At 66.9% G+C, this 229604-nt stretch carries 203 protein-coding genes, 5 tRNA genes, 2 pseudogenes and 3 riboswitches (2 of these 213 cut by a window edge); of the genes and pseudogenes, 138 read left to right on the forward strand and 72 right to left on the reverse strand.

Annotation, left to right across the window (positions count from 1 at the left end; translation table 11 throughout):
- Positions 1 to 158 carry the 3' portion of a tRNA pseudouridine(55) synthase TruB gene (gene truB, locus AB3K92_RS30175; protein ID WP_021162401.1) on the forward strand. Its footprint begins 775 nt before the window's first position, so only the last 158 of its 933 coding nucleotides appear in the window; its start codon lies beyond the left edge, outside the window; it ends in the stop codon at positions 156 to 158.
- An 85-nt stretch (positions 159 to 243) separates the two neighbouring features.
- Here the strand turns inward: truB and AB3K92_RS30180 are convergent, their stop codons facing one another.
- The 4 genes from AB3K92_RS30180 to AB3K92_RS30195 all read right to left on the reverse strand — a co-directional run bounded on the left by AB3K92_RS30180 (position 244) and on the right by AB3K92_RS30195 (position 5174).
- Positions 244 to 1803 carry a DHA2 family efflux MFS transporter permease subunit gene (locus AB3K92_RS30180; protein ID WP_021162400.1) on the reverse strand — a complete coding sequence of 520 codons (1560 nt, stop codon included), beginning with the start codon at positions 1801 to 1803 and terminating at the stop codon, positions 244 to 246.
- Between the two features lie 28 nt (positions 1804 to 1831).
- Complete coding sequence (locus AB3K92_RS30185; RefSeq protein ID WP_021162399.1) at positions 1832 to 3046, reverse strand: HlyD family efflux transporter periplasmic adaptor subunit; 1215 nt, start codon at positions 3044 to 3046, stop codon at positions 1832 to 1834.
- A 52-nt stretch (positions 3047 to 3098) separates the two neighbouring features.
- On the reverse strand, positions 3099 to 4595 hold the full coding sequence (locus tag AB3K92_RS30190; protein WP_048020751.1) for an efflux transporter outer membrane subunit: 1497 nt from the start codon (positions 4593 to 4595) through the stop codon (positions 3099 to 3101).
- Positions 4596 to 4682: 87 nt separating this feature from the next.
- On the reverse strand, positions 4683 to 5174 hold the full coding sequence (locus tag AB3K92_RS30195) for a MarR family winged helix-turn-helix transcriptional regulator (protein WP_042977011.1): 492 nt from the start codon (positions 5172 to 5174) through the stop codon (positions 4683 to 4685).
- 325 nt (positions 5175 to 5499) lie between these two features.
- On the opposite strand from AB3K92_RS30195, the gene typA reads away from it, so the two are divergent.
- The 6 genes from typA to AB3K92_RS30225 all read left to right on the forward strand — a co-directional run bounded on the left by typA (position 5500) and on the right by AB3K92_RS30225 (position 15181).
- Entirely contained in the window at positions 5500 to 7326 is a 1827-nt protein-coding gene (typA, locus tag AB3K92_RS30200) for a translational GTPase TypA (RefSeq protein WP_021162397.1), read from the forward strand.
- A gap of 317 nt (positions 7327 to 7643) precedes the next feature.
- On the forward strand, positions 7644 to 10508 hold the full coding sequence (locus AB3K92_RS30205; RefSeq protein WP_021162396.1) for a 2-oxoglutarate dehydrogenase E1 component: 2865 nt from the start codon (positions 7644 to 7646) through the stop codon (positions 10506 to 10508).
- 135 nt (positions 10509 to 10643) lie between these two features.
- Positions 10644 to 11918, forward strand: coding sequence for a 2-oxoglutarate dehydrogenase complex dihydrolipoyllysine-residue succinyltransferase (odhB, locus tag AB3K92_RS30210; RefSeq protein WP_042977010.1), 1275 nt, complete (start codon positions 10644 to 10646; stop codon positions 11916 to 11918).
- 81 nt (positions 11919 to 11999) lie between these two features.
- On the forward strand, positions 12000 to 13430 hold the full coding sequence (gene lpdA / locus AB3K92_RS30215; protein WP_021162394.1) for a dihydrolipoyl dehydrogenase: 1431 nt from the start codon (positions 12000 to 12002) through the stop codon (positions 13428 to 13430).
- Between the two features lie 98 nt (positions 13431 to 13528).
- Positions 13529 to 14626 (forward strand): cell division protein ZapE, encoded by a 1098-nt coding sequence (zapE, locus tag AB3K92_RS30220; RefSeq protein ID WP_027787679.1) that lies wholly within the window; start codon positions 13529 to 13531, stop codon positions 14624 to 14626.
- Between the two features lie 144 nt (positions 14627 to 14770).
- Positions 14771 to 15181 carry a transposase gene (locus tag AB3K92_RS30225; RefSeq protein WP_059484293.1) on the forward strand — a complete coding sequence of 137 codons (411 nt, stop codon included), beginning with the start codon at positions 14771 to 14773 and terminating at the stop codon, positions 15179 to 15181.
- 118 nt (positions 15182 to 15299) lie between these two features.
- On the opposite strand, the gene AB3K92_RS30230 is transcribed toward AB3K92_RS30225, so the two are convergent.
- From AB3K92_RS30230 to AB3K92_RS30245, 4 genes are all read right to left on the reverse strand, one after another.
- On the reverse strand, positions 15300 to 15761 hold the full coding sequence (locus tag AB3K92_RS30230) for a DUF2147 domain-containing protein (protein WP_021162390.1): 462 nt from the start codon (positions 15759 to 15761) through the stop codon (positions 15300 to 15302).
- Positions 15762 to 15927: 166 nt separating this feature from the next.
- Positions 15928 to 17616 (reverse strand): ShlB/FhaC/HecB family hemolysin secretion/activation protein, encoded by a 1689-nt coding sequence (locus AB3K92_RS30235; protein ID WP_060074191.1) that lies wholly within the window; start codon positions 17614 to 17616, stop codon positions 15928 to 15930.
- 144 nt (positions 17617 to 17760) lie between these two features.
- Positions 17761 to 19182: a collagen-like triple helix repeat-containing protein gene (locus AB3K92_RS30240; protein WP_104766645.1), complete on the reverse strand. Its 1422-nt coding sequence runs from the start codon at positions 19180 to 19182 to the stop codon at positions 17761 to 17763.
- Positions 19183 to 19222: 40 nt separating this feature from the next.
- On the reverse strand, positions 19223 to 20944 hold the full coding sequence (locus AB3K92_RS30245) for a collagen-like triple helix repeat-containing protein (RefSeq protein WP_369466475.1): 1722 nt from the start codon (positions 20942 to 20944) through the stop codon (positions 19223 to 19225).
- Between the two features lie 678 nt (positions 20945 to 21622).
- Between AB3K92_RS30245 and AB3K92_RS30250 the strand changes: the two genes are divergently transcribed.
- The 14 genes from AB3K92_RS30250 (at position 21623) to AB3K92_RS30315 (ending at position 35258) form a co-directional block, all read left to right on the forward strand.
- Positions 21623 to 21793, forward strand: coding sequence for a Flp family type IVb pilin (locus tag AB3K92_RS30250; protein WP_027787673.1), 171 nt, complete (start codon positions 21623 to 21625; stop codon positions 21791 to 21793).
- 82 nt (positions 21794 to 21875) lie between these two features.
- The gene (locus tag AB3K92_RS30255; RefSeq protein WP_048020736.1) at positions 21876 to 22376 is read left to right on the forward strand and encodes a prepilin peptidase; all 501 of its coding nucleotides are present in this window, start codon (positions 21876 to 21878) and stop codon (positions 22374 to 22376) included.
- Entirely contained in the window at positions 22373 to 22843 is a 471-nt protein-coding gene (locus AB3K92_RS30260) for a TadE/TadG family type IV pilus assembly protein (protein ID WP_369466476.1), read from the forward strand. Before AB3K92_RS30255 ends, AB3K92_RS30260 begins: the two co-directional genes overlap by 4 nt.
- An 85-nt stretch (positions 22844 to 22928) precedes the next feature.
- Positions 22929 to 23840, forward strand: a complete 912-nt coding sequence (gene cpaB / locus AB3K92_RS30265; protein ID WP_369466477.1) for a Flp pilus assembly protein CpaB — start codon at positions 22929 to 22931, stop codon at positions 23838 to 23840.
- 66 nt (positions 23841 to 23906) lie between these two features.
- The gene (locus AB3K92_RS30270) at positions 23907 to 25241 is read left to right on the forward strand and encodes a type II and III secretion system protein family protein (RefSeq protein ID WP_059484288.1); all 1335 of its coding nucleotides are present in this window, start codon (positions 23907 to 23909) and stop codon (positions 25239 to 25241) included.
- 45 nt (positions 25242 to 25286) lie between these two features.
- On the forward strand, positions 25287 to 26567 hold the full coding sequence (locus AB3K92_RS30275) for a fimbrial protein (protein ID WP_048020726.1): 1281 nt from the start codon (positions 25287 to 25289) through the stop codon (positions 26565 to 26567).
- 3 nt (positions 26568 to 26570) lie between these two features.
- Positions 26571 to 27935 (forward strand): CpaF family protein, encoded by a 1365-nt coding sequence (locus AB3K92_RS30280; RefSeq protein ID WP_027787667.1) that lies wholly within the window; start codon positions 26571 to 26573, stop codon positions 27933 to 27935.
- On the forward strand, positions 27928 to 28923 hold the full coding sequence (locus tag AB3K92_RS30285; protein WP_059484286.1) for a type II secretion system F family protein: 996 nt from the start codon (positions 27928 to 27930) through the stop codon (positions 28921 to 28923). Before AB3K92_RS30280 ends, AB3K92_RS30285 begins: the two co-directional genes overlap by 8 nt.
- Positions 28924 to 28927: 4 nt before the next feature.
- Complete coding sequence (locus AB3K92_RS30290) at positions 28928 to 29938, forward strand: type II secretion system F family protein (RefSeq protein WP_059855365.1); 1011 nt, start codon at positions 28928 to 28930, stop codon at positions 29936 to 29938.
- Positions 29939 to 29961: 23 nt separating this feature from the next.
- Positions 29962 to 30849 carry a tetratricopeptide repeat protein gene (locus AB3K92_RS30295; protein WP_048020721.1) on the forward strand — a complete coding sequence of 296 codons (888 nt, stop codon included), beginning with the start codon at positions 29962 to 29964 and terminating at the stop codon, positions 30847 to 30849.
- A gap of 22 nt (positions 30850 to 30871) precedes the next feature.
- Positions 30872 to 31201, forward strand: a complete 330-nt coding sequence (locus tag AB3K92_RS30300; RefSeq protein ID WP_059484284.1) for a DUF3613 domain-containing protein — start codon at positions 30872 to 30874, stop codon at positions 31199 to 31201.
- 11 nt (positions 31202 to 31212) lie between these two features.
- A complete protein-coding gene (locus tag AB3K92_RS30305; RefSeq protein ID WP_048020716.1) occupies positions 31213 to 33087 on the forward strand; it encodes a TadG family pilus assembly protein in 1875 nt (624 codons plus the stop codon).
- Between the two features lie 17 nt (positions 33088 to 33104).
- Positions 33105 to 34496, forward strand: coding sequence for a sigma 54-interacting transcriptional regulator (locus AB3K92_RS30310; RefSeq protein ID WP_369466478.1), 1392 nt, complete (start codon positions 33105 to 33107; stop codon positions 34494 to 34496).
- Between the two features lie 54 nt (positions 34497 to 34550).
- Positions 34551 to 35258 (forward strand): DUF2968 domain-containing protein, encoded by a 708-nt coding sequence (locus AB3K92_RS30315; RefSeq protein ID WP_042977054.1) that lies wholly within the window; start codon positions 34551 to 34553, stop codon positions 35256 to 35258.
- Positions 35259 to 35335: 77 nt separating this feature from the next.
- On the opposite strand, the gene hfq is transcribed toward AB3K92_RS30315, so the two are convergent.
- Positions 35336 to 35917 carry an RNA chaperone Hfq gene (gene hfq / locus AB3K92_RS30320; RefSeq protein WP_048020710.1) on the reverse strand — a complete coding sequence of 194 codons (582 nt, stop codon included), beginning with the start codon at positions 35915 to 35917 and terminating at the stop codon, positions 35336 to 35338.
- 295 nt (positions 35918 to 36212) lie between these two features.
- On the opposite strand from hfq, the gene AB3K92_RS30325 reads away from it, so the two are divergent.
- Complete coding sequence (locus AB3K92_RS30325) at positions 36213 to 36497, forward strand: PXPV repeat protein (protein ID WP_059653367.1); 285 nt, start codon at positions 36213 to 36215, stop codon at positions 36495 to 36497.
- Between the two features lie 27 nt (positions 36498 to 36524).
- Here the strand turns inward: AB3K92_RS30325 and AB3K92_RS30330 are convergent, their stop codons facing one another.
- The 4 genes from AB3K92_RS30330 to AB3K92_RS30345 form a co-directional block, all read right to left on the reverse strand.
- Complete coding sequence (locus tag AB3K92_RS30330) at positions 36525 to 37442, reverse strand: DUF1571 domain-containing protein (protein ID WP_059496216.1); 918 nt, start codon at positions 37440 to 37442, stop codon at positions 36525 to 36527.
- 29 nt (positions 37443 to 37471) lie between these two features.
- Positions 37472 to 39226: an AMP-binding protein gene (locus tag AB3K92_RS30335; RefSeq protein ID WP_369466479.1), complete on the reverse strand. Its 1755-nt coding sequence runs from the start codon at positions 39224 to 39226 to the stop codon at positions 37472 to 37474.
- Positions 39227 to 39382: 156 nt separating this feature from the next.
- The gene (locus AB3K92_RS30340; RefSeq protein ID WP_021161544.1) at positions 39383 to 40204 is read right to left on the reverse strand and encodes a TetR/AcrR family transcriptional regulator; all 822 of its coding nucleotides are present in this window, start codon (positions 40202 to 40204) and stop codon (positions 39383 to 39385) included.
- Positions 40205 to 40419: 215 nt separating this feature from the next.
- The gene (locus AB3K92_RS30345; protein ID WP_042976429.1) at positions 40420 to 41640 is read right to left on the reverse strand and encodes an MFS transporter; all 1221 of its coding nucleotides are present in this window, start codon (positions 41638 to 41640) and stop codon (positions 40420 to 40422) included.
- Positions 41641 to 41920: 280 nt separating this feature from the next.
- Between AB3K92_RS30345 and AB3K92_RS30350 the strand changes: the two genes are divergently transcribed.
- The 3 genes from AB3K92_RS30350 to AB3K92_RS30360 all read left to right on the forward strand — a co-directional run bounded on the left by AB3K92_RS30350 (position 41921) and on the right by AB3K92_RS30360 (position 44958).
- The gene (locus tag AB3K92_RS30350; RefSeq protein WP_369466480.1) at positions 41921 to 42463 is read left to right on the forward strand and encodes a GNAT family N-acetyltransferase; all 543 of its coding nucleotides are present in this window, start codon (positions 41921 to 41923) and stop codon (positions 42461 to 42463) included.
- 130 nt (positions 42464 to 42593) lie between these two features.
- On the forward strand, positions 42594 to 43220 hold the full coding sequence (locus AB3K92_RS30355; protein WP_048020704.1) for a ParB-like protein: 627 nt from the start codon (positions 42594 to 42596) through the stop codon (positions 43218 to 43220).
- 7 nt (positions 43221 to 43227) lie between these two features.
- Complete coding sequence (locus AB3K92_RS30360; RefSeq protein WP_124589693.1) at positions 43228 to 44958, forward strand: SulP family inorganic anion transporter; 1731 nt, start codon at positions 43228 to 43230, stop codon at positions 44956 to 44958.
- 22 nt (positions 44959 to 44980) lie between these two features.
- Here AB3K92_RS30360 and AB3K92_RS30365 read toward each other — a convergent pair whose 3' ends face one another.
- The 9 genes from AB3K92_RS30365 to AB3K92_RS30405 form a co-directional block, all read right to left on the reverse strand.
- Positions 44981 to 45916 (reverse strand): carbohydrate kinase, encoded by a 936-nt coding sequence (locus AB3K92_RS30365; RefSeq protein ID WP_301853522.1) that lies wholly within the window; start codon positions 45914 to 45916, stop codon positions 44981 to 44983.
- A gap of 132 nt (positions 45917 to 46048) precedes the next feature.
- Complete coding sequence (locus AB3K92_RS30370; RefSeq protein WP_369466481.1) at positions 46049 to 46993, reverse strand: ABC transporter substrate-binding protein; 945 nt, start codon at positions 46991 to 46993, stop codon at positions 46049 to 46051.
- 78 nt (positions 46994 to 47071) lie between these two features.
- Entirely contained in the window at positions 47072 to 48109 is a 1038-nt protein-coding gene (locus AB3K92_RS30375; protein ID WP_021161550.1) for a hypothetical protein, read from the reverse strand.
- A 40-nt stretch (positions 48110 to 48149) separates the two neighbouring features.
- Complete coding sequence (locus tag AB3K92_RS30380; RefSeq protein WP_369466482.1) at positions 48150 to 49703, reverse strand: sugar ABC transporter ATP-binding protein; 1554 nt, start codon at positions 49701 to 49703, stop codon at positions 48150 to 48152.
- Complete coding sequence (locus tag AB3K92_RS30385; RefSeq protein WP_369466483.1) at positions 49690 to 50937, reverse strand: ROK family protein; 1248 nt, start codon at positions 50935 to 50937, stop codon at positions 49690 to 49692. Before AB3K92_RS30385 ends, AB3K92_RS30380 begins: the two co-directional genes overlap by 14 nt.
- 511 nt (positions 50938 to 51448) lie before the next feature.
- Positions 51449 to 51535 (reverse strand) — tRNA-Leu (locus AB3K92_RS30390).
- Between the two features lie 411 nt (positions 51536 to 51946).
- Positions 51947 to 52033 (reverse strand) — tRNA-Leu (locus AB3K92_RS30395).
- 109 nt (positions 52034 to 52142) lie between these two features.
- Complete coding sequence (locus AB3K92_RS30400) at positions 52143 to 53132, reverse strand: aliphatic sulfonate ABC transporter substrate-binding protein (RefSeq protein ID WP_369466484.1); 990 nt, start codon at positions 53130 to 53132, stop codon at positions 52143 to 52145.
- A 336-nt stretch (positions 53133 to 53468) separates the two neighbouring features.
- Positions 53469 to 53555 (reverse strand) — tRNA-Leu (locus AB3K92_RS30405).
- 250 nt (positions 53556 to 53805) lie between these two features.
- Between AB3K92_RS30405 and rnr the strand changes: the two genes are divergently transcribed.
- The 6 genes from rnr (at position 53806) to AB3K92_RS30435 (ending at position 61017) form a co-directional block, all read left to right on the forward strand.
- The gene (gene rnr / locus AB3K92_RS30410; protein WP_021161554.1) at positions 53806 to 56298 is read left to right on the forward strand and encodes a ribonuclease R; all 2493 of its coding nucleotides are present in this window, start codon (positions 53806 to 53808) and stop codon (positions 56296 to 56298) included.
- A gap of 149 nt (positions 56299 to 56447) precedes the next feature.
- Positions 56448 to 57191, forward strand: coding sequence for a 23S rRNA (guanosine(2251)-2'-O)-methyltransferase RlmB (gene rlmB / locus AB3K92_RS30415; protein ID WP_021161555.1), 744 nt, complete (start codon positions 56448 to 56450; stop codon positions 57189 to 57191).
- Positions 57192 to 57288: 97 nt separating this feature from the next.
- On the forward strand, positions 57289 to 58146 hold the full coding sequence (locus tag AB3K92_RS30420) for an N-acetylmuramoyl-L-alanine amidase (RefSeq protein ID WP_369466485.1): 858 nt from the start codon (positions 57289 to 57291) through the stop codon (positions 58144 to 58146).
- A gap of 91 nt (positions 58147 to 58237) precedes the next feature.
- Entirely contained in the window at positions 58238 to 58933 is a 696-nt protein-coding gene (rpiA, locus tag AB3K92_RS30425; protein ID WP_027787641.1) for a ribose-5-phosphate isomerase RpiA, read from the forward strand.
- 279 nt (positions 58934 to 59212) lie between these two features.
- Entirely contained in the window at positions 59213 to 59929 is a 717-nt protein-coding gene (locus AB3K92_RS30430) for a FadR/GntR family transcriptional regulator (protein WP_021161556.1), read from the forward strand.
- Between the two features lie 101 nt (positions 59930 to 60030).
- On the forward strand, positions 60031 to 61017 hold the full coding sequence (locus AB3K92_RS30435) for a Gfo/Idh/MocA family protein (protein ID WP_369466486.1): 987 nt from the start codon (positions 60031 to 60033) through the stop codon (positions 61015 to 61017).
- 52 nt (positions 61018 to 61069) lie between these two features.
- On the opposite strand, the gene AB3K92_RS30440 is transcribed toward AB3K92_RS30435, so the two are convergent.
- The 7 genes from AB3K92_RS30440 to AB3K92_RS30470 all read right to left on the reverse strand — a co-directional run bounded on the left by AB3K92_RS30440 (position 61070) and on the right by AB3K92_RS30470 (position 66362).
- Positions 61070 to 61762 carry an amino acid ABC transporter permease gene (locus AB3K92_RS30440; protein ID WP_369466487.1) on the reverse strand — a complete coding sequence of 231 codons (693 nt, stop codon included), beginning with the start codon at positions 61760 to 61762 and terminating at the stop codon, positions 61070 to 61072.
- Positions 61763 to 61884: 122 nt separating this feature from the next.
- Entirely contained in the window at positions 61885 to 62679 is a 795-nt protein-coding gene (locus AB3K92_RS30445; RefSeq protein ID WP_369466488.1) for a cystine ABC transporter substrate-binding protein, read from the reverse strand.
- A 101-nt stretch (positions 62680 to 62780) separates the two neighbouring features.
- Positions 62781 to 63818 carry a quinone-dependent dihydroorotate dehydrogenase gene (locus tag AB3K92_RS30450; RefSeq protein ID WP_021161559.1) on the reverse strand — a complete coding sequence of 346 codons (1038 nt, stop codon included), beginning with the start codon at positions 63816 to 63818 and terminating at the stop codon, positions 62781 to 62783.
- Between the two features lie 98 nt (positions 63819 to 63916).
- Entirely contained in the window at positions 63917 to 64747 is an 831-nt protein-coding gene (locus tag AB3K92_RS30455; protein WP_048020690.1) for an arginyltransferase, read from the reverse strand.
- A gap of 33 nt (positions 64748 to 64780) precedes the next feature.
- Positions 64781 to 65545, reverse strand: coding sequence for a leucyl/phenylalanyl-tRNA--protein transferase (aat, locus tag AB3K92_RS30460; protein WP_369466489.1), 765 nt, complete (start codon positions 65543 to 65545; stop codon positions 64781 to 64783).
- A gap of 11 nt (positions 65546 to 65556) precedes the next feature.
- Positions 65557 to 66102: an NUDIX hydrolase gene (locus AB3K92_RS30465; RefSeq protein ID WP_021161562.1), complete on the reverse strand. Its 546-nt coding sequence runs from the start codon at positions 66100 to 66102 to the stop codon at positions 65557 to 65559.
- 183 nt (positions 66103 to 66285) lie between these two features.
- A tRNA-Met gene (locus tag AB3K92_RS30470) sits at positions 66286 to 66362 on the reverse strand.
- 197 nt (positions 66363 to 66559) lie between these two features.
- Here AB3K92_RS30470 and AB3K92_RS30475 point away from each other — a divergent pair.
- The 3 genes from AB3K92_RS30475 to AB3K92_RS30485 are packed head-to-tail and all read left to right on the forward strand — an operon-like array spanning position 66560 to position 68591.
- On the forward strand, positions 66560 to 67057 hold the full coding sequence (locus AB3K92_RS30475) for a heme-degrading domain-containing protein (RefSeq protein ID WP_048020686.1): 498 nt from the start codon (positions 66560 to 66562) through the stop codon (positions 67055 to 67057).
- 3 nt (positions 67058 to 67060) lie between these two features.
- Positions 67061 to 67399, forward strand: a complete 339-nt coding sequence (locus AB3K92_RS30480; RefSeq protein WP_021161565.1) for a multidrug efflux SMR transporter — start codon at positions 67061 to 67063, stop codon at positions 67397 to 67399.
- A 31-nt stretch (positions 67400 to 67430) separates the two neighbouring features.
- Positions 67431 to 68591 carry an enoyl-CoA hydratase/isomerase family protein gene (locus tag AB3K92_RS30485; RefSeq protein ID WP_369466490.1) on the forward strand — a complete coding sequence of 387 codons (1161 nt, stop codon included), beginning with the start codon at positions 67431 to 67433 and terminating at the stop codon, positions 68589 to 68591.
- Between the two features lie 109 nt (positions 68592 to 68700).
- On the opposite strand, the gene AB3K92_RS30490 is transcribed toward AB3K92_RS30485, so the two are convergent.
- Entirely contained in the window at positions 68701 to 69129 is a 429-nt protein-coding gene (locus AB3K92_RS30490; protein ID WP_006484223.1) for a hypothetical protein, read from the reverse strand.
- A gap of 340 nt (positions 69130 to 69469) precedes the next feature.
- Between AB3K92_RS30490 and ssuD the strand changes: the two genes are divergently transcribed.
- The 9 genes from ssuD (at position 69470) to AB3K92_RS30535 (ending at position 75211) form a co-directional block, all read left to right on the forward strand.
- On the forward strand, positions 69470 to 70627 hold the full coding sequence (ssuD, locus tag AB3K92_RS30495) for an FMNH2-dependent alkanesulfonate monooxygenase (RefSeq protein WP_369466491.1): 1158 nt from the start codon (positions 69470 to 69472) through the stop codon (positions 70625 to 70627).
- A 17-nt stretch (positions 70628 to 70644) separates the two neighbouring features.
- Positions 70645 to 71457 carry an aliphatic sulfonate ABC transporter permease SsuC gene (ssuC, locus tag AB3K92_RS30500; protein WP_021161567.1) on the forward strand — a complete coding sequence of 271 codons (813 nt, stop codon included), beginning with the start codon at positions 70645 to 70647 and terminating at the stop codon, positions 71455 to 71457.
- Positions 71454 to 72413 carry an ATP-binding cassette domain-containing protein gene (locus AB3K92_RS30505; RefSeq protein WP_059484522.1) on the forward strand — a complete coding sequence of 320 codons (960 nt, stop codon included), beginning with the start codon at positions 71454 to 71456 and terminating at the stop codon, positions 72411 to 72413. The genes ssuC and AB3K92_RS30505 overlap by 4 nt, the downstream gene beginning before the upstream one ends.
- A 57-nt stretch (positions 72414 to 72470) precedes the next feature.
- Entirely contained in the window at positions 72471 to 72686 is a 216-nt protein-coding gene (locus tag AB3K92_RS30510) for a molybdopterin-binding protein (protein ID WP_006476104.1), read from the forward strand.
- Positions 72687 to 72825: 139 nt separating this feature from the next.
- Entirely contained in the window at positions 72826 to 73023 is a 198-nt protein-coding gene (locus AB3K92_RS30515) for a hypothetical protein (protein WP_027787628.1), read from the forward strand.
- 55 nt (positions 73024 to 73078) lie between these two features.
- Complete coding sequence (locus AB3K92_RS30520) at positions 73079 to 73324, forward strand: hypothetical protein (protein ID WP_011351864.1); 246 nt, start codon at positions 73079 to 73081, stop codon at positions 73322 to 73324.
- A gap of 130 nt (positions 73325 to 73454) precedes the next feature.
- On the forward strand, positions 73455 to 74441 hold the full coding sequence (gene dusA, locus AB3K92_RS30525; RefSeq protein ID WP_244113278.1) for a tRNA dihydrouridine(20/20a) synthase DusA: 987 nt from the start codon (positions 73455 to 73457) through the stop codon (positions 74439 to 74441).
- 59 nt (positions 74442 to 74500) lie between these two features.
- Positions 74501 to 74576: transfer RNA gene (locus AB3K92_RS30530), tRNA-His, on the forward strand.
- A 131-nt stretch (positions 74577 to 74707) separates the two neighbouring features.
- On the forward strand, positions 74708 to 75211 hold the full coding sequence (locus tag AB3K92_RS30535) for a hypothetical protein (RefSeq protein WP_146774197.1): 504 nt from the start codon (positions 74708 to 74710) through the stop codon (positions 75209 to 75211).
- Here AB3K92_RS30535 and AB3K92_RS30540 read toward each other — a convergent pair.
- The 5 genes from AB3K92_RS30540 to AB3K92_RS30560 form a co-directional block, all read right to left on the reverse strand.
- Positions 75208 to 76329, reverse strand: a complete 1122-nt coding sequence (locus AB3K92_RS30540; RefSeq protein WP_111997538.1) for a hypothetical protein — start codon at positions 76327 to 76329, stop codon at positions 75208 to 75210. The genes AB3K92_RS30535 and AB3K92_RS30540 overlap by 4 nt on opposite strands.
- A gap of 2 nt (positions 76330 to 76331) precedes the next feature.
- Positions 76332 to 76487, reverse strand: a complete 156-nt coding sequence (locus tag AB3K92_RS30545; RefSeq protein ID WP_175904043.1) for a hypothetical protein — start codon at positions 76485 to 76487, stop codon at positions 76332 to 76334.
- Between the two features lie 429 nt (positions 76488 to 76916).
- On the reverse strand, positions 76917 to 77714 hold the full coding sequence (istB, locus tag AB3K92_RS30550; RefSeq protein WP_175223704.1) for an IS21-like element helper ATPase IstB: 798 nt from the start codon (positions 77712 to 77714) through the stop codon (positions 76917 to 76919).
- The gene (istA, locus tag AB3K92_RS30555; protein ID WP_213309336.1) at positions 77707 to 79212 is read right to left on the reverse strand and encodes an IS21 family transposase; all 1506 of its coding nucleotides are present in this window, start codon (positions 79210 to 79212) and stop codon (positions 77707 to 77709) included. Before istA ends, istB begins: the two co-directional genes overlap by 8 nt.
- Positions 79213 to 79347: 135 nt before the next feature.
- Positions 79348 to 80151 carry an SGNH/GDSL hydrolase family protein gene (locus tag AB3K92_RS30560; RefSeq protein WP_175904045.1) on the reverse strand — a complete coding sequence of 268 codons (804 nt, stop codon included), beginning with the start codon at positions 80149 to 80151 and terminating at the stop codon, positions 79348 to 79350.
- Between the two features lie 99 nt (positions 80152 to 80250).
- Here AB3K92_RS30560 and AB3K92_RS30565 point away from each other — a divergent pair, with 99 nt between their 5' ends.
- The gene (locus AB3K92_RS30565; RefSeq protein WP_111999192.1) at positions 80251 to 80433 is read left to right on the forward strand and encodes a hypothetical protein; all 183 of its coding nucleotides are present in this window, start codon (positions 80251 to 80253) and stop codon (positions 80431 to 80433) included.
- Positions 80426 to 80925: pseudogene (locus AB3K92_RS30570) on the forward strand (lysozyme). Before AB3K92_RS30565 ends, AB3K92_RS30570 begins: the two are co-directional and overlap by 8 nt.
- Before the next feature lie 28 nt (positions 80926 to 80953).
- On the opposite strand, the gene AB3K92_RS30575 reads toward AB3K92_RS30570, so the two are convergent.
- On the reverse strand, positions 80954 to 81487 hold the full coding sequence (locus AB3K92_RS30575; protein ID WP_208450921.1) for an Arc family DNA-binding protein: 534 nt from the start codon (positions 81485 to 81487) through the stop codon (positions 80954 to 80956).
- Positions 81488 to 81536: 49 nt separating this feature from the next.
- On the opposite strand from AB3K92_RS30575, the gene AB3K92_RS30580 reads away from it, so the two are divergent.
- The 4 genes from AB3K92_RS30580 to AB3K92_RS30595 all read left to right on the forward strand — a co-directional run bounded on the left by AB3K92_RS30580 (position 81537) and on the right by AB3K92_RS30595 (position 83575).
- A complete protein-coding gene (locus tag AB3K92_RS30580; protein WP_111999194.1) occupies positions 81537 to 81707 on the forward strand; it encodes an Arc family DNA-binding protein in 171 nt (56 codons plus the stop codon).
- A 24-nt stretch (positions 81708 to 81731) separates the two neighbouring features.
- Positions 81732 to 81998, forward strand: coding sequence for a hypothetical protein (locus tag AB3K92_RS30585; protein ID WP_146774288.1), 267 nt, complete (start codon positions 81732 to 81734; stop codon positions 81996 to 81998).
- On the forward strand, positions 81998 to 82912 hold the full coding sequence (locus AB3K92_RS30590) for a phage antirepressor KilAC domain-containing protein (protein WP_208450922.1): 915 nt from the start codon (positions 81998 to 82000) through the stop codon (positions 82910 to 82912). The genes AB3K92_RS30585 and AB3K92_RS30590 overlap by 1 nt, the downstream gene beginning before the upstream one ends.
- Positions 82913 to 83188: 276 nt before the next feature.
- The gene (locus tag AB3K92_RS30595; RefSeq protein ID WP_146774289.1) at positions 83189 to 83575 is read left to right on the forward strand and encodes a hypothetical protein; all 387 of its coding nucleotides are present in this window, start codon (positions 83189 to 83191) and stop codon (positions 83573 to 83575) included.
- A 250-nt stretch (positions 83576 to 83825) separates the two neighbouring features.
- On the opposite strand, the gene AB3K92_RS30600 is transcribed toward AB3K92_RS30595, so the two are convergent.
- Entirely contained in the window at positions 83826 to 84578 is a 753-nt protein-coding gene (locus AB3K92_RS30600; protein ID WP_230959738.1) for a VUT family protein, read from the reverse strand.
- A 451-nt stretch (positions 84579 to 85029) separates the two neighbouring features.
- Here AB3K92_RS30600 and AB3K92_RS30605 point away from each other — a divergent pair, with 451 nt between their 5' ends.
- Complete coding sequence (locus AB3K92_RS30605) at positions 85030 to 85545, forward strand: N-acetyltransferase family protein (RefSeq protein ID WP_369466492.1); 516 nt, start codon at positions 85030 to 85032, stop codon at positions 85543 to 85545.
- A 69-nt stretch (positions 85546 to 85614) separates the two neighbouring features.
- Here the strand turns inward: AB3K92_RS30605 and AB3K92_RS30610 are convergent, their stop codons facing one another.
- On the reverse strand, positions 85615 to 86085 hold the full coding sequence (locus tag AB3K92_RS30610; RefSeq protein WP_048020676.1) for a hypothetical protein: 471 nt from the start codon (positions 86083 to 86085) through the stop codon (positions 85615 to 85617).
- A gap of 325 nt (positions 86086 to 86410) precedes the next feature.
- Between AB3K92_RS30610 and AB3K92_RS30615 the strand changes: the two genes are divergently transcribed.
- Together AB3K92_RS30615 and AB3K92_RS30620 are read left to right on the forward strand one after the other, a co-directional pair.
- Positions 86411 to 86833, forward strand: coding sequence for a hypothetical protein (locus AB3K92_RS30615; protein WP_059588166.1), 423 nt, complete (start codon positions 86411 to 86413; stop codon positions 86831 to 86833).
- Positions 86834 to 87044: 211 nt separating this feature from the next.
- Positions 87045 to 87671, forward strand: a complete 627-nt coding sequence (locus tag AB3K92_RS30620; protein ID WP_059588168.1) for a hypothetical protein — start codon at positions 87045 to 87047, stop codon at positions 87669 to 87671.
- A gap of 420 nt (positions 87672 to 88091) precedes the next feature.
- Here AB3K92_RS30620 and AB3K92_RS30625 read toward each other — a convergent pair whose 3' ends face one another.
- Positions 88092 to 88844, reverse strand: a complete 753-nt coding sequence (locus AB3K92_RS30625; protein WP_059588170.1) for a DUF695 domain-containing protein — start codon at positions 88842 to 88844, stop codon at positions 88092 to 88094.
- Between the two features lie 26 nt (positions 88845 to 88870).
- Here AB3K92_RS30625 and AB3K92_RS30630 point away from each other — a divergent pair, with 26 nt between their 5' ends.
- The 5 genes from AB3K92_RS30630 to AB3K92_RS30650 all read left to right on the forward strand — a co-directional run bounded on the left by AB3K92_RS30630 (position 88871) and on the right by AB3K92_RS30650 (position 91474).
- A complete protein-coding gene (locus AB3K92_RS30630) occupies positions 88871 to 89314 on the forward strand; it encodes a VOC family protein (RefSeq protein WP_155637675.1) in 444 nt (147 codons plus the stop codon).
- 47 nt (positions 89315 to 89361) lie between these two features.
- Positions 89362 to 89670, forward strand: a complete 309-nt coding sequence (locus AB3K92_RS30635) for a phosphatidylserine/phosphatidylglycerophosphate/cardiolipin synthase (RefSeq protein WP_048020799.1) — start codon at positions 89362 to 89364, stop codon at positions 89668 to 89670.
- Positions 89671 to 89874: 204 nt separating this feature from the next.
- Positions 89875 to 90117, forward strand: coding sequence for a hypothetical protein (locus tag AB3K92_RS30640; RefSeq protein ID WP_081052453.1), 243 nt, complete (start codon positions 89875 to 89877; stop codon positions 90115 to 90117).
- A gap of 178 nt (positions 90118 to 90295) precedes the next feature.
- On the forward strand, positions 90296 to 90838 hold the full coding sequence (locus AB3K92_RS30645) for an aspartyl-tRNA synthetase (protein ID WP_369466861.1): 543 nt from the start codon (positions 90296 to 90298) through the stop codon (positions 90836 to 90838).
- Between the two features lie 162 nt (positions 90839 to 91000).
- Complete coding sequence (locus AB3K92_RS30650) at positions 91001 to 91474, forward strand: VOC family protein (RefSeq protein ID WP_021156992.1); 474 nt, start codon at positions 91001 to 91003, stop codon at positions 91472 to 91474.
- A gap of 51 nt (positions 91475 to 91525) precedes the next feature.
- Here AB3K92_RS30650 and AB3K92_RS30655 read toward each other — a convergent pair whose 3' ends face one another.
- A complete protein-coding gene (locus AB3K92_RS30655) occupies positions 91526 to 92497 on the reverse strand; it encodes a sensor domain-containing diguanylate cyclase (RefSeq protein ID WP_124922871.1) in 972 nt (323 codons plus the stop codon).
- 264 nt (positions 92498 to 92761) lie between these two features.
- Between AB3K92_RS30655 and AB3K92_RS30660 the strand changes: the two genes are divergently transcribed.
- Positions 92762 to 92989, forward strand: coding sequence for a hypothetical protein (locus AB3K92_RS30660; protein ID WP_021156995.1), 228 nt, complete (start codon positions 92762 to 92764; stop codon positions 92987 to 92989).
- 100 nt (positions 92990 to 93089) lie between these two features.
- On the opposite strand, the gene AB3K92_RS30665 is transcribed toward AB3K92_RS30660, so the two are convergent.
- On the reverse strand, positions 93090 to 93713 hold the full coding sequence (locus AB3K92_RS30665; protein WP_027787490.1) for a phospholipase D family protein: 624 nt from the start codon (positions 93711 to 93713) through the stop codon (positions 93090 to 93092).
- A gap of 343 nt (positions 93714 to 94056) precedes the next feature.
- Positions 94057 to 94545 carry a helix-turn-helix domain-containing protein gene (locus tag AB3K92_RS30670; protein WP_059484535.1) on the reverse strand — a complete coding sequence of 163 codons (489 nt, stop codon included), beginning with the start codon at positions 94543 to 94545 and terminating at the stop codon, positions 94057 to 94059.
- 169 nt (positions 94546 to 94714) lie between these two features.
- Between AB3K92_RS30670 and AB3K92_RS30675 the strand changes: the two genes are divergently transcribed.
- Positions 94715 to 95152, forward strand: coding sequence for a PaaI family thioesterase (locus AB3K92_RS30675; protein ID WP_021156998.1), 438 nt, complete (start codon positions 94715 to 94717; stop codon positions 95150 to 95152).
- A gap of 147 nt (positions 95153 to 95299) precedes the next feature.
- The gene (locus AB3K92_RS30680) at positions 95300 to 96352 is read left to right on the forward strand and encodes an NADP(H)-dependent aldo-keto reductase (RefSeq protein WP_021157000.1); all 1053 of its coding nucleotides are present in this window, start codon (positions 95300 to 95302) and stop codon (positions 96350 to 96352) included.
- Positions 96353 to 96416: 64 nt separating this feature from the next.
- On the opposite strand, the gene AB3K92_RS30685 is transcribed toward AB3K92_RS30680, so the two are convergent.
- Positions 96417 to 97703 (reverse strand): MFS transporter, encoded by a 1287-nt coding sequence (locus AB3K92_RS30685; protein ID WP_021157001.1) that lies wholly within the window; start codon positions 97701 to 97703, stop codon positions 96417 to 96419.
- 35 nt (positions 97704 to 97738) lie between these two features.
- A complete protein-coding gene (locus tag AB3K92_RS30690; protein ID WP_369466493.1) occupies positions 97739 to 99160 on the reverse strand; it encodes a M20 family metallopeptidase in 1422 nt (473 codons plus the stop codon).
- Positions 99161 to 99326: 166 nt separating this feature from the next.
- Here AB3K92_RS30690 and AB3K92_RS30695 point away from each other — a divergent pair, with 166 nt between their 5' ends.
- The 4 genes from AB3K92_RS30695 to AB3K92_RS30710 all read left to right on the forward strand — a co-directional run bounded on the left by AB3K92_RS30695 (position 99327) and on the right by AB3K92_RS30710 (position 103051).
- A complete protein-coding gene (locus AB3K92_RS30695) occupies positions 99327 to 100280 on the forward strand; it encodes a LysR family transcriptional regulator (protein WP_369466494.1) in 954 nt (317 codons plus the stop codon).
- Between the two features lie 64 nt (positions 100281 to 100344).
- Positions 100345 to 101472 carry a tRNA 2-selenouridine(34) synthase MnmH gene (gene mnmH / locus AB3K92_RS30700; RefSeq protein ID WP_060306788.1) on the forward strand — a complete coding sequence of 376 codons (1128 nt, stop codon included), beginning with the start codon at positions 100345 to 100347 and terminating at the stop codon, positions 101470 to 101472.
- The gene (locus AB3K92_RS30705) at positions 101469 to 102527 is read left to right on the forward strand and encodes a permease (RefSeq protein ID WP_059496079.1); all 1059 of its coding nucleotides are present in this window, start codon (positions 101469 to 101471) and stop codon (positions 102525 to 102527) included. The genes mnmH and AB3K92_RS30705 overlap by 4 nt, the downstream gene beginning before the upstream one ends.
- 101 nt (positions 102528 to 102628) lie before the next feature.
- Positions 102629 to 103051 (forward strand): hypothetical protein, encoded by a 423-nt coding sequence (locus AB3K92_RS30710; RefSeq protein WP_021157006.1) that lies wholly within the window; start codon positions 102629 to 102631, stop codon positions 103049 to 103051.
- Positions 103052 to 103088: 37 nt separating this feature from the next.
- Here the strand turns inward: AB3K92_RS30710 and AB3K92_RS30715 are convergent, their stop codons facing one another.
- Both AB3K92_RS30715 and nodI read right to left on the reverse strand, forming a co-directional pair.
- Positions 103089 to 103922: an ABC transporter permease gene (locus tag AB3K92_RS30715; RefSeq protein ID WP_021157007.1), complete on the reverse strand. Its 834-nt coding sequence runs from the start codon at positions 103920 to 103922 to the stop codon at positions 103089 to 103091.
- A gap of 6 nt (positions 103923 to 103928) precedes the next feature.
- On the reverse strand, positions 103929 to 104843 hold the full coding sequence (gene nodI, locus AB3K92_RS30720) for a nodulation factor ABC transporter ATP-binding protein NodI (protein WP_021157008.1): 915 nt from the start codon (positions 104841 to 104843) through the stop codon (positions 103929 to 103931).
- A 337-nt stretch (positions 104844 to 105180) separates the two neighbouring features.
- Here nodI and AB3K92_RS30725 point away from each other — a divergent pair, with 337 nt between their 5' ends.
- On the forward strand, positions 105181 to 105678 hold the full coding sequence (locus AB3K92_RS30725; RefSeq protein ID WP_021157010.1) for a universal stress protein: 498 nt from the start codon (positions 105181 to 105183) through the stop codon (positions 105676 to 105678).
- A gap of 109 nt (positions 105679 to 105787) precedes the next feature.
- On the opposite strand, the gene AB3K92_RS30730 is transcribed toward AB3K92_RS30725, so the two are convergent.
- From AB3K92_RS30730 to lexA, 3 genes are read right to left on the reverse strand one after another with little or no spacing between them, the layout of a single operon-like run.
- The gene (locus AB3K92_RS30730) at positions 105788 to 106501 is read right to left on the reverse strand and encodes a DUF2939 domain-containing protein (RefSeq protein ID WP_059653319.1); all 714 of its coding nucleotides are present in this window, start codon (positions 106499 to 106501) and stop codon (positions 105788 to 105790) included.
- A 29-nt stretch (positions 106502 to 106530) separates the two neighbouring features.
- Complete coding sequence (locus tag AB3K92_RS30735) at positions 106531 to 106866, reverse strand: hypothetical protein (RefSeq protein ID WP_006476078.1); 336 nt, start codon at positions 106864 to 106866, stop codon at positions 106531 to 106533.
- A gap of 26 nt (positions 106867 to 106892) precedes the next feature.
- Complete coding sequence (gene lexA, locus AB3K92_RS30740) at positions 106893 to 107540, reverse strand: transcriptional repressor LexA (RefSeq protein WP_006754655.1); 648 nt, start codon at positions 107538 to 107540, stop codon at positions 106893 to 106895.
- Here lexA and AB3K92_RS30745 point away from each other — a divergent pair.
- The 6 genes and pseudogenes from AB3K92_RS30745 to AB3K92_RS30770 all read left to right on the forward strand — a co-directional run.
- Positions 107511 to 107621 (forward strand): annotated as a pseudogene (locus AB3K92_RS30745) (sodium:proton symporter); the annotation flags it as partial. The gene lexA and the pseudogene AB3K92_RS30745 overlap by 30 nt on opposite strands.
- Positions 107622 to 107804: 183 nt before the next feature.
- On the forward strand, positions 107805 to 108842 hold the full coding sequence (locus AB3K92_RS30750) for a sulfate ABC transporter substrate-binding protein (protein WP_021157012.1): 1038 nt from the start codon (positions 107805 to 107807) through the stop codon (positions 108840 to 108842).
- A gap of 122 nt (positions 108843 to 108964) precedes the next feature.
- Positions 108965 to 109858 carry a sulfate ABC transporter permease subunit CysT gene (gene cysT, locus AB3K92_RS30755; protein WP_021157013.1) on the forward strand — a complete coding sequence of 298 codons (894 nt, stop codon included), beginning with the start codon at positions 108965 to 108967 and terminating at the stop codon, positions 109856 to 109858.
- Complete coding sequence (gene cysW, locus AB3K92_RS30760; protein ID WP_060216950.1) at positions 109855 to 110802, forward strand: sulfate ABC transporter permease subunit CysW; 948 nt, start codon at positions 109855 to 109857, stop codon at positions 110800 to 110802. Before cysT ends, cysW begins: the two co-directional genes overlap by 4 nt.
- Positions 110803 to 110815: 13 nt before the next feature.
- A complete protein-coding gene (locus AB3K92_RS30765; RefSeq protein ID WP_021157015.1) occupies positions 110816 to 111874 on the forward strand; it encodes a sulfate/molybdate ABC transporter ATP-binding protein in 1059 nt (352 codons plus the stop codon).
- Positions 111875 to 111949: 75 nt separating this feature from the next.
- On the forward strand, positions 111950 to 112876 hold the full coding sequence (locus tag AB3K92_RS30770) for a CysB family HTH-type transcriptional regulator (protein ID WP_006484201.1): 927 nt from the start codon (positions 111950 to 111952) through the stop codon (positions 112874 to 112876).
- Positions 112877 to 112905: 29 nt separating this feature from the next.
- Here the strand turns inward: AB3K92_RS30770 and AB3K92_RS30775 are convergent, their stop codons facing one another.
- A complete protein-coding gene (locus AB3K92_RS30775) occupies positions 112906 to 113337 on the reverse strand; it encodes a hypothetical protein (protein ID WP_369466495.1) in 432 nt (143 codons plus the stop codon).
- Positions 113338 to 113376: 39 nt separating this feature from the next.
- On the opposite strand from AB3K92_RS30775, the gene AB3K92_RS30780 reads away from it, so the two are divergent.
- The 11 genes from AB3K92_RS30780 to AB3K92_RS30830 all read left to right on the forward strand — a co-directional run bounded on the left by AB3K92_RS30780 (position 113377) and on the right by AB3K92_RS30830 (position 128913).
- Entirely contained in the window at positions 113377 to 113763 is a 387-nt protein-coding gene (locus AB3K92_RS30780) for a DUF805 domain-containing protein (RefSeq protein WP_021157017.1), read from the forward strand.
- Positions 113764 to 114039: 276 nt separating this feature from the next.
- Complete coding sequence (locus AB3K92_RS30785; RefSeq protein ID WP_021157018.1) at positions 114040 to 114990, forward strand: sugar ABC transporter substrate-binding protein; 951 nt, start codon at positions 114040 to 114042, stop codon at positions 114988 to 114990.
- A gap of 145 nt (positions 114991 to 115135) precedes the next feature.
- Entirely contained in the window at positions 115136 to 116749 is a 1614-nt protein-coding gene (locus tag AB3K92_RS30790; RefSeq protein ID WP_048020649.1) for a sugar ABC transporter ATP-binding protein, read from the forward strand.
- On the forward strand, positions 116746 to 117765 hold the full coding sequence (locus AB3K92_RS30795; protein WP_369466496.1) for an ABC transporter permease: 1020 nt from the start codon (positions 116746 to 116748) through the stop codon (positions 117763 to 117765). The genes AB3K92_RS30790 and AB3K92_RS30795 overlap by 4 nt, the downstream gene beginning before the upstream one ends.
- A gap of 35 nt (positions 117766 to 117800) precedes the next feature.
- Entirely contained in the window at positions 117801 to 118832 is a 1032-nt protein-coding gene (locus AB3K92_RS30800; RefSeq protein ID WP_027787474.1) for a LacI family DNA-binding transcriptional regulator, read from the forward strand.
- Positions 118829 to 119758: a ribokinase gene (rbsK, locus tag AB3K92_RS30805; RefSeq protein WP_021157020.1), complete on the forward strand. Its 930-nt coding sequence runs from the start codon at positions 118829 to 118831 to the stop codon at positions 119756 to 119758. The genes AB3K92_RS30800 and rbsK overlap by 4 nt, the downstream gene beginning before the upstream one ends.
- 288 nt (positions 119759 to 120046) lie before the next feature.
- Positions 120047 to 121822, forward strand: a complete 1776-nt coding sequence (locus tag AB3K92_RS30810; RefSeq protein WP_059710310.1) for a methyl-accepting chemotaxis protein — start codon at positions 120047 to 120049, stop codon at positions 121820 to 121822.
- A 562-nt stretch (positions 121823 to 122384) separates the two neighbouring features.
- Complete coding sequence (locus AB3K92_RS30815; RefSeq protein ID WP_021163181.1) at positions 122385 to 124307, forward strand: PrkA family serine protein kinase; 1923 nt, start codon at positions 122385 to 122387, stop codon at positions 124305 to 124307.
- A gap of 125 nt (positions 124308 to 124432) precedes the next feature.
- Entirely contained in the window at positions 124433 to 125701 is a 1269-nt protein-coding gene (locus AB3K92_RS30820) for a YeaH/YhbH family protein (RefSeq protein WP_021163180.1), read from the forward strand.
- Entirely contained in the window at positions 125698 to 127377 is a 1680-nt protein-coding gene (locus tag AB3K92_RS30825; RefSeq protein WP_021163179.1) for a SpoVR family protein, read from the forward strand. The genes AB3K92_RS30820 and AB3K92_RS30825 overlap by 4 nt, the downstream gene beginning before the upstream one ends.
- A 231-nt stretch (positions 127378 to 127608) precedes the next feature.
- Positions 127609 to 128913: an MFS family transporter gene (locus tag AB3K92_RS30830; protein ID WP_021163178.1), complete on the forward strand. Its 1305-nt coding sequence runs from the start codon at positions 127609 to 127611 to the stop codon at positions 128911 to 128913.
- 76 nt (positions 128914 to 128989) lie between these two features.
- Here AB3K92_RS30830 and AB3K92_RS30835 read toward each other — a convergent pair whose 3' ends face one another.
- Complete coding sequence (locus AB3K92_RS30835) at positions 128990 to 129919, reverse strand: LysR family transcriptional regulator (RefSeq protein WP_369466497.1); 930 nt, start codon at positions 129917 to 129919, stop codon at positions 128990 to 128992.
- Between the two features lie 101 nt (positions 129920 to 130020).
- Between AB3K92_RS30835 and AB3K92_RS30840 the strand changes: the two genes are divergently transcribed.
- The 8 genes from AB3K92_RS30840 to AB3K92_RS30875 all read left to right on the forward strand — a co-directional run bounded on the left by AB3K92_RS30840 (position 130021) and on the right by AB3K92_RS30875 (position 138655).
- Positions 130021 to 131058 carry an agmatine/peptidylarginine deiminase gene (locus AB3K92_RS30840; protein WP_059817137.1) on the forward strand — a complete coding sequence of 346 codons (1038 nt, stop codon included), beginning with the start codon at positions 130021 to 130023 and terminating at the stop codon, positions 131056 to 131058.
- A 46-nt stretch (positions 131059 to 131104) separates the two neighbouring features.
- Positions 131105 to 132019, forward strand: a complete 915-nt coding sequence (aguB, locus tag AB3K92_RS30845; protein WP_021163174.1) for an N-carbamoylputrescine amidase — start codon at positions 131105 to 131107, stop codon at positions 132017 to 132019.
- A gap of 10 nt (positions 132020 to 132029) precedes the next feature.
- Positions 132030 to 133142 carry a polyamine ABC transporter substrate-binding protein gene (locus tag AB3K92_RS30850; protein ID WP_059484549.1) on the forward strand — a complete coding sequence of 371 codons (1113 nt, stop codon included), beginning with the start codon at positions 132030 to 132032 and terminating at the stop codon, positions 133140 to 133142.
- Between the two features lie 50 nt (positions 133143 to 133192).
- Positions 133193 to 134305, forward strand: coding sequence for an agmatine/peptidylarginine deiminase (locus AB3K92_RS30855; RefSeq protein WP_369466498.1), 1113 nt, complete (start codon positions 133193 to 133195; stop codon positions 134303 to 134305).
- A gap of 151 nt (positions 134306 to 134456) precedes the next feature.
- Positions 134457 to 135968, forward strand: coding sequence for an agmatine/peptidylarginine deiminase (locus AB3K92_RS30860; RefSeq protein WP_369466499.1), 1512 nt, complete (start codon positions 134457 to 134459; stop codon positions 135966 to 135968).
- Positions 135969 to 136295: 327 nt separating this feature from the next.
- Entirely contained in the window at positions 136296 to 137111 is an 816-nt protein-coding gene (locus AB3K92_RS30865; protein WP_042977678.1) for an ABC transporter substrate-binding protein, read from the forward strand.
- A 93-nt stretch (positions 137112 to 137204) separates the two neighbouring features.
- Positions 137205 to 137927 (forward strand): amino acid ABC transporter permease, encoded by a 723-nt coding sequence (locus tag AB3K92_RS30870; RefSeq protein WP_060377380.1) that lies wholly within the window; start codon positions 137205 to 137207, stop codon positions 137925 to 137927.
- Between the two features lie 2 nt (positions 137928 to 137929).
- Positions 137930 to 138655 (forward strand): amino acid ABC transporter permease, encoded by a 726-nt coding sequence (locus tag AB3K92_RS30875; RefSeq protein ID WP_059623490.1) that lies wholly within the window; start codon positions 137930 to 137932, stop codon positions 138653 to 138655.
- 147 nt (positions 138656 to 138802) lie between these two features.
- On the opposite strand, the gene AB3K92_RS30880 is transcribed toward AB3K92_RS30875, so the two are convergent.
- Positions 138803 to 140074: a M23 family metallopeptidase gene (locus AB3K92_RS30880; protein WP_369466500.1), complete on the reverse strand. Its 1272-nt coding sequence runs from the start codon at positions 140072 to 140074 to the stop codon at positions 138803 to 138805.
- A gap of 341 nt (positions 140075 to 140415) precedes the next feature.
- The gene (locus AB3K92_RS30885) at positions 140416 to 141063 is read right to left on the reverse strand and encodes a TetR family transcriptional regulator (protein ID WP_021163589.1); all 648 of its coding nucleotides are present in this window, start codon (positions 141061 to 141063) and stop codon (positions 140416 to 140418) included.
- A gap of 150 nt (positions 141064 to 141213) precedes the next feature.
- Here AB3K92_RS30885 and AB3K92_RS30890 point away from each other — a divergent pair, with 150 nt between their 5' ends.
- The 8 genes from AB3K92_RS30890 (at position 141214) to AB3K92_RS30925 (ending at position 154099) form a co-directional block, all read left to right on the forward strand.
- On the forward strand, positions 141214 to 142413 hold the full coding sequence (locus AB3K92_RS30890; protein ID WP_021163590.1) for a MexX/AxyX family multidrug efflux RND transporter periplasmic adaptor subunit: 1200 nt from the start codon (positions 141214 to 141216) through the stop codon (positions 142411 to 142413).
- A gap of 20 nt (positions 142414 to 142433) precedes the next feature.
- Complete coding sequence (locus tag AB3K92_RS30895; RefSeq protein ID WP_369466501.1) at positions 142434 to 145571, forward strand: multidrug efflux RND transporter permease subunit; 3138 nt, start codon at positions 142434 to 142436, stop codon at positions 145569 to 145571.
- The gene (locus AB3K92_RS30900; RefSeq protein WP_059677821.1) at positions 145571 to 147031 is read left to right on the forward strand and encodes an efflux transporter outer membrane subunit; all 1461 of its coding nucleotides are present in this window, start codon (positions 145571 to 145573) and stop codon (positions 147029 to 147031) included. Before AB3K92_RS30895 ends, AB3K92_RS30900 begins: the two co-directional genes overlap by 1 nt.
- Before the next feature lie 794 nt (positions 147032 to 147825).
- Complete coding sequence (locus AB3K92_RS30905) at positions 147826 to 148338, forward strand: fimbrial protein (protein ID WP_021163594.1); 513 nt, start codon at positions 147826 to 147828, stop codon at positions 148336 to 148338.
- Between the two features lie 118 nt (positions 148339 to 148456).
- Positions 148457 to 150910 carry a fimbria/pilus outer membrane usher protein gene (locus AB3K92_RS30910; RefSeq protein ID WP_048020616.1) on the forward strand — a complete coding sequence of 818 codons (2454 nt, stop codon included), beginning with the start codon at positions 148457 to 148459 and terminating at the stop codon, positions 150908 to 150910.
- A gap of 16 nt (positions 150911 to 150926) precedes the next feature.
- A complete protein-coding gene (locus AB3K92_RS30915) occupies positions 150927 to 151673 on the forward strand; it encodes a molecular chaperone (RefSeq protein ID WP_059623587.1) in 747 nt (248 codons plus the stop codon).
- 26 nt (positions 151674 to 151699) lie between these two features.
- Positions 151700 to 152701 carry a fimbrial protein gene (locus tag AB3K92_RS30920; RefSeq protein WP_088611353.1) on the forward strand — a complete coding sequence of 334 codons (1002 nt, stop codon included), beginning with the start codon at positions 151700 to 151702 and terminating at the stop codon, positions 152699 to 152701.
- A gap of 72 nt (positions 152702 to 152773) precedes the next feature.
- The gene (locus tag AB3K92_RS30925; RefSeq protein ID WP_226205858.1) at positions 152774 to 154099 is read left to right on the forward strand and encodes a calcium-binding protein; all 1326 of its coding nucleotides are present in this window, start codon (positions 152774 to 152776) and stop codon (positions 154097 to 154099) included.
- A gap of 65 nt (positions 154100 to 154164) precedes the next feature.
- On the opposite strand, the gene AB3K92_RS30930 is transcribed toward AB3K92_RS30925, so the two are convergent.
- Both AB3K92_RS30930 and AB3K92_RS30935 read right to left on the reverse strand, forming a co-directional pair.
- The gene (locus tag AB3K92_RS30930) at positions 154165 to 154302 is read right to left on the reverse strand and encodes an HHHH-motif protein (RefSeq protein WP_021163599.1); all 138 of its coding nucleotides are present in this window, start codon (positions 154300 to 154302) and stop codon (positions 154165 to 154167) included.
- A 48-nt stretch (positions 154303 to 154350) separates the two neighbouring features.
- Complete coding sequence (locus tag AB3K92_RS30935) at positions 154351 to 154581, reverse strand: hypothetical protein (RefSeq protein WP_060051464.1); 231 nt, start codon at positions 154579 to 154581, stop codon at positions 154351 to 154353.
- A gap of 325 nt (positions 154582 to 154906) precedes the next feature.
- On the opposite strand from AB3K92_RS30935, the gene AB3K92_RS30940 reads away from it, so the two are divergent.
- From AB3K92_RS30940 to AB3K92_RS30970, 7 genes are all read left to right on the forward strand, one after another.
- Positions 154907 to 155563 carry an RNA polymerase factor sigma-70 gene (locus AB3K92_RS30940; protein ID WP_027787449.1) on the forward strand — a complete coding sequence of 219 codons (657 nt, stop codon included), beginning with the start codon at positions 154907 to 154909 and terminating at the stop codon, positions 155561 to 155563.
- A gap of 108 nt (positions 155564 to 155671) precedes the next feature.
- A complete protein-coding gene (locus tag AB3K92_RS30945; protein WP_021163602.1) occupies positions 155672 to 155914 on the forward strand; it encodes an MbtH family NRPS accessory protein in 243 nt (80 codons plus the stop codon).
- Positions 155915 to 155959: 45 nt separating this feature from the next.
- Positions 155960 to 156967, forward strand: a complete 1008-nt coding sequence (locus AB3K92_RS30950) for a TauD/TfdA family dioxygenase (RefSeq protein WP_021163603.1) — start codon at positions 155960 to 155962, stop codon at positions 156965 to 156967.
- Positions 156967 to 157815, forward strand: a complete 849-nt coding sequence (locus AB3K92_RS30955) for an ABC transporter ATP-binding protein (protein WP_175889576.1) — start codon at positions 156967 to 156969, stop codon at positions 157813 to 157815. The genes AB3K92_RS30950 and AB3K92_RS30955 overlap by 1 nt, the downstream gene beginning before the upstream one ends.
- A complete protein-coding gene (gene fhuB / locus AB3K92_RS30960) occupies positions 157812 to 159902 on the forward strand; it encodes a Fe(3+)-hydroxamate ABC transporter permease FhuB (RefSeq protein ID WP_060230639.1) in 2091 nt (696 codons plus the stop codon). Before AB3K92_RS30955 ends, fhuB begins: the two co-directional genes overlap by 4 nt.
- Positions 159899 to 160699: a siderophore-iron reductase FhuF gene (gene fhuF / locus AB3K92_RS30965; protein WP_060128755.1), complete on the forward strand. Its 801-nt coding sequence runs from the start codon at positions 159899 to 159901 to the stop codon at positions 160697 to 160699. Before fhuB ends, fhuF begins: the two co-directional genes overlap by 4 nt.
- Positions 160696 to 161742: an ABC transporter substrate-binding protein gene (locus AB3K92_RS30970; RefSeq protein ID WP_369466502.1), complete on the forward strand. Its 1047-nt coding sequence runs from the start codon at positions 160696 to 160698 to the stop codon at positions 161740 to 161742. The genes fhuF and AB3K92_RS30970 overlap by 4 nt, the downstream gene beginning before the upstream one ends.
- Positions 161743 to 161910: 168 nt before the next feature.
- Here the strand turns inward: AB3K92_RS30970 and AB3K92_RS30975 are convergent, their stop codons facing one another.
- A complete protein-coding gene (locus AB3K92_RS30975) occupies positions 161911 to 163656 on the reverse strand; it encodes a cyclic peptide export ABC transporter (protein WP_369466503.1) in 1746 nt (581 codons plus the stop codon).
- 272 nt (positions 163657 to 163928) lie between these two features.
- Here AB3K92_RS30975 and AB3K92_RS30980 point away from each other — a divergent pair, with 272 nt between their 5' ends.
- The 9 genes from AB3K92_RS30980 (at position 163929) to AB3K92_RS31020 (ending at position 186172) form a co-directional block, all read left to right on the forward strand.
- Complete coding sequence (locus tag AB3K92_RS30980) at positions 163929 to 173618, forward strand: amino acid adenylation domain-containing protein (RefSeq protein ID WP_369466504.1); 9690 nt, start codon at positions 163929 to 163931, stop codon at positions 173616 to 173618.
- 9 nt (positions 173619 to 173627) lie between these two features.
- The gene (locus tag AB3K92_RS30985; protein ID WP_369466505.1) at positions 173628 to 178622 is read left to right on the forward strand and encodes an amino acid adenylation domain-containing protein; all 4995 of its coding nucleotides are present in this window, start codon (positions 173628 to 173630) and stop codon (positions 178620 to 178622) included.
- Positions 178612 to 179646, forward strand: coding sequence for a GNAT family N-acetyltransferase (locus AB3K92_RS30990; protein ID WP_369466506.1), 1035 nt, complete (start codon positions 178612 to 178614; stop codon positions 179644 to 179646). The genes AB3K92_RS30985 and AB3K92_RS30990 overlap by 11 nt, the downstream gene beginning before the upstream one ends.
- A 32-nt stretch (positions 179647 to 179678) precedes the next feature.
- The gene (locus AB3K92_RS30995; protein WP_369466507.1) at positions 179679 to 181034 is read left to right on the forward strand and encodes a lysine N(6)-hydroxylase/L-ornithine N(5)-oxygenase family protein; all 1356 of its coding nucleotides are present in this window, start codon (positions 179679 to 179681) and stop codon (positions 181032 to 181034) included.
- Positions 181035 to 181056: 22 nt separating this feature from the next.
- A complete protein-coding gene (locus AB3K92_RS31000) occupies positions 181057 to 183306 on the forward strand; it encodes a TonB-dependent siderophore receptor (RefSeq protein WP_369466508.1) in 2250 nt (749 codons plus the stop codon).
- Positions 183307 to 183392: 86 nt separating this feature from the next.
- Positions 183393 to 184232, forward strand: a complete 840-nt coding sequence (locus AB3K92_RS31005) for a formyltransferase family protein (protein ID WP_042975471.1) — start codon at positions 183393 to 183395, stop codon at positions 184230 to 184232.
- Positions 184232 to 185248: a GNAT family N-acetyltransferase gene (locus AB3K92_RS31010; protein ID WP_059552013.1), complete on the forward strand. Its 1017-nt coding sequence runs from the start codon at positions 184232 to 184234 to the stop codon at positions 185246 to 185248. The genes AB3K92_RS31005 and AB3K92_RS31010 overlap by 1 nt, the downstream gene beginning before the upstream one ends.
- Before the next feature lie 250 nt (positions 185249 to 185498).
- A complete protein-coding gene (gene vapB, locus AB3K92_RS31015) occupies positions 185499 to 185759 on the forward strand; it encodes a type II toxin-antitoxin system VapB family antitoxin (RefSeq protein WP_021160097.1) in 261 nt (86 codons plus the stop codon).
- On the forward strand, positions 185756 to 186172 hold the full coding sequence (locus AB3K92_RS31020) for a PIN domain-containing protein (protein ID WP_021160096.1): 417 nt from the start codon (positions 185756 to 185758) through the stop codon (positions 186170 to 186172). The genes vapB and AB3K92_RS31020 overlap by 4 nt, the downstream gene beginning before the upstream one ends.
- A gap of 48 nt (positions 186173 to 186220) precedes the next feature.
- On the opposite strand, the gene AB3K92_RS31025 is transcribed toward AB3K92_RS31020, so the two are convergent.
- Positions 186221 to 187126, reverse strand: a complete 906-nt coding sequence (locus AB3K92_RS31025) for a nucleotidyl transferase AbiEii/AbiGii toxin family protein (RefSeq protein WP_369466509.1) — start codon at positions 187124 to 187126, stop codon at positions 186221 to 186223.
- A complete protein-coding gene (locus AB3K92_RS31030; RefSeq protein ID WP_369466510.1) occupies positions 187095 to 188168 on the reverse strand; it encodes a type IV toxin-antitoxin system AbiEi family antitoxin in 1074 nt (357 codons plus the stop codon). The genes AB3K92_RS31025 and AB3K92_RS31030 overlap by 32 nt, the downstream gene beginning before the upstream one ends.
- Positions 188169 to 188509: 341 nt before the next feature.
- On the opposite strand from AB3K92_RS31030, the gene AB3K92_RS31035 reads away from it, so the two are divergent.
- Positions 188510 to 189673, forward strand: coding sequence for a M20 aminoacylase family protein (locus AB3K92_RS31035; protein ID WP_369466511.1), 1164 nt, complete (start codon positions 188510 to 188512; stop codon positions 189671 to 189673).
- Between the two features lie 242 nt (positions 189674 to 189915).
- Positions 189916 to 190455, forward strand: a complete 540-nt coding sequence (bamE, locus tag AB3K92_RS31040; protein ID WP_048020589.1) for an outer membrane protein assembly factor BamE — start codon at positions 189916 to 189918, stop codon at positions 190453 to 190455.
- 27 nt (positions 190456 to 190482) lie between these two features.
- Here the strand turns inward: bamE and AB3K92_RS31045 are convergent, their stop codons facing one another.
- From AB3K92_RS31045 to cobA, 4 genes are read right to left on the reverse strand one after another with little or no spacing between them, the layout of a single operon-like run.
- Positions 190483 to 191787 carry a cobyrinate a,c-diamide synthase gene (locus AB3K92_RS31045; protein WP_369466512.1) on the reverse strand — a complete coding sequence of 435 codons (1305 nt, stop codon included), beginning with the start codon at positions 191785 to 191787 and terminating at the stop codon, positions 190483 to 190485.
- Between the two features lie 2 nt (positions 191788 to 191789).
- Positions 191790 to 192392, reverse strand: a complete 603-nt coding sequence (gene cobO / locus AB3K92_RS31050) for a cob(I)yrinic acid a,c-diamide adenosyltransferase (RefSeq protein WP_089425397.1) — start codon at positions 192390 to 192392, stop codon at positions 191790 to 191792.
- A gap of 37 nt (positions 192393 to 192429) precedes the next feature.
- Entirely contained in the window at positions 192430 to 192807 is a 378-nt protein-coding gene (locus tag AB3K92_RS31055) for a cobalamin biosynthesis protein (protein WP_048020586.1), read from the reverse strand.
- Positions 192804 to 193613, reverse strand: coding sequence for a uroporphyrinogen-III C-methyltransferase (gene cobA, locus AB3K92_RS31060; protein WP_369466513.1), 810 nt, complete (start codon positions 193611 to 193613; stop codon positions 192804 to 192806). Before cobA ends, AB3K92_RS31055 begins: the two co-directional genes overlap by 4 nt.
- Before the next feature lie 109 nt (positions 193614 to 193722).
- Positions 193723 to 193960: riboswitch (cobalamin riboswitch) on the reverse strand.
- An 857-nt stretch (positions 193961 to 194817) separates the two neighbouring features.
- Positions 194818 to 195083, forward strand: a riboswitch (cobalamin riboswitch).
- Between the two features lie 187 nt (positions 195084 to 195270).
- On the opposite strand from cobA, the gene AB3K92_RS31065 reads away from it, so the two are divergent.
- The 8 genes from AB3K92_RS31065 to AB3K92_RS31100 all read left to right on the forward strand — a co-directional run bounded on the left by AB3K92_RS31065 (position 195271) and on the right by AB3K92_RS31100 (position 204621).
- Positions 195271 to 196329: a HoxN/HupN/NixA family nickel/cobalt transporter gene (locus tag AB3K92_RS31065; RefSeq protein WP_042975467.1), complete on the forward strand. Its 1059-nt coding sequence runs from the start codon at positions 195271 to 195273 to the stop codon at positions 196327 to 196329.
- 26 nt (positions 196330 to 196355) lie between these two features.
- Positions 196356 to 197444 (forward strand): cobalamin biosynthesis protein CobW, encoded by a 1089-nt coding sequence (gene cobW, locus AB3K92_RS31070; RefSeq protein ID WP_059484574.1) that lies wholly within the window; start codon positions 196356 to 196358, stop codon positions 197442 to 197444.
- A gap of 6 nt (positions 197445 to 197450) precedes the next feature.
- Positions 197451 to 201263, forward strand: coding sequence for a cobaltochelatase subunit CobN (cobN, locus tag AB3K92_RS31075; protein ID WP_369466514.1), 3813 nt, complete (start codon positions 197451 to 197453; stop codon positions 201261 to 201263).
- The gene (locus AB3K92_RS31080) at positions 201260 to 202336 is read left to right on the forward strand and encodes an ATP-binding protein (protein WP_369466515.1); all 1077 of its coding nucleotides are present in this window, start codon (positions 201260 to 201262) and stop codon (positions 202334 to 202336) included. The genes cobN and AB3K92_RS31080 overlap by 4 nt, the downstream gene beginning before the upstream one ends.
- A gap of 68 nt (positions 202337 to 202404) precedes the next feature.
- Positions 202405 to 203013: a VWA domain-containing protein gene (locus AB3K92_RS31085; protein ID WP_048020575.1), complete on the forward strand. Its 609-nt coding sequence runs from the start codon at positions 202405 to 202407 to the stop codon at positions 203011 to 203013.
- A gap of 60 nt (positions 203014 to 203073) precedes the next feature.
- Positions 203074 to 203526 (forward strand): YaiI/YqxD family protein, encoded by a 453-nt coding sequence (locus tag AB3K92_RS31090; protein ID WP_369466516.1) that lies wholly within the window; start codon positions 203074 to 203076, stop codon positions 203524 to 203526.
- A gap of 182 nt (positions 203527 to 203708) precedes the next feature.
- A complete protein-coding gene (locus tag AB3K92_RS31095) occupies positions 203709 to 204281 on the forward strand; it encodes a DUF1993 family protein (RefSeq protein ID WP_122982944.1) in 573 nt (190 codons plus the stop codon).
- Positions 204282 to 204294: 13 nt separating this feature from the next.
- Complete coding sequence (locus AB3K92_RS31100) at positions 204295 to 204621, forward strand: low molecular weight protein tyrosine phosphatase family protein (RefSeq protein ID WP_059551994.1); 327 nt, start codon at positions 204295 to 204297, stop codon at positions 204619 to 204621.
- Between the two features lie 21 nt (positions 204622 to 204642).
- On the opposite strand, the gene AB3K92_RS31105 is transcribed toward AB3K92_RS31100, so the two are convergent.
- Together AB3K92_RS31105 and AB3K92_RS31110 are read right to left on the reverse strand one after the other, a co-directional pair.
- On the reverse strand, positions 204643 to 205065 hold the full coding sequence (locus tag AB3K92_RS31105) for an NUDIX hydrolase (RefSeq protein WP_369466517.1): 423 nt from the start codon (positions 205063 to 205065) through the stop codon (positions 204643 to 204645).
- A 150-nt stretch (positions 205066 to 205215) separates the two neighbouring features.
- Positions 205216 to 205455 (reverse strand): hypothetical protein, encoded by a 240-nt coding sequence (locus AB3K92_RS31110; RefSeq protein ID WP_021160078.1) that lies wholly within the window; start codon positions 205453 to 205455, stop codon positions 205216 to 205218.
- 277 nt (positions 205456 to 205732) lie between these two features.
- Here AB3K92_RS31110 and AB3K92_RS31115 point away from each other — a divergent pair, with 277 nt between their 5' ends.
- From AB3K92_RS31115 to AB3K92_RS31130, 4 genes are all read left to right on the forward strand, one after another.
- Positions 205733 to 206929 (forward strand): CaiB/BaiF CoA transferase family protein, encoded by a 1197-nt coding sequence (locus AB3K92_RS31115; protein WP_369466518.1) that lies wholly within the window; start codon positions 205733 to 205735, stop codon positions 206927 to 206929.
- Between the two features lie 113 nt (positions 206930 to 207042).
- On the forward strand, positions 207043 to 208344 hold the full coding sequence (locus AB3K92_RS31120; protein WP_059496004.1) for a CitMHS family transporter: 1302 nt from the start codon (positions 207043 to 207045) through the stop codon (positions 208342 to 208344).
- Between the two features lie 142 nt (positions 208345 to 208486).
- Entirely contained in the window at positions 208487 to 209653 is a 1167-nt protein-coding gene (locus AB3K92_RS31125) for an acyl-CoA dehydrogenase family protein (protein ID WP_369466519.1), read from the forward strand.
- Between the two features lie 60 nt (positions 209654 to 209713).
- Positions 209714 to 210457 carry an IclR family transcriptional regulator gene (locus AB3K92_RS31130; protein ID WP_021160072.1) on the forward strand — a complete coding sequence of 248 codons (744 nt, stop codon included), beginning with the start codon at positions 209714 to 209716 and terminating at the stop codon, positions 210455 to 210457.
- Positions 210458 to 210582: 125 nt separating this feature from the next.
- On the opposite strand, the gene AB3K92_RS31135 is transcribed toward AB3K92_RS31130, so the two are convergent.
- Entirely contained in the window at positions 210583 to 211938 is a 1356-nt protein-coding gene (locus AB3K92_RS31135) for a chitinase (RefSeq protein WP_060230667.1), read from the reverse strand.
- Between the two features lie 390 nt (positions 211939 to 212328).
- Here AB3K92_RS31135 and AB3K92_RS31140 point away from each other — a divergent pair, with 390 nt between their 5' ends.
- Entirely contained in the window at positions 212329 to 212652 is a 324-nt protein-coding gene (locus AB3K92_RS31140) for an H-type lectin domain-containing protein (protein WP_059496002.1), read from the forward strand.
- Positions 212653 to 212668: 16 nt separating this feature from the next.
- Positions 212669 to 215086 carry an Ig domain-containing protein gene (locus AB3K92_RS31145; protein ID WP_369466520.1) on the forward strand — a complete coding sequence of 806 codons (2418 nt, stop codon included), beginning with the start codon at positions 212669 to 212671 and terminating at the stop codon, positions 215084 to 215086.
- A gap of 225 nt (positions 215087 to 215311) precedes the next feature.
- On the opposite strand, the gene AB3K92_RS31150 is transcribed toward AB3K92_RS31145, so the two are convergent.
- Entirely contained in the window at positions 215312 to 216214 is a 903-nt protein-coding gene (locus AB3K92_RS31150) for a LysR substrate-binding domain-containing protein (RefSeq protein ID WP_059710213.1), read from the reverse strand.
- Positions 216215 to 216308: 94 nt separating this feature from the next.
- Between AB3K92_RS31150 and AB3K92_RS31155 the strand changes: the two genes are divergently transcribed.
- Positions 216309 to 217508, forward strand: coding sequence for an MFS transporter (locus AB3K92_RS31155; RefSeq protein ID WP_048020557.1), 1200 nt, complete (start codon positions 216309 to 216311; stop codon positions 217506 to 217508).
- 6 nt (positions 217509 to 217514) lie between these two features.
- Here the strand turns inward: AB3K92_RS31155 and cobJ are convergent, their stop codons facing one another.
- The 4 genes from cobJ to cobG are packed head-to-tail and all read right to left on the reverse strand — an operon-like array spanning position 217515 to position 221962.
- Positions 217515 to 219251, reverse strand: coding sequence for a precorrin-3B C(17)-methyltransferase (cobJ, locus tag AB3K92_RS31160; RefSeq protein ID WP_369466521.1), 1737 nt, complete (start codon positions 219249 to 219251; stop codon positions 217515 to 217517).
- Positions 219248 to 219982 carry a precorrin-2 C(20)-methyltransferase gene (locus AB3K92_RS31165; RefSeq protein WP_021163557.1) on the reverse strand — a complete coding sequence of 245 codons (735 nt, stop codon included), beginning with the start codon at positions 219980 to 219982 and terminating at the stop codon, positions 219248 to 219250. The genes cobJ and AB3K92_RS31165 overlap by 4 nt, the downstream gene beginning before the upstream one ends.
- Complete coding sequence (locus tag AB3K92_RS31170; protein ID WP_027787410.1) at positions 219979 to 220605, reverse strand: precorrin-8X methylmutase; 627 nt, start codon at positions 220603 to 220605, stop codon at positions 219979 to 219981. The genes AB3K92_RS31165 and AB3K92_RS31170 overlap by 4 nt, the downstream gene beginning before the upstream one ends.
- Entirely contained in the window at positions 220598 to 221962 is a 1365-nt protein-coding gene (gene cobG, locus AB3K92_RS31175) for a precorrin-3B synthase (RefSeq protein WP_369466862.1), read from the reverse strand. The genes AB3K92_RS31170 and cobG overlap by 8 nt, the downstream gene beginning before the upstream one ends.
- A gap of 105 nt (positions 221963 to 222067) precedes the next feature.
- Positions 222068 to 222259, reverse strand: a riboswitch (cobalamin riboswitch).
- Between the two features lie 142 nt (positions 222260 to 222401).
- Between cobG and AB3K92_RS31180 the strand changes: the two genes are divergently transcribed.
- The 5 genes from AB3K92_RS31180 to cobM all read left to right on the forward strand — a co-directional run bounded on the left by AB3K92_RS31180 (position 222402) and on the right by cobM (position 226673).
- On the forward strand, positions 222402 to 222698 hold the full coding sequence (locus AB3K92_RS31180) for a hypothetical protein (RefSeq protein WP_021163554.1): 297 nt from the start codon (positions 222402 to 222404) through the stop codon (positions 222696 to 222698).
- Positions 222699 to 222822: 124 nt separating this feature from the next.
- On the forward strand, positions 222823 to 224085 hold the full coding sequence (gene cbiE, locus AB3K92_RS31185) for a precorrin-6y C5,15-methyltransferase (decarboxylating) subunit CbiE (RefSeq protein ID WP_369466522.1): 1263 nt from the start codon (positions 222823 to 222825) through the stop codon (positions 224083 to 224085).
- The gene (locus AB3K92_RS31190) at positions 224085 to 225173 is read left to right on the forward strand and encodes a cobalt-precorrin-5B (C(1))-methyltransferase (protein WP_021163552.1); all 1089 of its coding nucleotides are present in this window, start codon (positions 224085 to 224087) and stop codon (positions 225171 to 225173) included. The genes cbiE and AB3K92_RS31190 overlap by 1 nt, the downstream gene beginning before the upstream one ends.
- Positions 225170 to 225901, forward strand: a complete 732-nt coding sequence (locus tag AB3K92_RS31195; protein WP_111999229.1) for a cobalt-precorrin-6A reductase — start codon at positions 225170 to 225172, stop codon at positions 225899 to 225901. Before AB3K92_RS31190 ends, AB3K92_RS31195 begins: the two co-directional genes overlap by 4 nt.
- Before the next feature lie 43 nt (positions 225902 to 225944).
- Positions 225945 to 226673 (forward strand): precorrin-4 C(11)-methyltransferase, encoded by a 729-nt coding sequence (gene cobM / locus AB3K92_RS31200; RefSeq protein WP_111999230.1) that lies wholly within the window; start codon positions 225945 to 225947, stop codon positions 226671 to 226673.
- On the opposite strand, the gene AB3K92_RS31205 is transcribed toward cobM, so the two are convergent.
- Positions 226674 to 226820 (reverse strand): hypothetical protein, encoded by a 147-nt coding sequence (locus tag AB3K92_RS31205; protein ID WP_175904054.1) that lies wholly within the window; start codon positions 226818 to 226820, stop codon positions 226674 to 226676. It abuts the gene before it with no gap.
- A gap of 125 nt (positions 226821 to 226945) precedes the next feature.
- Between AB3K92_RS31205 and AB3K92_RS31210 the strand changes: the two genes are divergently transcribed.
- Entirely contained in the window at positions 226946 to 227815 is an 870-nt protein-coding gene (locus AB3K92_RS31210) for a hypothetical protein (RefSeq protein ID WP_369466523.1), read from the forward strand.
- Positions 227816 to 227861: 46 nt separating this feature from the next.
- Here AB3K92_RS31210 and AB3K92_RS31215 read toward each other — a convergent pair whose 3' ends face one another.
- Entirely contained in the window at positions 227862 to 229040 is a 1179-nt protein-coding gene (locus AB3K92_RS31215) for an MFS transporter (protein WP_175889547.1), read from the reverse strand.
- A 138-nt stretch (positions 229041 to 229178) separates the two neighbouring features.
- Between AB3K92_RS31215 and AB3K92_RS31220 the strand changes: the two genes are divergently transcribed.
- On the forward strand, positions 229179 to 229604 hold the 5' portion of the coding sequence (locus AB3K92_RS31220) for a MarR family winged helix-turn-helix transcriptional regulator (protein WP_042978338.1). Its footprint extends 90 nt past the window's final position; only the first 426 of its 516 coding nucleotides appear in the window; its start codon is at positions 229179 to 229181; its stop codon lies beyond the right edge, outside the window.

A 229604-nucleotide genomic window follows, 5' to 3' on the forward strand; every position in this document is an offset into this window, starting at 1 on the left:
TCCTGCACGGCCAGCGTTTGCCGCTGTCGTCGCTCGACCCGATCGATGCGGCCGAAGGCGGGCGCGTGCGCGTCTACGACGCGACTCGCCTGCTCGGCGTGGCCCGCAAGGCAAACGGCGTACTGGCGCCGGAGCGGCTCGTCGTCACGGCAGCCTGACGCAGCCGCGCGAACGCGCACCCGTCGGAATGAAAAAGCCCCGCTTCACGAAGCGGGGCTTTTTGTTTGCGTCCAGGCAGCGTGTTCAGTGTGCAGCCGATGCGGCGGCACCTGCATCGCCACCGCCCGAGCGCTCGGGCTTCGTGATCCAGATCAGCCCGATCAGCAACACGAAGATCGCCGCCGAGATGTAGAACAGGTCGTTCACGCCGAGCTGCGCGGCCTGCTGCGTGGCCAGGTTGTTGATCAGCCCGTGTGCCTGGTCCCGCGTCAGCCCGAGGTTGCCCATCTGCGTGACGGCCTGGTTGAACGTCGGGTTGTAGACGTTCGCCTGCTCGACCAGTTGCGCGTGATGGAAGTTGTTGCGATGGTCCCAGGCCGTCTGGAAGATCGACGTGCCGATGCCGCCGCACATGATCCGCACGAAGTTCGACAGGCCCGATGCCGCGGGAATGCGGTGGCCGGGCAGGCCCGACAGCGTGATCGATACCAGCGGGATGAAGAAGCCGGCCATCGCGATGCCCTGTACGAGCGTCGGCAGCGTCAGCGACCATTCGTCGACACCCGTCGTGTAGCGCGACCGCATCCAGAAGCACAGCGCAAACGTCAGGAACGACGCCGTCGAGATAAAGCGCGGATCGGTGCGCGGCAGGTACTTCCCGGTGAGGGGCGACAGCAGGATCGCGAACAGCCCGACCGGCGCCATCACGAGACCGGCGTCGGTCGCCGTGTAGCCGATCTGCGTCTGCAGCCACAGCGGCAACAGCACGAGGTTGCCGAAGTACAGGCCGTACCCGATCGACAGCGCGACGGTGCCGCCGGTGAAGTTCCGCATGCGGAACAGCGACAGGTCGACGACCGGGTGCTCGGCGGTCAGTTCCCAGATGACGAAGAACGCGAACGCGATGACCGCGGTCAGCGCGAGCACGATGATGGTCGTCGACGCGAACCAGTCGAGATCCTTGCCCTTATCGAGCATGATCTGCAGCGAGCCGACCCAGACGACCAACAGTGCGAGGCCCACGCCGTCGATCGGGGCGCGGCGCACGGCCGATTCCCGATTGCGGTAGATCGCCCACGTCGCGGCGGCGGCGGCGATGCCGACCGGGATGTTGACGTAGAAGATCCACGGCCACGAGTAGTTGTCCGAGATCCAGCCGCCGAGGATCGGGCCGGCAACGGGCGCGATCAGCGTCGTCATCGCCCATAGCGCGAGCGCCATCGGCGCCTTGGCGCGCGGATAACTCGACAGCAGGAGCGCTTGCGACAGCGGAATCATCGGGCCTGCCACCGCGCCTTGCAGCACGCGCGATGCAAGCAGGAACGGCAGGTTGGGTGAAAGCCCGCACATCCACGACGAAATCACGAACAGGATGATCGACGCGAGGAACAGGCGAACCTGCCCGAAGCGGTCGGTCAGCCAGCCGGTGAGCGGCACGGAGATCGCGTTCGCGACTGCGAACGACGTGATGACCCACGTGCCCTGGTCGGACGACACGCCGAGGTCGCCCGAGATGGTCGGGATCGCGACGTTCGCGATGGACGTGTCGAGCACGTTCATGAACACCGCGAGCGATACCGCGATCGTCCCGATCACGAGCTGCCCGCCCTGCAAGGGCGGGTGAGAGACAGGTGCCTGTGCCATGTCGGTTGTCTTTCCGGAGTCGGAACGGTTACATCATCTTCGCGACGGCGTTCGACTTCGCCGCAGCCGGCGCCGGTGCGTTGCCGCCGGCATTCTCGGCGACGATGCGGGCGATCTCGGCGTCGGCTTCGTCGCCGTACTTCGCGAACACGTTGGTCTCGTAGACGGTGTTCGGTGCGTTCACGAGCTGGTCGCCGCGTTCGTCCTTGATGTCCACGTCGACCTGCATCGACAGGCCGATGCGCAGCGGGTGCTTGTCGAGATCCTTCGGATCGAGTTCGATCCGCACCGGCAGGCGCTGCACGACCTTGATCCAGTTACCCGTCGCGTTCTGCGCCGGCAACAGCGAGAACGCCGAGCCCGTACCTGCCGAGAAGCCGACCACCTTGCCGTGGTAGACCGCCGACGAGCCATAGATGTCGGCCGTCAGTTCGACCGGCTGGCCGATGCGCATGTGCTTGAGCTGGACTTCCTTGAAGTTCGCATCGACCCACACCGCGTTCAGCGGCACCACCGACATCAGCGGCGTGCCCGGCGACACGCGCTGGCCGACCTGCACCGAGCGCTTCGCGACATAGCCGGTGACCGGTGCGGGCAGCACGTTACGCGCGTTCGCCAGGTACGCGTCGCGAACCTTCGCGGCTGCGGCCATCACGTTCGGATGCGATGCGATCGTCGTGTTTGCGGTCAGCGCGCGGTTCGACGCGAGTTGCTGCTGCGAGGCGTCGAGCGATGCCTGGGCGGCGCGCACGGCGTCGCGTGCGTGCGAGATTTCTTCCTGCGACACGGCGCCCGTCTGCGCGACGGCCATGCGGCGACGGAGGTCGTCCTCGGCCTTCGACAGGTCGGACTGGCGCAGCGCGACTTGCGCGCGATACTGGTCGTCGTTGACGAACAGGCCGCGCACCTGGCGCACCGTCTGCGCGAGGTTGGCTTCGGCCTGCTGCAGCGCGACCTGCGAGTCGGCCGGGTCGAGCACGACGAGCGGATCGCCGGCCTTCACCGTCTGCGTGTCGTCGGCCTTCACCGCGATCACGGTGCCGGTGACCTGCGGCGTGATCTGCACGACGTTGCCGTTCACGTACGCGTCGTCGGTCCCTTCATGGAAGCGGGCGACGAGGAAGTAGTACAGGCCATACGCGATGGCCGCGATCACGATGACCGCGACGAGCAGCGTCATCATCCGTTTGCGCTTGCCGTTGTTCTGCGGCTGCGCGCTGGCGGCGTTTTGTTGGTCGCTCATGGCGATTTTCTCCGTCCGTTATTTCGAGTGTCTGCGTAGTGGTGGCGCCGGATCAGTTGGCGGCCTGTTTTGTCGGCTTGTCGGCGTCGGGCGCGGCAAGCGGCGTGCCGGTCGCGTCGAACCCGCCGCCCAGCGCCTTGATCAGGGCAAGCTGCATGTCGCGCCGGCGCATCTTCAGGTTGGTCACCGTCTGCTCCGATGCGAGGCGGTTGCTGTCCGCGGTCAGCACCTGCAGCTGCGGCGACAGGCCGGCCTTGTAGCGGATGACCGCGAGGTCGTATGCGCGCGTCGATGCGTCGAGGGCGCGTTGCGCATCGCCCATCTGGCGATCGACTGCGCGGATCGATGCGACCTGCGTCGCGACGTCGTTCAGCGCGCTGATCAGCGTCTGGTTATAGTTCGCCACCGACAGGTCGAAGTCCGCGTAGCGGCCCTTGAGCTGCGCGCGCAGCGCGCCGGCGTCGAAAATCGGCAGGTGGATCGCCGGGCCGAATTGCGCCTGGCGGCTCGCGAAGTTCAGGAATTTGCCCCAGCCGAACGCATCGAAGCCGAAACCGGCCGCAAGGTTTACGTCGGGGTAGAACTCGGCCTTCGCTTCCTTCACGTCGTGCATCGCGGCTTCGACCTGCCAGCGAGCGGCGACGATGTCGGGGCGGCGCGACACGAGATCGGCCGGCAGGTTGCCGGGCAGCGCGACTTCGCCGCTCGGGTTCATCACGGGTGCCGCGATCTGCAGCCCGCGATCCGGGCCCTTGCCGAGCAGTGCCGCGAGCTGGTAGCGCACCGTCGTGATCTGCCCATCGAGATCGGACAGCGAAGCCTGGGTCGTCGCGATATTGCCGCGGGCCGTCTGGCGTTCGACGTTGGTGTCGAGGCCGGCCGACACGCGGCCGTCGGTGATCTTGCCGACCGTCTCGCGGTTGGTGATCTCGCGTTGGGCGATATCGCGCAGCGCATAGAGCTGCGCGAGCGAGTTGTAGGTGCGTGCGACCGACGACGCGAGCGTGATGCGTGCCTGCTGCATGTCGGCTTCGGCCGCCTTTTCCTGCGACACGGCGGTGTGCAGGCGCTCGCGGTTCTTGCCCCACAGGTCGAGTTCCCACGATGCGCTCGCGAGCGCGTTGTTCTCGCTGTACCACTGGCCGCCGTACGGCGGCGGGAACAGCGCGTTCGACGAATACAGCTCACGCGTCCACGAATAGCTGGCTTCCGCCTTGGGCATCAGGTTCGAGCGCGACGATTCGATGTACGACGACGCCTTTGCGATGCGCGCCTGTGCCTGCGCGATCGACGGATTGCCCTGCAGGGCTTCGTCGATCAGCTTCGGCAGTTGCGGATCGCCGAACTGGCTGGCCCAGTCGAGCGCCGGCCACTGGCCGCCCTGGGCCGGCAGGCTCTGGGCGGATTCGAATTGCGACGCGGGGGCGATCTGCTTGTCGCTCTTGATGCCGATGTAGTTCGCGCAGCCCGCCAGCGCCAGTGCGGCGACCGCGACGGCGACGGCGGTGCGGCACGACCCGGCGCGCACGGACAACGGGGAGGATTTCATTGCGCTGATCCCTGACTCGGAATGAATGATGGACACTGCAAGGATTTCCTTACATTAATCTGTCAAAAGTAATTGTTATGGCAACTATTACGTGATGCTGCCGCCGGCGGTCTCGCAATAGTTGCTGAGAATGCGGCGCAGCATGCTCTTCAGGAACCCGACTTCTTCCGGCGTGAACCCGTCCAGCACCTGGTCGAGCACGCTGCGGAAAATCGGCGGCAGCCGTTCGGCGAGCGCACGGCCTTCGTCGGTCAGCTCGAGGCGCACGACACGTCGATCCTCGATGCTGCGGACACGGGACAGCAGGCCGCGTTTTTCGACCCGATCGAGCAGGCGCGTGACTGCGCTCGCGTCGATCCCGTACTCGCGGGCAAGCTCGGCGGCCGTCGAGCACTTGCCGACCGCGATCATGAACAGCATGCTCGCCTGCGTGCCCGTGATGCCGAGCTCTTCCTGCGTGCGTTGCGTGACGAGGTTGGTCATCACCGACTTCACGCGCGACATCAGATAACCGACGCTGTCGTTCATCTGATACGTGGACAGCGGCGAAACGGGGGATGGGGTAGAAGAATCCGACATAAAACCCTGAAGCTGCAATAGTTGACTAGGCAGCAGTATAGGTACAGTTGCTTGCCGCGGCAAATGTTAATCGAACGGCAAGGGGCGTGCTTTGCGTCGCAAAAATCCCTCATATCAATAAGGTTTTTGTGCCCGACGGCGGCACGGGCTTCGACGGATTGGCGCGTTCGAGGGGAGGGTGTGTTGGCCAGCCTGCTGCGTTGCAACGTGCCGGTCGGTTGCCGACATTCTCACGTGCTATAATTTGTGGCTTTCCAAGCTGCAATGCGCGCGCCCGTGAAAACGAGCGGGCGCTTTTGCGCGTTCAAACGATTTCCAGGTTTCTATGACCCGCGCCCTTCGCAATATCGCCATCATCGCCCACGTCGACCACGGCAAGACCACGCTCGTCGACCAACTGCTCCGCCAGTCCGGCACCTTCCGCGAGAACCAGCAGATTGCGGAGCGGGTGATGGACTCGAACGACATCGAAAAGGAGCGCGGGATCACGATTCTCGCGAAGAACTGCGCGGTCGAGTACGAAGGCACGCACATCAACATCGTCGACACGCCGGGGCACGCGGACTTCGGCGGCGAGGTGGAGCGCGTGCTGTCGATGGTCGACTCGGTGCTGCTGCTCGTCGACGCGGTCGAGGGCCCGATGCCGCAGACGCGCTTCGTCACGAAGAAGGCGCTGGCGCTCGGCCTGAAGCCGATCGTTATCGTCAACAAGATCGACCGTCCGGGTGCGCGGATCGACTGGGTCATCAACCAGACCTTCGACCTGTTCGACAAGCTCGGCGCAACCGAAGAGCAGCTCGATTTTCCGATCGTCTACGCATCGGGCCTGAACGGCTATGCGTCGCTCGACCCGGCTGCGCGCGAAGGCGACATGCGCCCGCTGTTCGAGGCAGTCCTCGAGCACGTGCCGGTCCGTCCGGCGGATCCGGACGCGCCGCTGCAACTGCAGATCACGTCGCTCGACTATTCGACGTACGTCGGCCGGATCGGCGTCGGCCGCATCACGCGCGGTCGTATCAAGCCGGGTCAGCCGGTCGCGATGCGCTTCGGCCCGGAAGGCGAAGTGCTGAACCGCAAGATCAACCAGGTGCTGTCGTTTACGGGCCTCGAGCGCGTGCAGGTCGAATCGGCCGAAGCGGGCGACATCGTGCTGATCAACGGTATTGAAGACGTCGGCATCGGCGCAACGATCTGCGCGGTCGATACGCCGGAAGCGCTGCCGATGATCACCGTCGACGAGCCGACGCTGACGATGAACTTCCTCGTCAATTCGTCGCCGCTCGCCGGCCGCGAAGGCAAGTTCGTCACGAGCCGCCAGATCCGCGACCGCCTGATGAAGGAACTGAACCACAACGTCGCGCTGCGCGTGAAGGACACCGGCGACGAAACGGTGTTCGAAGTGTCGGGCCGCGGCGAACTGCACCTGACGATTCTCGTCGAGAACATGCGCCGTGAAGGCTATGAGCTGGCCGTGTCGCGTCCGCGCGTCGTGATGCAGGAAATCGACGGCGTGCGTCACGAGCCGTACGAGCTGCTGACCGTCGACGTCGAGGACGAACACCAGGGTGGCGTGATGGAAGAGCTCGGCCGCCGCAAGGGCGAGATGCTCGACATGGCATCGGACGGCCGTGGCCGCACGCGTCTGGAGTACAAGATCTCGGCGCGTGGCCTGATCGGCTTCCAGAGCGAATTCCTGACGCTCACGCGCGGCACGGGCCTGATGAGCCACATCTTCGACTCGTACGCACCGGTCAAGGACGGTTCGGTCTTCGAGCGTCGTAACGGCGTGTTGATCTCGCAGGACGACGGCGCTGCCGTGGCCTACGCACTGTGGAAGCTGCAGGATCGCGGCCGCATGTTCGTGAAGCCGGGCGATGCGCTCTATGAGGGCATGATCATCGGCATCCACAGCCGTGACAACGACCTCGTCGTGAACCCGATCAAGGGCAAGCAGCTGACCAACGTGCGTGCGTCGGGCACCGACGAAGCCGTGCGCCTGGTGCCGCCGGTCCAGATGTCGCTCGAGTACGCGGTCGAATTCATCGACGACGACGAGCTCGTCGAAGTGACGCCGCAGTCGATCCGCCTGCGCAAGCGCTTCCTGAAGGAGCACGAGCGTCGCCGCGCGAGCCGCGAAGGCGCGGTCGACTAAGCATCGATCGTTCCCGTGCAGGACGAAAAAGGCCGCCTTCGGGTGGCCTTTTTTGCATCTGAACGATGTGCAACCGGGTGCGCTGCAAAACACTGTTCCCGCGGGTCGTGGCAATCCGGCAAAACCCCGTCGCGCGGTGCTTTCAGGCACATTTCGCCGTGAACTCCGGTATCGGTTCTGTGATATGCTGCGCGCACGCAAGTTTTAGGTCCTTCCAAGCAAGACTTGATTCGCAATCCGCTAAACGGTCAGGCCGTGTCGCGGAAGGTTGAGTAACCCGCTATTTCTCGAGAAGCTCGAAGAAAGGTGAGCGTAAAATGTCAGATGTAATGAAGCAGTTTCAGCTGAACTCCTATCTGTTCGGCGGCAATGCTTCGTACGTTGAAGAACTGTACGATGCATACCTCAACAATCCGGCATCGGTGCCGGAGAACTGGCGAGAGTATTTCGACGCGCTGCAGAACGTGCCTGCAACGGACGGCTCGAATGCCAATGACGTCGCTCATTTCCCGATCGTCGAATCGTTCGCCGAGCGTGCGAAGGCCAATGCCTTCATCCCGCGCGAAAGCAGCACCAACCTTGCTGCGGCGCGCAAGCAAGTGCACGTGCAGTCCCTCATCAGCGCTTATCGCTTCCTCGGCTCGCAATGGGCCAATCTCGATCCCCTGAAGCGTCGCGAACGTCCCGCCATTCCCGAACTCGAACCCGCGTTCTACGACTTCTCCGAAGGCGACCTCGACCAGACGTACAGCGCAAGCAACCTGTATTTCGGTTTCGACCAGGCTTCGCTGCGCGACATCGTCAAGGGCCTGCGTGACACGTACTGCGGCACGATCGGCGCCGAGTACATGTACATCAGCGACCCGGAACAGAAACGCTGGTGGCAGGAGCGTCTGGAATCGACCCGCGCGACGCCGAACTTCTCGGCTGACGAGAAGAAGCACATCCTGAATCGCCTGACGGCCGCCGAAGGCCTCGAGCGTTACCTGCATACCAAGTACGTCGGCCAGAAGCGCTTCTCGCTCGAAGGCGGCGAAAGCTTCATCGCGGCGATGGACGAAGTCGTCCAGCACGCGGGCAAGCGCGGCGTGCAGGAAATCATCATCGGCATGGCGCACCGCGGCCGTCTGAACGTGCTGGTCAACACGCTGGGCAAGATGCCGGCCGACCTGTTCGCCGAATTCGAAGGCAAGCACGTCGACGACCTGCCGGCAGGTGACGTGAAGTACCACAAGGGCTTCTCGTCGGACGTGTCGACGGAAGGCGGCCCGGTCCACCTGTCGCTCGCGTTCAACCCGTCGCACCTCGAAATCGTGAACCCGGTGGTCGAAGGTTCCGCGAAGGCGCGGATGGACCGTCGCGGCGACGAAGACGGCCTGCAAGTGCTGCCGGTGCAGATCCACGGCGACGCGGCCTTCGCTGGCCAGGGCGTCGTGATGGAAACGCTGAACCTCGCGCAGACACGCGGTTACGGCACGCACGGCACGCTGCACATCGTCATCAACAACCAGATCGGCTTCACGACGTCCGACCCGCGCGACGCGCGCTCGACGCTGTACTGTACCGACGTCGTCAAGATGATCGAGGCGCCGGTGCTGCACGTGAACGGCGACGATCCGGAAGCCGTGATCCTCGCGACGCAGATCGCGATCGACTACCGGATGCAGTTCCACAAGGATGTCGTGATCGACATCGTCTGCTTCCGCAAGCTGGGTCACAACGAGCAGGACACGCCGGCGGTCACGCAGCCGCTGATGTACAAGAAGATCGCACAGCACCCGGGTACCCGTGCGCTGTACGCCGAGAAGCTCGTGCAGCAGGGCGTGATCACCGCGGAAGACGCCGACAACTACGTGAAGGCGTACCGCAAGGCGATGGACGACGGTCACCACACGGTCGATCCGGTCCTGTCGAACTACAAGAGCAAGTATGCGGTCGACTGGGTTCCGTTCCTGAACCGCAAGTGGACGGATGCAGCCGACACGGCCGTGCCGCTCGCCGAACTGAAGCGCCTGGGCGAACGCATCACGACGGTCCCGGAAAACTTCAAGGTTCACCCGCTCGTCGAGCGCGTGATCAACGACCGCCGCAACATGGCGCGCGGCGACCAGCCGCTCGACTGGGGCATGGGCGAACACCTCGCGTTCGCGTCGCTCGTCGCATCGGGCTACTCGGTGCGCCTGACGGGCCAGGACTCGGGCCGCGGCACGTTCACGCACCGTCACGCGGTGCTGCACGACCAGAACCGCGAGCGCTGGAACGACGGCACGTACGTGCCGCTGCAGAACATCGCCGACGGTCAGGCGAAGTTCACGGTGATCGACTCGGTGCTGTCGGAAGAAGCGGTGCTGGGCTTCGAATACGGTTACTCGACCGCCGAGCCGAACACGCTCGTGCTGTGGGAAGCCCAGTTCGGCGACTTCGTCAACGGTGCGCAGGTCGTGATCGACCAGTTCATCTCGTCGGGCGAAGTGAAGTGGGGCCGCGTGTCGGGTCTGACGATGCTGCTGCCGCACGGCTACGAAGGCCAGGGTCCGGAACACTCGTCGACGCGTATCGAGCGTTTCCTGCAGCTGTGTGCCGATCACAACATGCAGGTCGTTCAACCGACGACGCCGGCGCAGATTTTCCACCTGCTGCGTCGCCAGATGATCCGCCTGTTCCGCAAGCCGCTGATCGTCGCAACGCCGAAGTCGCTGCTGCGCCACAAGGAAGCGGTGTCGGACCTGTCGGAACTCGCGAAGGGTTCGTTCCAGCCGGTGCTGGGCGAAACCGACGGCGGCATCGACGCGAAGAAGGTCAAGCGCGTGCTGGTGTGCTCGGGCCGCGTGTACTACGACCTCGTCGCGCACCGCCGCGAAGCGAAGGCGAACGACGTCGCGATCATCCGTATCGAGCAGCTGTATCCGTTCGCGCACAAGCAGTTCGAAGCCGAAATCAAGAAGTACGAGAACGCGACTGAAGTGGTCTGGGTGCAGGACGAGCCGCAGAACCAGGGCCCCTGGTTCTACGTCGAGCACCACCTGAAGGAAGGCATGAAGGAAGGGCAGAAGCTGGCATACAGCGGCCGTCCGGCTTCGGCCTCGCCGGCGGTTGGCTACTACGCGAAGCACTACGAGCAGCAGAAGGCCCTCATCGAAGGTGCTTTCGGCCGCCTGAAGAGCGCATCGATCGCGAAATAACCGACGGAAGCGAAACGGGAAGGCGCAGCGCGCTTTCCCGTCTCCTTTGGCCCGCCGGGCGCGCTGCGCGCCGCACCGGCCGAAGGAATCGCACGAACCTCGTCACACCCCAGATTAAGCATCCAGGAAAATCACATGGCTATCGTAGAAGTCAAAGTCCCCCAGCTTTCGGAGTCGGTTTCGGAAGCCACCATGCTGCAGTGGAAGAAGAAGCCGGGCGAAGCAGTCGCGCAGGACGAAATCCTGATCGAACTCGAGACCGACAAGGTCGTGCTCGAAGTGCCGGCACCGGCCGCGGGCGTGCTCGCGCAAGTGCTGCAGAACGACGGTGACACCGTTGTTGCCGATCAACTGATCGCTACGATCGATACGGAAGCGAAGGCAGGTGCAGCCGAAGCTGCTGCGGGCGCGGCCGAAGTCAAGCCGGCCGCAGCGCCTGCTGCAGCCGCACCGGCAGCACAGCCGGCTACCGCAACGGCATCGAGCTCGGCTACGGCATCGCCGGCCGCGTCGAAGCTGCTGGCCGAGAAGGGCCTGTCGGCAGGCGACGTCGCAGGTTCGGGCCGCGACGGTCGCGTCACGAAGGGCGACGCGCTGGCCGCGGGCAGCGCACCGAAGGCCGCTCCGGCTGCCGCACCGGCAAAGGCCGCGGCGAAGCCGTCGCTGCCGGAAGTGAAGGTGCCGGCGTCGGCGACGACGTGGCTCAACGACCGTCCGGAACAGCGCGTGCCGATGTCGCGTCTGCGTGCGCGTATCGCCGAGCGTCTGCTCGAATCGCAGCAGACCAACGCGATCCTGACGACGTTCAACGAAGTCAACATGGCTCCGGTCATGGAGCTGCGCAACAAGTACAAGGACAAGTTCGAGAAGGAACATGGCGTGAAGCTCGGCTTCATGTCGTTCTTCGTGAAGGCCGCTGTCCACGCACTGAAGAAGTTCCCGCTCGTGAACGCGTCGATCGACGGTAACGACATCGTCTACCACGGCTACTTCGACATCGGTATCGCCGTCGGCTCGCCGCGCGGCCTCGTCGTGCCGATCCTGCGCAACGCGGATCAGCTGAGCCTCGCCGAGATCGAGAAGAAGATCGCCGAATTCGGCCAGAAGGCCAAGGACGGCAAGCTGTCGATCGAGGAAATGACGGGCGGTACGTTCTCGATCTCGAACGGCGGCGTGTTCGGCTCGATGCTGTCGACCCCGATCATCAACCCGCCGCAATCGGCCATCCTCGGCGTGCACGCGACGAAGGAGCGTCCGGTCGTTGAAAACGGCCAGATCGTGATCCGCCCGATCAACTACCTCGCGCTGTCGTACGACCACCGCATCATCGACGGCCGCGAAGCCGTGCTGTCGCTCGTCGCGATGAAGGATGCGCTGGAAGATCCGGCACGCCTGCTGCTCGACCTGTAAGCCGAGTCTCACTGCATCGACCCGTTCTGCACGTTCGCGTCCGCGCGCGAACGTGCAGGCGTACAAGTAGAAAGGATTGTCATGTCCAAGGAATTTGACGTCGTCGTGATCGGCGCCGGCCCCGGCGGCTACATCGCCGCGATTCGCGCCGCGCAGCTCGGCAAGACCGTTGCCTGTATCGAGAAGTGGAAGAACCCGGCCGGCGCGCTGAAGCTCGGCGGCACCTGCCTGAACGTCGGCTGCATCCCGTCGAAGGCGCTGCTCGCGTCGTCGGAAGAGTTCGAGAACGCGTCGCATCACCTGACCGACCACGGCATCACGGTCGACGGCGTGAAGATCGACGTCGCGAAGATGCTCGGCCGCAAGGACGCGATCGTCGAGAAGATGACGAGCGGGATCGAGTTCCTGTTCAAGAAGAACAAGATCACCTGGCTGAAGGGCCATGGCAAGTTTACCGGCAAGACCGACGCCGGCGTGCAGATCGAAGTGAGCGGCGAGGGTGAAACCGAGGTCGTCACCGCGAAGAACGTGATCATCGCGACGGGCTCGAAGGCGCGTCACCTGCCGGGCATCCCGGTCGACAACAAGATCGTGTCGGACAACGAAGGTGCGCTGACGTTCGACTCGGTGCCGAAGAAGCTCGCCGTGATCGGCGCAGGCGTGATCGGCCTCGAGCTCGGCTCGGTGTGGCGTCGCCTGGGTGCCGAAGTGACGGTGCTCGAGGCGCTGCCGGCATTCCTCGGCGCAGCCGACGAAGCGCTCGCGAAGGAAGCGGCCAAGCTGTTCAAGAAGCAGGGGCTCGACATCCATCTCGGCGTGAAGATCGGCGAAGTGAAGGCGACCGCCGACGGCGTGTCGATCGCCTACACGGACAAGGACGGCAACGCGCAGACGCTCGACGCCGACCGCCTGATCGTGTCGGTCGGCCGCGTGCCGAACACCGACAACCTCGGCCTCGAGGCAATCGGCCTGAAGGCGAACGAGCGTGGCTTCATCGACGTGGACGACCACTGCCGCACGGCGGTGCCGAACGTCTACGCGATCGGCGACGTGGTGCGCGGCCCGATGCTCGCGCACAAGGCGGAAGACGAAGGCGTGCTGGTCGCGGAAGTGATCGACGGCCAGAAGCCGCACATCGACTACAACTGCATTCCGTGGGTGATCTACACGTACCCGGAAATCGCATGGGTCGGCAAGACGGAGCAGCAGCTGAAGGCGGAAGGCCGCGAGATCAAGTCGGGCAAGTTCCCGTTCTCGATCAACGGCCGCGCGCTCGGCATGAACGCGCCGGACGGCTTCGTGAAGATGATCGCGGATGCGAAGACCGACGAACTGCTCGGCGTGCACGTGATCGGCGCGAACGCGTCGGACCTGATCGCGGAAGCCGTGGTGGCGATGGAATTCAAGGCGGCGTCGGAAGACATCGCCCGTATCTGCCATCCGCACCCGTCGATGTCGGAAGTGATGCGCGAAGCGGCGCTCGCCGTCGACAAGCGCTCGCTGAACAGCTGAGCGCGGTATAGCGCCGGCCGGCCGTCGGCCGGCGCAGCCGTCTCATGACGAGGGCGGGCGGGGTTTCCCGTCCGCCTTCGTTTTTTCCGGTTTGCCCGATGAACGTCACCGAATACTACACGCGCGAACTGACCACGCGCGGCTATCAGTCCGATCCCGCGCAGCGCGCGGCCGTCGATCGCCTGCAGCAATGTTTCGACGAGTGGGTCGAGTACAAGGCGCGCCGCTCGAACGCATTCAAGAAGCTCATCAATCATCCCGACCTCCCGCGGGGCGTCTACATGTGGGGCGGCGTCGGTCGCGGCAAGAGCTTCCTGATGGACAGCTTCTACGCGGTCGTGCCCGTGCAGCGCAAGACGCGCCTGCATTTCCACGAATTCATGCGCGAAGTCCACCGCGAGCTCGAGGAACTGAAAGGGCAGGCCGATCCGCTCGACGAACTCGCGCGGCGTATCGCGAAGCGCTACCGCCTGATCTGCTTCGACGAGTTCCACGTGTCGGACATTGCCGATGCGATGATCCTGTACCGTCTGCTCGACCGCCTGTTCAACAACGGCGTGCAGTTCGTGATGACGTCCAACTACGATCCCGACGACCTGTATCCGGACGGTCTGCATCGCGACCGCATGCTGCCGGCGATTGCGCTGATCAAGGACAAGCTCGACGTGCTGAACGTCGACGCGGGCGTCGATTATCGCCAGCGCACGCTCGCGCAGGTGAAGATGTATCACACGCCGCTCGGCGCGGACGCCGATCGCGAACTGCGCCATGCGTTCGGCAAGCTTGCGGCGGTACCCGATGAAAGCCCGCTCCTGCATATCGAGAAGCGTGAGCTGAAGGCGCTGCGCAAGGCGGACGGCGTCGTATGGTTCGATTTCGCGACGCTGTGCGGCGGCCCGCGTTCGCAGAACGACTATCTCGAACTCGCGAGCCGGTTCCACGCGATCGTGCTGTCCGAGGTGCCGCAGATGTCGCCGCGGATGGCGTCCGAGGCGCGCCGCTTCACGTGGCTGATCGACGTGCTGTACGACCACAAGGTCAAGCTGCTGATGTCCGCGGCGGTGCCGGCGGAGCAGTTGTACGTCGAGGGCCCGATGGCCAACGAATTCGCGCGCACGGTGTCTCGAATCGTCGAGATGCAGTCGAAGGAGTACCTCGAAACGCCGCGCCGCATCGTCGATACGTCGCTGACCTGAGGGCGATTTCCGGCAATTGACGGTATTCAAACGTCAATTCCGGTCAAATTCAGGCGATCTCGGGGTATTTTCGGACTTGTCTTATATTCATCGTTGAGGTGAGCCGATATCGTTGTGTCATGGTTACCAAGGCTGGAGATGTCCATGACACCGTATCGCGATCTGACCGACCACGAGTGGCGCCGCGTCGCGCCGCTTCTGCCCGAAATGCAGCCGCGCACCGAGTTGCGCGGCCGGCCGCTAGCCAATACCCGTGCCGTGATGAACGGCGTGCTCTGGGTCATCTACAGCGGCGCAACGTGGTCGGCGATGCCGCGCCGTTACCCTTCGTATCAGACATGCCATCGCCGCTTCAAGGTCTGGCACGAGACGGGCACGCTGATGAGCGTGATGCGTGAACTCTACGGCGACTCGGGCGTGAACCTGTGCAATGAATTGTCGGTGCGGATGCGCAAGCATACGCAATCGAAGGCGGCGGAGGCGCGCAGCGGCGTGGTACCCGTGGGTCGCACGCCGGGCAGTTATGCGCCGGGTGCGATGAAGCACGCAGCCTGATGTCTGCTGTTTACTGCGTTGTTTGCGCCGACACGCGCACTAAAAGAAAACCGGCCTGACGAATTCATCGTCAGGCCGGTTTTTTCATCGAGCCGCGCGTTTCACCGCGCGCCGCGCGTCATTGTTGGCGAACCCAGGTCTGCGACCGGCCGAGCAGCGATACACCGATATAACCGCGCACGACGAGTTTCTGGCCGCCGTCTTCAAGCGTCATCTTGCACTTGTAGACCTTGCCGTTCTCCGGGTCGAGAATGTTGCCGCCGTCCCAGTGGTCGCCTTCCTTCTTCATCGCCTTGATGATCGTCATGCCCTTGATGAGCTGATCCTTGCGCTCGTCCGTGCAGGCGGTGCAGCGGCGATCGGGCGTATCGTTCGCGCCGAGGCCCTTGACGACCTTGCCGGTCAGCGCACCGTCGCCGTCCTCGGCGATCTGCACGAGTGCCTTCGGCTGATGGGTGTTGTCGTCGATCGTCTGCCACATGCCGATGGGGCTGTCTGCCTGTGCGAACGTGGGGGCGGCGCAAGCGAGCAGTGCGCCGGCGAAGGCGATTGCACGCAACGGGCGGGTCAGTTGAATCATTGTCGTCCTCCTTGTTTTGCATGTCGTGTTCGATTTGCCCGCACGACCGTCTGCATGGGGCGGGCATGTTGCGAGCTTCGCCAGAATACGTGAAACCGCGCGCCACGTTTGATAGAGGGGGCTCTAATCGAAACAGCCCGCATGGCGCGGGCTGTTTGGTGACCGATCAGTTGAGCTGATACGAGAATGCGGCGTTGATGCGCGGGCTGCGTGATGCGCTTTCGACTGGCGCGTCACCCACCGGCTTCGCGACGTTCAGGTCGAGGCTGTAGAAGCGGCTGTCCGTGAAACGCACACCGATGCCGACCGACGACATGCGGTTGGGCGACGGCGTGCCTGAATGCAGGTACACACGCGCCATGTCGTAGGCGATGTACGGCGTCACGGACTTCATATACGTCCAGCCCGGCGTGAAGCCACGGTTGACCTCCAGCGACATCCCCCATCCCGAGTCGCCCGACGCTTCGCCCGGCTGATAGCCGAGCGCGTAGCGCGTCGAGCCGAACGAGATCTGCTCGGACGTCGGCAGTGAGTCAGGGCTGTATTGCCCGGTCAGCGAGACTGACGTGCCGATCCGGAACGGCCATTCGTTGGTTTGCGTGAAGGTCGCGCCGGTACGGACGAAGGTCAGCGACGTCGGGTCGGCGTATGTAAACCCCACACCGTTGACCACGCCAGTCTGCGATTTAGATGCACCGAGGATGTCGAATGCCTTGGCGACATTGACGCTCAGTTTTCGTACCTGCTTCGGTTCGACGCTCGTGTAGTCGAGCTGCAATTGCATCACGCGGACCTGTGACCGGTTTTCGAAGGTATTGCCGTTGGTCTGGCTTTGGTAGTGGTCTTCGTTGTGTGCGGCATAACCCGACACGGTGCCGAGCAGGCTGCGCTGGTTGTTCAGCAGTATCGGATAGGACGCCGAAAGACCAAGCTTCTCGTTCTTGACGGTGCGTTGGACGGACGACGGCAGGCCCGGATTGTCAGTAGGCTTGCCGCGATAGGTGCTTGCATCGAGGCGCGTGATCAGGCCGCTGCTGCCGACGGGCACCGCGCCGCTGAACGCGAAGTAGGTCTGCTTGTCACGCCCTGGCGGCGCCAGTGCGGAGATGCTCAGCTGCTCGCCGAACTTCGTGAGGCCGTTTTCGGTCGCGGTGATGAGGCCCTGTACGCCCGGGTGGTTGAAATCGATACCGGTGCTGACGTTGAATGCCTTGCGGTCGACGGCAAGTTCGAGCGTCGTGGCGCCGTCGGTGGTTTGCGGCGGTGGTACGTTCGCCTTCACCGTGAGGCCGGGCAAGAGGCCGAACGTGTTCACGTAGCGCTCGAACGTTGCGCGGCGCAGCGGGCGATCGTCGGTGATATGCGCTGCGATCGCGCGAATCTTCGATTCCATTGCCCCGGGTTTGCCGGTGACCTTGACGTCCGACACATAGCCTTCGACAACCGTGATGCGCACGACGCCGTTCTCGAACGTTTGCGCGGGAACAAACGCGAACGACAGCGCGTAACCGCGTTCCTGGTAAAGCTTCGTCACGCCGTTGGCGGTTTCGATCAGATCGCCGATCGTGATGTCCTTGCCGACGAGGGGGGTGAAGCGACGCGAGATTTCCTCGAACGGTACCGACTTTACGCCTTCGACCTGGAAGGTCGTCGGTGTCAGGTGGCGCGACAGCAACTCCTGCAGTTGCGGCGCCTGGGGCGCGACCTGCACGGTTACGTTCGGGCCGGTTTTCGGCGCGTTGATCTGGGGCAGGGAGTCGAGCGGGTTACCGCCGACGCGCGTTTGTGCCTGTGCCGTGCTGGCTGCCGTGATGGCGGCGAGCAGCATCATCCATCTGTCGGGTCTGGATTTCATTGTTCTTCCTCGTAGGCCTTGCTTTTCGTCTTCTTTGTAATGCCGGCGCGCGACACCAGGGTGCCGCGCGCCGCGTGCCGCAATGCCGGTTGTGTTTGTACGGTCGCACCCTCCGCTCCGGCTGCGAAGGTGCGACCGTCCTCCTTACTTGCCAACGCTACCCAGCGTACCCAACAACCCCGTTACCGGTGCCAGCAGGCCCGTCGAGCCGCCGCCCGACGTTGCCGTTCCCGTGACGCTGCCGACCAGCGACGTGACCGGCGCGAGCGGGCTCGCTCCCCCGGATCCCGCTGCGCCGCCAACTGCTCCGGTGACAGTATTCAGCAAACCGGTGACAGGCGCGAGAGGGTTTGCACTGCCTGCGCCACCCGTAGCGCCGCCGAGCGTGCCCGTGACCGTCGACACGAGATTCGTGACGGGGGCGAGCGGGCCGCCGCTACCGCCCGCCGCACCGCTCAGTGCGCCGGTAACGGTGGAGACGAGGCCTGTGACGGGCGCGAGCGGGCTGCTGCCCGAACCGCCGGTCGCGCCGCCGAGTGCACCCGTGAGCGAGCCGAGCGGCGTCGAGCCGAGACCCGACAGCAGGCCGCCGAGCGGATTCGTCGAGCCGGAACCCGACGACGTGCCGTTCTGCACGGTCGCCGTCGAGCCGCCGACGAGGCTCGTGATCAGGCCGGGGATCGGCGCCGCGCCGTTCGGGCCGTTCGGGTTGACGAGGCCGCCCGCGTTGGTCACGGTGTTGCCGACCGCCGTCACGAGCTGACCGACGTCGCCGACGAGCGGCTGGCTCGACGTGCCGCCAACCTGCTTGCCGGCCGAGCTGATCGCGCCGCCGACCTGGCCGAGCAGACCCGAGACGGGTTGGCCGAGGCCGGTCGTCGTGCCGACCTGTTGCGTGACCTGGCCCGCGGTGATCACGAGCGGCGTGATCGCCGAGCTGAGCGGCTGCGTCACTTGCTGCACGGCGCCCGACGACAGCGTCGAGCCGATCGTCGTGCCGGCAGCCGTCAAGCCATTGGCCACCGTGTCGAGCACGGTGCCGATCGGGGTCGTGACGGGCGCGAGCGGCGCGAGTTGCCCCGTGCCGAGCGCCTTGACTGTCGAGCTCAGGCCGGACACCGTGTTGCTCGTCGCGCCGACCACGTTGCCGAGGCCCGCGACGGTCGTGCCGACCGGATCCTTGGTCGTACCGATCTGTCCCAGCCCGTTGCTCACGGCATCGGCAGCTGCGCCGACGATCGTGCCCGTGCTGGAGAGCGTGCTGCCGACGCCCTTCGTCACACCGTCGCCGAGGCCGGGCACAGTGATGTTGCCGACCGTGCTGCCGAGGTCGGTGGCCGTCTGGCCAACCGTGCTGACGACGCCCTTGGTGCCGGTGGACGTGCCGCTGGTGCCGCTCGTGCTCGGTGTACCGCTCGTGCTGCTGGGGTTGTTGTTGCTGCTGGTCGGCGGCGAACTCACGCCGCCGCCGCCGCAGGCGGCCAGCAGGCAGGCTGCGGCGAAGGCCGTGAGGGGCACGCGCCACTGGTGCAGGGCGGCTGTCGTGAGAGAACGTTGCTGGGACATGATTGACTCCTCGCTGTCTTTTCGATTGATGGATGTTGGTTTACTTGCCGTGCGTGCCACCGAGCAGGCCGCCGATCAGCGACGTGACTGGTGCGAGCGGATTCGACGCCGAGCCCGAGTTCGTGACGGCGCCCGTGCCGCCGGTCAATGCCGGCGCGCCGACCGCGCTCGTTACCGTGGACACGACGTTCGTCACCGGGGCGAGCGGGCTGCTGCCGCCTGCGCCGCCTGTTGCGCCGCCGAGGGCGCCCGTCACGGTACCGAGCAGACCCGTGACCGGTGCGAGCGGGCCGCCGCTGCCACCTGCTGCGCCGCCGAGTGCGCCCGTGACCGTCGAGACGAGGCCGGTGACCGGTGCGAGCGGGCCGCCGCTGCCACCTGCTGCGCCGCCGAGTGCGCCCGTGACCGTCGAGACGAGGCCGGTGACCGGCGCGAGCGGGCCGCCGCTGCCGCCAGCTGCGCCGCCGAGCGCGCCCGTGACTGTCGAGACGAGACCCGTGACCGGTGCGAGCGGGCCGCTGCCGCCGCCAGCTGCGCCGCCGAGCGCGCCCGTGACCGTCGAGACGAGACCCGTGACCGGTGCCAGCGGGCCGCTGCCGCCGCCTGCTGCGCCGCCGAGTGCGCCCGTGACCGTCGAGACGAGACCGGTGACCGGTGCGAGCGGGCCGCTGCCGCCACCCGTTGCGCCGCCGAGTGCGCCGGTGACCGTCGAGACGAGGCCGGTGAGCGGCGCGAGCGGGTTGGTTACGCCGCCGGTGCCGCCCGTGAGCAGGCCGCCGACGGCCTTCACGGTGTTGCCCGTCGACGAGACCGTGTTGCCAAGACCGGTCGTGACGGGGTTGCCGCCCGTCGACGCGAGCAGGGCGCCGGCCTGGTTCAGGCCGTTGCCGACCGTGCCGAGCAGCGTGTTGACGGGCGCGCCGAGGCCGGTTGCCGTGCCGATCGTCTGGGTCGTCTGGCCGACCATCGTCGTGATCGGCGTGATGGCCGAGCTGACCGTCTGCGTGACCTGCTGGATCGGGCCGGTCGACAGTGCGTTGGTGAGGGTATTGCCGCCGTTCGAGACGGCACCGCCGAGCGTCGACACGAGGCCGCCGACGGCGCCCGTGACCGGTGCGAGCGGCGAGAGCGGGCCGCTGCCGAGGCTCGAGACCAGGGTCCCCGTTTGCGTGACCGCGCTGCCGAGCTGGTTGACCACGCCACCCGTGCTGGCGAGCGTGGTGCCGACCGGGTCCTTCGTCGCGCCGAGCTGGCCGAGACCGTTGCCGAGGCCATTGCCGAGTGCGGTCACTGCGCCGCCGACGCTTTGCACGATGCCGCCCGCGGCTTGTGTGGTGGCCGGGTTGACGCCCGGCAGCGTCTGGCTGCCGATGACGGAACCGAGGCCCGAGACGGTTCCGCCGACACCCGTCAAGATGTTGCTGCTGCTTGCGAGGACAGTTCCCACTGGGTTCGACGACACACCCGACGTGCCGGAAGTACCGGACGTGCCGCTCGTGCCCGACGTACCGCTGGTACCGGAGGTCCCGCTTGTGCCGGACGTACCGCTGGTACCCGAGGTGCCGCTGGTGCCGCTCGTACCCGAAGTTCCGCTCGTGCCGGACGTGGAGATCGTATCGCCGCCGCCCGAGCTCGAGCCGCCGCCAAGACCCTGGCTGATGGAACCCGAGCCGCCGCACGCGGAGAGGGAAAGCATGGCTGCAACGGTGGCCGCGATCAGAGTCGTCCGGAACACGCCATGAGGGATAACCTTAATGTCCATTTTGTCCTCGCATTAACATGTGTTGTGAACTGCGTTGTGTTGAGTGGTGCGAGGACTACTCTGCAACTGTCGTGCCATTTCGATGCCAGACGGTTCGGCAACAGGTTTTAAACGAGGCAATTCCTTGTCGGAAAAGGAAGTTACGGAAACTGAAAGATTGTTGAATCTGTTTAAGTGCAGACGAATGAGAACGATTTCGATCGTTTCGTAACGTAACGTCACAACATTGGCGTTACGCGTGCAACGTAACGTGGGAGGCCGAGCAGGCTTGGTGGACGAGGCAACTGTTTTACAGATGGATTAGGTGTGCACATCTAACCTATCGTAAATCCTATGTGTAAGTCGTACCGAAACGCCGTACAAATACGTTGTGCTCCTGGTCATTTTTTTCGATCCAAGTCGTTAAAAGAGGTTGGAACTTAAATAGGATCGGATATAGAATCCGAAGCAGATGTAAGGAAATGTACGGTTCGGTACACAACGTTCGAGGAGGGTTGCTATCGCGAATGTTAACTTGCATCAAATGGTGAGCCATGCCCCTCGGGGCAATCTATAAAGAAAGTGCACCTGGTTGTCGTTACAGCAGATGTGGCGAACAGCGCGGGGCAACCGGCCAGATATGCGGGGATGTATACGTATAAAAGGCCAACGAACGTAAATACAGGCACGAGGAATAAAATGAAAGCACTCATCAAGCGCTTCCTTAAGGAAGAAGACGGGGTTACCGCGATCGAGTATGGTCTGATTGCGGGTCTGATTGCGGCCTTGATCATCGGTAGTGTCACCACTATCGGCACCAAGATCTCGACGCTGTTCTCCACGATTGCCAGTTCGTTGCCGGGCGGCTGATCCCCGGTAGTCCGGTGGGCGGCGAGCGGTCCGTTTTTGCGGACCGCTCGCCCTTACGTCGACTTGGTCGGTCGATCGCGATATGGCACATCTTCTCAGCACCAGCATTTTTTTTGCTTGGGCGACGCTTGTTGCCGTCGGCGATATTCGATTTCGGCTTGTTCGGAATCCTCTTGTCGTCGTCGGGCTTTTGGCGGCGCTTTGCAGCGCATTGGTTAATGCAAATCCGTTTCGTATTTCAGTCGAGCAGGCATTGATCGGCATGCTCGTCGGTTTCGTGAGCTTTTTCCCGCTTTTTGCATTCCGCGTCATGGGCGCGGCGGACGTAAAGGTGTTCGCGGTTCTCGGCGCGTGGTGCGGTTTGTCGATGCTGCCATGGCTGTGGGTTGTCGCCAGTCTTGCGGCCGGTATACATGTCCTCGCGCTGATGACGCTGACCCATACGTCGCTGGGCGCGCTGTGGTCGCGCGGTTCGCCGACGCTCGCGCTCGGCGCACGGCGGGCAACACCTTACGCAGCCTGTCTTGTCGTTCCGGCAGCGATATGGTTGGCCTATCTCGTCGTTACCGGGGGGCTGCAATGAAGCGACAGTACCAGCCACGGTCACGGCGGCGTCAGAAGGGGGCGACGGCAGTCGAGTTCGCGCTGGTGTTTCCGCTGTTCTTCCTGATCATGTACGCGATCGTGACGTTCGGCCTGATCTTCGCGGTTCAGCAAGGCTTGACGCTTGCTGCGACCGAAGGTGCACGCACGGCGCTGAATTATGTCTACGAGTCCAACGGGTCGGGGGCGCAGGCGCTGACCGACCGGGCGAAGGCGGCACAGTCGACCGCGATCGGGCTAACGTCGTGGCTGGCCAACGTTCAGATTCCGACACCCGTGTCGGGGGCATGCAGTTACGACGCGACCATGTATTGCGTGACGGTCACGGTGACGTATCCGTACAAGACCAATCCGCTGATTCCGTCGCTGCCCTTGCTCGGGCTCGTTACGCCGACACAGTTGACCGGCACGGCAACCGTGCAGATCAATCCGGCGACCATTTTATGAAACGGACGCCGGCCAGTGCGCGGCAACAGGCGCGAGCGGCGTTCACATGTCGACATAACAACATTTACGGCACTCAACATTCACCATGAGCAACAACTTGACGAAGATCATCGCCGGGCTGCTGATTGCGCTCGCCGTGCTGCTCGGGATCTATGCGTGGATGCTCGGCCGCGCTCCGGCCCATCCGCCGGCCGCGGTGCCTGCCGCGGCAATGGTCCAGACGGTGCCGGTGGTCGTGGCGACGCGTCTGTTGCCGGCCGGTCAACCGATTCCGGTCGATGCGCTGAAGTTGGCGTCGGCACCGATGATGCCGACTGGCGGATTCAGCGATCCGTCGCTGCTGGTCGGTCGCATCCCGGCGAACGACATCCTTGCCGCCGCGCCGGTCGTCGAGGGCGGCTTGACGTCAGGGCTGGCGAATCAGGTGGCGCCCGGCGAGCGGGCCGTGGCCATCAAGGTCGACGAGACGAATGCGGTCGGAAACCGGTTGCGCCCCGGCAACTTTGTCGACGTGTTCCTGAATTTGCGACGCGACAACTCGGGGATGGCGCAAGCCGGGTCGGAAATTCCCAATTCACAGGCGCGACTGCTGATGTCGAAGCTGCGGATCCTGTCGTTCGGCGACGCGACGCCCGACCGCGACGGTAGCGGTGGCCCGGGTGGTGCGGTACGGACAGCCGTGCTCGCGGTGCCGACCGCACAGGTCGATGCACTGACGCTCGCGGAAGCAAGCGGCCGCCTGACGCTCGCGCTCCGTAATCCGCGCGACGACGAGGTCGCGACACAGACGGTTGCGATCCGCACGGCCGGCGATCTGACGCCTTCCGGGCAGGCGGCCGCCGGCGTATGGCTCGATGAACTGTCGGGTGGGCGTGCGCACACCGCACCCCGCGTGCAGGCGCCGCCGCGCGCCCCGCGTGCGCCGATCGTCGCGCGCGAAGGCGGAAACAGCATTGAAGTGATCCGGGGTGGGCGGACCGAAACGGTCGCTTATTGACAATCCAAGCACGGTCATCGACAGCAGTAACGGAAGGGAGAAGGCCGTACGACGGTCTCCGAAACAATGACAAAAAAACTGATTGCATACGCGATTGCCATCTGGGCCATGACCTTCGCCGTGTTGGCCGAGGCTGCCGGCGCAAACGGGTCGATTGATCTTGCGGTCGGCTCGCAGCGGCAGGTCGCTACCGGCCGTACGTTGCAGCGGATCGCGGTGGGCGATCCTTCGGTCGTCGACGTGCTGGTCATGAAGGGCAGCCGCGCCGGCAACGTGCTGCTGGTTGCGAAGGCTCCCGGTTCGACGAACGTGATGCTGTGGGAGCGGGGGCGCGACGAGCCGACGGTGTGGAACGTCAATGTCGTCGATGCGGCCGCGCAGGCCGTGCTGGACGGCGCGGGGCCGTCCGTGAAGGCGTACGGCGGTGCCGCTGTCGTGTCGGGCTCGGCGGCTTCGCTTGACGCGCATGAGCGGGCAGTTGCGGTCGGCAAGCGGATGGGCGGCAAAGATGCGTCCGTGATCGATACGTCGACAGTCGGTAACCGGAGCGTCGTGCAAGTCGACGTGCGGGTCGTCGAATTCAGCCGCTCGGTGCTGAAGGAGGCCGGGCTGAATTTCTTCAAGCAAAGCAACGGATTCGCATTCGGCGCATTTGCGCCGGGCGGTCTCCAGTCGGTGACCGGTGGGGGAACGGCGGCGTTCCAGGCGACTGCCGGCATTCCGATCGCGTCCGCGTTCAACCTGGTAGTAAATTCGGCGGGCCGCGGCATCTTCGGCAATATTTCGATTCTCGAGGCGAACAACCTTGCCCGCGTACTTGCGCAGCCGACCCTGGTGGCGTTGTCCGGGCAAAGCGCGAGCTTCCTCGCCGGCGGCGAGATCCCCGTGCCGGTGCCGCAGGCGCTTGGCTCCACGGCAATCGACTGGAAGCAGTACGGCGTTGGCCTGACCCTGACACCGACCGTGCTGAGCCAGCGCCGCATCGCGCTCAAGGTGGCGCCGGAATCGAGCCAGCTCGACTTCCAGCATGGCGTCACGATCAACAGCGTATCCGTGCCGGCGATCACGACCCGTCGCGCCGATACGACGGTCGAGCTGGGTGACGGGGAAAGCTTCGTGATTGGCGGCCTGATCGACCGCGAAACGATGTCGAACATCAACAAGGTGCCGGTCCTGGGCGATCTGCCGATCATCGGCGCTTTCTTCAAGTCGCTGAATTATCAGCAGAACGACAAGGAATTGGTGATCATCGTGACGCCGCATCTCGTTGCGCCGATCGCGAAAGGCGCGCCGTTGCCGACCACGCCGGGCGAACTGTCCGAACAGCGTGATGGGCCGGTGTGGCGGTCGTATCTTGGCGGCATCGCATCACCCGATGCAGCGCCCGGATTTTCGAAATGAATGCGGGACGAGATGTCGCGCGATATGTAACCGGGGGTGTTCAACATGAACGCGAGAACCCTATCGTTGGCTGAGCCTGCCGTGACCGATTATTTCGTGTGCGCATCGCAGCAGGATGAACATGCCCGCTGGCTGGGCGAGACACTGGTGTCGGCCGGCACGGTGGAAGCGTTGTCGCTTGACCCGGGTGCGCTGAGCCAGCGCATCACGGGGCTCAATCCTGCGATCGTCTTCATCGATTTTTCTCGCGCGCAGGGCGCGGCGAGCGCTGCTGCGGCCGCCGTGCGGCTTGCCCATCCGGGCCTGCCGGTCGTCGCGCTCGGCACGCTTTCGGAGCCGGAAAGCGCGCTTGCGGCACTGCGGGCCGGCGTACGCGATTTCATCGACGTGTCCGGTAGTGCCGACGACGCTTTGCGGATCACCCGCGGGTTGCTGGAGCATACCGGCACCGAACCGGCCAACCGGCACGGCAAACTCGTCGCGTTGCTCGGTGCACGCGCGGGGATGGGCGTCAGCACGCTCGCCGCGAATCTGTCGGTGTGGCTGCACAAGCGTTCGGGTTCGGGCGCCCCGGAAGGGGGCACGCCTGCGTTCGGAGTCGCCGCGCCTCACGCGCGGCAGACGGCGCTGGTCGATCTCGGGCTTCCCGCGGGAGACAGTGCGCTGTTCCTCAACACGCGCTGTGAATTCCATTTCGTCGAAGCCGTGCGCAACCTGCGGCGCATCGACCGGACCTTCGTCAACACGGCGCTGACGCGTCACGCGAGCGGCGTCGCGCTGACCACCTTGCCGCCCAATCTCGCCGACCTGCGTGACGTGTCGTATGCGGCTTGCGTCGGCCTGTTGAACCGGTTGCGCGCGTTCTTCGACCAGCAGATCGTTGATCTCGGCGGATTCACGAATCATGAATTCGTTGCGCAGATCACTGCCGTGGCCGACGAAGCGTGGCTCGTGTGCGACCAGGGTGTCGCATCGATCGTCTCTGCGGTGGACCTGCTGGAAGGGCTGCGCGATGCGGGCGTCGACATCGGCAAGATTCGTCTCGTCGTCAACCAGTACGACGCGACGCTGAGCCTGACACCGGCCCAGATCGCAGAGCGGCTCGGCATTTCGCTGCTGGCAACGCTGCCGGCGCGTCGCGTGGCCATCGGCCAGGCGGCCAATCAGGGGCGGCTGATCGTCGAAACGGCCGAACGCGATCCGTATGTGCGTGCCCTCGAGCCGCTCGCAGATCGACTGGCCGGCCCGATCTCTGCCGGCCAGCGAGGTGCATTGGGCTTGTCCGCCCTCAAGCGTTTCATTCAACCTTCGTCCAGGCGATCGTAAGCGATGGCACACGACATCCAATTTGCCGACGGCGCAGCGCCGTTCTCCCAGTCGCAGCAGTTTCACGACATCAAGAATGCCGCGCACGAGCATCTGTTGACGCGCATCGAGGAACTCGGTGCCGAATTCGGCCGCTGGTCGCGCCAGGCGATCAACCAGTTCGTCGATCTGGAAATCGACAGCTTCGTGCGTCTACGGCGCATTCCGCTGAACGAAACCGAGGTCAGGGCGATCGCGGAGGCGCTGACGAAAGAGCTGGCCGGGTTCGGTCCGATCGAGGATCTGCTCGCCGATCCACACGTCGAGGACATCCTGATCAACGGCTACAACGACATCTACGTGTCGCGCCACGGCATCCTGGCGAAGCTGCCGATCCGTTTCACCGACAACGCGCACCTGCTGAGGATCGTGCGCCGCATCCTCGCGCCGATCGGTCGACGTCTCGACGAATCGAACCCGATGGTCGACGCGCGGCTGCCGGACGGCGGACGTGTCAACGTCGTGATCGAGCCGCTGTCGATCGACGGGCCGGTCGTATCGATCCGGAAATTCCGCAAGGACCCGCTGAAACCGGCCGACCTGCTCGCCAACGGTACGTTCAATACGGAGATCGGTACGTTGCTGGAAGCGGCGGTCGAGGCGCGCTGCAACATCCTCGTGTCGGGTGGTACGAGTTCCGGCAAGACGTCGCTGCTCAACGCGCTGGCGTTCTACATTCCCGAGCACGAGCGGGTCGTGACGATCGAGGACACGGCAGAGCTGTCGCTGAATCACCCTCACGTCGTGCGTCTCGAAAGCCGCCCGGGCGGTTTCGACGGTAACGGCGTCGTGACGATCCGCGACCTGCTGCGCAATACGCTGCGGATGCGGCCGGATCGCATCATCGTCGGCGAAGTACGCGGCGGAGAGGTGCTCGAGATGCTGCAGGCGATGAATACGGGGCACGACGGATCGATGGGTACCGTCCACGCGAGTTCGCCGCGCGAGTGTCTGTATCGTCTTGAGATGCTGGCCGGTTTCGCGGGTTTCCAGGGAACGGAATCAAGCCTGCGTCGGCAGATCGCGAATGCCATCGACTTCATCGTGCAGATCGGCCGTCTGTCGAACGGCCGACGCCGGATTCTTTCGATTACCGAAGTGACTGGCCTGTCGGACAACATCATCGCGACGCAGGAACTCTATCGCTACGAAGCGCGCGTGACACCCGAGGGCGAAGAGGTCGACAACTGGGAGTCGCTTGGCATTCATCCGCATTCGCCGAAGCTCGCGCGTTTCCGTCAGTCGTTGCAGGCCGCGGGCTTTGGCGGTAGCGGTGGCGGCGGATTCGGTGGCGGATTCGGCCGCGGGGGCGGGGGGTTCAATGTATAGCCTGATGGCTGGCGCGCTTGCAATGGCACTCCTTTGCGTTGCCGCCGCTTTGATGCTGTGGCGGCATGGCGAAGTGAAACGCGGCCGCGCCGACGTGCAGCGCTTCATCGACAGCCGCATCGAGCCGGCCGCGCGAGCGGCGGGTGCGCTTCAGCCTGACGCGAGACCGGTCCAGAACGTCGCATCCGTGCCCGGTGCGGCCCGCGCGCAATCCGCTGCGCCGGCGTCGCGCTGGGCGCACTGGCGTGAGATCGCTACGGAATACCTCGTCAACGTGGCGAGCCGTGCAGGTATCGAGGATGCGCGCGGCAAGGCGCTTCTCGCGCTGCTGGGGTTGGTCGCGCTCGGGCTCGTTGCCGGTAATCGGGGCGGCTGGCTTGCTTGCGTCGCCGCGCTCGTGTGTGGCGCGTCGCTGCTCGTGTTCTGGCTCGTGTCCCGCATTCAGCGGCGTCGCCTGACGATCGTTCGCCAGTTGCCGTCATTTCTCGACGGCATCGTGCGTCTCGTCACGCTCGGCAACAGCGTGCCGGCGGCGTTCCAGGCGGCGCTGCTGACGACGGAGGCGCCGTTGCGCGGTTGTCTGGACCACGTATCGCGGATGTTGCGTACGGGTGTCGAGATCGATCGCGCAATGGGACACATCGCGAGCGTCTATCAAACCAAGGAATTCGAACTGGTCGGTTCGGTGCTGCGGCTCTCGGTCCGGTACGGCGGCCGCGCCGACGTCATGCTCGATCGGATGTCGACGTTCATGCGCGACCTCGAGCAGGCCGAACGGGAACTGGCTGCTATGTCGTCGGAAACGCGACTGTCCGCTTGGGTGCTGGTCATGTTGCCGATCGCGATCGGCAGCTTTGTGATCGCGACGAATCCGCTCTATCTCCAGTCGATGTGGAACGATTACACGGGACGTCAGCTGTTGTTCATCGCCTTCATGCTGCAGTTCGCGGGCGGGATCTGGTTGTACCACATGGCCAAGCTCAGGTGACGGCATGACAGCCAATCAACTCGGTTCGCTTGCACTGGCGCTCGGCGCACTCGGCGTCGTGCTGCTGGCACTGCTTGCGGTACGCCGCGCAAGTGCGCAGACGCGCAGCGATCGCACGCTGGCCAGCGCGCTCGAGCGGCGCTCAGCGACGTTGGAGGCAGCAGGTACGCGCGCTGCACAGGAGTCCGATGAATCCCGGCAGAATCCGTTAAGACGGGATGCGGCTGACCGGCGATCGTATCTTGTGCAATGGCTGGACCGTCTGTCGATGGTCGGGGCGCGCCTGCTCGATACCCGCTTGGGCCGGTATCTTGTCGCCGACGAAGATCGGCTGCTGCTGGAGCAGTGCGGCTATGCCGACACGCGCACCCGTGGGCTGTTCCTGAGCGCGCGACTCGCCTGTGCGATCGTCGTGCCGTTGCTTTTCCTCATGCTGATGGGCTCTCAACTGACCGGTGCGCAATGGCGGGCGGGTGGGGGCATTGCGCTCGTCACCGGCTTCATGTTGCCGAAGCTCTACCTGCGACGTCGTGCTGCACAGCGCCGGCAGGCGGTGATCGACGAACTGCCGCTGCTGGTGGACATGCTTCGCTTGCTGCAAGGCGTCGGATTGTCGCTTGATCAGAGCATCCAGGTCCTGACGAACGACTTCAAGGGGATGATGCCCGTGCTGTCGCTGGAATTGGAAATCGCCCAGCGGCAGTTCGCTGCCGGTCGGACGCGCGAGCAATCGCTGCAGCGGCTGTCGTCCGGTTTCGAGAACGAGGATCTGCGTGCGATCGTGCGGCTGCTGATCCAGGTCGACAAGCACGGTGGCGCGGTACAGGAGCCGCTCAAGCAGTTCGGCGACCGGTTGCGCGAGGCGCGCCGTGCGATGCTGCGCGAACGGATCGGCAAGCTGACGGTAAAGATGACGGGCGTGATGATCCTGACGTTGCTGCCGGCACTTCTGATCGTGACGGCCGGACCGGGAATGATCTCCGTGTTGCGCGCGCTGAGCCAGGCGCAGCCCTGATGCCGGGATGCAAAGGAAGCAAGATGAGACGCATCGATGAAACTGTGAAAGTGGTGGGCATGTTGGCAATGGTGGGCTTGCTTGGCGCGTGCTCGGCATTCAAGGAAAGCGGGTACGGCGTCGGCCCGCAGGCCGAACGCGCGGCGCTGATGGACGCGGCGGCGCAGAAGCAGGCGGCGCCGGATACGCCGGGCATGTATCTCGGCCTGATCGAGCGGATGCAGTCGCAAGGGCTGTATTACGCGTCGCTGGCTCATATCGACGCATACGAGAAACAGTACGGTGCGTCGCCGCAAACGATCCTGCTGCGCGCCGACGCATTGCGCATGACGGACCAGCCTGCCGCGAGCACTGCGGTCTATACGCAGTTGCTCAACACAACGCTCGCCGCGCGCGGCTATCGCGGGCTCGGGCTGATTGCCGGCGGCGCGGGCGATTTTCCGCGCGCCGCGCAGGCGTTGTCGCAGGCAACCGTGCTGGCGCCGACCGATGCATCGACGCTTTCGGATCTCGCTTACGCGAAGCTGCGTTGCGGCGATATCGAGGGCGCGCGCATTCCGCTGATGAAGGCGGCCGAACTCGACCAGAGCAATCCGAAGATCATCAGCAACCTGGTGCTGTACCTGCTCGCCTCGGGCCGAACCCATGATGCGCAGAAGCTGATGGCGCAGCAGAAGCTGTCGATGGACGTTCGCAACGATATCCGCAACGACGCGACGAAGATTGCCACGGCGGCACGTACCTGGCGTCGTGCGTCCCAGGCACCGGCTTCGGCTTCCGTTTTGACGCCGATCGGTTCGGGAAGCGTGGTCGACGTGTCGGGCTCGAATGTCGCGAAGCGTCCGTCGCCCGTTGCGAACATCCAGGGATTCGATCCGACTGCGCCTTTGCTGCAGCGGTTTGCACAATGAAAAAGGCATAGGGGGAACTGATATGACGAACAACAAGAATCCAGGTCGCGTGGCACGCGTGTGCCAAGGTGTCGCGCTTCTCGTGCTCATGGGGGCCGCAACCGCGGCGTATAGCGATCAGCCGGCGCCCGACGCGTCGGAAATCGGTCATGCAACCAACGCGCTGCTTGCATTCCAGCGTGACGGGCGCGCGGCCGGCCCGGCCTTGCCGGTACTGGGCGATGCCGCATCGCTTTCCTATCAACGCTATCTCGAATCGTTCAAGCACAAGATTCCAGAATCGATGGGGTCGCCGGTCAATACGAACGGCAACGGATCGTCCGGCGGACAGAGTTCATCGCAATCGTATTGAGCGGAGCAGCGATGAGCACTGCTCGACACGCATCGAGTCGGATGGCGGGACCAGGTCGCGCGTCGCCGCGGCGGCAGCGGGGGTCGGTCGTCGTCACGGCGGCCGTGTGGATACTGCTGTCGATGGTGATTCTCGGTTCGATCGACATCGGCAACGTCTTTTTCACGCGCCGTGACATGCAGCGCGTGGCCGATCTTGCTGCACTCGCTGCGGTTCAGAAGCTCGACGATACATGTGCGAACGTGACCTCCGCGGCCACGAGCAACGCGTCGACAAACGGCTTCACGATTGACGGCAGCGGCACCACGTCGCTGTCGGCCGAATGCGGTTACTGGGCACCGTCGGCGACCGGAACGGCGAGTTCCTTCTATTCGTCGAAATCGACGGTGCCGCTCGCGACGCAGTTGAATGCGGTGCGCGTGACGGTCTCCAAGACGCTGCCGTATTTCTTCTTCGGGCCGACACGTACGGTGACTGCAACGTCGACCGCGAAGGCGACCAACATCGATACCTTTTCTATCGGCGCGACGCTGGCCGCGGTGGGCGGCGTCGGCTGCTCGGGCGTGCCAAGCGGGAACCCCGGCCTGGTGAACGCGTTGCTGGGCTCGTTGCTGCAGGGGCAGAGCGGCACGCCGCTGAACCTCAATCTCGTGTCGTACCAGGGGCTCGCCTGTGCGAACGTCAAGCTCGGCGACATCGCCGTCGCGCTGCAGTCGCTGTCGGTCGGCAACGGGACGATCGGCGGGCTCGTCAATGCCAACGCGTCGGTCGGCACCTTGCTCAACGCGATGGTGGCGGCCGTCAACAAGTCGACCACGCTGGGTACGACGCTGCAGACAAACGCAACCGGTGCGCTGACCAACCTGCTCGGCCTGAACCTGCTCAGCAACACGGCGATCAAGGTCGCGAGCCTGACCGGACAGGGCGCCACGTCGCTGTTGACGCTGGGGCTCGCGAACACGCAGGCGGCGGCAGACGCGACCGTTAACGTGCTCGATCTCGTGATGGCGATGGCCCAGATCTCGCAGGCCGGCAAGCCCGGCGTGGTGATCGGCGCCAATGTGCCGCTGACGTTGCCGAACGGCAGCTCGGTATCGATCGTCCAACTGCAGGCGCAGGTCATCAGCCCACCGACCATCGCGGTCGGCGAAGGCGGGAAGGATAAAAACGGCGCGTGGCGGACGGTCGCGACGAATGCGCAGGTCGGCCTGTATCTCGTCGTCAACCTGGGCGTGAACCCGCTGCCGGTCGTGGTTTCCGCGAACGTCTATCTGCCGCTCTACGTGCAGCTGGGCGCCGGAAGTGCAACGTTGTTGTCGACCAACTGCCTGACGTCCCCGAATTCCGCGACGATTTCCGCGCAACCGAGCGTTGCCAATCTCTGCATCGGCCAGCCGCCACTCACGTCCGGCAATCTGCTGAACCTGCCGGCAAACTATAGCTGCACGTCGCCAGCCAAGGTGCTTGACGTCCTGGTTTTGGCTGGTGCAGTCGAGGTGTCCGCGACCGTTTCCAACGTGTCGGTGGATCTGGCCGGTAATCCGGCAACCAATACGTTCTACGGGCGCGGTGGCAGTGATCCGTCGTACTACTGGACGACCAACACGAATGCGCTGGGTTCGGCGGTGAACAATGCGCTGGCGGGCCTGAAAAACGCACAGATCACGCCGACCGTGAGTCTGTTGTTCGGGCTCATCTCGGTCACGATCACGCCGGATTTCATTTCGTCGCTGTTGTCGGTGCTGACCACCGTTCTGAGCCCGCTGTTGACCGCGCTCGACGGTATCATCGATCCGCTGCTGGACCTGCTTGGCGTCCAGCTTGGCGCCGCCACGGTGCATCAGATGTCGCTGACCTGCGGCGTCGCGCAAACAGTCAGCAATTAGAGAAGCAAGACCATCCGATGAGAACCACGCCCGCAATCGAAGAGCTCGACCTGTACGTCTGGGAAGGCAAGGCGGACATTGTCGACCGCGTCGCCCGGTGCATGGCGAGCTTCGACGTCGAAGTGATCCGCGCCGACAACGCGGAGATCTCGCCCGAGCGCGCCGCATTGCGGCCGTCACTGGCGATCATCAGCGTGACGATGATCGAAATCGGCGCAGCGTTCCTGCGCGACTGGCAGGCCAACATCGGCATGCCGGTCGTCTGGGTCGGCGCGGCGCGCGATCACGACGCTTCGCAGTATCCGCCCGAGTATTCGCACATCCTGCCGCTCGATTTCACGTGCGCCGAGCTGCGCGGCATGATCGGCAAGCTCGTCACGCAGTTGCGGGCGCATACGGCCGAAACGTCGCAACCGACCGAACTCGTCGCGCACTCGGAATCGATGCAGGCACTGCTGCACGAAGTCGATACATTCGCCGACTGCGACACCAACGTGCTGCTGCACGGAGAAACCGGCGTCGGCAAGGAGCGCATCGCACAACTGCTGCACGAAAAGCATTCGCGCTACCGGCACGGCGAATTCGTGCCGGTGAACTGCGGTGCGATTCCCGACGGCCTGTTCGAATCGCTGTTCTTCGGCCATGCGAAAGGGTCGTTCACGGGCGCGGTTGTTGCGCATAAAGGCTATTTCGAGCAGGCAGGCGGCGGCACGCTGTTCCTCGACGAAGTCGGCGATCTGCCGCTGTACCAGCAGGTCAAGCTGCTGCGCGTGCTCGAGGACGGCGCGGTGCTGCGTGTCGGCGCAACGTCGCCGGTCAAGGTCGATTTCCGCCTGGTCGCGGCGAGCAACAAGAAGCTCCCGCAACTCGTGAAGGATGGCCTGTTCCGCGCCGATCTCTACTACCGGCTCGCGGTGATCGAGCTGAGCATTCCGTCGCTGGAAGAGCGCGGTGCCGTCGACAAGATCGCGCTGTTCAAGTCGTTCGTCGCACAGGTGGTCGGCGAGGCACGGCTCGCGCAGTTGTCCGATCTGCCGTACTGGCTGACGGATTCGGTCGCGGACAGCTATTTCCCCGGCAACGTGCGCGAACTGCGCAACCTCGCCGAGCGCGTCGGTGTGACGGTGCGGCAGACGGGCGGGTGGGATGCCGCGCGGTTGCAGCGGTTGATCGCGCATGCGCGCAGTTCGGCGCAGCCGGTACCGGCGGAGAGCGCGGCCGAGGTCTTCGTCGATCGCAGCAAGTGGGACATGAACGAGCGCAACCGCGTGATTGCGGCGCTCGACGCCAACGGCTGGCGGCGTCAGGATACGGCGCAGCAGCTCGGTATCAGCCGCAAGGTATTGTGGGAAAAGATGCGCAAATATCAGATCTTTGACGAGGAGCCCGAGACCCGCGAAAGTGAGTAATTAATGAGATAAAATCGCGCTGAATTACAACGACACGGGCGGGAATAGAACTTCATGAGCCATATGACGGGGTTGGGAAAGGCGTGCGTGTTGCTCGCCGTGGTGGGAGGCATGCAGGGCGCTTATGCGCAGAGCCTGGCGGACAGCGGGTCGCCGGCAGTACAGCAGGCGTCGGCGCCGGTGGCCGCGATTCCGGTGGTCGATCCGCAGGTCCAGACGTCGGTGCAGCCGCAGGCAGGTGAGTCGACGGGGCCGAGCACGGTCGACGACCTGCAGCGCCAGATCCAGGCGCACTCGCTGACGGAAATGCGCACGAGCTACAACGGCAGCTACGGTGCGAGCCTGCTGTTCAACGTAAAGGACGGCGCGTATTTCGTCGCGCTGTTCCAGCAGAAGGCGTTCTGGCGCGTGATCAAGACTTACGACGAAACGCGTGCGGAAGCGATCTACCGCGATTTCTCGCGCCAGGCGGAGCGGCTGGCCGTAAACGAACTGCGGGCAGCGAAGCTGGAATCGCAGAAGGCGCAGATGGACAAGCAGATCGAAGTCACGCAGGATCGCGCGCGGCGTCTGCAGGCGGATATCTCGATCGCACGCCAGCAGCAGGCGGCAGTCGCGGATCGTCAGAAGAGCGTACGTAACGAGACGGCCGCATTGCAGGCGCAGCAGGCCGAGCTTCAGTCGCAACTGCGGGCGTTGCAGCAGCAGGTGCGTTCGTTGCAGCGGGAGGCCGACGCCGGTTTGCCGACGACGGCACGCTGAACGCGGCAGCGGTGCGGCGACATGCCGCGCCGGACGCACAAGTAAGAAGGGCAAGCCGGTTGGCTTGCCCTTTTGTTTTACTGGCCGTCCGGCACGATTCGCCGGCGGCGCGTCACGATCACCGGCCCGTTGCCGCCGCGGGAATCCGACGGCGAAGCGTTGCCGGATGCGTCGCCGGCATCGCGCGGTGCGCCGTAGCTTTCGCGCGGTTCACGGGGTTCGCGCGGAGCGCCGTAGCCTTCACGCGGCTCACGCGAGCCGTAACCCTCGCGCGGTTCGCGCGAGCCATAACCTTCACGCGGTTCGCGGGAGCCGTAGCCGCCGTCGCCGCGCGATTCACGCGGGCCGCCGTGCGAGCCGTACGGGCTGTGGCCGCCGCCTTCACGGCCGCCCGGGCGCCCGCCGGTGCGCGGCCCGCGGGGGCCGCCGCTGCCGCCCGGGCGCGAGCCGCCCGTGTCGAGCTGGATCGTGGAAATCGCGCGCTTGTAGATGCCTTGCAGACCCACGGGGGTGCGCAGCATCACCAGGTACTGGTCGAACGACTCGATACACCCCGTCAGACGAATGCCGTTGACGAGATAGATTTCAACGCGCTTACGTTCCTTGCGCGCCGAATTGATGAAGTCGTTTTGCGGATGGGATTCTGCGGGATTGGCCATTGAGGTGCGGCAGGAGCCTGCGTCAGAGAATATGTTGTGCGTGTGTGTGGCGTGTTCGTCCACAAGGTGTTTGGCGGGATTCTACCCTGTTCAATCGGGAAACGCGCAGTCGTGATTGTGTCGAACCGTAACCCACTATAGACGTTCCAGCGCATTTTCGCGATTCGGCCGAACGGCCAATGCCATTTCGTTACGCCGCGTTACGACTCTCGCAGCGCCGTAGCACCTTGGTCTCCGCGCGACGCGTACATTGGCTGCGCGAGCCGGGCAGGCCGGCATATCAGGGATTCAGAACATGAGCAAGGGACGATGGGCAGGGTGGGTCGGGGGCGTGGCGTTGCTGGCTTCCGGCAGTGCGATGGCGGGGCATGTCGACCTGTCGGTCGGCATCGGCGTACCGGTCGCACCGGTCTATGTCGAGCCGGCGCCGGTCTATGTGGCGCCGCAGCCGGCCGTGGTCGCCTATCCGGGCTATGGATACGGCTACTACGGCGACGAGGACGACGATCGCTATCGCAAGTGGCGCAAGCACTATTACAAGCATTGGCACCGGCACCATGGCGACGACGAAGACGATTGAGCCCGAGGCCAGCCCCGCCGGCGCGCATCAGAACGCGTAGTCGGGGTTTTTCGGGTCGAATGCGGTGTCGTCGAGCGTCGCCGGCGCGATTTTCTCGATGACGATCCGCTCGAAGATCTTGCCGTCGTTGTCATAGGACTCGACGGTCCGGAAATAGGGCGCGTGCAGATCGAGCCCGAGGACTTCCTTCTTCGCGTAGAACTGCGGCCGGCCGGTCGGTGTTTCGTAGGTGAGCGCGACCACGCGCACGCCGCCGATCGTCCTGGCTTCCACATCGGTCGGCCGCTGCACGCCGGCTTCCACGTATTTCTTCCCTTCGGTCAGGTACAGGTTCGTGATGAACTCGGTACCGAGATCCTTCACCTGGTGATTCGACTGCGCGCGTGCGAGTGCGCCGTCGAGTGCCGTCCACAGCGGAATCTTGCCGAGCAGGCCGCCGAGGTGCCCGTACATCTCGTCCTTGCGCTGCGTCGTGTCGTAGATGGTCTCCTGTCCGGCATGTGCACCGCCCGGCAGCCATTTCGCATAGACGCGCAGCGGCTCGCGGGTGGTCTTCACGAGCATGCGGTCGGGCGTATCGGACCACTTTCCGCTGATGCGCTCCTGGCGCACCATCGTGAACTGGTACGACGGATAGCCGTTGGGGCCGTTACGGATATAGAGCGGCACGGCGAGCGGATCGAGCGCCTTGAAGAGCGCCGTGAGCGTCGCGTCGTCGAGTTGCGCGAGTGTGCCGCGCTGCGCGGCCGTGCGCAGCCAGCGCGCCTGCTGCGCAACCGGCTCGCGCGCGACCTTCGCGAGGTCCGCCGGCAGCGCGACGCCCACGGCCGCGCTTGCGGCGTCGGCCGTTTCCTGTGCATGCAGGCCCGCCTGTCCGAGCGACAGCAGGCAGGCGACTGCCACGGCGGCGGCATGCCGCGCGTGGTGCTTCTTTCCTTCGTTCATCGACTGCGTCTCCTTGGGCGGCGGATCGATCAACCTTGCTTCGCGGCCTTGATTTTGGCGAGTTCCTCGTCGCGCAGCGCGCGGCGCAGGATCTTGCCGACGTTCGTCTGCGGCAGCGCGTCGCGGAACTCGACGAATTTCGGCATCTTGTAGCCGGTGAGGTTCTTGCGGCAGTGCGCGAGCACATCGTCGGTCGTCAGCGACGGGTCGCGGCGCACGACGAACACCTTGATCCGTTCGCCCTGTACTTCGTCCGGAATGCCGATCGCCGCGGCTTCGCTGATGCCCGGATGCATCACCAGCACCTCCTCGATCTCGTTCGGATACACGTTGAAGCCCGACACGAGGATCATGTCCTTCTTGCGGTCGATCAGGCGGATGAAGCCGCGTTCGTCCATCACGCCGATGTCGCCGGTGCTGAGCCATCCGTCGGCGTCGATCACCTTGGCCGTCTCGTCGGGGCGCTGCCAGTAGCCGCGCATCACCTGCGGGCCGTGCACGCACAGCTCGCCTGGCTCGCCGACGGGTGCCCAGGTGCCGTCCTCACGGCGAAAGCGCACGACGGTGGACGGCGCGGGCAGGCCGATCGAACCGCTGAACGCGGCCATGTCGTTCAGGTCGACGGGGTTCATCGTGACGATCGGCGAGCATTCGGTCAGGCCGTAGCCTTCGACCACCGGCCGGCCCGTCACCTGCTGGAAGCGTTCCGCGACCGCCCGCTGCATCGCCATCCCGCCCGCCATCGCGAGCTTCAGCTTCGAGAAATCGCGCTTGCGGAATTCCTCGTTGTCGAGGAACGCGTTGTACAGCGTGTTGATGCCGGTGATCCCGGTGAACGTCTCGTTGCGGATGATCTTCATCACCATCGTCATGTCGCGCGGGTTCGCGATCAGGATGTTGCGCCCGCCGAGCCCCATGAAGATGAATGCGTTCACCGTCAGCGAATAGATGTGATACAGCGGCAGCGGTGTGAGCACGGTTTCGACGTCGCCCGATACCTGGTCGGCGATCCAGGCCTTCGCCTGCAGCAGGTTCGCGATCAGGTTGCCGTGCGTGAGCATCGCGCCTTTCGCGACGCCCGTCGTGCCGCCCGTGTATTGCAGGAATGCGAGGTCGTCGCGCGTCGTCTGCACGGGCTGCGGCTTGCTTCGCGCACCGAGCGCGAGGGCGGAGCGCAACCGGATGGCCTGCGGCAGGTGGTAGGCCGGCACGAGTTTCTTCACGTGCTTCAGCACGAAATTGATCAGGCGTCCTTTCGCATTGAAGCCGTCGGCGAGGAGGTCGCCGAGCGCGGTGACGACGATGTTCTTCACTTGCGCTTCCGGCAGCGCGTCCTGCAGCGTGCGCGCGAAATTCTCGAATACGACGATCGTCTGCGCGCCGCTGTCCTTCAGCTGATGCGCGAGTTCGCGCACGGTATAGAGCGGATTGACGTTGACGACGATTGCACCGGCTTTCAGCGTGCCGAACAGCGCGACCGGGTACTGGAACGTGTTCGGCAGCATGATCGCGACGCGGTCACCGGGTTTGACGCCTAGGCTTTGCAGATACGACGCGAACGCGTCGACTTTCTGCGCGAGCGTGCGATAGGTCATCGATGCGCCCGCGCTCACATAGGCGACGCGCTCGGCGAAGCGGCTCGTGCATTCGTCGAAGAACTGCACAAGCGATGCGTATTGCGTGACGTCGATGTCGTGCGGGACGCCGGGCGGATATGACGCGTACCAGATGCCGTCGGTGTTCGGCGGAACCTGGGCCGCTGCGGTTGCTGCGGAAGATGACATGACATGTCTCCGGTCTTTGCTCTCGGCGAAGGCCGGCGCTTCAGCGCCGGCCCGTGCCCCGTGCCGCACGGTCGATCGACGGGGCGCCTCGGCGCTCCGCATGACCGCGCGTTTCAATCAAATCGTGAACAGGAAGCCGCGCGTGGCCTCGCGCGCTCAGTTCGTGGAATGCAGCGTCGCCGTATCGGCGGCGGCCGCGCCCGACGACGGCAGCCCGAACGCTTCGCTTGCGCCTGCATCGTCGAGCACGGCCGCGAAGATCGACAGTTGCGCGCTGTCGGGCATCGGCGCTTTCAGCGCGGCGACGATCAGTGACGAGAGCCGCGCGATCATCTGCACGTCGTTCATCGTGCGGCCTTGCGAGAACTCGTCGATCAGGCTTTCCGTTTCGGCGCCTGCGAGCGCGCCGGACAGTGCGCCGATCGCGAAGTGCAGCCGCCAGCCGAGCTCCGTGCGCGGCAGGTGCGGCAACGCGCGCTGGAACGCGTCGAAGAAGCGGCCCGCGACGCTTGCGTAGTGCGCGGTCAGGAAGTTGCGCACGAACGGCGACGGATCGGTGTACGCGCGGCCGATCAGCCGCAGGAACCCGGGCCCGCCGCGTTCGGGATTGCGCGATGCCTTCAACGCGGGAATGAACATCGCGCCGAGCACGTGCTCGCAGGTGATGTGCGTGCCGAGTTGCGCGTCGAAGCGGTCGAGGATACCGAGGCGTTCCTGGTTGAGCTGGTCGAGCCGGCGCGACAGCATCGCGTGGATCAACGCTTCCTTGCTGCCGAAGTGGTAGTTGACCGCGGCGAGGTTGACCGCCGCGCGCGAGGTGATCTGGCGCATCGACATCGCCTCGAAGCCATGCTCGATGAACAGGTCCTCGGCCGCATCGAGGATGCGCGCCTTCGTCCCGCCGGTCTGCCGAGTGCCGGATGACCGTGCCCCGGACGGCCGTCCCGCGGATGGCCGCCCCTCCTGACTTACTGCCATGTCCCGCCTCCCATGCCGGTCGCCCGGCCACGAACTGGTGATTTGATTATCTGATTCAAACAGTCGTTTTTATTAAGATAAAAAAGGGCGAGCGGAGCGGGCAAGCGGGGAATCTGGACAAATTCCTCTAGTTCGATGTGCGAATGCGGAAAGTATCGCGCGCGCCTTCGACAGGGCGGGGCACGCGCGATGGTGCAATGCGGCAATGCGCGGGATCAGGCGACCGTGCTACGCGTATTGACCGATTGCGTCATGTCGATACCGCGCCGCTCGCGGCTGAACAGGATCAGCACGGCGATCACGACGGCGACGATGCCGGCCACGAGCGCGAGCGCGAAGCCGTAGTTGTTGTTGTGCGAAACGGCGAGCGAGGCCTGCATCGTCGCGTTGCCCGACGCGAGCAGGTTGCCGAGCTGATAGACGACGCCGGGGAAGGTCGCGCGGATCTCGTCGGGCGAGATTTCGTTCAGGTGAACCGGGATCACGCCCCACGCACCCTGCACCGAGATCTGCATCAGGAACGCCCCCGCGGCGAGGGCAACCGGGCCGCTCGAGAATGCCCACAGCGGCAGCACGGGCAGGGCGATCAATGCAGCGATGAAGATGGCGCGACGCCGGCCGATCCGCTCCGAGATCGAGCCGAACGACAGGCCGCCGACGATGGCACCGATGTTCAGCACGATCGTGATCCACGACACGGTATGGGGATCGAAATGATGCTGTTCGCGCAGGAACGTCGGATAGAGATCCTGCGTGCCGTGCGAGAAGAAGTTGAACGCGGTCATCAGCACGATCGCGTAGATCGTGAGCTTCCAGTTCTGCTGCAGCGTGGCGCCGAGGCTCGGGCGCGGGCGCTTCTCCATCTGCTTCCACGCCGGCGATTCGGGCACGTGGGCGCGCACGTACAGCACGAGCAGCGCGGGCAGCACGCCGACCATGAACATCCCGCGCCAGCCGATGTACTGGTAGAACAGGCCGAACACGACGGACGCGAGCAGGTAGCCGCTCGGATAGCCGGCCTGCAGCAGCCCCGACACGAAGCCGCGTGCATGGGTCGGCACGGTCTCCATCGTCAGCGCGGAGCCGACGCCCCATTCGCCGCCCATCGCGACGCCGAACAGCGCGCGCAGCACGAGCAGCGCGGTCAGGCTCGGCGCGAAACCCGATGCGAGCTCGAGCAGCGAGTAACACGCGATGTTGACCATCAGCGTCGGGCGGCGGCCGAAGCGGTCGGCGAGCCGGCCGAAGATCAGCGCGCCTAGCGGACGCATCGCGAGTGTCAACGTGAGCGCGAACGCGACGGCGGGAATCGTCGATCCGAATTCGGCGGCGATGTCCTTCAGCACGAAGACCATCAGGAAGAAATCGAACGCATCGAGTGTCCAGCCCAGGTAGGCGGCGATCGTCACGTTGCGTTGTTCGCGGGTCCAGCTCATGTCCGAGGTCTCCTCGTTGGCTTGCGCGCTTACGATGTGCATGCGGATGCCGGCCGGCTTGCGCGCGGTGCGGGGGCATGGATCGAGTGTAGGCCGCGGCGCCCGGCGATGTGGGGCGCGATAACGCCGAATCGGGAATAATCCCTAGGAAATGAACTGTTTCGGATTCGGCAACGGCGTCGCGCGAAACCGGCGACAGGCATCTGTATCATTCCGGAAGGCCGTTTGTATCTGTTTTGTAATGCGTCCGGTGAGCATCGTCACCGAATCAGGAGTCCAGATGACTGAACCTTCCGCCGCCACGCTGCCCGTGCTCGAAACTGCGCGGCTGTGGCTGCGTCCGCGCGTACTGGCCGATCTCGACGCCTGCATCGCGATGGATCGCGATCCCGAGGTCACGCGGCACATCGCGGGCCCCTGGCACGATCCCGTCGAGCACAGGCGCTTCGTCACGCACCGGATCACGCGCGACTATCCGCCGGGCCTCGGCTACTGGTCGATCTTCGAGAAGGCCGCGCCCGATGCGTTCATCGGCTGGGTCCTGCTGATTCCGGACTATGCGGACGGCGCGCGCGACGTCGAGATCGGCTGGCGGCTGGTGCGTGAGACCTGGGGGCGCGGTATCGCGAGCGAGGCCGCGCAAGCTGTCGTGTGCCACGCGTTCGACACCGTGCGCCTGCCGCGCGTGATCGCCGATATCGCGGAAGCCAACAGCGGCTCGTTGAACGTCGCGCGCAAGCTCGGGATGCGCCGGGTGAGCGTCGTGCACGATGGCATTCCTTACATTCGACATCGTCTCGAACGCAACGACCTGCGCGCGTAGCGCAGCGTCTTGCGCAGGTACGGACGGTTGTCAGAGATCGTCAACCGGATGCGTATCGAGGTCACGACGTATTAACGGCTCGTGTGATCAGGAGTATCGTTGCCGGAATTTCGCAACATGGGGTACGACCATGGCACTCGGCAACGATGTTCACCTGATTCCCGTCAAGCTGGAAGAACTGCGTCCGACGCAGATGACGGTCGGCTATCGCGAAGTCAAGGCGAAGCGCAAGCACTGGAAAGGGCTCAACAAGCGCGCGCGCAAGGCCGCGATCGAATCGCACTGGTTCCCGGCGGTACTCGGCCCGGACGGGCTGCACTACATCACCGATCACCACCATCTCGGCCTCGCGCTGATCGAGGAAGGCGAGGTGCGCGTGAACGCGATGCTGCTGAAGGACCTGTCGTGGCTCGACGACACGATCTTCTGGCGGATGATGGAACACAACCAGTGGGTGCATCCGTTCGGTGCGGACGGCACACGCCGCGACTACGCGAATCTGCCGAAGGCGCTGACGGGTCTCGTGGACGATCCGTACCGCAGCCTCGCCGGCGAACTGCGCACCGCGGGCGGCTACGCGAAGGACGCGACGCCGTTCAGCGAATTCCTGTGGGCCGACTACCTGCGCCAGCACGTGTCGCTCGACCAGATCCGCAAGAACTTCGCGAAGGCGCTCGATATCGCACTGCATCGCGCGCATGAGCAGGATGCACGCTATCTGCCCGGCTGGTCGGGCGTCATCGCCGTCAAACCCTGAGCACCTCATGACGACCGCCCCGATCCGCCCCGATGCCGGCCCGCAGCATGCCGAGCATTTCTCCGCGCTCGACGCGGCCGCGCCGCCGCCGACGCGGCGCATCGGCCTCGACGCGCTGGCCGGCCTGTCGATCGCGGGCCTGCTGATCCCCGAGGCGGTCGCGTACGCGGGGCTGGCCAACCTGCCGCCGCAGGCCGGTCTCATCGCGTTGCTGTCGGGGCTCGTCGTCTATGCGCTCACCGGCAGCAGCCGTTTCGCGATCGTGTCGTCGACGTCGTCGTCGGCTGCCGTGCTCGCGGCGACCGTGCTCGCGGAGTCGGGAATGGCGCTTGCCGCGCAGCTCGCGCTGGCGGCGGCGCTCGTCGCGATGACGGGCGTGCTGTTCATCCTGGCGGGTGCCGCGCGGCTCGGCGGCATGTCGGATTTCGTCGCGCGGCCGGTGCTGCGCGGCTTCACGTTCGGCCTCGCGCTGACGATCGTCATCAAGCAGTTGCCGAAGATTCTCGCGATTTCCGTGCAGCACAGCGATGCGCCGCATGTCGCGCTCGACCTGATCAGCGGCGCGCCGCACGCGAATCTTGCGAGCGTCGTGCTCGGCGCGATCGCGCTGGCGTTGCTGTTCGCACTCGGGCGGAGCGCGCGGGTGCCCGCCACGCTCGTCGTGATCGTGCTGTCGATCGCGGCCGGTTATGCGGTCGACTGGCAGCGATACGGCATTGCGATCGTCGGCCACATCGACTTCCGGCATATCGAGTTCGGCCTGCCGACCCTCGACCGCAACGCATGGATGCAGACCGTCGAGCTTGCGTTCGCGCTGATGCTGATCCTGTATGCGGAGTCGTACGGATCGATCCGCAACTTCGCACTGAAGCACGGCGACAGCGTGTCGCCGAACCGCGACCTCGTCGCGCTCGGCTGCGCGAATCTCGTGTCGGGCCTGCTGCACGGGATGCCGGTCGGCGCCGGTTATTCGGCGACCTCGGCGAACGAGGCGGCCGGCGCGCAGTCGCGCTTTGCAGGCCTGTGGGCGGCGGGCGTGGTCGGGCTGATCGTATGGCTGCTGCTGCCGCAGCTGGCGCGCACACCGGAGCCGGTGCTCGCGGCGATCGTGATCTTCGCGGTCAGCCACTCGCTGCATCCGTCGGTGTTCCGGCCGTACTGGGCCTGGCATCGCGACCGGCTCGTCGTGATCGCCGCGCTGCTCGCGGTGCTCGTGCTCGGTGTGCTGCACGGGCTGCTCGCGGCCATCGGCGTGAGCCTGCTGCTGACGCTGCGCAAGTTGTCCGAGCCGAACGTCAGCGTGCTCGGCAGGCTGCGCGACAGCCATGATTTCGTCGACGTCGCGAGCCACGCCGACGCGAAGCCGGTGCCGGGCGTGCTGATCGTGCGGCCCGAGGCGCAGCTGTTCTTCGCGAATGCGGACCGGATGTTGAACCGTGTGCGTGCGTTGATGAAAGCCGCGCCGGACACGCATACCGTGATGCTGAGCCTCGAGGAAACGCCGGATGTCGACGGCACGACGATCGAATCGTTGCGCACCTTTGCGGCCGAATGCGCGGCGCGCGGGTTGCGGCTCGCGCTCGTGCGGCTCAAGGTGCACACGCTGCATGCATTGCGCCGCGCGGCGGACGATACGCTTCACGACGATGCGATGTCCGAACTGAGCGTCGACGAGAGCCTGCAGCTGCTGCAGGCCGGGACGCCGCCGGACGGCAGCGGCGGAACGACTGCCGCGTGACGGGGCGGTGCGCCGGTACGTGCTATTGCGAAACTGCAGTATCGGCAGTGCGGTCGATCATGCCGGTCACCTCGGCCGCCGTCGGCGCATAGGCGCCTGCATGCGCACAGGCGACCGCCGCGCACGCGGCCGCGTAGCGCAGATGCTCGGCGGCTGACGCGTCGGGACGCGCCAGCTGGCTTGCGAGCCAGCCGCCGATGCTCGCGTCGCCGCAGCCGACGGTGTCGGCCACCTCGGTCGGGAACGCGGGCTGGAACAGCACGGTGTCGCGATGCAGGAGCTGCATGCCCGATGCGCCGCGCGTGACGAGCATCGTTGCATCGGGCGCCCACGTGCACAGTTGCGCGAGCGCGGCGGCTTCATCGAGTTCCGGAAACAACCCGCGCAGATCCTCGTCGGACACCTTGATCCAGTCGGCGAGCCCGGCCAGCCGGCGCAGCGTGTCGCGATACGACGGCGCGGCCATCGGCGCACGGAAGTTCGGGTCGAACGAGATTCGCTTGCCGGCCGTCCGTGCGGCCTGCGCGACTTCGATCAGGCGCGCCGCGAGCGGCTCGCGCACGACGCCGAGCGAGCCGACGTGCACGATCTCGGCCGCATCGAGCGCACCGGTGGGCAGGTCCGCCGGATCGAACGCGAGATCGGCGCTGTTCTCGCCGATGAAGAAATAGTGGGGCGGCTGCTTCGACACGACCATCGCGAGCAGCGGCGCACGATCGACCTGCCGGATGAAGCGCAGGTCGAGCCCGGCGTCGGCACTCTTGCGCATCAGTTCGTCGCCGAAGATGTCGCGGCTGACCGTGCCGGCGAAGGCCGTCGGCACGCCGAGTCGCGCGCCGACGCGCGCGACGTTCCAGCATGAGCCGCCGGCGATGCTGTGCCAGTGCTGCGCGTCGTCGCGGATGAAATCGGTCAGCGCTTCGCCGAATACGATCAGGCGGGGGAACGTCGTCGTCATGTCGAAACCTTGTGCCGTGGCGTTGCGCACGGCCGTACAGCGGTTGATCCGAAAAGGCGGGCAGTGCGGGGCCGTCGCGCATGGCGACACGGCCCCGCACCGCCCGATTGCGTGGGCGGACAGGCGGCGCGATCAGCGCGGCGAGCTCCAGCCCTTGTAGGTCTTCACGTTGTCGCGCGTGATGAGCGTCGGCTCGATCAGGATCATCGGATTGGCCGGCTTCTGGCCGTTCATGATCCCGTAGCCGACGTTGACCGCCTGCTGCGCCATGGCCCAGGGATCCTGGCTCGACGATGCCTGCACGAGCGTGTTGGACTTGAGCGCGACTTCGATGTCGGGTGCGCCGTCGACCGACGTGATCACGATGCCCGGCCGGTTCAGCTGCTTCGCGGCGAGGTCGCTGCCGATCGCCTGCGGGTCGTTGATCGTGAACACCGCGTCGAGCTTCGGAAAGCGCGTCAGGTAGCCTTGCATCGCATTCATCCCGCCTTCGCGCGAACCCTTGCCGTCCTGGTCGCTCGACAGCACCTTGATGCCGGCGTTTTTCGCGAGCACGGCCTTGCAGCCGTTGACGCGATCGATCACGGCCGATACCTGCGGGCCGTTCTCGATGATCACGTTGCCCTTGCCGTTGAGTTTCTTCGCGATGTAGTCGCACGCGAGTTCGCCGGCCTTCACGTTGTTGGTCTGCACGGTCGCGTTTGCGCCGGCCGCGGCGACGTCGACTGCGACGACCGTGATGCCGGCCGCCTGCGCCTTCTTCACCGCCGGCTCGATCGCCTTCGGATCGGTCGCGTTGAGCAGGATTATGTCGACGTGCGCGGAGATGAAGTTGTCGATCTGCGTGAACTGCTTGTTCAGGTCGTAGTCGGCCGAGACGGCCGTGACCTTCGCATTCGGATTGAGCTGCCTGGCGCGTGCTTCGGCACCCTTGACGATCGTGACGAAGTACGGATTGCCGAGCGACCCGACCGTGACGCCGATCGATTTGAGCGGCTTGTCGGCCGCGTGTGCGGCGGAAGCGCCGAAGGCGAGTGCGCAGGCGACGGCGGTCAGGGCGGCTTTGTGCTTGATCATGTCGTTGTGTCTCCGAGTTGTTGGTGAACGGGCGCAGGCGAACCGGCCTGCGCCGCAAGGTTGAATCGACGGGAAGGGTCAGGTGCGTGCCGAGTCGCGCTGGCGATAGCGATCGAGCGCAACGGCGCCGATGATCACGAGCCCCTTGATGATGTACTGCCAGATGTCGGACACGCCGAGCAGTACGAGGCCGTTCGTCAGTACCGCGATGATCAGCGCACCGATCAGCGTGCCGACGATCGAGCCGACGCCGCCGACGAAGCTCGTGCCGCCGAGGATTACCGCGGCGATCGCGTCGAGTTCGTACGACTGGCCGAGCTGCAGGCCGTTTGCCGCATAAAGCCGCGCGGCCGACATCACCGCGCCGAGCCCGGCGAGCAGGCCCGACGCCGCATAGACGAACATCTGGATCGCCCGCACGTTGATGCCCGACAGGCGCGCGGCTTCCGGATTGCCGCCCACCGAATAGATGCGCATCCCGAGCACCGTGCGGCGCAGGATGAACCACGAGATCGCGATGACCGCGCACGCGATGACGACGAGCCAGGGCACACCGAGGATCGTGCCGTTGCCGATGAACGCGAACGGCAACTGAGGATTGAACACGGTGGTGTCGTTGCCGATCAGGCGTGCAACGCCGCGCACGGCCGTCATCGCGCCGAGCGTGACGATGAACGGCGGCAGGCGCAGGAACGAGATCAGGCCGCCGTTGATCGCGCCGAACACGAGGCCGACGACGAGCGCGAACGGTACGCCGAGCCAGCCCCAGCCCGGAATGGTCGACGCGAGCAGCGCCGCGACGGCCGCGGCAGCGAGCACCGAGCCGACCGACAGGTCGATGCCGCCCGTCAGGATCACGAAGGTCATGCCGGCGGCGAGCACGATGTTGATCGACGCCTGCTGCGTGACGATCGACAGGTTCTGCAGCGTGAAGAAGCCGTCGGTCAGGAAGCCGAAGCCGATGCACAGAACCAGCAGCACCGGCAGCATGCCGGCGGTGCGGATCAGCGACTGCATGCGGGCGCGGTGATCGGCGCCGCGCAACAGCGGCGTACGGTTGCCCACCGGATGGGCCGTCGCGGAAGCGAGGTTCCGCTGCTTGGTCGGGTTGATCATGTCGGTAACCTGAATGTAAGAATGGACTGAAAGGGCGGGCTCAGTGCGCGTCGGCGAGTTCGGCCTGCGAGCCGGTGGCGAGCGCGATGATGGCTTCCTGCGTGATGGGCGTATGCGTGTGGCCGCCGAGTTCGCCCGCGATTTCGCCTTCGCGCATCACGAGCACCCGGTCGGCGACGCCGATGATCTCCGGCAGTTCGCTCGAGATCACGATCACACCCACGCCGGCTCGGGCCAGTTCGTTGATGATCCGGTAGATCTCGGATTTCGCGCCGATGTCGACGCCGCGCGTCGGTTCGTCGAGGATCAGCACGCGCGGCTTCGTCTCGAGCAGGCGCGACAGCAGCACTTTCTGCTGGTTGCCGCCTGACAGCGCGCCGACGTTGACGTTCGCGTGGGGGACGCGGATCGACAGCGATGCAATCGCGTCGCGTGCGCGTTCGGCGCCGCGCGCGAGGTCGAGCGCACCGAGCCGCGCATCGCGGTTGCAGACCGAGATGTTGATGTTGTCGCGTACGCTCATGTCGAGGAACAGGCCCTGGCGCTTGCGGTCTTCGGTCAGGTAGACGAGCCCGGCGTCGATCGCGTCGCGCGGCGAGTGCGCGCCGAACGTGCGTTCGCCCACCTTCACGTTGCCGCGCACGCGCGGTTCCGCGCCGAAGATCAGCCGCGCGAGCTCGGTGCGGCCGGCGCCGACGAGCCCCGCGATGCCGAGCACTTCGCCGGCGTGCAGGTCGAGGCTGCAGCCGCGCACGCGCGCGCCGTCGGCGATGTCGCGTACCGACAGCAGCAGGTGGCCGGGGTCGTACGGCGCGTGTTCCTTCTTGTAAAAGCCGGAGATGTCGCGGCCGACCATCATCGCGACAAGACGCTCGGCCGACAGCGACGCGCGCTCGAGCGTGCCGACATACGTGCCGTCGCGCAGCACCGACACACGATCGGACAACTCGTAGATCTCCGCCATCCGGTGGCTGATGTAGATGATCGCGAGACCTTCCTCGCGCAACTGGCGGATCAGGCGGAACAGGTGTTCGGTCTCGCGCGACGACAGCGGCGTGGTCGGCTCGTCCATCACGAGGATGCGTGCGCGGGTGTGCACGGCGCGCGCGATCTCGACGAGCTGCTGTTCCGCGATCGACAGCGTGCCGACGAGCGTGTCGGGCCCGAACGATGCGCCCAGGTGCGCGAGCACGTCCTCGCAGCCGCGTGCCATCGCCGCGCGGTCGATTGTGCCCCAGCGCCGGTTGCCGCGCCGCAATTCGCGGCCGATGTAGATGTTTTCCGCGACGCTCAGGTTCGGGGACAGGCACAGCTCCTGGTAGATCACCGCGACGCCAGCATCGCGCGCGGCAAGCGGGCCGTCGATGTCGATGCGTTCGCCGTCGATCAGGATCTCGCCGCCGGCGTCGGCGCGGTACGCGCCCGACAGGATCTTCATCAGCGTCGATTTGCCCGCGCCGTTTTCGCCCATCAGCGAGTGGATCTCGCCGGGATAGACGGTCAGGCTCACGTTGTCGAGCGCGCGCACGGCCGGGAACGTCTTGCTGATCCCGCGCATCTCGAGCAGCGGGCGAGGCGACTCAGATCGCGACATGGTTGACCTCCTGCGAATCGGTGCGGGCGCCCTTGAGGATGCCGGCCCGCGGGGAGAAGTTGAAATACATCGGCAGCGTGGCTGCGCCGATCGCGCCGGCGTCGGCACCGAACGTGCCGCGCACGAGCACCGGCGTGCCGCGTGCTTCGGGCGCGGTGGCCACGAGCGCGGCACGCAGGCGCGTTGTCACCGCGTCGAGCAGGCCAGCGTCGGTATCGGCGTCGAGCACGACCACTGGCGCATCGACCACACACAGCACCGCGCGCAACGCAGGGGCGAGCGCGTCGACGCAATCGTCGATCCATTCGTCGACGGCGGGCAGGCCGCGAGCGATGCAGGCTTCGAGATCGGCCCAGTTGTCGACCGTCTCGCCGTGATGGCGCAGATGGCGCACGAGCGCATGCAGCGACGCACGCGCGAGCAGGATGTCCCACGGGCCACGCGGCGGCGGCGCGGAAGCGAGCCGGCTCGGCGGCACGGGAATCACGGCGATGTCGCCCGCGTTGCCGGTCACGCCGCGCAGGCAGTCGCCGTCGATCGCGATGCCGCCGCCGATCGCCGGCCCGATGAACAGATAGACGAAGTCGTCGCACTGCCGGCCGTATCCGTAGAACAGCTCGGCGATCGCGGCTGCGTTGCCGTCGTTCTCGCCGAATACCGGAAGCGACAGCATGCGACCGAGGTCGCTGGCGAAATCGACGTCTTCCCATGCGCGGAACGTGTCGGGTGCGAGACCGAGTTCGCGCATCCACGCGCCGAGGTTGTAGGGCTGCGCGACACCGATGCCGGTCAGGCGGGCGCGCTCGTGGTCGGGGAGCAGGGCCTGCATCGCTTCGATGTCGTGGCGGACGATCTCGAGCACGTCGGCAGGCGGAGGCAGCAGCGTGTCGTGCGAGCGGCGGCCGAGCACGTCGCCCGCGAAGTTGACGAGCGCCGTTTCGATGCGCATCCGGTCGAGATGGACGCCGATGCCGAACGCGCCGCGCGGGTCGAGGCGAATCAGCGAAGCCGGCTGACCGCGCTGGCCTTCGGTGCGGCCCGCGAATTCGATCAGCTTCGCGTCGGCGAGCGATGTGATGATGCTGCCGACCGCCGTGCCCGTCATGTTCGCGAGGCGGGCGAGATCGGCCTTTGACGCGCTGCCTGCGCGGCGCAGCGTCTTCAGCAGCAGGCGCTCGTTGTAACGGCGCACGTTGGCCGAGTTGCTGCCCTGGCCGAAGTGCGGGCTTCTCATGGCGTCTCCTTCCATGGCGCGCCGTGCAGCGGCGCATTAAATAAATCACGTTGATTTATTTAACCGCGTGAACGCCGGCATGTCAGCCTAGGGAAATCCCGGTTTGAGGTGGAGGGCGGGGATGGTAGTTCGGGGCGTCCGGAATCGGGGATGGATCGCGGAAGCCCGGTCGTTCAGGCGGAAGGTGGCGTGGGTGGTGGCATGAACCCGGGCAGTGGGTTGTCGCCGGACTCGCAGCATGCTGCCGCAGTTTGCTTGCGCTGGCGGTGCAAATCGAAGCGGCTGGGTCTGCTCGAGAAGATGAGGGGGAGGTTTTTCCGGAGCCGGAAATAAAAAAAGGCCGGCTAGAAGCCGACCTTTTCAAAAAAACAGATGGTGCCCAGGAGAGGACTCGGTCACACATGCGCGACCCCGGCTGCGCTTGCAAGCGCAGCCTTTCGAGTCCTCACGCAAAGCGCTGGGCTTGAAATGAAAAAAGGCCGGCTAGAAGCCGACCTTTTCAAAAAACAGATGGTGCCCAGGAGAGGACTCGAACCTCCACGATGTTGCCACCGCTAGGACCTGAACCTAGTGCGTCTACCAATTCCGCCACCTGGGCACGTTTTGCAGTAGCTGCTTGCTGCAAAGAAGCGAAATTATAGCGCGTCTCTGGCGGCTGTCAACAGGATTTGAGGTCGCGAACGAAAATAATTTGACGGATTTGTTTGGGCATCGAGCGAGGTGCGCAAACATCGCGGCGGGGCGACCGACGTGCACCGTCGAACACTTGTGATGGGCGGGTTTGCGCGGGCTGATCCCTTCCGGATGTCGGAAATGCAGGTGAGCCGACTGGATGGGGCTTTTTCAGGAAGTGGAGGGTCAGGAGGGAGGGCTGGGTCGCACATGTGTAACCCGAGTCACGCTTGCAAGCGCAGCCTTTCGACGCCCCGCTCGGAGCAACCAAGCGCTTTGCTTCCTGGGCTTGAAATGAAAAAAGGCCGGCTAGAAGCCGACCTTTTCAAAAAACAGATGGTGCCCAGGAGAGGACTCGAACCTCCACGATGTTGCCACCGCTAGGACCTGAACCTAGTGCGTCTACCAATTCCGCCACCTGGGCACGTTTCGCTTGCTGCGATGCGAAGACCGCTATTTTAGCGTGTCTTCGCATCCTGTCAACACAATTTCATTCGAAGCGATAAAAATATTGCCCCTCGCGCGACGGATTCTCACGCGCCGACCGGAATCGCGCGTTTCGCGTCGAAGTTCCAGCGCTGCGCCTGACTCGTGTCGACTCGGGCCGGCAGCAGTCCCGCCGCGAGGAATGTATCGGCGATCTTCTGCTGTTCGCCGAAGTTTTGTGCGACCACCGCGCGAACGAGATAACTGCGTCGCGCGTTCGCGCGCGCGATCGTCGCCGCGTCGAGCCCCCAGATCGGCGCGAGCGTATTCGCTGCGTCCTGCGGGTGGTTGCGCAGCCACGTGCCGGCCTGCGACAGCTGGTCGAACAGGATCTGGACGACGTCGGGCCGCGCAGTGGCGAAGCTGGTCGACGCGAGGTAGTAGCGCTGGTATGACGCGAGTCCGTTGCCGTCGGCGAGAATCCGTACGTCGGGATTGCGGTCGACCGATGCGACATAGGGATCCCACGTGATCCATGCGTCCACGCTGCCACGCTCGAACGCCGCGCGGCCGTCCGCGGGCGTCAGGTAGCGGATCGTCGCATCGGCCGGCCCGAGCTTCGCGCGTGCGAGTGCGGCAAGCAACAGGTAATGGCTGCCGGCCGCCTTCGTGACCGCAATGCGCGTGCCCTTGAGATCGGCGAGCGTACGCAGTGTGCTGTCCTGCTTGACGATGATCGCCTGCGCTTTCGGCGAAGGCGCTTCCTGTGCGACGTACACGAAACGCGCACGAGCAGCTTGTGCGAAGACCGGGACCGTATCGGCCACGTCGGCGCTGAAATCGACGGCGCCGATGTTGAGTGCTTCCGTCAGCGGCAATCCGCTTGCGAATTCATGCCACGACACGCGCAAGCCGAGCGGCGCCAGCGCCTGCTCGAGCGCGCCGCGCGTCTTGAGCAACGTGATGAGTGTCGACGACTTCTGGTAGCCGATGCGCAGCACATCGGGTGCGTTCTCGGCGCGCGCTCGGACGCCGGCGGCAGTGAGACCTGCGGCCAGCATCGCGCGCGCGAATGCGCGGCGGTTCATCGGCGTCATGGATCGTGCTCCTTGTCTGGTTCGTTGCATTGAAGCGAGCCGGCTAACGTACCAACAGGGCGAGCGGACCATAACCGATAAATTCTGCTATCGATCCTGCTGGCGGGCATAAGGGCGGGGCGCCAGTAATTGCGGCGCGTCCATGCATGTGCGGTCGAAATGAAAAAGGCCGGCAGAAGCCGACCTTTTCAAAAAACAGATGATGCCCAGGAGAGGACTCGGTCACACATGCGCGACCCGGCTGCGCTTGCAAGCGCAGCCTTTCGAGTCCTCACGCAAAGCGCTGGGCTTGAAATGAAAAAAGGCCGGCTAGAAGCCGACCTTTTTAAAAACAGATGGTGCCCAGGAGAGGACTCGAACCTCCACGATGTTGCCACCGCTAGGACCTGAACCTAGTGCGTCTACCAATTCCGCCACCTGGGCACGTTTTGCAGTAGCTGCTTGCTGCAAAGAAGCGAAATTATAGCGCCCCAATTAATCGTGTCAACACTTTTTTGCGATGCACTGCAAACCGGGCTCCGCCGCGCCTGCCGGCGGCATTCCCCGTCATTTGGCGACACAGGCGGGTGATAGAATGACCCGCCGCCGTCAATATAGAACTGTCTGAAGGACACCTCTATGTTGATGCCGTGCACCATCAGTCAACGCAACGAGAAAAATCATCGACAAACCCTTGAGCAAATATCCGTACCCCATTCCGAGCCGTGAAGAGATTCTCGGCGTGCTGCGTACGAGCGACGCGCCGCTGGCCGCCAACGACATCGCCGAAGCACTGTCGATCAAGCGTCAGGAGCGCGAGGGGTTCTTCCGGCGTGTCGCCGCGATGGAGCGCGACGGCCAGATCCGCCTCGACAAGCGCGGCCACTACCAGTTGACCCATCCGTCGAACTTCGTCGCCGGGCGCGTGCAAGGGCATCGCGACGGCTACGGGTTCGTGATCCGCGACGACGGCCAGGACGACCTGTTCCTGCCGAACGGCGAAATGCAGAAGGTGATGCACAACGATCGCGTGCTCGCGCGGATCGTCGGCTACGATCGCCGCGGCCGCCCGGAAGGGCACGTCGTCGAAGTCACCGAGCGCGCGAACAAGCGCGTGATCGGCCGCCTGCTCAACGAGAACGGCGCGCTGATCGTCGCACCGGAAGACAAGCGCATCGGCCACGACATCCTGATCACGCAGAACGTGAAGAAGGCGAAGGTCGGGCAGGTCGTCGTCGTCGAGCTGACCGATTTCCCGAGCCGCCATTCGCAGCCGCTCGGCCGTGTCGTCGAGGTGCTCGGCGACATCGACGATCCGGGCATGGAAATCGAAATCGCGGTGCGCAAGTACGGCGTGCCGCACGAATTCAGCCAGCCGGCGCTCGACGAAGCCGCCGCGCTGCCCGACAAGGTGCGGCCGACCGACCTGCGTTTCCGCGTCGACCTGCGCGACGTGCCGCTCGTGACGATCGACGGCGAGGACGCGCGCGACTTCGACGATGCCGTCTACTGCGAGCCGGTGAAGGTCGGCCGCGGCGACGGCTACCGGCTGATCGTCGCGATCGCCGACGTGTCGCATTACGTACAGCCTGGGAGCGCGCTCGATGCCGACGCGCTCGAGCGCAGCACGTCGGTCTACTTCCCGCGCCGCGTGATTCCGATGCTGCCGGAGAAGCTGTCGAACGGCCTCTGCTCGTTGAATCCGCAGGTCGACCGTTGCGTGCTCGCGTGCGACATGGTGATCACCGGGCGCGGCGAGATCAAGGCGTACCAGTTTTACCCGGCCGTCATCCATTCGGCTGCGCGCCTCACGTACACCGAAGTCGCGGCCGTGCTGTCGAACACGAAGGGGCCGGAGGCCGCGCGCCGCGCGGATCTGCTGCCGCACCTGCAGGATCTGTACGGCGTCTACAAGTCGCTGTTCGCCGCGCGGCAGAAGCGCGGCGCGATCGACTTCGACACGACCGAGACCTACATCGTCTGCAACTCGCAGGGCAAGATCGAGCAGATCGTGCCGCGCCAGCGTAACGACGCGCACAAGCTGATCGAGGAATGCATGCTGGCCGCAAACGTCTGCGCGGCCGATTTCCTGAAGCGCAACAAGCATCCGGGCCTGTACCGCGTGCACGCGGGACCGACGCCGGAGAAGCTCGAGAACCTGCGTGCGTTCCTGCGCGGCATGGGCCTGTCGCTCGGCGGCGGCGACAAGCCGCATGCGAGCGACTACGCGGCGCTGATGGCGCAGATCCGCGACCGGCCCGATGCACAGATGCTGCAGCCGATGCTGCTGCGCTCGATGCAGCAGGCCGTCTACAGCCCGGACAACATCGGTCACTTCGGCCTGGCCTACGAGGCGTACGCGCACTTCACGAGCCCGATCCGCCGTTATCCGGACCTGCTCACGCACCGCGCGATCTACGCGATCCTGTCCGGCAAGAAATACGTGCCGAAGGCGCCGGACGGCTTCGAGCTGAACACCGCGCTGTCACCGCGCGCCCGTGCGATGCAGCAGGCCGACGACGAAACGCGCGGCCGCTCGCGCTCGAATACGGCGATCTGGGAAGAACTCGGCCTGCACTGCTCGGCGAACGAGCGCCGCGCGGACGAAGCGTCGCGCGACGTCGAGGCCTGGCTCAAGTGCTACTTCATGCGCGACAAGCTCGGCGAGGAGTACGGCGGGATGGTGAACGGCGTCACGTCGTTCGGCATCTTCGTGCAGCTCGACACGCTTTTCATCGAAGGGCTCGTGCACGTCACCGAACTCGGCTCGGACTACTTCCAGTACGACGAAATCAAGAACGAGCTGCGCGGCGAGCGGACGGGTATCCGCTATCGTCTGTCGGATCGCGTGCGCGTACAGGTGAGCCGTGTCGATCTCGACGCGCGCAAGATCGACTTCCGCCTCGTGCGCGATACGCCGGTGAAGGCGCCGCGCCCGTCGCCCGCGCCGGCTTCGGCTGGCGGCGGTATCGACCGTAACGGCCCGCGTGTCCGTGCTCTGCCGCAGGCGGAAGAACCCGCGCCGCGCCGCAAGAAGGCCGCGAGCGCGCCGAGCGTCGCGGTGAAGGACGCGCGCGCCGCGCGTGCCGCCGCGAAGAAGAAGGGCGGTAGTGCCGGCAACGGCGGCGGCGGCGGTGCGGCGGCGAAGCCGACCGCGAAGAAGACCCGCGCCCGCAAGAAGTATTGAGCGTTCGGGGCGGCGCCATGCGCACGCCCTGCAGTATCGAGAGACGCCGCGTCACCGGTCATCGGCCGGCAACGCGGCGCTTTCCTTTTCCATGGATCGCGGCTGCGCGCGTCGCGCGGCCGCACGTTTGATCGAAGGTTGTTCCAGTCATGTCACGTCTGAAGGTTCTTTACGGTTTTCATGCGGTGACCGCACGTTTGCGGCACGATGCATCGACGGTTGCGGAGGTGCTGTACGACCAGACGCGCCGCGACCGCCGCATGCAGGACTTCCTGCACGCCGCGAAGGAAGCGGGCGTGCGGCTGATCGCGGCCGATGAAACGCGCCTGTGGGGCCTCGCACATACCGAGCGCCACCAGGGCGTCGTCGCGCGTGTCGAGGACATCCCGCTCGCGCAGAACCTGTCCGAACTGCTCGACGGCATCCAGGGCCCCGCGCTGCTGCTGGTGCTCGACGGCGTCACCGATCCGCACAACCTCGGCGCATGCCTGCGTGTCGCCGATTCGGCCGGTGCGCACGCGGTGATCGCGCCGCGCGACCGTGCGGTCGGCCTGAACGCGACCGCCGCCAAGGTGGCGAGCGGCGCGGCCGATACGGTGCCGTACATCACGGTGACGAACCTCGCCCGTGCGCTGCGCGAGCTGAAGGACGCCGGCGTGTGGGTCATCGGCACGTCGGACGAAGCCTCGGCAACGCTCTACGAAACGAAGCTCGACGGCCCCGTCGCGCTCGTGATGGGCGCGGAAGGCGAAGGCATGCGCCGGCTCACGCGCGACACCTGCGACGAAGTGATGAGCATTCCGATGGCCGGCAGCGTCGAAAGCCTGAACGTGTCGGTCGCAAGCGGCGTGTGCCTGTACGAAGCCGTGCGCCAGCGGCGCGTGAAGGGCTGACGCAGCCCGTCCCGCGCGGCTTGCGCGGGCCTCGAATGACCCGAACGACGCGTGCCGCGATCCGGTGCGGCACGCGGCCCTCCGGAGTGCGCGACCGATGACCCTGTTCCGCATAGGCGCATCCTGCGCCGTGCTGTGCCTGCTGGCTGCCTGCACGTCGCCGACGCTCGTCGAACGCGGCACCTACTATGCCGACACGAGCCTGCACGCGCGCGGTGCCGATTCGCGGATCCGCTTTCTCGTGATGCATTACACCGAAAGCGACGAGGCGAAATCGCTGCGCACGCTGACGGGCGATTCGGTCAGCGTGCATTACGTGATCCCGCCTCAGCCGCGCATCGAGCGCGGGCTGCCCGTCGTCTACCAGCTTGTTCCGGAATCGGAGCGCGCATGGCACGCGGGCGTCAGCGAGTGGCAGGGCACGACCGAGCTGAACGCGGTGTCGATCGGCATCGAGAACGTGAACCGCGGCCCGCTCGATCCGCAGAACCGCACCTGGCAGCCGTATCCGCCCGAGCAGGTCGCCGCACTGACCCGGCTGTCGAAGGACATCGTCGCGCGCTACGCGATTCCGCCGACGCGCGTGGTCGGGCACAGCGACATCGCGCCACAACGCAAGATCGATCCGGGGCCGTTGTTCCCGTGGCGTGCGTTGGCGCAGGCCGGTGTCGGTGCGTGGCCGGACGCCGCGACCGTGGCGGCGCGGCTCGCCGGTCGGGATCCGCATGCGCCGGTCGACGTGCGCGAACTGCAGCTCAAGCTCGCGCGCTACGGCTACGACGTGGCGACCGACGGCGTGCTCGACGAACGTACGCGACGCGTGTTCGCGGCGTTTCAGATGCATTTCAGGCCGGCCGACTACGCGGGTGATCCGGACGCCGAAACCGATGCGATCGCGCAGGCGTTGCTCGACAAGTACTTCGCCGGCACGCAACCCGCGGCAGATGAGCCCTGAACCCGCGGCGCACCGCACGCCGAAAAACGCGGGCCGTCATCCGACTCCGGTAAACTGGCGGTTTTCCGCAATCCCGCAGCTTTACCACTCCATGACTCAAGACGAACTCAAACGCCTCGTCGGCCAGGCCGCCGCCGACTACGTGATCCAGAACGTGCCGGAAGGTGCCGTGATCGGCGTCGGCACCGGCTCGACCGCCAACTGCTTCATCGACGCGCTCGCCGTCGTCAAGGCGCGCTATCGCGGCGCCGTGTCGAGCTCCGTCGCCACGACCGAACGCCTGAAATCGCACGGCATCAAGGTGTTCGACCTGAACGAGGTCGACTCGCTGCAGGTGTACGTCGATGGCGCCGACGAGATCGACGCGGGCGGCGCGATGATCAAGGGCGGCGGCGGTGCGCTCACGCGCGAGAAGATCGTCGCATCGGTGGCCGACACGTTCGTCTGCATCGCCGACGCCAGCAAGCGCGTGCCGGTGCTCGGCGCGTTCCCGCTGCCGATCGAAGTCGTGCCGATGGCACGCACGGCGATCGGCCGGCGCGTGACCGCACTCGGCGGCGTGCCCGTGCTGCGCGTGACGAAGGACGGTGCGCCGTACATCACCGACAACGGTAACGAGATCATCGACGTGAAGGGGCTGCAGATCGCCGACCCGCGCGGCTTCGAAGCGCAGGTGAACGCATGGCCGGGCGTCGTGACGGTCGGCCTGTTCGCCGAGCGCGGCGCGAATCTGTGCTTGCTCGGCACGGAAAACGGCGTTGAAACGATCGTTTATTCGGCTAATTGAAAGATATGGAAAGCAGTCCGTAACGGTATGCCATGTACCGTAATGAACTGAATGTTTAAATCTTGTGGAATTCGGGGCCCGGTAGGCGCAATGCGCTTCCCGGGCCTTATTTTTAGCCGTATAAATCACCCCGTCAAAAAGAGGGATAACCCTGTCAGGTGTTTACCAGATAGCGAAATGTCCTCGAACTCATCAACTTATAGATCATAAGAACAGTCGTAACCAGGGCCGGCGGAACTGCGGAGCAGGTGTTCGCAAATCGACGCACGGGGAGGTGTCATGGAGCAGGGCAAAGACCGGTCACTGGTCGCCAAAGTGATGGATGGGCTTGTCTCGGGTATCGTCGAAGACAAGTACGGCGGCATCTTGCCGCCGCAGGACGTGCTGTCGAAAGAGTTCGATGTGAGTCGCACCGTGATGCGGGAAGCGTTGTCGATGTTGCTTGCGCGCGACATGCTCGACGTGCGTCCGAAAGTCGGCACGCGCGTGCGGCCGATGCGCGACTGGCGCATGATCGATGAAGACGTGGTGAGCTGGCGCTTCCGGGCGAAACCCGATCCGCAGTTCATGCGCGACGTCATCGAATTCCGGATGCTGATCGAACCGCGCGCGACCGCGCAGGCGGCGGTGCGCGCAACGGCGGCGGACATCGCGGGCATCCGTGAAGCGTTCGATGCCTTCAAGGTGCTGCAGCCGGGCGACCCCGGCTACGACACGGCGGACGAGTTGCTGCACACGCGGATCGTCCAGGCGAGCGGTAACCAGTTCTTCCAGCAGATGGCGGCGATCGTACGCGGCGCGGTGCGCCTCGTGAATCCGCGTGTCGTGCAGAAGGAGGGCGCGCACGACGTCGTGGTGAAGGCGCATGCGCGTGTGGTCGACGCAATCGAGCGGCGCGATCCGCGCGAAGCCGAAGCCGCTTCGCTCGCGCTGATCGATTTCAGCGCCGACGAGATCTCGCGCGATTTCTCCGTCGACGTGCCCATGCGCGCCTGACGCGGCGCGTTTCGCTCATCCGTGTGCCGCCGGGCCGTTTATCATGACGTCCGGCCGGCAGCGTGCCGGCCACCGTCATACGACCGACACGGAAGATCAGGATGAACGACAACGACCATCGCCCGGTGCGCTTCGGCATCATCGGCGCAGGCAGCATTGCGCGCCGCTTCGCGCAAAGCCTCGCACATGTGCCGGGCGCCACGCTCGCCGGTGCCTGGGCCCGCCGCGCGGACGCCGCGGCAGCCTTTTGCGGCGCGCACGGCGGTTCGCCTGCCGCCAGCCTCGAAGCACTCCTCGCGAGCGATATCGACGCGGTCTACATCGCGACGCTCCATGACAGTCACGCGCAGTACACGCTGGCCGCGCTTGCCGCCGGCAAGGCCGTGCTGTGCGAAAAACCCGCGACGCTGAACGCGGCGCAACTCGACACCGTGCTGCAAGCGGCACGCGACGCCGGGCGGCTTTTCATGGAGGCGATGAAGCCGCCGTTCTTCCCGCTGTACCGTCAGTTGCGCGCGCACCTGCAGGACGATCCGATCGGCGAGATCCGGCTCGTACGGGCAGGGTGCGCGTCGTCGTCGGTACCCGGCGACCATTCCGTCTATCGCCTCGATCGCGCGGGCGGTGCGCTGCTCGATATGGGGATCTACGAGACCTTTCTCGCGGTCGACTGGCTCGGTGCGGCGCTCGACGTACAGACGCTCGGCCGCGTCGGCGCGACGGGTGTCGACCTGTTCGCGAGCCTGAACAGCGTGCATGCGCACGGCGGGATCGCCCAGCTTTTTTGCGGGCTCGACGTGATGGGGCGTGGCGACGCGCTGATCGCCGCAGCCGGCGGCCATGTGATGATTCACGAGAAGTGGTGGAACCCGGTGCGCGCGACGATCAGCTATGCGGACGGGCGCACCGTCGAACTCGACGCACCGGCTGAAGGCGGCGGATTGAACTACGAGACCGCGCACTTCTGCGACCTGCTGCGCGCGGGCAAGACCGAAAGCCCGATCATGACGCACGACCATTCGCGGCTGATGATCGCGATGACCGATGCCGCGCGAGCGGCGCTCGGCGTGCGCTATTCGGGCGAGTAAGCGGGAAGGAAGGCGCCGGGCGCGCGCGGGCGGCCCGGCGAACGGCCGGTGCTCAGTGCCGCGTCGGCAGCGACAGGCGTTTTTCGTACCAGCGCTGCACCCATTCGAGGACCTGGCACAGGATCCAGTACACGGCCGCGGCGGCGAGATAAAGCGGCAGCGGCTGATAGGTCGCCGCGATCACTTCCTGCGCACTGCGCAGCAGTTCGGTCACGGTGATCACGGACACGAGCGACGTGTCCTTGATCAGGCTGATCAGGCTGTTCGACAGGCTCGGCACCGCGATGCGCAGCGCCTGCGGACCGATCACGTAGCGCAGCGTTTGCCCCCACGACAGCCCGAGGCTGTACGCGGCGAGCCATTGGCCGCGCGCGATCCCGTTGATCGCGCCGCGCATGCTTTCCGACATGTAGGCCGCGACGTTCGCGGACAGCGCAATGACGCCGGCCGGCGTCGGGTCGAGCGAGATGCCGAGGCTCGGCAGCCCGTAATAGATGACGAAGATCTGCACGAGCAGCGGCGTGCCGCGCATCAGGCTCACGTACGCGCGCGCCAGCCACGCGAGCGCGTTGACCCAGATGCTCTCGAAGCCGTCGAGCGCTTCGCTCTGCCGGATGCCCATCATCGCGAGCACGACGGCGCCAAGCAGGCCGAACACCATCGACAGCACGGCGAACTTGACGGTCAGTACGGCACCCTGGGCGAGCACCGGCAGCGATTGGACGAGCAGGGAAGTTGTCGACATGGAATACGAAGCGAATGCGTGCGCGAAAGCGCAATCATAAACCGGACGAACAAAACAAAGGGCGGCATCGTTGCGGATGCCGCCCTTTCCGGCCCGCCGTCAGGCGGGAAATGCAGGCGTGCTTACTTGATCGGTTTCGTCACGTCGATGCCGAACCACTTGTCGGAGATCTTCGTGAACGTGCCGTCGGCCTCGAGTTGCGTCATCGCGTCGTCGATCGCCTTCTGGAACTTCGGGTTGCCCTTCTTGAACGGGATGCCCGACGGGTTCGCCGAGCCGACGTTCGCGCCCGGGCGCAGCGGCAGTTGCGAATTCTTCGTCAGGTACGCGAGCATCAGGCGGTCGTTGAGCGCGGCGTCGAGTCGGCCGGCCGCGAGATCGCGCAGGTACTCGGGCGCGCCCGGGTACGTCTTCACGTCGATGCCGGGCACCGACTTCGCCATGTCCATGTAGTTCGTGCCGAGCGCGACGCCGAGCTTCTTGCCCTTCAGGTCATCCAGCGACTTGAACTCGCGCGTGTCGTCCTTGCGCTGGATCAGCTGCGCGGACGAAAACGTGTAAGGCGGCGAGAAGTCGAGCGTTTCCTTGCGCTTGTCGGTGATGCCGACCTGGTTGGAGATCACGTCGAACTTGCCGGCCTGCAGACCCGCAATGATGCCGCTCCATTCGGTCGTCACGAATTCCGCCTTCACGCCGAGCTTCGCGGCCACGGCTTTCGCGATGTCGACGTCGAAGCCGACGAGTTCGCCTTGCGGGTTCTTCGAGTTGAACGGCGGGAACGTGCCTTCGAGGCCGACCCGCAGCGTGCCGCGTTGTTTCACCTGGTCGAGGAGGTCGGCCGCATGCGCGGTGGCGGCAGCGAGCGACGTGCCGATCAGGCCGGCAACCAGCAGCTTCTTCAGCAGCGCAATCTTCATCGTGTGTTTCCTTGCCCTGTCCGGGTCATTGATTCTGGTAATGAGGGCCGATGATAGCAAAAATGCAATCGACCTCTAAATACCGTTTGTTTATGTCTATATTACGCGGTGCGTTCGCGGGCGACGGCCTTCACGCATTCCGCGACGAGCGCGGGGCCGCGGTAGATGAAGCCCGTGTAGAGCTGCACGAGCGCTGCGCCGGCCGCGAGCTTCGCACGGGCGTCCTCGCCCGAGAAAATGCCGCCGACGCCGATGATGGGCACTTCGCTGCCGACTTCCGCGTGCAGCTTGCGGATCACTTCGTTCGACGCGTCGAACACGGGGCGGCCCGACAGGCCGCCGGCTTCGTCCGCATGCGGCAGGCCCTGGACGGCCGCGCGCGACAGCGTCGTGTTGGTGGCGATGACCGCCTCGATCTTGTGGCGCAGCAACGTGTCGCCGATTTCCTTGACCTGTTCGTCGTCGAGATCGGGGGCGATCTTCAGCGCGAGCGGCACGAGCTTGCCGTGCAGGTCGGCGAGGCGCTGCTGCTTGTCCTTCAGCGCCGCGAGCAGCGCGTCGAGCTCGCCCGCGCCCTGCAGCTGGCGCAGGTTCTTCGTGTTCGGCGACGAGATGTTGATCGTTACGTAGCTCGCGAACGGGTACACGCGCTCGAGGCAGTACAGGTAATCCTCTGCGGCGCGCTCGATCGGCGTATCGGCGTTCTTGCCGATGTTCAGGCCGAGGATGCCCCGATAGCGGGCAGCCTGGACGTTCTTCACGAACTGGTCGACACCGTGATTGTTGAAGCCCATCCGGTTGATCAGTGCCTCGGCCTGCGGCAGGCGGAACATCCGCGGGCGCGGGTTGCCGGGCTGCGGGCGCGGCGTGACCGTACCGACCTCGATGAAGCCGAAGCCGAGTGCCGCAAGGCCGTCGATGGCCGCGCCGTCCTTGTCGAGGCCTGCCGCGAGGCCGACCGGGTTGCGGAACGTGAGCCCCATCACGGTGCGCGGCGCGTCGGGCACGCGGGCCGACAGCGCGCAGGCAAGGCCCGTGCGGCCGGCCGCGCCGAGCGCGCGCAGCGTGAGGTGGTGAGCGTCTTCCGCATCCATCTTGAACAGGGATGCGCGGGCCAGCGGATAAAGGGAACTGAACACGGGAATAGGGCGGACAGCCGGAATGGATGACAACCCGCTATTTTACCGGGAGTTGAGCGGCAGGGGCGCGCTTCGCGTCCTCGCCCCTGCAGCGCGTGTCAGCCCGAGCCGGAATGTCCGCCCGGCAATGGCGCGCGGGCCAGTGCCGCGTCGACGGGCGGCAGGTCGATCCGATCCGGATCGAGTATCTTCCAGCGGCCGTCGATCAGCCCTTCGAGCGGGTGGAAGTTCGCCTTGTAGGCCATCTTCGGGCTCTCGCGGATCCAGTATCCGAGATACACGTAGGGCAGGCCGAGGCTCCTGGCCTGCTCGATCTGCCACAGGATGTTGTAGGTGCCGTAACTCGTGTGCTGATCGTCGGGCTCGAAGAACGTGTAAACGGACGACAGTCCGTCGCCGAGGATGTCGATCATGCTGACCATGCGCAGCCTGCCGGGCTCGCCGCCCGGTGTGTCGAGGTCGCGGAATTCGACGAGGCGCGAATTGATCCGGCTCTGCAGCAGGAATTGCTCGTACTGGTCGCGGCTGTCGCGATCCATGCCGCCGCCCGCGTGGCGTGCGGACTGGTAGCGCATGTAGAGCGCGTAATGCTCTTCGTCGTAGTGCAGCGGCGAAACCGTCGCGACGAGCGTGCGGTGCCGCTTCCACATCCGGCGCTGCGTACGCGACGGCGCGAACGCGTCGACGGGGACGCGCACCGGCACGCAGGCACGGCAGCCGTCGCAGTACGGGCGGTATGTGAAGACGCCCGAACGCCGGAAGCCGGCCTTCACGAGCTCGGTATAGATGTCGGAATTGATCAGGTGGCTCGGCGTCGCGACTTGCGAGCGCGCGACGCGGCCGTCCAGATAGCTGCACGGATAGGGCGCCGTTGCATAGAATTGCAGCGCCGAAAGCGGTGAAAGCGGCAGCTCAGTCGGATGAGTCATGGGCAGCTCTCGTTGCAGGGAGGGAGTGCCGCGCTAGCGCTCGATCCCGGAGGGAGGCGCCGTTTCGGCGCGGCCCGTCAGCGCGGCGAGCACGCGCTTGTCGAACTGCCACGGAATCGGCGGTTCGGCTACCGCGCTGCGCACGTGAGCGACAAAGGCCTTGCGTGCGATCTCGCGGCCGCCGAGCGACGCTAGATGCGACGTATTCTGCTGGCAGTCTATCATTTCCAGCCCCTGCTCGCGAAGGTGCGCGACGAGCGTGGCCAGCGCGATTTTCGATGCGTCGGTCGCGTCCGCATACATCGACTCGCCGAAAAACATCCGCCCGAACGACACGCCGTACAGGCCGCCGACGCGTCGCCCGTCGTGCCAGGTCTCGATGCTGTGCGCGTTGCCGGACCGGTAGAGCGACGTGTATGCATCGATGATCTCGGCCGTGATCCACGTGCCGCGCTGCCCGCGGCGCGGCGCCTGCGCGCAGGCGCGCATCACGCCCGCAAAGTCGTGGTCGACGCGCACTTCCCATTCGGGTTCGCGCAGCACGCGCTTCAGCGTCTTGCGCAGCGAGGGCGACACCTTGAACTCGGCCGGCACGAGGATCATGCGCGGGTCGGGGCTCCACCACAGCACGGGCTGGCCGTCCGAATACCACGGGAAGATGCCGCGCAGGTATGCGTCGATGAGGCGCGACGGCAGCAGGTCGGCGCTCGCGGCGAGCAGCCCCGGCGCGCCGGTCGCGGGGCCGAGCGCGCGTTCGATGGGCGGAAACGGATCGTCCGGGCCGAGCCAGGGGACCATGGGGCGAGGGCTCAGCCGTTGCGCAGCGAGCGGAAGATATCGCCGGTGTGCACGCCGTAGTCGCCGGCGGCGCGATCGGCGAAGAAGAATCGCAGGGTCTGGCTGACGGTCGGGAACGCGATTTCGTCCCACGGGATGTCGGCTTCGTCGAACAGCTTCACTTCGAGGCTTTCCTCGCCGGCTTCGAATCCCGGATCGGTGAGCCGCGCGAGGTAGAACAGGTGAACCTGGTGCACGTGCGGCACGTTGAGCAGCGTGAACAGGTTCTGCACCTCGACGCGCGCACCGGCTTCCTCGAGCGTTTCGCGCGCGGCGGCTTCGGCCGTCGTCTCGCCCATTTCCATGAAGCCCGCGGGCAGCGTCCAGAACCCGTAGCGCGGTTCGATCGCGCGGCGGCACAGCAGGATCTGATCGCCCCAGACCGGGACCGTTCCGACGACGTTGCGCGGATTCTGGTAGTGGATCGTGCCGCAGTGATCGCAGACGAAGCGCTCGCGGTTGTCGCCCGGAGGAATGCGCGCGATGACTTCGTGACCGCAGACGGAGCAGAATTTCATGTCGAGTGGAAGGGACGAGGTGATGCGAGTGTATCACCGGGTCGCGGCATTCTTGAACGCCTGCGCATGCCGGCCGCGTGTCGCGCGAAGCGGAAGGTGCGGATGCGCGAAGAGGGGCGGGAAATGAGACGGGAAAACAAAAAGCCCGGCACGGAGCCGGGCTTTTTGCATGAATCTGGACGTTGGTTGCGGGGGTAGGATTTGAACCTACGACCTTCGGGTTATGAGCCCGACGAGCTGCCAGACTGCTCCACCCCGCGTCCGTCGAAGAAATGAATTATAAGGAGTTACCCGAACGGGTGCAAGCACTTTCTGACAATCGCGTGTCGTGTCTTGTAGGGACGGTACGTCGGGCGCGTGCGCTAGAATCGAACGGTTTGTTTCGCCTCTTCGCCAGCGACGCCGTGCGCGATCGCATCGGCGCCGTTGCAACTCTCATTACTGCATCGACGGATTCATGGACATCGCTCACGATCTGCAATCGATCGGCGCGCAGGAACAGGCGCTCGTGTTTCCCCATTTCGACCCGGCCCGCGCGTGGGCGCTCGGCAACCGGATGCATGCGCTCGCGGCGTCTCGCGGCCATGCGGTCGCGCTCGACATCGTCACGTTCGGCCAGCCGCTGTTCTACGCGGCGCTCGCCGGCGCGACGCCCGACAACGCCGACTGGGTGCGCCGCAAGCGCAACGTCGTCGCGCATTTCCGCCGCAGCTCGTACGCCATCGGCCTGCGCATGCAGCAGGCGGGCGCGACGCTGGCGGACAAGCACGGGCTGCCGATCGCCGAATATTCGGCGCACGGGGGTTCGTTTCCGTTGACCGTCGCCGGCGCCGGCGTGATCGGCTCGATCACCGCGTCCGGGCTGCCGCAACGCGCGGATCACGAATTCGTCGTCGAGGTGCTGTGTGCCGAGCTCGGCCACGACTACGCCGTGCTGGCCCTCGCAAGGAGCTGAGCGATGCAGCTTCCCGGTTACGCATGGCTCGCGATCGCGATCGTCGCGGAAGTGGTCGGCACGTCCGCGCTGCGCGCGGCGGACGGCTTCACGCGCTTCTGGCCGTCGGCGCTCGTCGTCGCCGGCTACGGCATCGCGTTCTACTGCCTGTCGCTCACGTTGCGCACGATGCCCGTCGGCATCATCTATGCCGTCTGGTCGGGCGCCGGCATCGTGCTGATCACGCTCGTCGCGATGCTGCTCTATCGCCAGGTGCCGGACCTGCCGGCCGTGATCGGCCTCGGCCTGATCATCGCAGGCGTCGTCGTGCTGAACCTGTTTTCGAAGATGCAGGCGCACTGAGCGTGCGACTGCCATTTGCCGGATGGCCCTCATGACCGATTCCACCCCCACTTCCGCAGCCGGTTCTGCCGAATCCGCCCAGCCCGACGTACGCGCGTATGTCGCGAACCGCATCGGCTTTCTCGAACTGAATCGCCCGAAGGCGCTGAACGCGCTGTCGGTCGGCATGATCAGGCTGATGCAGCAGGCGCTCGACGCGTGGCGTGACGATCCCGAGGTCGTCGCGATCGTCGTGCACAGCCCGCATCCGCGCGCGTTCTGCGCGGGCGGCGACGTGCGCTTCTTCCATGACGCATGGCAGCGCGGGGACCGCGATGCGGTCGATACGTTCTTCATCGACGAATACACGCTGAACCACGCGATCTTCACCTATCCGAAGCCTTACATCGCGCTGATGCACGGCGTCGTGATGGGCGGCGGCATGGGCATTTCGCAGGCGGCGCGGCATACGGGCGGCCTGCGTGTCGTGACCGACTCGACGAAGATGGCGATGCCGGAAACGCGTATCGGCCTGTTCCCGGACGTCGGGATGAGCTGGTTCCTCGCGCGCACACCCGGCGCGATCGGCCGCTATCTCGCCGTGACCGGCGCGACGCTCGACGCGGCCGGCGCGCTGTACGCGCAGCTCGCCGACGTCTATCTGCCCGATGCCGCGCTGCCGGCGCTGCTCGACACGCTGCGCCACGCGCGTATCGACAGCGGCGCGCAGGCCGTCGCGTGCGTAGCCGAAGCGGCCGCCGCACACAAGGTCGTGCCGACGCCCGACACGTCGGCGCTGGCCGACGCGCGCGCGGGGATCGACCGGCATTTCGCGCAGCCCGACATCGGCGCGATTCTCGCGTCGCTCGACGCCGAGCAGGATTGCGCGGCCGTCGACGGATGGATCGAGAAGGCGACTCATGCGATGCGCGAACAGTTGTCGCCGCTGTCGATGGCCGTGTCGCTCGAAGTCGTCGAACGTGCACGCGGCGCGACGATGGCCGATTGCCTGCGGCGCGATCTCGACCTCACGCGCTCGACGTTCGCGCGCGGCGACGTGATCGAAGGCGTGCGCGCGCTGATCGTCGACAAGGACCACCAGCCGGTCTGGCGTTTCAAGTCGTCCGCCGATATCGATCGTGCAGACGTGCTCGCGATGTTCGACAGCCCGTGGACACCTGACACGCATCCGCTGCGGAATCTGCAGGACTGACGTCGGGCCGACCGACGCGCGAGCCGGAAACGAAAAGGCCGCCTGCAGGTGCAGGCGGCCTTTTGCATGGATGTCGACCGCCCGGCGGCCGAAGGGCGTGGCGTCCGCGTTACTCGTCGCCGGCGTCGTCCGACATGAACGCGCGCATGAACACGAGCGCGCCGAAGCCCCATACCGCGTTTGCCGCGAAGCCGGCGGCGAGCACGGGCATCATGTTGCCCGACGGCCAGATCCCGCGCAGCGGATCGATCGCGAACACGCGGGCGGCCGTCAGCACGATGCCGCCGAACACCAGCGCGCCGATCCACGATGCCTCGCGTTCCGGCGAGACGCGCAGCAGCCACGCCATCGGGATCGCACAGCATGCGCTGATCAGCGCATTCGCGACAAATTCAGGAATGCCGAGCGGCGCGAACGGCTGCGTGGAGAAGCCGGTTGCGGCGATCAGGTCGGCCGTATGAAGGAGTGCGAGCGTGGCTTCGCGAAAGAACAGGGCGGCCAGGAAGCCGGACAGGAATGGCAGGATGACTTTCTGCATCGATGAGTGCACCGCAGGCGCGCACGGCCGGGGCTGTACGCGCGGAGTTATTCGGATAGGTGCGCCATTATAGGGCCCGCTCGCGGTGATATTCGCTCCAGCGTCGTGCTAATCACGAAAGCGGAAAACCTAAGCTCAAAAAAATCGTTCCAAAGCCCTGTACCGATCCCTAGACTGATTTCCCAGAAACAGCCGTGCAATCGCGTCCTCGCCCGCTGCACGGCCTGACCGGCGAACCATCCCGATTCGAACGCACACCATGCATGCGCCGCTGATCCGCGACGCGAGCAGGGCGGTGTTTTTTCAAATTCCGGCAAGGACAGTCAAGCAGGAGCAGCAGATGAATGTGTTCTGGTTTATCCCCACGCACGGCGACAGCCACTATCTCGGTACGGCCGAAGGTGCACGCGCCGCGGATTACGATTACTTCAAGCAGGTGGCGGTTGCGGCCGACACGCTCGGCTACGAGGGCGTGCTGCTGCCGACCGGCCGTTCCTGCGAGGATGCGTGGGTCGTTGCGTCGAGCCTGATCCCGGCGACGCAGCGCCTGAAGTTCCTGGTCGCGATCCGTCCCGGTATCGCGTCGCCCGGGCTGTCGGCGCGGATGGCCGCGACGTTCGACCGTCTGTCGGGCGGCCGCCTGCTGATCAACGTCGTGACGGGCGGCGATGCTGCCGAACTCGAGGGTGACGGCCTGTTCGCCGATCACGACACGCGCTACGAAATCACCGACGACTTCCTGAACATCTGGCGCGGGCTGCTGTCCGCGTCGCACGACAACGGCGGGTTCGACTACATCGGCAAGCACCTGCAGTCGAAGGGCGGCAAGGCGCTGTATCCGCCCGTGCAGCGTCCGCATCCGCCGTTGTGGTTCGGCGGTTCGTCGCCGGCCGCGCATCAGATCGCGGCCGATCACATCGACACCTACCTGACCTGGGGCGAGCCGCCCGAGGCCGTCGCGAAGAAGATCGCCGATATTCGTGCCCGCGCGGAAGCCCGCGGCCGCAAGATCAAGTTCGGGATTCGTCTGCACGTGATCGTGCGCGAGACCGAGGACGAAGCATGGCGCGACGCGGAGCGCCTGATCAGCCGCCTCGACGACGAAACCATCGCCCGCGCGCAGAAGGCGTTCGCGAACATGGATTCGGAAGGCCAGCGCCGGATGGCCGCGCTGCATGGCGGCAAGCGCGGCGGCCGCGAGACACTCGAGGTGTATCCGAACCTGTGGGCCGGCGTCGGCCTCGTGCGCGGCGGCGCGGGTACCGCGCTCGTCGGCAATCCGGAGCAGGTCGCGGAGCGCATGCGCGAATACGCGGATCTCGGCATCGAAACCTTCATCCTGTCCGGTTATCCGCACCTGGAGGAGTCGTACCGTTTCGCGGAACTCGTGTTCCCGCTGATCAAGGGCAACGGCGCGGCGAAGGCGACCGGCCCGCTGTCCGGCCCGTTCGGCGAGATCGTCGGCAACAGCTATCTGCCGAAGGCAGCCCAGAGCTGAGTGACAGGAGGCCTGCGATGACAACGAAAACGTCGACGACGGGCGCGGCTCTGGCCGCCCGCGCATGGCGCGGCGTCGCGCCGTGGCTCGTGCCGCTCGCGCTGCTGGTGGCATGGGAAGTCGGCGCCCGCGTCGGCTGGCTGTCGACCCGCGTGCTGCCCGAACCCGTGGCGGTCGTGCGAGCGGCCTGGTCGCTCGTGACGTCGGGGGAAATGTGGGCGAACGTGAAAGTCAGCACATGGCGCGCACTGTTCGGTTTCGCGATCGGCGGCGGTGTCGGCCTCGCGCTGGGGCTCGCGACCGGCTTGTCGAAGGCGGCGGAGGTCGCGCTCGATTCGACGATCCAGATGATTCGCAACATCCCGGCGCTCGCGATGATTCCGCTCGTGATCCTGTGGTTCGGCATCGACGAGAAGGCGAAGCTGTTCCTCGTCGCGCTCGGGGTGTTCTTTCCGGTCTACATCAACACGTACCACGGGATCCGCTCGGTCGACGCCAACCTAATCGAGATGGCGAAGAGCTATGGCGTGCGCGGCTTTGCGCTGTACCGCGACGTGATCCTGCCCGGTGCGCTGCCGTCGATTCTCGTCGGCGTGCGCTTTGCGCTCGGGCTGATGTGGGTGATGCTGATCGTCGCGGAAACGATCTCGGCGCAGTCGGGCATCGGCTACATGACGATGAATGCACGTGAATTCCTGCAAACCGACGTGGTGGTGGTCGGCATCTTGCTGTACGCGGTGCTCGGCAAGCTGGCCGACGTGCTGGCGAAATGGCTCGAGCGTGTGACGCTGCGCTGGCACCCGGCTTATCAATCAGGAGCAAAGGCATGAATGCGACGACTTCGGCGGCCGCCTACGGCCCGCTTGCCGGCGCAGACCTCGAGGTCGAACTGGCGCAGGCGCGTGTCACGGACGGCGACGCGCGGGATGCGGCGATCCTCGACCGTGACGGCAGTGCGTCCATCGTTCCGCTCGCGCGGCGGCGGGCAGGAAGCCCGGCACCCGACGACGCGGTGACGCTGTCGGGTGTCAGCAAGCGCTTCGGCGCACGCACGGTGCTCGACGACGTCGAACTCGGCATCGCGCGCGGCAGCTTCGTCGCGATTGTCGGCCGCAGCGGCTGCGGCAAGTCGACCCTGCTGCGTCTCGTCGCCGGGCTCGAGCAGCCGAGCAGCGGCGCGCTCGTGACGCGTGGCGAAGGCGGCGGCGTGCTCGACACGCGGATCATGTACCAGGATGCGCGCCTGCTGCCGTGGAAGACCGTGCTGCAGAACGTGATGCTGGGCCTCGGACGCGGCGCGCGCGACAAAGCGCGCGCGGTGCTCGACGAAGTCGGCCTGCTGGAGCGTGCGAACGACTGGCCCGCGCAACTGTCGGGCGGCCAGCGGCAGCGTGTGGCACTGGCCCGCGCGCTTGTTCACCGGCCGCAACTGCTGTTGCTCGATGAGCCGCTCGGCGCGCTCGACGCGCTGACCCGCATCGAGATGCATGCACTGATCGAGCGGTTGTGGCGTGAGCATCGGTTCACCGCGCTGCTCGTCACGCACGACGTGCAGGAGGCCGTCGCGCTCGGCGATCGCATCCTGCTCATCGAGCAGGGGCGCGTGGCGCTGGATCAGCCGGTGCCGCTCGACCGGCCGCGCGCCCGCGCATCGGCCGCATTTGCGGCGCTGGAGGACCGCGTGCTGAAACGCGTGCTCGCCGGCGGGCCCGGTACGGATGCACCGGGCGAGGTGCACGAGGCAGACAACGTTCGACCGGTCGGGCAGATCCGCTGGGCCGTTTAAATCCGGGCGGCAGCGGCCGCCCGTTCTGAGATCTTTTTCTTCGGAGCGATCAACCTGATGAGCATCACTGCAATCAACGTACGTAACCAGTTCAAGGGCAAGGTGAAGGAGATCATTCGCGGATCCGTGGTCTCCGAGGTCGACGTCGAGACGCCGTTCGGCATCGTCACGTCGGTGATCACGACCCGTTCGGTCGACGAACTCGAACTGAAGGTCGGCGCGGAAGTCGTCGCGCTCGTGAAATCGACCGAAGTATCGATCGCACGCCTCTGAGCGTGTGTCCTGCGCCGGTGCGCCGCCGCGGGCAGCCTGCCCGTTGGCGCCGCCCGGCATTTGCGCGGCGCGTTTGCCTTGGTATTCGACTTCCGGACGAAGTGCTAGGATGGAGCGACACCGATGCCGGAGGCCACGCATGACCCCCATCCTTTCCCCCGAAGCCATCGAGGCGCTGAAATGGATCGACCAGTTCGGCGAAAGCCGGCCGGTTCCCGCTGCGTTCGACGACGTCGTCTACGCGTTGCTGAACGAGGGGCTGATCTATCAGGCGGCGGCCGACCGGGTCGACCTGACGGCCGATGGCAAATCCTTTTTGTCCGACGAATACGATTGAGCGCACGGCGCCGGCCGCGCGGGCGGCCTGGTGCTGCGTCGCCACGGAGCGTGCGATGGAACCGAGAGGCAGCGACCTCGGCGATTTCAGCGAGCCGTACCGCGGCTTCGAGATCGAGGTGAAGACCGAGCAGGTCTGGGACGGCGAGCATGCGCATTACCGCGTGCTGCAGGGCGATGCCGTGCGGATCGACTGGCGGCTCGTCAAGGTGGACGGGATCCTGCTGACCGAGCGACGCGTGATCGAGCGCGTGCTGGACGAGGCGCGGCGGGCGGTCGATGCGGAGCTGGGCGAGGGGTAGCGTGCATGCCGGGCAGGCCAGCCCGCTGTTGCGGTAAAATGCCGGGTTGTTTCCGCGCCGCCTGGCCTGTTGCCCGAAATCCATGTCCGTACCGTCCTCGCTTCCTCCCCGCCGCGTATCCGTCGCGCCCATGCTCGACTGGACCGATCGTCATTGCCGTTCGTTCCACCGGACGCTGACGCGCGATACGTGGCTGTATACGGAAATGATCACGACGGGCGCGCTGTTGTTCGGCGATGCCCAGCGACATCTTGCGTTCACGCCGAACGAATCGCCGGTCGCGCTGCAGTTGGGCGGCAGCGAGCGCGACGATCTTGCGCGCGCGGCGAAGCTCGGCGAGCAGTGGGGCTACGACGAAATCAACCTGAATTGCGGATGTCCGTCCGAGCGTGTGCAGCGCGGCGCGTTCGGCGCGTGCCTGATGAACGAGCCGCAGCTCGTCGCGGACTGCGTGAAGGCGATGCGCGATGCGGTGTCGGTGCCGGTCACGGTCAAGCACCGGATCGGTGTCGACGCGGTCGAGGACTACGCATTCGTGCGCGACTTCGTCGGCACGGTGGCCGAGGCTGGCTGCGAAACGTTCGTCGTGCATGCACGCAATGCGATCCTGAAAGGGTTGTCGCCGAAAGAGAACCGTGAGATCCCGCCGCTCAAGTACGACTATGCGTATCGGTTGAAGCGCGATTTTCCTTCGCTCGAGATCGTCATCAACGGAGGCATCACGACGCTCCACGAGGTTGCGCAGCATCTCGAGCATGTCGACGGCGTGATGCTCGGCCGCGAGGCGTATCACAACCCGTACGTGCTCGCGGAGGTCGATGCACGCTTCTATGGGTCGACCGCAGAGACGCCGACGCGCGAAGAGGCCGAGGCGAAGCTGATCGAATACTGCGCGGCCGAACTGAAGCGCGGCACCTACCTCGGCGCGATCGTGCGGCATGCGCTCGGACTGTATCGCGGCATGCCCGGTGCACGTGGCTGGCGTCGTGTGCTGTCGGACAACAAGAAGCTCGCACGCGGCGATCTGGCCGTGTTCGACGAGGCGCGCGCGCATCTGAACGAGGCCGAAGAAGTTTTTGAAAAAAAAGCTTTGCAAGATTCAAAAGTGTTCGTATAATCTTGTTCTTCGCTGCTGAAACACAAAAGCAGCGAAGAACAAAAAAAGCAGTAACAGTGGTGGCTGTAGCTCAGTTGGTAGAGTCCAGGATTGTGATTCCTGTCGTCGTGGGTTCGAGTCCCATCAGCCACCCCAACAAATTCAAGCACTTGCAGCAGAATTACGCTGACGTGTTACAAAATTTGGAAGATCCGATTCCAGATTTTGGAAGATAAAGAAACGAAAGCCCGCCGATGAGCGGGCTTTTTTGCGTCCCGGGGAACAGCATGTCGCTTTTGGATACCACAATTTTTTCGCCGGCTTGGTGGCTGTCGTCGGCAATTGGCGTATTAGTCCTTGGCATGATTGGGATGTATTTGAAGGACGTCCTGGACAAAGTAGCGCGATCGCTATGGGGGCACTGGAGGAACCGCAGCGACAAGGTGCGAGAAGCATTCGCGGCTGATGTGGCTGCGCTTCGCAGAAGCTCAGATCTGCGGCAAGCGTACTTCCAGAACGAGATGCGTTATCGACATCGAGCAACGATGTCGATGGTGCAAGTTACAGCCTCCTTGCTCATAATGATTGCCTGCTTTGCAGTAACCACGCTTGCAAAGCATGGTGTCCTCCCGCTTAGTTCAACCGGACTAATCGTAACTAGAGTATTTGGAGCGATCACTGGCCTGATGGGATTGGTCGCAAGCATGTCGGCAACATTTGAGAATTTTCGATTCGCGAGCTTGAATGCGCGCCTGGACGCTGCTCAGGAATCTGAACAGAAAGTCGACTAACGCGTCGCACGCACTTTTCTCTGTCGTCGGCGATCGTACGTCTTCCGGACCATGCGTTCGTCGGCATGGCCAGTCGCATCGATAATTCGGTCGTCGCCTTCCTCCTGACGATCAGTCACGGCCGCCGGGCGCATGTCGCGCAGCGCGAACCGTTCGAACGGGACGCTTCGCTCCTGCGCCTCCTTCTCGCAATAACCCATCAACCGTGACCAGTTCGTGTTCCAGCCGCTGCGCGTGTACACCTGGCCGGCAGTGTTCCCGAACACGTGAACGCTCGACGTGCGCTGCAGCGCGAGCGCCTCGTCGATCACGGCCTTCAGCTCGGGCGACCACAGCACGAGCTTCACGCGCTGCTGCTCGCCGGCCTTGCGCTTTCCGATCGGCACCTCGACGCCTTCGGGCCGGATACTCTGGCGGTGCAACTCGCGCATCTCCGTCGGCCGGCTGACGGTCAGGTAGGCGGCCTTCACGCATAGCGCGAGGATCAGGTACGCTGAACTCGGGTGCTGGTCGCCGACGCTCCGGCGCGACCGCGCGACTTCCACTGCCAGATCGATCTCGTCCTGACGCACATACCGCTGGCGCGGCCGGGTGGGGTTGTACTCGATGCCGCGGCACGGATTCGTTTCGAGTTCGCCACGACGCCGGCCATATTCGAGGACCGCGGACAGGAGGGCGATTTCCTTGTTCGCCTTCGCAGGCGCGCCGAGCTGCGCACGTTTATCGAGGTAGCCGTAGACGTGCTTCGGCTTGATCGCGGCCGGCGCCATCTTCCCGAAGACCTTGACCAGGCGCTTCGACTCGACGCGGTTCTCGTCTAGGGTGGACTGGGCCTTGCGGCGCTCGTCGGTGTGCGGCAATCCGTCCTGCCATTCGAAGTATCGCACCACGAGCGCCTCGACCGTTCCCGGCTCTATCGCGTTCCCGTTGAGCGCCTCCGCGCGCTCGATCGCCTGCTTGCGGATCTCGGCGAGGGCTTCCTTGTTGTGGGCCGGGGCCGACAGGCGGAATGCCCATCTGCCATTGGGCAGCTTGTAGCCGAAGCTGACCTTGTGTTTCCCGTAATGGGCGTAGAGCCGGAAGGGCAACCCGTCCGGGCGTTTCCGTCGTCCGATCATGATTACAGTGCGGCGAAGTTCGGTTCTTCTGACGCGGCGGTGCGGTGCCGGCGCGCGGGTGTTGTGGGGGCGGTCCCGTTCATGCGGGCGTCATAGTACTCGCGCGCGACGAGCGGTACGCCGGCGATGTTGACCGCGAACTCGGTCGACGATGGCACGACGGCCGCGCTCCTGGCAAACCTGCAGGCAGCGATCAATGCGGCAGGGATCACGGCTCCTCAGTTCGACAACAGCACGAGGCTGGCGACGACAGCGTTTATTCAACGTCAAGGGTTGAAGGCCAGCGGATTCGTGGTCTATACGCGACGGCTACATTGCCGGCCTCGGTATGCGGTGCCGTGATCTATACGGGTGGCCCGTCGGCATTCACGCTAACGTTGCCGCCCGCCTCAGCAGTTCCTGGCGGTGCCCGAATTGAGGTCTATAGTATGGCCAGCGCTGGGGTTACGTTTTCCGCGCAGGGTTCGGGCACTATCTCGGCGACAGGATCTAAAACCATCGTCCTGAACGCCGGCTGTTGATTTCCACCGAATCTTGACCCACCGTTTTCATCTAAATCTGACCCACCCCGAGACAGCGTAGTACATCTATTCCGGTGTGGATAACTCCTCACTGCCTGCTGCTTTTGCTGCTCTCTTTCTGGTTGCCTTCGCCTTGGCAGAACTGGACTTGAAGCGCCAGGATTCATTGCCCGTTTCGACGATGTGGCAGTGATGGGTAACGCGGTCCAGCAGCGCCGTCGTCATCTTTGCGTCCCCGAACACGGTCGCCCACTCGCCGAAGCTGAGGTTGGTGGTGATCGCGACACTCGTGTGTTCATACAGCTTCGAGAGCAAGTGGAACAGCAATGCGCCACCGGTCTGGCTGAACGGCAGGTAGCCCAGTTCGTCGAGGATCACCAGGTCGACGTACATCAGCTTATGGGCGATCTGGCCTTGTTTGCCGATGGACTTCTCCTGCTCCAGTGCGTTGGTCAGCTCGACGGTCGAGAAGTAGCGCACTCGCTTGCCGTGGCGCTGCACGGCCTCAATTCCGATCGCTGAGGCGAGGTGCGTTTTGCCGGTGCCGGGGCCACCGATGAACACGACGTTGTGTGCGCTTGCGAGGAACGACAGGTCACTGAGTTCTCGAACCAGCGCTTCGTCGACGTGCGCCTGCGCGAAGTCGAAGCCCTTCAGGTCGCGGTGAGCCGGGAAGCGAGCGGCGGTCATCTGATAGGCGATCGAGCGCACCTGTCGCTCCGCCGTCTCAGCCATCAGCAGCTGCTTCATGAAGCGCTCCGGGTCGAACTCCGTGTGACGCGACTGCGCCAGCAGCTCTGGCCAGGTGCTCGCCATGCCATGCAGTTTGAGCCCCTTGAGCTGGGCGGCGATGTCGTTAGACATGACGGTCCTCCGGTGGGTTGGCGCGCAGGGTTTCGTAGCGGCTCACGTCGGCGGCCGGCTCTTCGGTAAGCTGGAGTTTCGTCGTCGCGAGGTTGGTGCTCGTGGTGGGTGCCTTCAACCGGCTCAGCACGTTCAGAACGTGCTCCCCACTGGGGCGTCCCGAGTCCAGCGCTGCCTGCACGGCAAGCAGCACGGCATCGAGTCCGTGTTCGCGCACCGCGGCGAGCACCTGCGTCATGATGCGATCACCTCCCGGGTGCTTCAGTAGGTGCCGCTGCAACTGCTGCAGCGGCTGTGGCATCGTGACGAACGGAGCACCGTTGCGCAACGCGCCGGGTTTGCGCTCGACCAGCGTGATGTAATGGCGCCAGTCGTAGAAGGTCATGTGCCGCTCGAAGCTGCGTTCGTGGCGTGCGATCTCCTGGGCGTCGGCGACGACGCTGAGATATGCCGGATAGCAGCGCACGCTCACCAGCTGGTTCGTGTACTCGGTGGGCACGCTGTAGCGGTTGCGCTGGAAGTGGATGAGGCTGGTCGACGACACCCGCAGCGTCTGCTCGACATAGCCGTCAAACGGGCGTGGATTGGGCATCAGCCTGGTGCGCTCGTCCTGCAGCACGTCCTCGACCGTCAGCTCGGGCCACTGCGGGTGCCGCATCTGCCAGGCCTGACGACACTGGCCCGCGACCCATTCGTTCAGAAGCTCCAGCGTTTCCCAGCGTCGTAGCGCAGCCTCGTGCCAGATCTGGCGGCGCCGGTCCTGCACGTTCTTCTCAACGATGCCCTTCTCCCAGCCGGCGGCACGGTTGCAGAATTCCGGCTCGAACAGGTAATGGCCGCACATTGCCTCGAAGCGGGCGTTAACCGCGCGCTCCTTGCCGCGGCCGACCTTGTCCACGGCGGTCTTCATGTTGTCGTAGATGCCGCGGCGCGGAACGCCGTCAAACGCGGCGAATGCGCGGGCGTGCGCATCGAACAGCATCTCGTGACTCTGGGTCGGATAGGCGACCAGCCAGAACGCCCGGCTGGCATTGAGCTTGACGTGGGCGACCTCCAGGCGTCGCCGCAACCCGCCGATGAAGGCGTATTCGCAGCTCCAGTCAAACTGAAATGCTTCACCGGGTTCGAAGGCCAGCGGTACATAGGCCTTCCTGCGCGGGGCTTCAGCCTGCTCCTCGTGCCAGCGTCTCACGAAGGCGCTGACGCGGCCGTAGCTGCCGGCGTAGCCCTCGCCGCGGATGGCCTCGAACATGAACCGGGCCGTGCGCCGGTCACGCTTCGGGCGATGGCTGTCCGCCCGCAGCCAGCCCGTCAGCTGCGCGGCCCACTCGTCGACGACGCTCGGGCTGACGCGCTTCGGGTACTTCGGCTCAACGGCATCCGTTTGCCGAAGCCAGCTGCGCACCGTGTTCCGGGACAGGCCCGTGCGCCTGGCAATCTCGCGCAGCGGGACCTTCTCGCGGAAATACATCCGCCTGATCTTGGCCAATATGCCCACCGTGATCACCTCTGTATCCCCTGCTCAAAGATTGAGCAGGGCATTCAATCACGTGGGTCAAAATTCGATGAAAATTACTGCCTCAGGTGGGTCAGTTCTGCGTGGACATCAACACATCGGGAGTAATCGAATTGGTTAACGACCAATGATCGATTCCACGATCGGCTCGACAACGGAGAATGTCTGTTTGGCTTTGATTCCGTAGAGCTGATCGTCGGGATGCGCGCAATCAGTCATCATGTTTTTCCAATCCGGGGTTGTCTGATCAAACTCGAATTGGGCGACGAGCGGGGCATTTTGAAGTGCAGCTTCTGACCGAAGTGCCTCGACATACTGAATGATCGTGCCGGGATCGGGCTGCTTGCAGGTGGGGTTGGGTTCCTGTAGTACCACGATCTTCCCTGCGTCTCGGGCGGTCTGGATGAGGTATCCGAGAATCTTCGCGTACTCGCTCGGCGATGCCTCATAAGCCCCAGGCTGTGGAGCTTTCCAGTAGTAGAAGTCGTTGAGCGCGAAGTTCAACAATACTACCTGGGCCTTCGATTGCTCCATCTGGATTTTCCATTCCGGATGTTTCCCGTCAGTTCCCGAGAGGAGCTGAAATGCTTGCGTTCCGCCGACGCCTTCGTTTTTTACGGTGATAGACGTTCCGAAGCGCTGCTGAAGAAGGGCTTGCAGCTGCGCAGGCTCACTGTTTTGCGTAGTCGTCAAAACTCCGTCGATAGTTTGGGCGCCGAGCGTAGTGCTGTCGCCATATGCCTCGATCAGCACGGATTTTTGCTCCTGCGTGACGGGAGTTGCAGCATAGGCCGATGATCCATCACCGCCACCACAAGCTGCGCAAGACAGGAGCAGTGCAGAAAGTATTGAGCCAACAAAGCCGCGTGCCATTAATTCTCTCAAGTCGTTATTTTTGAATGACAAAAAAATACCTGACATGGTCTTTCTCCGTTGGAACTGGCGCATGTAAAGGCCGACTATGGGCGTAACGAGTTATTACCAGTCGTCTTCGGACGGCTTTTTCATTACGGGGGCTCGATGAAGAGCGAGGTCGTTGCGAGCGCAGCAAAGGCTGTGCCGGCGGTCGGCGGCAATCTCTGGTTATGGCTTACGAGCCACGACATCAACTGGTGGGTAGCCGTCGCGACCATCGCGTACATCGAGCTGCAGGCGTACTACCTGGTCAAGAACAAAGGGGAGAGGGCATTGCTCGATGGTTAACGTTCCGAAGAAGACGCTTGTCAGCGTTGTAGGGGCTGCTGCGGCAGCCCTTCTTTTTTCCATGGTCCCGAAATTCGAGGGATTCGAGCTCGTCGCGCGGCCCGATCCGATCAGGATCATCACGGCGTGCAACGGCGACACGAAGGATGTGCACGCCGGGCAGCGATTCGCGCCGGAGGAGTGCCGCGCGCGCCTCGAACAGCGGCTCATCGAGTACGCCGAGCCGGTACTCAAGTGCACGCCGGGCCTGAAGGGGCACACGAACCAGCTTGCGGCTGCCGTGAGCTTTGCTTACAACGTGGGCGCCGGTGCGTACTGCGGTAGCACGACGGCGAAGCGGTTCAACGCCGGTGACTGGAAGGGCGCGTGCCGCGCGATGAACGGGCGGACAACGGGCGGCCGCAGTGGGTGACGGCCGGCGGCCGAGTGTTGCCTGGACTTGTGAAGCGTCGTGCGCAAGAGCGGGAGCTTTGCGAAAGGAGCGGTGACTAGTCAGTGTAGGAGATCGCCACCTGTGGAGTCAGTCGCTAGGGCGTTCCACTTTAGTTTGTACCAGTGCTTGAAGAGCCTGATCGAGCGTCTCGTCAATCTCGCAACCATGTATCGTCGAATTTGCGAAGTTGCGGAGGGCTTCGAATACCGGATCGCTACTTTTAATTTTGTTGGGGACCATCTCTAGGGCGAAGCGAAGGAACAGAGACTGTGCATTTGCCGCCCACTTTGAGGCTTTGATCTGTTCTTTCAGCGCATTGTTCTCAGCCTTCGCTAGGTCCAACTCATGACTTAACCCGGTCATTTGAGGGCCATAAACCATGGCACGTGCGCCTCGTTGTTCGAGGGTTGCACTCAATCTCGTCACGATCTCCGCGTTGAGTGACCGCTTGGAGCGGGCGGAAGCTGCCTCAAGCTTCTCTTTCAGGTCAATCGGCATGCGAATGTTTACTTGTGGGTCTGTGCGCGCCATCGCCTGCTCTCCAAAAAATACTTGCGCGAGTGGTAGCACCGTACTACTATCGATCCGTGCTAGCACAATGTTAGCACGCAAATAGGACATTTCGTCCTATTCCTTTGATGCGAGAGGATTTGTGAAAGGTGCAAGGCAGATGCCCGGCGTGCTTGTGAAGATGCCGCCAGCATTGAAAGAGCGGATTCAGTTTGCAGCCGCAAATTGCATTTGCAGCATGAATTCCGAGATCGTTCGAAGGCTATTCGGGAGTCTTGAAAAAGAAAACGCCCAACCGGCGGCAACCGGTCAGGCGTTGGTGACGCAGTGAACCCCTAGCAAAGGAACAATGGTCATGAGACATGATAGCACTACATCGGGTATTGGCAAGGTTCAGCAGGCCCGACCGCTCGAACGGCGCGTGGTCGACCTGTCGAGCATGATGGACAACCAGGTGCGCTACATGCGTGCGCTGTTCATCGCGATCAAGGCCACGGCAGGCGAGTCGTCGAAGGTCGCAGTCGATCTGGCGGCGCTCGGCCAGTTCGTCGCCGAAAACACCGAGGATCTGTTCGACGCGGGTTGTGCGGACGTCCTGTCGGTCAGCCGCGAGGTGCACTGATGAACGCGCTCATGATCACTGGCGTTGCCATTCGTAACGACGCCGAAGGCCGGTACTGCTTGAACGATCTCCATCGCGCGGCCGGCGGGGAAAGCAAGCATCAGCCCGCGTTCTGGATGCGGAACGCGCAAGCCCAAGCTCTGATTGGGGAGGTCAGGGCCTCTGCAAATTTGCAGACCCCCGTCGAGACAGTGAATGACGGGGTGAACAACGGGACTTACGTCGCGAAGGAACTGGTCTACGCCTACGCCATGTGGATCAGCCCAGCGTTCCACCTGAAGGTGATCCGAGCCTACGACGAAATGGTATCGGGTGCTCAGGTCGCGACGCCGCCGCTTCCGAATTTCGCGAACCCGGCCGAGGCGGCGCGTGCATGGGCCGAGCAGTTCGAGCAGCGAGCGGTGCTCGAGCATCAGAAAAAGGAACTCGACGCCAAGGTGGCCGAGCAGGCTCCCAAGGTCGAGATGCTCGGGCGGATCGCCGAGGCGGAGGGCTCAATGTGCATCCGTGATGCCGCGAGCACGCTCCAGATGCAGCCGAGCAAGTTGACCGCTTGGCTGCACGCGAACGGATGGATCTACCATCGCGCCGGCAAGTCCGGGTGGCTCGCGTATCACGACAAGCAGCAGGCTGGCTATTTGGTTCACAAGAGCACACCCTACACCGACCGAGTAACTGGCGACGAGCGCGTCAGCGAGCAGGTGCGCATTACGATGCGCGGGCTCACGAGGCTCGGAGAGCTGGTGCCGCGCGATCAAGGCCGGATGCGGCGAGCATCCGGATCACCGAGGCCGTTCTCCAAGATTGAAATGGTCCGAAGAAATCAGGCAGGTCATAGACATGCCGCGTGTTGTACGGAGGGGGTGTGTCTTACTTCGTGCAGTCGAATATTGCGGTGCCGGGAATCCGAGTGAAGGAACGCGGCCGCGCCAATGTGCCGAAAGGAGCGGGCGGTCAAATTTTCGGTTGTGTTTTGCGCGCGCTGTTGGCGGAGCGGCGTTCTACGGTAAATTGACGGGCTCCACAGGATTTGGAATTCGAGGCTTCTCGGGGAATCCATGCGGTCAAAGAGTAAACCCGTTGCCCAGACAACGGAACGGCAAACCGATTCAAGGCCAAAGATTACGGGCATGACGACTCTCAGGGTAGTGAGGGCGTCGTTTTATCTGATCGCTGGAGTCGCGCCGGCGATGCCCCTGCTGATCTTGTCGTGGCTCGTGTTTATCCTTTTTTTGCTGAATTGGACCGTGGATTGGCCTATAGCGTGGTCTTTCCTTTTTTCCAACGCAGGCGGCATCGGCTTGCTTCTCGCAACTTGCGTTTTGCCGCAAAAGGCACCGATCAAACACATTGCGGGAGTCAGCGCTCTCTTGATCTGCGGGAGCGTCGTCAGCTTCCCGTCGGCCATTGCCTCGTTTGAAAAAATCGTCGATAACCACCGAATCGGTTATCACATGCACCCGGTGGATTTTGGTGACTTTGCCCTCATCGCGTGCAACGCCGTGGCGATCGTGTATCAGCTGGAAGTGCTTGCAACGCTGCTTGTAAGACGCTTGGCCAGGGTTCTCGCCCGATAGGTTCTGATTCGCGTCATCCTCGCAACGTCATCGCGCTGTTTCCCTTTCTTGAGCAGGTGAGTCGGGCGCTGAAGCTGCCACAAGATGCGGGATGCGCGACGACCTTCATCTATCAAAACGTCGTCGCCGCTATTCGGACGGCAAGCGCATGACGATGGGGTATGGCGCGACAGATCGGGATTGCTGCTTTTGGGCGTCCGGCCAGACGCGCATTCGAACGTAGCGAATGCCGCGAAAATCAAACCTGTCCTCAACGATCGACCACATTGCTCGCGATTCCCGCCTGAACCGATCGAGTGTTTCGAAACACCACCCACGACCACAAGGCACCGCCAGCCACCTTGGCGACGAACTGCAGCGCGGCGATCGCCGGAAACACAGCCCCGAACGCAATAAGCGGAAAGATGATGGAGTCGACAGCCGCACCCGCGACGTTCGCGCCGTTTGCGCGCGCCAGTATCGGAAAGCGGCGCGCGAGTTGAAACACGATTGCGCTCGCCACGGCTGCCGAACCGAACGCCACCAGGGACGCGACGGCGATTTCCTTGGCGGCGGGATTGAGTGCGTAACTGACGACACCGGCGGCTGCGATCAACGCAAACATTCGCGACCAAAGCGCGCGGCCTCGCCAATCGAGGTGGAGCCGGTCTCGAATCGCGAGATCGAGGCCGATCAGCAGGAACGCGATGATCGGTGTTGCAGCCGGGCCTAAATGAGCGACCATCAGGTTGGCGACGGCGACCGCTGCGATATAGATCAAGACGTACATGATTCCCCTGCGGTAAAGAGTGCGCGCTGCGTCGATTCGGAGCCGAAGTTTGCCATACATGGCCGATTGAACGGACGGGCGCTCCGCCAGGCGCAAGCCAGATCGAACAGCGCGTGATTGACGGAAAGCCAGGGTTGAGCGCGACAGGATATCGCCACTATGCCGCCGGTATTCGTCAATCCATCGTCGACGCGAGATTGTATGGCCGTATTCAGTCGACGTGATGTTGCGCAAGTTGCGCAATTTCCTTTTTCGACTAAGGTTCTCGCTTCCGGTGCCGTTATCTTTCCTGGACAGCCCTCGTGCCTCGAATGCTGATCCGTTTTCTTGCCTGCTCGCGTTTCGCGTGAGCAGGCTTTTTTCGTTTATGGCGGAATGAGACAGGGACTTGGCGCGAGCCGACAGCGCGCAACAGTCTTACATTGGTGTAACGTATCGACTTCCTCGTGCCCTCATGCTTTGCAGGGCCGTTCGATCCCGACAACCAATGACAGTGTCGGGATTTTTTTTGCCTGGGCCTCGTTGTATTGGCAACGAGCTGCAGCGGTGCATGAACCCGGCATGGCGTCCGGCAGACAATCGCTGACCCGATCGCGTCAGCTGTGACGGAGGCGAACGCCTCTAAGCGGTATATTTTGCGGCGAGACGTCCCGATCGAGAGAGCAAGTGGAAGGAGTGACCACCGATGCCGGAAACCCGTACCACGCTGCGTGACGCGACAGCGCAAGACGCACAGCACATCGCTCGCCTGCACACGCTGAGCTGGCAAACTGCATACGGCCATATCTTGCCGGCGACCTACCTGTCCGACGAGGTGCCGACGGAACACGCGGCCCGGTGGCGGCAATATTTCGATCGCACCGAAAACGAGCGGGGCCTGGTGCTGATCGCCGAGGCGGACGGCGAGCCCGTGGGTTTCGTCAGTGCCGAGCGCCCCGTCGATCCGGCGCTGGGCGTGCTGCTCGACTGCCTGCACGTCCATCCTTCGCATCACGGAGGCGGCACCGGCAAGCTCATGATCGAAGCCGTCCGTGCATGGGCGCGAACGCTCGGCGTGCACCAGGTCCATCTGAAGGTATTGGCGGGCAACGAGCGCGCGATCGGTTTCTACGAGCACAACGGATGGCAACTGGCGGGTATCGAAACGAGCCGCATCGGCCAGACGGAAGTCACCGACCGGATCTATGCGATACAGGCCTAGCCGCCTGGCCACATTCGAGCGAACGGCCGCATGATGCGCGGCCATCGCCGGGCGAAAGCCGAACGTACTTCACGGTGACTCGCCGCAGTACTGCACGAGCAAATCGGCTTCCGTCTCGTGCACTTCGACGGGCAGGGTCGTTGCCCCTGCATAGGCAAGATAGCGCGCGCGATGCTGGCCGTTCCGGAACGACGCGACGCCGACCTTCGACAGCCCGGGGATGCCGAGCAGCGTTCGTGTTCTCGTCTCGCGAAACGTGATGTACGGCATGTCCGGAATCCTGTCCTGTTCAGGATCGAGGAATTCGCGAATGCCCGCGGCTTTTCCCGGTGGCCAGTAAAGAACAGACGGCAACACGTAGTCCGTCGTGTCCCGGTCGGCACATGCCAACAGTTTCGTCAGGTCGATCGTCACGACCCGGTGTCGCGTATCGTCGCACGAGAATACCCGCTTGAGCTGCGTATAGGCATAGGGAATGTGCCCGGGAATCTGGACAATCCAGACCTCTACGCCATTCTGTTGTGCGCGGGCGAGTGCCATTTTTTCCTCTGGTATTGCAAGCGGTCGTCTTGGCCGGAGTTTAGCAGTGCGATCGCGATGGCGAAGCAGGGCAATACCCGGAACAGGAAAGCGCGGTGACTGGCAGCAGAACCGAACCACGAGCGAAAGCGCCGAGGGGAATGGTGGGAAAATCGAGTACAGTCATGTGTCGGCGATCGTTATCGACAGGTTATGAGATTATCGTGATCCCGCCAGCGGGAATGAGCCGTCGCGCGAATTTCATGCAGAATTCACACTGTGTCGCGAAACCCGGCAAGCGCGGATGATCACGAGAACAGAGAGGGCGGATTGACCGGAGAAAACCATGTCGTCGAAACTTGAGATCGAATATCTCGATTACTGTTTCACCGCGACGCTCGAAATCAGGGAGTCCGGTCGGACGGGCGTTGTCGATTGGCATCTCGAATCCGGTTCGCGAAGCAAGACGCTTGCGTGGATCGTATTCGACCGTTATCTCGAGCGGAGTGATTTCGCGGATGAAGAGGATGCGCGTGCCAATATCGTCGACTGGCTGGAACGGCTGGCCGCCCCGGGATCGGGTGTTTCCGCCCAGATGACGAAGGTGAATGGGGTCGCTGCCGGCGCGGTGGCGGCGGGCGCGTCGACTGCGTCGAACGCTTCAACTTCATCGACCACATCGACTGCCGAAATGGTCGGCGAAACCGTCATCGACATCGCAGGCGATCTCGACTGGATCGAGATGGTTGCCGAATGGTTTTTCAACTGACCGGTATGAGGACGAAACCCGGTGTCATGACGCGCGGGCTCTTGTGTTCGAGAAACATGGTTTCAAAAAAGAGACGCAGAAAAAATGAAGCCGGAATCGTGTCGATCGGAAAAATAGAATAAACCTGCTTTGACAGCCACCGCGACTTGCCGGAGACTTGCCCCGGGCCTGAAAATATCCGCTTGCATTAAAACAAGATCAAATTCCAGACATGAAAAGAAGGGCGCTGCTGACGGCGGGCGTGATCGTTGTCGCCGCCGGCCTGACAGGCTGCACGGCAATGCTGTTCGAAGATGGCCGATACGAAGAGACGGTCGACCGATTCCTCGTCAGCGAGGACGGCAAGAAATTCGTCGTGCTCGGCGAGAAATATCACTACATCTTCGATATGCCCGAGCATCTCGGTGCCGTGCTGGCATCGCCCTACCGCAAGTCGATCAACGCGTCGCTCTATGGATTCGTCGCGCAGGGCAGCAAGATCTCGGGCAAGTTCCGGCTCCAGCTCCGTCGCGCCGATATGACCGACGAGGGCTGGGACCGCGCGCTGGAGGACGGCTTCACGAAGCGCGGGAGCAGCGATCTGGAGATGAAGGGTGAACTGGCCGGTTCGCGTTATCTGGCCGATGGCTTTGCACAGGGCAAGACGTGGTCGTCGTTTGCGCATTCGTACAAGATCGACGTCACCGACCGCATCACCACGGCGGGCAGGGCCGTGCGCGTGCTCGCGACCCCCGTCACGCTCGCGGCCGACGGCGTGATGATGATCGGGGCGGTGGTGTTGTCGCCTGTCATCGTGGTGTTGCTCGCGCCGGTCGCGGGCGTCGCGCTCGGGCCGTGACGCGATCCGCGCGGCACGCGAGCGTGCCGGTTGCCGCGGCATCGTCACCAAATGGTGAGTTGCCGCACAGATCGTTGCGCGGCCGGCGCTCACAATCTGGCCGGTTGACCGTTCTTCCCCGGCCCGGTCAACCATTTCCCCGCTCGCTCGCGCAGGAGCGGGGGCTTTTTGCCCGTCCGACGCCGCAAGGCCGCGTCGGCGGAACCGGACAGGCGTTCGGCGGGCAGCGCAATCGCACCGGTTGCGTGCCCTGCATCCGATCGCCTGGTCCGCACGCATCGCTTTCCTCGTGCCTGAGCGAACCCTCAGGCCCATCGCCGGTTTCGGCCGGTGATGCCTTGGTCCCGGCGGCGCGCATCAATGCCGCCGGGATGTTTTTTGCGCCGGATGCGGTGCATCACGTCACTTGCGGCGGGTAGGTCAACCCGCTCGGCCAGCCTGTTCGACGCTGGTTTCCCATCCGTCGTATTCCCCTCCGAACGAATGTACCTCGCGATTGATCGCGACCGTATGGCGTGTGATGTCGGCCAGTGCCATGGTGCCCTCGTGCGAGAACCGTACGGCCGACTTGCCGTCCTCGGTAGGGGCGACCGACTCGACCGGATAGCCTTTCGCTTCGGCCCAGTCCGCGAACTGATGTGCGTCGCTCTGGTCGGGGAAGTACGCCCAGTGCATCACGCGCCGGCTGACATCGCCGGCGTCGCCTTTCTTCCGCAATTCGTCCAGCACGCGCATGTCGCGCATGATCTGCCGGTCGTCGTCGGTCGGGTAGAGCGTCTGCCAGTACGCTTCCTTGTCCGGATCGTCCTGGTGCGCGTACTGCAACGCGTAGGTCGTCTGATCGGCCAGCGCGTCGATGATCTCCGCCGCAGCCTCTTCGTCGAGCGATACGTAGAAAAGGAAATCCCGATGCCCGTCGACGGTGATGCGGCCGACCTGCACACCACCTTTCGCCGTGATCGCGGCGTCCAGCAGGTCCTCGATCTTCGCGAGACCGGCGAATTCGTCGCCGGTCGGCAGGCCTTCCGGCGTCGGATGCGCAAAGGGGACGCGCACGCTGAGCAGCGACGTGCGCGGATCGCCTTCCGCGATTTCCGCAAAGTCGTGGTTGAAGCTGATGAAAGCCTGATGGTCGCCCATTCTGGCAGGGAAGGTTCCCCAGGCGTCGGTCATGTGTTTCTCCCGTGCACGATTGTCTGTTGACGGTTGTAAAGCATCCCAATGTATCATCGAAAATCGCGTTGACCGGAGGGGCGCACATGATCGCGAGTCTGGGCATCCTGGTGCCGGTCGAAGACGATCGCTTTCGGGCGGTGGTGGATTTCTACCGTCTGGCGCTTGCGCTGCCGGTTCACTCCGAAGGCGTGTCGGCTGCGGGGAATCCGTGGCACCGCTTTGTGATCGGCGGAGCAACGCTGACCGTTCACACCGGCAGCGGCGGCAGGTTTCCGTATCCGGAGTTTCGACCGACCGGCCATGGCATTGCGCTGGCCGTCGAAGTCGCGCACGTGTCGGAAGCCGTCGCACGGCTCGAGTCGTGCCGCGTCGGCATCCTGAACGAGTGGGACTACGGCGACGGCACGGTTGCGATTTCCGTGGCGGACCCGGCGGGAAACGTCTGCGAGATCTGGGGCCGTCCGTGACCGTGCCTCGGTACGGCGGGCCGCAAAAATATTCGAAGGAGATGCCGATGTCGATGTTTGCGGTGAATGGTGTGCGAATCGATCCGCTCAGCGCGCGCGTGACGCACGTGCGCTGGGCGGCCGTGAATCCGTCCGACCGGTCGTGGGCGGCGACGCCTAGCGAGGCGCCGGTGGCGGACGTGGCGCGCGCGCTCGCGTCCGGCAACGATGTCCGCGCAATCTTTTCGGCATCGGACGCCACCGCGATCGGGCCCCGGCTCAAACGCGTGCTGTATCGCGATGCATCGGAAGGCATCGAGCTCGACATCGATGCAACGAACGAATCGCGCACGTTGCGCGATCTGCCGCAAATCTGACCGAAGGGGCATGCGCCGTCGCTAGCACGTGTCGTCGCATGAATGGCGGCACCTGGCCGAACGGTCGCTCGCACGACGTGGATCACGAGGAGTAGTATTGGACGATCGTCATGCCGCATGGCCGGTCGTGCCGAACGGTTTGACGGTCACGCGATCTTCAGCGAGCCGTTACCGGAAGCGAACTTCGCAAACGCGTACGAGATCATGTCCAGATCCCTCATCGCTCCGTGGGCGTCCGCGCTTTGTCTGGCGCTGTCGGCTTGCCAGACGGCGTCCGAGCCGCCTCCGCTGCCGTCGCCCGACACCGCGTCGGCAGCCGCAGCCGTTCCGGCGTCGTCGCCCGCCGCGCCGATCCGTGGCATCGGCCTGGCGCCTCATCTGGCAGGGCAGAGTCATTGGGCCACCGGTCAATGCACGACCAACGGCACCGTCAAGGTGTGCAACTGAATATGGCCGGTGCCGGCCGGGCACTGCCCGTTCCGCATGGACGAGTGCGTGCTGGCGTGCGTCGATGCGTACCTTTTTCGATCGCGATCATTTCCCGTCGGCACGCCGACCTCTTCAGCGCATCGTCTGGGTGTCCGACTTCGATCACCCGGCGGCCGTCGAGATGAGCGATCGCACAATGAAAGACGCACTTGAATCCACCGATTCCGGCTGGCACGTCGATCCGGTCGCGGGAACGATCGCCGGCCAGTTGCCGGTGACACTGGCGATTGACGGCCGGAGCCTGAAAAGAAGGGCGATCGTATGCATGGTGCTGGCCGCGGCAAGCGTGTGCGGTTATGCGGCCGCCCCGGCGCTCTGGCCGGTAGCGGCGCTGGCCGGATTGCTGGCGCTGGCGGGGGGCGCCTTCTTCGTGTCGTCGCGACGCAGGATGGCGCTGCATGTCGACGAGACGGGTTTCAGGCTGATCGGAGGCTTACGCGAACAACCCGTCACGCCATGGCGTGATGTCACCGAATTCCGGATCATCAGCGTCGCAGGCAATCGCTACATCGGTTACCAGTTCTCGGCGCATTCGTCGCGCACCAGGGTGCCGGGCGGCGTGATGCTGCCGATTGCCCGGTTTGCCGATCTTCCGCTCGATGCGGTGGCAGGACTGCTCGAGGCATGTCGCCGGCAGTTCGGCACGCCGGACAACGACGCCGGCCGAACGGGCGGGTGACGCCCGATGCGGCGACCCCGAGCGCCCTGAAACTCGAGAAAACAAAAAAATGCGGGGCGCCGTGTCGATTTCCGCCGGGGTCGTCCGTCGTAGCATCGGAGGCGTGCGCATCGCGCGTCCGTCCCGATTCCGATACGACAACCGACCGAAGGAGCGACACCCATGTCCACGTCCGTCAAACCGATCCCGGAAGGGATGCGTACGCTGACGCCGCACCTGATCTGCGCCGACGCAACCGCAGCCATCGACTTCTACAAGCGCGCGTTCAATGCGAGCGAACAGTTTCGGCTGGCGATGCCTGACGGCCGGCTCGCGCACGCGTGCCTCGTGATTGGCGATTCGACACTGATGCTGGTGGATGAAATGCCCGAACACGGCGCGCTCGGGCCGAAGGCCCTGAAGGGCACGCCGGTTTGCCTGCACCTTTACGTGCCCGATACGGACGCGGCGATCGCGAAGGCGGTCGCGGCCGGCGCGACGGTGACGATTCCTGCCGCAGACATGTTCTGGGGCGACCGCTACGGACAAGTCGAGGATCCGTTCGGACACCGCTGGTCGCTTGCGACGCACCAGCGCGACCTGACGCCCGAGCAGATCGCGGAGGCGATGGCCAGCGCGCCGCCGTGCGGCAGCTGACACAGCCGCGCCACCGCAATTGACCGGCAGGGCGGCGGCATGCGCCCGCGATCACGCGCCGGCCGTCTTGCCGCGCTGCTTGTGCTCGTACATCCGTTGGTCGGCCGATGCGAGCAGGCCGGCCACGTCGTGATGGTGCGCGGGGTCGTAGTCGACGTACCCGACGCTGAACCGGATGTCATAGCCGCGCGCGTCGGCCGTGTTGCGCAGCGCGAGCGCCTGCGTCACGCGTTCGACCGGCTCGGCGACGTCGGCCGGATCGGTGGCACTCAGCAGCACGACGAACTCGTCGCCGCCAAGCCGTGCGATCACGTCGCTGTCGCGTAGTGCGCCCGTCAGCGTGTCGGCGAATGTCTTGAGCGCGCGGTCGCCCTCCGCGTGGCCGAAGCGGTCGTTGATCGCCTTGAAATCGTTCAGGTCGAAGAACAGCAGCACCGCGTGACGACCCAGGCGATCGCACAGGCTCAGCACGTGGCGGGCCAGGATCTCGAAGCCGCGGCGGTTCGTCAGCTGGGTGAGCTCGTCGGTGGTCGCGAAATGCAGCGCGGCGATCTCGCGTTCGGTCATGTGGGCGAGATCGCCGAGCAGCGCGAGCTCGTCGGCTTCGAGCGAGCGCGGCCGCGTGTCGATCAGGCACAGCGTACCGATGGGCGCGCCGTTCGGCGCCACGAGCGGCCGGCCGGCGTAGAAGCGGATGCCGGGTGCGCCGGTGACGAGTGGATTGTCGTGGAAGCGATCGTCGTTCAGCGCATCCTGGATCACCATCGTATTGTCCGCGAGCAGCGCATGGGAGCAGAACGACACGTCGCGCGACGTTTGCGTGACGTCGAGCCCCGCATGGCTCTTGAACCACTGGCGATCGTCGTCGACGAGACTGACCAGTGCGATCGGCACGTCGAACAGCCTGCGTGCAAGACGGGTCAGGCGATCGAAGCGTTCTTCGGGCGGCGTGTCGAGGATCGAGAGCGAATGAAGCGTATCGAGGCGGGCCGCCTCGTTGGCCGGTTTCGGTGCAATTTGCATGGGTCGTGTCCTTTGTCCCGGCTGCGAGGCCGGTCACGGGATCGTATGCCGGACAGTATCGCGCATTGCGCGGCGTATCGCCATGCCGGCGATCCGGAAGCGGGCGGTTTCGGCCTGGCCCGGATCGTTGCAGATGCGGTGAGAAGCGGGCGTCATGGGCCCGCGTTTCGCCCCGATGCGCAATCCGGCGCGCGACGTCTCAAGGTGCCCGGCGCAGTGCCGTAAACAGGGCGAGTCCAATCGTTCATCGCCTTCCATTGCACCATGGTTCGAATTCTGTACGCGGGTTATCTCGCGTTTGCGCTGTATCTTCTTTATCCGATGGTCCAGAACACGCTGGTATTCGGCGTCGCATGTGTGAGCAACGCGCTGCCGGGCGGCGCCAGCGGCTTGTCGACGTCGTCGGCACGCGGCGCGGGTGAGCACGCGAATCGCTGCACGCCGACGACGCAGGCCGGTGCCGCGACGGGGCGGACGGCTGAAATCCATTAAGCAGGCGACGCGTTGGCCGTTCGGCCGAATTGAGCTTTGCGCGATGCTCGCCGATCATCTGCAACATGGCGGATCGAACACGACGTGAGCGCGGCGCGTGTCAGTAGCTGGAACGGTACGGCGTGCCCTGGTCGAAACGGCTTTGCCAGTGCGTGAGATAGCGCGACGCGAGTTGCGGGTTGTTCCACACCACGACGACGTTCTCGGAATTGCGGCTGGCCGCCGACGCGCTGTAGTTGAACGAGCCCGTTTCGACGTGCTCGGCGTCGATCACGAGGTACTTGTCGTGATGGATCGCATAGGCGTCGATCGTGCGTGTCGGGATGCCTGCGTTGACGAGCAGGTTCAACGCCTGCTTGCTGCTCTTCGCGCGATTGCCCTTGTCGTCGACCACCACCGCGACATTCACGCCGCGTCGCTTGGCGGCGAGCAGTGCGCGCGTGACGGGCGGCGACGTGAACGAATAGGCTGCGACGCGGATCGAACTGCGCGCGGCGCCGATCGCTTTCAGCACCAGCGCTTCGGCACCGCCATCGGGCGAAAACGCCGATTCGACGACCTGTGTTGCGGGCGCTTCGTGAGTGGGGGCCGGTAGCCACCGCGACACGAAGTCGATCGCCTGCTGGAGCAGCGATTCGCTTTGCGTCTTGCCGAAAGCGGTGAACGGTGTGGCGAGCAGGGAGGCGGCGAGACAGGCAGCGGCGAGGCGATTGCGCGACAACATCTTGGACAGCGAATAATTTCGAGACAGCGGGCCGTGAGTGTAACGCACACGTGGCGGCCCGGTCACGTGCGGATGCCAAGGGATGACGCATCGCGAAGACCGGCGATGGCAGAGGTGGTGACGCAAAGTTGCGTTGTGCGGGATCCGTGCATGCGATCGGGTCGATCGGCAGATGGGGGGCGATGGCGGCGCGTGAATGCGCATGCGCGGCAGGGTGTAGGCGCGCAAGCCGTGCGAGAGTGCAACCAGGTCGGCTCGCTGGAACCGGCGACAGCAGCGCGAACGCAACGAACGATCCGTGTGCGTCACGCGCTCCCGTATGCGTTCCCGTATGCGCGATGCGTCAGTCCTCGGCCGAAGTCGTTCCGGCGGCTTCTGCTGCGACCCATCCGGGGCCACGCTCCGGCTGTACGTCGCGGGCGTCGAGCGGCTCGCCGCACGCCGAGCATACGGTGACCGCGTGCATCAGATGGCCGCAGGTACGGTGACGCAACTGCACCGGTGGCCCCTGGCCGTCGTCTTTCCAGCGGTCTCCCCATGCGGTCAGCGCGAGCAGGGTCGGGTAGAGGTCGAGGCCCTTGTCCGTCAAACGATATTCGAAACGCGGCGGGCGTTCCTGATACGCGCGCTTGGCCAGCACGCCTTCGTCGACGAGCCGCGCGAGCCGCTCCGCCAGCACATGGCGCGTGATGCCGAGCTGGGTCTGGAACGCGTCGAAGCGGCGGCAGCCGAGGAACGCGTTGCGGAGGATCAGCATGGTCCAGCGGTCGCCGAGCACGGCAAGCGTACGCGCGACCGAACAGTTCAGCGTGCCGATGTCATCCCATTTCATCGTCGAGTCTCTTGCGGCGGTTCAGCGAAATAGCGGGCTTGATTATAGAACCCGCCTTCGATTGCAACGCGCCCGGCCTCGTTGACAACGACCGTGGTCGTTGTGAATAATGAGTTCCAATTTGGAACTTACTCGCGCGGCGACGCGCTTTCAACCCGGAGACAACCCGATGAACCCGCTTTCCCTGTCTGGTCTCGATCTGCTGCGCGCAGCGGTATCGGGCGATGCGCCGCTCGCGTCGATTTCCGAGACGATTCCGATGCGTCCGCTCGACGTCGAGCTCGGTTATGTGAAATTTTCGGCGCGGGCGGACGGCCGGCACCTGAACCCGCTCGGCGGCGTGCACGGCGGGTTCGCGGCGACGGTGCTCGATTCGGTCACGGGGTGTGCGGTGCATTCGATGCTCGATGCGGGCGTCGGCTACGGTACGGTCGATCTGCATGTGAAGATGCTGCGACCCGTGCCGCGCGACGTCGAGCTGGTTGCGGAAGGGCGCGTGATTCACCTGTCGCGTTCGCTCGGCGTTGCCGAGGGCACGCTGAAGACGCCGGATGACAAGATCGTCGCGCATGCGTCGGCGACCTGTTTCATCCAGCGGCCGCAGTAACGGTGGGCCGCAACGCGTTCGTCTGGGCCCTGCGCGTGAACGCTCGCCCGGTACCGAAGGCCGCCTGTAAGCGTGTGCGGCGCCTGTCTGAAGCGGTCGCTTCAATGTGATAGCGTTCCTGCTTTCCACCGACGCGACAGGAACAGCATGGAATACCGCACACTTGGCGATTCGGGCATCGAGGTCAGCCTGATCGGCCTCGGCACGATGACGTGGGGCGAGCAGAATTCGGAGCGCGATGCGCACGAGCAGATCGACTACGCGATCGGGCAAGGCGTGACGCTGATCGATGCCGCGGAGATGTATCCGGTGCCGCCGAAGCCCGATACGCAGGGGCGCACCGAACAGTACATCGGCACGTGGCTCGCGCAGCATCGCGCGCAGCGCGAGCGCATCGTGCTTGCGACGAAAATCGCGGGGCCGGCGCGGCAGCCGCATAATCCGCGCCATATTCGCGGCGAAGGCAACCAGTTCGACCGGAAGAACCTGACCGAAGCGCTCGACGGCAGCCTCAAGCGCCTGCAGACCGACTACGTCGATCTTTATCAGCTGCACTGGCCCGACCGCAGCACGACGACGTTCGGCCGGCCCGCCTATCCGTGGGTCGACGACGCCTACACGGTGCCGATCGAGGAAACCCTCGGCGTGCTCGCGGAATTCGTGAAGGCCGGCAAGGTACGCGCGATCGGCGTGTCGAACGAAACGCCATGGGGCGTCGCGCAGTTCCTGCGCGCGGCCGAGAAGCTCGGGCTGCCGCGTATCGCAAGCATCCAGAATCCGTACAGCCTGGTGAATCGCACGTTCGAGAACGGGCTGTCGGAGTTTACGCATCGTGACGGCGTCGGCCTGCTCGCGTATTCGCCGCTCGCGTTCGGCTGGCTGTCCGGCAAGTACGAGAACGGTGCGCGTCCGGCCGGCGCGCGCATCACGCTGTTCGAGCGCTTCCAGCGTTACAGCAAACCGCAGGCCGTCGAGGCGACGTCGCGCTATGTCGCGCTCGCGCGGCGTCACGGGCTGTCGCCCGCGCAGCTCGCGCTGGCGTTCGTCAACAGCCGGCCATTCGTGCGCAGCAACCTGGTCGGCGCAACGTCGCTCGAGCAGTTGAAGGAGAACATCGGCAGCATCGACGTGAAGCTGTCCGACGAGATCCTCGCCGAGATCGATGCGCTGCACGAGCTGCAGCCGAACCCGGCGCCGTAACCGGCACGCGGCCCGCGCGGCGACGATGCCGATACCGCTACGGGCCGCACCGTCGTTTCTTCCGTTATCGCATCTTGAGCCGGGTGCGCGCGACGAACAGCGCGACGAGGCTCAGCACCGCACACCCCATCAGGTAGAGCGCCGGCGACAGCCGGTTGCCGGTCGCGCTGATCAGCCAGGTGATGACGAACGGCGCGAAGCCGCCGAACAGCGTGACCCCCGTGTTGTAGCTGACCGCGAGCCCCGTTGCGCGCGTCTGCGACGGGAACAGCTCGGCCATCAGCGCCGGCAGCGCGCCGCAGTACATCGCCTTCAGCGCGCCGATCCAGACCAGTGCGGCGAGCATCGTTGCGAACGACGCGTGGCGCGTGAGCCAGGCGAACGTCGGCCACACGCTGACGAGCATCAGCACGGCCGCGGCCGCCATCATGCGGATCCGCCCCGTGCGATCGGACAGGTGGCCGACGACCGGCGTGACGAGCGTGAGCACGAAACCGGTCGCGAGCGTCGCCGCGAAGCCCGTCGACGCGGGCAGGCCGAGCTGCTTGATCGCATAGGTCGGCATGTACAGCACCATGTAGTTGATCGCGGTCGAGATCACGAGCGCGCCGATCGACAGCAGCAGCCGCAGCTTCTGATCCGCGAACAGTTCGCGCACGGGCGCTTCCGAGCGTGCCTGCGTCTTGAACTCGACGCCTTCGTCGACGTAACGGCGGATGTACAGCCCGACCGGGCCGATCGCGAGCCCGAACAGGAACGGCACGCGCCAGCCCCAGCTTTCGAGTTGCGCGGTTGTCAGCGTGGACGTCAGCAGCGCACCGAAGCCCGACGCGAGCAGCGTCGCGAGTCCCTGGCTCGCGAACTGCCAGCTCGACATGAAACCGCGCCGCTGCGGCGCGTGCTCGACGAGGAAAGCGGTCGAGCTCGCGAATTCGCCGCCCGCGGAAAAACCCTGCATCAGCCGCGACAGCATGATCCCGAGCGGCGCGAGTATGCCGATCGATGCGTAGGTCGGCATCGACGCGATCAGCAGCGTGCCGGCCATCATCATCGCGATCGACAGCAGCAGCGACGCCTTGCGGCCCGCGCGATCCGCGTACGCGCCGAGCACGAAGCCGCCGATCGGCCGGATCAGGTAGGACAGGCCGAACGTGCCGAGCGTGAGCATCAGCGACGTCGCTTCGCTCGTGGCGGGGAAGAACAGCTTGGCGATCGTCACCGCGAAGAAGCCGTAGACGATCAGGTCGAACCATTCGAGTGCATTGCCGATCGACGCCGCGAAGATGATGCGCCGGATCTTCGCGGCGCTGGGGAGGGCGGCTTCCTGCGAGGTCAGGGTGGTCGTGTTCATCGTGTGGGCAGGTCCCGTGAAAGGGGCGAAGCGCGTTACAGGGTGGCGCCGGCCGCGGCAGGCGCCGCGCGGCGAACGGTCGGGGCGTCATCGCCGAGATCCCAGAAGAGGCCGGCCATCATCTGCAGCCCCTCGCTGACGACGCTCGCGAGCAGGTGCTCGTCGGGCGCGTGCTGCGAGCACGCAGGGTACGAATGGGGTACCCACAGGGTCGGCAGCCCGAGCGTGTCGGCGAACACTTCGTTGGGCAGCGTGCCGCCGAGATTCGGCAGGATCGCGGGTTTCTTGCCGGTGGTCCGCGCCAGCGACGCGACCGCCCAGCGGACCCACGGATCGTCCGGCGACACGCGCGTCGCCGGGGCACCGCGCTCGACGTCGATCTCGATGTCGGCGAAGCCGTGCGCATCGAGGTACGTGCGCAGGTGCGCATGCAGCGCCTGCCAGTCGGTGCCGACGACGAAGCGCAACTGGCAGTGCGCGTATGCGGCGGGCGGGATCGCATTGACGGGGTGCTCGGGGTTGCCGGCCTTGAATGCGAGGATCTCGAACGTGTTCCAGCCGAACACGCGCTCGGGCGCGGTAAGGCCGGGCTCGCCCCAGCCGGCGTCGAGCACCGGATCGCCGGGGCCGCCGCCGACGCAGAGATCGGCGAGCGCCTCGCGCACGGCGGCCGGGATCGGCGGCGGACGCAGCCCCGCGACGCGAATCGCGCCGCGCGCGTCGACGAGGCTCGCGAGTGCGTGCGCGAGCACGATCGCCGGATTGCGCAGCAGGCCGCCCCAGTTGCCGGAGTGATGCGCGCCGTCACGGGCGCGCAGGCTCAGCTTGAAATTGACCGAGCCGCGCGAGCCGAGGAACACCGTGGGGCGCGCGGCGGCGATGCGCGGGCCGTCGGATGCGATCAGCACGTCGGCCGCGAGCGCGTCGCGCTCCTGACGGCACAGTGCGTCGAGGCCCGGCGAACCCGTTTCCTCGCCCATCTCGATCAGCAGCTTCGCGTTGAAGCCCATCCGGCCGCCGCGCGCATCGAGCACGCTCGCCAGCGCGGCCAGGTTGATGGTGTGCTGGCCCTTGTTGTCGGCGCTGCCGCGGCCGTACCAGCGGTCGCCGTCGGCCGTCAGCGTCCACGGCGACAGCGGTGCGCGCCACTGCGCGTCGTAGCCGCGCACGACGTCGCCGTGGCCGTAGATCAGCACGGTCGGCAGTGCATCGTCTTCGTGGCGCGATGCCAGCAGGAACGGGCCGCCGCCGTCGACGGGATTGTCGACGATCCGCGACGTGAAGCCGAGGCGCGCGGCCTCGGGTGCGATCTCGTCGGTCAGGTAGGCGCGCAGCGCGGCACCGTTGCCGCTTTCCTGGCTTTCGGTCCGCAAGCCGACGCGGCGGCTCAGGGTCGTGAAGAACGCACCGGATTCGAACTGGTTCAGCGCGTGCTGGATGGCGGCGGTACGGCTCAAGTCGTGTCTCCTCTGTCGGGTTCGCTGCACACCGCGGTTCGTGCGTGCAGCGTGAAGTGCGATCGATTCTAGAAAGCCGTTTTTTTTGTCACAATGATCGAATTTCGAACCTTTCTTTGCCGAAAAGGCAAAGCAGCGCGGCCGGCAGCCCGGTGGAGACAGAACGATGGCGACTTTCCTGCATGGCCTGGCGTTGCGGTATTTCGTCGAGGTGGCGCGCACCGGCTCGATCAGCGACGCGTCCGCGCGGCTGCACGTGGCTGTCTCGGCGATCAGCCGCCAGATCGCGAAACTCGAGAGCGAGCTCGGCGCACCGCTGTTCGAGCGCCGGCCGCGCGGGATGGCGCTGTCGGAGGCCGGCGAGCGGCTTCTGGCGTTCGCGCAGCGCAGCCTGCTGGAGGCCGAGCACGTGATGAAGGACATCGGCGGGCTCGACGCGCTGCACGGCAGCCTGCTGAAGATCGCCTGCTCGGAAGGGTTCGCGATCGATTTCCTGCCCGGCACGCTCGCGCGCTTCAAGGCACGCCATCCGGGCGTCGATTTCTCGGTGTGGGTCGTGTCGCCGGCGGAAGCGACGCGGCGCGTGCGCGACGGCGACGTGGACATCGCGTTGAGCTTCAGCCTCGCGCCGGAGAAGGGCGTGCGCGTCGAGCATACCGAGCGCGCGCCGATCTTCGCGCTGGTGCGGCACGACCATCCGCTCGCGACGCGTGAAGCGGTGTCACTCGCCGATGTCGCGCGTCACCCGCACGTGCTGCCCGAGGCCGGCACCACGGTGCGCCAGCTGATCGACATCGCATGCGCGCTCGACGGGCTGCTGCTCGAACCTGAACTGACGAGCAACAACACGGCGGCGATGTACGGTTATGCGCGACGCACGGGCGCGGTGATGTTCACGGGGCTGCTGTCGGTGCGCGACCGCTGCGCCGCGGACGGCTTCGTCGTCGTGCCCGTGACGAACCCGCAGTTGCGCGAGCGCAGCATCCAGGTGCAGACGATGGCGGGGCGCGACCTGCCCGCGTCGGTTCGCGCGTTCCGCGACCATCTGATCGACGCGATGCAGGCCGCATCGCCGCCGCCGGCCGCCGCGCGCGGCCCGAGACGCCGGCCCGTGAGATAATCGCCAATCCGCCTTCCGTGCCCATGCGGCTCATCGAGCCGCATCGCCCCTGTTCGACGCCAAATTGAAGAACCTGATTGTCACCCTCGATCGCGCCGGCGAGTTCGACGAGATCATCGACGTGCGCACGCCGCTCGAGTTCGCCGAGGATCATATCCCCGGCGCGCTGAACGCGCCCGTGCTCAGCAACGAGGAGCGCGTGCTCGTCGGCACGATGTACCGGCAGGTGTCGCCGTACGAGGCGACGCGCGTCGGCGCGGCGATGGTGGCACGCAACATCGCACGTCATCTCGACACGACGTTCGCCGACCGGCCGCGCAACTGGCGGCCGCTGATCTACTGCTGGCGCGGCGGCAAGCGCTCGGGCTCGATGACGACCTGGTTCAACCTGATCGGCTGGAAGGCGCGCCAGCTCGACGGCGGCTACAAGTCGTACCGCCAGTCGGTGTGCGCGACGCTCGACTCGCTGCCGACGCGCTTTCGCTACATTGCGCTCGTCGGCCATACGGGCTGCGGCAAGACGCGCCTGCTGAACGCGCTGCGCGACGCGGGCGCGCAGACGCTCGATCTCGAGGCGCTCGCGTGCCATCGCGGTTCGCTGCTCGGCGCGCTGCCGGGCAAGCCGCAGCCGGCGCAGAAGGGGTTCGATTCGGGGCTCGTCGAAACACTCGGGCGTTTCGACCCCGAATGGCCGGTGTTCGTCGAATCGGAAAGCCGCAGGATCGGGCTCGTGCAGTTGCCGATCGCGTTGATCGAAGCGTTTCACGCAGGGCCGTGGGTGCGTGTCGATGCGGCGCACGACGAGCGCATCGCGTTCCTCCTCGAGGATTACGCGCACCTGTTCGACGAACCGGACGCGTTCAAGGCGCAGTTGCACCGGCTGATCGGCCTGCACAGCCGCGAACAGGTGACGCACTGGAAGGCGCTGATCGATGCCGGCGCGCGTGCCGAACTGTTCACCGAACTGATCGACAAGCATTACGATCCCGCGTATGCGCGCACTTATCGCGCGACGTACAACAAGCCGAACCGGGCGCTGACGTTCACGTTCCGGCCCAACGCGGCCGATGCGTGCGACCAGGCGCGCACGCTGCTGGCGCAACTCGCGCAGGCCGGGCTGCCCGCGTCGGCCGCGCTTGCGGCAGGCATGAAGCCCGCCACCGACAATAACCAATCGACGATCACACGATGACGACCACACGCACCCAACCCAGTCCGGCACTCGGCTGGATGACCTTCCTGCTGATCGCGGTCGCGGGGCTGTTTTATGTGAAATGGTTCCCGTACTACAACAAGGCGTTCGTTGCCGCCGAGCATCATTCGATCGGACAGTCGATCCTGATGGGCACGTCGGCGGCCGCGCCCGAGCCGTCGCTGAAGGCCGCGCTCGACTACGCCTGGGCGTACGGCAAGGCGATCTGGCAGGCGATGGTGCTCGGCTTGCTGCTCGGTTCGGCCGTGCAGGCGCTGCTGCCCGCGCACTGGGTCGCGCGCGTGCTCGGCCGCACCGGCTTCGGCAGCGTCGCCGCGGGCGGCCTGCTGTCGTTGCCCGGCATGATGTGCACGTGCTGCGCGGCGCCGGTCGTCGCGGGGCTGCGCGCACGCCATGCCTCGCCGGGCGGCGCGGTCGCGTTCTGGCTCGGCAACACGGTGCTGAACCCGGCGGCGCTGGTTTTCATGGGCTTCGTGCTCGGCTGGCACTGGAGTGCGTTGCGCCTCGTGCTCGGCGTCGCGATGGTATTCGGGATCGGCTATCTGCTGAACCGGATCGCGCGCCCTGAAGACGCCCGCATCGACGATGCGCAGCTCGCCGCGCTGGCGGCCGAGCAGGCCGCGGCCGGCAATCCGTTCGTGCGCTGGATGAAGCTGCTCGCACGCATGGCCGTGCGGCTCGTGCCCGAATACATCGTGCTCGTGCTGTTGCTCGGCGCCGCGCGCGCATGGCTGTTCCCGCATATCGGCCCGGACATCGGCAATCATCTCGGCTGGATCGTCGCCTTCGCGGTCGCGGGCATGCTGTTCGTGATCCCGACGGCGGGCGAGGTGCCGATCATCCAGGCGATGCTGTCGCTCGGCATGGGCGTCGGCCCGGCCGCCGCGCTGCTGATGACGCTGCCGCCGATCAGCGTGCCGTCGCTCGCGATGCTCGCGCGTTCGTTCAAGCCTTACATGCTGGCCATCGTCGCGATCCTTGTCGTCGTGTTCGGGATCGCGAGCGGCCTGCTCGCGGTCGCGTTCGGGTTCTGACGCGCGCAAGCGGTGCGCCGGCCGGGCGTAATCGTCGTATTCATCCGGCGCCGCCGTTTCACGCGTGCGGCGCCATTTACAAGAAGCAAACAGGAAAACGCATGACCCAACCGAAGATTCATCCTCGACTCGAAAAGGCGCTGACGCGCGGCGATCTCGCGATCCGCCAGGCCAATTCCGCGCGGGCGACTGCCGTGCTGAATGCACTCGGCACGATGATCATCGAGGCCTCCGCAACGATCGGCGTCGAGGCCAGCATCGACATTCCGCAGGGCGATCGCATTTACGATCCGGTCAACGGCCTGTGGCCGCAGAAGATGCTGGTGTCGTTCGACGGCCCGGTGGACGAAGCCGACAAGGAAGAACTGCGCACGGTTTATCTGCTCGCCGACGATCCGGGCACGCAGTTCCGCGTCGAATGGCATCGCGCGGACGGCAAGCTCGGCCGCCAGGAAGGTGGCCCGCTCGCGACCGTCGCGTTCCTGACCGACGTCGAGATCCCGTGGAGCGACGACGACGAATAACGTCGTCGCATGAAGCCGGCGCCCGGTGCGCCGGCCGTCAGCGCATCATCCGCCGCCTGAACAGCCAGGCGGACAGCAGGAACCCGCCGACCGCGTAGCCGGCGAGCACCGCGACATGCAGCGCGACGTCGGTCGCCGGCCGGCCGAGCATCGCGGGCCGGATCAGCTCGACGGCGTTCGCGAGCGGCAGTGCCTGCGCCGCGTGCCGCGCGATCGGCGGCAGCTGCGTGGTCGGGAAGAACACGCCCGACAGCAGCAGCATCGGCGTCAGCACGAGCGTCTGATAAAACATGAAGAAATCGTAGGACGGTGCGAGCGCCGTGACGATCATCGCGATGCTTGCGAACGCGAGGCCCGCGAGCGCGATCACGGGCAGCGCCGCGAGCATCGACGGAAACTGCGCATAACCGAGCGCCCCCGCGACGAGCATGATCGCGGCCCCCGACAGCATCGCCTTGCTGGCCCCCCAGACGATCTCGCCGAGCACGATGTCGCCGAGCGCAAGCGGCGTATGCATGATCGCTTCCCACGTGCGCTGCACGTGCATCCGCGAGAAACCCGAATACATCGACTCGAAGCTCGCGGACATCATCACGCTCGAGCCGACCGTACCGGCCGCGAGGAACGCGATATACGACACGCCGTCGACATGGCCGAGCATCAGGCCGAGCCCGAACCCCAGACCGAACAGATAGATCATCGGATCGGCAAGATTGCCGAACATCGACGCGAGCGCGAGCTTGCGCCAGACGAGATAGTTGCGCCGCCAGACGGCGATCCAGTTGGTTGCGTTCGCGGGCATCGCGATCGCGAAGCGGGACACGCGTGGCGGTGCCGACGGGGCGGTGGCGGAATAGTTGCGCACGTCCATGATCGATCAGTCCTGCATTTCGCGGCCCGTGAGCCGCAGGAACACATCTTCCAGATTGGCCGGGCGATGCAGATAGCGCAACCCCGTGCGACCCTTGAGTCGCGCACTGAGCGGTTCCGGGTCGCTCACGTAGCAGAACAGCGTCTCGCCGCTGATCTCGGTGTGCTTCGCGAACGCCGCCAGCTCGTCGCGCAGCGTGGCCGGATCGGGCCCGTAGATCTCTATCACGTCGCAGCCGATCTCCGATTCGATCAGCGCGTGCGGCGCACCTTCGGCGATCTTGCGGCCTTCCTCGATCACGCACAGCCGGTCGCACAGCCGCTCGGCTTCTTCCATGAAGTGCGTGGTGATCAGGATCGTCTTGCCTCGAGCGAGCAGCGAGCGCAGGCGTTCCCACATGAGGTGGCGCGCCTGCGGGTCGAGGCCCGTCGTCGGCTCGTCGAGCACCAGCACATCGGGATCGTTGACGAGCGCACGGGCGAGTGTGAGCCGGCGCTTCATGCCGCCCGACAGCTCGCCGACCTTCGCATCGGCCTTGTTCTCGAGCTTCGCGAATTCGAGCAGGGGTTTCACGAGCGCGTGCGCGGCCTGCGCCGACATGCCGAAATAGCGGCTGAAGACGAGCAGGTTCTCGCGGACGGTGAAGTCGGGGTCGAGATTGTCGAACTGCGGGACGACCCCGACACGCTGGCGCGCATGTCGCGCACGCGATGGAACCGGTTCGCCGCAGAGCGAAATGGTGCCTGCATCGGGATGCGTGAGGCCGAGCAGCATTTTCAGCGTGGTGGTCTTGCCTGCGCCGTTGGGGCCGAGCAGGCCGTAGCATTCGCCGGCCTGCACGGTGAACGACAGGCCGTTGACGACAAGCTTGTCGCCATAGCGCTTTTCGACGTTCCGGAAATCGATCGGTGCAACGAGCATGGGTAGGTTGTCGTTGTATGCGTGCGCGGCAGCGTTTCGCTGCCGGATGCGTGGCCGGTTGGCGAACCGATCGGACGATGGCCTGTCACACGGGCGTGACCGACGCGCACGACGCCGGCGCCTGGTGGCCCGCTGGAGTACGAACGGGCCATTCTAGTGCATCGGCTGCGTCTCTTCAGGGCATGCCTGCGCGGTGCGATGCATGCGCGCACCGATCGTGCACCGCATCATCGCGCACGCGCCGCGCGGAGCGAATCAGCGTTTTCCATCCCTTGCGTCCTGAATTGCGGCGCACCATGATGAATGCGTAGGCTCGTTGTTGCGATAGGGAGGTTTCATGGCTAGCTACAACAAGATTCTGCTGTGTTACGACGGCACGCTCGAAGGGCGCAAGGCACTGCGCTGCGGCGCCAATCTCGCGATGGACCTGAAGGCCGAGACGCATTTGCTGTCGGTCGTCGACATGCGCTCGAGCATTGCACAGAGCGCGGGTTTGCTGACCGACGTCGCGTGCGGCCGGTTCGAGGAAACCGCGCGTGAAATCCTGCAGGAAGGGGTGAACTGGCTGCGCGAGCGCGGCGTGCAGGCCGAAGGCCATTTCGCATTCGGCTATCCGATCGACGAAATCGCGAATCTCGCGACGGAACTGAACGCCGATCTCGTCGTCGTCGGCCACCGGTGCCGCAGCGGGCTGTCGAGATGGTGGATGGGCTCCGGCAACACGCAACTGCTCGATCGCGTGAACTGCAGCATTCTGGTTGCGTGTTCGTCGGCGCAAGAGCAGAAGGCCGAAATCGCACGCGAGCGTGAAGCGGCCACGGCGAACGGCAAATGATCCAATGATTCGATGACTGCCTGACGGGCGAACCGTGCCGGTCAGGCAGTCACGCCGCCTCAGTGGCTCGGGCGATGACCCCGAGCCAGTCAAGTCCTGTCGAGCCCTGTCAAGCGTGCAGGTCGATGGCGGATAACTTCCACGAGAACAGGCCGAAGCGGTGGAATATCGCCGCATAGCGCGTGCCGTCGGCACTGCGCTGGTAGGTCACGACGAATTCGTCGATATTCCGGTAGCCGGCGCTGGTTTGCTGCTGATGCGGCGAATGCGCTGCATCGACCGGGCTGGCCGGCGCGGCAGCAGCAGGGGGCGACGATGATGCGGCTGCCACGTTGCTGCCCGGAGCGGCTGCGCTTGCCGAAGCCTGATTGGGTGCCGGTGCGGCCGGCGTGTTGCCCGGTGCATCGCTGCCTGGTGGCAGATTCGACAGGTCAGGTGGACGCTCCCCCGGATTGCCACGCGGCGGCAATCCGCTCATCAGCGCGGCCACGCCCTCCGGGGTCGCGTATGCATCGACCAGCGGGCCGATCAATGCCGACCCGATCAGTGCACCGAGCACCGCGAACGGATTGCTCTTCTTCACCGCGTCGATCCGGCGCATCAGCTCTTCCGTGACCTGCTGCTTCAGGCTGATGCGCAGCGACGGAAAATCGACATATTCACTGATGGCCTGCGCATCGCGCGCATCGATCGCCGTTTTCAGGCGGCCGAGCGCGACGTACGGCGATGCGTAGGCATAGCCGATCGCCGCAATGGCGGCGATGGCCAGCACGATGATCAGCAGGGGTTTGAGCCGCCATGCGCGGCCCGAAGATCCGGTCACGTTGCCTCCGGTGCGGGGATGTTCCGCAATCAGAGACCGCCTGGCGTGGCCGATCGTTCCTCTGCAATGCAGCGATCGATCATCCGGCACACGGCATCGATCGTGCCGACCATGATCAGGCGCGAGCGACCGTGATAGACGCGCACCGGCGCGCGGCGCGCGGGTTCCGCGTGATTCAGGCCGGCGTTCAGCGATACCCGCGCGAAAGCGGGGAGCGCCGACGGCAGCAGGGACGCCTGCCGTTCGACTGCGACTTCTTCTTGCACAGGCGCCGCCGCGGACAGCGGTGCGCAGGGCGTGCGGCCGCGCAGGTGACGCAGGCGACCGAATTGACGGAAAGGCAGCAGGCGGGCAAGGCGTTCCATGATGTTCTCCTCAGCGAGACGGAATGTCAGAGTTCGCCCGAGCGGATCAGCCCGACGGCGATGCCTTCCAGCGCGAATTCCGCGCTGCCGGCCTTGACGAAGATGTTTTCGTAATCCGGGTTCTCCGCGATCAGCTCGAGACCGCCCGGCCGGCGCATCAGGCGCTTGACCGTGACGTCGTCGCCGAGACGCGCGACGATGATCTGGCCGTCCTTCGCTTCCGTGCGCTTCTGCACGGCGAGCAGGTCGCCATCGAGGATGCCGGCGTCGCGCATCGACAGGCCGCGCACTTTCAGCAGGTAGTCGGGCTTGCTGGTGAACAGCGCGGGATCGCACGCGTAATGCTGCGAGATGTGCTCCTGCGCGAGGATCGGGCTACCGGCCGCCACACGGCCGACGAGCGGCAGCGACAGCTGCATCAGGCCGGCGTGCGGGAGCGTGAACTGGTGCGGGGCATCGTCGATGCCGAGCAGGCGGATGCCGCGCGACGCGCCGGCGGCCAGCTCGATCACACCCTTGCGCGCCAACGCGCGCAGGTGCTCTTCGGCCGCATTCGGCGAGCTGAAGCCCAGTTCGGCCGCGATCTCGGCACGGGTGGGCGGGAATCCGGAGCGCTCGATCGCGCGACGGATCAAGTCGAACACTTGCTGCTGACGGGCGGTGAGTTTGGTCATGGCTCAACTGTATGGATAGACAGTGAGCTGTATTTTTATACAGTAGTTCGCGAATTTCAAGTGTTACGTGAGGTTCGACGCGATCACGCCGGTTCCGGCGTGATTTTGCGACGTCCGGACGCCGGTTTATCTGCCGCAACCGTCCATCCCGTCTGCGTTAGCACTTTTGAGTATTAAAAAATGAGGAACGATTATTTTTAATCATGTAACCCGTTCGCTAGACTGGCCCGACATCGCAATACCGACAACACTGGAGAACCAAGGATGGGCAAGCGCAATACGGGGCTGGTGGGCGGAGTAGGCCGCCTGATCGCAACACTCGCGCTGGGCGCGGCGGCGGCGCTGGGCGTCGCGACGCACGCGCAGGCCGATACGACCTTCCTGAACGTGTCGTACGACCCGACGCGCGAGCTGTATCAGGACTTCAACCAGGCGTTCGGCAAGGAGTGGAAGGCGAAGACGGGCGAGACCGTCAACTTCAAGCAGTCGCACGGCGGTTCGGGCGCGCAGGCTCGCTCGGTGCTCGACGGCCTGCAGGCCGACGTCGTCACGCTGGCGCTGGCGTACGACATCGACGCGCTCGCGAACAAGGGCCTCGTCAACAAGGATTGGCAGAAGCGCCTGCCCGACAACGCGTCGCCGTATACGTCGACGATCGTGTTCCTGGTGCGCAAGGGCAACCCGAAGGGGATCAAGGACTGGGACGACCTGACCAAGCCGGGCATCTCGATCGTCACGCCGAACCCGAAGACGTCGGGCGGCGCACGCTGGAACTACCTGGCCGCATGGGCGTACGCGCAGCACAAGCCGGGCGGTAACGAGCAGACGGCGAAGGACTTCGTCACGAAGCTCTACAAGAATGCCGGCGTGCTCGATTCCGGCGCGCGCGGCGCGACCACGAGCTTCGTGCAGCGCGGGATCGGCGACGTGCTGATCGCATGGGAAAACGAGGCGTTCCTGTCGGTCAAGGAATTCGGTACCGACAAGTTCGAGATCGTCGTGCCGTCGGTGAGCATCCTGGCCGAGCCGCCCGTCGCGGTGGTCGACAAGGTGGTCGACAAGAAGGGCACGCGCAAGCTGGCCGAGGCGTACCTGAACTTCCTGTACAGCCCGCAGGGCCAGGAGATCGCGGCACGCAACTACTACCGGCCGCGTTCGAAGAACGTGCCGGCGGAGCTGACCAAGCAGTTCCCGAAGCTGAAGCTGTACACGGTCGACGATACCTTCGGCGGCTGGACGAATGCGCAGAAGACGCATTTCGCGGACGGCGGCGTGTTCGATTCGATCTACAAGCCGCAGTAACACCATAACGACAGCGGCGCGCCACGATAGCGCGCCGCACCCTCGACGGGCCGCCGGCGCAAAGCATCGCGCCGGCGTTTGCGTCGGACCCATGAGCAGCATCGACCCAGCAAGAGCATCCGATGACGACGTACACCTTTCGCAAGCCGAGCGCGCTGCCCGGTTTCGGCGTGACGCTAGGCATCACGGTGGCCTATTTGAGCCTCGTGGTGCTGATACCGCTCGCCGCCACGTTCCTGAAGACCGCGACGCTGTCGTGGGACCAGTTCGTCACCGCCGTCGCGTCGCCGCGCGTGCTCGCGTCGTACCGGCTGACGTTCACGTCCGCACTCGGCGGCGCGCTGATCAACGCCGTGTTCGGCTTCCTCGTCGCGTGGGTGCTCGTGCGCTACACGTTCCCGTTCAAGCGCCTCGTCGATGCGATCGTCGACCTGCCGTTCGCGCTGCCGACGTCGGTTGCCGGCATCTCGCTCGCGGCCGTCTACGCGACCAACGGCTGGGTCGGCCAGTATCTCGCGCCGCTCGGCATCAAGATCGCGTTCACGCCGGCCGGCGTGCTGGTCGCGCTGACCTTCATCGGGCTGCCGTTCGTCGTGCGCACCGTGCAGCCGGTGCTCGAGGATTTCGAGCGCGAGCAGGAAGAGGCGGCCGCGTGCCTGGGCGCGTCGCGCTGGCTGACGTTCCGCCGCGTCGTGCTGCCGGCCGTGCTGCCGGCGCTCCTTACCGGGTTCGCGCTCGCGTTCGCGCGTGCACTCGGCGAATACGGCTCGGTGATCTTCATCGCCGGCAACGTGCCGATGAAATCCGAGATCACGTCGCTGCTCATCATCACGAAACTCGAGCAGTACGACTACGCGGGCGCGACCGCGCTGGCGGTCGTGATGCTGGTCGTGTCGTTCCTGATGCTGCTGCTGATCAACACGCTGCAGTGGTATCTGCAGCGCCGCACGAGCAAGGGCGCGAGCGGTCCCGCGCCTGCTGCCGTCACCGCCGCCGCAGCAGGAGGCCAGCAATGAGCCAGGAGGCCACCGTCGTGCTGAAAACCCCGTCTTCGGCCGCGCAAGGGCGCGCCGCGAAGCGGCTCGACCCCGTCAGCGAGTCGCGCGTCGTGCGCTGGCTGCTCACGGGCATCGCGCTGGCGTTCCTTGCGTTCTTCCTCGTCGTGCCGCTCGCCGCGGTGTTCGTCGAGGCGCTGAGAAAAGGCATCGGCTTCTATCTCGAATCGCTGGCCGATCCCGATGCGTGGTCGGCGATCAAGCTGACGCTGACCGTCGCCGTGATCGCCGTACCGCTGAACCTCGTGTTCGGCGTGTGCGCGTCGTGGGCGATCGCGAAATTCGAATTCCGCGGCAAGGCGCTGTTGACGACGCTGATCGACCTGCCGTTCTCGGTGTCGCCGGTGATCTCGGGTCTCGTGTACGTGCTGCTGTTCGGTGCGCAGGGCTGGCTCGGGCCGTGGCTGCAGGCGCACGACGTGCAGATCATCTTCGCGGTGCCGGGCATCGTGCTCGCGACGATCTTCGTCACGTTCCCGTTCGTCGCGCGCGAGCTGATTCCGCTGATGCAGGCACAAGGCACCGACGAGGAAGAAGCCGCGCGCGTGCTCGGCGCGTCGGGCTGGCAGATCTTCCGCCGCGTGACGCTGCCGAACGTGAAGTGGGGGCTGCTGTACGGCGTGATCCTGTGCAACGCGCGTGCGATGGGCGAGTTCGGCGCGGTGTCGGTCGTGTCGGGCCACATCCGCGGCGTGACCGATACGATGCCGCTGCACGTCGAGATCCTGTACAACGAATACAACTTCGCGGCAGCGTTCGCGGTGGCGTCGGTGCTCGCGCTGCTCGCGCTCGTCACGCTCGCGCTGAAACTGATCGCCGAGCGTCATCTCGCCGCCGAGCTGGCCGGCGCGAGCGACGCCGTTCCCGCACACGCCGGCCCCGCCGCCGTTTCGTCGAAATCGTAAAGAGGCAACCAGAATGGGTATCACCGTCCGTAACCTTCAGAAGCGCTTCGGCGATTTCACGGCGCTCGACAACGTGTCGCTCGACTTCCCGCCCGGCGAACTGGTCGCGCTGCTCGGGCCGTCCGGCTGCGGCAAGACCACGCTGCTGCGCGTGATCGCGGGCCTCGAGCACGCGGATGCCGGCCAGGTCGTGCTGCAGGGGCTCGACGTCGCGTCGGTCGGCGCGCGCGATCGGCAGGTCGGGTTCGTGTTCCAGCACTACGCGCTGTTCCGCCACATGACCGTGTTCGAGAACGTCGCGTTCGGGCTGCGCGTGAAGCCGCGCCGCGAGCGGCCGTCGGAAAGCGTGATCCGCGACAAGGTGCACGAGCTGCTGAAGCTCGTGCAGCTCGACTGGCTCGCGCAGCGTTATCCGTCGGAGCTGTCGGGCGGCCAGCGCCAGCGCATCGCGCTCGCCCGCGCGCTCGCGGTCGAGCCGAAGGTGCTGCTGCTCGACGAGCCGTTCGGCGCGCTCGACGCGAAGGTCCGCAAGGAACTGCGCGGCTGGCTGCGCCGCCTGCACGACGACCTGCACATCTCGACGATCTTCGTCACGCACGACCAGGAGGAGGCGCTGGAAGTCGCGGACCGCATCGTCGTGCTGAACCGCGGCCACGTCGAGCAGGTCGGCAGCCCGCAGGACGTCTACGATCATCCGCAGAGCGCGTTCGTCTACGAGTTCCTCGGCGCGGCCAACCGGCTGCCGGGCACGGTCGCCGGGCGCGGTTTCGTGGCCGAGGGCGCGGCTGCGCCGATCGAGGTCGATGCCGATTTCGCGGGCCCTGCGAACGCGTACGTGCGGCCGCACGACCTGCAGCTCTGGCCGGCCGGTGAAGGGCACCGCGACGGCATCGCGGTGGACGTGCGCCGCGTGATTCCGCTCGGCGGGTCGGTGCGTGTGGAGCTCGAGGCGCGCGCAGGCGGCGCGCTCGAGGCGGAACTCGATCGCGACGCATGGCGTGCGCTGTCGCTGCAGGTCGGCGACGGTGCAACGGCCGTGCCGCGCGCGGTGCGTGTGTTTCCCGCGCGTTGACGCCAGAATGCAGGGCAGGGGGCGGAGCGCGCTCAGATCAGACAATCAAACAATGACAGCCTAAGAGGCATACCCATGAATTTTCAGCAATTGCGGTTCGTGCGCGAAGCGGTGCGCCAGAACATGAACCTGACGGAAGTCGCGAACGTGCTGTACACGTCGCAGTCCGGCGTGTCGAAGCAGATCAAGGATCTCGAGGATGAGCTGGGTGTCGATATCTTCATCCGGCGCGGCAAGCGGCTGACGGGGCTCACGGAGCCCGGCAAGGCCGTGCACCAGCTGATCGAGCGGATGCTGCTCGATGCCGAGAACCTGCGCCGCGTCGCGCGCCAGTTCGCCGACCAGGACAGCGGCCACCTCGTCGTCGCGACGACGCACACGCAGGCGCGCTACGCGCTGCCGAAGGTGATCCGGCAGTTTACCGACGTGTTCCCGAAGGTGCATCTCGCGCTGCGTCAGGGCAGCCCGCAGCAGATCGCGCAGATGATCCTGAACGGCGAGGCCGATCTCGGCATCTCGACCGAAGCGCTCGACCGCTATCCGGACATCGTCACGTTCCCGTGCTATTCGTGGCACCACACGGTCGTCGTGCCGAAGGGCCATCCGCTCGTCGGTCGCGAGAACCTGACGCTCGAGGAAATCGCCGAGTACCCGATCATCACGTACGACCAGGACTTCACGGGGCGCTCGCACATCGACCAGGCATTCACGCAGGCGGGTGCCGTGCCCGACGTCGTGCTGACCGCGATCGACGCCGACGTGATCAAGACCTATGTCGAGCTCGGGATGGGGATCGGCGTCGTCGCGGCGATGGCCTACGATCCGCAGCGCGACACGGGGCTCGTCGCGCTCGATACGCAGCACCTGTTCGAGGCGAGCACGACGCGGGTCGGCCTGCGCAAGGGCGCATTCCTGCGTGCGTATGCGTACCGGCTGATCGAGATGTTCGCGCCGCACCTGAACGAAGCCGAAATCGCGGGGCTGTTGCGCGAAGCCGTTTGACGACAGTACGTCGTGCGCCGTCCGCGCGATCACCGCGGATGGCGCGACGTCCCCTCATGCACCAGACGGCGCAGGCGATCTGCCGCCTGCCTGGTTGTTCGACCCAGACTCTCCGAATCACCGGCCGCAATCGCGGTTTCCTGCCGATTCATCCCCGCACTCGGCGCGCGACATGCGCTCGCCTGCCAGAGAGAAATCAAGACGGCACGTTCGAGCGCCTCGCATCGGGCCTTGCCATCCTGCATACCGGCCGCCCCATTTCTCCTTGCATGTGATTCAATGCGCGTGAATGCCGGCTGACGGGTGTTGACGCGACTCTCCGGCACCATCCCGATCGCCCGGCCCGCTTCACCGACACCCTGCGCGACGTCGGAACGAAGCGCGGGGCACATGACCGGCAGCCCGTTCGCATTCGCCACACAACGCACGCGGATTGCCCGTTCAGACACATTCGGCAACATGGCGCACAACACGCAACACGCGTGACGAAGAGGTAAACAATGAACCTGAAATGGTTTCTCTTTTCCTTCGAAGGCCGGATCGGACGCCTGCCGTGGTGGATCTACGCACTGGTTTCCGCGTTGCTCAGCGTGTTTTTCGATGCGGATTCGCACCGCTCGCCGGATGACGATCTGCCGCTGCTGGCGATGCTGGTGCTCGTCGTGGTCGCCGTCGTCGCGGCGTGGTCGTCGATCGCGGTCGGTGTGAAGCGGCTGCACGACATCGACAAGTCGGGATGGTGGATGCTGTTGCTGTTCGTGCCGATCGTCGGCGCGCTCGCGTTGTTCGTGATGAACGGCTTCATCGCCGGCACGCCGCACGCGAACCGATTCGGCGAGCCGCCGTCAGCCGATGAAGACGAGCCGGCGCCGCGGGATCCGGCGTGACACGCGCTCCGAATAAACCCTAAATATTGATCAGACAGGTTGCGCGCCGGCGCGAATCGGTACAGCATAGCCTTCACTCCGCCGGCTTCCCGCCGGCGGAGGCGCGTAAACAACAGCACGCGTCAGGCAGTCGGCCGTCTGCCTCGTTTCCATTTCGTGGTACCGACAGCAGCATCGATGGCCATTGCCCGGGTAGTGTGGCGCAAACGTTTGCTCACATTAAAACAACAGTCAAACAATAGTCCGGCCCCTGGGGCCGGTCGCCAGGAGATGTGTATGAATGTCCTCTTTCGCCGTCGTTTCCTGACCGCCGCGCTCGCCGCCGTCGCGGTTGCCGCCGCACCGGCCGTCCATGCGCAATCATCGGCCAAGCCGAAGGTCGCGCTCGTGATGAAGTCGCTCGCCAACGAGTTCTTCCTGACGATGGAAACGGGCGCGAAGGAATACCAGAAGCACAACGCGAACCAGTTCGACCTGATCACCAACGGCATCAAGGACGAGACCGACACCGCGAACCAGATCCGCATCGTCGAGCAGATGATCGTGTCGAAGGTCGACGCGATCGTGCTCGCGCCGGCCGATTCGAAGGCGCTCGTGCCGGTCGTGAAGAAGGCGGTCGACGCCGGCATCATCGTCGTGAACATCGACAACCGGCTCGATCCCGACGTGCTGAAATCGAAGAACCTGAACGTACCGTTCGTCGGCCCGGACAACCGCAAGGGCGCGCGCAAGATCGGCGATTACCTCGCGAAGCGGCTGAAGGCGGGCGACCAGGTCGGCATCGTCGAAGGCGTGTCGACGACGACCAATGCGCAGCAGCGCACGGCCGGCTTCCAGGACGCGATGAAGGCGGGCGGGATGAAGGTCGTATCGGTGCAGTCCGGTGAATGGGAGATCGACAAGGGCAATGCGGTCGCGGCCGCGATGCTCAACGAATACCCGAACCTGAAAGCGTTGCTGTGCGGCAACGACAACATGGCGATCGGCGCCGTGTCGGCCGTGCGCGCGGCCGGCAAGCAGGGCAAGGTGTTCGTGGTCGGCTACGACAACATCAATGCGATCAAGCCGATGCTGAAGGACGGCCGCGTGCTCGCGACGGCCGATCAGTACGCGGCGAAGCAGGCCGTGTTCGGCATCGATACGGCGCTCAAGGCGATCTCCGAGCATCGCAAGCAGGCCGACATGTCGGGCGTGGTCGAGACGCCGGTGGATCTCGTGACGAAGTGACGCAACCCCGATACGGCCGCCGGCCTCAAGAATCGGGCGCGGCGGCCGTTATCAGGGGTGAGCGCGATCACGGCCACTGCATGCACATGCACTTGTGAGCGTCATACCCGCGCGCCGCGTGCGCGCGGCCGCAACCAGGATCGCGATGGACCCGACTTCCCAACCCTCCCGCGCAGCCGCTCCCGTGCTGTCCGTATCCGGCATCGGCAAGACCTATGCCGAACCCGTGCTCGCCGAGGTCACGCTGACGCTCGACGCGGGCCACGCGCTTGCGTTGACGGGCGAGAACGGCGCCGGCAAGAGCACGCTGTCGAAGATCATCGGCGGCCTCGTCGAGCCGACCGCCGGCACGATGCAGCTGGGCGGCCAGCCCTATGCGCCGGCGAGCCGGACGCAGGCCGAGGCGCTCGGCGTGCGCATGGTGATGCAGGAGCTGAACCTGCTGCCGACCCTGACGGTCGCCGAAAACCTGTTCCTGAACCGCCTGCCGCGGCGCTTCGGGATCATCGATCGCGCGCGGTTGCGCGACGACGCACGGGCCGCGATGGCCCAGGTCGGGCTCGACACGGTCGATCCCGATACGCCGGTGGGCGCGCTCGGCATCGGCCATCAGCAGATGGTCGAGATCGCGCGCAACCTGATCGGCGACTGCCGCGTGCTGATTCTCGACGAACCGACCGCGATGCTGACCGCGCGTGAAGTCGAGCTGCTGTTCGAGCAGATCGACCGGCTGAAGGCACGCGGGGTCGCGATCATCTACATCTCGCACCGGCTCGAGGAGCTCGCGCGTGTCGCCGAGCGGGTCGCGGTGCTGCGCGACGGCCGGCTCGTCCACGCGGGCGACATGGCGGCGACGACGTCCGACGGGCTCGTCACGCTGATGGTCGGGCGCGAGATAGGCGAGCACATCGATCTCGGCGAGCGCCGTATCGGCGCACCGCGGCTCGTCGTGTCGGGCCTCACCCGCGGGACGGCGGTGCGCGACGTGTCGCTCGAGGTGCGCGCGGGCGAGATCTTCGGCATCTCGGGGCTGATCGGCGCGGGACGTACCGAACTGCTGCGGCTGATCTACGGCGCGGATGCGCCGGATGCGGGAACGATCGCGATCGGCCAGCCGCCGAAGCCGGTGCGGATCGGCTCGCCCGTCGAGGCGGTGAAGCACGGCATCGCGCTGATCACCGAGGATCGCAAGGGCGAGGGGTTGCTGCTCACGCAGTCGATCACCGCGAACGTGTCGCTCGGCCAGCTCGACCGGCTGGCGCGCGGCGGCATCGTCGACAGCGCGCGTGAAACGGCGCTCGCCGAGCAGCAGATCGACGCGCTGCGAATCCGCACGCACGGTGCGGCACAGGCGGTCGGCGAGCTGTCGGGCGGCAACCAGCAGAAGGTCGTGATCGGCCGCTGGCTCGCGCGCGACATGGGCGTGCTGCTGTTCGACGAGCCGACGCGCGGGATCGACGTCGGCGCGAAGTTCGAGATCTACACTTTGATGGGCGCGCTCGCGCGCGAAGGCCGCGCGCTCGTCGTCGTGTCGAGCGACCTGCGTGAGCTGATGCTGATCTGCGACCGGATCGGCGTGATGTCGGCCGGCCGCATGACCGCCGTGTTCGAGCGCGGCAACTGGACCCAGGATGCACTGCTGGCCGCGGCGTTCGCCGGCTTCGGCCGCGAGACGCCGCAGGGCGGCGCACGGCATCCGGACGCGGGGCAGGCGCAAGGCGCCGCTCCGGGCACTTCGACGACAGGACGACAGCAATGACCCAGCCTCCCGTATCCCCGACCGACGCAGGCGCGCAGCAGGACGTGACGGGGCGCCGCGCGCGCACGCTGTCCGACACGCGGCTCGGCCTGTCGAACTATCTCGGGCTCGCCGGCGCGCTTGCCGCGATGATCGTGCTGTTTTCGACGCTGAGCTCGCATTTCCTGACCTACGATACGTTCAGCACGATCGCGAACCAGATTCCCGATCTCGTCGTGATGTCGGTCGGGATGACCTTCGTGCTGATCATCGCCGGGATCGACCTGTCGGTCGGCTCGGTGCTCGCGCTCGCCGCGTCGATGGTCAGCGTCGCCGCGCTGAAATGGCAGTGGGGGCCGCTGCCGGCCGCGCTGATCGGCATCGCGGTCGCGACCGTCACGGGCGCGCTGACGGGCGCAGTCACGGTCGGCTGGCGAATCCCGTCGTTCATCGTGTCGCTCGGCGTGCTGGAGGCCGCACGCGGCCTCGCGTACCAGCTGACGAATTCGCGCACCGCCTATATCGGCGACGCGTTCGATTTCCTGTCGAACCCGATCGCGCTCGGCATCTCGCCGGCGTTCCTGATCGCGGTCGCGGTGATGATCGCGGCCCAGTTCGTGCTGACGCGCACCGTGTTCGGACGCTATCTCGTCGGGATCGGTACGAACGAAGAAGCCGTCCGACTTGCCGGGGTTAACCCGAGGCCGTATAAAATTCTCGTATTCGCGCTGATGGGCGCGCTCGCGGGGCTCGCGTCGCTGTTCCAGATTTCGCGGCTCGAGGCGGCCGACCCGAACGCGGGCGTCGGCCTCGAACTGCAGGTGATCGCGGCCGTCGTGATCGGCGGCACGAGCCTGATGGGCGGGCGCGGCTCGGTGATCAGCACGTTCTTTGGCGTGTTGATCATCTCGGTGCTGGCCGCGGGGCTGGCGCAGATCGGCGCGAACGAGCCGACGAAACGGATCATCACCGGCGCGGTGATCGTGGTGGCGGTCGTGCTCGATACGTATCGCAGCCGGCGCACGCGCGTGCGGTAGAAAGACAGACAGAACAGACCAGAGAGAAACGGGAAATGGCGACGATCAAGGATGTGGCAGCCATGGCGGGCGTGTCGTTTACGACCGTCTCGCACGTGGTGAACAACTCGCGGCCGGTGTCTGCGGATGTGCGTGCGAAGGTCGAGGGCGCGATCCGCGAGCTGAATTACGTGCCGTCGGCCGTGGCACGCTCGCTGAAGGCGCGTGCGACGGCGACCATCGGCCTCGTCGTGCCGAACAGCACGAATCCGTATTTCGCGGAGCTTGCGCGCGGCATCGAGGATCAGTGCGCGGCCAATGGCTATTGCGTGTTCTTCTGCAACTCGGACGACGATCCCGTGAAGCAGCGCAACTACCTGCGCGTGCTGCAGGAAAAGCGCATCGACGGGCTGATCGTCGCGTCGGCGGGCGAGGATGCGGTGCTCGCGCAGACGCTTGCGGACATCCATGCGCCGCTCGTCGTCGTCGATCGCAACATCGAGGGGCTCGCGGCCGACCTCGTGCAGATCGACCACGAGCGCGGCGCGTACCTGGCGACGCGCCACCTGCTCGAGCTCGGGCACGCGAAGATCGGCTGCATCACGGGGCCGACCGACACGGCGGTCAGCGCGATGCGCGTGCACGGTTTCATCCGTGCGATGGCCGAGCGCGGTGTCGACATCGTGCCGGGCGCGATCGCGGAAAGCGACTTCTCGTGCCTCGGCGGTTATCACGCGGCGTCGCGGCTGTTCGAATCGGTGCGGCCGAGCGCGATCTTCGCGGGCAACGACCTGATGGGCGTCGGCGCGCTGCGTGCGGCGGCCGAGCGCGGCATGCGCGTGCCCGACGACTGTTCGATCATCGGATTCGACGACATCGAATTCTCCCGCTACACGTATCCGGCGCTGTCGACGGTCGGCCAGTCGGTGCGCGCGCTCGGCGAAATGGCCGCGCAGACCCTGATCGAGCGCATCGGCGGCGGCTCGTCGGCCGTGCCGAGCCGCCGTCGCGTCGTGTCGCCGCGTCTCGTGCTGCGTGAATCGACGGCGATCTACCGCGAGCCGCCGGCTTCCGGCGGTCGCGCATGACGGCGCCCGCGGCGGGCGCCGGCCGCGTGACGGTGGTCGGCAGCCTCAATATGGATCTCGTCGTGCGCGCGCCGCGCCTGCCGCTGCCCGGCGAAACGCTCGCCGGGCATGCGTTCGCGCAGGCGGCGGGCGGCAAGGGCGGCAACCAGGCCGTCGCTGCCGCGCGGCTCGGCGCGCAGGTCGCGATGATCGGCTGCGTCGGCGCGGATGCGCACGGCGCGGCACTGCGTGCGGGCCTCGAAGCCGAGGGGATCGACTGCGCGGGGCTCGCGACGAGCGCGTCGGCGTCGACCGGCGTCGCGCTGATCGTCGTCGACGATGCGAGCCAGAACGCGATCGTGATCGTCGCAGGCGGCAACGGCGAGGTCACGACCGATACGGTCGCGCGGCACGAGGCCGCGCTGGCGTCGGCCGACGTCGTGATCTGCCAGCTCGAGACGCCGCCGGATGCGGTGTTCGCGGCGCTGTCGGCCGGGCGGCGGCTCGGCCGCACGGTGGTGCTCAATCCGGCCCCGGCCGTCGCGCCGCTGCCGGACGGCTGGCTGCCGCTCGTCGATTACCTGATCCCGAACGAGGTCGAGGCGGCCGCGTTGACCGCGCTGCCGGTGCGCGACCCCGCGGAGGCCGAAGCCGCCGCCCGCGCGCTGCAGGCTGGCGGCGCGCGCAACGTGCTGGTCACGCTGGGCGCACGGGGTGTGCTTGCGCTGACGGCCGACGGCGCCGCGCGGCATTATCCGGCGCCTGCCGTGCAGGCCGTCGACACGACGGCGGCCGGCGATACCTTCATCGGCGGCTTTTCCGCTCGGCTCGCGGCCGGCGCGGACGTCGACACCGCGATCCGCTTCGCGCAACGCGCGGCGGCACTGTCGGTCACGCGGGCGGGCGCGCAACCGTCGATTCCCACGCTTGCCGAACTGGCCGGATAGGGCAGGATAGGGCCGGATCGCGTATCGCGGCCGGTTCGGCGCAAACGACGGCCGGCCGCGTATCCGCGCTGCACGCCGGCAACGGAGCGCGACTGATCGCCGTGCACGCCAGTGCACGGTGATGTACGTATTTTCGTTCAGCTATTTGTAATAAACAGACGAATAATTCGAAAAAATAGCGGAAACGCCATCAAGTTGCGCGGTGTCTGGTCGTAAATGCATCAGGTGAAGCAATGCTTCGAAGCGACGGGTCCGTCCCGTCCATTACGACGCAACACAGGAAGGATGATGGCGTTCAAAAACCTGACGATTCGTGCGCGCATCGGTTTCACGATGGCGTTTCTGGCGGTGCTCCTCGGTGTGATCGGTGGGCTCGGCGTGTATGGAATGACGCGCGCGAACGGCACGACGCGCGAGATCTTCACGAATCAGATGCCAAGCGCGGTCGATGTCTCGATTGCCGAGATCTACTCGGCGCGCGAACGGCTGGCCCTCGACCGGGCGGCGCTCCTGGCCGGCACGCCCGATGCGGCGGCTGCCATCGAGCGAAGCCGCGGGATGCGCGCGCAGTCGGACGCCTGGTGGCAAAAGTACCTCGCGTTGCCGCGCGGCCCGGAGGAGGATCGCATCGCACAGGACGTCGCCGCGAAGCGGCAGGCGTTGCAGCACGAGTGCGACGCGTTCGCGAGCGTGCTCGGCGCGAATCAGGCCGACCGCATCGGCGACGGCGCCAAGCAGCTCCAGGCGCGCTACACCGACCTCTCGACGGCGAGCGAGGCGTTGCGCAACTTCCAGTTCAGTGACGCGCAAGCCAACTTCGATCATGCGGAATCGGTGTACGAGACGCTGCGTGTGCTGGCGATCGTCGCGCTGGCGGCCGGCTTCGCCGCCGCGGTGGTGTCGTGGCTGACGCTGAGCCGTGCGATCGGCCGCCCGATTGCCGACGCACTCGCGCATTTCGACGCGATTGCCGCCGGCGACCTGCGCCGGCCGATCGTCGTGGACCGGCGTGACGAGATGGGCCAGCTTCTCGAGGGGCTCGGCAAGATGCAGCGCGGGCTCGTCGATACGGTGCGCACCGTGCGCGGCGGCAGCGAGTCGATCGCGACCGCGGCGCGCCAGATTGCGGCCGGCAACATCGACCTGTCGTCGCGCACCGAGGAGCAGGCCGCGGCGCTGCAGGAAACCGCGTCGAGCATGGAGCAGCTGACCGGCACCGTGAAGCAGAACGCAGACAATGCACGCCAGGCGAGTTCGCTGGCCGCGAATGCGTCGGAGATTGCAAACAAGGGCAATACGGTGGTCGGCCAGGTGGTCGGCACGATGGGCGAGATCAACGACAGCTCGGCGAAGATCGCCGACATCATCGCGATCATCGAGGGAATCGCGTTCCAGACCAACATTCTTGCGCTGAACGCAGCAGTGGAAGCCGCACGGGCCGGCGAGGAAGGCCGCGGTTTCGCGGTCGTCGCGGGCGAGGTGCGCAGCCTGGCCCAGCGTTCGTCGGCCGCGGCCAAGGAGATCAAGGTGCTGATCGACGCGTCGGTGGAGCGCATCCGGTCGGGTTCCACGCTGGTCGACGAGGCAGGGCGCACGATGAGCGACGTGATCGGTGCGGTGCAGCGCGTGACGGACATCATGGGCGAGATCGCGGCGGCATCCGAGGAGCAGAGCGGCGGGATCGACCAGGTGGCGCGCGCGGTCGCGCAGATGGACGAGGTCACGCAGCAGAATGCGGCGCTCGTCGAGGAAGCCGCGGCCGCCGCGCAGTCGCTCGACGAACAGGCCGGGCGCCTGCGTGAAACGGCAGCGGTATTCCAGCTCGCCGACGACACGTCGCGGCCGGGTGCCGCGGCACCGGTTGCGGTGCCGGTTGCAGTGCGTCACGCGCCGCGTGCGCCTTCCGCCGCGGTTGCCGTGCCGGTCGCTGCTGCGCGCGACGATCGCGATGCCCCGCCGAAACGCGCGGCTGCGCCGGCACCGGTGCGCAAGCCCGTCGCGGCCGCCGCTGCGCCCGCGCAGGCGGCCGCTACCGGTGGCGCGGACGACTGGGAAACCTTCTGATTCGCGCGCGCCGCGTATCTATCCCCATTTGGTATCCCATTTGGTAGCGAACGACGCCCGCAACACGCGGGCGTTGTCGTTTCTGCGGTGGAGAAATGTGACAGACGACGTACATGAACGACGATCGTGCAAGGTTGCGTGCATCGAACGCTCTGCATCGACTGAGGTGCGCACAGGTGTGAGTGAAGTGCCCGCATCCGTCGTACGGGTATTTCCGTAAGGGCGCTGCGAAAAAAATTTGTAACGGCGCGCGCAACGTGTCGTCGCAAACGGCTGCTCGAACGTATAGGGATGAGGGAGGAAGTGACGACGTCGGATGTGTCCAACGCACAAGACGTTCCGTTGTTCGACGAGACGCGACGGATGCAGTTTCTGCGGCTCGGGAGATCGATTGTAAAACGACGAAATGCGTTGTCCAAGCGGTGTTGTCGAGAATGACGAACTTCATACGAAGAGTTCGTGAAAAAAAATAAGAAAGGGTTTAGGATGAATTCGAACGCGCTTGCTTCTGCGCAGTCGTACGAAGGCAGGCACGTCTTCAGACTCAGGCGAGGGAGGTAGCATGGATATTTACAGCAGCTTCGCGAACCGCTTCGAAAAAACGCGAGAGGAAGAGCTCTCGCTGGAGGAGTATCTCGCGCTCTGCAAGAACGATCCATCCGCGTACGCGACGGCTGGTGAACGCATGCTGGCAGCAATCGGGGAACCTGAACACATCGATACCCGCAACGATCCGCGCCTGTCGCGGATCTTCGCGAACAAGGTCATCAAGGTCTATCCCGCATTCCGTGAGTTCTACGGAATGGAGGAAGTGATCGAGCAGGTGGTCGCATATTTCCGTCACGCTGCGCAAGGGCTCGAAGAGAAGAAGCAGATCCTCTATCTGCTTGGCCCGGTGGGCGGCGGCAAGTCGTCGATCGCCGAGCGTCTCAAGCAACTGATGGAGCGCGTGCCGTTCTATTCGCTGAAGGGTTCGCCCGTCAACGAATCGCCGCTCGGGCTGTTCGACTACGACGAAGACGGCCCGATCCTCGAGGAACAGTACGGCATTCCGCGCCGCTACCTGAAAAACATCCTGAGTCCGTGGGCCGTCAAGCGCCTGCACGAATACAACGGCGACATCCGCCAGTTCCGCGTAGTGCGTCGTTATCCGTCGATCCTGCGGCAGATCGGCATCGCGAAGACGGAGCCGGGTGACGAGAACAACCAGGACATCTCGTCGCTGGTCGGCAAGGTCGATATCCGCAAGCTCGAACAGTACGCGCAGGACGACGCCGACGCGTACAGCTACTCCGGTGGCCTGTGCCTCGCGAACCAGGGCCTGCTCGAGTTCGTCGAAATGTTCAAGGCGCCGATCAAGGTGTTGCACCCGCTGCTCACCGCCACGCAGGAAGGCAACTTCAAGGGCACCGAGGGCTTCGGCGCGATTCCGTTCGACGGGATCATCCTCGCGCACTCGAACGAGTCGGAATGGAAGGCGTTCCGCAACAACCGCAACAACGAGGCACTGCTCGACCGGATCTTCGTCGTGAAGGTGCCGTACTGCCTGCGCGTCTCGGAGGAGACGAAGATCTACGAGAAGCTGATCCGCAACTCGTCGCTGGCCGAGGCTGTCTGCGCACCGGGCACGCTGAAGATGATGTCGCAGTTCTCGGTGCTGTCGCGCCTGCACGAGCCGGAGAATTCGAGCCTGTTCTCGAAGATGCAGGTGTACGACGGCGAAAACCTCAAGGATACCGATCCAAAGGCGAAGTCGTACCAGGAATACCGCGACTACGCGGGCGTGGACGAAGGGATGACGGGCGTGTCGACACGCTTCGCGTTCAAGATCCTGTCGCGCGTGTTCAACTTCGATTCGAGCGAGGTCGCGGCCAACCCCGTGCACCTGATGTACGTGCTCGAGCAGCAGATCGAGCGCGAGCAGTTCCCGCCGGAAACCGAGCAGAAGTATCTGTCCTTCGTGAAGGACGTGCTGGCGTCGCGCTACGCGGATTTCATCGGCAAGGAGATCCAGACGGCCTACCTCGAGTCGTATTCGGAGTACGGCCAGAACATCTTCGACCGCTACGTCACGTATGCGGACTTCTGGATCCAGGACCAGGAATTCCGCGATCACGATACGGGCGAGAGCTTCGACCGCGCCGCGCTGAACGCGGAGCTGGAGAAGATCGAGAAGCCGGCCGGCATCAGTAATCCGAAGGATTACCGCAACGAGATCGTGAACTTCGTGTTGCGTGCACGGGCGGCGAACGCCGGCAAGAACCCCGTGTGGACGAGCTACGAGAAGTTGCGCGTCGTGATCGAGAAGAAGATGTTCTCGAACACCGAGGAACTGTTGCCGGTGATTTCGTTCAACGCGAAGGGTTCGGCGGAGGAGCAGCGCAAGCATGAGGACTTTGTGAACCGGATGGTCGCGAAGGGCTATACGCCGAAACAGGTGAGGCTGCTTTGCGACTGGTACCTGCGCGTGCGCAAGTCATCATGACGCGCGCGGTACCGCGCCCGTACGGCGAGACCGTACGGGCGCCTTCAGAGGCGCCGCCCGCATGACGGCAGACGGCATGCGCGGCGAGTGCCCCGGCAGATCGACTTTCGAGCGGGAGACCGGGAGTGCTTCATCAAATCATCGACCGCAGGCTGGCCGGCAAGAACAAGAGTATCGCCAACCGCGAACGCTTTCTGCGTCGCGTCAAGAACTACATTCGTCGTGCCGTGTCCGACGCGGTGCGCGACCGTAGCATCAAGGATATCCAGAGCACGCAGAGCATCACGATCCCGCGCAAGGACATCGCGGAGCCGAATTTCCGGCACGCGCCTGGCGGGCGTCGTGAATACGTGCACCCCGGCAACGAGGACTACGTGCGCGGCGACAAGATCCCGCGCCCGCAGGGCGGCTCGGGTGGCGGAGGCAGTCAGGCGAGCAACGAGGGCGAAGGGCAGGACGACTTCGTGTTCGAGTTGTCGCGCGACGAGTTCATGCAGTACTTCTTCGACGATCTCGAACTGCCTCGCCTCGTGAAGACGCACCTGCTGACGGTGCCGAGCTGGAAGAACGTGCGCGCGGGATGGTCGGCGGAAGGCACGCCGAACAACATCGACGTCGTGCGTTCGCTGCGCAGCGCACTCGGGCGTCGCATCGCGCTCGGCTCGCCGCTCGTCAACGAGCTGCGAGAGCTGGAGGCGCAGCTCGAGGCGATGAAGAGCGACCCGGAAGACCGGCGCGCGGAGATCGCGGTGCTCGAGGCCGAGATCCATCACCTGAAGGGGCGCATCTGGCGGATTCCGTTCATCGATCCGTTCGACCTGCGCTACATCAACCGCGTGAAGCAGCCGCAACCGTCGAGTCAGGCCGTGATGTTCTGCCTGATGGACGTGTCGGGCTCGATGGACGAGCAGCGCAAGGATCTGTCGAAGCGCTTCTTCATCCTGCTTTACCTGTTCCTCAAGCGTAACTACGAGCGCATCGAGGTGGTGTTCATTCGCCACCACACGCGTGCCGAGGAAGTCGACGAGGACACCTTCTTCCATTCGACCGAGAGCGGCGGCACGGTGGTGTCGAGTGCGCTCGAGCTGATGCGCAAGGTGATGAACGAGCGCTACTCGCCGACCGAGTGGAACATCTACGGCGCACAGGCGTCCGACGGCGACAACTGGACTGACGATTCGCCCAAGTGTCGCAAAATCCTGGAAGAGGATATCCTCACGAAGGTGCGTTACTTCGCGTATATCCAGGTCGCGCCGGAAGAGCAGAACCTGTGGCTGGAATACGCGCAACTGGCCCTGTCCCAGCCGCATCTCGCGATGAAAAAAGTGGAATCGGCTGCCGACATTTACCCGGTGTTTCGCGAATTGTTCGAAAAGCAGGTGGAAATGTCATGACGACCCGCCATCTGCACAACGAGTCGCGCGGCTACGCGCCGCGCCCTTCCGGCGACGACACGGCCGGCCCTGCCGCACCGCAGCAAAGCGCGCAGGCCGAACCGCCGCCGCCGGCCGCCGACTTGCCCGGCCCAGGGCAAAAGGAAGCGCGTATGAACGTTGCCGAACGCAAGCCGCTGCCGTGCCCGTCCGACTGGACGTTCGAACTGCTCGAGGAATACGACACGCACATCTCGCAGGTCGCCGAACAATACGAGCTCGACATCTACCCGATCCAGCTCGAACTGATCAGCGCCGAGCAGATGATGGACGCGTATGCGTCGGTCGGGATGCCCGTCAACTACCGTCACTGGTCGTTCGGCAAGCACTTCCTGTCGACCGAGAAGAGCTACCGCCGTGGCCAGATGGGCCTCGCGTACGAAATCGTCATCAACTCGAACCCGTGCATCGCGTACCTGATGGAAGAGAACACGATGACGATGCAGGCGCTCGTCATCGCGCACGCGGCGTACGGACACAACTCGTTCTTCAAGGGCAACTACCTGTTCCGGCTGTGGACCGACGCGCACGCGATCATCGACTATCTCGTGTATGCGAAGAACTACGTCGCGGAATGCGAGGAGCGCTACGGGCTCGATCGTGTCGAGGAACTGCTCGATTCGTGCCATGCGCTGATGAACTACGGCGTCGACCGCTACAAGCGGCCGCAGAAGCCTTCGCTGTCGAAGGAGGCCGCGCTGCGGCGTGAACGCGAGGCGTACCTGCAGTCGCAGGTGAACGAACTGTGGCGCACGCTGCCGGGCAAGAAGCCCGAGCTGATGGAGGAGCAGGAAGACCGCTATCCGCCCGAGCCGCAGGAGAACCTGCTGTATTTCGCGGAAAAGAATGCGCCGCTGCTCGAACCGTGGGAGCGGGAAGTGATCCGCATCGTGCGCAAGATCGGCCAGTATTTCTACCCGCAACGGCAGACGCAGGTGATGAACGAAGGCTGGGCGACGTTCTGGCACTACACGCTGCTGAATACGCTGTACAACCAGGGGAAGCTGGAAGACAGCTTCATGATGGAGTTCCTGCATTCGCACAGCAACGTGGTCTACCAGCCGCCCGTCACGAAACCGTACTACAGCGGGATCAACCCGTACGCGCTCGGCTTTTCGATGATGAGCGACATCCGGCGGATCTGCGAAGCGCCGACGGAGGAAGACTACAAGTGGTTTCCCGAGATCGCGGGCACCCCGTGGCTGCCGGCGATGCACTACGCGATGCGCAACTTCAAGGACGAGAGCTTCATCGCGCAGTACCTGTCGCCGAGCCTGATCCGCGACATGCGGCTCTTCTCGGTGCTCGACGACGACATGCGCGATTCGCTCGAGGTGTCGGCGATCCACGACGATTCGGGCTACCAGTATGTGCGGCAGGCACTGTCGAGGCAGTACGACATCCATCACCGCGAGCCGAACATCCAGGTGTGGGCGGTGAACACGCGCGGCGACCGGAGTCTCACGTTGCGCCACTTCATGACCGACAACCGTCACCTGTCGAACGACAGCGACGAAGTGCTCAAGCACATGGCGCGGCTCTGGCAATTCGACGTGTTCCTGGAAAGCGTCGACGAGGCCGGTACCGTGCGCAAGCGCTACGAGTGCCGCTACGTGCCGCCGGAGGTGCGGATCTGAACATCGCCTGCGGAAAGTTTGCACCGAACGCCAGCCCGCGGGCTGGCGTTTTCATATGACGAACGCATGGCGGGAGAAAAATTTTCTACATCCGGACGAACCCGGAGAGCCTGTTACTTTACATTTCGCTAAAATCCCGTAGCGCCGTGCGCCGGAACCGGTGCCACGTTCGATCGCACGCGGCGGCCCAGCCGCCTCGCCCAGAAAGTACTACAAGGAACAGACCAATCCATGGACGTCCAGACCGAACAAGCTGCGCTGTCCGCGCATGACACCCGGCGGCGCGTGTTCGCCATCGTCGGCGCATCGTCGGGCAACCTCGTCGAGTGGTTCGACTTCTACATCTACTCGTTCTGCGCGCTGTACTTCGCGCCGGCATTCTTCCCGAGCGGCAACACGACGACGCAGTTGTTGAACACGGCGGGGGTGTTCGCGGCCGGCTTCCTGATGCGTCCGATCGGCGGCTGGCTGTTCGGCCGCATCGCCGACCGCCACGGCCGCCGCAACGCGATGATGATCTCGGTGCTGATGATGTGCGGCGGCTCGCTCGTGATCGCGGTGCTGCCGACCTACGCGCAGATCGGCGCGCTCGCGCCGGCGCTGCTGCTGGTCGCGCGGCTGTTCCAGGGGCTGTCGGTGGGCGGCGAATACGGCACGAGCGCGACCTACATGAGCGAGGTCGCGCTGAAGGGCCGCCGCGGCTTCTTCGCGTCGTTCCAGTACGTGACGCTGATCGGCGGCCAGCTGTGCGCGCTGCTCGTGCTCGTGATCCTGCAGCAGACGCTGTCGGGCGACGAACTGAAGGCGTGGGGCTGGCGCATTCCGTTCGTGGTCGGCGCGGCGGCCGCGTTGATCTCGCTGTACCTGCGCAAGTCGCTCGACGAGACGTCGACGTCCGAATCGCGCGACAAGAAAAACGCGGGCACGATCCGCGGCGTGTGGCAGCACAAGGGGGCGTTCTTCACGGTGGTCGGCTTCACGGCCGGCGGCTCGCTGATCTTCTATACGTTCACGACGTACATGCAGAAGTACCTCGTGAACACGGCCGGCATGCATGCGAAGACGGCCAGCAACGTGATGACCGTCGCGCTGCTCGTCTACATGCTGATGCAGCCGGTGTTCGGCGCGCTGTCCGACCGGATCGGCCGCCGCACGTCGATGATCCTGTTCGGCTCGTTCGCGGTGATCGGCACGGTGCCGCTGATGCACGCGCTGAAGGACGTGACGAGCCCGGTGGCGGCATTCGTGCTGATCACGGTCGCGCTCGCGATCGTCAGCTTCTACACGTCGATCAGCGGGCTGATCAAGGCCGAGATGTTCCCGCCGGAAGTGCGCGCGATGGGTGTCGGCCTGTCGTATGCGGTCGCGAACGCGATCTTCGGCGGCTCGGCCGAGTACGTCGCACTGTGGTTCAAGTCGATCGGCAGCGAGGAAACCTTCTACTGGTACGTGACCGTGCTGTGCGCGATCTCGCTGATCGTGTCGTGGCGGATGCGCGATCCGAGCAAGGAAGGGTACCTGCGTCACGAGCCGTGATCGGCTGCGCATCGTACGCATTCGCCTCATGACGAACGTCCCGCCAGCCGGCGGGACGTTTTTTTTCGGCGTTCGATTACGCGGGCGGAGGCGGCGCATGGTCGGGCGCCGGGTCGGCCACGCTCGACAGGATGCCCTGCTGGACCAGCCAGTCGAACATCTGCTCGACGATCGGCGAGCGCGACGGGCCTTCCATCCGCGACAGCCACCATGTGGTGCCGGGCAGGCGCGGGTAGTCGGCGAGCACGGTCAGCGTGTGCTGGTCGAGGCCGGCCTGCGCGACGAGGCGCGGCAGGCATGCAATGCCGCGGCCGCGCTGCACGGCGTCCAGCACGAGCCGCTGGTCGTCGTAGATCGCCTGCATCCGGAAATCCGACAGCTGCTCGCGAAAGACGGTCGCCATGCGCTCGTCGGTCAGGCTCGTTTCGAGGCAGACGAGCCCCGCGTGCCGCGCGTGTTCGGCACGCGGCACGCGGGCGAGCGTCTCGGCCAGCGGCGCCGCGCACACCGTCACCCATTCGTCCCGCATGAACGGGATATCGACCAGGCCCGGCTGCAGCATCGGCCGCGTGCCGATCGTCATGTCGACGTCGATCTCGTCGACGTAGCGCGCGGTTTCGTCGGTCGACAGCAGCGGGCACAGGTCCGGCAGCGCCTGCTGCAACTGCTCGAGGCGCGGCTGCAGCCAGCCGTGCAGCAACGGCGCCGGACACACCAGCACGACGAGCCCCGGGTTCAGGTAGGTCGCGATGCGGTCGAGCCCGCCGCGCAACGTGTCCATCGCACGCTGGACGCTGCGCTGCAGGACCTCGCCGGCGATGGTCAGCTCGACGCCGCGGCCGCGCCGGCGGAACAGCGGTTGCCCGAGCTGCGCTTCGAGTTGCTGGATCTGATGGCTGATCGCCGACTGCGACAGGTGCAGCTCGTCGGCCGCGCGCGAGAAATTGCCCAGCCGGGCCGCGGCTTCGAAGCCGGTCAGTAGTTTCAGGGACGGAACGCGTTGCATCGAGATATGAGGTGGATTAATTGATTCGGCCAAAAAATATCAATATTCATCAAGTTTAACCTGATGGAAAATCGCTCATCAATCACAACGGAGTCGGATCGATGGGTCGCTTTGATGCTCGCCAGCGCGGTTACCGGATGCCAGCCGAATGGGAATCCATGCACGCGACGTGGCTCGGTTGGCCGGTGCTCGACAATCGCGAGGACCTGTGGGGAACGCATTACGCGCAGGTCTGCCGTGAATTCGCGCTGGTCGCGCGCACGATCGCGCGTTATCAGCGCTGCGTGGTCGCGGTGCACCACAGCCAGGCCGACGCCGCGCGCGAACTGGTGGGCCCGAGCGTCGACGTGCTGCCGGTCGCGGCCGAGGACAACTGGCTGCGCGATTGCGGGCCGATCTTCCTCGTGAGCGAACGGCGCGGGCTGGGCGCGGCCGTGTTCCGCTTCAACTGCTGGGGCGAGAAGTACCAGCCGTACGACGGCTGCCAGCAGGCCGGACAGGACATCGCGCGCGCGGCCGGCGCCGAGATCTTCAATTCGCACATGGTGCTGGAGGGCGGCTCGTTCTACGTCGACGGGCAGGGCACGCTGGTCACGACCGAGAGCTGCCTGCTGCATCCCAACCGCAATCCGCACCTGAGCCGCGCGGAGATCGAGGCGGAGCTGCGCCGCATGCTGGGCGTCGAGAAGATCGTGTGGCTGCCGGGCAACCCCGACGAAGTAGAGACGAACGGGCACGTGGACGGCATCGCGTCGTTCATCGCACCCGGCCGGATGCTGTGCCAGACCGCGCTGCCGGAGCAGGGCGACTATTTCCGCGTGATGCGGGAAAACCGCCGCGCGCTGGAGCTCGCGACCGATGCGGCGGGGCGCCGTTTCGAGCTGCTCGACCTGCCGTCGCCGATCGTCAGCGAACGCTTCGGCTCCGAGCGCTACTGCGACTGTTACGCGAACTACATTCTGGTGAACGGCGCGGTGATCGTGACCGCATTCGGCGTCGAGCAGGACGAGGCCGCACGCGACGCATTCAGCCGGGCGTTCCCGACGCGCAAGGTGCAGATGCTGCCGATCCCGACGCTGTCGATCGGCGGCGGCAGCATCCACTGTTCGACGCAGCAGCAGCCGTCCGTCGCGCACTGAGCGACGTCCCGTCAGCGGTTTCCGGTTCCATCGAGGAGCAATCGCAATGCCGTCCAAACACATCACCGTCGCCGCCGTCCAGATGGCGTCGGGCAGCTGGAATCTCGAAGACAACATGGCCACCGCGGAGCGCCTGATCCGCGCGGCCGCCGCGCAGGGCGCGAATCTCGTGCTGTGCCCGGAACTGTTCGCGATGCCGTACTTCTGTCTCGACCAGAACGTGCGCCATCTCGAACTCGCGCAGCCGTTCGAAGGCAACGCGCAGATCGCCCGGTTCGCGGCGCTGGCCGGCGAACTCGGCGTCGTGCTGCCGATCGGCTTCTTCGAGCGCGCGGGCAATGCCGCGTACAACTCGATCGCCGTGGCGGACGCGGACGGACGCGTGCTCGGCGTCTATCGCAAGACGCATATCCCGGACGGGCCGGGCTATACGGAGAAGTTCTATTTCACACCGGGCGATACCGGCTTCAAGGTGTGGGATACACGCTTCGGCCGGATCGGCATCGGCATCTGCTGGGACCAGTGGTATCCGGAGACGGCGCGTTGCCTCGCGCTGATGGGCGCGGAGATCCTGTGCTTTCCGACCATCATCGGCTCGGAGCCGTTCAGCAGTGCGTTCGATTCGTCCGGCCACTGGCAGCGCACGATGCAGGGCCACGCGGCCGCCAACATGGTGCCGGTGGTGGCGGCCAACCGGATCGGCCGCGAAGCCGGCTTCGGCAACGGCAATCCGCAACAGCAGGGGCTCACCGGCGTGTTCTACGGGTCGAGCTTCATCGCGGATCACACTGGCGAGAAGCTGGCCGAGGCGAACCGCACCGACGAGGCGGTGCTCGTGCACACGTTCGATCTCGACGCGATCCGCGCCGACCGGCAGTCGTGGGGCTTCTTCCGCGATCGCCGCCCGGAGATGTACCGTACGTTGCTGACCAGCGACGGCGTATCGTCCTGCTATCGATGAGGGAGGCGCGATGAGACGGCAAGGATGGTTGCGTGTCGCGGCGCCGGGCCTCGCGCTATGCGTGCTGGCGGGAACGGCGCGCGCCGACGAAGAGAAAGTGCTGAACCTCTATAACTGGAGCAATTATTTCGCGCCGGATACGCTGGCCGGCTTCGAGAAGGAAACCGGCATCAAGGTGCGCTACGACGCGTACGACAGCGACGAGACGCTGCAGTCGAAGCTGCTGACGGGCAACAGCGGTTACGACCTCGTGTGGCCGACCAACGACTTCATGGCCCGGCAGATCCAGGCGGGTGTGTTTCGCAAGCTCGACAGGAACCGGCTGCCGAACCTGAAGTATCTCGATCCGTCGCTGCTGAAGCAGATGGCGCAGTCCGATCCCGGCAACCAGTACGGCGTGCCGTACATGTGGGGTACCGTGGGCGTCGGCTACGACCGCGCGAAGGTGCGCGCGATCCTCGGCAAGGACATGCCGGCCGACAGCCTCGACCTGCTGTTCAAGCCGGAGATCGCGTCGCGCGTCGCCGCGAAGTGCGGCCTGGGCCTGCAGGACTCCGCGAGCACCGTGCTGCCGCTGGCGCTGCGTTATGTCGGCCGCGATCCGATGCATCCGTCCGCGCAGGACTACGCGGCCGCGCAGGCGATGCTGATGAAGATCCGGCCATTCATTCGCGAGTTCGTGGGTTCGTCCGACGCCAACGAGCTGATCGACGGCGAGCTGTGCGTGACGGTCGGTTTTTCCGGCGCGATCAACCTGGCCGCGCAGAAGGCGAAGGCGCGCGATCCGAAGCGCGACGTCGTGTACGACATTCCGCGGATCGGCACCCTGATGTGGTTCGATGCGATGGTCATTCCGGCATCCGCGAAACATCCGGACAACGCGCATGCGTTCATCAACTACATCCTGCGTCCGGACGTGATCGCGAAGATCTCAAACTCGACGCGCTACGCGAATGCGAACCAGGGCGCGCTGAAGCTGATGGATCCGGCGCTGGTGCGCGATCCGGGCGTCTATCCGGACGAATCGACGCGGCGTACGCTGTTCACGCCGATCGCCGAATCGCCGGCCGCGATGCGTCTCGAAGGCCGGACCTGGCTCGGCTTCAAGACGGCGCGACCGTGACGGCCCGCCCTGAAACAATCGAAGTAACCGGCAAGCGAAAGAGGAATGCCATGACTACACGACGTCAACTGTTGAAATGCGGCCTGTCCGTCTCGGGCGCGGCGCTGGCTGCCGGCGCGATGGGCGGGTTGTTCGGTCGCGCCGCGCACGCGCAGCAGGGCGCCACCTGGCACATGCCGGACGAGGGCGCGCCGCACACGGCGACCTGGATGGCGTTCGGCCCGAGCGCGGACATCTGGGGCGCGCGGCTGCTGCCGGTGGTGCGCGAGAATCTCGCGGCCGTTGCGAAGGCGATCGCCGCGCACGAGCCGCTGAAGATGCTGGTGCGGGAGGAAGACTACGCGGTCGCATCGCGGCTGTGCGGCGCGTCGGTCGAGCTCGTCCAGCACCCGGTCGACGATCTGTGGATGCGCGATACGGGGCCGGTGTTCGTGAAGAACGCGTCGGGCCAGCTTGGCGGCGTGAGCTTCAATTTCAACGGCTGGGGCAACAAGCAGGAACACGACCAGGACGCGGAAGTCGCACCGTTCGTGGCCGAACGCGCCGGCGCGCGGCTGGTCGACACGAAGCTCGTGCTGGAAGGCGGCGGCATCGAGGTGGACGGCGAGGGCACGGCGATCATCACGCGCAGTTGCGTGCTGAATGCGAACCGCAATCCGGGCGTCAGCCAGGCGCAGTGCGAAGCGGAGCTGAGCCGGTTGCTGGGGCTGAAGAAGATCATCTGGTTGCCGGGCATCGCCGGCAAGGACATCACCGACGGGCATACCGATTTCTACGCGCGCTTCACGAGCCCGGGCGTCGTGGTGGCGGGGCTCGACACGGACCCTTCGTCGTACGACCACGCGGTGACGCGGCAGCATCTGGAGATCCTGCGGAAATCCACCGATGCGAAGGGGCGCCCGTTGAAGGTCGTCGTGCTGCCGGGGCCGAAGACCGTCCGGCACGCCTACGAGAACGCGGAGTTCGCGGCCGGCTACATCAATTTCTACGTGTGCAATCGCGCGGTGATCGCGCCGCAATTCGGCGACAGCCGTGCCGACCGCAATACGCGCGACACGCTCGTCGACCTGTTCCCCGGCCGCGAGGTCATCCAGCTGAACATCGACGGCATCGCCGCGGGCGGCGGCGGCATCCACTGCACCACGCAGCAGCAGCCGGCGTGAGCGCGGCCGCGGGCCGGTCCGCGTGACCGGCCCACGAGCGGCTTCAATATCCCAGTCTTTCCGGACTACTGAAAACAACGCGGAATCCGTCCTTCGGGACGGAAGCCGGCGCGCACGCATGCGTGCCGGCCGCGCAACGGAGTTGAAATACATGACGAAGAAAGGAAACAACGCGAGCACGAACCCACACGCGTCGCAGATGCCGGATGCCGGCCGACGCGGATTCATCCGCTGTTCGGCGGCCTGGCTCGGCATGCCGCTGCTGGGCAGCCTGGCCGCATGCGGTGGCGGCGACGGCGGCGGTGCGTCCGACCCAGGAGGCACGTCGCGCCCGACACCGTCGGCACGGCAGGCCGTGTACCGGCTGCCGGCCGAAGAGGTGCCGCACGCGTTGACCTACATGACTTTCGCGTCCGGCGTGGATGGTATCTGGGCGCCAGTGACGCAGCAGAGCACGGATGCCGGCATCGACCGGGTACGGGCCGACCTGATGGACGTCGCGAAGGCGATCGGCGCAACCGAACCGGTCAACATGCTGGTGCTGCCTGCCGACCTCGACGCGGCCCGCGTGCTGCTCGCGAACGCAAGCGTGGCGAATCCCGACCTGCATGGGCGCTATGCGGCGCGCGCCGCGGGCACGGGCGGGATCACCCTCGTGCCGCTCGCCGACGGCTTCAACGATTTCTGGGTGCGCGACACGGGTTGCGTGTTCGTCCGGGACACGGCGAACGGCAATGCGCTGAACGCGATCGGCTTCAATTTCAACGGCTGGGGTAACGCGAATACCGACGGCGCCGGCCAGGGTGCGGGGACGATTCCGCCGACGATCCTGGCCGCGAGCAACCGGTCGAAAGCGGGCAAGTTCTTCCAGCCGTTCAGCCAGGACAGCAAGGTGGCGGGCTGGATGGCGCAGACCAACGGCGCGAACCTGGTCCGCAGCACGTTGACGCTCGAAGGCGGCGCGATCGAATTCGACGGCGACGGGACGGCGATCCTCACCGAATCGTCCGTGCTGCACGTGAACCGCAATCCGCATCTGTTCGACATCCCGAACGGCGCGATCGCCAATGCGACGCTGCTGCCGACGGCCCGGGATACCGTGCTGGCCGAACTGCAGCGCACGCTCGGCGTGCGGAAGATCATCTGGCTGCCGGGCACCGCGACGTTTCCGCGCGGCAGCGGCGTCGGTGGCGCGGGCGGTGCGTCGACGCCGGCCGGCGAAAGCGACATCACGAACGGTCACGTCGATTTTTACGCGCGCTTTCTCGCGCCCGGCGTGGTCGCATGCTGCTACGACGCGTCGAATTCGACCGGCGAACGCGCGTTGACGGACGCGCACCGGCAGCGCCTGGCCGGCCAGACCGATGCGAACGGCCGGCCGCTGAAGATCGTCGAGCTCGTGCCGCCGGTCAGCTACGGCACGTCGGCAGGCACGACGCTGAACGAGCGGCAGATGTCGCACTTCGCGGCCGGCTACATCAACTTCTATACGTGCAACGGTGCGATCGTCATGCCGAAGTTCAACGACGCGGCGGCCGACGCGGCCGCGGTCGCCGCGATCCGGCCTTATGCGGGGAACCGGGCGATCGTGCAGGTCGACATCCTCGGCATCGCGTCGGGCGGCGGCGGCATCCATTGCTCGACGCGGGAAGTGCCGGCGTGAGCGTGCCACGTCATATCGATATGGGAATCGATTCGTTGTCCATCGCACGCGAATTCCTTAATCTGGGCCCGTAGTTCGTGTGACACCTCCTTGACTGGGATTCGCGCCCGCTGCCTGCAGCGGGCGTCTTTTTTTGCGTGCCGCATCTCACGCCGCGTGCCGCGCCTCATCACGAAACCCGCTGAGCAAAGCACCATTTGTTGGTTCGGATTCGCCGCACGCGCTGATACGTTAGCGGCTTCGCGACGACACACTCCGTCGCGATGTTCTTCGAACCGGGCCGCCGCGCGATCCGCGGCGGCCTTCATAACAAATCAGGTCGTGCTCATGAAATTCCACACTCTCGCTACGTGGCTCGTCGGGGCTGCGCTCATTACCGCAGGCACCGTCGCGCATGCGGACCGTCTCGACGATATCAAGAAGGCCGGCGTGCTGCGCGTCGCGACGTTCGACAGCAACCCGCCGTTCGGCTATGTCGACGGCAAAAGCAATCACATCGTCGGCCTCGACGTCGACTATGCGAAAGCGCTCGCCGACAAGCTCGGCGTGAAGCTGCAGCTCCAGCCGACCAACCCCGCGAACCGCATTCCGTTCCTGACGTCCGGCAAGGTCGACCTCGTGCTCGCGAACTTCACGATCACCGACGAGCGCGCGAAGCAGGTCGACTTCAGCATCCCGTATTTCTCGTCGGGCCAGCAGTTTCTCGCGAAGAAGGGCGTGCTGAAATCGGCCGACCAGCTGAACGGGCTGCGCGTCGGCGCCGACAAGGGCACGACCAACGAAATCACGCTGCGCGAGAAATTCCCGAAGGCAACGATCGTCGCGTACGACGACACGCCGTTCGCGTTCGCCGCGCTGCGCGCCGGCAACGTGCAGGCGATCACGCAGGACGGCCCGAAGCTGATCGGCCTGCTCGCGAACGTGCCGGACAAGCAGAACTACGAGATTCCGGCGTTCACGATCTCGAACGACTACATGGGCGTCGGCGTGCCGAAAGGCGAGACGCGCCTGCTCGGCTTCGTCAACGACACGCTGAAGGGGCTCGAGGCGAACGGCCGCGCCGTGCAGATCTACGACGCATGGTTCGGGCCGACGACGAAGACGCCGCTCACGCGCATCTTCCGGATCGGCGACAAGACCTGACGGCTCCCGCTCGCGCGCCGCGATCGGCCGGAACACCGGCCGCGCGGCGCTTTCGCTTTCATCCGACCGCGCGCGTCGTGCGCGCTTCTTAGCATGCTCGGGTTGGCTCCCAAATATCTGTCCTGGCTCTGGCAGGGCTTCCTGCTGACGCTCGGTCTCGCGGCCGCATCGGCCGTCGCCGCGACCGCCGGCGGTCTGCTGCTCGCGGTGATGCGGCATGCACGCGGCAGGGCGCCGCGCTCGCTCGCCGCCGCATACGTCGTCGCGTTCCGCAACACGCCGTTGCTCGTGCAGTTGCTGTTCTGGTATTTCGGTGTCGCGTCGCTGCTGCCCGACACGTGGATCGCATGGCTCAATGCACGCCATGCGGTGAGCGTGGGCCCATTCGCGCTCGTGTGGCCGTCGTTCGAATTCGTCGCGGGCTGGGTCGGGTTGAGCGCGTATACGGCTGCGTTCGTTGCCGAGGAATGCGAAGCCGGCCTGCGCGGCGTGCGGCGCGCGCAACACGATGCGGCCGCCGCGCTCGGCCTCACGCCGATGCAGTCGCTGCGCTACGTGGTGCTGCCGCAGGCCGTGCGCATCGCGTTGCCGCCGCTGTTCGGCCAGTACATGAATCTCGTGAAGAATTCGTCGCTCGCGATGGCGATCGGCGTGGCCGAGCTGTCGTATGCATCGCGGCAGGTCGAGACCGAAACGTTCAAGACCTTCGCCGCGTTCGGCGTGGCGACCGTACTGTACGTCGCGGCGGTGGCCGTGATCGAAGCGGGCGCGTATGCGGCGACGCAATGGCGCGACCGGCTGGGAGCGGGGCGCTGACCATGGATTTCTCGCTGCTGCTCGCCAATCTGCCGTACCTGCTCGTCGGTGCGTTCCCGGAAGGGCCGCTCGGCGGTGCCGCGCTGTCGCTGCTGCTCGCGATCGCGTCGGCCGCGGCATCGGCCGTGCTCGGCATCGCGCTCGGCGTTGGCATGGCGCTCGCGCGCGGCCCGGCGCGCGTGCTGCTGCTCGCGTTCATCGGCTTCTTCCGCGCGATTCCCGTGCTGATGCTGATTTTCTGGACCTACTTCCTGATGCCCGTGCTGCTGCACATGGACGTGCCGGGGCTCGCGACGGTCGTGTGCGCGCTCGCGCTGATCGGCGGGGCGTATCTCGCGCATGCGGTGCATGCGGGCATCGTCGCGGCGGGCGACGGGCAATGGCAGGCCGGGCTGTCGCTTGGGCTCACACGCTGGCAGACGGTGCGCTACGTGCTGCTGCCGCAGGCGATCCGGATCATGACGCCGTCGTTCGTCAACCAGTGGGTCGCGCTCGTGAAGGACACGTCGCTCGCGTATATCGTCGGCGTGCCGGAGCTGTCGTTCGTCGCGACGCAGGTGAACAACCGGCTGATGGTGTATCCGGCGCCGATCTTCCTGTTCGTCGCGGTGATCTATCTGGTGCTGTGTACGTCGCTCGACGGCGCGGCGCGGTGGTTGTTGTCGCGGGGGGCGCGGGAGCGGCGTGCGGCGCAGACGACGGCCGAGTACACGGAACCTGCGCGGTAGCGGTGGGCCCGCGAGCCGGGTGCGATGCGTGCGCGCGTTCTCGGTGATGAAGATGAATGGTCCGCGACCCTCCGCGGCGGGCTGCGTCGCCGCTATTCGAGCGGCGACGCGCGTGATGTTGCTGCGGTGGTCGGGCGCTTCAGCGCGTCAGCTTCGTTCCGCCGCGTAGTGCGTATCGAAAACCGCCCGCAACGTCGACGGACCAGTCGCAAAATCCCCCCACAGCGGCCCGTCGTTCTGCGCGAACGCGAACGGCGTCTTGTTGATCGACGCGAGGCGGAAGCGCCATTGCGCGGCTTCCTGGCGGAATGCGGTGAGCTGCATGTCGGACAGCCCCGTCTGCGCGTTCGCGAGCGTGGCGAGCGGATCGACCGGATCGTTCGCGACCCGCACCTCGAAATGCAGGTGCGGGCCGGTGGCCGCGCCCGTCATCCCGACCGAGCCGATACGCTGACCCTGCTTCACCGTTTCGCCGACCTTCAGCCCGCGAGCGTATGCGGAAAGGTGCGCGTAGTACGTCGAATAGCCGTCCGCATGATCGACGATCACATAGCGGCCGTAGCCGCCCGGATCGGTTCCGACGAACGACACGACGCCGTCGGCCGCCGCAGCGACCGGCGTGCCGCTCGGCGCGGCGAGATCGACGCCCGTGTGGAAGGCCATCGCCTGCGACAGCGGATGGATGCGCTCGCCGAAGAACGAACTGATGCGCGTCCACTTGACCGGCATCGTGAACGCCGCGGCTTCGAGCGGCGAGCCGTCGAGCGCGTAGTACGCGCCGTGTTCGGCGCCCGGCGCGCGGAACCAGATCGCGCCGAACGTGCGGCCGGCGACGCGCAGTTCGAGCGCCGTGAGGCGCGGCGTGCCGTCGTTCGTATCGAACGCGACGCGGTAGTAGTCGCCACGCTGCGCGCTCGCGCGCATCGCGACCTTGCCGCTGACGAGATCGCCGAGCTGGATGCGCACTTCGGGCGGCACGTCGAGACGGTTCAGCGTATCGGACAGCGTGAGCTCGATGTCGCCCGCGCGCATCCCTTGCTGGTGTTCGGGCGGAGCAAGCTGGAACAGGCTGGCATAGCCGAGCATGTCGTTGCGATGCGCGCTGAGCGGCGCGAACAGGCCGGGCTGCAGGCTGCGATCGGTGTTGCGATCGACGTGCTCGTTGCGCTCGCCGATCGTGCGGGCGAGCTCGCTCGTCACGAAATGCTGCGCGGTGGGAAACGGCGTGTCGGACAGCACGCGCTGCGGCAGCGCGGCCGTGCCCGAGTCGACGGCGCCCGGCAGTTGCGACACGGCCGGCAGCGCGGCGAGGCCGAGTGCGGCGAGGGCGCCGAGCACGGCGGCCGGCACGAGCGCGCGCACGACGCGCTGCGCGCGGCCGGGCGCGAAAGCATCAGGGGTAGCGGCAGACTTGACCAAGGTGTCCACATCCAGGAAAGCGGTTCAAAAGGGGTGTGGGCAGGGGCCGCCGGCGGCACATCCGTCGGGCAGCGACGGGGGCGGGCGGCGGGCGTGCAACAAAACAGGCCCCGCCAGGGGCCTGTGTCGTTTCCGTTCGACCCAACGCGCGGGGCGGTGCCCGCTTCGAACGGCGGCGTGCATACCGGGTCGAACCCGGTTATCACGAAGACGCTAAAGAAAGATGACAGCGCCAGTCTACCGGTGTTCCGCAAAACGTTAAAAATTTTAAAGGGGGTCAGCTCATTCGTTTCGCAGTGCGGTAAATCGGGTTAAATCAGCATTTATTACGACCAATTTCGTCAGTCCGGCAATTTGTGCGTGCGGCCGCGCAGCGCATCGGACGTGCGCACGGTGTCGAAGCCGGCGTCGAGCATGGCCTCGGCGTCGTTCCACAGGTTGCCTCGCAGCCGGTTGGTCCAGATCATCGACGCGAACACGCCTTCGAGCAGCGACACGAGATAGACGGCGGCCAGATGCACGTCGAGATCGGCGGCGAGTTCACCGGCCGCGATCGCGCGGCGCAGCAGCGCCTTCGTGATCCGCAGCATCTGCAATTCGAGCAGCATGCGGCGCCGCTGCAGCGCGCCGTTTTCCTCGCTCTGCTCGCACTTCGTATAGAGGATCACGAGCACGCGCTGCATCGGGCCCGGTTCGCCGCATTCCTGCAGATAGTGCGAGGCGGCGCGCCGCAGCGTGGCGAGCGGCGGCAGCCCGTCGCCCGCGTCGAAGCCTTCCGACGTGCGCGCGAACGCGCGGTCGCACATCGCGAGACACACTTCCATCTTGTTGCGGTAGTGGCCGTAGACGGCGCCGCGCGACATCCCGGCGGCCTCGGCGAGATCCGCCATCGCGGTTTGCGCGACGCCTTTCTCGAGCAGCACGAGTTCGGCGGCGTCGAGGATCCGGTGCTTGATGGCGAGCGATTCTTCGCGGGTCTTGCGGGCCATGTCCTGAAATTCCTTACAGTTCGCTGTCGTTTTATTGAGACAGTGTGCCGGTCAGATTGAAGCGGCGTGTATTTAATCAATCGTGACTGATTATAATCGGCCACCCTGAGCCGCCGCATTGTATCGGCGGCGAACGATCCGAGGTCACATATGAATAACAATCGCTCCCTGTTGCGCCACCGGCTGGCGCCGTTCGCGCTGGCGGCCGTGCTGGCCCTGGCCGGATGTGGAAAGGGCGACAAGGACACCGCGCCGGAGGCCGCGAAACAGGCGACGGTCGTGACGGTGCGCCCGACGGCCGTGCCGATGACCGTCGAATTGCCGGGCCGGCTCGATGCATACCGGCAGGCGGAAGTGCGCGCGCGGGTCGCGGGCATCGTGACCGCACGCACCTACGAGGAAGGCCAGGAAGTGAAGCAGGGCGCGGTGCTGTTCCGCATCGATCCCGCGCCGCTGAAGGCCGCGCGCGACGCCGCGCAGGGGGCGCTCGCGAAGGCGCAGGCCGCCGCGCTCGCGGCGAGCGACAAGCGCCGCCGTTACGACGATCTCGTGCGCGATCGCGCGGTGAGCGAGCGCGACCACACCGAGGCCGTTGCAGGCGACACGCAGGCGAAGGCCGACGTTGCGTCCGCGAAGGCGGAACTCGCACGGGCGCAGCTGCAGCTCGACTATGCAACGGTCACCGCGCCGATCGCGGGCCGTGCACGGCGCGCGCTCGTGACCGAAGGCGCGCTCGTCGGCCAGGACCAGGCGACGCCGCTCACGACCGTCGAGCAGCTCGACCCGATCTACGTGAACTTCTCGCAGCCCGCCGCCGACGTCGACGCGTTGCGCCGGGCGGTGAAGAGCGGGCGCGCGACGGGCATCGCGCAGCACGACATCACGGTGACGCTGCTGCGCGCCGACGGCACCGCGTATCCGCTGAAGGGCAAGCTGCTGTTCAGCGATCTCGCGGTCGATCCGACCACCGACACCGTCGCGATGCGCGCGCTGTTCCCGAATCCGGAGCGCGAACTGCTGCCGGGCGCGTATGTGCGGATCGCACTCGACACGGCGGTCGACCAGCGGGCGATCCTCGTGCCGCGCGATGCGCTGCTGCGCACGGCCGACCGCACGTCGGTGCGCGTGGTCGGCACGAACGGCAAGGTCAAGGACGTCGAGGTCACGGCCGACCAGATGAGCGGCCGCGACTGGCGCATCACGCGCGGCCTCGCGGGCGGCGAGCGCGTGATCGTCGACGATGCCGCGCAGTTCGCGCCCGATACGGCCGTCAAGCCCGTCGAGAAGGTGCCGCCGTCGAAAGCGGCGCCGGCAGCGACCGCTTCGCAGGCGGCCGCCCGTCAAACCTGACCGGTTAACACCACACCACCATGGCACGTTTCTTCATCGATCGCCCCGTCTTCGCGTGGGTGATCGCAATCTTCATCATGCTGGGCGGCGCATTCGCGATCCGCTCGCTGCCCGTTGCGCAGTACCCGGACATCGCGCCGCCCGTCGTCAGCATCTATGCGACGTACCCGGGTGCATCCGCGCAGGTCGTCGAGGAATCGGTGACCGCGCTGATCGAGCGCGAAATGAACGGCGCGCCGGGGCTGATGTATACGTCCGCGACGAGCAGCGCCGGCGCGGCGTCGCTGTACCTGACGTTCAAGCAGGGCGTCAACGCCGATCTCGCGGCCGTCGAAGTGCAGAACCGGCTGAAGACGGTCGATGCGCGGCTGCCGGAACCGGTGCGGCGCGACGGCATCCAGGTCGAGAAGGCCGCCGACAACATCCAGCTCGTGGTGTCGCTGACATCCGACGACGGGCGGATGACCGACGTGCAGCTCGGCGAATATGCGTCGGCGAACGTCGTGCAGGCGCTGCGCCGTGTCGACGGCGTCGGCCGGGTGCAGTTCTGGGGCGCCGAATATGCGATGCGGATCTGGCCCGACCCGGTGAAGATGGCCGGGCACGGCCTCACCGCGTCGGATATCGCGTCGGCGGTGCGCGCGCACAACGCACGCGTGACGATCGGCGACATCGGCCGCGCCGCGGTGCCGGCCAGCGCACCGATCGCGGCGACCGTGTTCGCCGATGCGCCGCTGAAGACGCCGGCCGAGTTCGGCGCGATCGCGCTGCGCACGCAGGCCGACGGCTCCGCGCTGTATCTGCGCGACGTCGCGCGCGTCGAGTTCGGCGGCAACGACTACAACTACCCGTCGTACGTGAACGGCAAGGTCGCGACCGGGATGGGCATCAAGCTCGCGCCGGGCTCGAACGCGGTATCCACCGAGAAACGCGTGCGCGCGACGATGGACGAGCTGTCCGCGTATTTCCCGCCGGGCGTGAAGTACCAGATCCCGTACGAGACGTCGTCGTTCGTGCGCGTGTCGATGAACAAGGTCGTCACGACGCTGATCGAGGCCGGCGTGCTCGTGTTCCTCGTGATGTTCCTGTTCATGCAGAACCTGCGCGCGACGCTGATCCCGACGCTCGTCGTGCCGGTCGCGCTCGCGGGCACGTTCGGCGTGATGTACGCGGCCGGTTTCTCGATCAACGTGCTGACGATGTTCGGGATGGTGCTCGCGATCGGCATCCTCGTCGACGACGCGATCGTCGTGGTCGAGAACGTCGAGCGGCTGATGGTCGAGGAGGGGCTCGGGCCGTACGACGCGACCGTCAAGGCGATGAAGCAGATCAGCGGCGCGATCGTCGGGATCACCGTGGTGCTGACGTCGGTGTTCGTGCCGATGGCGTTCTTCGGCGGCGCGGTGGGCAACATCTACCGGCAGTTCGCGCTGTCGCTCGCGGTGTCGATCGGTTTCTCGGCCTTCCTCGCGCTGTCGCTCACGCCCGCGCTGTGCGCGACGCTGCTCAAGCCCGTGTCCGGCGAACATCACGAGAAGCGCGGCTTCTTCGGCTGGTTCAACCGCTTCGTCGCGCGTTCGACGCAGCGCTACGCGACACGCGTGGGCAAGATGCTGAAGAAGCCGGTGCGCTGGCTCGTCGTGTACGGCGCGTTGACCGCGGCCGCGGGGCTGATGCTCACGCAACTGCCGACCGCGTTCCTGCCGGACGAGGACCAGGGCAACTTCATGGTGATGGTGATCCGGCCGCAAGGCACGCCGCTCGCGGAAACGATGCAGAGCGTGCGGGAAGTCGAGTCGGCCATCCGCCGTGACGAGCCGACCGCCTATACGTATGCGCTCGGCGGTTTCAACCTGTACGGCGAAGGGCCGAACGGCGGGATGATCTTCGTCACGCTGAAGAACTGGAAGGAGCGCAAGGCCGCAGACGCGCACGTGCAGGCGATCGTCGCGCGCATCAACGAGCGCTTCGCGGGCACGCCGAACACGACGGTGTTCGCGATGAACTCGCCGGCGCTGCCCGATCTCGGGTCGTCGAGCGGTTTTGACTTCCGGCTGCAGAACCGCGGTGGACTCGACTACGCGACGTTCAGCGCCGCGCGCGAGCAGCTGCTCGAGGCGGGCCGCAAGGATCCCGCGTTGACCGACCTGATGTTCGCCGGCACGCAGGACGCGCCGCAGCTGAAGCTCGACATCGATCGCGCGAAGGCGTCCGCGCTCGGCGTGTCCATGGATGAGATCAACACGACGCTCGCGGTGATGTTCGGCTCCGACTATATCGGCGATTTCATGCACGGCACGCAGGTGCGGCGCGTGATCGTGCAGGCCGACGGGCTGCACCGGCTCGATCCGGACGACGTGAAGAAGCTGCGCGTGCGCAACTCGCATGGCGAGATGGTGCCGCTCGCGGCGTTCACGACACTGCACTGGACGCTCGGGCCGCCGCAGCTCACGCGCTACAACGGCTTTCCGTCGTTCACGATCAACGGCTCGGCCGCGCAGGGCCACAGCAGCGGCGAGGCGATGGCCGCGATCGAGCAACTCGCGGCGAAGCTGCCGGCCGGAACCGGCCATGCGTGGTCGGGGCAGTCGTTCGAGGAGCGGCTGTCGGGCGCGCAGGCGCCGATGCTGTTCGCGCTGTCGGTGCTCATCGTGTTCCTCGCGCTCGCGGCGCTCTACGAGAGCTGGTCGATTCCGTTCGCGGTGATGCTGGTCGTGCCGCTCGGCGTGATCGGCGCGGTGCTCGGCGTCACGCTGCGGATGATGCCGAACGACATCTACTTCAAGGTGGGGCTGATCGCGACGATCGGATTGTCCGCGAAGAACGCGATCCTGATCGTCGAAGTCGCGAAGGACCTGGTCGCGCAGCGCATGTCGCTCGTCGACGCCGCGCTCGAGGCCGCGCGCCTGCGGCTGCGGCCGATCGTGATGACGTCGCTCGCGTTCGGCGTGGGCGTGCTGCCGCTCGCGTTCGCGTCGGGCGCCGCGTCCGGCGCGCAGATGGCGATCGGCACCGGCGTGCTCGGCGGCGTGATCACGGCGACCGTGCTCGCGGTGTTCCTCGTTCCGCTGTTTTTCGTGATCGTCGGCCGCCTGTTCGACGTCGGCCCGCGCCGGCGCGGCGGAGCGCAGCCGGCGGCGATGGAGGGTTCTCAATGATGTTTGCGCTGAATGCACAGGCAGCGCTGCGGGTTCAGGTTGCGCTGGCCGCCGCGCTCGCGCTGGCCGGCTGCACGCTCGCACCGCGTTACGAGCGGCCGGCGGCGCCCGTGCCGGCGACCTATGCGCCGGTCGACGGCGAAGCCGCGCCCACGTCGGCCGCGGCATCGCCCGCCGATGCCGCGCTGCTCGACGACTGGCGCGCGTACTTCACCGATGCCGCGCTGCAGGCGTGGATCGACGCGGCGCTCGCAAACAACCGCGACCTGCGGGTCGCCGCCGGCCGGCTCGAGGAAGCGCGCGCACTGTACGGCGTGCAGCGCGCGGACCTGATGCCGTCGGTCGATGCGAATCTGGGTTATGAGCGTGCGCGCCAGTACGACCCGGTCGTGCGCGAAAGCGCGATCAGCGGGCTGTATCGTGCGGGCGTCGGCATCAGCGCATACGAGCTCGACCTGTTCGGCCGCGTGCGCAGCCTGTCCGACGCGGCGCTCGCCGAGTATTTCGCGACGGCCGACGCGCAACGCACGGTGCGCATCGGCGTGATCGCCGACGTGGCGGGTGCGTACGTGTCGGAGCGCTCGCTGCACGAGCAGCTCGCGCTCGCGCAGCGTACGCTGGACGCGCGCGAACGCATGGCCGCGCTCACGCAGCGTCGTTATGCGGCCGGCACGAGCGACGCGATCGAGCTGCGCTCGGCCGAGATGCTGGTGGCATCCGCGCGCGCATCGCAGGCCGCGCTGCAGCGCGAGCATGCGCAGTCGGTGCGGGCGCTGCAGTTGCTCGCGGGCGACTTCGCGCGCAACGTGCCGGGCGACACGACCGCGCTCGACACGCTGTCGATCGCGCCCGTGGCGCCCGGCGCACCGAGTGCGCTGCTCGAACGGCGGCCGGACATCCGGCAGGCGGAAGCGCGGCTCAAGGCCGCCAACGCGCAGATCGGCGCCGCGCGCGCGGCGTTCTTTCCGCGCATCACGCTGACGAGCGACTACGGCTCGGTCAGCGATGCGTTCTCGAGCCTGTTTGCCGGCGGCACCAGCGTATGGACGTTCGCGCCGCGCATCACGTTGCCGATCTTCGCGGGCGGACGCAACCGCGCGAACCTCGACGTCGCGAACGCGCGCAAGCACATCGCGGTTGCCGATTACGAGAAGACGGTGCAAACCGCGTTCCGCGAAGTGGCCGACGCATTCGCCGCGCGCGACTGGATCGATCGCCAGCTCGCCGCGCAGCAGGACGTGTATGCGGCCGACGGCGCGCGGCTGAAGCTCGCGGAACGCCGCTACGCGGGCGGCGTCGCGACGTATCTCGAACTCCTCGACGCGCAGCGCAGTACGTACGAGTCGGGGCAGGAACTGATCCGGCTCAAGCAGCTCAGGCTCGCGAATGCGATCGCGCTGTATCGCGCGCTCGGCGGCGGCTGGTCGCCGGCGTCGGCGGAGGCCGCGGCTTCCGCGTAGTGCCCGTCGCCCGACGCCGCAGCGCGTCGGGCGGCATGACGGCGGCGGTACGTTTCGACGTGCCGCCGCCGCTTCCCTCGATCCATACCGCTGGTTCCAGCGATATCTTTTCCCATCGACAGGCCGGCCGGAACAGCCGTCATCTTGCGACCGCGCGTGTCGCAATTCCGCGCAAACGTGTGCGGGTCATTTTGCCTTCTTTCTCCCATGCGACGAGGTTCCGATATCGGGTTCCGGCGGCCGCTCATGCGTGCGATTTGCAATCCGGAATTGAAGATCGAATTAACCATATATCGGAAATAATGAGGGCGGCAAAGTGTCGCGGTAAAACGTTTGTATTCATGTCGCAATCGTTTGCGCGAAAAAATTGTATTGATTGAATCGCCGGTTAATTTCCTGTTTGTTGAAAATGATTTGATATTGGCGTTGTCGCCGGGCAACGATGGCGGCTCCGGACAATGTTTTGTCCTTTTCTCGGATGATTTGCCGGAGCCAATGCCGGCAAGGGTGGGCGGGGTAGTTTCGGCTGCTGATCGGAAATATCCTTAATCTTCAATTGCTTCCAGTGAATAAAAAAGGACTGCGGATAAAAATTTCCGGATTGAAAATTGACAGGAAATAGTGAGGATTTGGAGGGGTAAATCGGACATTGTCAGATGCATTTGACAATGATTTACAGAAAACTTTCATGATTATCTCGATAATGCCGCCTCGTGACGGACGGGAGCCACCACGCGCTGCCGTTTGTATCCGCCACGTCATCTATTCCATTTGCAGTCCTTTCGGGAAACGTCATGAAAAAATCCATCCTGACCGCTGTCGCATTCGCGGCCCTGTCGACCTCGGCCTTCGCAGCGGGCACCGGCACGATCAACTTCACGGGCGAGATCGTCGCGGGCGCATGCGGCATCGATTCGGGTTCGGTCAACCAGACCGTGAACCTCGGCAAGGTGCCGACCAACGTGTTCAAGCAGGCTGGCGACAAGTCCACGCCGACCAACTTCGACATCAAGCTGACCGACTGCGACACGAGCGTCGCGCAGAACGCGTACTTCACGTTCACGGGCACGTCGAGCGCGGGCCAGCCGAAGCTGCTCGCCACGATCGGTTCGGCAACCAACGTCGGCATCCGCCTGCAGGCAGCGTCGGGTGAATACCTCGACAACGGCGCCGAGCAGAAGGCACCGACCGTGCTGCAAAACGGCACGAACGTCGCACGCTTCGCGGCCATGTACGAAGCGACCGCAGCCGGCGTGACGCCGGGTACCGCCGAAGGCGTGGCGAACTTCACCGTCCGCTACCAGTAAGCCGCCGTACCGGGGAAGGGTGCGCGCACCCTTCCTCGTTCGTTTTTCCTCATTTCCCCCTTCGTTCGACTTCCGGTAGCGCCGCGTGCGAATCAGACATTCCTTCCTTTGCGTCTCCGTGCTGGTTGTCGGCAGCCAGAGCCATGCGACGGAATTCAATTCGTCGTTCCTGAACATCGACGGCTCGAACAACGTCGACCTGTCGCAGTTCTCGCAGGCGGACTTCACGCTGCCCGGCGAGTACATGCTCGACGTACAGGTCAACGACCTGTTCTACGGGCTGCAGGCGATCGAGTTCATCGCCGTCGACGCGTCGGGAGCGGGCAAACCGTGCCTGCGCCCGGAACTCGTCGCGCAGTTCGGGCTGAAACCGTCGCTCGCGAAGGACCTGCCGCGCTTCCAGGGCGGCCGTTGCGTCGATCTCGGCGCGATCGAGGGGGCGACCGTGCGCTACCTGAAAAGCGACGGACGGCTCAAGATCACGATTCCGCAGGCTGCGCTCGAGTTCAGCGATACGACCTACCTGCCGCCGGAGCGCTGGTCGGAAGGGATTCCCGGCGCGATGCTCGACTATCGCGTGATCGCGAACACGAACCGCAACTTCGGCACGGGCGGCGGGCAAACGAATTCGATCCAGGCCTACGGGACGGTTGGCGCGAACTGGGATGCATGGCGCTTTCGCGGCGACTACCAGGCGCAATCGAACGTGGGCAATACGGCCTACGCGGACCGCACGTTCCGCTTCAGCCGGCTTTATGCATTTCGCGCGCTGCCGTCGATCCAGTCGACGGTGACGTTCGGCGACGACTACCTGACGTCCGACATTTTCGACACGTTCGCGCTGACGGGCGCGTCGATCCGCAGCGACGACCGCATGCTGCCGCCTTCGCTGCGCGGCTATGCGCCGCTGATCTCGGGCGTCGCGCGCACCAACGCGACCGTGACCGTGTCCCAGGCGGGCCGCGTGTTGTACGTGACGCGCGTGTCGCCGGGCGCCTTCGCGCTGCAGAACATCAATACGAGCGTGCAGGGCACGCTCGACGTCGCAGTCGAGGAAGAGGACGGCAGCGTGCAGCGCTTCCAGGTGACGACGGCCGCCGTGCCGTTCCTCGCGCGCGCCGGGCAACTGCGCTACAAGGCCGCCGTCGGCAAGCCGCGGCTCTTTGGCGGCGCCGGCATTACGCCGTTCTTCGGCTTCGGCGAAATCGCCTACGGCCTGCCGTTCGACGTCACCGCGTACGGCGGTTTCATCGCCGCGTCGGGCTACACGTCGATCGCGCTCGGCGTGGGCCGCGACTTCGGCGCGTTCGGCGCGTTGTCGGCCGACGTCACGCATGCGCGGGCACGCCTGTGGTGGAGCGGCGCGACGCGCAACGGCAACTCGTACCGCATCAACTATTCGAAGCACTTCGACGGGCTCGATGCCGACGTGCGTTTCTTCGGTTATCGCTTCTCCGAGCGCGAATACACGAACTTCGCGCAGTTCTCGGGCGACCCGACCGCGTACGGCCTCGCCAACAGCAAGCAGCGCTACTCGGCGACGCTGTCGAAGCGTTTCGGCGACACGTCGACCTATTTCTCGTACGACCAGACGACCTACTGGGAACGTGCGAACGAGCAGCGCGTCGGCCTCACGCTGACGCGCGCGTTCTCGATCGGCACGCTGCGCAACTTGAACGTGAGCGTATCGGCCTTCCGCACGCAGAGCGCCGGTGCAAGCGGCAACCAGGTCTCGGTTACCGCGACGCTGCCGATCGGCGGCCGCCACACCGTCACGTCGAACCTGACGACCGGCAGCGGCAGCACGAGCGTGAACGCCGGTTATATCTACGACGATCCGGATGGCCGCACCTATCAGGTCAACGCGGGCGCGACCGACGGACGGGCGTCGGCGAACGCGAGCTACCGCCAGCGCTCGTCGGCGTATCAGCTGACCGCGCAGGCGTCGACGCTCGCCAATGCGTATGCGGCCGCGTCGCTCGAAGTCGACGGCTCGTTCGTCGCGACGCAATACGGCGTCGCGGCGCACGCGAACGGCAACGCGGGCGACACGCGGTTGCTGGTGTCGACCGACGGCGTGCCCGACGTGCCGCTGTCCGGCACGCTCTCGCATACCGATTCGCGCGGTTATACGGTGCTCGACGGCATCTCGCCGTACAACGTCTACGACGCGACGGTCAACGTCGAGAAGCTGCCGCTCGAGGTGCAGGTGTCGAACCCGATCCAGCGCATGGTGCTGACCGACGGCGCGATCGGCTTCGTGAAGTTCTCCGCCGCGCGCGGCAGCAACCTGTACCTGACGCTGACCGACCCGGTCGGCAAGCCGCTGCCGTTCGGCGCATCGGTGCAGGACATGGCGAACGGCAAGGAACTCGGCATCGTCGGCGAGGGCGGCGCGGCGTTCCTGACCCAGGTTCAACCGAAATCCACGCTGGCGGTGCGCGCGGGCGAACGCACGCTCTGCACGATCGACACGCTGCCGAACCAGCTCCAACTCGAAGGCACGCCGATTCCGGTGACGTGCCAGACGCCCGGCGAGTCGCATGCAGCGGCCGCACGGGTCGAACGATGAATTCACGGATCCAGCGATGAAAAACTCCTTCTCCCTTTCCTTTCCGCGGCGCGCAGGGTGCGTGCTCGCGACCGCCGGTGCGCTCCTCGCGGGCGCCGCGCAGGCGGCGATCGTGCCCGATCGCACGCGCGTGATCTTCAACGAAGGCGAACAGGCGGCGGTCGTCACGATCACCAACAAGAGCACGACCTACCCGTATCTCGTGCAGTCGTGGCTCGAGGACGCGCAGGGCAACAAGATCACGTCGCCGCTGATGGTCGTGCCGCCGCTGCAGCGCGTCGAGGCGAACGAGCGCAACGTGCTGCGGATCGCGAAGCTGCCGGGCACCGAGCTGCCGGCCGATCGCGAATCGGTGTTCTACCTGAACATCCGCGAAGTGCCGCCGAAGACCGATACGCCGAACACGCTGCAGATCGCGCTGCATACGCAGATGAAGCTGTTCTACCGGCCGAAGGCCGTGCAGCCCGCGCGCGACGAGGACTGGACGCTGCCGATGACGTTGCGCGTCGATGCGGCCGCGCACAAGCTCGTGTTCGACAATCCGACGCCGTATCACATCACGATCGTCGACGTGGCGTCGGGTGCGCAGAAGACGCACGTGCCGCTGGAGCCGGTGATGGTCAGCCCGATGAGCACGGCCGACGTGCCGTTCAAGGCCGCGACGCCCGCGACGCTGTTCGTCACGCACATCGACGATTACGGCGGCCAGGTGGCGGTCGAGTATGCGTGCGAGGCAGGTGCTTGCAAGAGCGTGAAGAAATGAGCGGGGGCGGACGACAGGCCCTCCGCATGTTGACGATGGCGTCGTGGCTGCGCCTGGCGATCTTCGCGGTGCTGGTCGCCGCCATGCAGCCGGCGTTTGCCGTACGCTGCGTGACCAGCAGCGGTGCGACGTCGATGACGGAATCGATCGGCGGTGTCGCCTCCTATCCGACCGACGCACCTGACGGCTACGTGATCTGGGTGTCGCCGGTTCGCACGACGACGGGGTATTGCTTCAAGGATCTGGGCGGCAAGGGCAACATCGACATCGACGATCCGATCTCCTTCTACGCGAATCCGAACAAGCAGAACCCGGCTGCCTGGGGGCTCGAAATCGGCATCCGGTACCTGGGACAGGACCACTTTGGCGCGGGGAGTCAGCCTGGCACCGGCGTGGCGACGGGCAAGACGGTACCGGCGTGCAGTGACGAAAAACTGGCATGGGGCCAATGCCCGAAGGTGCCTATCGACATTTCCTATCAGGTGGTCGTCCGCAAGCGCGGCTCGTGGACGCAACCGCCGAGCGACATCTACACGGTATTCCAGTTCGACGGAGCGAAGGGGCTGAATGCGATCCACCCGAGCTTCCAGTACCGCCTGAGCGGCATGCGCAATCTCAAGCCGACACCGTGCTTCGTCGACGTACTGGTGACGCCCGAACCGGGCATCGTCAATTTCGGGCAGGTACAGTCGGTCGGCAATGGCTTTCTACCGGCGGTGCCGCGCAAACGCTTCTCGTTGTCGCTAACCAAGAAATGCAATGTCGCGGTGAAGGTCGATGGGTACTTCGAAACGAGCTTTCCGGTTCGGAACGGTTTGCTGGTGCCCGCGTCGGACAGCAATTTCGGTATCGGCATCGAAGACAGCCAGGGTAAGGCGATTCCATTCAACGAACAGTTCACGCTCGCGCAATTCCCGTCGAACGTCATGAACCAGAGCGTATTGATGGACGCGGTGCTGAAGTCGTTCGGACCACCGAAGATCGGAAGGTTCGACGCAACGGCGACGATCCGCTTGTTTATTTACTGACGCGCGCGAGGCCCTGGCAGGGCGACGATCGAGTGCTTATTGGGGGAGATGAAAATGCATCTGAAGGGCACCATGGCAGCGACACTGTTCGTTGCTTCGACGGTGGGCGCGGCTCACGCACAGACGGTATCGGCGGGGGGGTATTCGCTGACCGTGATCGGTGACCTGGGTGGTCCGCGCGACATGCGGTACAACGGGAATGCCGTCAGCGCCGACGGCAAGACGATCATCGGCGCCTACTGGAGCGACGCGCAGCCCGGTAACTCGATGGCCTTCTCGTGGTCGGCCGCGACGGGCTGGCAGCGGCTGGCCGCGCCGGCGAACGCCTATGACTCGCTGGCACAGACGGTGTCGGGCGACGGGCAGGTGATCGGCGGCTCGATCAGTGCGCGCCAGGCGGAAAGCAGCAACGTCGATCGATGGGCGGTGCGATGGCCCGGCGACGGTCGCACACAGAAACTCGTTCCGGATACGGCGGGCCGGGACGCATCGGTCGAAGTCGCGAACCTCGCCGGCACGAGGATGACGGGCAGCTTCACGGCGAAAGGCGGCCGGAATGCACGGTTCATTTGGGACCAGCCGAGGGGTTTCCGCGAGTTGCCGCCGGGCGGCGACTATATCGTGCAGCTCCTGTCGATGACCTCGTCCGGGAATGCGGCAGCAGGGTTGGCCGGCAATGTCGATGGCGTGTATGGCACGCGTGCGCTCCTGTGGACCGAACGATTCGGCGAACGACTGTTGCCGACGATCAACGCGGGCGTGGCCAGAATGGATCTGGCCAGTGGTGTGACCGAAGACGAACGGACGATCGTCGGCTCGCTCGGCACTCTGGTGGTTACGCCGGATGGACAATGGGTCGACTCGGAGGCCGTGCTGTGGACGAACGGCGGCGACAGCATCCAGCGGCTCGGTTTTCTCGACGGCGACGACAGCAGCTACGCGCAAGCGATCAGCACAGACGGGCGGGTCGTCATCGGCACATCGAGCAACGGACAGACCGGTGTCGAGCGCGTCTTCGTGTGGACGCCGCAAAGCGGCATGCGCAGCCTCGTTGCGTTGCTCGAAGCGGCCGGCCTGTCGGTCGGCACGCTGAACCTGGCCAACGTGATCGGCGTGAGCCCCGACGGGCAGACCATCACGGGGCAGGGTTATCGCGACGGCGATCCCGACTATCGACCGCAGTTCTGGCAAGTGCACATCGATGCGGCGACCCTGCGCGCGTTGCAGCCGGCGAGCCCGGGCGCCGACGCATTGCGGGTGCGGGCTTCGCCGCGCAAGGCGGCGTCACGCATGCTGGCGGCGAAGCCGGACGCAGCGATGCAGCGAAGCGTGTGCCGCATGCCCGTCAGCCCGGCGCAGCTCGCGCGATGCCTGCCGCGGTTGCCGGCCGCACGCTGACGAGCGTGGTCGCACGCAGGTGAAGCGATGAAACAAGGCGCCGGTTTTCCGGCGCCTTGTTTCGTTTACCGCACCCAGCGACACATCCTGTGATGGTGATGGTCGAAGTGGCACACGCGGTGCGGATGCGCTTCGGCGATGGCCGGCACGAGCACGGCGGCGGCAAGCGCCGCGACGGCGAGCGATTTCAGTAGCGTTTTCATGTTGCAGTCCTGATCGTTGAAAAATGAATCACGGGAAGCGGGAACGCCTTACCACTGCGGCCGCTGATCGTCGCGTCGGTCGTCCCGGCGGTCGTCATATCCGCGGGGATGCTGCGCTTCCCAGTCGCGGCGCTCCCAGTAGCGATTGCCGTCCCAGTAACGATCGCCATGCCAGCCGATCGTGACCTGAGCCGGACCGGCAGGATAGGCAACGCACCCGGTCAGCATCACGCTCGACAGCGCGCCAGCCATGACAGCGGACAACACGATGGATTTCATGGTTTTCTCCCTTGGAAACAGCCCCCCGATCGTACGAGCCCCCAAAATTTCACGTAGTAGGAAGTTGCTACCGACCATGACACGTGCAGGCGCTTTGTCAGACGCGTGAAAGATCGTGTCGGTGGGTCGCAGGCCGGTCGCGCCGTTCGGACGGGCCGATGACCACGTACCGAACCAGCCGACGTGCGTCCCCTCCACGCGGGCAACGATTTCGTCAATTGTTCAGACAAATCCTGTCGACTGAAAGGGTCATTGGGTAATCAGATTGAGAATGATTTGCGTTTACGTTAAATTGCGCTATCTCGGAATTTGACGGAGCAGATCGATGGCGATGGCGGAAGTGCTCGACCGACCGGCGGCGGCAGCGGCGAACCCGTTCCTCGGCAGTCATCCCGACCGGCCGCCGCGTGCGCGCCGCGCCACGGAGCCCCGTGCGCAGGGCGCATTGCTCGACGTGCTGATCTCGCATCGCGCGATGCTCGTGAACGTCGCGCGCGGCTTCGTCGGCTGCGCGAGCCGTGCCGAGGACGTCGTGCACGACGTGTTCGTGAAGCTCGTCGAATTCCCGAACCAGGATGCGGTGCGCCAGCCGGTCGCGTACGTGACGCGGATGGTGCGCAATGCGTCGATCGACGCGTGCCGCCGGCAAAACCTCGAGAACGTCTATCACACGGAAGAGGACGACGGTTTCGACGTGCCGTCGCCCGAGCCGACGCCGGAAGCCGCACTGCTGACGCGCGATACGCTGCGGCGCGTGTGGGCCGCGCTCGACGACCTGCCGGCGCGCAGCCGCGCGGCCTTCGAGATGGTGCGGCTGCGCGAGGAGACGCTGCAGACCGCGGCGCGCGCGCTGAACGTGTCGCAAACGCTCGTGCATTTCATGGTGCGCGACGCGGAGCGCCACTGCGCGGAATGCCTCGACGCATGCCATCGCGGTGTCGCGTGCCCGGTGTTCCTCGGCGGCCGCACGCGGCGCCGGTGAGCGCGGGTAAAAAAACGCGCCGGCCAATCGTCTATCAGACAGGAGCGGCCGAAACCGCCGCTTTGCCATCCGCTTTGCCACTTTCAACCGCCTCAGCGATTTCCGATCATGACGCAAGCCACGACGCCTTCCGCCGACACCGACGATCTCGTCTATACGGTCGTCATCAATGACGAAGAACAGTATTCGATCTGGCCGACGTTCCGGCCCGTGCCGGCCGGCTGGCGCGAAGTGGGCGTGAGCGGCCCGAAAGCCGACTGTCTCGCGCACATCGAGACCGTCTGGACCGACATGCGCCCCGCGAGCCTGCGCCGCGCGATGGACGGCGAGCGCGCATCGCGCGCGTCGTGACCCGCCGCGCCGCGTGGGCGGCGCGCCACCTGAAGAGGACGTTGCATGACCCTGCTTTCGTTGCCGACGCTCGACGACCTGCGTATCGAGCCGGGGCTGCCCACCGTCGTGTCGCCGCGCGGCAGCGACGGGATGTCGATCGACGACGTCGCGCCGCTGGCGCGCGAGATCGCGGCCGACACGCTCGAACGGGCGGGCGGTGTGCTGTTCACGGGTTTTCACGTGCCGTCGATCGACGCGTTCCAGCAGTTCGCGGCGTCGTTCGGCGATCCGCTGATCGGCTATGAATACGCATCGACACCGCGCAGCCAGGTCGAGGGCGCCGTCTACACGTCGACCGAGTACCCGCCGCACCGCGCGATTCCGCTGCACAACGAGCAGTCGTATACGCGCGAATGGCCGTTGCGGATCTGGTTCCACTGCGCGCTCGCCGCGCCGAAGGGCGGGGCGACGCCGATCGCGGACAGCCGCGCGGTGTATCGCGCGCTCGATCCGGCGCTCGTCGCGCGTTTCGAGAAGCGCGAGCTGCTGTACGTGCGCAATTTCGGGCAGGGGCTCGACCTGCCGTGGCAGCAGTCGTTCGGCACCGACGAACCGGCCGAGGTCGAACGGATGTGCGCGGCGCGCGGCATCGAATGCGCGTGGCGCACCGACGATGACGGCGAGCTGCTGCTGCGCACGCGCGAACGCTGCCAGGCCGTCGCGCGCCATCCGCGCACCGGCGACCGCGTGTGGTTCAACCAGGCGAACCTGTTTCACCTGTCGGCGCTCGACGACGACATGCAGGAAGCGCTCGTCGACGCGGTCGGGCTCGAGAACGTGCCGCGCAACGTGTATTACGGCGACGGCGAACCGCTCGAAGCCGACGCGCTCGCGGAGATCCGCGGCGTGCTCGACCAGCAGCGCATCGTGTTCCCGTGGCGCACGGGCGACGTGCTGATGCTCGACAACATGCTGACCGCGCATGCGCGCGACCCGTTCGAGGGGCCGCGCAAGGTCGTCGTCGCGATGGCGCAGAGTTATACGGTCCCGCGCGACCGAACGGAGGATTGATGACGCGTAGTACCGCCGCGCTTGCCGCGCGCGGGCTGTCGGTGGGATATCGCGACCATGTCGTGATCGACGGGCTGGACCTGTCGATCGCGGCCGGCCGCGTAACCGCGCTGTGCGGACCGAACGGCTGCGGCAAGAGCACGCTGCTGCGCACGCTCGCGGGCTTGCAGCCCGTGCGTGCCGGCCATGTCGAAGTGAACGGGCAGCCGCTCGCGTCGTTTCGCCGTCGCGCGCTCGCGCGCGAACTGACGATGCTCGCGCAGTTCAACCAGATTCCGTCGGGCCTGACGGTGCGCGAACTCGTCGCGTACGGGCGCTATGCATACGGCGGCTTCCTGCGCGGCCTGTCGCGGGCCGACCATGCGGCGATCGACGAGGCGCTCGACACGAGCGGCCTCGCCGGCGATGCGGAGCGCGACGTCGGCGCACTGTCGGGCGGCGAGCGCCAGCGTGCGTGGATCGCGATGGCGCTCGCCCAGCAGGCGCCGATCGTGCTGCTGGACGAGCCGACGACCTATCTCGACATCCATCACCAGCTCGACATCCTCGATGCGCTGCGCACGCTGAACCGCACGCGCGGGCTGACGATCGTCTGGGTGCTGCACGACCTGAACCAGGCGGCCGCATACAGCGACGAAATCGTGCTGATGCGCGCGGGCCGCCTCGTCGCGCAGGGCACGCCCGACGCGATGCTCGATCCGGCGCGGCTGCGCGCGGCGTTCGGCGTCGAGATGCTGAAGCTCGCGCATCCGCAGACGGGCGCGCCGATGTGCGTGCCGGCCTACGGGCCGACCACCGACGGCGCGCCGCAGGCGGCCGGTGTCTTCGACCGGGATCTCGCCGTATGACCACGTTCGCGATGCGCAAGCGCCTCGCGGCGGCGGGGCGGGGCACGAGATCGGGCCGGGCCGGTGCGATCGCGATCGGCCTCGTCGCGCTGATCGCGGCACTGGCGGCGTTGCGCGTCGCCCCCGATCTGCGCGTGTGGTGGAGCGCGGTGCCCGGCAGCGATGCCGCTGCGCTCGCGCACGTGTTCCTGTTCGACCTCAACCTGCCGCGCGTCGCGGCCGCGCTCGTCGCGGGCGGCTGCCTCGGCATCGCGGGCGCGCTGTTCCAGTCGCTCACGCGCAATCCGCTCGCGTCGCCTGATTTGCTTGGCGTGACGGGCGGCGCCCAGCTCGGCCTGCTCGCGGCGATGCTCGTGCCGGCGCTGGCCGGCGTCGCGTCTGTGCCGCTGCTGTTCGTCTGCGGGCTCGCCGCGGCCGCGTGCGCGATCGTCGCGGCCGGCGGCTGGCGCGCGACGCCGTTGCGTCTCGTGCTCGCGGGCAGCGTGTGCATGCTGCTGTTCGCCGCGCTGTCGACGCTCGTGCTCGCGTTCTTCGAGCAGAACATCGCGGGCGCCGCGCTGTGGACCAACGGCAGCCTGTACCAGCCGGGCGCGACGGGCCTCGCGCTCGCCGCGCGCTGGCTCGTCGTGCCGCTGATCGCATTGCCGTTCGTGATCCGCCCGCTGAATCCGCTCACGCTCGGCGACGACGCGGCGGCCGCGGCCGGCGTGCGCGTCGACGCGACGCGGCTCGCCGCGACGATCGTCGCGGTCGCGTTCACGAGCGTGGCCGTCAGTATCGCGGGCCCGCTGTCGTATGTCGGCCTCGTCGCCCCGAACCTGTTGCGCCAGGTGCGCGGCGCGCGCGCCGCGCGGCTCGGCGTGCTCGTGCCGCTGTCGGCGCTTGCGGGCGGTGCGCTCGTGCTCGTCACCGACAGCGCGGTGCTCGCGTCGGGGCTCGACGCGACGCTGTCGACCGGCGTCGCGATCGCGCTGGTCGGCACGCCGCTGATGCTGGCGATGATCCGGCGCGGCGCCGCGTGGTCGGGTGTGCTGCATGCGGATGCCGAACGCGCGGCGGGCAGCGGCTCGACGCGGCTCGTCGGCTGGCTCGAGCGGCTCGGCTGGCCGCTGCGCACGATGCTGTTCGTTGCGGCGGGCGTGCTGGCCGTGTTCGTCGGCGTGTCGGCCGGCCCCGAGTGGCTGTCGATCGCGCGCTGGTCCGCTGCGCTGTCCGGCCACGATGCGCTCGCGCGGATGCTGATCGACCTGCGCATGCCGCGGCTGCTGTGCGCGCTCCTCGCGGGCGCGCTGCTCGCAGTGAGCGGCGTCGCGATGCAAAGCGTCGTGCGCAATCCGCTCGCGGGCCCCGAAGTGCTCGGCGTCACGCAGGGTGCGGGGCTCGTCACGCTGTTCGCGTTGTCGACGTGGCCGCTGATGGGCCACGTGACGCTCGCGGCGGCCGCGCTGATCGGCGGCGGGCTGTCGCTCGCGATCACGCTCGCGCTGAATCACCGGCATCGCTATGCGCCGCTCGCGGTGGCGCTGACGGGCATCGTGATCGGCGCGTTGTGGACCACGCTCGCGCAATGGCTGATCACGCAGGAAAGCGTGCAGCCCGCGCGCTTCGTCGTGTGGCTCGTCGGCGGGACTTACGGCCGCAGCTGGGGCGAGGTGTCGATGCTGCTGCCGTGGTGCGTGCTCGCGGTGCCCGTGTTCGCATGGCTCGCGAAACCGCTCGACATGCTCGCGCTCGGCGACGACCAGGCGGCCGCGCTCGGCCTGCCGGTGGCCGTGCTGCGGCCGCTCGCGCTGACGATCGCGACGCTCGCCGCCTGTGCGGCCGTCGCGGCGGTCGGGCCGGTCGGTTTCATCGGGTTGATGGCGCCGCACGTCGCGACGATGCTCGGCGCGCGCCGGCACCGTACGCGGCTGTGGCTCGCGGCCGCGTGCGGCGCGCTGATCCTCGGTGTGGCGGATCTCGCGGCGCGCACGGTCGTCGCGCCGCGCGAAGTGCCGGCCGGCGTGCTGACCGCGCTGATTGGCGCGCCGTACCTGCTCGGGCTCCTGATCCTCGAGGGGCGCCGCGCCCGGCGCGCGGGGCGATGACGCCGCCGCTCGACGGCGCGCGCGCCACGCGTTTCTCGGCGTTCGCGCCGGAACCGTTCGCCGATCATCTCGACGTCGTCTGGCTCGGTTTGCCCGACGACGCGCACGCGCCGGGCCGCCTCGTCGTGCCGGTCAGCGCGTTGCCCGCGCACCGCGACATCGTGCTCGACGCGATGGTCCGCCATTACGGCGGCGATCCGGCGCAGCACGCGCGCGCGCTGATGTCGCAATGGAGCAAATACTATTTCGGCCGCGCGGCGCCGGCCGGCGTCGTCGCCGCGCTGACGCTCGGCCGGCCGCTCGACATGACACCCGAGCGCACGTTCGTCGCGCTCGACGACGGGATGCCCGCCGCGCTGTATTTCACGCACGATGCGCTCGGCGAACCCTGCGACGACCCGGCGCCACGCTATGCGGGGCTCGTCGCGCATCTCGGCGCGGTGATCGACCTGCTCGCGGCGATGGGGCGCGTCACGCCGCGCGTGCTGTGGAGCAACGCGGGCAACCTGCTCGACTATCTGCTCGATACGTATCGTGCGCTGCCATGCGTGGCCGATCCGGTGCGCGACGCGGGCTGGCTGTTCGGTGCGACGTGCTTTGCATGCGAACCGAATCCGTTGCGCATGCCCGTGCGCGATGCGGTGCCGCGTTCGGCGCTGCTGCCGACGCCGTTCCGCGCGCGACGCGTGTGCTGCCTGCGCTATGAAATTCCTGGAGAAACGCAACTGTGTGGAAGCTGCCCCCTGCTACTGACGATGGACGACGCGGCGCTGGCCGAGCAGGACGCGATCCGGTGACGGATGCCGGCCGCCGGCACGCACTCGGCGCACTCGCGGCGCTCGGCGCCGCGTGTTGCGGCGCGCTGTCGGTCTCGTCCGGCGCCGTTGCCGCGGCCCTCGATGCACATCGCGCGCAGGGCGCGCGGGTGCCGGGTGCGCCGGGTTCGATATCGCTGGCCGGCAATCCCGTCGTGTCGCAGGCGAGCGCGACGATGCCGGTGCGGCCGCAGCGCGTGGTCGCGCTCGACTTCATGTTCGCGGAAAGCGTGATCGCGCTCGATCTCGTGCCGGTCGGGATGGCCGATACGGCGTTCTATCCGGGCTGGCTCGGTTATCAAAGCGACCGGCTCGCCAGCGTGACCGACATCGGTTCGCGCCAGGAGCCGGGCCTCGAGGCGATTGCGGCGGTCAAGCCCGATCTCATCATCGGCGTCGGCTTCCGTCATGCGCCGATTTTCGATGCGCTCGACCGGATCGCGCCGACGATCCTGTTCCAGTTCAGCCCGAACGTGTCGGACGGCGGCGTGCCGGTGACGCAGCTCGACTGGATGCGGCAGATCTTCCGGACGATCGGTGCGGTCACGGGGCGCGACGCGCGCGCGCAGGCGGTCGATGCGCAACTCGATGCGGGCATCGCGCGCAATGCGGCGCGGCTCGCGACGGCGGGCAGGAAAGGCGAGCGCATCGCGCTGCTGCAGGATCTCGGCTTGCCCGACCGCTACTGGGCCTATACGGGCAACAGCACGTCGGCGGGCCTCGCGCGGGCGCTCGGGCTCGACCCGTGGCCGAAGAAACCGACGCGGGAAGGCACGCTGTACGTGACGTCGGCCGATCTGCTCAGGCAGCGCGAGCTGGCCGTGCTGTTCGTGACCGCATCGGGCATGGACGTGCCGCTGTCCGCGAAACTCGATTCGCCGGTGTGGCGTTTCGTCCCCGCGATGAAGGAACACCGGATCGCGCTGATCGAACGCAATATCTGGGGGTTTGGCGGGCCGATGTCGGCGCTGAAACTGGCCGACGTGATGACCGACACGATGCTGAAGCTGCCGGCCGTGCGTTGAGTGTGCGGCGGTCGATGCCGCCCGGGCGGGCAGGGTGTGGCGGTAGACCCGACTCGCGCTGAACGGCCGGAGTGTCGCGACGATCGCCACCCACATTTCCTTCTGAAACGAATTTCGCCGGTGCGCTGCCATTGCAGCCCACCGGCGATTTTTTCATCGACTGCCGGATTACGCGTTCAGCGCGTCGACGCCATCCTGCGCACGTGACCGCGCGGGCATCGTGTCGCTGACGATGCGTCCGTTGTCGAGCTTCAACAAGCGGTCGGCGAGATCGAAGTAGCGATCGTCGTGCGTGATCACGATCACGGCCTTGCCGCGCGCACGCAGCTCGGGCAGCAGTTGTTCGTAGAACACGGCCTTGAACGACGGATCCTGGTCGGCCGCCCATTCGTCGAACAGGTAGAACGGCCGGTCCTCCAGGTATGCGACGACGAGGGCGAGCCGCTTGCGCTGCCCGGTCGACAGCGCGCGGGTCGAGAACGCGCCGTCGACCACCTTCACCTTGTGATCGAGCGCGAGCTTCGCGACGAGCGCGTTCGCGCGTGCATCGGCCTGCGCGCGGGACGGATCGTCGGGGTCGACGATGCCGAGCAGCGCATCGAACAGGTGGAAATCGTTGAACACCGCGCTGAAGCGCTGCCGATAGGCGGCGCGCTCGCGCCAGCCGATCGGGCGGCCGTCGACCTCGATCGTGCCTTCCTCCGGTTCGTAAAGCCCCGTCAGCACCTTCGCGAGCGTCGTCTTGCCGCTGCCGTTGCCGCCGACGATGAACACGAGCTCGCCCGGCCTGATCGTCAGGTCGATCGGCCCGATGCTGAACATCCGTTCGTCGCGTTCGTGGAAGTACGCATGCGTGACGCCGCGCAACGTGACGGCGCCGGCGGGCGGCACGTCTCGTGCTTCGGACGCGGGCGGCACCGTGCGCAGCGCGCCGAATTCGGCCATCACGCCTTCGATCCGCGTCAGCGACACGCGTGCCGCGTTGACGGTCGGCAGGTTGTTCAGCAGCCCGTCGAGCGGCACGAGCATGAACAGGAACACGACGACGTAGCCGGCGGCCGCGGCCGGATCGGCATGCACGCCGAGCTGCGGCCAGAACGACGCGACGCCGAGGAACGCATAGAACAGGAAGATGATCCAGCCGACGCCGACCGCGTACGCGCTGAACGCGCGGCGGCGGTGGTCGCGCACTTCGCCGATCGCGGCGCCGAGCTGGCCGTCGACGAACTGTCTTGCGCGTTCATCGTGCAGCTTCAGCTCCTTCGCGCCGGAAAACAGCGAGCCGAGATAACCGAACAGGCGGTCCTGCGCCTGGCCGGCCGCTTCGAGCGACGCGATCGCGCGGCGGTCGCCGGTGTGATAGCCGAGCGAGCCGGCGACGATCGCGGCCAGCGCCAGCAGGCACACCGGCCACGACAGCCACGCGAGATAACCGAGGCAGCCGAACACGATCGAGCCGTGCATGACCAGGTTCGGCAGCGCGAAGAACAGCATCGACACGTTGGTCGCGTCGTCGGTCAGCACCGACTGCACGGGCGCCGCGCCGATCCGCTCGATGTCGCGCAGCTCGGCCGCGCCGACGCGCCGCGCGAGATGCACGCGCAGCCGCGCCATCGTGTCCTGCGACAGGCGCGCGAACAGCGTGCCCGACACGATCCGGGTGACGAGCGCGATCACCGCGCACAGCGCGAAGCGCCATGCGAGCGACGCGTCGGCCGCGCCCGGTTGCGACAGCGCGCGGTTCAGCGTCGCGACGAGCAGCACGCTCGCGACGCCGTTCAGCACGCACGCGGTGAGCGCCAGCGCGAGCGACGCGCGGCTTTCGCGCAGCAGCGCGAGGATCAGCCGCGCCGCGGGGCGGGCGGGGGAGGCGTCGAGGGACGGCGGGGAAGAAGGCTCGTGGGCAGCTGTCATCGGCAACGTCGGTAAAGGGAAGGCAGGCGAAAACGCCAAAACGGCAAAACAGGCGCGAAAGCGGCGGCCGAGGCGGGGCCCCGTTGCGGCTTTCCTCCCTGATAGACGAACGGGCCGCGCAAATATTTAGCCGCGCGTTCAAAAAAAGCGTCCGCCCGTACTTTGCGCACAAAACGGTAAAAAATCGGCCGCGCCGTTCGTCACACCAGTGAAGCCGCCCCAAGCGGCCCCGAGACTTGGCCGAAGCGGCCGGACCGAAGGACTTCACGCACATGACGAGTTTCCCGACTGCGCTGCATCACCGAATCCGCGAACTGGCGCGCCTCGCGCCCGACGCACCCGCAATCGCGGCACCTTTCCAGAACGGCTTGCGCCTGTCGCGCGGCGCGCTCGACGCGCGCGCGTCGCGGCTGGCCCGGCAACTGCGCGCGGCCGGTGTCGGCGCGGAAGTGCGGGTGGGCGTGTGCGTCGAGCGTTCGTGCGAACTGTTCGTCGCGCTGCTGGCCGTGCTGAAGGCGGGCGGCGTGTTCGTGCCGCTCGACCCGCGCCATCCGGCCGCGCGCCTCGACTGGATCGTCCGGGATGCGCAGCTGCGGCACGGCATCGTCGACGCGGCCGGCCGCGCGGCGCTCGGCGCGCCATTCGAGCACGCGTTCGATGCGGCCGCCGAGGCAGCGGATGGTCAGGAGGTCGCCGAGGACGACGAAGCGGCGCCCGTCCACCCGCGTGCGGCCGCCTACATGATCTACACGTCGGGTTCGACCGGCACGCCGAAGGCGGTCGTCGTCGAACACGGGCCGCTGGCCGCGCACTGCGACGCGCTCGCGGCCGCGCTGCCGATCGAGGCCGGCGACCGCCTGCTGCATTTCGCGTCGGTCAATTTCGATGCCGCGCACGAGTGCTGGCTCGCACCACTCGCGACCGGTGCGAGCATCGTCGTCGCACCGCCGCAGCCGTTCGCGCCGGATGCCGCGCATGCGCTGATGGTGAGCGAAGCGGTCAACGTGGCGGCGTTCCCGCCCGCCTACCTGCGCGAATTCGCCGCGGTGGCCGCGCGCGACGGCGTGCCGCCGGCGCTGCGCGTGCTCGCGTTCGGTGGCGAAGCGCTGCCGCAGCAGGCGTTCGAATTCGTGCGCCGCACCTTCCCGTCGGTACGCCTGATCAACGGTTACGGGCCGACCGAGGCCGTGATTTCTCCGATGCTGTGGCCGGTCGAACCGGGCGAGACGCCCGCGCTGGCCGCCGACGATGCCTATGCGTCGTTGCCGATCGGTCGCGTGATCGGCCCGCGCGTCGCGCGCCTCGACGGCGTCGACGGCGACGGTGTGGGCGAATTGCTGCTGGGCGGCGTCTGCGTCGCGCGCGGCTATCACGGCCGCCCGGCGCTGACGGCCGAACGTTTCGTTCCGGATGCCGACGGCGAACCCGGTGCGCGCGTGTACCGTACCGGCGACCTCGCACGGCTGCGCGACGACGGCGCATTCGACTATCTCGGTCGCCTCGACGACCAGGTCCAGGTGCGCGGCGTGCGCGTGGAGCCGGCCGAAATCGCCGCGTGCCTGCGCTCGCATCCGGCCGTGGCCGACGCGGCCGTGGTCGCCGACACCGGCAACGGGCCGACGCGCCTGATCGCGTGCGTCGCACTGCGCGCGGCGGCCGACGATGCGGCGCTCAAGGCGCACGTGGCCGGGCAACTGCCGGCCGCATGGCAGCCGCACCGGTTCGTGCGTTGCGATGCGCTGCCGTATACGTTGAACGGCAAGATCGACCGTGCCGCGCTGCGCGAGAAGATTGCCGCCGCGCGCGACACGACGCAGGGTGGCGGCGACGCACCGCGCACGCCGACCGAACAGCAGCTCGCCGGCCTCTGGCAGACGCTGCTCGGCCTCGATGTCGCACCGTCGCGCGACGACCGCTTTTTCGCGCTGGGCGCCGATTCGCTCGCCGCGATGCAGTTGCAGGCCGCGATCCGGGCCGCGGTACGCGTGAACCTGCGGCTCGATACGCTGTTTGCCGATCCGGCGCTCGCCGAACTGGCCGAAGCGGTCGATCGTGCGGAACGCGAAACCGGCGAACCGCTGGCCGCGATCGCCGCGCGCCGTTTGACGACCGGTGCGGCCGATGCCGCCGCGGCATGCGCGCCGTTCGTCGATCGCGCCGCCTCGCTCGCGCAGCAACGTTTCTGGGTGCTCGCGCAAACGCGTGACGCGAGCGCCGCCTATCACATCGCCGCGCACTGGACGATCGACGGCACGCTCGATCGCGACGCGCTGCAACGCGCGCTCGATCACGTGATCGGCCGGCACGAGGCATGGCGCACGACGCTCGTCGACAACGAAGACGGTGTGGTGATGCAGCGGATTCATGCGCACCTGCCGGTGTCGATCGCCAGTGTCGACCTGCGCGACCAGCCGCCCGCCGCCCGCGACGCACAAGCCGCGCGTCTTGCCGAGCGCGAGGCGGCCGAACCGTTCGACCTCGCGCGCGGCCCGCTGCTGCGCGCAACGCTGGTCGCGCTCGCGGACGACCGTCACCGCCTGCTGCTGACGGCCCATCACGCCATCACCGACGGCTGGAGTTCGCGCTGCGCGTTCGACGAACTGTCGGCCGCCTATCGCGCGTATGCGGAAGGCCGCGCGCCGTCGCTGCCCGATCTGCCGATCCAGTACGCCGACTATGCGGACTGGCAACGCGACATGCTGGCCGGCGGCGAGGGTGAACGTCAGCTCGATTACTGGCGCGGCGCATTGCGCGACGTGCCGGGCCCGCTCGCGCTGCCGGTCGACCGTCAGCCGGGCGCGGCGCGCACGCTGCAAGGTGCGCGCGTGTCGGTGCGGCTGCCCGACGCGGTCGCGGCCGACGTGCGGCAACTCGCGCGCGACGCGCAGGCGACCGTCTTCACCGTGCTGCTGGCCGCGCTCGACGCGTGGCTGTCGCGCCTGACCAGCGCAACGGATGTCGTGGTCGCGGTACCGGTCGCGCATCGTCAGCGCCCCGAAACGCGTGCGCTGCTGGGCCTGTTCCTGAATACGGTCGCGCTGCGCGTGCGGGTGGCGCCGACGCTGCCGTTCCGCGCGCTCGTCGATGCGGCGCGCACGGCGGCGCTCGACGCGGTCACCCACCAGGACGTGCCGTTCGAGCGTGTCGTCGACGCGGTGAAGCCGCCGGTCAAGCGCGGCGACGAATGGCTGCGCGTGAAATTCGCGCAGCAGTTCGATGCGCGGCACGACAGCGTGCTGCCGGGCGCGACGGCCGTTGCGACGCCGGGCCCCGATCTCGCCGCACGCTTCGACTACGCGGTGGATTTCACCGACGATGCGAACGGCATCGAACTGGTCGCGGCCTATGCGACCGACTGCATCGATGCGGACACCGCGCGCGCGTGGCTCCACAGCTACGCGGCGCTCGTCGGTGCCGCCGCGCGCGATCCGCACCAGACGACGGCCGTCCTGCCGTGCGACGCGTCGGCCGCTGCGCGCCAGCCGCGCGACGGCCGTCCGCTGCGCATCGAACATGCGGACATCGTCGCCGCGTTCGCGCGGCAGGCGGCCGCGTATCCGCATCGCGTCGCGCTTGCCGATGCGTCGGCGTCGCTGACGTTCGGCGAACTCGACGACGCATCGAACCGCATCGCACGCGCGCTGTCCGGGCGAGGCGTGGGCGCCGAAGCGCCGGTGATCGTCTGCATCGAACGCTCCGCGCGCTTCGTCGTCGGCCTGCTCGGCGCGCTGAAGGCCGGCGCGCTCGCCGTGCTGCTCGATCCCGCCCAGCCGGCCGCCCGGCTGGCCGCGGCGGCAGCCGACTGCGGCGCGCGCTGGGCGCTCGTCGCGGATACCGCGGCGTGGCCGGCCGGCATCGACGCGCAGCCGCTCGACGTCGACACGCTCGCGCAAGACGCCACGCTCGCGCTCGCGGCCGGCGTGCGCGTCGCGCCGCACCCGGAGCAGGGCGCTTACCTGATCTATACGTCGGGCTCGACCGGCACGCCGAAGGGCGTCGTCGTGTCGCACGGCGCGCTGGCCGACTACGTGCAGGGGATGCTCGACGAACTCGCGTTCGCACCGGACGCATCGTTCGCGATGGTATCGACCGTCGCGGCCGACCTCGGTCACACGACGCTGTTCGGCGCGCTGTGCGCGGGCCGCACGCTGCACCTGCTGCCGGCCGCGTGCGCGTTCGATCCGGACCTGTTCGCCGACGAGATGCGCCGCCGCGACGTCGGCGTGCTGAAGATCGTGCCGAGCCACCTGCAGGCGCTGCTCGACGCACGCGTGCCGGCCGACGTGCTGCCGCGCCATGCGCTCGTGACGGGCGGCGAAACGCTGACGTGGGCGCTCGTCGCGCGCCTGGCCGCGCTTGCGCCGGCCTGTCGCGTGATCAACCACTACGGGCCGACCGAAGCGACGGTCGGTGCGATCGTGTGCGATACGGCGTCGATTGCCGCCGATGCGCGCGATCCTGCGAGCGGCGTGCCGCTCGGCCTGCCGCTGCCGAATGCGCGCGCGCTGGTGCTCGACGCGTTCGGCGCGTGCGTGCCGTCCGGCGCGACGGGCGAGCTGTATCTGGGCGGGCCGGGCGTCGCGCGCGGCTACCTGGGGCGCCCGGCGCAGACCGCCGAGCGCTTCGTGCCCGATCCGTTTACGCCCGGCGCGCGGCTGTATCGCACGGGCGACCGTGTCCGGTTGCGCGCCGACGGCCGTCTCGCGTTCCTCGGCCGCATCGACGACCAGGTGAAGATTCGGGGCTACCGTGTCGAACCGGGCGAGGTGAGTGCGGCCGTGCGTGCGGCCGGGCCGGTCGCGCAGGCCGAAACGCTCGCGATCGAACACGATGGCCGCCTGCGGCTCGCGACGTTCGTCGTGGTGCGCGACGGCGCGACCTTCGACGAGGCCGCCGTGCGCGCGGCGCTTGCCGCGAAGCTGCCCGACTACATGGTGCCCGCGCAGTTCGTCGCGCTCGCGCGCCTTCCCGTGACCGCGAACGGCAAGATCGATCGTGCCGCGTTGCGTGAACAGGCAGCCGCGCCGGTCGCGACCGCGTCCGGCAATGCGCCGCAGGGCGCGGTCGAAACGGCGCTCGCCGAAGTCTGGCAGGCCGTGCTGAAGGCGCCGCAGGTCGGCCGCGACGACAACTTCTTCGAACTCGGCGGCGATTCGATCCTCGTGCTGCAGGTGATCGCCCGTGCGCGCAAGCGCGGCGTGCGCTTCACGCCCAAGCAGCTGTTCGACGGCCCGACGGTCGCCGAACTCGCACGCATCGCGAAGACGGAGGACGTGGCTGTCGCCGCCGCCGTCGCGCAGCCTGCGGCCGGATCTGCCGCCGGCGCACCGGTGACGGCGCAGGTCCTGACGCCCGCGCAGCAGCGCTTCTTCGCGCTCGACATCCCGCGCCCGGGCCACTGGAACCAGTCGGTCGCATTCGACGTGCGCGGGCCGTTCGACGCCGATGCGTTCGCGCGCGCCTTCGACGCATTGCTGACGCATCACGACGCATTCCGCCAGCGTTTCACACGCGGCGCGGACGGCACGTGGCACGCCAGCGATGCCGCGAAACCGTACGACGCACTGCCGTTCGTCGAAGTTGCCGCCCGCGACGAAGCCGACGCGCTCGCGCGCTTCGACGCGTTGCAGCGCCGCCTCGACCTCGGTCGCGGGCCGCTGGCCTGCGCATGCGCGGCACGCTTGCCGGACGGCTCGACGCAGCTCCATCTGGCGATTCACCATGCGATCGTCGACGGCGTGTCGTGGCGCATCCTGCTCGACGACCTGGACTCGGCCTATCGCGCGGCATGCGAACGCACGCCCATCCGGCTGTCGCAGCCGGGCCTGCGCGCGGATGCCTGGGCGTCGCGGCTTGCCCGTGCGGCGACGGAACCGGCATCGCCGTTCGCGGCCGAGGCGACGTACTGGGCCGGCATGGCGCAGGGTGACGACGTCGTGCCCGACCACCCCGACGCCACGGCGACGAACGCCGATGCTGCCGTCGTCGTGCAGACGATCGACGCGGCGTTGACCCGCGCGGCGCTGACCGATGCGCATGCCGCCTATCGCACGCAGACGATCGAATTGCTGGGTGCCGCGCTTGCACTGGCGCTGGCCGGCGCGAGCGGCGCCGCCTCGTGCCGCATCGAACTGGAAGGGCATGGCCGCGAGGCGCTGTTCGACGATGCCGATGCGAGCCGCACGATCGGCTGGCTGACGAGCCATTACCCGGTGACGCTGCCGGTCGCGGCCACCGCGCGCGACACGCTGTGCGCGGTCAAGGACACGTTGCGCGCGGTGCCGCACAAGGGGCTCGGCTTCGGCGTGCTCGCGCACTACGGCGATGCGGCGACGCGCGCGGTGCTGGCCGCCGTGCCGCGTCCGCGCGTCACGTTCAATTATCTCGGCCAGTTCGACGCACCGCGCGATGCCATGCTCGTGCCGCGCTTCGGCGGCACCGGCGTCGAGCGCGATCCGCAAGGTCCGCTCGGCAATACGCTCGCGATCCACGCGTACCTCGATACGGATCGCGACGGCGCACGCACGCTGAAAGTGCACTGGGTCTACGGTGCACCGCAATTCGAGCGCACGACGATCGACGCATGTGCCGAACGCTTCGCGGCGGTGCTGCGCGAGCTCGTCGACGCGTGTGCGTCACGCGTCGCGCATCGCGGCGCCGGCGCGACGCCGGGCGATTTCCCGCTCGCGCAGGCCGCCGGTCTCACGCAGGCCGCGATCGAACGCACGCCGCTCGACTGGCGCACGATCGACGACGTCTATCCGCTGTCGCCGATGCAGCAGGGCATCCTGTTCCACGCGCTGTTCGCACCCGGTCACGCCAGCTACGTGAACCAGCTCACCGCGACCGCGGCCGCGCTCGATGCCGACCGGCTCGTCGCCGCGTTCGAGGCGTCCATCGCGCGCCACGACATCCTGCGCACGAGCGTGATGCCGGACGAAGCCGTGCCGCTGCAGTGCGTGCATCGCCATGCCCGGATGCCGGTCGAACAGCTCGACTGGCGCACGCGCGGCGACACGCTCGACGCCGATTTCGACGCATGGCTCGCGGCCGATCGCGCACGCGGCTTCGACTGGCGCGAGCCGCCGTTGATGCGTCTCACGCTGATCCGCGTGACCGACGACGCATGGCGCGTCGTGTGGACGCGTCACCACGTGCTGCTCGACGGCTGGAGCACCGCGCGCCTGCTGGCGGACGTGCTGCGCGACTACCGCGACCCGGACGCCGTATCGCCGTTCGCGAGCCGCCCGGCACTCCGGTATCGCGACTTCATCGCCTGGCTCGGCACGCGCGACCGCGACGCCGACGAACGCTTCTGGACCGAACGCCTCGCACGACTCGACGCCCCGACGCTGATCGCGGACCGCACGGCCGACCGTGCGGATGCCGACATGGTCACGTGGCGCGCGACGCTCGATGCCGACGCGATGACGCGTGTCGCGCAGACGGCACGTGCGTTGAAGCTGACCGTCAACACGCTGGTGCAGGGCGCGTGGGCGCTCGCGCTGCAGCGGATGACGCACCAGCCGGCCGTCGCGTTCGGCGCGACCGTCGCGGGCCGTCCCGACGCACTCGCGGACGTCGATGCGGTGCTCGGCCTCTTCATCAACACGGTGCCGGTGATCACCGCACCGGCGCCGCAGCAACGCGCGGCCGACTGGCTGCAAGCGCTGCAACGCGACAACGCGGCGGCCGCCGAGCATGCGCATACGCCGCTTGCCGACATCCAGCGCTGGGCGCGCGGCGCGGGCGGCGCACTGTTCGACACGCTGGTCGTGTTCGAGAACTATCCGGTCGACGACACGGCGCGCGACGCCGATCCGCGCGCGCTGGTTTTGAGCGGCGTGCGCAGCATCGAAGCCACCGATTTCGCGCTGACGCTCGTGATCGAGAGCGGCGCCGAGCTGGCGATCGACTACGGCTACGACACCGCGCGCGTCGATGCGCGGCAGGTCGAAACCTGGCACCGCGCGTTCGCCTGCGCACTCGATGCGCTGGCCCGCACGCCGGATGCGCTGCTCGGCACACTGTCGATCGCAGACGACGCCACCCGCGACGCACTGGCGCGGGCGCAGGACACCGCGCGCACATGGCCGGTTTCGCAACGGCAGCCGCTGCACCTGCAATTCGCCGATGCGGCGCGGGCGACGCCCGACGCGATCGCGCTCGAATACGCGGACGTTCACGGCGGCGTGCATCGCGCGACCTATCGCGAGCTCGACGTCGGTACGTCGCGCATCGCGACCGCGCTGCGCCGGCGCGGCGTGCGACCCGATACGCCGGTCGCGCTGTGCGTCGAGCGTTCGTTCGACATGGTGATGGCGCTGGTCGGCGTACTGAAGGCCGGCGCGGCCTACCTGCCGGTCGATCCCGACTATCCGGCCGAACGCATCGCGTATCTGCTGCGCGACGCGCGGCCGGCCGTCGCGATCACCCAGGCCCATCTGCGCGAGCAGGTCGACGCGGCGCTGGGTGACGGTGCAACGACGCAGTTGCTGACGGTCGCGGACCTGCTGGTCGATGAAACCGTCGACGAAACGGTCGACGACCCCGCCGGCGTGACCGCCGAGGTCGACGACGCACAGCTTGCCTACCTGATCTACACGTCCGGCTCGACCGGCAAGCCGAAGGGCGCCGGCAACACGCACGGCGCGCTCGCGAACCGGATCGCGTGGATGCAGCACGCGTACCGGCTGACGCGCGACGACGTCGTGCTGCACAAGACGCCGTTCGGCTTCGACGTGTCGGTGTGGGAATTCGTGTGGCCGCTGGCGATCGGCGCGAAGCTCGCGATCGCCGCGCCCGGCGACCATCGCGATCCGGCGCGTCTCGCGGCCGCGATCCATGCGCACGGCGTGACGGTGCTGCACTTCGTGCCGTCGATGCTCGCCGCGTTCGCCGCGCATCTCGACGATTTCGCGGCCGCCGCGCAATGCGACAGCGTGCGCCTGATCGTCGCGAGCGGCGAGGCGCTTGCGCCCGAACTCGTCGAGAAAATGGCACGGCTGCTGCCGCACGCAACGCTCGTCAACCTGTACGGGCCGACCGAGGCCGCGATCGACGTGTCGCACTGGACGTGCGGCCCCGACGACGCGCAGGCGGTCGCGGTGCCGATCGGCCATCCGATCGCGAACCTGCAACTGCACGTGCTCGATGCCGCATGGCAGCCGGTGCCGGCCGGCGCGACCGGCGAACTGTATCTCGCGGGCGCGGGCCTCGCGCGCGGTTATCTCGGCCGTCCAGCGCTGACCGCCGAGCGCTTCGTGCCCGATCCGTTCGTCCCGGGCGCGCGCATGTACCGCACGGGCGACCTCGCGCGACGGCGTGCGGACGGCGCGCTCGATTACCTCGGCCGCGTCGATACGCAGGTCAAGCTGCGCGGCCAGCGGATCGAGCCGGGCGAGATCGAGGCGCTGCTGCGCGCGGCGCCCGGCGTGAACGATGCGGTCGTGATCGTGCGCGACGAGCAACTGGTCGGTTATGTCGCGCGCGGCGATGCGGCCCCGCTGGACCGGGCGGCGCTGCTCGACACGCTGCGCGCGCACCTGCCGGCCTACATGGTGCCGTCGCAGCTGGTCGAACTCGACGCGTTGCCCGTCACGCCGAACGGCAAGTGCGACCGCCATGCGCTGCCCGCGCCGGTACGCGAGACGGCAGCCGAAGCGGCACTCGCGACCGACACGGAACGCGCGCTCGCCGGGATCTGGCAACGCGTGCTGCACGTGGACGCGATCGGCCGCGACGGCGACTTCTTCCTGCTCGGCGGCCATTCGCTGCTCGCGACGCAGGCCCATGCGCAGGCGAACCTGCACTGGGGGCTCGCGTTGCCGCTGCGCACGCTGTTCGACACGCGCACGCTGGCGCGTTGCGCGGAGGCGATCGACGCGGCCTGCGCGGTACGCGGCGCGACCGATGCGGCGAGCGCGATCGACGCGCTGCTCGGCGAACTGGAAACCCAATAAGGACGACGGATGACGAAGGTTCAACCCGACTGGCTGGCGCTCGCGACGCGTTTCGCGCAACTGCCCGACGCGCAGCGCGCGGTGTTCATCGACAAGCTCGGCGCGGCCGGCATCGATTTTCGCGTGCTGCCGATCCCGCCGCGCACGCCGCGCAGCGACCGCGTGCCGGCGTCGTTCGCACAGACGCGGCTGTGGCTGCATGCGCGGCTGATCGATGCGCCCGACGCGTATCACATCACCGAGCGCGTGGCGCTGACGGGCCCGCTCGACGTGCACGCGTTGCGGCTCGCATGCGATGCGCTGATCGCGCGCCACGAGGCGCTGCGCACGACCTTCGACGAAGCGCCGGACGGCGTCGCGCAGACGATCCACGCGCCGCTGCGCTGCCCGTGGCGCGAAACCGATCTTGAAGCGCTGCCGGACGCGCAGCGCACGGCGCGCGCGCAAGCCGTCGCGACGGCCGACGAAGCCGAACCGTTCGATCTCGGCGTGGCGCCGCTCGTCCGCGCGCACCTGGTGCGCTTCGACGCGACGCATCACTGGCTCGCGCTGACCGTGCACCACATCGTGTCGGACGGCTGGTCGTCGGGTGTGATGCTGTTCGAGCTTGCGTCGTTCTATCGCGCGTATGCGTCGGGCGAACCGGTGCCGCTCGCGCCGCTGCCGATCCAGTACGCCGACTACGCGCTGTGGCAGCGCCGCTGGCTCGACGCCGGCGAGCGCGAACGCCAGCTCGCGTTCTGGCGCGAACGGCTCGATCCGCAGCGCGGCGTGCTGACGTTGCCGGGCGCGGCCGCACGACCCGCGCGCCGCAGTGCGCGCGGTGCGCGCCACGTGTTTTCGCTCGACGCGCGCATCGGTGCACAACTGCGCGCATTCGCGGCCGCGTCGGGCGCCACGCCGTTCGCGGTGCTGCTCGCCGCGCTCGATGCGCTGCTCGCGCGCGCGACGGGCGATGCGCGGATCTGCGTCGGCGTGCCGGCCGCGAACCGCGAACGGGCGGAAGTCGCCGGCCTGATCGGCTTCTTCGTCAACACGCTGGCGATCGACGTCGACGTGCCCGCGCACGGCGATTTCTCGTCGCTGGTCGCGCGCACGCAGCGTGCGCTCGTCGACGCGCAGATGCATCAGGACGTGCCGTTCGAGCAGGTGGTCGACGCGCTCGGCGTGCCGCGCAGCGCGAGCCACCATCCGCTGTTCCAGGTGATGGCCGCATACGGCGAGCGTCGTGCGTTGCCGGCGCTCGGCGCGGCGTCGGCCGCGTTGCTGCCGTCCGGTACGCCTTCCGCGAAATTCGACCTGACGCTGTCGGTCGAGGCGACGCCGGACGGCACGTTCGACGCCGCGTTCATCTACGCGCTCGACCTGTTCGATGCGGATGCGATCGAACGGCTGGCCGCGCGCTTCGTCACGCTGCTCGCCGATGCGCTCGCGCGCCCCGACATGCCGGTCGGCGATCTCGACTGGCTGCCCGCCGCCGAGCGCGCGCAGCTCCTTGCATGGAACGCGCCGGCCGGCGCGACCGATGCCGAGCCGTTCGTGCCCGTGCATGCACGCATCGCCGCGCATGCCCACGCACGGCCCGACGCGCGCGGTGTCGCCGATATCGATCGCGCGTTCACGCGCGGCGAAGTCGATGCGCGCGCGGCCCGCCTGGCGCGCCATCTGGTGGCGGCCGGCGTACGGCCGGAAATGCGGGTCGGCGTCGCGCTGCAGCGCTCGGTCGACCTGCTCGTCGCGCTGATCGCGGTATTGAAGTCGGGCGCCGCGTTCGTGCCGCTCGATCCGGCGCATCCGCGCGAACGGCTCGCGCAGATCGTCGGCGACGCGAACATCGCGCACGTGCTGACCGACGGCGCGAGCGCCGCGTCGCTGCCCGAGCTGCCGGCGCTGCGCGTTTGGCGCGCCGACGAAGTCGCTGCGCTCGACGAAGCGGCGCACGTCGTACTGCCGGACGTGCTGCCCGGGCACGCGGCTTATGCGATCTACACGTCGGGCTCGACCGGCAAGCCGAAGGGCGTGATCGTCGACCATGCATCGTTCGCGCTGCATTGCGCGGCGATCGCCGAGCGCTACGGCGCGGGCGAGCAGGACGTGTTCCTGCTGTTCCAGTCGGTCAACTTCGACGGTGCGCATGAAGGGTGGTTTTCGCAATACATGTCGGGTGCCGCCGTGTCGGTGACGGCCGACGTGCTGTGGCCGCCCGCGCAGACCTGCGCGATGATGGTCCGCGACGGCGTGACGATGACCTACGTGCCGCCCGGCTGCGCCGCGCAGCTTGCCGAATGGGCGCTCGCGCACGGCGCGCCGCCGACACTGCGGTCGCTGACCGTCGGCGGCGAGGCGACGTCGCGCGAGGCGTTCGCGATGCTGCGCCGCGCGCTGCCGAACGTGCGCGTGGTCAACGGCTACGGGCCGACCGAGACGGTCATCACGCCGACGCTGTGGATGTTCCTGCCCGGCGACGATCTCGCGAAGCTCGGCGACGCCGCGTACCTGCCGATCGGTACGCTGGTCGGCGCACGCACCGCGCACGTGCTCGACGAGCGGCTGCATCCGCTGCCGGTCGGCGTGATCGGCGAACTGTACCTGGGCGGCGAGGGGATCGGCGTCGCGCGCGGCTATCTCGACCGCCCGGCGCTGACGGCCGAGCGTTTCGTGCCCGATCCGTACGGCGCGCCGGGCGCGCGGCTGTACCGCACGGGCGACCTCGTGCGGCGTCGCGCGGACGGCGTGTTCGACTTCATCGGCCGCGTCGACCACCAGGTGAAGCTGCGCGGGCTGCGCATCGAGCTCGGCGAGATCGAGGCGCAGCTTGCCGCGCACGACGCGGTGCGTGAAGCATGTGCGGTCGTGCACGGGCAGGGCGCACTTGCGCAGCTCGTTGCATACGTCGAGCTGACCGCCGACGCACGGGCGGCCGCGCAGCCGGTCGAAGCCGCGACGCTCGACGCACATCTGCGCCGCACGCTGCCCGATTACATGGTGCCCGCGCAGCTGATCGTGCTCGACGCGCTGCCGCGCAACGCGAACAGCAAGGTCGATCGCGCACGGCTGCCGGCGCCCGTGCGCGCCGAACGCGCATACGAGGTGCCGCAGGACGGCGACGAAGCCGCGCTCGCGGCGATCTGGTGCGACGTGCTGAATCTCGAGCGTGTGGGCCGGGGCGATCACTTCTTCGATCTCGGCGGCCATTCGCTCGCCGCCGTGCGCGTCGCGACGCGCGTGGCCGAACGGCTCGGCCGCGACGTGCCGGTGCGCGCGCTGTTCGAAGCGCCGGTGCTCGCGCAGTACGCGCGTCAGGTGGCCGATGCGCCGCGCGCCGCGCATGCCGGTGCCGCGGCGCCGGGTGTTGCGGTGGCGCAACCGGACGCCCACGGCGTGTGGCCGCTGTCGCCGGCGCAGCTCGGCCTGTGGTTCCTGTGGCGCGCGCAGCCGGACAGCGCCGCGTACAACATTCCGGTCGCGCTGCGGGTGCGCGGCCCGCTGGACGTCGATGCGCTGCGTGCGGCCTTCTCGGATGTCGCGGCCGTGCATCCGGCGCTGCGCGCGCGGCTCGTGGCGCGTGACGGCGCGCTGCCGGGCCAGCGGATCGACGCGGACGTTTCCGTCGAACTGCCGGTGATCGACCTGTCGGCGCAAGCCGATGTGCTTGCCCGCGCGGCGGCGCTGACCGACGAGGATGCGCTCGCGCCGTTCGACCTCGCGGCCGATGCGCCGCTGTGGCGCGCGCGGGTGCTGCGTCTCGGCGCGGACGATCACGTGCTGTCGCTGACGATTCATCACATCGTGTCGGATGGCGAATCGATCGAGCTGTGGCTCGATGCGGTTCGCGCGCGCTATGTCGCCCGCGTGCAGGGCGGTGCCGTTGCGGCCGGAGAGATCGTCCAGCAGGTCGCCCGGCCGCTCGTGCTGCCCGCGCCGTGCCATCCGGCCCGCGTCGCTTACTGGCGCGATGCGCTGGCCGACCTGCCGGCGCGCCTGCTGCCGCAACGCGCCAGCGCGCCGGCCGTGCCGCAATGGCGCGCGGCCCGCATCGCGTTCGAATTCGACGGCGCGTTGATCCGCGCCGCGCGCGATACGGCGTCGGCCGCGCACGCGACGCTGCCGATGCTGCTGCACGCGGCGCTCAACACCGCCTTGTTCCGCGCGACGGGTGCGGCCGACCAGCCGGTCGGCGTGCTCGCGTCGACGCGCGAGCTGACGGGCGACGCGGCCCGCGAGGCGCTCGGCCTCTTCATCAATTCGGTCGTGGTGCGCACGCGGATCGACCCGGCCGCACGTCGCGCGGACGTGCTGGCACAGGTGCGCGACACGGCACTCGCGGCCTATGCGCACGCCGACGTGCCGTTCGCGGACGTCGTCGCGGCGCTGCGCGCGCCGCGTGCCGCGCAGGCCAATCCGCTGTTCCAGGTGATGTTCAACTACCTGCGCCCGACCGGTGCCGCCGCGCGCGACTGGGCCGGCCTGTCGCTGGCCGGGTTCGACGACGTGCGCCATCGCGTCGTGTTCACGCTGGAGCTGGACGTCGTCGAGCATCCGGACGGGCGCGTGAGCGCCGCGTTCTCGTATGCGGACGAACTGCTCGACCGCAGCTTCGTCGACGTGCTCGTCGACGTTTACCACGACGAAGTCGCGCGCTTCGCCGGCGCGTCGGAAGCCGCCCTCGGCGCGCCCGACACGCATGCCGTTGCGCAAGCGTCGCCGCGCGCGCACGCGAAAGGCGGCGCACGCGCCGCAACGTCGTCACGCGCACCGCATGCGGCTGCCGCGCTCGCGGCGCTGTGGTCCGACACGTTCGCGACGGCCGCGCCCGAACCCGATGCCGACCTGTTCGAAGCGGGCGCGACGTCGTTCGACGTCGTGCGCTTCGTCGACGCGGCCAGCCGCGCCGGTCACGCGCTGACGGTCGCGGACCTGTTCGCGTCGCCGACCTTCGCCGCACTCGGCGCGCGGCTCGACGCATGCACGGAAACGGGACAGGAGGAACGCCATGCTGGCTGAAGTGCGTCCGGACGGATTCACGATGCTCGATACCTACCGCCTCGCGTTCGCGGACGGCCTGTTCGCCGTGCGCGACGGCGCGGAGATCCGCGTCGCGCACGGCGACGGCATCGGTGCGCAGTTGCTGCGCGCGCAACTCGGCGACGACGGCGCGCTGCGCCTCGTCGCATACAACCATCGCGCGTCGCCGGCCGACCAGCGGCGTGCGCTGCTGGCCGCATTGGCCGCGGCGTTTTCCGACAGCGCGCGCCACGCGTCGATCCGGCTCGACCCGGCCGCGTGGCCGGCGGTCGCGCTCGATGCGATGCGCGCGAGCGGCGTGCTCGCCGACGCCGGCCGTTGCATGCGCGAAGGCTGGGCACAGCAGGCCGACCTGTGGCTCGTCGGCCCGCATTTGCCGTGCGCGACGCTGCCGGTGTTCACCGACGGCCGCCGCCACCCGCGCCGGCCGCCGGCGCCGCGCGGCGAAGTCTATGCGCGCGACCTGCCGGCGCTCGGCGTGCGCGTCACGCTGCGCGGCTGGCAGCCGGCCGAGGATGCCCAACGCGTCGCGCGCTGGTTCGACGAGCCGCGCGTGCGCGACGGCTGGCCGGGCGCGCAGCCTGGCGTGGACGGCGGGCAAGGTGCGGCGCCGGATGCCGACCCGCACGTCACGCCGCTCGTCGGCTGCTTCGACGGCGAACCGTTCGCGTATTTCGAGGCGTTCTGGCTGAAGGAAGACGCGCTCGCGCCGCACGTCGCGGCGCGCGACTACGACCGCGGGCTGCGGATGCTGGTCGGCGAATCGCGCTGGCGCGGCCCGCATTGCGTGGCGGGCTGGCTGCCGTCCGTCGTTCATTACCTGTTTCTCGACGACCCGCGTACCGAAGCGGTCGGCTGTGCCGTTCCGGCCGGCCACGCGCGGGTTGCCGACCATCTCGCGCGGCATGGCTTCGCGCGGCAGCGCCGTCTCGCGCTGGCCGACGCGCAGCCGCTGTGGATGCGCACGCTGCGCGAGACGTTCTTCTCCGGCCGTCACGTCTGACGCGCCGGATTCACCGACAAGGGAGCTGAGACATGCAGAGAGAAACCGTATTCGACCTGATCGGCGTCGGCTTCGGGCCGTCGAATCTGGCGCTGGCCGTGCGCCTCGCGGAGCGCGGCGGGCTCGCCCATTGCTTCGTCGAGCGCCAGCCTGAATTCGGCTGGCATCGCGGGATGCTGCTCGACGACTGCCGGATGCAGATCTCGTTTCTGAAGGATCTCGTCACGATGCGCGATCCGAAAAGCCGCTACACGTTCATCAACTACCTGTTCGAACGCGGCCGGCTGAACGAATTCGTCAACCTGAAGAACTTCTACCCGACCCGCGTCGAGTTCCACGACTACCTGAGCTGGGTGGCCGACGCGTTCGACGATCGCGTCCATTACAGCGAGACCGTGCTGGGCATCGAGCCCGTGCGCGGCGACGGCGCGCGGATCGACGCGCTGCGCGTGCTGTCGCGCGACGCCGCCGGCCACGAGCGCCAGCGCGTCACGCGTGCGCTGTCGGTCGGCGTCGGCGGTACGCCGGCGATCCCGGACGCGTTCGCCACGCTCGGCCGCGACCGCGTGATCCACTCGTCGTCCTACCTGACCGACATCGACCGGCTCGTCGCGTCGCCGTCCGGCGAGCGCCGCCGCGTCGCGGTGATCGGCGCGGGGCAGAGCGCGGCCGAGGTGTTCATCGATCTCGCGCGCCGTTTCCCGCATGTCGACGCGAGCCTCGTGATGCGCGCGGGCGCGCTGAAGCCGGCCGACGACAGCCCGTTCGTCAACGAGATCTTCAGCCCCGAATTCACCGATGTCGTCTATGCGCAGCCGCATGACGCGCGCCGCGCGCTGCTCGACCGCTATCGCGACACGAACTACGCGGTGGTCGACCGGCCGCTGATCGAACAGATCTACGAAATGCTGTACCTGCAGCGCATCGACGGCACGCCGCGTCATGCGCTGCTCGCGAACAGCGCGATCGAGGCCGCGGTGCGCACCGCCGACGGCCGCGTCGAGCTGACGTTGCGCGACCGGATGAGCGGTGCGACGCGCGTCGAGCGCTTCGACGCGCTCGTGCTCGCGACCGGTTACCGCCGCGACACCCATTCGGCGCTGCTCGAAGGGCTTGCGCCGCACCTGGGCGATGCGCTCGCGCGTGGCGACGTGACGCGCGACTACCTGCTCGCGACGCCCGCGCACTTCGCGCCGCGCATCTACCTGCAAGGCTGCTGCGAAGACAGCCACGGTTTGTCCGACACGCTGCTGTCGGTGCTGGCACGCCGCGCGGACGAAATCTGCGCGTCGCTCGAAGACGGGATCGCGCCCGCCCATGACGAAGGCGCGGCCAAGGCAAGACAGGAAAACGGGGTGAGCGCGGGCCGGATGGCTTTCGCTCTTTGACAAAGGCGCGGTCGGAGACCGCATGAAAAAAGTGGAGCAGAGAAAGATGGAGTGGGCAACAGGCACGCGTTTGCGTGCGATCGCAGCCGCGGCAAGCGTGGCGTTCGGTGCGGCGGCGGGGCAGGCATATGCCCAGACGGCGCCGGCCGTGAACGCAGGCGCCGCGGCGTCGGCCAGCAGTGCGCAGGGCGGTGCGGCGGCCAGTGCGTCGACCGGTACGCTGCCGACGATCAACGTCAACGCGGCCTCGGAAGGGGACGGCACGGTCGGGCTCGTCGCGAAGCGCAGCCGGACCGGCACGAAGACCGATACACCGATCAACGAGATCCCGCAGACGATCAACGTCGTCACCGCGCAGCAGATCGAGATGACCGGCGCGACCGACGTGAACGCGGCACTGCGCTACGTGCCGGGTTTCTCGTCGTACGGTTCGGACAACCGTTCCGACTGGTACGCGGCACTGCGCGGCTTCACGCCGACCGCCTACGTGAACGGGCTGCAGGTGCCGAACACGATCAACCTCGCGAGCTGGCGCGTCGATCCGTACATGATCGACAGCATCACCGTGCTGCGCGGGCCGACCTCGGTGCTGTACGGCGCGGGCGATCCCGGCGCGATCGTCGACGTGCAGACCAAGCTCGCCGACGGCGAGCGCGTGCGCGAGGCCGGCGTGCAGATCGGCAACTACGCGCGCAAGCAGTTCATGATCGACGTGGGCGACAAGCTCGACCCGGATGGCAAGTACGCGTATCGATTCGTCGGCGTCGCGCGCGACGGCAATGCGCTGACCGGCCCGAACAACGACCAGCGCGTCGCGCTCGCGCCGTCGTTCCGCTGGCGCCCGAACGCGGATACGTCGCTGACGCTGTCGGCCACCTACCTGCAGGACTGGGGCGACATCTCGTCGAACTTCCTGCCCGCGCAGGGCACGGTGCTGCCGAACCCGAGCGGCCAGATCAACAAGGACGTGTACGAAGGCGACCCGAACTTCAACTACTACCGCAAGAAGCAGTGGTCGGTCGGCTACCAGTTCGAGCAGAACCTGACTTCGGCGTGGAAGTTCCGGCAGAACGTCCGGCTGATGCACCTGTCGCTCGACAACGGTTCGGTGTTCGGCAACGGCTTCGTCGACGGCAGCACGACCGATGTCAGCCGCTGGGCCGGCGTGTTCCAGATGAACTACAGCCGCTTCGACATCGACAACAACGTCGAGGGCCGCTTCGCGACGGGCCCGCTCCAGCACACGCTGCTGCTCGGCTTCCAGTACAACCGGCAGACCGCGACCGACAGCGAATGGCTCGCCGCGGCGCCGCCGCTGAACATCTACAACCCGGTCTACCTGCCGGTCACGAAGGCGGTGTTCGATCCGGCGTCGACGTTCCGCACCAACACGTACACGGCGATGAACACGTTCGGCCTGTACGCGCAGGACCAGATCAAGTGGAACCGCTGGACGCTGACGCTCGGCGGCCGCGAGGACTGGGTCAACATGCGCCAGGACGACCGCGCGGGCGGCACGTCGACGAAGGCGGACGTGACGGCGTTCACCGGCCGCGTCGGCCTCACGTACCAGGGCGACTACGGGCTGTCGCCGTACATCAGCTACGCGACGTCGTTCAACCCGCTGATCGGCGTGAACCTGCTCGGCGGCGGGCTGCCGCAGCCGACGCGCGGCAAGCAGATCGAGGCCGGCCTGCGCTGGCAGCCGCCCGGCAAGAACCTGATGCTGAACGCGGCGATCTACCAGATCAACCAGACCAACGGCATCACGCCGGCGCTGCCGAGCCAGGACGACAGCGGCACCAAGTCGGTACAGTCCGGCGAGGTGCGTTCGCGCGGGATCGAGCTGAGTGCGACCGGCAAGGTCACGCCGAACCTGTCGCTGATCGCCTCGTACGTCTACCAGGACGTGAAGGTCATCAAGGCGAACGACAACTCGCTGAACAACTGGCCGGTCGACATTCCGCGTCCGCGCCAGATGGCGTCGCTGTGGGCCGACTGGACGTGGCATACGGGGGCGCTCGCGGGGCTGGGCTTCGGCGGCGGCGTTCGCTACCAGAGTGCGTCGGCCGGTGGGTCCGACAACGCGCTGACGGTGTCGAGCGTCACGCTGTTCGACGCGGGCGTGCACTACGACACGCGCAACTGGCGCTTCGCCGTGAATGCGACGAACCTGGCCAACCGCCACTACATCAGCGGCTGCCAGTCGGTAAACGTCTGCGTGTTCGGCACCGACCGCACGGTGATCGCGACCGCGAAATACAACTGGTGACGATGCGCGCCGCGGCCCGCCGGCCGGCCTTCGTGGCCGGCGCGGGCCGGCCGCGGCGCCTTCGTCCGCTTTTCCACGACGCATCCATGCCGAAGAAAAATCTCGTCTACATCCAGTCGCTGCGCAACGGCGCGGCCGATCGCGCCGGCCAGCCGGTCGCTTATCAGGGCGGCACGCGCTACATGAAGGCGCCGCTCGAATTCCTCGTCGAGCGCCTGAACGACTCGCCGCTCGGCGAGCGCTACACGCTCAAGGGCGTGATCGTCGACGACGACGACGGTTCGCCGGCCGACCGCGCGAAGGTGGCCGACTACGGTTTCGCGCGCACGCCGGGCCGCCCGTGGATCCTGCCGGAAGGGTTGACGGTGCAGGGCCGGCCGGTCGACGAACTGTTCTGCACGATTGCGTCGACGTACCGGCGGCTGCCGCGCGACGCACGCGAGCGTGCAGCCGGCAAACAGGCGTTCGAGCGCCGCCTGCTCGAGCGCCTGCTCGAACTCGAAGCCGATGTCGTCGTGCTCGACGGGCTGCTCGTGATCCTCGACGAGCTCGTGCGGCCCGGCGCGCGCTTTCACCGGCGCATCGCCAACATCCACCCGGGCATCACCGCCGACGGTTCGCCGTACCAGCGGCGCGGCGCATGGGCGACGCTCGACGCGCTGCACGGCGCGCGCGGCGAACGGGTCGACTGGGCGAGCGGCGCGACGTCGTCGGTCGAGCCCGTGATGATGACGGGCGCGTCGTTCCACTACGTCGACAACGGCATCGATTCCGGCGAGGTGATCTGCGACGTGCTCGACACGCCGATCGCACCGGACGACACGATTCTCGAACTGCGCTGGAACAACTTCCAGCGCAGCCTGTTTCCGGCGCTCGAGCGGGGGCTGCACGTTCTCGCCGATCGCCACGACGCGGGAGCACTGTGATGCAAGACACGCTGACGAAACCGGCCGGCGCCGCCGACGCCGTCGAAGGTGAAGTGGCCGCGGCGCTCGACGGCGCCGCGCACGGGCCGGCGATGACGGTCGCCGAGCGCTCGCTCGACGCGTGGCGGCCCGACGATTCGCCGGAGGCACTGCTCGCGGCGTTCGTCGCGCTCTTCAACACCGACACGCGATACGACGCGGCGACGATCACGGTGCCACTCGGCGGCGCCGATGCGGCGGCCGTTGCGTCGTACGTGGCGCGCGCGGTGCGCGAGGGCGTGATCGACGGCGCGCAGGCCGAGGGCGACACGCTGCGGTTCACCGTATCGCGCACGACCTTCTGGCAGAACCCGCGACCGTGGCTGAAGGCGCCCGCGTCGGGCGGGATGCCGCTGCGCCATGCGATCACGAACGGGCACCGGCACCCGGTGCGGCCGCCGTCGCCGGCCGGCGAGATCTATGCACGCCATATGCCGCAGGTCGGGATGACGTTCAGCCTGCGCACCGTCGACATCGACGCGCATGCGGACCTGTTCAGCGGCTGGATGAACCTCGATCGCGTCGCGCATTTCTGGGACCAGCGCGGCACGCGCGACGAGCACGCGGCGTATCTTGCCGAGCGGCTCGCCGATCCGCACATGCACCCGATGATCGGCTATTTCGACGACACGCCGTTCGGCTATTTCGAGTTCTACTGGGCGAAGGAGGATCGTCTCGCGCCGTTCTACGATGCGCACGACTACGATCGCGGGCTGCACCTGCTGATCGGCGATTCGCGGTTCCAGAGCGCCGGCAAGCTGCATGCATGGTGGAGCGGGGTGCTGCACTACATGTTCGTCGACGAACCGCGCACGCAGCGGCTCGTCGGCGAGCCGCGCGTCGATCACGTGCGGCACATCGCGTACATGCACCGGCTCGGGTTCCACACGCTGAAGGAGTTCGATTTCCCGCACAAGCGCGCGGCGCTCACCGTGATCGAGCGAGACACATTCTTCGACACTTTCCGGTTGCCGTGACGGCGCGGGTGCGCAGCGTCGGTGCGACGTTGCGCGCGGCGCGGTGCCGCACCGGCATCGGCCGTTCGGGATATGGACCGCGTGGCCTGCGTCGTGAAGAATGGATCGCTCTCCTCATCGACGACAGGCCGGCAACATGACAAAAACACCCGTGGCAGCGTGGGGCGCGACGTCCGATTTGCGTTCCCTCAATTTGACATATGCCAGCATATGTCTAGAATGGGCGCATCGTACTCCCATGGAGTGGCTCATGCGCACCGTTTCCATTTTCAAGAACGCCCGTAACCAGGCAATCCGCATCCCGAAGGACATGGAGTTCGAGGGGGTGACGGAACTCGAGATCCGTCGCGAGGGCGACACGCTGCTGCTGCGGCCCGTGCGGCCCACGTGGCTCTCGTTCGCGAGCGAACCGCTGGCCGACGCCGATTTCCTCGCCGAACGCCCGGCCGTGATCGAGTCCGGCCGCTTCGACCTTTCCGGCGGCGCCGCGCCGACGGAGTCCGGCCAGTGACCACGCTCTACATGCTCGATACGAACATCTGTTCGTTCATCATGCGCGAGCGGCCGCCGGTAGTGCTGTCGCGGCTGCAATCGTGCGTCAATGCGCAGCACCGGATCGTCGTGTCGGCCATCACTTATGCCGAAATGCGGTTCGGCGCAGTCGGCAGGAAGGCTTCGCCGAAGCATGCGGAACTCGTGACGGCCTTTGTCTCGCGGCTCGATGGCGTGCTGTCGTGGGATACGGCGGCCGTCGATGCAACGGCCGCGATTCGTGCCGATCTCGCCGCGCGCGGCATGCCGATCGGCGCGAACGATGCGTCGATCGCCGGGCATGCGATCGCGGCCGGTGCGGTGCTCGTCACGAACAACGGGCGGGAGTTCGGCCGGGTGGCCGGGTTGTCGCTCGAAGACTGGGCAGCCTGAGCGCGGCAGTGCGAAAGCGGGATGACGCGGCGGCGCCACAGCGTCGTGTCATGCGTGCGGTGCGGGTGAATCCTCGAGAATGGCGTCGCGAAATGCGTCGAGATACCGGTTGGCGTCATCGCTGAATTCACCCGGCAACAGCGCGAACGCACGTGCCAGCAGATCCTGGCCGAGCGTGGCATAGGTCGCTTCGTCGGACAACAGCACGCGGATCGCGTCGCGCGTGTGCGGCGAGGCAATCCGTTTCGCGTCTCGCGCGAGCAGCGCGGCGGCGGCAAGGCCGGGCTGGAACGCATGCCGTACCAGCAGGTCGGGGGCGGCGTCCCAGATGCGCTCGCGATTGCCTGCATCGTGAAAATTCCGCAGCAGGAACAGCAGGTCGTACGCATCGCTGTTCTGGCGTGCACGCCGGTCCTTCCAGGCAAGCAGCTTCAGCAGCGCGAGCGCCGGCAGGCTGGCCACCGGCACGACGGTGCGTGCGTCGATCGACACCGGCTGCGCGGTGTCCACCGCTTCCTGGAAGCCGAGCACATTCAGCACGAATTCGCCGCCTGGCGGCCACGCGATCTCGCCCGGCGGCGTTTCTAGCGGCCCGAAGGGCACGAGATCGAGTTCGGTGCGAAAACCGTGCGTGCCGCTGTCGAACAGCAGTTTCTGCTGTTGTTTCGGTGCGCGCGTGAATTGCCCGGTCGCAACGAGCGCATCGACGAGCTGCGCGTGAAACGGCCAGCTCACCGCGCACACCGCGACGTCGACGTCCCGTGTCGCACGCACCGGCCGGATGCCGTGGACGTGCCACATCAGGATGTCGCGCGCGGTTGCGCCGGCGACGACGAAAGCCGCCTCGACGCGCGCGCAGGCATGGCTCACCGCTTGCAAGAGCGCGACCGCCGCCGGGTCGAGCGGCCGGCGCGCGTCGACTTCAAGCGGGCGGATGGGCGAGGTATCGGTCATGGATCCGTGCGGCGGCGGCAAGGTTGCGGCTGTCCCCGGACGAGACGAGATCCGCATAGATCAGGAGCGGCGGTACGAGCGGCACGCGCGGCTCGTGCCAGTCGAGCGCGGGCGAGTGCGGCCAGAATGCTTCGACGATTTCGACGTCGCCGTGGTCGTCCGGGCGCAGGCGGGCCTGGAGCAGCAGGCGGTTCGATGCCGCGCCGTGCGTATAGACGGTGATCTCGGCCGGCTTCAGGTCGTGCGTCAGCAGGTCGGCCGCCGGTTCGCCGCCGAGCCGCGCATCGAACGACGCGAAATCGAAATCGCGCCACCAGTCGGGCGCGAGGCTGGCATAACGACGGCTCGGCAGTTTCGCGCGCAGGCGGCTCGGGTACAGCGCAACCCATTCGTGCACGAAGCGCGGCCAGTCGGGTATCAGGCGCTCGCCATTGCGGCGCTGCCCGACGAGGCCGCGCGCGATCAGGTCGTCCATCGCGAGGTTGACCGTGCCGAGCGCGACACCCGACGCGGCCGCAATCGTCCGATAAGGCTGCGCGACGAGGCCCGGCTGTGTCGCGACCGCGAACATCACGGCCAGCCCCTTCGGCGTCGTCGCGCGCGATGCCTGCCGGCGCGGCGTGCGTGCAGGTTTCGGCCGGCCCGCGATCATCACGGTCGCCTCCGGCTGAATCAGGCATGCGTTGCCCGCGGTGTCGAGAAACGGGATGCCCTGGTCGGTCAGGCCGGCGGCCAGTTCGGCCGAAAGATAGGGGGCGATCAGCATCAGCGGCCGCTCGCCGGGTGTCGCGGTCGCGACGCCGCGGCGGCGCAGTGCCGCGAGTGCGCCCGGCAGCGATTCGACGCGCAGGCTCACGGCGGCCGGCATCTCGAACACCTGCCCGGCAACGTCGAAGCGGATCATCGCGTCGGTTTGCCCGGCATACGCGGCCGGCACGCGCACGGGCCGCGCGCCGAAGCGCCGGGTCGCGCGTTCGAACGCGGCGCAGGCTTCGTCGAGCACGTGCTGTTCCGACATCGGAAGGGGGGCGTTCTCGGGCATCGGAGGCGATTGCTTGTTCACTTCCTCATCAGCGTACACAAAAAATGTACATGTGTCAAAAAGTGAACAATTACCTGTAACACGTTGATGTGTCGGCATTATTCCGGATGCTTGAACGGTCATCGTCGAATCCTGGCGCTCGTCAAATCGCTGTCAAGCCCACAGTCTCGCTCGCCCGAACCGTGTGTGGCAGTCATCCGGATGGCCGGTCAGCTCATATCGTGTGCGGTACCAGATACGGCAACCGTCGGTTGCTACCGCGACGACTTTTCGTCTGTCCGGTTGCTGGCGAACCGACTATCCTTGCCTGCACATTCCCCGCAGAAACAGGAGACGACACCGTGACGCACAGCGTGATTCCCGCAGGCCTCGCCGACGAAATGATCGAGATCCGGCACCGCATCCATGCCCACCCCGAGCTCGGCTTCGAGGAATTCGCGACGAGCGACCTCGTCGCCGAGCAACTGCAGTCGTGGGGCTACACGGTGCATCGCGGGCTGGGCGGCACGGGCGTCGTCGCGCAGCTGAAGGTCGGCAACGGCACGCAGCGCCTCGGCCTGCGCGCCGACATGGATGCGCTGCCGATCCACGAGGCCACGGGCCTGCCGTACGAGAGCAGGATCGCCGGCAAGATGCACGCATGCGGTCACGACGGCCACACGGCGATGCTGCTCGCGGCCGCGAAGCATCTTGCGCGCGAGCGCCGCTTCTCGGGCACGCTGAACCTGATTTTCCAGCCGGCGGAAGAAGGGCTCGGCGGCGCGAAGAAGATGCTCGACGAAGGGCTGTTCGAGCTGTTCCCGTGCGACGCGATCTTCGCGATGCACAACATGCCGGGCTTCCCCACGGGCAAATTCGGCTTCCTGCCGGGGCCGTTCATGGCGTCGTCCGATACCGTCGTCATCGACGTGCAGGGCCGCGGCGGCCACGGCGCGGTGCCGCACAAGGCGGTCGATTCGGTGGTCGTGTGCGCGCAGATCGTCATTGCGCTGCAGACGATCGTGTCGCGCAACGTGTCGCCACTCGACATGGCGATCGTCACGGTCGGCGCGATCCACGCGGGCGAGGCGCCGAACGTGATTCCCGATCGCGCGCAGATGCGCCTGTCGGTGCGGGCGCTGAAGCCGGAGGTGCGCGACCTGCTCGAGACGCGCATCAAGGAAGTCGTGCATGCGCAGGCCGCCGTGTTCGGCGCGACCGCGACGATCGACTACCAGCGCCGCTACCCGGTGCTTGTCAACGACACGGACATGACCGCGTTCGCGCGCGGCGTCGCGCGCGAGTGGGTGGGCGAAGCGAACCTGATCGACGGGATGGTACCGCTCACCGGCAGCGAGGATTTCGCGTTCCTGCTCGAGAAGCGGCCGGGCTGCTACCTGATCATCGGCAACGGCGACGGAGAGGGCGGCTGCATGGTGCACAACCCCGGCTACGACTTCAACGACGCGGCACTGCCTACCGGCGCGTCGTACTGGGTCAAGCTGGTCGAGGCGTTCCTGGTGTGATGCGGCGGCGCGGTGGCGTGCGAGCTGCCGCGCCTGCAAGGCCGGGGCCGACAACAGGCTCATTTGCATTGGAAACGCGCCAAAGGCGCTACGCACGAGCCAGCGCAGCCCCCGTCCAGGCTCATGTTCCACTGGAAAGCGCGCCGTGACCGCATTTGACGCTCCTTGACATCGACGGAACAGGTCGCGTGCTACGCTGCGCGCGACGCCGGACCGGCACGATGAATACAGGTGTGGATGAAATGCGAAAACAGCTTCTGACCGTGCTGACCGCCGGTGCGGTCGCCATTCTGGCAGCCGGGTGCGACGACCAGAAAGTGGCTGACGCGGTGAATGCGATCAAGCCCGACCCGATGGCGTTCGGCAATCTGCAGCCGGGCGTGTCGACGACCGAGGACGTGCTCCGCCAGGCGGGCAAGCCGGAAATGGTCAGGCAGGGCGACGACGGCTCGCAGCGGTTCGAATATCCGCGCGGCCCGTACGGCACGAGCACCTACATGCTCGATTTCGGGCCCGACGGCCGGCTCGTGTCGATCACGCAGGCGCTGACGGCGGCGAACATCGCGAAGGTGGTGCCCGGGATGTCGAAGGACGACGTGCGCCAACTGCTCGGCAAGCCGACCGAGATCGCGCAATACGCGCTGAGCCACGAAGAGGTGTGGAGCTGGCACTGGGCCGAGGGCGGCGTATCGGGCGACGCGATGTTCAACGCGCATTTCTCGCCCGACGGCACCGTGATCCGCACTTCGCGCTCGGAAGCGCCGGGCCGCGAAAAACCCTGACATCGCGGCGCCTCGCCGTTTTTTCGGTCAGACCGCCGTGCCGCGGAACAGCGCCACGACCGCCTCCGGATTCGACGGCCAGTACAGGTGCATGTACGTCGCGACGATCGCGCCGTGGCGATAGACGGCTTCGCCGCTGCCCGGCTTGCCGTCGGGGCGCGCCGCGTTCGCGACCGGTTCCAGCGGTGTCGCGAGCGTCGAATAATGAAACGTATGGCCGCGCATCGGCCCGGTACGCGTATCGAGCTGCTGCATGCCGAGCGCCGCGAACCGGCGCTGCATCGTCGCCCGCCCCGGCAACAGCCCGAGCATCGACGTCGTGACACCGTCGACGTCGGTCAGCGATTCACACAGATACACCATCCCCCCGCATTCCGCGACGATCGGCCGGCGAGCCGCCGCATGCGCGCGAATGGTCCGTGCGGTGGCGTCATTCGCCGCAAGCGTCGCCGCATGCAGTTCCGGATAGCCGCCCGGCAGGAACAGCGCGTCGCAATCGTCCGGCACGGGTTCGTCGGCGAGCGGCGAGAAGAAGCACAGCCGCGCGCCGAGCGCCTCAAGCAGCGCGAGATTCGCCGGATAGATGAACGAGAACGCCGCGTCGCGCGCAATCGCGATCCGCTTGCCGGCGAGCGCACGCGGCAGCGGCGCCGCGGCGTCCGGTTCGGCGAACGCGACGGCGGGCGGCAATTCGGCGAGCGCCGTCTGCGCGAGCACGTCGGCCGCGCGATCGAGCCGCGCGTCGAGATCGTCGATGTCGGCCGGCTGGTGCAGGCCGAGATGCCGCTCCGGCAGCGCGATGCCCGCGTCAGCCGGCACGTGCCCGAGCCAGCGCAGGTCGTCGGGCAGCGCCTGTTGCAGCAGTTCCGCGTGCCGGGCCGAGCCGACGCGGTTCGCGAGCACGCCGTGAAACGGCAGCCCCGGCCGGAACCGGGCGAGTCCGAACGCGATCGCCGCGAACGTCTGCGCCATCGCCTTCGCGGAAATCACCGCGACGACCGGCACGCCGAACGCAGCCGCGAGATCGGCACTGCTCGGCGTGCCGTCGAACAGCCCCATCACGCCTTCGATCAGGATCAGGTCGGCATCGCGTGCGGCATCGGCAAGCAATGCGCGGCAGCCGGCCTCGCCGACCATCCCGAGATCGAGCGCATGCACGGGGGCGCCGCTCGCGCGTTCGAGCAGCATCGGATCGAGAAAGTCGGGCCCGGTCTTGAACACGCGCACACGGCGGCCGAGCCGGCGGTGCAGCCGCGCGAGGCCGGCCGTCACCGACGTCTTGCCCTGGCCCGACGCGGGCGCACTGACGAACAGCGCGGGGCAGGCGGGCATGCTCAGAACTCCACGCCGCGCTGCGCCTTCACGCCTTGCTCCTTGTACGGATGCTTGACGAGCCGCATCTCGGTGACGAGGTCGGCCGCGTCGATCAGCGCATCGGGCGCATGCCGCCCGGTGACGACGACGTGCACCGACTCCGGTCGAGCCGTGAGCGTCGCGAGCACTTCGTCGAGCGGCAGGTATTCGTACTTCAGCACCGTGTTCAACTCGTCGAGGATCACCATCCGGTAGTCGCCGCTTTCGATCATCCGGCGCGCCTCGTCCCAGCCCTTGCGCGCGGTCGCGATGTCGGCGTCGCGGTTCTGCGTGTTCCACGTGTAGCCGTCGCCCATCGTCACGAAATCGCACTCGGCAACCGCGCCGAGGAAGTCGCGCTCGGACGTGTGCAGCGCGCCCTTGATGAACTGCACGACACCGAGCCGCATGCCGTGGCCGAGCACGCGCACGGCCATGCCGAACGCAGCCGTGCTCTTGCCCTTGCCGTTGCCGGTGTTGACGATCAGCAGGCCCTTTTCGTTGACGGCGGCGGCCTGCTTCTTCTCGTGGCCCGCGCGGCGGCGTTCGGTCATCCGTTGATGGGATTCGGCGTCGGTTTTCATCGGATTCGTCCTGTCGAAAGAAAGCGAAACAAAGGGTTCAGAGCGGGCCGGCGAGTGCGACCGTCACGCCGTCCCGGATGGATTTGGGGCCCAGCAGCCGGCCGTGCGGCGCCGCGAGCTGCGCGCACGGCTCGGCCACGCCCGCGACGCCGAAGCGGGCGAGCGCGGCATCCGACGGGCCGCTCACGGCCAGTTCGGGGCGGCTCGCGAGCTGTGCCGCGTCGAACGCGACGAGCGGCCAGCCGCGTCTCGCGCACAGCGTGCGCAGCGCGCGTGCTCGCGCCTTGTCGGCGAGCGTGGCGACGAGCGCCGGTTCGGCAGCCGGGTACCGCATCAGCGCGACGCGGATCGCGGCATCGAGTTGCGCGGCCGTCACGTCCGCGCGGAAACCGACACCGATCGCGACGCGCATCATGTGCGGCTGCCGAGTGCGGCGCGCACCGCGGGATCGTGGGCGAACGCCGCGACGCGGCCGATCACGACGATGGCCGGCGAGCCGATGCCGGTCGCGCCGACCTGTTCGACGAGCGTGTCGAGCGTCGCGAGCACGTGCCGCTGTTCGGGGCGCGTCGCATTCTCGATCGCCGCGCACGGCGTGTCGCCGGGCAGGCCGCCTTCGCGCAGCGCGGCTGCAATCGTGTCGAGCCGGCGGATGCCCATGTAGACGACGATCGTCATGCGCGTGGCCGCGAGCGCGCGCCAGTCGGGCTCGTCGGCGCCCGCGCCGTGGCCCGTGACGAAGATCACGCCCTGCGCGTCGCCGCGCTGCGTGACCGGGATGCCGAGCGCGGCCGGCGCGGCGATGCCCGCCGTGACGCCGCTCACGACCTCGACTCGAAATCCCGCGGCACCGAGCGCGGCCAGTTCCTCGCCGCCGCGGCCGAACACGAACGGGTCGCCGCCCTTGAGCCGCGCGACGCTGCGGCCCGCGCGCAGGTGCGCGAGCATCGCCGCGACGATCGCCTCCTGCGGCGTCGAGGCATGGCCGCCGCGCTTGCCGACGTGCTCGATGTGCGCGTCGGCGCGCGCATGGCGCAGCACGTCGGGGTTCACGAGATCGTCGACGAGCAGCACGTCGGCCGAGCCGATCGCGTGGACGGCCTTGAGCGTCAGCAGGTCGGCGTCGCCGGGGCCGGCGCCGATGAGCCAGGCGCGGGTCATCGGGCGCGGCACGGCGCGCACCGTGTCGAAACAGTGGAAAGGGGAAGGCGGGCGGCACATCGGCGGCCGGCAGACAGGCAACGCATAACGGATCGGGCGAAGCCCGCGCGAACGCGGGCGGAATGCGCACCCGGTCCGTCCCCCGCGGATCGGGCGTTCGGCGAGCATCGGGCTCGCCCCTTGCGTCGGCCGGTATCCGGGCTGGCCGCTTGCCAGGCCGCAGCCTTCCCGCCCGGTGGAAGGGCAGTGGCATCGTGGGCGGCATGGGCGCGTGCGCGGGGAAGCGCGTCGCGCGGGCGGCGTACCGTTGCGGGGACAGCACAGGCAGGGCGGCGATCCGCCTCCTGTTTCCCGTTTAACTGCATGCACGGAATGCGCATGCGAGCACCGAACGCGGCGCATACGATAGCACAGCGCACCGGCGCAAACGCATGCGGGGTGGGCGCTTACCCGTCGTCGGTCTTTGCGACGCTCGGCGAACATGTCGCCAAGCAAATGAAGGCCATGCCCCGATCCCGGTAAGCGCGGCGGCGCACAGTCCCGAGGTGTTTCAAGTAAGGCTTCGGCAACCGCCCGAGCCTCCGGACGAGCCGGAACTGCCGCCGATGCCGCCGCGATTCGGGCCACAGACCGCGGCACCGGCCAGTGCGCCGGCGGCCGATGCGGCTCGATGCCGATTGCGAAACAGGTGCGATATACGCGATCGGCTCTTAGTCGCAGCGGGCTGCTTCACAAGCACCGTTTCGATTCCCGTAGCGTTTGCAGAATGCAGTACGACCACATCAGTACTTTCGCGACCGTTGCAAGAGGGGAATCCATCCCCTTCAGGGCAAACGGAAACAAGAGCGCCATCGACAGCCATACGGCGATGGCCACATACAACCGGGCAATATTCATGGTCTGAACGAATGTGTCGCTGTGGTTTATCCCGATCATCGAAAACCGGCTGAAGCGGACAATCGAATATCGGCCGCGCAACGTCAATCATCCGAATCTCCAAGGAGCATGAACGTTTCCGCGCGCAACCCACGCTGCACCTGCTGCGGCGCGGGCCTTGCTATTGCGGACAACGTGTACAACCGTCAATTCTGAAAAACCGCTTCGGATGGCGAGTCGTACTACCTCGCGTTCGATCCCTCACGGGGTTGTCGGGTGCGCCAGGCAGTCAAACGATTTCCCCGGCATACCCGCGCCGGATCGCTGCCCGCCGGTTCATCCGGCCGGCCTGGCCACTCGCCGCCTTGACGCTCCCGCCCCCGGCGCCTACACTCGCACGCGTTTTGGTGCTCGCGTGCGCCGCTCCGGCGCGCGCAGTTAAACGGGAAACAGGGAGCCTGCCTGCGTCGCAGTCGAGCCAACCTGTGCTGCCCCCGCAACGGTAAGCGAACGCATCGTGCCCGCCGCGATGCAGCGCCGCTTCGCCGCATGCCGCGCGCATGCGGACGACCGCCACTGGATGCCTTGCGCATCCGGGAAGGCGAAGCGGCGTGTTCGTCAGCCCGGATACCGGCCTAAACGTTGGGGTTCAGCGCCGCGGGGAGGCGGCGCATCGTCCACGGCCGCAGCGTGCCCGACACCCGAGCGTTTCCCGATTCCCGACGTCCGGCCGCCTGCGCGAGCGCGCATGTTCCGGTGCGACGAAGGGCCGGATCGCGCGGGGCCGCGCAGCGACGGCCGTGTTGGCATTCTTCATGTCGACCGTTCGCAAGGGAGCGTCATGCTCGATTCGCTGTTTCGCCTGTTCAACGACAGTCCGTCCGGGTTGCGCGGCAAGATCGTCGCGATCTATGCGCTGCTGATCGCCTTCAACGCAGGCGCGTGGATCTGGGCATTCGCCGCCTTCCACGGCCAGCCCGTGCTGCTCGGCACCGCGCTGCTCGCGTACGTGTTCGGGCTGCGTCATGCGGTCGACGCCGACCACATCGCGGCGATCGACAACGTCACGCGCAAGCTGATGCAGGAGGGGCGCAGCCCGCTCGGCGCGGGCCTGTTCTTCTCGCTCGGCCATTCGACGGTCGTGATCGTGATGTCGGTCGTGGTGACGCTCACGGCCGCGTCGCTCGCGCGCTTCGAGAGCATGAAAGCGTGGGGCGGCGTGATCAGCACGAGCGTGTCGGCATTCTTCCTGCTGGTGCTCGCGATCGCGAACCTGCTGATCCTGATTTCCGTCTACCGGACGTTTCGCGCGGCGCGGCGCGGCGAGCCGATCGTCGACGCCGATCTCGACATGCTGCTGAACCAGCGCGGCGTGCTCGCGCGCCTGTTCCGTCCGCTGTTCCGGCTCGTGTCGCGCAGCTGGCACCTGTATCCGGTCGGGTTCCTGTTCGGCTTCGGCTTCGACACGGCGACCGAGATCGCGCTGTTCGGCATCTCGGCGGCGCAGGTGCAGGGCGGCCTGTCGTTCTGGTCGGTGATGGCGCTGCCCATGCTGTTCACCGCGGGCATGACGCTCGTCGACACGACCGACGGCATCCTGATGATGGGTGCGTATCGCTGGGCGTACGTGCGGCCGATCCGCAAGATCTACTACAACATGACGATCACCTTCGTGTCGGTGCTGGTCGCCGCGCTGATCGGCGGCATCGAGGTGCTGGCGCTGCTCGCGGACAAGCTGTCGCTGCAGGGCCCGGTATGGGACTTCGCGTCGATGGTGGCGTCGCACTTCGGCATGCTCGGTTATGTCGTGATCGGCCTGTTCCTCGCCTGCTGGCTCGTGTCGGCCCTGATCTACCGGCTGAAGCGCTACGACGAGATCGACGTGACGATCTCGGCGTGACTCTCCATTACCAACCTGGATATTCCATGACCCTACGCAAGCTTCCCGTCACGATCGTCACGGGCTTTCTCGGCAGCGGCAAGACGACGCTGATGCGCCACATCCTGCAACACGCCGAAGGCCGCCGCATCGCGGTGATCGTCAACGAATTCGGCGAACTCGGCATCGACGGCGAAATCCTCAAGGGTTGCGGCATCGGCTGCGAGGATGCCGACGGTGCGCAGGGCGAAGCATCGGGCCAGCTCTACGAACTCGCAAACGGCTGCCTGTGCTGCACCGTGCAGGAAGAGTTCTATCCGGTGATGGAAGCGCTCGTCGAGCGCCGCGCGGACATCGACCACGTGCTGATCGAGACGTCCGGGCTCGCGCTGCCGAAGCCGCTCGTGCAGGCGTTCAACTGGCCGACGATCCGCAACAGCTTCACGGTCGACGCGGTCGTGACCGTCGTCGACGGGCCGGCCGCCGCGAGCGGCCAGTTCGCGGAAAACCCGCAGGCCGTCGACGCGCAGCGCCGCGCCGACCCGAACCTCGACCACGAATCGCCGCTGCACGAGCTGTTCGCCGATCAACTGTCGTCCGCCGATCTCGTGATCGTGAACAAGGCCGATCTCGTCGGCGACGCGGAATTCGCGCAGATCGAAACCGCGATCCGCGACGAGATCCCGCCGCAGGTGAAGATCGTGCGCGCGACGCGCGGCGAGCTCGATCTTGCGATGCTGCTCGGCCTCGAATCGGCATCGGAAGAAACGATCCACCTGCGCCACGACCATCACGGCTCGGCCGACGACGGCGATCACGATCACCATCACGACGATTTCGACTCGGTGGTCGTGTCGGGCGACGCCGGTACGCGCGAGGCGACGATCGCCGCGCTGCAGCGCGTCGTCGAAGCGCACACGATCTACCGCGCGAAAGGCTTCGCCGCGCTGCCCGGTGCGCCGATGCGGCTCGTGATCCAGGGTGTCGGCCGCCGCTTCGACAGCTATTTCGACCGTCGCTGGCAGGACGGCGAAACGCGCGCGAGCCGCTTCGTGCTGATCGGCGAGGATCTCGACGCGGCCGCGCTGCAACGCGCGTTCGACGCCGCGTGCGCGGCCGAACCGCAACAGGCGTAACGCACGATGCATCTGCTGCGCACCACGCCGGGCGGTTTCGTCGACGATACGCAGGGTGTCGTCCGGATCGACCAGCAACCGGCCGACATCGTGATCCTGAGCTCGGCCGACACGACGCTGTCGCTGCTCGCCAGCGTCGTGCCGCACCTGCCGGCCGGCTTCCCGAGCGTGCGGCTCGCGAACGTCACGTTCCTGCGGCAGCCGGCGTCGGTCGATTTCTACGTCGACGACGTGTTGCAGCACGCGAAGGCGGTCGTGATCGACCATCTCGGCGGCGAGGCGTACTGGCCGTACGGGATCGAGCAGGCCGTGTCGCTCGCGTCGAAGCGCGCGCAGCAGCTCGCGATGTTCTCGGGCGACCTGCAGGAAGACCCGAACCTCGTCGCGAAGAGCACGGTCGCGCCCGGCCTGTGCCGGCTGTGGTGGCGCTACCTGCGCGAAGGCGGCGTGAACAATGCCGAGGCGCTGCTGCGCAGCATCGCATTCCATACGCTCGGGTTCGGCGACGAACCCGAACCGCCGCGCCCGTTGCCGGCCGCCGCGCTGTATCACCCGGCGCGCGACCGCGCGAGCGTCGACGACTGGCGGCCGCGCTGGACACCGGGCGCACCGGTCGTCGCGATCCTGTTCTATCGCGCGCACTGGCAGGCCGCGAACACGGCCGTGTTCGACGCGCTGGCCGATGCGCTCGTTCAGGAGGGGCTGAATCCGCTGCCGATCGCGGTCACGTCGCTGAAGGATGCGGTGAGCCGTGAAGTCATCACGCAGCTCTGCGACACGCACGACGTCGCACTCGTGCTGAACACGACCGCGTTCGCGGCCGGCGCGATCGACAGCCCGGAACACGACGTGCTCGCCGGCGACGCGCCGGTATTGCAGGTGATCCTGTCCGGCGGCAATCGCGACGCGTGGGTGGCCGACAACCAGGGCCTGCATGCGCGCGACATCGCGATGCACATCGCGCTGCCCGAGGTCGACGGCCGGATCGTCACGCGCGCGGTGAGCTTCAAGGGGCTCGCGTACCGCTGCCCGCATACCGAGGTCGACGTCGTGCGCTACCAGCCGGACGCCGAGCGGATCGCGTTCGTCGCGGCGCTCGCGCGCGGCTGGTGCCGGCTGCGCACGCTCGACAACGCGAGCAAGCGCGTCGCGCTGATTCTCGCGAACTATCCGCAAAGCGAAGGGCGGATCGGCAACGGTGTCGGGCTCGATACGCCGGCGTCCGCGCTGCGCGTGCTCGCGGCGCTGCGCGACGCGGGCTACGCGGTGGCCGACCTGCCGCCCGACGGCGACGCGCTGATCGCGCGGCTCACCGAAGGCGTGACCAACGACGCGGCCGTGCATGCGCTGCGCCCCGCCTTCCAGAGCTTCCCGCTGGCCGACTACGTCGCGCATTTCGCGCGGCTGCCGGCCGCCGTGCGCGATGCGCTGAACGAACGCTGGGGCCCGCCCGAAGCCGATCCGACGCTGCGGCAAGGGCGCTTCACGATCGCCGGCTGGCGCGCGGGCAACGTGTTCGTCGGCATCCAGCCGTCGCGCTCGCGCGGCGAGAACGACTACGCGAGCTACCACGACGCGGATCTCGTGCCGCCGCATGCGTATCTCGCGTTCTATTTCTGGCTGCGCGATGCGTATCGCATCGACGCGGTCATCCACCTCGGCAAGCACGGCAACCTCGAATGGCTGCCGGGCAAGAGCGTCGCGCTGTCCGACGCGTGCTGGCCCGACCTGACCCTCGGGCCGCTGCCGCATCTTTATCCGTTCATCGTCAACGATCCGGGCGAGGGCAGCCAGGCGAAGCGCCGCGCGCAGGCCGTGATCGTCGATCACCTGATGCCGCCGCTCACGCGCGCGGAAAACTACGGCCCGCTGCAGGATCTCGAGCGGCAGGTCGACGAATACTACGAAGCGTTGATGGTCGATGCGCGGCGCGCGAAGCTGCTGCGCAAGACGATCCTCGCGACGATCGCCGAACACCGGCTGCACGACGAGCTGAGCGTGTCGCCGCCGCGCGACGCGGGCGACGAGGATGCGCTGCTGACGCGCGTCGACGCTTGGCTGTGCGAACTGAAGGAAGCGCAGATTCGCGACGGGCTGCACGTGTTCGGCGTGTCGCCGGCCGGGCGCCAGCGGCGCGACACGCTGCTGGCGCTCGCGCGCTTTCCGGTCGGCGACGGCAAGGGCGCACGCGCAGGACTGATCGGCGCGCTCGCGCGCGATCTTGCGCTCGGCGATGATTTCGACCCGCTCGCAGCCGACTGGGCCGCGCCGTGGGTCGGCCCGCGACCGGCGATCCTGCACGCGCTCGACGCATCGCCGTGGCGCCATGCCGGCGATACGCGCGAGCGGCTCGAACGGCTCGCGCAGCAATGGCTGGACAGGCTGTGTGCAGCCGACGGCAGCCATACGGGCACGGAAGACGCGCCGCCCCCCGGCGACTGGCCGCACACGCTCGCCGTGATCGAGCGCGTCCGCGCGACGCTGCTGCCGGCGCTCGACGCGTGCGGCGGCGAGGAAATGCGTCAGCTGCTGCGCGGGCTCGACGGCCGCTTCGTGCCGCCGGGGCCGAGCGGCTCGCCGTCGCGCGGCCGCCCCGACGTGCTGCCGACCGGCCGCAATTTCTACTCGGTCGACACGCGCGCGGTGCCGACGCAGGCCGCGTGGACGCTCGGCCTGAAATCCGCGCAGCAGCTGATCGAGCGCCATCTGCAGGATCACGGCGACTATCCGCGCGCGATCGGGCTGTCGGTGTGGGGCACGGCGACGATGCGCACGGGCGGCGACGACATCGCGCAGGCGTTCGCGCTGCTTGGCGTGCGGCCGAAATGGGCGCACGGCAGCCACCGCGTGACCGATTTCGAGATCCTGCCGATCGAGATCTTCGACCGGCCGCGCATCGACGTGACGCTGCGCGTATCGGGTTTCTTCCGCGACGCGTTCCCGAACCTGATGCATCTGTTCGACGCAGCGGTGCAGGCGGTGGCCGCGCTCGACGAGCCGGAGGAACTGAACCCGATCCGCGCGCGCATCGAGCGCGAACGCGCGAAGTGGGTCACACAGGGCGTGGCGCCGGACGAAGCGCGCCGCCGCGCCGGCTGGCGCGTGTTCGGCGCGCGGCCGGGCAGCTACGGCGCGGGCCTGCAGGACCTGATCGACCAGCGCCGCTGGCAGACCGACGCCGATCTCGCGGAGGCGTACCGCCAGTGGGGCGGCCATGCGTATGCGCAGAACAGCGCGGGCGACGCCGCGGCCGACGTGTTCGGCGAGCGGCTCGCGACGATCGACGTGGTCGTGCAGAACCAGGACAGCCGCGAGCACGACATCCTCGATTCGAACGACTATTACCAGTTCCAGGGCGGGATGACCGCGGCGGTGCGGCACCTGTCCGGGCAGCAGCCGAGCATCTACCACGGCGACCACGCGAACCCGGTCGCGCCGAAGATGCGCACGCTGCGCGAGGAAATCGCGCGCGTGATCCGTTCGCGCGTCGTCAACCCGAAATGGCTCGACGGCGTGAAGCGCCATGGTTACAAGGGTGCGGCCGAGCTGGCGGCGACCGTCGACTACCTGTACGGCTATGACGCGACCGCGCGCGTGCTGTCCGACCACCAGTACGCGCTCGTCGCCGACGCGTACCTGTTCGACGACGCCACCCGCGCGTTCCTCGAACGGCACAACCCGAAGGCGCTGCACGGCATCTGCGAACGCTTCGTCGAGGCGATGCAGCGCGGCCTGTGGCAGCAACCGGGCGACTATCGCGAGCGGATCGAAGCGGTCTGGCTCGACAGCGAACAACTCCAGGAAGGGGGACGGCGATGACCGATCCGACGACGCACCGCGCGCGCGCGGTTTTTCCGTTTGCGGCGCTCGTCGCACAGGACGCGCTGCAGCAGGCGCTGCTGCTCGCCGCGATCGACCCGTCGCTCGGCGGCGTGCTCGTGAGCGGCCCGCGCGGCACCGCGAAATCGACCGCCGCGCGCGGCCTCGCCGAGCTGTTGCCCGAAGGGCAGTTCGTCACGCTGCCGCTGTCGGCGAGCGACGAGCAGGTGACGGGGACGCTCGACCTCGCGCATGCACTCGCCGACAACGGCGTGCGCTTCCGGCCGGGCCTGCTCGCGCGGGCGCATCTCGGCGTGCTGTATGTCGACGAGGTGAACCTGCTCGCCGACGGGCTCGTCGATACGCTGCTCGACGTCGCCGCGAGCGGCGTGAACATCGTCGAACGCGATGGCGTGTCGCACGCGCACGACGCGCGCTTCGTGCTCGTCGGCACGATGAATCCCGAGGAGGGCGAGCTGCGTCCGCAACTGCTCGACCGCTTCGGCCTGATGGTCGAACTGGAGAACTGCTTCGACGCCGCGCAGCGCGAGCGGATCGTGAAGGCGCGGCTTGCATTCGATCTCGATCCGGACGCGTTTCGCGCGCGCCATGCCTCCGCGCAGCGCGCACTCGGCGAACGGATTCACGCGGCGCGCGCACGGCTGGCGACGCTCGATTTCGGCGATGCGGTGCATGCGCACGTCAGCGCGCTGTGCATCGACGCGGCCGTCGACGGGCTGCGTGCCGACCTCGTGATGTTGCGCGCGGCGCGCGCGCTCGCCGCACTGGAGCACGCCGATGCGGTGACGGTGTCGCATGTGGCGCGCGTGGCCGAAGCCGTGCTGCGGCACCGGCGCCATGCCGGTGCGCCGCCGTCGTCCGGCGCGTCGCAGCCGGATCGGGCACGCGACGACCGTTCGCCGCCGGATGCACGCCAGCAGCCGGACGATCAACCGGCCACAAGCGGAAACGGCGCCGCCGTCGCGCAGGGCGACTGGGGCTACCTGCGGCCCGAGCCGGCGGGGCTGCGCGACGTGAAAAGCGTGGTGCCGCTGCCGCTAAAAAAACGCTGAGCCATCGAGCCGGCGCCGCCGCGAACGCCGTTCGCGGTCCTCGATGGCAGCCAGGCGCAGCCGCGCGCGTGCCAGGTACGGCGCGCACCGGCACGGCCGTCGCATGGCCGGCGACGTTCGCCGCGAAGCGCGGCGATCCGTTGCATCGCGGCCATCTGCGCTTCCGCAAGCGGGCTGGCGCCCCGGATGCGCTGCATTGCTTCGTGCTCGACTGTTCGGCGTCGATGCTGTCGCACGGGCGGCTCGCACTGGCGAAGGGGCTGATCGTCGCGTATTTCGACGAGGCCGCGCGCGATCGGGTCGAAACCGCGCTGATCTGTTTCGGCGGCGACGGCGCCGCGCGGCGCTTCGGCCCGGCCGTGCCGCGCTGGTGGAATGCGCGCTGGCTCGAACCGGTCGACGGTGGCGGCGGTACGCCGCTCGCGGACGGCATCGCGGCCGCCGCGCAGTTGCTCGCGCGTGCGGCGCGGCGCGATCCGGACAAGCAGCGCTGGCTGTGGGTGCTGTCCGACGGACGCACGCGCGAGATGCCGGCCAAACCCGCGGCGGCCGATCACGTCGTGTTCGTCGACTTCGACGATGCGGCCGTGCGGATCGGGCAGGGCGAGCGGCTGGCCGCCGCGTGGGGCGCGCAGTGGGTGACGGCCGACGCGCTGTGCGCGGGCCGCGCCGGCTGATCGCCGGCCGCGGTGCGCTATGATCGCCGCTTCTGCTTCTGCCTACTGGAAAAAACCGCCATGCAAGTACTGGTCGATGCCGACGCGTGTCCCGCCGTCATCAAGGACATGCTGTTTCGCGCCGCGCGTCGTGCCGAAACTTGCGTGACGCTGGTCGCGAACCAGTTCCTGAGCACGCCGCCGTCGCCGTTCATCAAGGCGGTGCAGGTGCCGGCCGGCTTCGACGTGGCCGATGCGCGGATCGTCGAGCTGGCGGAAGCCGGCGACCTCGTGATCACCGCGGACATCCCGCTGGCCGCCGCCGTCCTCGACAAGGGCGCGCATGCGCTCGACCCGCGCGGCAACTGGTTCACCCGCGAGAACATCGAGGAACGCCTGTCGACGCGCGCGATGATGGACCAGTTGCGCAGCGCCGGGATCGACACGGGCGGACCGGCGCCGTTCAGCGCGCGCGACGGCAAGGCGTTTGCATCGCAGCTCGACCGGTTCCTGGCCCGGCACGGCAAGCCTTGAGGCCGGGCAGCAACGGCCGCGCGCCGTGATCGTCTTGCGGTAGGGGAACACGCGCACGCTTGCGTCACGTTGCCGGATCGTTGAATCGGCATCGAATCGCGCTCGTCACCCGGGCCGGGATGCACGTTTGCAACGACGCTGCTATCGTGGCGCAAACGACAACCCGACCCAGGAGCGCACGCGTGACACCGACCCAACTTCTCGTTCCGACCTTCACCCACATGCTGCGCGCACAGACCGCGTGGCTCGACAAGGCCGCTGCGCACCGGCAGGCCGCGGGCGACGCGCCCGACACGGCGATGACGTTGAAGCTGGCGCCCGACATGTATCCGCTCGCGGCACAGGTGCGCTTCTCGTGCTTCCAGGCCATGGAGCCCATCCACCGGCTGCGTGGCGAACCGTTGCCGGCTGCACTGCTGGCCTTGCGCGAGGCGGGATGGAATGCGGATGCGCAGCCCGGCTCGCTCGCCGATGCGCAGGCGATCATCGCCGGCACGCTCGCATTTCTCGGCGAACTCGCGCCGGATGCGCTCGACGGTGGCGGCGCGCTGCCGATCGCGCTCGAGATGCCGAACGGGATCGCGTTCGACATGACGGGCGAACAGTACGCGCGCGACTGGGCACTGCCGCAGTTCAATTTCCACGCGATTACCGCTTACGGGATCCTGCGTCACCATGGCGTCGAACTCGGCAAGGCCGACTACGTGCCGCACATGCTTGCGTACGTCCGGCCGGGCACGATTCCGCAAGGTTGAGCCTCGCGGCGACATGACGCGGGCACTCTTCGTCTGCAGCCGCAACCGGCTGCGCAGCCCGACGGCCGAAGCGGTATTCGCCGCGTGGCCGGGTGTCGAAACCGATTCGGCGGGTCTCGCGCCCGATGCGGACACACACGTGTGCGCCGAGCAGCTCGACTGGGCCGATGTCGTGTTCGTGATGGAGCGCGCGCACAAGACCAGGCTGGCCGCGCAATTCGGTACGCATCTGCGGCACAAGAAGGTCGTCTGCCTCGACATTCCCGATCGCTACGCGTACATGCAGCCCGAACTCGTCACGCTGCTCGAACGCAAGGCCGGCCCGTTCCTGCGCACGTGACGCGGGCGGGCGGGATCGACGTCAGCGCAGCCGGCCGTTCGCGATTGACGAAAAACAGTCGAGCCGCAGCAACTCGATGATCTTGCGCGTCGGCACGCTCGCCCGGAGCGTGTCGAGCCGGTCGGCGGTGAACCACTTGCAGCGGGCGATCTCGTTGCTCGCGCGCGGCGTCAGGTGCGCCGGCACGTCGGCCACGAACACGTGATGGAGCTTCGTCAGCCCGCCGAACTGCACCGCGTAGTCGAGTGCGAGCCCCTCCAGCCGTGTTTCCTCGGCAAGCTCCCGCAGTGCGGCGTCGAGCGGCGTCTCGCCGCGCCGGATCGTGCCGCCCGGCAGCGACCAGCGCGACGCGGTGCGGGCGACCAGCAGCACGCTGCCGTGCTGGCGGCACACGATCGTGGCGCGTTCTTTGATGACGGCGAGGGTGTCCGGCCCGGTACTCATGTTCGGCAAAACAGGTGCTGAATCGTGGAGAAAGTGCGCATCGGCGGCGCGTTGCCCGGCGGCGGGCCGCGACGGCTTGCAGGCAGCCGCAGCGATTCTACCGGTCGTTCATGACAGTTCCATGCACGGCGTCGCGCAACGGACGCCGGGTCACGTGTGCTTATAGATCCCGCTGCGCGTCGGCTTCACGTGGCGCGGATGGCGGCGCTTGTGAACGGCACGCCGATGGTGAGGCGGCGGGCTCGCGTGCCGTGCGGTCGGCGCGGTGGCGTGCGGCGTTCCCCCGGGCATCTGCGTCTGTCCCTCGCCGAAATGGTACGTCTGGGTCTGCGCATGTCCGACTCCCAGCGTCGACGCCAGTACGAAGGCCGCCAGCAGCATCCGTTTCATGAATAGTCCGCCTGATTTTTTCGAGATTGAGGTTTCCCGCCAGCTTAGCGAAAGGCGGGGCGCCATCGCAACCGGCCCGTGTCGGGTGTCGTCTCCACCTGCGCACGGCGAAGTCTTCCGCACGGTCTCAGGGTGCCGCCGGGGTTGACAACATAATTCCTCAATGTGAATATAAATTCACGTACAAGAATTATTCGTCGAATCCGGACGGTCGCGCCGCAGGCGCCGGACCTGCCGGAACCGGCAGTCCGATCAACCGGAACCAGGAGCGGGACGCATGGCGGAACACGAGCAGCAGGGCGCGCTGGCGGGATTGCGCATCATCGATCTGTCGCGGGTGCTGGGCGGCCCGTACGCCACGCAGATCCTTGCCGACCACGGCGCGGAGGTGATCAAGGTCGAACCGCCGTCCGGCGACGAAACGCGCACGTGGGGGCCGCCGTTCGACGGCGATACCGCGTCGTACTTCCTCGGCGTGAACCGCAACAAGCTCGGCATCGCGCTCGACCTGACGCAACCGGCCGACCGCGAGCGGCTGCTCGGCCTGCTCGACGACGCGGACGCCATCGTCGAGAACTTCAAGATCGGCACGATGGAGCGCTGGGGGCTCGGTTTCGACGCGCTGCATGCGCGGTTTCCGCGCCTCGTCCATTGCCGTGTGTCGGGTTTCGGCGCGGACGGCCCGCTCGGCGGGTTGCCCGGCTACGACGCTGCCGTGCAGGCGCTCGCGGGGCTGATGAGCGTCAATGGCGAAGCGGGCGGCGCGCCGCTGCGGGTCGGCGTGCCGATCGTCGATCTCGTCACCGGGCTGAACGCGGCGCTCGGCGTGCTGATGGCGCTGCGCGAGCGCGACGCGAGCGGCCGCGGCCAGTTCGTCGAAGCGACGCTGTTCGACTGCGCGCTGTCGATCCTGCATCCGCACACGCCGAACTTCTTCCATTCGGGCAACGCGCCCGTGCGCACCGGCAACGCGCATCCGAACATCACGCCGTACGACAGCTTTCCGACGGCGAGCGTCGACATCTTTCTCGCGGTCGGCAACAACGGGCAGTTCGCGGCACTGTGCGACGTGCTCGGCACGCGCGACTGGCCCGGCGACCCGCGTTTCGCGGACAACCGCGCGCGCAGCGCGAACCGCGCCGTGCTGCGCACGCTGCTCGAAACGGCGCTGGCCGCGCACGACGGCGCGGCGCTCGCCGAGCAGCTGATGCGCCGCGGCGTGCCGTGCGCGCCGGTGCTCGGGCTCGATGCGGCGCTCGATCATCCGCATGTCGCGCATCGGGCGATGAAAGTCGAGCTGGGCCGGCATCGCGGCATCGCGTCGCCGATCAAGCTCGGCCGCACGCCGGCCACGTACCGGCGGCCGCCGCCCGCGCTGAACGAACACGCGGCGCAGGTATTCGCCGACGCCGGCACGACCGGCTGCACTACCGAACGCGATAGCGACCGCGATAACGCCCCGCGCCGGAACTGACCGGCATCGCGGCCGCCGGCGCGTACCGCGCGACCGGCGGCGCTGTGCCGCACGACCATTCGAACCCCACGCCGGGCCACGCACGGGCGCACCGGCTGAAGAGGAGACGCATCATGCTTGCATGGATCGGCGCGATCGCCATCGTCGCGCTGTTCGGCCTGATCATCACGAAGCGGCTGTCGCCGCTCGTCGCGCTGATCGTCGTGCCGGTGGCCGCGTCGCTCGCGGCCGGTTTCGGGCTCGCGACCGGCAAGTTCATCGTGCACGGCGTACAGAACATCGGCCCGATCGCCGGGATGTTCGTTTTTGCGATTCTTTTTTTCGGTATCCTCACCGACGCCGGGATGCTCGACCCGATCATCGCAGGCGTGCTGCGCGTGATCGGCTGCCATCCGCCGCGCATCGTGATGGGCTCGGCGCTGCTCGCGCTGCTGATTCACCTCGACGGCTCCGGCGCCGTCACGTTTCTCGTCACGCTGCCCGCGATGATGCCGCTCTATACGCGGCTCGGAATGGATCGGCGCATCCTCGCGTGCGTCGCGTCGATGGCGGCCGGCGTCAATTTCCTGCCGTGGGTCGGGCCGATGCTGCGGGCGTCGGCTGCGCTGCACATTCCCGGTTCCGCGATCTTCATGCCGATGATTCCGGTGCAGATCGTCGGGCTCGTGTTCGTATTCGGCACCGCGTACGTGCTCGGCGTGCGCGAGGCGAAACGCCTCGGGCTCGATCGTGCCGGCGCGGCACCGCTCGCGATCGCGCCGCGTGCGCTGACCGATGCCGAGCGCGCGTTACGCCGGCCGGAACGCTTCCGGATCAATCTCGCGCTAACGCTCGTGGTGCTCGTCACGCTCGTGTCGGGCATCGTCGACCCGATGGTGATGTTCATGCTCGGCACGGTCGCCGCGCTCGTGATCAACTACCCGGACGTGCAGGCCCAGCGCGAGCGCATCGACGCGCATGCGAAGGCCGCGCTGATGATGGCGAGCGTGCTGCTCGCGGCCGGCGCGTTCACCGGCATCATGTCCGGCACCGGGATGCTGAAGGCGATGGCGGACGTGGTGGTCGCGCACGTGCCGGTCGAGCATGCACGCCACATGCCGTTCGTGCTCGGGCTGCTGTCGATGCCGCTCAGCCTGCTGTTCGACCCCGATTCGTTCTACTTCGGCGTGCTGCCGGTGCTCGCGGAAAGCGCGAAGCTGCTCGGTGTGCCGCCGATCCAGATGGCGCAGGCCGCGCTGCTCGGCCAGATGACGACGGGGTTCCCCGTGAGCCCGCTCACGCCCGCGACGTTCCTGATCGTCGGCCTGACCGGCGTCGAGCTCGCCGAGCATCAGAAATTCACGATTCCGTTCCTGTTCGCCGCCACGGTGCTGATGGTGTTCGCCGCGGTGATCGTCGGCGTGTTTCCGTTGTGAGCGCCCCAGGCCTGCCGCGTCGTGCCGGCGCCCCGACGGGGTCATCCCGCAAGGGGACGTTCCGCCGGGCGCAACCCCTGGCGCCGCCTGGCATTTTCCTCAGAGCGGCGCGGCCGCTCGGCCTTTTCCCGGAGAGCCATCCATGCAGTTCGACCTGACCGACGACCAGCGCGCAATCGAAAGCGCGATCGAGAAAATCTGTGCGCGCTTCGGCGACGACTACTGGCTCGAACGCGATCGTGCGGGCGGGTTTCCCGCCGATTTCCACGCGGCGCTTGCCGAGGCCGGCTGGATCGGCATCGCGATGGACCCGGCGCACGGCGGAGCCGGGCTCGGGATGACCGAGGCCGCGCTGATGATGCGCACGATCAGCGCATCGGGTGCCGGCCTGTCGGGCGCATCGGCCGTCCACATGAACATCTTCGGGCTGAACCCGGTGCAGGTGTTCGGCAACGACGCACAGAAGGCGCGTTTCCTGCCGCCGCTGATCGCCGGGCGCGACAAGGCGTGCTTCGCGGTGACGGAACCCGATGCGGGCCTCGACACCACGCACTTGAGCACGCAGGCCCGCCGCGACGGCGATCACTACGTGCTGAGCGGGCGCAAGATCTGGATCTCGACCGCGCAGGTGGCGAACAAGATGCTGATCATCGCGCGCACGACACCGCTCGACCGGGTCGCGAAGCCGACCGACGGGCTGAGCCTGTTCTACACCGATCTCGACCGGTCGCGCGTCGAGGTGCGCGAGATCGAGAAGATGGGCCGCAAGGCGGTCGATTCGAACATGCTGTTCATCGACAACCTGCGCGTGCCGGAAGGCGACCTGATCGGCAACGAAGGCGACGGCTTCCGCTATCTGCTGCACGGGTTGAATCCGGAACGCATCCTGATCGCGGCGGAGGCGATCGGGCTCGGGCAGGCCGCGCTGCGCCGCGCGACGCAGTATGCGTGCGAGCGCGTCGTGTTCGGCCGGCCGATCGGGCAGAACCAGTCGATCCAGCATCCGCTCGCGCAGGCGTGGATGCAGCTCGAGGCCGCGTGGCTGATGGTGATGAAGGCCGCGACGCGCTACGACGCGGGGCAGCCGTGCGGCGCGGAAGCGAACGCCGCGAAATACCTCGGCGCGGAAGCCGCGTTCCAGGCGTGCCAGACGGCGGTCGCGACGCACGGCGGGATGGGCTACGCGAAGGAATACCATGTCGAGCGCTACCTGCGCGAGTGTATGATTCCGAGGCTCGCGCCCGTGAGTCCGCAACTGATCCTCTGCTACATCGCGGAGAAGGTGCTCGGGCTGCCGAAGTCGTACTGACCGTACCGACCCGGCGGCCGGCCCGGCGCGCGGTTTCCCGTTCCGATTCAAGCGCTCGTCATGGACGTCAAACTCGTTGCCCGCACGCTCGACCTGTTCGAGCTGTTCGCCGCCGAACGGCGGCCGCTGCCGCTCACCGAACTCGCGCGCCTGCTCAATGTACCGGCGTCGAGCTGCCTCGCGATGGCGCGCACGCTCGTGAGCCGCGGTTACCTGTACGAAGTGCGCAGGCGCGGCGGCTACTACCCGACGCGCCGCCTGCAGACGATCGCCGCGGCGATCGACGCGACCGACCCGGTCGTCGACATCGTCCATCCGCATCTCGTCGCGCTGCGCGACGCGAGCCGCGAGACGGCCGTGCTCGGCAAGATCCAGGGTGTGTCGGTCACCTACCTCGACGTCGTCGAATCGGAGCAGGCGATCCGTTATACGCGCGAGCCGGGCGAACTGCGCCCGCTGCATGCGAACTCGATCGGCAAGGCGATCTTCGCGGAACTGGCCGGCGACGCGCAGCAGGCGCTCGGCGCGCAGTTGCCGTTCGAGCGCTTCACCGACGCGACGGTGGCGGACCTGCCCGCGCTCGTCGCGCAAACCGCGCGGTTTCGCGAACTCGGCTGGGCCGAGAACTTCGGCGAGAGCGCGCCCGAGCTGTCGGCGATCGCGGTTGCGCTGACGCTCGACGGCGACTGGTACGGGCTGTCGGTGGTCGGGCCGTCCGAGCGGATCCGCCAGCATCGCGATACGCATGCGGCGCTGCTCGTCGACGCGAAGGCCCGGCTGCTCGCCGAACACGCGCGCGGCTGACGGCGGGCGGGGCGTACCGGAGGAGGGCCAGCAACCGAAGCGGGCCGTCCGCCGGCGATCGGGCCACGATCGCCGTGAACGGCCCCCGATGCCCGTGCAGGCCTAGCGACGGCCGATCCGCGGCATCACGACTTCACCCACACACCACCCGCACTCGGGTTGTCGCCTTGCGTCCACCATTTCGCGCAGTATTTCGCGCCCTGGTACATCACGCAGGTGCCGCCTGAATACGCGGTGGTCGCCGACCACGTGGCCGTGCCGCCGCCCACCGGTTTCCACACGGCGGCCTGGCCGGGCACGTCGCCCTGCGTCCACCATTGCGCCTGATACGTCGTGCCCTGGTAGGTGACGGTCGCGCCGGCCGTATAGACCTGGCCGGCCGCCCAGGGCGCGCCCGGTTGCGGCGTGCCGCCGTCCGAGCCGCCGCCGTAGTTCGGATCCTGCGTGACGCCCGCACCCCACTTGCCGTCGAGCTGCCTGAAGATCGTCGCGAACGCGTACGGCTGCTGCGCGACGCCCGAACAGGTCGGCGACGCATACGTGCCGCCGGACGGACACGCCTGGTCGCGGCCGACCGACCAGTTGCCGAAGAAGCCGTAGCCGTTGGCGACCGCCGCGTTCAGCACGCTCTGCGCATTCGCAAGCGTGAAGGTTTCGCCCTGCACGTCGTTCACGCCGATCATCGGCGTGACGCCGACCATCTGCCAGAGCTGGGCGTTGGTCTTCGGCTGGCCGGCCGACTTGAAGGCCGTATCGAGTTGCGCGTACAGCGCCTGCGCGGCGCTGATCGCGGCGGCCCCCATGTCGATGTTCGCGGGGCCGTAGTCCATCGCCATCACGTTCACCGCATCGAACACGGTCCGGTTCGAGATCGCAGCGTTGACGACGTTCAGGCCGTCCTGCGTGAGCCCGGTCGGCATCGTCGGCAGCGTCAGCGTGACGTGCAGCGGCTTGCCTTTCGCCGCATAACTCGCTTGCAGCTGGGTGACGGCCTGGAAGTTGCGCGCGACCGCGGCCGTGTCGAGCTGCGACGCGCCCTCGATGTCGAAGTCGATGTGCGTGAGGCCGTACGTGTCGATCACGGTCTGGTACGCGCCCGCCAGCGCGGGGACCGTCGAGCATGCCTGCATCAGCGGCGTGCCGTTCGCGCCGCCGAACGACACGGCGACTTCGCCGCCTTTCGCGCGATAGCTCGCGATCGACGTCGACAGCGCGGTCAGCAGGCCGCCGCTCGCGCCGTTGCCGATCGGCTGCACGCCGCCCCACGACGGCGTACACCCGTTGCCCGCGACCACGAACGCGAGCGTGAACTGCTGGATGCCTTGCCGGACGCCGATCTGGTCGACGAGCGGCGTCGGATAGAGCGTCACGTCGACATAGGGCGCATAGACGCCGGCGCCCTGGGACACGCTCGCCACGGCGAGCAGGCAACCCGCGGCAAACGCGCGCGGGATGAAACGCGGCAACACATTGTTGTGCATTGTGTTCTCCAAGTGGAAGAGGGATACGCTGGCCCGCGTATCGCCGCCGGTCGGGCGACCGGGCATGCCCGGCCGGCGGCGTGCCCATCTTGGAGGATTCGCGTCGAATAGTGAATGGTTAGTTGTTCTTTTTGTTATTTGATTCCCGATACGTAACGATCTTGCCGATTCGACATCGTTCCGTCATGCATCGGGCGCGGACCAGGACAAAATTGCCGACGATTTCGACATGAAATCGTCGCTTTCGACGCCCCTTGATGGCCGCCTCGATCATGTAATCACGTGTAATCGCTTTCGACGCATGCGCGGCATAACTTTGTCTTCGAGCGAAGTGCATTCGCGCGAGGCTCACTCAAGACCTTACGTCGTTCCATCCATCAGGAGCTCAACATGCTGGAAAGAATCGTAGCAAAGCAGGCAGTCGGAAGCGTTCAGGGCGGTAATCAGGATTCCTGGATCAACCCGCCTTTCAATGCGCAGATCACGTTTCCGGGCACGTTTTCGACCGCGCCCATTGTGGTCGTGACCGCCCTCCAGGACCCCAACGACGGATCCAGTTATCCGGACACGTTCTCGGTGACGGTGACCCAGGTCACGACGACCGGATTCAACGTCAACATCACCCGCGAAGACAGGGTGTTCCCGAATTATTCGGGCAGCGACTGGGGGCAAAACCTCTACGTTTCGTATATCGCCGAAGTTCCGAGCCAATAAAACCCGAACCGGAGTCATGCGGTCGCTGCCTCTTTCCCACTGCGCCGGCTTCACCGCCGGAAAGTTGACGAGGCAGTTCCGGCGGCGGGCCAGCCGCAGCGATTCACTGCGGCTGGCCGCCATCAGCGCCGCTCGCGGCGCCCGCCATTTTCGTCAGGAAAGTCGAAAAATGACAAGCACTCTACACATTCCGGCTGGCTACTTGACGCTCGGCCTGGACGCCACCGGCGCTGTCGTCGAACTCATCGATTCGCGCAGCGGCCGCAACTACATCTCGCCCGGGAAATCCGTCCCGCTCGTCAGGCTCGTGATCAACGACGTACTGGCGAAGCCCGCCGGCGTCCGATGGTCGTCCGCCGACAACACGCTGTCCTTCGTGAACGATGCCGGCCTCGCATTCGAGGTCGATGTCCGCGTCCTGCAGAAAAACGGCTACGCCACCTTTGAAGTGACCCGCGTGTCGACCGATCCCGCTTCCGACGTTCAGACGCTGCTGTGGGGGCCGTTGCCTGTCGCGATCAACCAGACCGTCGGTGAAGCCGCGGGCGTGGTGCGAGACAACGAATTCGCGATCGGCCTCAAGCCGCTCAACGACCGCACCGAAGGCGCGTGGCCCAAGGAATATCCGCAATACGGCTGGGAAAGCGACGTCATCCCCAATCCTTACAACGTGGACGTGGCGGCGCTGGAGCCGTGGTGCGCGGCGGCGAAGACGTCATGGGGGGCCGTGCTGCGCGCCTTTACGTTTGACTATACGCGCCGGCGCGACCGGCTCAATCCCAATGACTATCCGATCCCGCTCGGCCCGCTCGACAGCGCGGGCTCGGTCATCGGATCGAAGATTGCGCTGTACGGCAGCGCACCGGAGCTCGTGACGACCCTGTTGTCGTTCATTGCCTCGGGTGAAAACCTCCCGTATCCGACCCAGAACGGCCAGTGGCAGAAAGTGGCGCAGGCGAGCAGCCAGTCGTCTTTCGTGCTGGACGATCTCGACACCGGCAATGTCGGCAAGGCCGCCCGATTCGCCAACAGCGCGGGAATCAACTACATCTACTCGCCACGGAATTTTCGCGGCCCCTGGAAATACACCGGGCATTATCAGTTCGACTCCACCTTCGGCGACAGCGACAACGGAGCCGAGAAGCTTGTGGAGGCGGCAAAGGAGCACGGCGTCCGCGTCGGCGTCCATACCATGTCGGACTTCATCAGCGTCGGCTCGCCCACCTCCATCGACCCCTACGTTTCGCCGCCCGCGGATCCTCGCCTGGCCTTGGGCGGTCAAGCCGCCTTGTCCCGGCCGTTGAACATGACGAGCAAGATGCTCTACTTGAGCGGATTCGCGCCGGTGCGGGACGGGATCAACGAGAAGATGCTGCGTATCGGTAACGAGTTCATCTCGTTCAACGCGGTCCAAAGAGGCGTCACCGAATGGCAAGTCAGTGGACTGACCCGAGGCCAGTGGGGCTCCGTCCCGGCCGAAGCCGCGCGTGGCACGCCCGTTGCGAGGGTGATCGTGAATTCGTACGGCGGGGCCATCGGCGGCCTCGGCATCATCGACGAGATCGCCACCCGGCTGGGCGCCCTCAGGAACAACGTCGGCATCCGGTCCCACTCCTTCGACGGGGTGGAATCCGCCAGTCAGACCGGCTGGGGCAGCTTCGGCATTGCACGGTTGATCAACGGCACCTACGCTGCCCATACCGGGCACGACGGCTACATCAGCGAGACGAGCCGGATGACCTCGAACGCGTGGGATACGCTGACCCGGGCGAGCTGGTCCAACTCGGACATCGATCAGCTGTACCGCAACAACGTCTTCTACCAGGCCAACTACCTGCCGGGCATGCTTGGATGGTTCGATATCACGGGCGTCTCGTTGACCAGGATCGAAACCCGGCTCGCACGCGGCGCGGCGCTCAACGCCGGCATTGGCTTCCAGTCCACGATGGCATTCCTGCTCTCGGCAGATGAGACGCCGGACATCCTCGACAAGATCAAGCAGTGGGAAACCGCCAGGAATCTCGGCGCGTTCACCGAAAAGCAGAGGGCCGCGCTTCGCGACCAGACGACCTCGTGGACCCTGAAGTCCGTCACCCCCGGGCAAAGCTGGTCGTTGCAGCAGGTGAATGCCGAAGGCGTCCCGATCGGCGCGCCGCAGACCGTATCGGCACCCACACCGCAACTGGGCCCCGCCGTCCTGCCGGTCGCCACTCAAGGCGCGCTCTACGGCGCGAAAATCACGACGAATACGCCTGCGACCGTCCGCTTCACGGTGACCAACGGGGGTTTGCCCCCAGGCCTCCAGTTCAATCAGGATACGGGCGGGATTATTGGTACGCCGAGGAAGACCGGGCGGTACACGTTTACCGTCACGGCCACGAATGACGGGGGACTGGCTGACGCGCGAGCGGTTTACACCATCTTGGTGCAGTGAGGTAGTGAGCAGCCCTCATCGATTTCGCGGGCGACCGCGCCGGCATGCGGGACGCGCGTCACGGTGGCAGTGCGGCGCGCGTCATTCCGGCGATATCTGCGGCACGTGCGGCATTCGGTGAGGGCGCTCAACCGTTCCGGCAAACGTGATCGGTGTGGAAAAGGGTGTCGCGCAGCCGGAACACCGAAACCACCGGGAAGGTCGATCCGGATCGCTTGACTCGCATCAAGCCGATGCGGGCTGCACAAGCGAACGCGCGAGTGCGACGAAGCGTTCGACGCACGCCGACGCAAACGGCTCGCTCCAGGACACAATCTGCTCGACCGCGCGCGTGCCGGCAAGCGGCACGTACACGACACCCGGACGCTGCAGCGTCGCCGTGAAACCCGGCACGATCGCGATGCCGCGTTCGGCGGCCACCAGCGACACGAGTGTCGTGATCTGTGCCGCGGTCGCGCCGATGCGCGGCGCGAATCCGGCCTGTGCGCACAGGTCGTCCAGTGCGGCGGCCAATGCTGAGCCGTAACCCGGCGGAAACGTCACGAAGGTTTCGTTCGCCAGCGCCGCGACGTCGACGCTCGCGCGGCCCGCGAGCGGATTCCCGGCCGGCACGGCGGCCACGAGCGGTTCACGCGACACGACGAGCGACGCCACCGGCACGCCAGGCGCGTCGCCCCATGCCCAGCCGAAACCGATGTCCATCGTGCCGTCCGCGATCTGCCGGTGCTGGCTGGCGGTCGCCGCCTCGCGGAACGCGAATTCGACGTCGGGCATCGTGCGGCTCGCGGCGCGGATGACGTCCGGGAACGTGTCGGACATCGGAATGGCACTCGCATAGCCGATCACGATTCGTCCGGCGATGCCTTGCGCGAGCTTGCGTGCGCTCGCCTCGGCCTCGGCGGCCGCGCTGACGACGTTGCGCGCCTGTTCGAGGAACGCGGCGCCTGCCGGCGTCAGCCGCACCGCGCGCGTCGAACGCTCGAACAGCTGCACGCCGAGCTCGCTTTCCAGTGCGGCGATATGGCGCGTGAGCGGCGGCTGCGCGACGCGCAGGCGCAATGCCGCGCGGCCGAAGTGCAGTTCGTCGGCGACGACCACGAAATAGCGGAGGCGGCGCAGGTCGAGCATTGTTGTCGTTCCGGTATCAATCGCGATGAAAACGGTATTGGCGTGCGTACGGCGCGCTCGTCAGACTGTCGGCATCGACGACCAGGCAGCTCCGATGAACGACAGGACCACGCGCATCGCGTTCTTTCTCTGCGGCTTCGCCGCGTTTCTCAATCTGTATTCGACGCAGGGCATCCTGCACGAACTCGCGGCCACCTTCGGCGTCAGCGCGGAGCGCGCGGGGCAGGGCGTGAGCGCCACCACGACGGCCGTCGCCATTATCGCGCCGTTCGTCGGCGTGCTGGCCGCGCGCATCGAGCGGCGCATCGCGATCTCGCTGGCCGCGATGGCCGTCGCGCTGCCGGTCGTGTGGTCCGCGCATGCGGCAGGTTTCGCGTCGTTTCTCGGCGCGCGCTTTGCCGCCGGCCTGGTCATGCCGTTCGTCTTCGCGCTGTCGATCGCGTACATCGCCGAGCGCTTCGATCGCGGCACGTCGGCCGAGATCAGCGCGCTGTTCGTCGCCGGCACGACGCTCGGCGGTTTCGCCGGCCGCTTCGCGACCAACCTGATGACGTCGATGTGGGGCTGGCGGCATGCGCTCGACGTCGTCGCGGCGCTGTGTCTCGTCACGGGCATCGCGATCTACGCGAGCCTGCCGGCGTCCGGCGCGATCGCGCGGCGTGTCGAACCCGACACGGACGCCGGTGCGGGGCCGGCCTGGCGCATCGTCACGCGCGGCCCGCTGCTCGCATCGTTCGCGATCGGCGCGTGCGTGCTCGCGTCGCAGGTCGCGACGTTCACGTTCGTCGGCCTGCGCCTGGCCCGCGCGCCGTTCGGCTTCGGCACGGTCGGGATCGGCGCGATCTATGCGGTGTTCCTGGTGGCGGTGGTCGTGACCCCGCTGGCAGGGCGCCTCGCGCGGCATCGCGGCCCGCGCGCACCGGGGCTCGCCGCAGCCGCGCTCGCGATCGGCGGAGCGCTGCTCACGCTGTCCGACCACGTGCCGGTGATCCTGGCCGGCCTCGCGCTCAGCTCGACCGCCGTGTTCGTCGAACAGGCGTCGGCCAACACGTTCATTTCACAGGCGGCGTCGAGCGCGCGCTCGACGGCGATCGGCATCTACCTGTCCTGCTATTACTTCGGCGGCAGCCTCGGTTCGATCCTGCCGGTGCCCGGCTGGCACCGGTGGGGATGGGCCGGCTGCGTCGCGTTCGTGGTCGCTGCGCAGGCCGTCGTCGGCGTGCTCGTGTACCGGTTCTGGGGGGCGGGCGGCACGGCGTATGCCCGCGCGCACGGCGTCAGGCCGGCGCGCTGACCGGGTTCAGCGATACCAGCGCGGCGTATAGACCCACTCGCGACCCTCGCCGATCGCGAAGCGGCGCGTGGTCGACGAGCCGACGATCACCATCGTGCGCATGTCGACCTGGTCGCTGCGCAATGCACCGAGCGTCGTCGTCGCGAGCGTCGCGCCCGGCCGGCCGATGTCGCGGCCCAGCACGACCACCGTATCGGCCGTGCGATGCGCGCGCACGACATCGAGCGCGCGATCGAGCTGCCACGGCCGCGCGCGCGAGATCGGGTTGTAGAACGCCATCACCAGATCGGCTTGCGCCGCATGCCGCAGGCGCGTCTCGATCACGTCCCACGGCTTCAGGTTGTCCGACAGCGAGATCGCGCAGAAATCGTGGCCGAGCGGCGCGCCGGCCTGGGCGGCCGTCGCGAGCGACGCCGAGATGCCGGGCTCCACGCGCAGGTCGACCGCGGCCCAGTGCGGGTCGCGCGCTTCGTCGAGTGCCTCGAGCACGGCCGCGGCCATCGCGAACACGCCCGGGTCGCCGGACGACACGACCGCGACGCGCCGGCCCTCGGCCGCGAGTTCGAACGCATGGCGCGCGCGCTGCATCTCCTCGCGGTTGTCGGTGCCGTGCACGCGCTGGTCGTCGCGGAACGGGCCGGCCATGTTCACGTAGGTGGTGTACCCGAGGATGTCGGTCGCGTCCGCGAGCGCGGCGCGCGCGGCCGGCGTGAGCCACGCGGCGCCTCCCGGGCCGAGCCCGAGCACCGTCAGGCGGCCGCGCGCACGGCCGAGCGTGGCGGGATCGACCGGATGCGACGCGACCGCGCATGCGATGCCGTTCGTCGTGGCCCGCAGCGTGTGCACGACACGCAACGCGCGGCCGAGCAGCGCGGCCGCATCGGCCGCATCGGCCGGTACGCCGCCGTCACCGTCACCGTCGACGTCTGCATCGACGAAACGAAGCGGCACGCCGAGCGTGTGCGCCGCATCCTCCAGCGCGGCATCGCCGATCGCCGCTGCGGGCGCCACGATGGCCGCGAGCGCCATTCGGGCGAGCCCCTGCGCGTCGAGCGACGCCGCGATGCGTGCCGCGAGCGCACCATCCGCGTGAACAGCGTGCGCATCGACGCCCACCACCACGCTGCGCGGATGAATCACGAGTTCGTCATGCGTGCCGCGCCAGGCTTCGGGCGTCACGCGAATCGCATGCGCCGCGGCGTCGTCGCGCGGCAGCGCGACATTGTCGAGCCACGGCGCCGCGCCGTCGATGCGCGTCGATGCACCCGCGAGCAGATCGGACACGAAGCGCTTGCCCTGGGCGAGATCGGCGAGCGCATAGCCTTCCGGCGGATTGAGCACGCATGCGCCGAAGCGCAGTTCGCCGCTCGTCGTGATCGCCGGCGCGACGCCGACGCAGGCGGCGATTTCGCGCGCCATCACGTTGACACCCGTCAGCCCGCCGAGCAGCGGCACGACCGCCGAACCGTCTTCCGCCACCGCGAGCACGGGCGGTTCGACGCCCTTGTCGGCAAGCGCCGGAGCGATGCAGCGGATCACGATGCCGGCCGCGCACAGCGCGACGATCGGCAGGCCGCGTGCATAGAGTTCGCGCAAGTGCGTGCCGAGATCGTCGAACGGCACGTCGGCGGCGACGCGCGATGCGAGGCCGTGCACGCGGGCCCCCGGATAACGCGCCTGGATGCGCCGCGCGGTATCGAGCGCGCCCGCGCCGAGGATCACGATCGCGGGCGGGGTCGTCATCCTTGCCATTTTTCCCCCGGTACGACGAGCAGCGAGAAATACGGCGACGCCATCGGATCGACTTCATCGAGCGGCACGATGCGCTGGCTCGCCATCGTCGCGCGCTCGACATACAGCGCGCGCTTCGCGAGCCCCAGCTCGTCGAGCACGCGCCGCACCTTGTCGAAATTGCGGCCGAGCTTCATCACGACGGCCGCATCGGCCTGCGCGAGCCGCGTGCGCAACTCGTGCTCGGGCAGCACGCCCGACAGCACCGACAGGCTCTGGTTGCGATAGACGAGCGGCTGGCCGAGCACGGCGGTGCCGCCGAGCATCGCGCATACGCCGGGGATCACCTCGGTGTCGTAGCGCGGCGCGAGGCGGTCGTGCAGGTACATGTACGAGCCGTAGAAAAACGGGTCACCTTCGCAGATCACCGCGACGTCGCGCCCCGCATCGAGGTGCGCACCGACGACCTCGGCGGCCGTGTCGTAGAAGTCGGCGATCACCGTCTCGTAGCAGAGCGGCGGCGGCAGTGCCTCGGTCGTCACCGGATAGACGAGCGGCAGTTGCGTCTGCCCGTCCCGCAGGTGCGCCTCGACGATGCCGTATGCATTGCCTTTCTTGCCCTTCGCGACGAAATACGCGACCACGGGCGCGGCCTGCAGCACGCGCAGCGCCTTGATCGTCATCAGTTCGGGATCGCCGGGGCCGACGCCGACCCCGAACAGGCGTCCGCGCGCGCTCGTCATTCGACCTCCGTCGCGAGTGCGTTGACCGCCGCAGCGGCCATCGCGCTGCCGCCGCGGCGGCCGAGCAGCGTGACGTACGGGACGCCGCGGCTGTCGGCATCGAGCAGCGCCTTCGATTCGGCCGCACCGATGAAGCCGACCGGGAAACCGAGGATCAGGGCGGGGCGCGGCGCGCCGGCGTCGATCATGTCGAGCAGGTGGAACAGCGCGGTCGGCGCATTGCCGATCACGACGACGCTGCCGGCGAGCTGCGGCCGCCACAGTTCGAGCGCGGCGGCCGAACGCGTGTTGCCGAGATCCCGCGCGAGATCGGGCACTTCCGGCTCGCCGAGCGTGCAGATCACGCGGTTGCCGGCCGGCAGCCGCGCGCGCGTGATGCCTTCGGCGACCATGCGCGCGTCGCACAGGATCGGCGCGCCGGCCGCGAGCGCCGTGCGGCCCGCCGTGCCGGCACCGGCCGAGAAGCGCAGGTCATAGACGACGTCGACCATCCCGCACGCATGGATCACGCGCACCGCGAGTTTCTCGAGGTCGGGCGGAACCTGCGACAGGTCGGCCTCGGCGCGGATCGTCGCGAACGACTGGCGGTAGATTTCCTGCCCGTCGCGAATGTAGTCAAGCATCGGTGGTGTCCTGGCTGTGCCGCGTGCCCGTCAGTCGGGCCGCGGCCTGGTCAATCGTCAGATGGCGCGCGAGCGGGGCGCCGAGGCCCGCGGCCGCATCGCGCCGGTAAAGGTCGTAGTGCGCGGGCGCAACCGCGACGAGCGTGTGCGTCGCGGGATGCGGCAGCGCGCAATGGCGCTCGCAGCCGGTCAGGTGCACGTCGACCGCATGGCCGATGCGCGCGGCGAGCGCGAGCGCGTCGTGTTTCGTGTCGGCGCGCGCCTTCGCGCAGCCCGCGCTGCCGGTGCACGCGACGAGCGACGCCAGCGGGTCGGACGACGCGCAGACGAGGCCGAGCGACGCCAGCGCATCGAGCGTGGCCGGCGCGCGTTCACGCGGGACGCGATGCATGAAGACGCCTTGCCAGGGCGTCATCGACAGCGTGCCGTCGCCGTCGGTTTCGGCCAGCGCGGCGAGCCGTTCCAGTTGCGTGGCGTCGAGCCGGCCGAGCGGGAATTGCGCGCCGACGTGGCAGCGCGCGGCATCTCGAGACGGGTGTACGCCGAAACGCCGTGCCGGATCGGTGCGCGCGCGACGCCAGCCGGCGAGCGCCGGATCGGCCGCAAGCGCGAACGGCACATAGTGCCGCGCGCGCTCGAGCAGCGCGCGTTCGCCGCAGGTTGCAAGCAGGGCACGCATCCGCGTGACGTCCGCCGGTGCGAGATCGAGGAACGCGAGCAGCAGCGCGCGGACCAGCGCGACACCTTGATCGGGCGCGACATCGACCGACGCCGGTCGGGCGTCGTGCGCAACCGGCGGGCAGCCGGCCAGCCCGGCCGCGATGCGCACCGCACCGTCGCCGCGACGCCATGCGGCCAGCCAGATGTCGTGCGGATGATCGAGCGCCGCAACCGATTCGCCGCCGTCGAGCTGGATCGAGAATTTCGGCGACAGCTCGCCACGGCGCGGCTCGCGCGCCAGCATGTCGAGGAGCGGCGCGGCGAGCGCGCGGCTGTCGACGAGGGCGGCGGGGTCGTCGCCGGCGAGCGGGCTGAGCATCACGTTGCGGACGTCGTCGCTCGCGGCGAGCGCGGTGGTATCGGCGACGGCATCCGCGGTTGCGTCGACGGACGGGCCGAGGCCCGCGTCGAGCAACGCGCGTATCAACGCGTCGGCCGCGTCGGCGCGAATGCCGCGCAGCTGGAGATTCGCGCGATTGGTCGCGTCGATCGCACCGGAGCCGCAGGCACGCGCGGCGGCGGCGATCGCGCGCGCCTGACGCGCATCGAGGCGGCCGCCGGGCAGCTTGATCCGGCACAGCCCGCCGTCGGCGGCCGCGACCACGCGCACGAGCCCCGGGCAAGCCGACGGGCGCACGACGGGCGACGCAGGAATCGAATCGGGGGCGGAACTCACGGGGTACCGGGGCAGTGTCGCGCCGCGGCCAACGCGTCGGTACACCCCGCCCGACGCCGACTGGCACGCACGCACTTTCTGGCCGGCAGGTCTCCTGGCTGACAGGTCGGCGCCGGCTCCCGGCCTTCCCGGTGAAACCAGTGGCATGAGGGGGAGATCGGCTCGCTGTCTACAGTTGCGGGGGCAGCCACAGCGGCGCGTGGTGCGCCCTGTGTTCCCTCTTCGGCCCCGAAGGGCACCGGCGAACGAACGGCCGTAGGATACCCGATTTTCGCGACGATCCGGCATCGGCGGTGCGTCGCGCAACCGCGTCGCAGCATGGCCGCAGACGGTTTTGCGCTGTCTCGCAAATGGTAGGATTGGCGCCTCGACATCAGATCGGCGAGCGCCGGCATCCGCCATGAAACTCGGCAGGACGGAACTGTTCGGCATGGGCATCGCACTGGGCCTGCTGGCCATCCCCGCATGGGTGCTGCTCGCGTGCGTGCTGATCCCGCTTGCACCGTCGGCCGAGTGGCCGAAGAATGTCGGGCTCGCCGGCCTCGGCGTGCCGATCGTCGCGGGCGGCACGCTCCTGTACAGGAAAAGCGGGGCGCGGCCGCTCATGTGGCTGCTACTCGGCTGGCTGCTGATCGCGTCGATCGGCGGCATGGTTCTGGCCTTGCTGACGTTTGTCGTCGGCGTGCCGCTCGGCTGACGTCGTGGCCGTGTCGCACCGGCCGTCGGGCGACGCGCACGGCATGGAAACGAATCAACGCGCGGCGCTCCGGCAGCCGCGCATCGCAACAAACGGGATGGAATCGAACGATGGGGAAGGGTGCATGACGGCGTGGCTGACGGTAGTGGGCATCGGCGACGACGGTTACGCGGGGCTCGGCCGCAGCGCGCGCCGCGCGCTGCTCGACGCGACGCTCGTCGTCGGCGCGAAGCGGCATCTCGACATGCTGCCCGCACGGCTGCCGGCCGCACGCGAAGCGTGGCCGTCGCCGTTCGACCTTGCGGGCGTGCTTGCACGACGCATGTCGCCCGTCTGCGTGCTCGCCAGCGGCGACCCGATGCTGTTCGGCGTCGGCGCCACGCTGGCGCGCTCGCTGTCCCCTGACGAATGGCGCGTGCTGCCCGCGCCGTCGTCGCTGTCGCTGGCGGCCGCCCGCCTCGGCTGGGCACTGCAGGATGTCGGCGCGGTTTCGCTCGTCGGCCGTCCGCTTGCGGCGCTCGCGCGCCACCTGCTGCCGGGCCGCCGCCTGTTCGTATTGAGCGCCGACGGCCGGACGCCGGCCGCCGTCGCGGCCGAACTCGTCGCACGCGGCTTCGGGCCGACGCGCATCAGCGTGTTCGAGCATCTGGGCGGCCCGCTCGAGCGGCGTCTCGACGGGCTCGCGCAGGACTGGCGCGTCGCCGAAACGGCCGCGCTCAATCTGGTCGCGCTCGACTGCCGGGCCGGCCCCGACGCGCCGCGCCGCGCGCTCACGCCCGGCCTGCCCGACGATGCATACCGCCACGACGGCCAGCTCACCAAGCGCGACCTGCGCGCGATGACGCTCGGCCGCCTTGCGCCCGTGCCCGGCGAGCTGCTGTGGGACGTCGGCGCCGGCAGCGGCTCGATCGGGATCGAATGGATGCGCGCGCATCCGTCATGCCAGGCGATCGCGATCGAAGCGCATGCGGAGCGGCAGCGCTTCATCGAGCACAACCGCGACGCGCTCGGCGTGCCGGGCCTGCAACTCGTCGCGGGCCGCGCGCCCGAGGCGCTCGCGGGGCTCGCCGCACCCGACGCGATCTTCATCGGCGGCGGGGCGACCGCGGCCGGCGTGCTCGACGCGTGCTGGGCATCGCTGAAGCCCGGCGGCCGGCTGGTCGCGAACGCGGTCACGCTGCAGGGCGAGCTGGCGCTCGCCGCGTGGCGCGAGACGCATGGCGGCACGCTCACGCGCGTGTCGCTCGCGCATGCCGAGCCGCTCGGCCGCTTCGACACGTGGCGCCAGCCGCTGCCGGTCACGCTGTACGACGTGCGCAAGCCGGAAACGGGCGACACGGTCGACACGGCGGCATCGCCGGCCGCGACGCATACGACGGACGCGTGATGCGCGACGAGACCCCCGAACAGCCCGCGCCGCTACGCTTCGGCTACACGACCGGCAGTTGCGCGACCGCGACGTCGCTCGCCGCCGCGCGGCTGCTGCTCGCGGGGCGTGCGGACGACGCGGTCGAGATCGTGTTGCCGAAGGGGCAGCGCGTGATGATGCGGCTCGAGTTCTGCCGGACGACGGCCGACGGCGCGGAAGCTGGCACGATCAAGGATGCCGGCGACGATCCGGACGTCACGCACGGCGCGCTGATCTTCGCGCGTGTCGCGCTCGCGGCGGCGCCCGGCGTGCGTTTTCATGCGGGGCCGGGCGTCGGCACGGTCACGCGCGCGGGGCTGACGCTGCCGGTCGGCGAACCGGCGATCAACCCGGTGCCGCGCCAGATGATGACGACGCACCTGGAAGCGCTGGCGGCCGAGCACGGTTATGCGGGCGGCTTCGACGTGACGATCGGCGTCGAGGGCGGCGAGGCGCTCGCGCTGAAAACGATGAACCCGCGCCTCGGCATCGTCGGCGGGTTGTCGATCCTCGGCACGACCGGCATCGTGCGGCCGTTCTCGTGCTCGGCCTATATCGCGTCGATCCACCAGGGCATCGACGTCGCGCGGGCGAACGGCATCACGCATATCGCCGCGTGCACGGGCAACGCAAGCGAGGATGCGATGCGCGCGCACTATCACCTGCCCGACATGGCGCTGATCGAGATGGGCGATTTCGCGGGCGCGGTGCTCAAGCACCTGCGGCGCGCGCCGGTCGCGCGGCTGTCGATGTGCGGCGGCTTCGGCAAGCTCAGCAAGCTCGCGGCCGGCCACCTCGACCTGCACAGCCGCCATTCGAGCATCGACCTGCCGCTGCTCGCGCAGTGGGCGGCCGAGGCCGGCGCCAGCGACGCACTGCAGGCGGCGATGCGCGCCGCGAACACGAGCCAGGAAGCGCTGAAGCTCGCGCACGCCGACGGTGTGCCGCTCGGCGATCTCGTCTGCGCGCATGCGCTGCGCGTCGCGCGCGACATCGTGCCGCCGTCGGTTGCGGTCGAGATGTTCGCGATCGACCGGCAGGGCCGCTTCGTCGGGGCAGCGCGATGAGCGCGCGCATCCTGCTGCTCGGCGGCACCGGCGACGCACTGAAGATCGCGCGCTCGCTCGGCCCGCATCATGTCTACAGTCTCGCCGGCCTCGGCAAGACGCCCGACGACCTGCGCTGCGACGTGCGCGTCGGCGGTTTCGGCGGCGCTGCCGGGCTGGCCGCGTATCTGCGCGACGCCGGTATCGGCCTCGTGATCGACGCGACGCATCCGTATGCCGCGCAAATCAGCGCGAATGCCGCCGCCGCGGCGCGTGAAGCGGGCGTGCCGCTGTGGGCGCTGCGCCGCGCGCCGTGGTCGCCGCAACCCGGCGACGACTGGCGCATGGTCGACGACTGGGCCGGCATCGAAGCCGCGCTCGCGCCGTTCCGGCGGCCGCTGTTCACGCTCGGGCGCGAACCGCTCGCACATCTCGACGCGATCCCGCCGCACCAGTTCTGGCTCGTGCGCTGCCTCGACCCGCATCCCGGCAACGCGCGTGCGCAGGTCGTCGCCGCGCGCGGGCCGTTCACGCTGGAGGGCGAGCGCGCGCTGTTCGCGCTGGCGGGCATCGACGTCGTCGTCAGCAAGAACAGCGGTGGCGCGGCCACCGAAGCCAAGCTCGACGTCGCGCGCGAACGCAGGCTGCCGGTCGTGATGCTGCGCCGGCCGCCGCTGCCCGACGCCGACCGCGCGTTCGACTCGGCCGCGGCGCTCATCGACGCGCTCGATCCGGCCGCGCGCGCATGACGCCGCGCGGCCGGTCATCCCATGAATTGACGGAGATTTTTCGATGACGGTGTATTTCATCGGCGCGGGCCCCGGCGACCCGGAGCTGATCACGGTGAAGGGCCAGCGCCTCGTGCGCACGTGCCCGGTGATCCTGTATGCGGGTTCGCTGGTGCCGGCCGCCGTGCTCGACGGCCATCGCGCGGAGCAGGTCGTCAACACGGCCGAGCTCGACCTCGATGCCATCGTCGCGCTGCTCGCCGCTGCGCACGCGAAAGGGCAGGACGTCGCGCGCGTGCATTCGGGCGACCCGTCGCTGTATGGCGCGATCGGCGAACAGATCCGCCGCCTCAAGACACTCGGGATTCCGTACGAAATCGTGCCCGGCGTGACGGCCACGGCCGCATGCGCGGCGACGCTCGGCGTCGAGCTGACGCTGCCCGGCGTCGCACAGACGGTGATCCTCACGCGCTTCGCGGGCAAGACGACGATGCCGGAAGGCGAAGCGCTCGGCTCGCTCGCCGTGCACCGCGCAACGCTCGCGATCCATCTCGGCGTGCGCCATCTCGCCCGCATCGTCGACGAAGTGCTGCCGCATTACGGTGCCGATTGCCCGGTCGCGGTGATCTATCGCGCGAGCTGGCCGGATGAAGAACGCGTGACCGGCACGCTCGCCGACATCGTCGGCAAGGTGCAGGGAACGCAGATCGAGCGCACCGCGCTGATCCTGATCGGGCGTGTGCTCGACGCTGAAGGGTTTGCGGATTCGACTTTGTACGCGAGTGAGGGTTGATCACGCAGGGGCACGGCGTTCGCGCAGGTGCGTGCAGAGCGCCGCATCGATCGTGATCGCACCGCCGACGAAGTAGATCGGTGCTGCCGATTTGCCGAGGATCAGGATCGGCGCGGCGATGCTGACGACGGGGACCGGGTTGAGCACGACCACGCTCCAGTACGATGCGTTGTCGCGTGCACCGCGAACGTTGCTTCCGCGTCAGGGTCGACGATTTGCGTTCGGTGTCGCGCGTGCCGTCGCGCCGCAGTCAATCACAAGGACATTGCTGAATGAATCACCGTATTCGATCGGTCATTTTCGGCCTGGCGGGATTGACGTCCGCTTTGCTGGCGGTATCCGCAGCGCAAGCCACCGCCGAAGCGAACGAAGCCCGCGCCATACCGTTCGTCGAGGTCGCGAAAGCCGCCGTGCCCGATCGCGACTGGATACCCAGGGTCTGCCAACTGGTTTCGGCACCCTGCGGTACGGCAGGCCAGCCAAGCGAAGCAAGCAAGGCGCCGTCGCTGTACCGGGTCAGGAACGACGCGCCCGGCAATTACTATGCGATCCTGCCCGGCCCGCAGTTGCTGAAGGTGAGCTTTGCGTCCGCCACCGGCTGGAAAGTCCTGCAGCGGTGGGATTTCTCCGACTACCAGCCCGCCGACCGCGTCGACGGCGATGGCGAGGCGCCACCGCTCGGGATCTACCCGGCGCTGTACCCGCTCGGCAGCGAGCGCTTCGCGGTCGCGGTGCTGGCCGGATGGTCCGAAAGCTATTCGGGCGGCGGCGGAAGCTGGGAAAATGCCGACTTCGTCGAACTGCGGCCGAGTGGCGGGCATGCGAGCACGCCACGGATATCGAAGCTGCCGTTCAGTTGCGACAAGCAGATTCGCGCATGCTTTTCCGAACGCGAGTACCAGCACTCGCCGCATTGCAGCGAAGACTTCGACGGCTCGCTGCGGCTGCGCTTCGTGCCCGGTGCGAGTGCCGGCAAGCTCGACTGGATCGCTACCTGGAAAGAGACGCATTGGCCGGGGCTGAAGCCGAAAAGCACGACCGAGCACACGTCGGTTTCCGTGACGTTGCCGGCAGGGCAGGATCCGGTTGCCGCCGGCAAGGCGCTGCGCGACAAGGTGTCTTTCTGCGAGCCGGTCAACTGAACGGCGGCCGCAACCGAACGGCAACGGCCGTGTTCCCCGGCTCGCGCTAGGCACGCGCAACACGCCGCGCGAGCCGCGGCGCAAACCCTGCGGCCAGCGCGAACAGCGCGACGCACAGGCAGGCCATCGCGACCCACGCGGGCGTCAGGTCCGCGAGATGCTGGCGCACGATGCCGGCCGCGAACGGAAACAGCCCGGCGATCAGGTAGCCGATGCCCTGCACGAACCCCGTCAGCGATGCGGCATCGGCCGGCGTCGCCGCATGGTCGACCGTGACGATCAGCGACAGCGGAAACAGTGCGCCGATCCCCGCGCCCATCAGCAGCGCGGCGGGCAACGCGAGCGCTTCGGGTGCGGCCAGCATCACCAGCAAGCCGACGAACAGCGACGCGATCGCCGCATGCAGCGCGGGCCGGCGATCGGACAGGCGGTCGATCGTCGCCGAGATCGTCAGGCCCGCGACGACCTCCGCGAGCGTCACGCCGCCGAGCAGGCTGCCGGCCGCCGTCGGCGACCAGCCGAGCCGCATGTAGTAGGGCGGCAGCCACGCGAGCACGAGCGTGTACGCGCCGGTCGCGATGCCGAAGAACAGCGCGAGCCGCCACGCGCGCGGCGAGCGCGACGGCCGCGCATGCGTTGCCGACGCCGGCCCGGCGGCAAGCATGTTGCCGCCGCGGCTGGCCAGCGGCCACGCCAGCGCGGCCACCGCGGCCGGCAGCGCCCAGCCCGCGAGCGCGGCGAGCCAGCCCCAGCGGGCCGCGGCGAACGGCGCGACGACGCTCGCGAGCACGGCACCGCCCATGATCGACGTCGAATAGACGCCCATCGCGCCGCCGATCCGCGTCGCGAAATGCGCCTTCACGAAGCCGGGCAGCAGCGCCTGCACCATCGCGATCCCGACACCCGCGCAGCAGGCGCTCGCGAGCAGCAGCCACGCGTGCTGCGCGCCGACGCGCGACACGCAGGCCAGCCCGATCAGCGCGACGCCGAGCCACACGCCGCCCGCGATGCCGGTCACGCGCTGCAGGCGCCGCGCGCTCAGCGCGCCGAGACCCATCAGCAGGATCGGGATCGTCGTCAGCAGGCTGGCCGCGCCGTCGCCGATGCCGGTCGCGCGCTGGATCATGTCGAGCAGCGGGCCGACCGCGGCGAGCGCCGGCCGCAGGTTCAGCCCGACGAGCACGATGGCGGCGAGCCGCCATCCGGGGGAAGTGAAGCGATTCATCGCAAGGCCCTCGAAATCGGTGCGCGGCCCCGGAAGGGCGCCGCGCGATTTTCATGTAAAGTATCTCGACATCAAGATAAACGCCGATTTATCTCGACGTCAAGATAACTGGCAGGCCGAGGAGGGTTAATGGATCAGGTGGATCGAGCTGCGCATGCGCTCGCGCAATGGCGTAACGAGCGCCCGGATCTCGACGCGTCGTCGATGGTGGTGATGGGGCGGTTGCAGGAAGCGGCACTCGTGATCGCGCGCGACCGCCTCAATCCGCTGTTCGCGCGCTACGGGATGCAGCCGGGCGAATTCGACGTGCTCGCGACGCTGCGGCGCGGCGGTGCGCCGTTCGCGCTGACGCCGACGGCGCTGTACGACGCGCTGATGATGTCGTCGGGCGGGATGACCGCGCGCATCGACCGGTTGCAGAAAGCCGGCTGGGTCGAGCGCCGGCCGAACCCGGCCGACGGGCGCGGCACGCTCGTCGCGCTGACCGACGCCGGTCGTGCGCTGATCGACGAAGCGGTCGTCGCGCACATCGACAACCAGCGCCAGTTGCTGGCCGTGTTGTCG

Origin of the sequence: Burkholderia sp. Bmkn7 (genome assembly GCF_041103175.1) — a bacterium.
In the GTDB taxonomy this organism is placed as follows: Bacteria; Pseudomonadota; Gammaproteobacteria; order Burkholderiales; family Burkholderiaceae; genus Burkholderia; species Burkholderia cepacia.

Coding starts and splice junctions, on each gene's coding strand:
- AB3K92_RS31180 (WP_021163554.1), top strand. CDS start 222,402: ATGAAACTCGGCAGGACGGAACTGTTCGGCATGGGCATCGCACTGGGC.
- AB3K92_RS30855 (WP_369466498.1), top strand. CDS start 133,193: ATGACTACACGACGTCAACTGTTGAAATGCGGCCTGTCCGTCTCGGGC.
- AB3K92_RS31055 (WP_048020586.1), bottom strand. CDS start 192,807: ATGATGCGCGTCGCGATCGGTGTCGGTTTCCGCGCGGACGTGACGGCC.
- AB3K92_RS31120 (WP_059496004.1), top strand. CDS start 207,043: ATGCTTGCATGGATCGGCGCGATCGCCATCGTCGCGCTGTTCGGCCTG.
- lexA (WP_006754655.1), bottom strand. CDS start 107,540: ATGACCAAACTCACCGCCCGTCAGCAGCAAGTGTTCGACTTGATCCGT.
- AB3K92_RS30540 (WP_111997538.1), bottom strand. CDS start 76,329: ATGATCGGACGACGGAAACGCCCGGACGGGTTGCCCTTCCGGCTCTAC.
- AB3K92_RS30250 (WP_027787673.1), top strand. CDS start 21,623: ATGAAAGCACTCATCAAGCGCTTCCTTAAGGAAGAAGACGGGGTTACC.
- AB3K92_RS30870 (WP_060377380.1), top strand. CDS start 137,205: ATGCTCGGGTTGGCTCCCAAATATCTGTCCTGGCTCTGGCAGGGCTTC.
- AB3K92_RS30565 (WP_111999192.1), top strand. CDS start 80,251: ATGAAGAGCGAGGTCGTTGCGAGCGCAGCAAAGGCTGTGCCGGCGGTC.
- AB3K92_RS30455 (WP_048020690.1), bottom strand. CDS start 64,747: ATGACTCATCCGACTGAGCTGCCGCTTTCACCGCTTTCGGCGCTGCAA.
- AB3K92_RS31025 (WP_369466509.1), bottom strand. CDS start 187,126: ATGACCGATACCTCGCCCATCCGCCCGCTTGAAGTCGACGCGCGCCGG.
- AB3K92_RS30830 (WP_021163178.1), top strand. CDS start 127,609: ATGGACGTCCAGACCGAACAAGCTGCGCTGTCCGCGCATGACACCCGG.
- AB3K92_RS31080 (WP_369466515.1), top strand. CDS start 201,260: ATGACCGATCCGACGACGCACCGCGCGCGCGCGGTTTTTCCGTTTGCG.
- AB3K92_RS30930 (WP_021163599.1), bottom strand. CDS start 154,302: ATGAAAACGCTACTGAAATCGCTCGCCGTCGCGGCGCTTGCCGCCGCC.
- AB3K92_RS31125 (WP_369466519.1), top strand. CDS start 208,487: ATGCAGTTCGACCTGACCGACGACCAGCGCGCAATCGAAAGCGCGATC.
- AB3K92_RS30655 (WP_124922871.1), bottom strand. CDS start 92,497: ATGCAAATTGCACCGAAACCGGCCAACGAGGCGGCCCGCCTCGATACG.
- AB3K92_RS30780 (WP_021157017.1), top strand. CDS start 113,377: ATGAACCTGAAATGGTTTCTCTTTTCCTTCGAAGGCCGGATCGGACGC.
- AB3K92_RS30435 (WP_369466486.1), top strand. CDS start 60,031: ATGAACGACAACGACCATCGCCCGGTGCGCTTCGGCATCATCGGCGCA.
- aguB (WP_021163174.1), top strand. CDS start 131,105: ATGCCGTCCAAACACATCACCGTCGCCGCCGTCCAGATGGCGTCGGGC.
- nodI (WP_021157008.1), bottom strand. CDS start 104,843: ATGCTCGTTGCACCGATCGATTTCCGGAACGTCGAAAAGCGCTATGGC.
- AB3K92_RS30920 (WP_088611353.1), top strand. CDS start 151,700: ATGTTGACGATGGCGTCGTGGCTGCGCCTGGCGATCTTCGCGGTGCTG.
- AB3K92_RS30875 (WP_059623490.1), top strand. CDS start 137,930: ATGGATTTCTCGCTGCTGCTCGCCAATCTGCCGTACCTGCTCGTCGGT.
- AB3K92_RS30380 (WP_369466482.1), bottom strand. CDS start 49,703: ATGTCGCGATCTGAGTCGCCTCGCCCGCTGCTCGAGATGCGCGGGATC.
- AB3K92_RS30285 (WP_059484286.1), top strand. CDS start 27,928: ATGTATAGCCTGATGGCTGGCGCGCTTGCAATGGCACTCCTTTGCGTT.
- AB3K92_RS30260 (WP_369466476.1), top strand. CDS start 22,373: ATGAAGCGACAGTACCAGCCACGGTCACGGCGGCGTCAGAAGGGGGCG.
- AB3K92_RS30835 (WP_369466497.1), bottom strand. CDS start 129,919: ATGCAACGCGTTCCGTCCCTGAAACTACTGACCGGCTTCGAAGCCGCG.
- AB3K92_RS30725 (WP_021157010.1), top strand. CDS start 105,181: ATGGCTAGCTACAACAAGATTCTGCTGTGTTACGACGGCACGCTCGAA.
- AB3K92_RS30825 (WP_021163179.1), top strand. CDS start 125,698: ATGACGACCCGCCATCTGCACAACGAGTCGCGCGGCTACGCGCCGCGC.
- rbsK (WP_021157020.1), top strand. CDS start 118,829: ATGACGGCGCCCGCGGCGGGCGCCGGCCGCGTGACGGTGGTCGGCAGC.
- AB3K92_RS30620 (WP_059588168.1), top strand. CDS start 87,045: ATGAAAAGAAGGGCGCTGCTGACGGCGGGCGTGATCGTTGTCGCCGCC.
- cobA (WP_369466513.1), bottom strand. CDS start 193,613: ATGTGCCGCCCGCCTTCCCCTTTCCACTGTTTCGACACGGTGCGCGCC.
- AB3K92_RS30860 (WP_369466499.1), top strand. CDS start 134,457: ATGACGAAGAAAGGAAACAACGCGAGCACGAACCCACACGCGTCGCAG.
- AB3K92_RS30675 (WP_021156998.1), top strand. CDS start 94,715: ATGAACCCGCTTTCCCTGTCTGGTCTCGATCTGCTGCGCGCAGCGGTA.
- AB3K92_RS30770 (WP_006484201.1), top strand. CDS start 111,950: ATGAATTTTCAGCAATTGCGGTTCGTGCGCGAAGCGGTGCGCCAGAAC.
- AB3K92_RS31105 (WP_369466517.1), bottom strand. CDS start 205,065: ATGAGTACCGGGCCGGACACCCTCGCCGTCATCAAAGAACGCGCCACG.
- AB3K92_RS31010 (WP_059552013.1), top strand. CDS start 184,232: ATGCAAGACACGCTGACGAAACCGGCCGGCGCCGCCGACGCCGTCGAA.
- AB3K92_RS30615 (WP_059588166.1), top strand. CDS start 86,411: ATGTCGTCGAAACTTGAGATCGAATATCTCGATTACTGTTTCACCGCG.
- cysW (WP_060216950.1), top strand. CDS start 109,855: ATGAGCCAGGAGGCCACCGTCGTGCTGAAAACCCCGTCTTCGGCCGCG.
- AB3K92_RS30485 (WP_369466490.1), top strand. CDS start 67,431: ATGACCGATTCCACCCCCACTTCCGCAGCCGGTTCTGCCGAATCCGCC.
- fhuF (WP_060128755.1), top strand. CDS start 159,899: ATGACGCCGCCGCTCGACGGCGCGCGCGCCACGCGTTTCTCGGCGTTC.
- AB3K92_RS30295 (WP_048020721.1), top strand. CDS start 29,962: ATGAGACGCATCGATGAAACTGTGAAAGTGGTGGGCATGTTGGCAATG.
- AB3K92_RS30245 (WP_369466475.1), bottom strand. CDS start 20,944: ATGGACATTAAGGTTATCCCTCATGGCGTGTTCCGGACGACTCTGATC.
- AB3K92_RS30935 (WP_060051464.1), bottom strand. CDS start 154,581: ATGAAATCCATCGTGTTGTCCGCTGTCATGGCTGGCGCGCTGTCGAGC.
- AB3K92_RS30995 (WP_369466507.1), top strand. CDS start 179,679: ATGCAGAGAGAAACCGTATTCGACCTGATCGGCGTCGGCTTCGGGCCG.
- AB3K92_RS30440 (WP_369466487.1), bottom strand. CDS start 61,762: ATGTCGACAACTTCCCTGCTCGTCCAATCGCTGCCGGTGCTCGCCCAG.
- hfq (WP_048020710.1), bottom strand. CDS start 35,917: ATGGCCAATCCCGCAGAATCCCATCCGCAAAACGACTTCATCAATTCG.
- AB3K92_RS30255 (WP_048020736.1), top strand. CDS start 21,876: ATGGCACATCTTCTCAGCACCAGCATTTTTTTTGCTTGGGCGACGCTT.
- AB3K92_RS30290 (WP_059855365.1), top strand. CDS start 28,928: ATGACAGCCAATCAACTCGGTTCGCTTGCACTGGCGCTCGGCGCACTC.
- AB3K92_RS30635 (WP_048020799.1), top strand. CDS start 89,362: ATGTCGATGTTTGCGGTGAATGGTGTGCGAATCGATCCGCTCAGCGCG.
- AB3K92_RS30680 (WP_021157000.1), top strand. CDS start 95,300: ATGGAATACCGCACACTTGGCGATTCGGGCATCGAGGTCAGCCTGATC.
- AB3K92_RS31135 (WP_060230667.1), bottom strand. CDS start 211,938: ATGCACAACAATGTGTTGCCGCGTTTCATCCCGCGCGCGTTTGCCGCG.
- cpaB (WP_369466477.1), top strand. CDS start 22,929: ATGAGCAACAACTTGACGAAGATCATCGCCGGGCTGCTGATTGCGCTC.
- AB3K92_RS31130 (WP_021160072.1), top strand. CDS start 209,714: ATGGACGTCAAACTCGTTGCCCGCACGCTCGACCTGTTCGAGCTGTTC.
- AB3K92_RS31005 (WP_042975471.1), top strand. CDS start 183,393: ATGCCGAAGAAAAATCTCGTCTACATCCAGTCGCTGCGCAACGGCGCG.
- AB3K92_RS30940 (WP_027787449.1), top strand. CDS start 154,907: ATGGCGATGGCGGAAGTGCTCGACCGACCGGCGGCGGCAGCGGCGAAC.
- AB3K92_RS30475 (WP_048020686.1), top strand. CDS start 66,560: ATGGACATCGCTCACGATCTGCAATCGATCGGCGCGCAGGAACAGGCG.
- AB3K92_RS31150 (WP_059710213.1), bottom strand. CDS start 216,214: ATGCTCGACCTGCGCCGCCTCCGCTATTTCGTGGTCGTCGCCGACGAA.
- AB3K92_RS30465 (WP_021161562.1), bottom strand. CDS start 66,102: ATGAAATTCTGCTCCGTCTGCGGTCACGAAGTCATCGCGCGCATTCCT.
- aat (WP_369466489.1), bottom strand. CDS start 65,545: ATGGTCCCCTGGCTCGGCCCGGACGATCCGTTTCCGCCCATCGAACGC.
- AB3K92_RS30275 (WP_048020726.1), top strand. CDS start 25,287: ATGAACGCGAGAACCCTATCGTTGGCTGAGCCTGCCGTGACCGATTAT.
- AB3K92_RS30575 (WP_208450921.1), bottom strand. CDS start 81,487: ATGTCCTATTTGCGTGCTAACATTGTGCTAGCACGGATCGATAGTAGT.
- ssuD (WP_369466491.1), top strand. CDS start 69,470: ATGAATGTGTTCTGGTTTATCCCCACGCACGGCGACAGCCACTATCTC.
- AB3K92_RS30950 (WP_021163603.1), top strand. CDS start 155,960: ATGACCCTGCTTTCGTTGCCGACGCTCGACGACCTGCGTATCGAGCCG.
- AB3K92_RS30955 (WP_175889576.1), top strand. CDS start 156,967: ATGACGCGTAGTACCGCCGCGCTTGCCGCGCGCGGGCTGTCGGTGGGA.
- AB3K92_RS30325 (WP_059653367.1), top strand. CDS start 36,213: ATGAGCAAGGGACGATGGGCAGGGTGGGTCGGGGGCGTGGCGTTGCTG.
- dusA (WP_244113278.1), top strand. CDS start 73,455: ATGCTCGACTGGACCGATCGTCATTGCCGTTCGTTCCACCGGACGCTG.
- cobW (WP_059484574.1), top strand. CDS start 196,356: ATGACCCTACGCAAGCTTCCCGTCACGATCGTCACGGGCTTTCTCGGC.
- AB3K92_RS30640 (WP_081052453.1), top strand. CDS start 89,875: ATGTCCAGATCCCTCATCGCTCCGTGGGCGTCCGCGCTTTGTCTGGCG.
- AB3K92_RS30445 (WP_369466488.1), bottom strand. CDS start 62,679: ATGAAGATTGCGCTGCTGAAGAAGCTGCTGGTTGCCGGCCTGATCGGC.
- cobO (WP_089425397.1), bottom strand. CDS start 192,392: ATGAAAACCGACGCCGAATCCCATCAACGGATGACCGAACGCCGCCGC.
- AB3K92_RS31155 (WP_048020557.1), top strand. CDS start 216,309: ATGAACGACAGGACCACGCGCATCGCGTTCTTTCTCTGCGGCTTCGCC.
- AB3K92_RS30340 (WP_021161544.1), bottom strand. CDS start 40,204: ATGGCAGTAAGTCAGGAGGGGCGGCCATCCGCGGGACGGCCGTCCGGG.
- AB3K92_RS30385 (WP_369466483.1), bottom strand. CDS start 50,937: ATGAGAAGCCCGCACTTCGGCCAGGGCAGCAACTCGGCCAACGTGCGC.
- cobM (WP_111999230.1), top strand. CDS start 225,945: ATGACGGTGTATTTCATCGGCGCGGGCCCCGGCGACCCGGAGCTGATC.
- AB3K92_RS30355 (WP_048020704.1), top strand. CDS start 42,594: ATGGCACTCGGCAACGATGTTCACCTGATTCCCGTCAAGCTGGAAGAA.
- AB3K92_RS30890 (WP_021163590.1), top strand. CDS start 141,214: ATGAATAACAATCGCTCCCTGTTGCGCCACCGGCTGGCGCCGTTCGCG.
- AB3K92_RS30650 (WP_021156992.1), top strand. CDS start 91,001: ATGTCCACGTCCGTCAAACCGATCCCGGAAGGGATGCGTACGCTGACG.
- AB3K92_RS30365 (WP_301853522.1), bottom strand. CDS start 45,916: ATGACGACGACGTTCCCCCGCCTGATCGTATTCGGCGAAGCGCTGACC.
- AB3K92_RS30490 (WP_006484223.1), bottom strand. CDS start 69,129: ATGCAGAAAGTCATCCTGCCATTCCTGTCCGGCTTCCTGGCCGCCCTG.
- AB3K92_RS30330 (WP_059496216.1), bottom strand. CDS start 37,442: ATGAACGAAGGAAAGAAGCACCACGCGCGGCATGCCGCCGCCGTGGCA.
- AB3K92_RS30980 (WP_369466504.1), top strand. CDS start 163,929: ATGACGAGTTTCCCGACTGCGCTGCATCACCGAATCCGCGAACTGGCG.
- AB3K92_RS30850 (WP_059484549.1), top strand. CDS start 132,030: ATGAGACGGCAAGGATGGTTGCGTGTCGCGGCGCCGGGCCTCGCGCTA.
- AB3K92_RS30795 (WP_369466496.1), top strand. CDS start 116,746: ATGACCCAGCCTCCCGTATCCCCGACCGACGCAGGCGCGCAGCAGGAC.
- AB3K92_RS30335 (WP_369466479.1), bottom strand. CDS start 39,226: ATGTCATCTTCCGCAGCAACCGCAGCGGCCCAGGTTCCGCCGAACACC.
- AB3K92_RS31065 (WP_042975467.1), top strand. CDS start 195,271: ATGCTCGATTCGCTGTTTCGCCTGTTCAACGACAGTCCGTCCGGGTTG.
- AB3K92_RS30785 (WP_021157018.1), top strand. CDS start 114,040: ATGAATGTCCTCTTTCGCCGTCGTTTCCTGACCGCCGCGCTCGCCGCC.
- AB3K92_RS30585 (WP_146774288.1), top strand. CDS start 81,732: ATGAGACATGATAGCACTACATCGGGTATTGGCAAGGTTCAGCAGGCC.
- AB3K92_RS31170 (WP_027787410.1), bottom strand. CDS start 220,605: ATGCTTGACTACATTCGCGACGGGCAGGAAATCTACCGCCAGTCGTTC.
- AB3K92_RS30225 (WP_059484293.1), top strand. CDS start 14,771: ATGACACCGTATCGCGATCTGACCGACCACGAGTGGCGCCGCGTCGCG.
- AB3K92_RS30230 (WP_021162390.1), bottom strand. CDS start 15,761: ATGATTCAACTGACCCGCCCGTTGCGTGCAATCGCCTTCGCCGGCGCA.
- AB3K92_RS30315 (WP_042977054.1), top strand. CDS start 34,551: ATGAGCCATATGACGGGGTTGGGAAAGGCGTGCGTGTTGCTCGCCGTG.
- AB3K92_RS30945 (WP_021163602.1), top strand. CDS start 155,672: ATGACGCAAGCCACGACGCCTTCCGCCGACACCGACGATCTCGTCTAT.
- AB3K92_RS30685 (WP_021157001.1), bottom strand. CDS start 97,703: ATGAACACGACCACCCTGACCTCGCAGGAAGCCGCCCTCCCCAGCGCC.
- AB3K92_RS31000 (WP_369466508.1), top strand. CDS start 181,057: ATGAAAAAAGTGGAGCAGAGAAAGATGGAGTGGGCAACAGGCACGCGT.
- AB3K92_RS30715 (WP_021157007.1), bottom strand. CDS start 103,922: ATGGACGTGCGCAACTATTCCGCCACCGCCCCGTCGGCACCGCCACGC.
- AB3K92_RS30595 (WP_146774289.1), top strand. CDS start 83,189: ATGCCCCTGCTGATCTTGTCGTGGCTCGTGTTTATCCTTTTTTTGCTG.
- AB3K92_RS30605 (WP_369466492.1), top strand. CDS start 85,030: ATGCCGGAAACCCGTACCACGCTGCGTGACGCGACAGCGCAAGACGCA.
- AB3K92_RS30505 (WP_059484522.1), top strand. CDS start 71,454: ATGAATGCGACGACTTCGGCGGCCGCCTACGGCCCGCTTGCCGGCGCA.
- AB3K92_RS31110 (WP_021160078.1), bottom strand. CDS start 205,455: ATGAAACGGATGCTGCTGGCGGCCTTCGTACTGGCGTCGACGCTGGGA.
- AB3K92_RS30705 (WP_059496079.1), top strand. CDS start 101,469: ATGACGACCACACGCACCCAACCCAGTCCGGCACTCGGCTGGATGACC.
- AB3K92_RS30350 (WP_369466480.1), top strand. CDS start 41,921: ATGACTGAACCTTCCGCCGCCACGCTGCCCGTGCTCGAAACTGCGCGG.
- AB3K92_RS30310 (WP_369466478.1), top strand. CDS start 33,105: ATGAGAACCACGCCCGCAATCGAAGAGCTCGACCTGTACGTCTGGGAA.
- AB3K92_RS30915 (WP_059623587.1), top strand. CDS start 150,927: ATGAAAAACTCCTTCTCCCTTTCCTTTCCGCGGCGCGCAGGGTGCGTG.
- AB3K92_RS31165 (WP_021163557.1), bottom strand. CDS start 219,982: ATGACGAGCGCGCGCGGACGCCTGTTCGGGGTCGGCGTCGGCCCCGGC.
- AB3K92_RS30480 (WP_021161565.1), top strand. CDS start 67,061: ATGCAGCTTCCCGGTTACGCATGGCTCGCGATCGCGATCGTCGCGGAA.
- AB3K92_RS31195 (WP_111999229.1), top strand. CDS start 225,170: ATGAGCGCGCGCATCCTGCTGCTCGGCGGCACCGGCGACGCACTGAAG.
- istB (WP_175223704.1), bottom strand. CDS start 77,714: ATGTCTAACGACATCGCCGCCCAGCTCAAGGGGCTCAAACTGCATGGC.
- AB3K92_RS30610 (WP_048020676.1), bottom strand. CDS start 86,085: ATGGCACTCGCCCGCGCACAACAGAATGGCGTAGAGGTCTGGATTGTC.
- cobJ (WP_369466521.1), bottom strand. CDS start 219,251: ATGACGACCCCGCCCGCGATCGTGATCCTCGGCGCGGGCGCGCTCGAT.
- AB3K92_RS30430 (WP_021161556.1), top strand. CDS start 59,213: ATGGAGCAGGGCAAAGACCGGTCACTGGTCGCCAAAGTGATGGATGGG.
- AB3K92_RS30925 (WP_226205858.1), top strand. CDS start 152,774: ATGGCAGCGACACTGTTCGTTGCTTCGACGGTGGGCGCGGCTCACGCA.
- AB3K92_RS31115 (WP_369466518.1), top strand. CDS start 205,733: ATGGCGGAACACGAGCAGCAGGGCGCGCTGGCGGGATTGCGCATCATC.
- AB3K92_RS30885 (WP_021163589.1), bottom strand. CDS start 141,063: ATGGCCCGCAAGACCCGCGAAGAATCGCTCGCCATCAAGCACCGGATC.
- AB3K92_RS30800 (WP_027787474.1), top strand. CDS start 117,801: ATGGCGACGATCAAGGATGTGGCAGCCATGGCGGGCGTGTCGTTTACG.
- lpdA (WP_021162394.1), top strand. CDS start 12,000: ATGTCCAAGGAATTTGACGTCGTCGTGATCGGCGCCGGCCCCGGCGGC.
- AB3K92_RS30195 (WP_042977011.1), bottom strand. CDS start 5,174: ATGTCGGATTCTTCTACCCCATCCCCCGTTTCGCCGCTGTCCACGTAT.
- AB3K92_RS30865 (WP_042977678.1), top strand. CDS start 136,296: ATGAAATTCCACACTCTCGCTACGTGGCTCGTCGGGGCTGCGCTCATT.
- AB3K92_RS30520 (WP_011351864.1), top strand. CDS start 73,079: ATGGAACCGAGAGGCAGCGACCTCGGCGATTTCAGCGAGCCGTACCGC.
- AB3K92_RS30670 (WP_059484535.1), bottom strand. CDS start 94,545: ATGAAATGGGATGACATCGGCACGCTGAACTGTTCGGTCGCGCGTACG.
- AB3K92_RS30180 (WP_021162400.1), bottom strand. CDS start 1,803: ATGGCACAGGCACCTGTCTCTCACCCGCCCTTGCAGGGCGGGCAGCTC.
- AB3K92_RS30375 (WP_021161550.1), bottom strand. CDS start 48,109: ATGATCAACCCGACCAAGCAGCGGAACCTCGCTTCCGCGACGGCCCAT.
- AB3K92_RS30695 (WP_369466494.1), top strand. CDS start 99,327: ATGGCGACTTTCCTGCATGGCCTGGCGTTGCGGTATTTCGTCGAGGTG.
- AB3K92_RS30560 (WP_175904045.1), bottom strand. CDS start 80,151: ATGTCAGGTATTTTTTTGTCATTCAAAAATAACGACTTGAGAGAATTA.
- AB3K92_RS30270 (WP_059484288.1), top strand. CDS start 23,907: ATGACAAAAAAACTGATTGCATACGCGATTGCCATCTGGGCCATGACC.
- AB3K92_RS30765 (WP_021157015.1), top strand. CDS start 110,816: ATGGGTATCACCGTCCGTAACCTTCAGAAGCGCTTCGGCGATTTCACG.
- AB3K92_RS30345 (WP_042976429.1), bottom strand. CDS start 41,640: ATGAGCTGGACCCGCGAACAACGCAACGTGACGATCGCCGCCTACCTG.
- AB3K92_RS30190 (WP_048020751.1), bottom strand. CDS start 4,595: ATGAAATCCTCCCCGTTGTCCGTGCGCGCCGGGTCGTGCCGCACCGCC.
- AB3K92_RS31215 (WP_175889547.1), bottom strand. CDS start 229,040: ATGAATCGCTTCACTTCCCCCGGATGGCGGCTCGCCGCCATCGTGCTC.
- AB3K92_RS30400 (WP_369466484.1), bottom strand. CDS start 53,132: ATGACGCCGATGAACCGCCGCGCATTCGCGCGCGCGATGCTGGCCGCA.
- vapB (WP_021160097.1), top strand. CDS start 185,499: ATGCGCACCGTTTCCATTTTCAAGAACGCCCGTAACCAGGCAATCCGC.
- AB3K92_RS30895 (WP_369466501.1), top strand. CDS start 142,434: ATGGCACGTTTCTTCATCGATCGCCCCGTCTTCGCGTGGGTGATCGCA.
- AB3K92_RS30810 (WP_059710310.1), top strand. CDS start 120,047: ATGGCGTTCAAAAACCTGACGATTCGTGCGCGCATCGGTTTCACGATG.
- AB3K92_RS30580 (WP_111999194.1), top strand. CDS start 81,537: ATGCCCGGCGTGCTTGTGAAGATGCCGCCAGCATTGAAAGAGCGGATT.
- AB3K92_RS30815 (WP_021163181.1), top strand. CDS start 122,385: ATGGATATTTACAGCAGCTTCGCGAACCGCTTCGAAAAAACGCGAGAG.
- AB3K92_RS30370 (WP_369466481.1), bottom strand. CDS start 46,993: ATGATCAAGCACAAAGCCGCCCTGACCGCCGTCGCCTGCGCACTCGCC.
- ssuC (WP_021161567.1), top strand. CDS start 70,645: ATGACAACGAAAACGTCGACGACGGGCGCGGCTCTGGCCGCCCGCGCA.
- AB3K92_RS30660 (WP_021156995.1), top strand. CDS start 92,762: ATGGTTCGAATTCTGTACGCGGGTTATCTCGCGTTTGCGCTGTATCTT.
- AB3K92_RS30735 (WP_006476078.1), bottom strand. CDS start 106,866: ATGGAACGCCTTGCCCGCCTGCTGCCTTTCCGTCAATTCGGTCGCCTG.
- AB3K92_RS30985 (WP_369466505.1), top strand. CDS start 173,628: ATGACGAAGGTTCAACCCGACTGGCTGGCGCTCGCGACGCGTTTCGCG.
- AB3K92_RS30235 (WP_060074191.1), bottom strand. CDS start 17,616: ATGAAATCCAGACCCGACAGATGGATGATGCTGCTCGCCGCCATCACG.
- AB3K92_RS30990 (WP_369466506.1), top strand. CDS start 178,612: ATGCTGGCTGAAGTGCGTCCGGACGGATTCACGATGCTCGATACCTAC.
- rpiA (WP_027787641.1), top strand. CDS start 58,238: ATGACTCAAGACGAACTCAAACGCCTCGTCGGCCAGGCCGCCGCCGAC.
- typA (WP_021162397.1), top strand. CDS start 5,500: ATGACCCGCGCCCTTCGCAATATCGCCATCATCGCCCACGTCGACCAC.
- AB3K92_RS30775 (WP_369466495.1), bottom strand. CDS start 113,337: ATGTTGCCGAATGTGTCTGAACGGGCAATCCGCGTGCGTTGTGTGGCG.
- AB3K92_RS30515 (WP_027787628.1), top strand. CDS start 72,826: ATGACCCCCATCCTTTCCCCCGAAGCCATCGAGGCGCTGAAATGGATC.
- AB3K92_RS30840 (WP_059817137.1), top strand. CDS start 130,021: ATGGGTCGCTTTGATGCTCGCCAGCGCGGTTACCGGATGCCAGCCGAA.
- AB3K92_RS30665 (WP_027787490.1), bottom strand. CDS start 93,713: ATGTTGTCGCGCAATCGCCTCGCCGCTGCCTGTCTCGCCGCCTCCCTG.
- AB3K92_RS30240 (WP_104766645.1), bottom strand. CDS start 19,182: ATGTCCCAGCAACGTTCTCTCACGACAGCCGCCCTGCACCAGTGGCGC.
- AB3K92_RS31100 (WP_059551994.1), top strand. CDS start 204,295: ATGACGCGGGCACTCTTCGTCTGCAGCCGCAACCGGCTGCGCAGCCCG.
- AB3K92_RS30300 (WP_059484284.1), top strand. CDS start 30,872: ATGACGAACAACAAGAATCCAGGTCGCGTGGCACGCGTGTGCCAAGGT.
- rlmB (WP_021161555.1), top strand. CDS start 56,448: ATGTCACGTCTGAAGGTTCTTTACGGTTTTCATGCGGTGACCGCACGT.
- AB3K92_RS30510 (WP_006476104.1), top strand. CDS start 72,471: ATGAGCATCACTGCAATCAACGTACGTAACCAGTTCAAGGGCAAGGTG.
- AB3K92_RS30710 (WP_021157006.1), top strand. CDS start 102,629: ATGACCCAACCGAAGATTCATCCTCGACTCGAAAAGGCGCTGACGCGC.
- AB3K92_RS31210 (WP_369466523.1), top strand. CDS start 226,946: ATGAATCACCGTATTCGATCGGTCATTTTCGGCCTGGCGGGATTGACG.
- fhuB (WP_060230639.1), top strand. CDS start 157,812: ATGACCACGTTCGCGATGCGCAAGCGCCTCGCGGCGGCGGGGCGGGGC.
- bamE (WP_048020589.1), top strand. CDS start 189,916: ATGCGAAAACAGCTTCTGACCGTGCTGACCGCCGGTGCGGTCGCCATT.
- AB3K92_RS31190 (WP_021163552.1), top strand. CDS start 224,085: ATGCGCGACGAGACCCCCGAACAGCCCGCGCCGCTACGCTTCGGCTAC.
- odhB (WP_042977010.1), top strand. CDS start 10,644: ATGGCTATCGTAGAAGTCAAAGTCCCCCAGCTTTCGGAGTCGGTTTCG.
- AB3K92_RS30360 (WP_124589693.1), top strand. CDS start 43,228: ATGACGACCGCCCCGATCCGCCCCGATGCCGGCCCGCAGCATGCCGAG.
- AB3K92_RS30975 (WP_369466503.1), bottom strand. CDS start 163,656: ATGACAGCTGCCCACGAGCCTTCTTCCCCGCCGTCCCTCGACGCCTCC.
- cbiE (WP_369466522.1), top strand. CDS start 222,823: ATGACGGCGTGGCTGACGGTAGTGGGCATCGGCGACGACGGTTACGCG.
- AB3K92_RS30625 (WP_059588170.1), bottom strand. CDS start 88,844: ATGACCGACGCCTGGGGAACCTTCCCTGCCAGAATGGGCGACCATCAG.
- AB3K92_RS30905 (WP_021163594.1), top strand. CDS start 147,826: ATGAAAAAATCCATCCTGACCGCTGTCGCATTCGCGGCCCTGTCGACC.
- AB3K92_RS31090 (WP_369466516.1), top strand. CDS start 203,074: ATGCAAGTACTGGTCGATGCCGACGCGTGTCCCGCCGTCATCAAGGAC.
- AB3K92_RS30750 (WP_021157012.1), top strand. CDS start 107,805: ATGGGCAAGCGCAATACGGGGCTGGTGGGCGGAGTAGGCCGCCTGATC.
- AB3K92_RS31145 (WP_369466520.1), top strand. CDS start 212,669: ATGCGGTCGCTGCCTCTTTCCCACTGCGCCGGCTTCACCGCCGGAAAG.
- AB3K92_RS30790 (WP_048020649.1), top strand. CDS start 115,136: ATGGACCCGACTTCCCAACCCTCCCGCGCAGCCGCTCCCGTGCTGTCC.
- AB3K92_RS30280 (WP_027787667.1), top strand. CDS start 26,571: ATGGCACACGACATCCAATTTGCCGACGGCGCAGCGCCGTTCTCCCAG.
- AB3K92_RS30900 (WP_059677821.1), top strand. CDS start 145,571: ATGTTTGCGCTGAATGCACAGGCAGCGCTGCGGGTTCAGGTTGCGCTG.
- AB3K92_RS30205 (WP_021162396.1), top strand. CDS start 7,644: ATGTCAGATGTAATGAAGCAGTTTCAGCTGAACTCCTATCTGTTCGGC.
- cysT (WP_021157013.1), top strand. CDS start 108,965: ATGACGACGTACACCTTTCGCAAGCCGAGCGCGCTGCCCGGTTTCGGC.
- AB3K92_RS31140 (WP_059496002.1), top strand. CDS start 212,329: ATGCTGGAAAGAATCGTAGCAAAGCAGGCAGTCGGAAGCGTTCAGGGC.
- AB3K92_RS30185 (WP_021162399.1), bottom strand. CDS start 3,046: ATGAGCGACCAACAAAACGCCGCCAGCGCGCAGCCGCAGAACAACGGC.
- AB3K92_RS30305 (WP_048020716.1), top strand. CDS start 31,213: ATGAGCACTGCTCGACACGCATCGAGTCGGATGGCGGGACCAGGTCGC.
- cobN (WP_369466514.1), top strand. CDS start 197,451: ATGCATCTGCTGCGCACCACGCCGGGCGGTTTCGTCGACGATACGCAG.
- AB3K92_RS30420 (WP_369466485.1), top strand. CDS start 57,289: ATGACCCTGTTCCGCATAGGCGCATCCTGCGCCGTGCTGTGCCTGCTG.
- AB3K92_RS31045 (WP_369466512.1), bottom strand. CDS start 191,787: ATGCCCGCCTGCCCCGCGCTGTTCGTCAGTGCGCCCGCGTCGGGCCAG.
- AB3K92_RS30590 (WP_208450922.1), top strand. CDS start 81,998: ATGAACGCGCTCATGATCACTGGCGTTGCCATTCGTAACGACGCCGAA.
- AB3K92_RS30645 (WP_369466861.1), top strand. CDS start 90,296: ATGAAAGACGCACTTGAATCCACCGATTCCGGCTGGCACGTCGATCCG.
- AB3K92_RS31030 (WP_369466510.1), bottom strand. CDS start 188,168: ATGCCCGAGAACGCCCCCCTTCCGATGTCGGAACAGCACGTGCTCGAC.
- zapE (WP_027787679.1), top strand. CDS start 13,529: ATGAACGTCACCGAATACTACACGCGCGAACTGACCACGCGCGGCTAT.
- AB3K92_RS30535 (WP_146774197.1), top strand. CDS start 74,708: ATGTCGCTTTTGGATACCACAATTTTTTCGCCGGCTTGGTGGCTGTCG.